General features: G+C 66.5%; 201 protein-coding genes, 7 tRNA genes, 1 pseudogene and 1 riboswitch (2 of these 210 cut by a window edge). Of the genes and pseudogenes, 114 read left to right on the top strand and 95 right to left on the bottom strand.

What is annotated here, in order from left to right; translation table 11 throughout:
- Positions 1 to 2,064, top strand: the 3' portion of a protein-coding gene (locus L0966_RS02665) for a primosomal protein N' (protein ID WP_234050293.1). The gene continues 114 nt to the left of window position 1, outside the view; 2,064 of the gene's 2,178 nt are visible here — the last part of the coding sequence; the start codon falls outside the window, past its left edge; its stop codon occupies positions 2,062 to 2,064.
- Positions 2,065 to 2,458: 394 nt separating this feature from the next.
- Here the strand turns inward: L0966_RS02665 and tgt are convergent, their stop codons facing one another.
- From tgt to L0966_RS02645, 4 genes are all read right to left on the bottom strand, one after another.
- Positions 2,459 to 3,610, bottom strand: a complete 1,152-nt coding sequence (gene tgt / locus L0966_RS02660) for a tRNA guanosine(34) transglycosylase Tgt (RefSeq protein WP_234050292.1) — start codon at positions 3,608 to 3,610, stop codon at positions 2,459 to 2,461.
- The gene (gene queA / locus L0966_RS02655) at positions 3,607 to 4,683 is read right to left on the bottom strand and encodes a tRNA preQ1(34) S-adenosylmethionine ribosyltransferase-isomerase QueA (protein ID WP_234050291.1); all 1,077 of its coding nucleotides are present in this window, start codon (positions 4,681 to 4,683) and stop codon (positions 3,607 to 3,609) included. Before queA ends, tgt begins: the two co-directional genes overlap by 4 nt.
- 93 nt (positions 4,684 to 4,776) lie before the next feature.
- Positions 4,777 to 5,397 (bottom strand): exopolysaccharide biosynthesis protein, encoded by a 621-nt coding sequence (locus L0966_RS02650; RefSeq protein ID WP_234050290.1) that lies wholly within the window; start codon positions 5,395 to 5,397, stop codon positions 4,777 to 4,779.
- 286 nt (positions 5,398 to 5,683) lie between these two features.
- Positions 5,684 to 5,989 (bottom strand): usg protein, encoded by a 306-nt coding sequence (locus L0966_RS02645; protein ID WP_234050289.1) that lies wholly within the window; start codon positions 5,987 to 5,989, stop codon positions 5,684 to 5,686.
- 421 nt (positions 5,990 to 6,410) lie between these two features.
- Between L0966_RS02645 and groES the strand changes: the two genes are divergently transcribed.
- On the top strand, positions 6,411 to 6,725 hold the full coding sequence (groES, locus tag L0966_RS02640; protein WP_234050288.1) for a co-chaperone GroES: 315 nt from the start codon (positions 6,411 to 6,413) through the stop codon (positions 6,723 to 6,725).
- A 90-nt stretch (positions 6,726 to 6,815) separates the two neighbouring features.
- Complete coding sequence (gene groL, locus L0966_RS02635; protein WP_234050287.1) at positions 6,816 to 8,447, top strand: chaperonin GroEL; 1,632 nt, start codon at positions 6,816 to 6,818, stop codon at positions 8,445 to 8,447.
- 245 nt (positions 8,448 to 8,692) lie between these two features.
- On the opposite strand, the gene L0966_RS02630 is transcribed toward groL, so the two are convergent.
- A complete protein-coding gene (locus L0966_RS02630; protein WP_234050286.1) occupies positions 8,693 to 9,505 on the bottom strand; it encodes a hypothetical protein in 813 nt (270 codons plus the stop codon).
- A gap of 130 nt (positions 9,506 to 9,635) precedes the next feature.
- On the opposite strand from L0966_RS02630, the gene L0966_RS02625 reads away from it, so the two are divergent.
- From L0966_RS02625 to L0966_RS02610, 4 genes are all read left to right on the top strand, one after another.
- Entirely contained in the window at positions 9,636 to 10,589 is a 954-nt protein-coding gene (locus L0966_RS02625) for a LysR family transcriptional regulator (protein ID WP_234050285.1), read from the top strand.
- A 101-nt stretch (positions 10,590 to 10,690) separates the two neighbouring features.
- On the top strand, positions 10,691 to 11,728 hold the full coding sequence (locus L0966_RS02620) for an isopenicillin N synthase family oxygenase (protein WP_234050284.1): 1,038 nt from the start codon (positions 10,691 to 10,693) through the stop codon (positions 11,726 to 11,728).
- A 78-nt stretch (positions 11,729 to 11,806) separates the two neighbouring features.
- Positions 11,807 to 12,904, top strand: a complete 1,098-nt coding sequence (locus L0966_RS02615) for a putative urea ABC transporter substrate-binding protein (protein WP_234050283.1) — start codon at positions 11,807 to 11,809, stop codon at positions 12,902 to 12,904.
- 164 nt (positions 12,905 to 13,068) lie between these two features.
- The gene (locus L0966_RS02610) at positions 13,069 to 14,115 is read left to right on the top strand and encodes a DUF4105 domain-containing protein (RefSeq protein ID WP_234050282.1); all 1,047 of its coding nucleotides are present in this window, start codon (positions 13,069 to 13,071) and stop codon (positions 14,113 to 14,115) included.
- Between the two features lie 126 nt (positions 14,116 to 14,241).
- On the opposite strand, the gene L0966_RS02605 is transcribed toward L0966_RS02610, so the two are convergent.
- On the bottom strand, positions 14,242 to 15,324 hold the full coding sequence (locus tag L0966_RS02605; protein ID WP_234050281.1) for a helix-turn-helix transcriptional regulator: 1,083 nt from the start codon (positions 15,322 to 15,324) through the stop codon (positions 14,242 to 14,244).
- A 355-nt stretch (positions 15,325 to 15,679) separates the two neighbouring features.
- Between L0966_RS02605 and L0966_RS02600 the strand changes: the two genes are divergently transcribed.
- A complete protein-coding gene (locus L0966_RS02600; RefSeq protein WP_370640603.1) occupies positions 15,680 to 18,193 on the top strand; it encodes a cadherin domain-containing protein in 2,514 nt (837 codons plus the stop codon).
- Between the two features lie 382 nt (positions 18,194 to 18,575).
- On the opposite strand, the gene L0966_RS02590 is transcribed toward L0966_RS02600, so the two are convergent.
- The 3 genes from L0966_RS02590 to L0966_RS02580 all read right to left on the bottom strand — a co-directional run bounded on the left by L0966_RS02590 (position 18,576) and on the right by L0966_RS02580 (position 20,392).
- Positions 18,576 to 18,651, bottom strand: a tRNA-Ile gene (locus L0966_RS02590).
- Positions 18,652 to 18,819: 168 nt separating this feature from the next.
- Positions 18,820 to 19,842: a polysaccharide deacetylase family protein gene (locus L0966_RS02585; protein ID WP_234050280.1), complete on the bottom strand. Its 1,023-nt coding sequence runs from the start codon at positions 19,840 to 19,842 to the stop codon at positions 18,820 to 18,822.
- A 127-nt stretch (positions 19,843 to 19,969) separates the two neighbouring features.
- Positions 19,970 to 20,392 (bottom strand): VOC family protein, encoded by a 423-nt coding sequence (locus L0966_RS02580; protein WP_234050279.1) that lies wholly within the window; start codon positions 20,390 to 20,392, stop codon positions 19,970 to 19,972.
- A 54-nt stretch (positions 20,393 to 20,446) separates the two neighbouring features.
- Here L0966_RS02580 and L0966_RS02575 point away from each other — a divergent pair, with 54 nt between their 5' ends.
- The 3 genes from L0966_RS02575 (at position 20,447) to L0966_RS02565 (ending at position 22,470) form a co-directional block, all read left to right on the top strand.
- Positions 20,447 to 21,217, top strand: a complete 771-nt coding sequence (locus L0966_RS02575; protein WP_234050278.1) for a Sir2 family NAD-dependent protein deacetylase — start codon at positions 20,447 to 20,449, stop codon at positions 21,215 to 21,217.
- Positions 21,218 to 21,343: 126 nt separating this feature from the next.
- Entirely contained in the window at positions 21,344 to 21,880 is a 537-nt protein-coding gene (locus tag L0966_RS02570; RefSeq protein WP_234050277.1) for a cold-shock protein, read from the top strand.
- A gap of 170 nt (positions 21,881 to 22,050) precedes the next feature.
- Positions 22,051 to 22,470, top strand: a complete 420-nt coding sequence (locus tag L0966_RS02565; protein ID WP_234050806.1) for a DUF192 domain-containing protein — start codon at positions 22,051 to 22,053, stop codon at positions 22,468 to 22,470.
- 117 nt (positions 22,471 to 22,587) lie between these two features.
- Here the strand turns inward: L0966_RS02565 and L0966_RS02560 are convergent, their stop codons facing one another.
- A complete protein-coding gene (locus L0966_RS02560) occupies positions 22,588 to 22,872 on the bottom strand; it encodes a hypothetical protein (RefSeq protein ID WP_234050276.1) in 285 nt (94 codons plus the stop codon).
- A gap of 511 nt (positions 22,873 to 23,383) precedes the next feature.
- Between L0966_RS02560 and L0966_RS02555 the strand changes: the two genes are divergently transcribed.
- Positions 23,384 to 24,223, top strand: a complete 840-nt coding sequence (locus L0966_RS02555) for a transporter (protein ID WP_234050275.1) — start codon at positions 23,384 to 23,386, stop codon at positions 24,221 to 24,223.
- 47 nt (positions 24,224 to 24,270) lie between these two features.
- Here L0966_RS02555 and L0966_RS02550 read toward each other — a convergent pair whose 3' ends face one another.
- Complete coding sequence (locus L0966_RS02550) at positions 24,271 to 27,882, bottom strand: hydantoinase B/oxoprolinase family protein (protein WP_234050274.1); 3,612 nt, start codon at positions 27,880 to 27,882, stop codon at positions 24,271 to 24,273.
- Between the two features lie 196 nt (positions 27,883 to 28,078).
- On the opposite strand from L0966_RS02550, the gene waaF reads away from it, so the two are divergent.
- From waaF to L0966_RS02525, 5 genes are all read left to right on the top strand, one after another.
- Positions 28,079 to 29,101 carry a lipopolysaccharide heptosyltransferase II gene (waaF, locus tag L0966_RS02545; protein ID WP_234050273.1) on the top strand — a complete coding sequence of 341 codons (1,023 nt, stop codon included), beginning with the start codon at positions 28,079 to 28,081 and terminating at the stop codon, positions 29,099 to 29,101.
- The gene (waaC, locus tag L0966_RS02540) at positions 29,098 to 30,114 is read left to right on the top strand and encodes a lipopolysaccharide heptosyltransferase I (RefSeq protein ID WP_234050272.1); all 1,017 of its coding nucleotides are present in this window, start codon (positions 29,098 to 29,100) and stop codon (positions 30,112 to 30,114) included. The genes waaF and waaC overlap by 4 nt, the downstream gene beginning before the upstream one ends.
- Positions 30,115 to 30,222: 108 nt before the next feature.
- Positions 30,223 to 31,209, top strand: a complete 987-nt coding sequence (rfaD, locus tag L0966_RS02535; protein ID WP_234050805.1) for an ADP-glyceromanno-heptose 6-epimerase — start codon at positions 30,223 to 30,225, stop codon at positions 31,207 to 31,209.
- A gap of 21 nt (positions 31,210 to 31,230) precedes the next feature.
- Positions 31,231 to 32,667 (top strand): D-glycero-beta-D-manno-heptose-7-phosphate kinase, encoded by a 1,437-nt coding sequence (gene rfaE1 / locus L0966_RS02530; RefSeq protein WP_234050271.1) that lies wholly within the window; start codon positions 31,231 to 31,233, stop codon positions 32,665 to 32,667.
- Positions 32,668 to 32,725: 58 nt separating this feature from the next.
- Positions 32,726 to 32,944 (top strand): 4-oxalocrotonate tautomerase family protein, encoded by a 219-nt coding sequence (locus tag L0966_RS02525; RefSeq protein ID WP_234050270.1) that lies wholly within the window; start codon positions 32,726 to 32,728, stop codon positions 32,942 to 32,944.
- Positions 32,945 to 32,953: 9 nt separating this feature from the next.
- Here the strand turns inward: L0966_RS02525 and argE are convergent, their stop codons facing one another.
- On the bottom strand, positions 32,954 to 34,111 hold the full coding sequence (argE, locus tag L0966_RS02520) for an acetylornithine deacetylase (protein ID WP_234050269.1): 1,158 nt from the start codon (positions 34,109 to 34,111) through the stop codon (positions 32,954 to 32,956).
- A gap of 331 nt (positions 34,112 to 34,442) precedes the next feature.
- Here argE and cobU point away from each other — a divergent pair, with 331 nt between their 5' ends.
- Positions 34,443 to 34,955 carry a bifunctional adenosylcobinamide kinase/adenosylcobinamide-phosphate guanylyltransferase gene (gene cobU, locus L0966_RS02515; protein ID WP_370640600.1) on the top strand — a complete coding sequence of 171 codons (513 nt, stop codon included), beginning with the start codon at positions 34,443 to 34,445 and terminating at the stop codon, positions 34,953 to 34,955.
- A gap of 69 nt (positions 34,956 to 35,024) precedes the next feature.
- Here the strand turns inward: cobU and cbiB are convergent, their stop codons facing one another.
- Complete coding sequence (cbiB, locus tag L0966_RS02510; RefSeq protein ID WP_234050267.1) at positions 35,025 to 35,990, bottom strand: adenosylcobinamide-phosphate synthase CbiB; 966 nt, start codon at positions 35,988 to 35,990, stop codon at positions 35,025 to 35,027.
- A 169-nt stretch (positions 35,991 to 36,159) separates the two neighbouring features.
- On the opposite strand from cbiB, the gene L0966_RS02505 reads away from it, so the two are divergent.
- Positions 36,160 to 36,921 (top strand): metallophosphoesterase family protein, encoded by a 762-nt coding sequence (locus tag L0966_RS02505; RefSeq protein ID WP_234050266.1) that lies wholly within the window; start codon positions 36,160 to 36,162, stop codon positions 36,919 to 36,921.
- Between the two features lie 64 nt (positions 36,922 to 36,985).
- Positions 36,986 to 38,158 (top strand): VWA domain-containing protein, encoded by a 1,173-nt coding sequence (locus tag L0966_RS02500; RefSeq protein ID WP_234050265.1) that lies wholly within the window; start codon positions 36,986 to 36,988, stop codon positions 38,156 to 38,158.
- Between the two features lie 113 nt (positions 38,159 to 38,271).
- Here the strand turns inward: L0966_RS02500 and L0966_RS02495 are convergent, their stop codons facing one another.
- Positions 38,272 to 38,742 carry a phasin gene (locus L0966_RS02495; RefSeq protein WP_234050264.1) on the bottom strand — a complete coding sequence of 157 codons (471 nt, stop codon included), beginning with the start codon at positions 38,740 to 38,742 and terminating at the stop codon, positions 38,272 to 38,274.
- A 236-nt stretch (positions 38,743 to 38,978) separates the two neighbouring features.
- Positions 38,979 to 39,518 carry a phasin family protein gene (locus L0966_RS02490; protein ID WP_234050263.1) on the bottom strand — a complete coding sequence of 180 codons (540 nt, stop codon included), beginning with the start codon at positions 39,516 to 39,518 and terminating at the stop codon, positions 38,979 to 38,981.
- Positions 39,519 to 39,716: 198 nt separating this feature from the next.
- Between L0966_RS02490 and L0966_RS02485 the strand changes: the two genes are divergently transcribed.
- The 4 genes from L0966_RS02485 (at position 39,717) to L0966_RS02470 (ending at position 45,474) form a co-directional block, all read left to right on the top strand.
- Positions 39,717 to 42,197: a PAS domain-containing protein gene (locus L0966_RS02485; protein WP_234050262.1), complete on the top strand. Its 2,481-nt coding sequence runs from the start codon at positions 39,717 to 39,719 to the stop codon at positions 42,195 to 42,197.
- Between the two features lie 173 nt (positions 42,198 to 42,370).
- Entirely contained in the window at positions 42,371 to 42,640 is a 270-nt protein-coding gene (locus L0966_RS02480; protein ID WP_234050261.1) for a bacterioferritin-associated ferredoxin, read from the top strand.
- Positions 42,641 to 42,777: 137 nt separating this feature from the next.
- Positions 42,778 to 43,257 (top strand): bacterioferritin, encoded by a 480-nt coding sequence (bfr, locus tag L0966_RS02475; RefSeq protein ID WP_234050260.1) that lies wholly within the window; start codon positions 42,778 to 42,780, stop codon positions 43,255 to 43,257.
- Positions 43,258 to 43,551: 294 nt separating this feature from the next.
- Positions 43,552 to 45,474 (top strand): AsmA family protein, encoded by a 1,923-nt coding sequence (locus L0966_RS02470; protein ID WP_234050259.1) that lies wholly within the window; start codon positions 43,552 to 43,554, stop codon positions 45,472 to 45,474.
- Between the two features lie 49 nt (positions 45,475 to 45,523).
- Here L0966_RS02470 and L0966_RS02465 read toward each other — a convergent pair whose 3' ends face one another.
- The 3 genes from L0966_RS02465 to thrC all read right to left on the bottom strand — a co-directional run bounded on the left by L0966_RS02465 (position 45,524) and on the right by thrC (position 48,982).
- Positions 45,524 to 46,147 (bottom strand): GNAT family N-acetyltransferase, encoded by a 624-nt coding sequence (locus L0966_RS02465; RefSeq protein WP_234050258.1) that lies wholly within the window; start codon positions 46,145 to 46,147, stop codon positions 45,524 to 45,526.
- A gap of 128 nt (positions 46,148 to 46,275) precedes the next feature.
- A complete protein-coding gene (locus L0966_RS02460; protein WP_234050257.1) occupies positions 46,276 to 47,562 on the bottom strand; it encodes a pitrilysin family protein in 1,287 nt (428 codons plus the stop codon).
- Positions 47,563 to 47,569: 7 nt separating this feature from the next.
- Positions 47,570 to 48,982, bottom strand: coding sequence for a threonine synthase (thrC, locus tag L0966_RS02455; protein ID WP_234050256.1), 1,413 nt, complete (start codon positions 48,980 to 48,982; stop codon positions 47,570 to 47,572).
- Between the two features lie 212 nt (positions 48,983 to 49,194).
- Here thrC and L0966_RS02450 point away from each other — a divergent pair, with 212 nt between their 5' ends.
- Together L0966_RS02450 and L0966_RS02445 are read left to right on the top strand one after the other, a co-directional pair.
- The gene (locus L0966_RS02450) at positions 49,195 to 49,662 is read left to right on the top strand and encodes a nuclear transport factor 2 family protein (RefSeq protein ID WP_234050255.1); all 468 of its coding nucleotides are present in this window, start codon (positions 49,195 to 49,197) and stop codon (positions 49,660 to 49,662) included.
- Complete coding sequence (locus L0966_RS02445; protein WP_234050254.1) at positions 49,662 to 50,219, top strand: TetR/AcrR family transcriptional regulator; 558 nt, start codon at positions 49,662 to 49,664, stop codon at positions 50,217 to 50,219. Before L0966_RS02450 ends, L0966_RS02445 begins: the two co-directional genes overlap by 1 nt.
- 78 nt (positions 50,220 to 50,297) lie before the next feature.
- Here L0966_RS02445 and panB read toward each other — a convergent pair whose 3' ends face one another.
- A complete protein-coding gene (panB, locus tag L0966_RS02440) occupies positions 50,298 to 51,137 on the bottom strand; it encodes a 3-methyl-2-oxobutanoate hydroxymethyltransferase (protein ID WP_234050253.1) in 840 nt (279 codons plus the stop codon).
- Positions 51,138 to 51,223: 86 nt separating this feature from the next.
- Positions 51,224 to 51,790, bottom strand: coding sequence for an NnrU family protein (locus L0966_RS02435; RefSeq protein WP_234050252.1), 567 nt, complete (start codon positions 51,788 to 51,790; stop codon positions 51,224 to 51,226).
- 187 nt (positions 51,791 to 51,977) lie between these two features.
- On the opposite strand from L0966_RS02435, the gene L0966_RS02430 reads away from it, so the two are divergent.
- Together L0966_RS02430 and guaB are read left to right on the top strand one after the other, a co-directional pair.
- Entirely contained in the window at positions 51,978 to 52,448 is a 471-nt protein-coding gene (locus L0966_RS02430; RefSeq protein WP_234050251.1) for a L,D-transpeptidase, read from the top strand.
- A 247-nt stretch (positions 52,449 to 52,695) separates the two neighbouring features.
- Complete coding sequence (gene guaB, locus L0966_RS02425) at positions 52,696 to 54,207, top strand: IMP dehydrogenase (protein ID WP_234050250.1); 1,512 nt, start codon at positions 52,696 to 52,698, stop codon at positions 54,205 to 54,207.
- A 224-nt stretch (positions 54,208 to 54,431) separates the two neighbouring features.
- Here guaB and L0966_RS02420 read toward each other — a convergent pair whose 3' ends face one another.
- The 13 genes from L0966_RS02420 to L0966_RS02360 form a co-directional block, all read right to left on the bottom strand.
- Positions 54,432 to 54,914 (bottom strand): ion channel, encoded by a 483-nt coding sequence (locus L0966_RS02420; protein ID WP_234050249.1) that lies wholly within the window; start codon positions 54,912 to 54,914, stop codon positions 54,432 to 54,434.
- Between the two features lie 79 nt (positions 54,915 to 54,993).
- A complete protein-coding gene (locus L0966_RS02415; RefSeq protein WP_234050248.1) occupies positions 54,994 to 55,293 on the bottom strand; it encodes a hypothetical protein in 300 nt (99 codons plus the stop codon).
- Between the two features lie 77 nt (positions 55,294 to 55,370).
- Positions 55,371 to 55,976 (bottom strand): guanylate kinase, encoded by a 606-nt coding sequence (gmk, locus tag L0966_RS02410; protein WP_234050804.1) that lies wholly within the window; start codon positions 55,974 to 55,976, stop codon positions 55,371 to 55,373.
- A gap of 92 nt (positions 55,977 to 56,068) precedes the next feature.
- A complete protein-coding gene (locus L0966_RS02405) occupies positions 56,069 to 56,995 on the bottom strand; it encodes a YicC/YloC family endoribonuclease (protein WP_234050247.1) in 927 nt (308 codons plus the stop codon).
- A 52-nt stretch (positions 56,996 to 57,047) separates the two neighbouring features.
- Positions 57,048 to 58,202 (bottom strand): endolytic transglycosylase MltG, encoded by a 1,155-nt coding sequence (mltG, locus tag L0966_RS02400; protein WP_234050246.1) that lies wholly within the window; start codon positions 58,200 to 58,202, stop codon positions 57,048 to 57,050.
- An 82-nt stretch (positions 58,203 to 58,284) separates the two neighbouring features.
- Complete coding sequence (gene fabF / locus L0966_RS02395) at positions 58,285 to 59,547, bottom strand: beta-ketoacyl-ACP synthase II (RefSeq protein ID WP_234050245.1); 1,263 nt, start codon at positions 59,545 to 59,547, stop codon at positions 58,285 to 58,287.
- A gap of 174 nt (positions 59,548 to 59,721) precedes the next feature.
- Positions 59,722 to 59,958: an acyl carrier protein gene (locus tag L0966_RS02390; RefSeq protein WP_234050244.1), complete on the bottom strand. Its 237-nt coding sequence runs from the start codon at positions 59,956 to 59,958 to the stop codon at positions 59,722 to 59,724.
- A gap of 287 nt (positions 59,959 to 60,245) precedes the next feature.
- The gene (gene fabG / locus L0966_RS02385) at positions 60,246 to 60,989 is read right to left on the bottom strand and encodes a 3-oxoacyl-[acyl-carrier-protein] reductase (protein ID WP_234050243.1); all 744 of its coding nucleotides are present in this window, start codon (positions 60,987 to 60,989) and stop codon (positions 60,246 to 60,248) included.
- Positions 60,990 to 61,185: 196 nt separating this feature from the next.
- Positions 61,186 to 62,169 carry an ACP S-malonyltransferase gene (fabD, locus tag L0966_RS02380; RefSeq protein ID WP_234050242.1) on the bottom strand — a complete coding sequence of 328 codons (984 nt, stop codon included), beginning with the start codon at positions 62,167 to 62,169 and terminating at the stop codon, positions 61,186 to 61,188.
- A gap of 212 nt (positions 62,170 to 62,381) precedes the next feature.
- On the bottom strand, positions 62,382 to 62,618 hold the full coding sequence (locus L0966_RS02375; RefSeq protein WP_234050241.1) for a thioredoxin family protein: 237 nt from the start codon (positions 62,616 to 62,618) through the stop codon (positions 62,382 to 62,384).
- A 15-nt stretch (positions 62,619 to 62,633) separates the two neighbouring features.
- Positions 62,634 to 63,698, bottom strand: a complete 1,065-nt coding sequence (locus tag L0966_RS02370; protein ID WP_234050240.1) for a permease — start codon at positions 63,696 to 63,698, stop codon at positions 62,634 to 62,636.
- Positions 63,695 to 63,994 carry a helix-turn-helix transcriptional regulator gene (locus L0966_RS02365; protein WP_234050239.1) on the bottom strand — a complete coding sequence of 100 codons (300 nt, stop codon included), beginning with the start codon at positions 63,992 to 63,994 and terminating at the stop codon, positions 63,695 to 63,697. The genes L0966_RS02370 and L0966_RS02365 overlap by 4 nt, the downstream gene beginning before the upstream one ends.
- A gap of 308 nt (positions 63,995 to 64,302) precedes the next feature.
- Complete coding sequence (locus L0966_RS02360) at positions 64,303 to 65,001, bottom strand: HisA/HisF-related TIM barrel protein (protein WP_234050238.1); 699 nt, start codon at positions 64,999 to 65,001, stop codon at positions 64,303 to 64,305.
- A gap of 221 nt (positions 65,002 to 65,222) precedes the next feature.
- Between L0966_RS02360 and folB the strand changes: the two genes are divergently transcribed.
- The 4 genes from folB to L0966_RS02340 all read left to right on the top strand — a co-directional run bounded on the left by folB (position 65,223) and on the right by L0966_RS02340 (position 70,024).
- On the top strand, positions 65,223 to 65,663 hold the full coding sequence (gene folB / locus L0966_RS02355) for a dihydroneopterin aldolase (protein ID WP_234050237.1): 441 nt from the start codon (positions 65,223 to 65,225) through the stop codon (positions 65,661 to 65,663).
- A 99-nt stretch (positions 65,664 to 65,762) separates the two neighbouring features.
- Positions 65,763 to 66,755, top strand: coding sequence for a class 1 fructose-bisphosphatase (locus L0966_RS02350; RefSeq protein WP_234050236.1), 993 nt, complete (start codon positions 65,763 to 65,765; stop codon positions 66,753 to 66,755).
- A 208-nt stretch (positions 66,756 to 66,963) separates the two neighbouring features.
- Positions 66,964 to 68,577 (top strand): acyl-CoA synthetase, encoded by a 1,614-nt coding sequence (locus L0966_RS02345; RefSeq protein ID WP_234050235.1) that lies wholly within the window; start codon positions 66,964 to 66,966, stop codon positions 68,575 to 68,577.
- Positions 68,578 to 68,761: 184 nt separating this feature from the next.
- Positions 68,762 to 70,024, top strand: coding sequence for a mechanosensitive ion channel family protein (locus tag L0966_RS02340; RefSeq protein WP_234050234.1), 1,263 nt, complete (start codon positions 68,762 to 68,764; stop codon positions 70,022 to 70,024).
- 24 nt (positions 70,025 to 70,048) lie between these two features.
- Here L0966_RS02340 and L0966_RS02335 read toward each other — a convergent pair whose 3' ends face one another.
- The 9 genes from L0966_RS02335 to L0966_RS02295 form a co-directional block, all read right to left on the bottom strand.
- Complete coding sequence (locus L0966_RS02335) at positions 70,049 to 70,513, bottom strand: MarR family transcriptional regulator (protein WP_234050233.1); 465 nt, start codon at positions 70,511 to 70,513, stop codon at positions 70,049 to 70,051.
- Positions 70,514 to 70,539: 26 nt separating this feature from the next.
- On the bottom strand, positions 70,540 to 71,244 hold the full coding sequence (locus L0966_RS02330) for an ABC transporter ATP-binding protein (protein ID WP_234050232.1): 705 nt from the start codon (positions 71,242 to 71,244) through the stop codon (positions 70,540 to 70,542).
- Positions 71,241 to 72,023, bottom strand: a complete 783-nt coding sequence (locus L0966_RS02325) for an ABC transporter ATP-binding protein (protein WP_234050231.1) — start codon at positions 72,021 to 72,023, stop codon at positions 71,241 to 71,243. The genes L0966_RS02330 and L0966_RS02325 overlap by 4 nt, the downstream gene beginning before the upstream one ends.
- Positions 72,020 to 73,915, bottom strand: a complete 1,896-nt coding sequence (locus L0966_RS02320; RefSeq protein WP_234050230.1) for an ABC transporter permease — start codon at positions 73,913 to 73,915, stop codon at positions 72,020 to 72,022. The genes L0966_RS02325 and L0966_RS02320 overlap by 4 nt, the downstream gene beginning before the upstream one ends.
- Positions 73,916 to 74,013: 98 nt before the next feature.
- On the bottom strand, positions 74,014 to 75,198 hold the full coding sequence (locus L0966_RS02315) for an ABC transporter substrate-binding protein (RefSeq protein ID WP_234050803.1): 1,185 nt from the start codon (positions 75,196 to 75,198) through the stop codon (positions 74,014 to 74,016).
- Positions 75,199 to 75,273: 75 nt separating this feature from the next.
- Positions 75,274 to 75,858: an amino acid synthesis family protein gene (locus L0966_RS02310; protein WP_234050229.1), complete on the bottom strand. Its 585-nt coding sequence runs from the start codon at positions 75,856 to 75,858 to the stop codon at positions 75,274 to 75,276.
- Positions 75,855 to 76,439 carry an amino acid synthesis family protein gene (locus L0966_RS02305; RefSeq protein ID WP_234050228.1) on the bottom strand — a complete coding sequence of 195 codons (585 nt, stop codon included), beginning with the start codon at positions 76,437 to 76,439 and terminating at the stop codon, positions 75,855 to 75,857. The genes L0966_RS02310 and L0966_RS02305 overlap by 4 nt, the downstream gene beginning before the upstream one ends.
- Positions 76,432 to 77,370, bottom strand: a complete 939-nt coding sequence (locus tag L0966_RS02300; protein WP_234050227.1) for a UPF0280 family protein — start codon at positions 77,368 to 77,370, stop codon at positions 76,432 to 76,434. Before L0966_RS02300 ends, L0966_RS02305 begins: the two co-directional genes overlap by 8 nt.
- Positions 77,371 to 77,373: 3 nt before the next feature.
- A complete protein-coding gene (locus L0966_RS02295) occupies positions 77,374 to 78,870 on the bottom strand; it encodes a 6-hydroxynicotinate reductase (protein WP_234050226.1) in 1,497 nt (498 codons plus the stop codon).
- A 318-nt stretch (positions 78,871 to 79,188) separates the two neighbouring features.
- On the opposite strand from L0966_RS02295, the gene L0966_RS02290 reads away from it, so the two are divergent.
- From L0966_RS02290 to L0966_RS02260, 7 genes are all read left to right on the top strand, one after another.
- Entirely contained in the window at positions 79,189 to 79,725 is a 537-nt protein-coding gene (locus tag L0966_RS02290; protein ID WP_234050225.1) for a (2Fe-2S)-binding protein, read from the top strand.
- Positions 79,718 to 83,293 (top strand): molybdopterin cofactor-binding domain-containing protein, encoded by a 3,576-nt coding sequence (locus L0966_RS02285; protein WP_234050224.1) that lies wholly within the window; start codon positions 79,718 to 79,720, stop codon positions 83,291 to 83,293. Before L0966_RS02290 ends, L0966_RS02285 begins: the two co-directional genes overlap by 8 nt.
- Positions 83,294 to 83,487: 194 nt before the next feature.
- Complete coding sequence (fdxA, locus tag L0966_RS02280; protein WP_234050223.1) at positions 83,488 to 83,820, top strand: ferredoxin FdxA; 333 nt, start codon at positions 83,488 to 83,490, stop codon at positions 83,818 to 83,820.
- A 31-nt stretch (positions 83,821 to 83,851) separates the two neighbouring features.
- Positions 83,852 to 84,625, top strand: a complete 774-nt coding sequence (locus L0966_RS02275; protein ID WP_234050222.1) for a ferredoxin--NADP reductase — start codon at positions 83,852 to 83,854, stop codon at positions 84,623 to 84,625.
- Between the two features lie 120 nt (positions 84,626 to 84,745).
- Complete coding sequence (locus L0966_RS02270; RefSeq protein ID WP_234050221.1) at positions 84,746 to 85,942, top strand: amidohydrolase family protein; 1,197 nt, start codon at positions 84,746 to 84,748, stop codon at positions 85,940 to 85,942.
- Between the two features lie 139 nt (positions 85,943 to 86,081).
- Positions 86,082 to 86,438: a lysozyme inhibitor LprI family protein gene (locus tag L0966_RS02265; RefSeq protein ID WP_234050220.1), complete on the top strand. Its 357-nt coding sequence runs from the start codon at positions 86,082 to 86,084 to the stop codon at positions 86,436 to 86,438.
- 194 nt (positions 86,439 to 86,632) lie between these two features.
- Positions 86,633 to 86,709 (top strand) — tRNA-Pro (locus L0966_RS02260).
- A 289-nt stretch (positions 86,710 to 86,998) separates the two neighbouring features.
- Here L0966_RS02260 and L0966_RS02255 read toward each other — a convergent pair.
- Positions 86,999 to 87,730 carry a Crp/Fnr family transcriptional regulator gene (locus L0966_RS02255; protein ID WP_234050219.1) on the bottom strand — a complete coding sequence of 244 codons (732 nt, stop codon included), beginning with the start codon at positions 87,728 to 87,730 and terminating at the stop codon, positions 86,999 to 87,001.
- 125 nt (positions 87,731 to 87,855) lie between these two features.
- Between L0966_RS02255 and L0966_RS02250 the strand changes: the two genes are divergently transcribed.
- From L0966_RS02250 to L0966_RS02220, 7 genes are all read left to right on the top strand, one after another.
- Complete coding sequence (locus tag L0966_RS02250) at positions 87,856 to 88,686, top strand: ABC transporter permease (RefSeq protein ID WP_234050218.1); 831 nt, start codon at positions 87,856 to 87,858, stop codon at positions 88,684 to 88,686.
- Entirely contained in the window at positions 88,683 to 89,528 is an 846-nt protein-coding gene (locus tag L0966_RS02245) for an ABC transporter ATP-binding protein (protein WP_234050217.1), read from the top strand. Before L0966_RS02250 ends, L0966_RS02245 begins: the two co-directional genes overlap by 4 nt.
- A gap of 16 nt (positions 89,529 to 89,544) precedes the next feature.
- Positions 89,545 to 90,555, top strand: a complete 1,011-nt coding sequence (locus tag L0966_RS02240) for an ABC transporter substrate-binding protein (RefSeq protein WP_234050216.1) — start codon at positions 89,545 to 89,547, stop codon at positions 90,553 to 90,555.
- Between the two features lie 118 nt (positions 90,556 to 90,673).
- Positions 90,674 to 91,639: a TauD/TfdA family dioxygenase gene (locus L0966_RS02235; RefSeq protein WP_234050215.1), complete on the top strand. Its 966-nt coding sequence runs from the start codon at positions 90,674 to 90,676 to the stop codon at positions 91,637 to 91,639.
- Between the two features lie 3 nt (positions 91,640 to 91,642).
- Positions 91,643 to 92,530 (top strand): alpha/beta fold hydrolase, encoded by an 888-nt coding sequence (locus L0966_RS02230; protein ID WP_234050214.1) that lies wholly within the window; start codon positions 91,643 to 91,645, stop codon positions 92,528 to 92,530.
- 292 nt (positions 92,531 to 92,822) lie between these two features.
- Complete coding sequence (locus tag L0966_RS02225; RefSeq protein ID WP_234050213.1) at positions 92,823 to 93,128, top strand: ETC complex I subunit; 306 nt, start codon at positions 92,823 to 92,825, stop codon at positions 93,126 to 93,128.
- Between the two features lie 214 nt (positions 93,129 to 93,342).
- Positions 93,343 to 93,419: transfer RNA gene (locus L0966_RS02220), tRNA-Arg, on the top strand.
- A gap of 55 nt (positions 93,420 to 93,474) precedes the next feature.
- Here L0966_RS02220 and yhdJ read toward each other — a convergent pair.
- Positions 93,475 to 94,365, bottom strand: coding sequence for an adenine-specific DNA-methyltransferase (gene yhdJ, locus L0966_RS02215; protein WP_234050212.1), 891 nt, complete (start codon positions 94,363 to 94,365; stop codon positions 93,475 to 93,477).
- A gap of 251 nt (positions 94,366 to 94,616) precedes the next feature.
- On the opposite strand from yhdJ, the gene L0966_RS02210 reads away from it, so the two are divergent.
- On the top strand, positions 94,617 to 95,567 hold the full coding sequence (locus tag L0966_RS02210) for a DMT family transporter (protein ID WP_234050211.1): 951 nt from the start codon (positions 94,617 to 94,619) through the stop codon (positions 95,565 to 95,567).
- 13 nt (positions 95,568 to 95,580) lie between these two features.
- On the opposite strand, the gene serA is transcribed toward L0966_RS02210, so the two are convergent.
- The 8 genes and pseudogenes from serA to L0966_RS02170 form a co-directional block, all read right to left on the bottom strand.
- On the bottom strand, positions 95,581 to 97,167 hold the full coding sequence (gene serA / locus L0966_RS02205; RefSeq protein WP_234050210.1) for a phosphoglycerate dehydrogenase: 1,587 nt from the start codon (positions 97,165 to 97,167) through the stop codon (positions 95,581 to 95,583).
- Positions 97,168 to 97,332: 165 nt separating this feature from the next.
- Complete coding sequence (locus L0966_RS02200; RefSeq protein ID WP_234050209.1) at positions 97,333 to 98,508, bottom strand: phosphoserine transaminase; 1,176 nt, start codon at positions 98,506 to 98,508, stop codon at positions 97,333 to 97,335.
- Between the two features lie 660 nt (positions 98,509 to 99,168).
- A pseudogene (locus tag L0966_RS02195) lies at positions 99,169 to 101,145 on the bottom strand (cation:proton antiporter); the annotation flags it as partial.
- A gap of 272 nt (positions 101,146 to 101,417) precedes the next feature.
- Positions 101,418 to 102,023: a 3-isopropylmalate dehydratase small subunit gene (leuD, locus tag L0966_RS02190; RefSeq protein WP_234050207.1), complete on the bottom strand. Its 606-nt coding sequence runs from the start codon at positions 102,021 to 102,023 to the stop codon at positions 101,418 to 101,420.
- 71 nt (positions 102,024 to 102,094) lie between these two features.
- Positions 102,095 to 102,655, bottom strand: coding sequence for a cytochrome b (locus L0966_RS02185; RefSeq protein WP_234050206.1), 561 nt, complete (start codon positions 102,653 to 102,655; stop codon positions 102,095 to 102,097).
- Between the two features lie 61 nt (positions 102,656 to 102,716).
- Entirely contained in the window at positions 102,717 to 103,169 is a 453-nt protein-coding gene (locus tag L0966_RS02180) for a metallopeptidase family protein (RefSeq protein ID WP_370640599.1), read from the bottom strand.
- Between the two features lie 452 nt (positions 103,170 to 103,621).
- Complete coding sequence (gene leuC / locus L0966_RS02175) at positions 103,622 to 105,049, bottom strand: 3-isopropylmalate dehydratase large subunit (protein WP_234050801.1); 1,428 nt, start codon at positions 105,047 to 105,049, stop codon at positions 103,622 to 103,624.
- Positions 105,050 to 105,155: 106 nt separating this feature from the next.
- Positions 105,156 to 105,401 carry a hypothetical protein gene (locus L0966_RS02170; protein ID WP_234050205.1) on the bottom strand — a complete coding sequence of 82 codons (246 nt, stop codon included), beginning with the start codon at positions 105,399 to 105,401 and terminating at the stop codon, positions 105,156 to 105,158.
- A gap of 75 nt (positions 105,402 to 105,476) precedes the next feature.
- Between L0966_RS02170 and L0966_RS02165 the strand changes: the two genes are divergently transcribed.
- Positions 105,477 to 106,193, top strand: coding sequence for an MgtC/SapB family protein (locus L0966_RS02165; RefSeq protein WP_370640633.1), 717 nt, complete (start codon positions 105,477 to 105,479; stop codon positions 106,191 to 106,193).
- 177 nt (positions 106,194 to 106,370) lie between these two features.
- Here the strand turns inward: L0966_RS02165 and L0966_RS02160 are convergent, their stop codons facing one another.
- Complete coding sequence (locus L0966_RS02160) at positions 106,371 to 106,748, bottom strand: DUF4189 domain-containing protein (RefSeq protein ID WP_234050800.1); 378 nt, start codon at positions 106,746 to 106,748, stop codon at positions 106,371 to 106,373.
- Between the two features lie 292 nt (positions 106,749 to 107,040).
- Positions 107,041 to 107,859: an RNA methyltransferase gene (locus L0966_RS02155; protein WP_234050203.1), complete on the bottom strand. Its 819-nt coding sequence runs from the start codon at positions 107,857 to 107,859 to the stop codon at positions 107,041 to 107,043.
- Between the two features lie 288 nt (positions 107,860 to 108,147).
- On the opposite strand from L0966_RS02155, the gene L0966_RS02150 reads away from it, so the two are divergent.
- The 4 genes from L0966_RS02150 (at position 108,148) to L0966_RS02135 (ending at position 112,070) form a co-directional block, all read left to right on the top strand.
- Positions 108,148 to 108,690 carry an Hsp20/alpha crystallin family protein gene (locus tag L0966_RS02150; RefSeq protein WP_234050202.1) on the top strand — a complete coding sequence of 181 codons (543 nt, stop codon included), beginning with the start codon at positions 108,148 to 108,150 and terminating at the stop codon, positions 108,688 to 108,690.
- 212 nt (positions 108,691 to 108,902) lie between these two features.
- Positions 108,903 to 110,057, top strand: coding sequence for an OpgC domain-containing protein (locus tag L0966_RS02145; RefSeq protein WP_234050201.1), 1,155 nt, complete (start codon positions 108,903 to 108,905; stop codon positions 110,055 to 110,057).
- 62 nt (positions 110,058 to 110,119) lie between these two features.
- Positions 110,120 to 110,791, top strand: coding sequence for a hypothetical protein (locus tag L0966_RS02140; RefSeq protein ID WP_234050200.1), 672 nt, complete (start codon positions 110,120 to 110,122; stop codon positions 110,789 to 110,791).
- 82 nt (positions 110,792 to 110,873) lie between these two features.
- Positions 110,874 to 112,070, top strand: coding sequence for a site-specific DNA-methyltransferase (locus L0966_RS02135; protein ID WP_304945413.1), 1,197 nt, complete (start codon positions 110,874 to 110,876; stop codon positions 112,068 to 112,070).
- A gap of 63 nt (positions 112,071 to 112,133) precedes the next feature.
- On the opposite strand, the gene mutY is transcribed toward L0966_RS02135, so the two are convergent.
- Positions 112,134 to 113,273 (bottom strand): A/G-specific adenine glycosylase, encoded by a 1,140-nt coding sequence (gene mutY / locus L0966_RS02130; protein ID WP_370640597.1) that lies wholly within the window; start codon positions 113,271 to 113,273, stop codon positions 112,134 to 112,136.
- 21 nt (positions 113,274 to 113,294) lie between these two features.
- Here mutY and L0966_RS02125 point away from each other — a divergent pair, with 21 nt between their 5' ends.
- The 5 genes from L0966_RS02125 to L0966_RS02105 all read left to right on the top strand — a co-directional run bounded on the left by L0966_RS02125 (position 113,295) and on the right by L0966_RS02105 (position 117,634).
- Complete coding sequence (locus L0966_RS02125) at positions 113,295 to 113,885, top strand: DUF721 domain-containing protein (RefSeq protein ID WP_234050199.1); 591 nt, start codon at positions 113,295 to 113,297, stop codon at positions 113,883 to 113,885.
- A gap of 117 nt (positions 113,886 to 114,002) precedes the next feature.
- The gene (locus L0966_RS02120) at positions 114,003 to 114,662 is read left to right on the top strand and encodes a DsbA family protein (RefSeq protein WP_234050198.1); all 660 of its coding nucleotides are present in this window, start codon (positions 114,003 to 114,005) and stop codon (positions 114,660 to 114,662) included.
- Between the two features lie 141 nt (positions 114,663 to 114,803).
- Positions 114,804 to 115,679 carry a LysR substrate-binding domain-containing protein gene (locus tag L0966_RS02115; protein WP_234050197.1) on the top strand — a complete coding sequence of 292 codons (876 nt, stop codon included), beginning with the start codon at positions 114,804 to 114,806 and terminating at the stop codon, positions 115,677 to 115,679.
- An 80-nt stretch (positions 115,680 to 115,759) separates the two neighbouring features.
- The gene (locus tag L0966_RS02110) at positions 115,760 to 116,248 is read left to right on the top strand and encodes a DUF6790 family protein (protein ID WP_370640596.1); all 489 of its coding nucleotides are present in this window, start codon (positions 115,760 to 115,762) and stop codon (positions 116,246 to 116,248) included.
- A 30-nt stretch (positions 116,249 to 116,278) separates the two neighbouring features.
- Positions 116,279 to 117,634 (top strand): AarF/ABC1/UbiB kinase family protein, encoded by a 1,356-nt coding sequence (locus L0966_RS02105; RefSeq protein ID WP_234050195.1) that lies wholly within the window; start codon positions 116,279 to 116,281, stop codon positions 117,632 to 117,634.
- Between the two features lie 112 nt (positions 117,635 to 117,746).
- Here the strand turns inward: L0966_RS02105 and L0966_RS02100 are convergent, their stop codons facing one another.
- On the bottom strand, positions 117,747 to 118,460 hold the full coding sequence (locus L0966_RS02100; protein WP_234050194.1) for a sulfate transporter family protein: 714 nt from the start codon (positions 118,458 to 118,460) through the stop codon (positions 117,747 to 117,749).
- Positions 118,461 to 118,676: 216 nt separating this feature from the next.
- Here L0966_RS02100 and L0966_RS02095 point away from each other — a divergent pair, with 216 nt between their 5' ends.
- The 3 genes from L0966_RS02095 (at position 118,677) to L0966_RS02085 (ending at position 123,827) form a co-directional block, all read left to right on the top strand.
- The gene (locus L0966_RS02095; protein WP_234050797.1) at positions 118,677 to 119,384 is read left to right on the top strand and encodes a TetR/AcrR family transcriptional regulator; all 708 of its coding nucleotides are present in this window, start codon (positions 118,677 to 118,679) and stop codon (positions 119,382 to 119,384) included.
- Between the two features lie 97 nt (positions 119,385 to 119,481).
- A complete protein-coding gene (locus tag L0966_RS02090) occupies positions 119,482 to 120,684 on the top strand; it encodes an efflux RND transporter periplasmic adaptor subunit (protein ID WP_234050193.1) in 1,203 nt (400 codons plus the stop codon).
- Positions 120,684 to 123,827, top strand: coding sequence for an efflux RND transporter permease subunit (locus tag L0966_RS02085; RefSeq protein ID WP_234050192.1), 3,144 nt, complete (start codon positions 120,684 to 120,686; stop codon positions 123,825 to 123,827). The genes L0966_RS02090 and L0966_RS02085 overlap by 1 nt, the downstream gene beginning before the upstream one ends.
- Before the next feature lie 343 nt (positions 123,828 to 124,170).
- On the opposite strand, the gene L0966_RS02080 is transcribed toward L0966_RS02085, so the two are convergent.
- Positions 124,171 to 124,845 carry a TetR/AcrR family transcriptional regulator gene (locus L0966_RS02080; RefSeq protein WP_234050191.1) on the bottom strand — a complete coding sequence of 225 codons (675 nt, stop codon included), beginning with the start codon at positions 124,843 to 124,845 and terminating at the stop codon, positions 124,171 to 124,173.
- A 260-nt stretch (positions 124,846 to 125,105) separates the two neighbouring features.
- Here L0966_RS02080 and L0966_RS02075 point away from each other — a divergent pair, with 260 nt between their 5' ends.
- The 8 genes from L0966_RS02075 (at position 125,106) to cynS (ending at position 133,059) form a co-directional block, all read left to right on the top strand.
- On the top strand, positions 125,106 to 125,678 hold the full coding sequence (locus tag L0966_RS02075; protein ID WP_234050190.1) for an OsmC family protein: 573 nt from the start codon (positions 125,106 to 125,108) through the stop codon (positions 125,676 to 125,678).
- Between the two features lie 87 nt (positions 125,679 to 125,765).
- Entirely contained in the window at positions 125,766 to 126,887 is a 1,122-nt protein-coding gene (locus tag L0966_RS02070; RefSeq protein ID WP_234050189.1) for an acyl-CoA dehydrogenase family protein, read from the top strand.
- Positions 126,888 to 127,010: 123 nt separating this feature from the next.
- Complete coding sequence (locus L0966_RS02065) at positions 127,011 to 127,871, top strand: sulfurtransferase (RefSeq protein ID WP_234050188.1); 861 nt, start codon at positions 127,011 to 127,013, stop codon at positions 127,869 to 127,871.
- A gap of 190 nt (positions 127,872 to 128,061) precedes the next feature.
- Positions 128,062 to 129,246 (top strand): NAD(P)/FAD-dependent oxidoreductase, encoded by a 1,185-nt coding sequence (locus L0966_RS02060; RefSeq protein WP_234050187.1) that lies wholly within the window; start codon positions 128,062 to 128,064, stop codon positions 129,244 to 129,246.
- Between the two features lie 81 nt (positions 129,247 to 129,327).
- Positions 129,328 to 130,695 carry a CmpA/NrtA family ABC transporter substrate-binding protein gene (locus tag L0966_RS02055; RefSeq protein ID WP_234050186.1) on the top strand — a complete coding sequence of 456 codons (1,368 nt, stop codon included), beginning with the start codon at positions 129,328 to 129,330 and terminating at the stop codon, positions 130,693 to 130,695.
- A 3-nt stretch (positions 130,696 to 130,698) separates the two neighbouring features.
- The gene (gene ntrB, locus L0966_RS02050; protein ID WP_234050185.1) at positions 130,699 to 131,538 is read left to right on the top strand and encodes a nitrate ABC transporter permease; all 840 of its coding nucleotides are present in this window, start codon (positions 130,699 to 130,701) and stop codon (positions 131,536 to 131,538) included.
- A gap of 5 nt (positions 131,539 to 131,543) precedes the next feature.
- Complete coding sequence (locus L0966_RS02045) at positions 131,544 to 132,488, top strand: ABC transporter ATP-binding protein (RefSeq protein ID WP_234050184.1); 945 nt, start codon at positions 131,544 to 131,546, stop codon at positions 132,486 to 132,488.
- Positions 132,489 to 132,576: 88 nt separating this feature from the next.
- Complete coding sequence (gene cynS, locus L0966_RS02040; RefSeq protein WP_234050183.1) at positions 132,577 to 133,059, top strand: cyanase; 483 nt, start codon at positions 132,577 to 132,579, stop codon at positions 133,057 to 133,059.
- A 224-nt stretch (positions 133,060 to 133,283) separates the two neighbouring features.
- Here cynS and L0966_RS02035 read toward each other — a convergent pair whose 3' ends face one another.
- A complete protein-coding gene (locus L0966_RS02035) occupies positions 133,284 to 134,678 on the bottom strand; it encodes a class II 3-deoxy-7-phosphoheptulonate synthase (protein WP_234050796.1) in 1,395 nt (464 codons plus the stop codon).
- Between the two features lie 360 nt (positions 134,679 to 135,038).
- Here L0966_RS02035 and L0966_RS02030 point away from each other — a divergent pair, with 360 nt between their 5' ends.
- The 5 genes from L0966_RS02030 (at position 135,039) to L0966_RS02010 (ending at position 138,332) form a co-directional block, all read left to right on the top strand.
- Positions 135,039 to 136,274: a multidrug effflux MFS transporter gene (locus L0966_RS02030; protein WP_234050182.1), complete on the top strand. Its 1,236-nt coding sequence runs from the start codon at positions 135,039 to 135,041 to the stop codon at positions 136,272 to 136,274.
- 80 nt (positions 136,275 to 136,354) lie between these two features.
- Positions 136,355 to 137,029, top strand: a complete 675-nt coding sequence (locus L0966_RS02025) for a TetR/AcrR family transcriptional regulator (RefSeq protein WP_234050181.1) — start codon at positions 136,355 to 136,357, stop codon at positions 137,027 to 137,029.
- Positions 137,022 to 137,537: a hypothetical protein gene (locus L0966_RS02020; RefSeq protein WP_234050180.1), complete on the top strand. Its 516-nt coding sequence runs from the start codon at positions 137,022 to 137,024 to the stop codon at positions 137,535 to 137,537. The genes L0966_RS02025 and L0966_RS02020 overlap by 8 nt, the downstream gene beginning before the upstream one ends.
- A 172-nt stretch (positions 137,538 to 137,709) precedes the next feature.
- Complete coding sequence (locus tag L0966_RS02015; protein WP_234050179.1) at positions 137,710 to 137,865, top strand: hypothetical protein; 156 nt, start codon at positions 137,710 to 137,712, stop codon at positions 137,863 to 137,865.
- Entirely contained in the window at positions 137,853 to 138,332 is a 480-nt protein-coding gene (locus L0966_RS02010; RefSeq protein WP_234050178.1) for a nucleotide disphospho-sugar-binding domain-containing protein, read from the top strand. Before L0966_RS02015 ends, L0966_RS02010 begins: the two co-directional genes overlap by 13 nt.
- A gap of 68 nt (positions 138,333 to 138,400) precedes the next feature.
- Here L0966_RS02010 and gor read toward each other — a convergent pair whose 3' ends face one another.
- The 4 genes from gor to L0966_RS01990 all read right to left on the bottom strand — a co-directional run bounded on the left by gor (position 138,401) and on the right by L0966_RS01990 (position 141,897).
- Positions 138,401 to 139,762: a glutathione-disulfide reductase gene (gene gor / locus L0966_RS02005; RefSeq protein WP_234050177.1), complete on the bottom strand. Its 1,362-nt coding sequence runs from the start codon at positions 139,760 to 139,762 to the stop codon at positions 138,401 to 138,403.
- Between the two features lie 238 nt (positions 139,763 to 140,000).
- Entirely contained in the window at positions 140,001 to 140,543 is a 543-nt protein-coding gene (locus L0966_RS02000) for a DUF2059 domain-containing protein (RefSeq protein WP_234050176.1), read from the bottom strand.
- A gap of 26 nt (positions 140,544 to 140,569) precedes the next feature.
- Positions 140,570 to 141,274, bottom strand: a complete 705-nt coding sequence (gene rpiA / locus L0966_RS01995; protein WP_234050175.1) for a ribose-5-phosphate isomerase RpiA — start codon at positions 141,272 to 141,274, stop codon at positions 140,570 to 140,572.
- Positions 141,275 to 141,420: 146 nt separating this feature from the next.
- Positions 141,421 to 141,897, bottom strand: a complete 477-nt coding sequence (locus L0966_RS01990) for a hypothetical protein (RefSeq protein ID WP_234050174.1) — start codon at positions 141,895 to 141,897, stop codon at positions 141,421 to 141,423.
- A 144-nt stretch (positions 141,898 to 142,041) separates the two neighbouring features.
- Between L0966_RS01990 and gph the strand changes: the two genes are divergently transcribed.
- From gph to L0966_RS01970, 4 genes are all read left to right on the top strand, one after another.
- A complete protein-coding gene (gph, locus tag L0966_RS01985) occupies positions 142,042 to 142,767 on the top strand; it encodes a phosphoglycolate phosphatase (protein ID WP_234050173.1) in 726 nt (241 codons plus the stop codon).
- Positions 142,768 to 142,952: 185 nt separating this feature from the next.
- Positions 142,953 to 143,027, top strand: a tRNA-Val gene (locus L0966_RS01980).
- Positions 143,028 to 143,112: 85 nt separating this feature from the next.
- Positions 143,113 to 143,187, top strand: a tRNA-Val gene (locus L0966_RS01975).
- 224 nt (positions 143,188 to 143,411) lie between these two features.
- The gene (locus L0966_RS01970; RefSeq protein WP_234050172.1) at positions 143,412 to 144,080 is read left to right on the top strand and encodes an SGNH/GDSL hydrolase family protein; all 669 of its coding nucleotides are present in this window, start codon (positions 143,412 to 143,414) and stop codon (positions 144,078 to 144,080) included.
- 53 nt (positions 144,081 to 144,133) lie between these two features.
- On the opposite strand, the gene L0966_RS01965 is transcribed toward L0966_RS01970, so the two are convergent.
- On the bottom strand, positions 144,134 to 147,139 hold the full coding sequence (locus L0966_RS01965; protein ID WP_234050171.1) for an outer membrane protein: 3,006 nt from the start codon (positions 147,137 to 147,139) through the stop codon (positions 144,134 to 144,136).
- A gap of 333 nt (positions 147,140 to 147,472) precedes the next feature.
- Here L0966_RS01965 and L0966_RS01960 point away from each other — a divergent pair, with 333 nt between their 5' ends.
- The 6 genes from L0966_RS01960 to L0966_RS01935 all read left to right on the top strand — a co-directional run bounded on the left by L0966_RS01960 (position 147,473) and on the right by L0966_RS01935 (position 152,642).
- Positions 147,473 to 148,141, top strand: a complete 669-nt coding sequence (locus L0966_RS01960) for a DUF3313 domain-containing protein (protein WP_234050170.1) — start codon at positions 147,473 to 147,475, stop codon at positions 148,139 to 148,141.
- Between the two features lie 138 nt (positions 148,142 to 148,279).
- Positions 148,280 to 149,584, top strand: a complete 1,305-nt coding sequence (locus tag L0966_RS01955; RefSeq protein ID WP_234050169.1) for an efflux RND transporter periplasmic adaptor subunit — start codon at positions 148,280 to 148,282, stop codon at positions 149,582 to 149,584.
- Complete coding sequence (locus L0966_RS01950; protein ID WP_234050168.1) at positions 149,581 to 150,735, top strand: ABC transporter permease; 1,155 nt, start codon at positions 149,581 to 149,583, stop codon at positions 150,733 to 150,735. The genes L0966_RS01955 and L0966_RS01950 overlap by 4 nt, the downstream gene beginning before the upstream one ends.
- Entirely contained in the window at positions 150,732 to 151,448 is a 717-nt protein-coding gene (locus tag L0966_RS01945; protein ID WP_234050167.1) for an ABC transporter ATP-binding protein, read from the top strand. The genes L0966_RS01950 and L0966_RS01945 overlap by 4 nt, the downstream gene beginning before the upstream one ends.
- Positions 151,449 to 151,550: 102 nt before the next feature.
- Entirely contained in the window at positions 151,551 to 152,216 is a 666-nt protein-coding gene (locus L0966_RS01940) for an SH3 domain-containing protein (protein WP_234050166.1), read from the top strand.
- Between the two features lie 141 nt (positions 152,217 to 152,357).
- Positions 152,358 to 152,642, top strand: coding sequence for a hypothetical protein (locus L0966_RS01935; protein ID WP_234050165.1), 285 nt, complete (start codon positions 152,358 to 152,360; stop codon positions 152,640 to 152,642).
- Between the two features lie 222 nt (positions 152,643 to 152,864).
- On the opposite strand, the gene L0966_RS01930 is transcribed toward L0966_RS01935, so the two are convergent.
- A complete protein-coding gene (locus L0966_RS01930) occupies positions 152,865 to 153,632 on the bottom strand; it encodes a glucose 1-dehydrogenase (RefSeq protein ID WP_234050164.1) in 768 nt (255 codons plus the stop codon).
- Between the two features lie 138 nt (positions 153,633 to 153,770).
- On the opposite strand from L0966_RS01930, the gene L0966_RS01925 reads away from it, so the two are divergent.
- Positions 153,771 to 154,274, top strand: a complete 504-nt coding sequence (locus tag L0966_RS01925; RefSeq protein WP_234050163.1) for a MarR family winged helix-turn-helix transcriptional regulator — start codon at positions 153,771 to 153,773, stop codon at positions 154,272 to 154,274.
- A gap of 51 nt (positions 154,275 to 154,325) precedes the next feature.
- On the opposite strand, the gene badI is transcribed toward L0966_RS01925, so the two are convergent.
- The 3 genes from badI to aliB form a co-directional block, all read right to left on the bottom strand.
- Positions 154,326 to 155,123 carry a 2-ketocyclohexanecarboxyl-CoA hydrolase gene (badI, locus tag L0966_RS01920; protein WP_234050162.1) on the bottom strand — a complete coding sequence of 266 codons (798 nt, stop codon included), beginning with the start codon at positions 155,121 to 155,123 and terminating at the stop codon, positions 154,326 to 154,328.
- 84 nt (positions 155,124 to 155,207) lie between these two features.
- Positions 155,208 to 156,833, bottom strand: coding sequence for a cyclohexanecarboxylate-CoA ligase (aliA, locus tag L0966_RS01915; RefSeq protein ID WP_234050161.1), 1,626 nt, complete (start codon positions 156,831 to 156,833; stop codon positions 155,208 to 155,210).
- 63 nt (positions 156,834 to 156,896) lie between these two features.
- Complete coding sequence (gene aliB / locus L0966_RS01910) at positions 156,897 to 158,072, bottom strand: cyclohexanecarboxyl-CoA dehydrogenase (RefSeq protein WP_234050160.1); 1,176 nt, start codon at positions 158,070 to 158,072, stop codon at positions 156,897 to 156,899.
- Positions 158,073 to 158,265: 193 nt separating this feature from the next.
- Between aliB and L0966_RS01905 the strand changes: the two genes are divergently transcribed.
- The 5 genes from L0966_RS01905 (at position 158,266) to L0966_RS01885 (ending at position 162,537) form a co-directional block, all read left to right on the top strand.
- Positions 158,266 to 158,547, top strand: a complete 282-nt coding sequence (locus L0966_RS01905; RefSeq protein WP_234050159.1) for a metal/formaldehyde-sensitive transcriptional repressor — start codon at positions 158,266 to 158,268, stop codon at positions 158,545 to 158,547.
- A gap of 38 nt (positions 158,548 to 158,585) precedes the next feature.
- On the top strand, positions 158,586 to 159,548 hold the full coding sequence (dmeF, locus tag L0966_RS01900) for a CDF family Co(II)/Ni(II) efflux transporter DmeF (protein WP_234050158.1): 963 nt from the start codon (positions 158,586 to 158,588) through the stop codon (positions 159,546 to 159,548).
- Positions 159,549 to 159,898: 350 nt separating this feature from the next.
- Entirely contained in the window at positions 159,899 to 160,984 is a 1,086-nt protein-coding gene (locus L0966_RS01895) for a methionine ABC transporter ATP-binding protein (protein WP_234050157.1), read from the top strand.
- Complete coding sequence (locus L0966_RS01890; protein WP_234050156.1) at positions 160,977 to 161,663, top strand: methionine ABC transporter permease; 687 nt, start codon at positions 160,977 to 160,979, stop codon at positions 161,661 to 161,663. Before L0966_RS01895 ends, L0966_RS01890 begins: the two co-directional genes overlap by 8 nt.
- Positions 161,664 to 161,751: 88 nt before the next feature.
- Positions 161,752 to 162,537 (top strand): MetQ/NlpA family ABC transporter substrate-binding protein, encoded by a 786-nt coding sequence (locus L0966_RS01885; protein ID WP_234050155.1) that lies wholly within the window; start codon positions 161,752 to 161,754, stop codon positions 162,535 to 162,537.
- A gap of 56 nt (positions 162,538 to 162,593) precedes the next feature.
- Here the strand turns inward: L0966_RS01885 and tam are convergent, their stop codons facing one another.
- Positions 162,594 to 163,370, bottom strand: coding sequence for a trans-aconitate 2-methyltransferase (tam, locus tag L0966_RS01880; protein WP_234050154.1), 777 nt, complete (start codon positions 163,368 to 163,370; stop codon positions 162,594 to 162,596).
- Positions 163,371 to 163,484: 114 nt separating this feature from the next.
- Positions 163,485 to 163,596: riboswitch (SAM-I-IV-variant riboswitch) on the top strand.
- A 39-nt stretch (positions 163,597 to 163,635) separates the two neighbouring features.
- Here tam and metA point away from each other — a divergent pair.
- Positions 163,636 to 164,562: a homoserine O-succinyltransferase gene (gene metA, locus L0966_RS01875; RefSeq protein ID WP_234050153.1), complete on the top strand. Its 927-nt coding sequence runs from the start codon at positions 163,636 to 163,638 to the stop codon at positions 164,560 to 164,562.
- 205 nt (positions 164,563 to 164,767) lie between these two features.
- Positions 164,768 to 166,075: a diguanylate cyclase gene (locus L0966_RS01870; RefSeq protein WP_234050152.1), complete on the top strand. Its 1,308-nt coding sequence runs from the start codon at positions 164,768 to 164,770 to the stop codon at positions 166,073 to 166,075.
- Between the two features lie 34 nt (positions 166,076 to 166,109).
- Here the strand turns inward: L0966_RS01870 and ettA are convergent, their stop codons facing one another.
- Positions 166,110 to 167,765, bottom strand: coding sequence for an energy-dependent translational throttle protein EttA (gene ettA / locus L0966_RS01865; RefSeq protein WP_234050151.1), 1,656 nt, complete (start codon positions 167,763 to 167,765; stop codon positions 166,110 to 166,112).
- 351 nt (positions 167,766 to 168,116) lie between these two features.
- Between ettA and L0966_RS01860 the strand changes: the two genes are divergently transcribed.
- Positions 168,117 to 168,191 (top strand) — tRNA-Gly (locus tag L0966_RS01860).
- A gap of 99 nt (positions 168,192 to 168,290) precedes the next feature.
- Here L0966_RS01860 and L0966_RS01855 read toward each other — a convergent pair.
- Positions 168,291 to 170,339 (bottom strand): sensor histidine kinase, encoded by a 2,049-nt coding sequence (locus tag L0966_RS01855; protein ID WP_234050150.1) that lies wholly within the window; start codon positions 170,337 to 170,339, stop codon positions 168,291 to 168,293.
- A gap of 199 nt (positions 170,340 to 170,538) precedes the next feature.
- Between L0966_RS01855 and L0966_RS01850 the strand changes: the two genes are divergently transcribed.
- Positions 170,539 to 171,252, top strand: a complete 714-nt coding sequence (locus tag L0966_RS01850; RefSeq protein ID WP_234050149.1) for a response regulator transcription factor — start codon at positions 170,539 to 170,541, stop codon at positions 171,250 to 171,252.
- 578 nt (positions 171,253 to 171,830) lie between these two features.
- The gene (locus L0966_RS22190; RefSeq protein ID WP_255683899.1) at positions 171,831 to 178,148 is read left to right on the top strand and encodes an autotransporter outer membrane beta-barrel domain-containing protein; all 6,318 of its coding nucleotides are present in this window, start codon (positions 171,831 to 171,833) and stop codon (positions 178,146 to 178,148) included.
- A 53-nt stretch (positions 178,149 to 178,201) separates the two neighbouring features.
- Here the strand turns inward: L0966_RS22190 and L0966_RS01840 are convergent, their stop codons facing one another.
- The 3 genes from L0966_RS01840 to L0966_RS01830 form a co-directional block, all read right to left on the bottom strand.
- Positions 178,202 to 179,347 carry a serine hydrolase gene (locus L0966_RS01840; RefSeq protein WP_234050148.1) on the bottom strand — a complete coding sequence of 382 codons (1,146 nt, stop codon included), beginning with the start codon at positions 179,345 to 179,347 and terminating at the stop codon, positions 178,202 to 178,204.
- 112 nt (positions 179,348 to 179,459) lie between these two features.
- A complete protein-coding gene (locus L0966_RS01835) occupies positions 179,460 to 180,380 on the bottom strand; it encodes an SMP-30/gluconolactonase/LRE family protein (protein ID WP_234050147.1) in 921 nt (306 codons plus the stop codon).
- Between the two features lie 46 nt (positions 180,381 to 180,426).
- Entirely contained in the window at positions 180,427 to 182,034 is a 1,608-nt protein-coding gene (locus L0966_RS01830; RefSeq protein ID WP_234050146.1) for an FAD-dependent monooxygenase, read from the bottom strand.
- Positions 182,035 to 182,467: 433 nt separating this feature from the next.
- Here L0966_RS01830 and L0966_RS01825 point away from each other — a divergent pair, with 433 nt between their 5' ends.
- Both L0966_RS01825 and L0966_RS01820 read left to right on the top strand, forming a co-directional pair.
- Positions 182,468 to 184,840, top strand: coding sequence for an arylsulfatase (locus L0966_RS01825; RefSeq protein ID WP_234050145.1), 2,373 nt, complete (start codon positions 182,468 to 182,470; stop codon positions 184,838 to 184,840).
- An 805-nt stretch (positions 184,841 to 185,645) separates the two neighbouring features.
- Positions 185,646 to 186,311, top strand: a complete 666-nt coding sequence (locus L0966_RS01820; protein WP_234050144.1) for a hypothetical protein — start codon at positions 185,646 to 185,648, stop codon at positions 186,309 to 186,311.
- Positions 186,312 to 186,372: 61 nt separating this feature from the next.
- On the opposite strand, the gene L0966_RS01815 is transcribed toward L0966_RS01820, so the two are convergent.
- The 16 genes from L0966_RS01815 to L0966_RS01740 all read right to left on the bottom strand — a co-directional run bounded on the left by L0966_RS01815 (position 186,373) and on the right by L0966_RS01740 (position 200,132).
- A complete protein-coding gene (locus tag L0966_RS01815) occupies positions 186,373 to 186,936 on the bottom strand; it encodes a recombinase family protein (RefSeq protein WP_234050143.1) in 564 nt (187 codons plus the stop codon).
- A gap of 116 nt (positions 186,937 to 187,052) precedes the next feature.
- Positions 187,053 to 187,382 carry a hypothetical protein gene (locus L0966_RS01810; protein ID WP_234050142.1) on the bottom strand — a complete coding sequence of 110 codons (330 nt, stop codon included), beginning with the start codon at positions 187,380 to 187,382 and terminating at the stop codon, positions 187,053 to 187,055.
- 17 nt (positions 187,383 to 187,399) lie between these two features.
- The gene (locus L0966_RS01805; protein ID WP_234050141.1) at positions 187,400 to 187,819 is read right to left on the bottom strand and encodes a hypothetical protein; all 420 of its coding nucleotides are present in this window, start codon (positions 187,817 to 187,819) and stop codon (positions 187,400 to 187,402) included.
- Between the two features lie 600 nt (positions 187,820 to 188,419).
- Positions 188,420 to 189,241 carry a DUF3102 domain-containing protein gene (locus L0966_RS01800; protein WP_234050140.1) on the bottom strand — a complete coding sequence of 274 codons (822 nt, stop codon included), beginning with the start codon at positions 189,239 to 189,241 and terminating at the stop codon, positions 188,420 to 188,422.
- Positions 189,242 to 189,548: 307 nt separating this feature from the next.
- Entirely contained in the window at positions 189,549 to 189,749 is a 201-nt protein-coding gene (locus tag L0966_RS01795) for an AP2 domain-containing protein (protein ID WP_234050139.1), read from the bottom strand.
- A 25-nt stretch (positions 189,750 to 189,774) separates the two neighbouring features.
- The gene (locus L0966_RS01790) at positions 189,775 to 190,035 is read right to left on the bottom strand and encodes a hypothetical protein (RefSeq protein WP_234050138.1); all 261 of its coding nucleotides are present in this window, start codon (positions 190,033 to 190,035) and stop codon (positions 189,775 to 189,777) included.
- A gap of 316 nt (positions 190,036 to 190,351) precedes the next feature.
- Complete coding sequence (locus L0966_RS01785; protein WP_234050137.1) at positions 190,352 to 190,648, bottom strand: hypothetical protein; 297 nt, start codon at positions 190,646 to 190,648, stop codon at positions 190,352 to 190,354.
- Between the two features lie 62 nt (positions 190,649 to 190,710).
- A complete protein-coding gene (locus L0966_RS01780) occupies positions 190,711 to 191,223 on the bottom strand; it encodes a hypothetical protein (protein WP_234050136.1) in 513 nt (170 codons plus the stop codon).
- A 535-nt stretch (positions 191,224 to 191,758) separates the two neighbouring features.
- A complete protein-coding gene (locus L0966_RS01775; RefSeq protein ID WP_234050135.1) occupies positions 191,759 to 192,700 on the bottom strand; it encodes a hypothetical protein in 942 nt (313 codons plus the stop codon).
- Positions 192,701 to 193,358: 658 nt separating this feature from the next.
- Complete coding sequence (locus L0966_RS01770; RefSeq protein WP_234050134.1) at positions 193,359 to 194,480, bottom strand: hypothetical protein; 1,122 nt, start codon at positions 194,478 to 194,480, stop codon at positions 193,359 to 193,361.
- Between the two features lie 621 nt (positions 194,481 to 195,101).
- Positions 195,102 to 195,551, bottom strand: a complete 450-nt coding sequence (locus L0966_RS01765; RefSeq protein WP_234050133.1) for a Rha family transcriptional regulator — start codon at positions 195,549 to 195,551, stop codon at positions 195,102 to 195,104.
- A gap of 101 nt (positions 195,552 to 195,652) precedes the next feature.
- On the bottom strand, positions 195,653 to 195,997 hold the full coding sequence (locus L0966_RS01760) for a Bro-N domain-containing protein (RefSeq protein WP_234050132.1): 345 nt from the start codon (positions 195,995 to 195,997) through the stop codon (positions 195,653 to 195,655).
- 439 nt (positions 195,998 to 196,436) lie between these two features.
- A complete protein-coding gene (locus tag L0966_RS01755) occupies positions 196,437 to 197,312 on the bottom strand; it encodes a hypothetical protein (RefSeq protein ID WP_234050131.1) in 876 nt (291 codons plus the stop codon).
- 446 nt (positions 197,313 to 197,758) lie between these two features.
- Positions 197,759 to 198,262, bottom strand: coding sequence for a hypothetical protein (locus L0966_RS01750; RefSeq protein WP_234050130.1), 504 nt, complete (start codon positions 198,260 to 198,262; stop codon positions 197,759 to 197,761).
- A gap of 2 nt (positions 198,263 to 198,264) precedes the next feature.
- Positions 198,265 to 199,959 (bottom strand): DUF6538 domain-containing protein, encoded by a 1,695-nt coding sequence (locus tag L0966_RS01745; protein ID WP_234050129.1) that lies wholly within the window; start codon positions 199,957 to 199,959, stop codon positions 198,265 to 198,267.
- Positions 199,960 to 200,056: 97 nt separating this feature from the next.
- A tRNA-Phe gene (locus tag L0966_RS01740) sits at positions 200,057 to 200,132 on the bottom strand.
- Positions 200,133 to 200,431: 299 nt separating this feature from the next.
- Here L0966_RS01740 and L0966_RS01735 point away from each other — a divergent pair.
- From L0966_RS01735 to L0966_RS01705, 7 genes are all read left to right on the top strand, one after another.
- The gene (locus L0966_RS01735; RefSeq protein WP_234050128.1) at positions 200,432 to 201,091 is read left to right on the top strand and encodes an XRE family transcriptional regulator; all 660 of its coding nucleotides are present in this window, start codon (positions 200,432 to 200,434) and stop codon (positions 201,089 to 201,091) included.
- A 167-nt stretch (positions 201,092 to 201,258) separates the two neighbouring features.
- A complete protein-coding gene (locus L0966_RS01730; RefSeq protein ID WP_234050127.1) occupies positions 201,259 to 202,158 on the top strand; it encodes a glutamine amidotransferase family protein in 900 nt (299 codons plus the stop codon).
- Positions 202,155 to 202,865, top strand: a complete 711-nt coding sequence (locus L0966_RS01725) for a protein glxC (RefSeq protein ID WP_234050126.1) — start codon at positions 202,155 to 202,157, stop codon at positions 202,863 to 202,865. The genes L0966_RS01730 and L0966_RS01725 overlap by 4 nt, the downstream gene beginning before the upstream one ends.
- A gap of 13 nt (positions 202,866 to 202,878) precedes the next feature.
- A complete protein-coding gene (locus L0966_RS01720) occupies positions 202,879 to 204,234 on the top strand; it encodes an FMN-binding glutamate synthase family protein (RefSeq protein ID WP_234050125.1) in 1,356 nt (451 codons plus the stop codon).
- Positions 204,235 to 204,461: 227 nt separating this feature from the next.
- A complete protein-coding gene (glnT, locus tag L0966_RS01715; RefSeq protein WP_234050795.1) occupies positions 204,462 to 205,763 on the top strand; it encodes a type III glutamate--ammonia ligase in 1,302 nt (433 codons plus the stop codon).
- Between the two features lie 557 nt (positions 205,764 to 206,320).
- Positions 206,321 to 207,730, top strand: a complete 1,410-nt coding sequence (locus tag L0966_RS01710) for an ammonium transporter (RefSeq protein WP_234050124.1) — start codon at positions 206,321 to 206,323, stop codon at positions 207,728 to 207,730.
- Positions 207,731 to 207,842: 112 nt separating this feature from the next.
- Positions 207,843 to 208,043, top strand: a complete 201-nt coding sequence (locus tag L0966_RS01705; RefSeq protein ID WP_234050123.1) for a hypothetical protein — start codon at positions 207,843 to 207,845, stop codon at positions 208,041 to 208,043.
- Between the two features lie 102 nt (positions 208,044 to 208,145).
- Here the strand turns inward: L0966_RS01705 and L0966_RS01700 are convergent, their stop codons facing one another.
- Positions 208,146 to 209,111 carry a LysR family transcriptional regulator gene (locus L0966_RS01700; protein ID WP_234050122.1) on the bottom strand — a complete coding sequence of 322 codons (966 nt, stop codon included), beginning with the start codon at positions 209,109 to 209,111 and terminating at the stop codon, positions 208,146 to 208,148.
- Between the two features lie 124 nt (positions 209,112 to 209,235).
- Here L0966_RS01700 and L0966_RS01695 point away from each other — a divergent pair, with 124 nt between their 5' ends.
- The 11 genes from L0966_RS01695 (at position 209,236) to L0966_RS01645 (ending at position 220,856) form a co-directional block, all read left to right on the top strand.
- On the top strand, positions 209,236 to 210,492 hold the full coding sequence (locus L0966_RS01695) for a sarcosine oxidase subunit beta family protein (protein ID WP_234050121.1): 1,257 nt from the start codon (positions 209,236 to 209,238) through the stop codon (positions 210,490 to 210,492).
- Between the two features lie 3 nt (positions 210,493 to 210,495).
- The gene (locus L0966_RS01690) at positions 210,496 to 210,774 is read left to right on the top strand and encodes a sarcosine oxidase subunit delta (RefSeq protein ID WP_234050120.1); all 279 of its coding nucleotides are present in this window, start codon (positions 210,496 to 210,498) and stop codon (positions 210,772 to 210,774) included.
- Positions 210,771 to 213,731, top strand: coding sequence for a sarcosine oxidase subunit alpha family protein (locus L0966_RS01685; RefSeq protein WP_234050119.1), 2,961 nt, complete (start codon positions 210,771 to 210,773; stop codon positions 213,729 to 213,731). The genes L0966_RS01690 and L0966_RS01685 overlap by 4 nt, the downstream gene beginning before the upstream one ends.
- Positions 213,724 to 214,332, top strand: coding sequence for a sarcosine oxidase subunit gamma family protein (locus tag L0966_RS01680; RefSeq protein WP_234050117.1), 609 nt, complete (start codon positions 213,724 to 213,726; stop codon positions 214,330 to 214,332). The genes L0966_RS01685 and L0966_RS01680 overlap by 8 nt, the downstream gene beginning before the upstream one ends.
- 120 nt (positions 214,333 to 214,452) lie before the next feature.
- A complete protein-coding gene (purU, locus tag L0966_RS01675; RefSeq protein WP_234050116.1) occupies positions 214,453 to 215,322 on the top strand; it encodes a formyltetrahydrofolate deformylase in 870 nt (289 codons plus the stop codon).
- Between the two features lie 135 nt (positions 215,323 to 215,457).
- Positions 215,458 to 215,748 carry a hypothetical protein gene (locus tag L0966_RS01670; protein ID WP_234050115.1) on the top strand — a complete coding sequence of 97 codons (291 nt, stop codon included), beginning with the start codon at positions 215,458 to 215,460 and terminating at the stop codon, positions 215,746 to 215,748.
- Positions 215,749 to 215,750: 2 nt separating this feature from the next.
- On the top strand, positions 215,751 to 216,491 hold the full coding sequence (locus tag L0966_RS01665) for an ABC transporter ATP-binding protein (RefSeq protein WP_234050114.1): 741 nt from the start codon (positions 215,751 to 215,753) through the stop codon (positions 216,489 to 216,491).
- A gap of 142 nt (positions 216,492 to 216,633) precedes the next feature.
- Positions 216,634 to 217,506 carry a metal ABC transporter permease gene (locus L0966_RS01660; RefSeq protein WP_234050113.1) on the top strand — a complete coding sequence of 291 codons (873 nt, stop codon included), beginning with the start codon at positions 216,634 to 216,636 and terminating at the stop codon, positions 217,504 to 217,506.
- A 12-nt stretch (positions 217,507 to 217,518) separates the two neighbouring features.
- On the top strand, positions 217,519 to 218,493 hold the full coding sequence (locus tag L0966_RS01655; RefSeq protein ID WP_234050112.1) for a metal ABC transporter solute-binding protein, Zn/Mn family: 975 nt from the start codon (positions 217,519 to 217,521) through the stop codon (positions 218,491 to 218,493).
- Between the two features lie 103 nt (positions 218,494 to 218,596).
- The gene (locus L0966_RS01650; RefSeq protein WP_234050111.1) at positions 218,597 to 219,661 is read left to right on the top strand and encodes a GTP-binding protein; all 1,065 of its coding nucleotides are present in this window, start codon (positions 218,597 to 218,599) and stop codon (positions 219,659 to 219,661) included.
- 118 nt (positions 219,662 to 219,779) lie between these two features.
- Positions 219,780 to 220,856 carry an aminotransferase class III-fold pyridoxal phosphate-dependent enzyme gene (locus tag L0966_RS01645; RefSeq protein WP_234050110.1) on the top strand — a complete coding sequence of 359 codons (1,077 nt, stop codon included), beginning with the start codon at positions 219,780 to 219,782 and terminating at the stop codon, positions 220,854 to 220,856.
- A gap of 79 nt (positions 220,857 to 220,935) precedes the next feature.
- Here L0966_RS01645 and cysG read toward each other — a convergent pair whose 3' ends face one another.
- From cysG to L0966_RS01620, 5 genes are all read right to left on the bottom strand, one after another.
- Positions 220,936 to 222,408: a siroheme synthase CysG gene (cysG, locus tag L0966_RS01640; RefSeq protein WP_234050109.1), complete on the bottom strand. Its 1,473-nt coding sequence runs from the start codon at positions 222,406 to 222,408 to the stop codon at positions 220,936 to 220,938.
- A gap of 9 nt (positions 222,409 to 222,417) precedes the next feature.
- Entirely contained in the window at positions 222,418 to 222,759 is a 342-nt protein-coding gene (gene nirD / locus L0966_RS01635; RefSeq protein ID WP_370640631.1) for a nitrite reductase small subunit NirD, read from the bottom strand.
- A gap of 19 nt (positions 222,760 to 222,778) precedes the next feature.
- Positions 222,779 to 225,223: a nitrite reductase large subunit NirB gene (nirB, locus tag L0966_RS01630; RefSeq protein ID WP_234050107.1), complete on the bottom strand. Its 2,445-nt coding sequence runs from the start codon at positions 225,221 to 225,223 to the stop codon at positions 222,779 to 222,781.
- A 19-nt stretch (positions 225,224 to 225,242) separates the two neighbouring features.
- The gene (locus L0966_RS01625) at positions 225,243 to 225,656 is read right to left on the bottom strand and encodes a globin family protein (protein WP_234050106.1); all 414 of its coding nucleotides are present in this window, start codon (positions 225,654 to 225,656) and stop codon (positions 225,243 to 225,245) included.
- Between the two features lie 111 nt (positions 225,657 to 225,767).
- Positions 225,768 to 227,107, bottom strand: partial view of an ABC transporter ATP-binding protein gene (locus tag L0966_RS01620; RefSeq protein ID WP_234050105.1) — the 3' portion only. The gene runs 448 nt beyond the window's last position; 1,340 of the gene's 1,788 nt are visible here — the last part of the coding sequence; its start codon lies beyond the right edge, outside the window; its stop codon occupies positions 225,768 to 225,770.

Here is a 227,107-nt window from a genome sequence, read left to right as displayed (position 1 = left end):
GGCACGCGCGGCATGATGGGCTGCGTGTGGCCCCGCCGGGGCGAGCCGGCCAAGCCGCTGGACCCGAAGAAGCTGAAGGCGGTGAAGGACAAGCTGCCCTACCCGCCCCTGCCGGATGAACTCCTGAAGCTCATCGACTGGATGGCCGATTACACGCTGGCGCCGCGCGGCATGGTGCTGCGCATGGCGCTGCGCCACGGGGAAACCCCAGGCCCGGCGCGCGAGCGCGTGGGTGTGCGCGCCACCGGCCACAAGCCCGAGCGCATGACCGCCGCCCGCGCCCGCCTGCTGGAATTTCTGGCCGACGGCTTCGTACGCGGCAAATCGGAAGCGGCGCGGGAAGCCGGCGTGTCCCCCTCCGTGGTGGATGGGCTGGTGGATGACGGCGCCCTGGAAGCCCTGGTGCTGCCGCCGGAACCCGCCGCATACCCGCCCGACCCCAGCCACGCCGCCCGCCCGCTTTCAGACGTGCAGGGCGAGGCCGCGCGGGTGCTGAAGGACGCGGTAGCCACCCATGCCTTCAGCGTCTTCCTGCTGGACGGCGTCACCGGCTCGGGCAAGACCGAGGTTTATTTCGAAGCGGTAGCGCAGGCGGTGCGCGACGGGCGCCAGGCGCTCATCCTGCTGCCCGAAATCGCCCTCACCCAGGCGTTCCTGGATCGCTTCACCGCCCGTTTTGGCGTGAAGCCGGCGGAGTGGCATTCGGCGGTCTCCGCCCGCCGCCGCGCGCGCATCCTGAACGGCGTGGCCTCCGGCGAGGTGAAGGTGGTGGCTGGGGCGCGCTCTGCTCTGTTCCTCCCCTTCCACGACCTTGGCCTGATCGTGGTGGATGAGGAGCACGACCCCGCCTACAAGCAGGAAGATGGCGTGTGTTACCACGCGCGGGACATGGCGGTGGTGCGCGCGCGCAACTGCTCCGCGCCCATCGTCCTGGCCTCCGCCACGCCGTCCATCGAGACCGAGGTGAATGCCCGGCGCGGGCGCTACCAGCGTCTGGCCCTGCCGGTGCGCTTCGGCGGCGCCAAGGTGCCCGGGCTCACCCCCATCGACCTTCGGCGCGAAGGCCCCCCGCGCGGACGCTGGATCGCACCCCGGCTTGAGGGCGAGATCAACGACACCCTCTCGGTCGGTGGGCAGGCGCTGCTGTTCCTGAACCGGCGGGGCTATGCGCCGCTCACCCTCTGCAACGCCTGCGGCCACCGCATGCAGTGCCCCTCCTGCACCGCCTGGCTGGTGGAGCACCGCTTCCGGCGCCGCCTCACCTGCCACCATTGCGGCTACCAGGCGCCCGTGCCCGAATGCTGCCCGCGCTGTGGCGCGAAGGATAGCTTGGTGGCCGTGGGCCCCGGCGTCGAGCGGCTTCAGGAAGAGGTGCAGGCCCTGTTTCCCGCCGCCCGCACGCTGGTGCTCTCCTCCGACCTGCTGGGCGGGGTGGAGCGCATGCGCGCGGAGCTGGACGCGGTGGCGAAGGGTGAGGTGGACGTTGTGGTGGGCACCCAGCTCGTCGCCAAGGGCCACAACTTCCCCGGCCTTGCCTTGGTGGGCGTGGTGGATGCGGATGTGGGCCTTGGCCAGGGCGACCCCCGCGCGGCGGAGCGTACCTTCCAGCTCGTGCATCAGGTGGCTGGCCGCGCCGGGCGGGGCAAGACCGAGGGGCGCGGTTTCATCCAAACCCACATGCCCGAGCATCCGGTGATGCGCGCCCTCGTGACCGGCGACCGCGACGCCTTCTACGACACGGAGATCGCCGCCCGCGAGGAAACCCAGCTTCCCCCCTTTGGGCGCATGGCGGGCATCATCGTTTCAGCCAGCGAGGCCCATGCGGCGGAGGGCCATGCCCGGCGGCTGGCCGCCTGCGCGCCCATCGTTCCGGATGTCCGCATTCTGGGTCCGGCGGAAGCCCCGCTGGCAGTGCTGCGCGGGCGCCACCGCTGGCGGCTGCTGGCGCGCGCGCCCCGCCACGTGGACCTTTCCGCCTATCTGCGCCAATGGCGGGATCTGGCCCCGAAGCCCACCGGCAACGTCAAGGTGGTGATCGACGTCGACCCGCAAAGCTTCCTGTAAGGGCTGGGCCGGCAAGGCGCCCGTTCCCTCTGCCGCTGGCGGGTGAGGGAAGGCATGCTTCCCCTAGGGGCTATCGACATTCACTGCGTGTAGCGCGGCTTGAACCTCTGCGCCAGGCGGTCCTGCCCAGCCGTCAGCCTCCCCCGCAAGCGGGAAAGGGAACGAGTCCGGGCAAACCGTGCCTCTCAAATGTTGATCGGCCCTGGAATACCCCCGGCTCTTCAGAAGAAAGGCCGGGAATGCGCAGGGGCTTTTTGAAGCGGGCTGCTTCGGCTCGCGGCCGCCACTCCGTCCAGCCCTTCCTGCCCCTCCCCAGCACGCGGGAGAGAGAGTGGAAGCGGGGCGAGCCGCCAGATCGTGGCATCGCCTGCGGCTTCCCGAATGCGGATGGGTCCTAGCCTTCCCAGACGGGAATGTCGCCGCGCGCCCAGCCGCCCTTCACCTCGGCCACGTAATCGGCATAGCGACCGGCGGCGATGGCCTCGCGGGCGCCGGCCATGAGCTGCTGGTAATAATGAATGTTGGCCCAGGACAACAGCATGCCGCCCAGCATCTCCTCGCACCGCACCAGATGGTGGAGGTAGGCGCGCGAATAATCGCGCAGCGCCGGGCAGTCGCTCTCTTCGTCCAGGGGCCGAGGATCCTCCGCGTGGCGCGCATTCTTCAGATTGATACGGCCGAAGCGGGTGAAGGCCAGAGCATGGCGGCCCGAGCGGGTGGGCATGACGCAATCGAACATGTCGATGCCACGCGCCACCGCCTCCAGCAGGTCGTCGGGCGTGCCCACGCCCATGAGATAGCGCGGCTTGGTGATGGGAAGGTGCGGCTCCACCGTCTCGATCATGGCCAGCATCACATCCTGCGGCTCACCCACGGCGAGGCCGCCGATGGAATAGCCGGGGAAGTCCATGTCCGCGAGCGCGGTGGCCGATTCCACCCGCAGCGCGGGCACCGCTCCGCCCTGGACGATGCCGAACAGCGCCCGCCCCTTGGGCTGCGCCTCGAACGCGCGCTTGGAGCGCTCCGCCCAGCGCAGCGACAGGCGCATGGCGCGGGCCGCCTCGTCATCGGTGCACGGCAGTCGCACGCATTCGTCGAGCTGCATCTGGATGTCCGAGCCCAGCAGGCCTTGGATCTCCACCGCCCGCTCGGGGGTCAGCTCGTAATGGGTGCCGTCCACGTGGGAACGGAAGGTGACACCGTTCTCGCTCATCTTGCGCAGCGAGGACAGGGACATCACCTGGAACCCGCCGGAATCGGTGAGGATCGGCCCGCCCCAGCCCATGAAGCTGTGCAGGCCCCCGAGCTTGGCCACCCGCTCGGCGCCGGGCCGCAGCATGAGGTGGTAGGTATTGGCCAGCACGATGTCGGCGCCCGCCGCGCGCACCTGATCGAAATAGAGCCCCTTAACGGTGGCCACCGTGCCCACCGGCATGAAGGCCGGCGTGCGGATGGTGCCGCGCGGCGTGAGGATGAAGCCGGTGCGCGCCGCCTTGTCGGTGGCGGAAAGCACGAAGGAAAAGGAGTCGGTGGGCGCGAAGGTCATGGGGCCGCTTGTGGCAGAAGCAGACAGGCATCGCCATAGGAATAGAAGCGATAGCCATCCGCGATGGCGTGGGCATAAGCGCGCTTCTGCACCTCGTGCCCCACGAATGCCGCCACCAGCATCACCAGCGTGGAGCGCGGCAGGTGGAAATTCGTCATCATCGCGCCCACGGCCCGGAAACGGTAGCCGGGGGTGATGAAGATGTCGGTCTCGCCCAGGAATTGCCGGATGGTGCCATCCTCGCCCGCCGCGCTCTCGATGAGCCGCGTCGGTGTCGAGCCGACGGTGACGATGCGCCCGCCCCGGGCCTTCACCGCATTGAGCACCGCCGCAGTCTCCGCAGAGACCTCCCCCCATTCCGCATGCATGCGATGGTTGGCCGTGTCGTCCGCCTTCACCGGCAGAAAGGTGCCGGCGCCCACATGCAGCGTGACGGTGACCACCTCCACGCCCCGTGCCTTCACCGCTGTGATAAGCGCCGGGGTGAAATGCAGGCTGGCCGTGGGCGCGGCGACAGAGCCGTCCACGCGGGCGAACACGGTCTGGTAATCGGTGCGATCGTGCTCATCCTCCGCCCGCCGGGCCGCGATATAGGGCGGAATGGGCATATGCCCCACCTGCGTCAGCGCCGCATCCAGCTCCGGGCCGGAATGGTCGAAGGCAAGGTCCACCTCCCCTTCCCGCCGGACCTCCACCCGCGCTTCCAGCACACCGGCGCCGACGGCATGGGTGAAGCGGATGACGTCCCCCTCGCGCAGGCGCTTGGCAGGCTTGGCGAAGGCGGTCCAGCGGCTCGCGTCCAGCCGCTTCACCAGCGTCGCTTCGATATGCACGGTGCTCGCCCCCTCGCGGGTGCGCGTGCCTTCCAGGGCGGCGGGAATGACGCGGGTGTCGTTCACCACCAGGGCGTCACCGGGCTTCAGAAAGCTCGGCAGGTCGCCCACATGGGCGTCGCTCAGCCCGGGCGCGGCGCCGGGGCGCACCACCAGCAGGCGCGCGGATTCACGCGGCTCGGCGGGGCGCAATGCGATGCGCTCGGGGGGAAGTTCAAAATCGAAGGCGTCGACACGCATGGGGATCGGCAGGTGAGGGAGAGGAGGAAAATGGGAAAGCGGCGTTCCTACAGCGCCGCCGCCGGAACGCAAGGCCGAAGCAGTGGCCCGCGCCTAGAAGATGGCGATAGCGCCTTGCCACACGGCCCAGCTCATCAGCGCCAGGACGAGCACCGCCAGCACGCTGACGCCGAAGCCGGCGAGGATGACGAGGCCATCCCGCTCCACCAGCCCCAGCCCGAATACGCACACCGCATAGCCGGGCGGCAGATTGCCGAGGAAGGGAATGGGCAGGAAGGCCAGGATGAGCCCCAGCACCACCACCGTCGCGCCCACCAGCCGGCGCGCCGTGGGGCCGGCGAAACGCTCGTAGCGCGGCCGCGAGATCGCCTCGAAGCGCTGGATCAGCGGGCGCGAGCGGGTGATGATCGTGTCCAGCATGGCGCGCGAGAAGGTGCGGCGGGCGATCACCTCCGGCAGCCACAGCTCCTGCCGCCCCATGGCCATCTGCAGGCCGATCAAGGCCAGGATGATGCCGCAGATCACCGGCACGCCGGGCGGCATGGGAATGCAGTTGGGAATCCCGAAAATCAGGAAAAGGATGCCGAAGGCGCGATTGCGCAGCGCATTCACGAGATCGCCCACGGCCACCCGTTCGCCCTCCTGGGCGGATAGGACGGCGGCGAGCAGTTCGGACGTTCTCGGGGTGCGGTGGTCCAATGCGGCCTCTTCCACGGCGTCTCCCCGACAGTCACGACTTCCTTTGGGGACGCACCTATTAGCACCGAGAAAAGGGCGTTGTCAGGGCACCTTTACCATCTGTCCCCGCGTCTGCGCCCAAGGCCGGGCCGGGCACGCGAAAGCTGGCGGAAGTGGCGTACGCATCCAACCCCCGCCGGATACGTACGCCCCTCGCCACCGCCCCCCATTTAGACCATCTTCGCCGCGGAAGGAAAATGTCCGTTCGCGCGTTCACGCATTTCCGCAGAGGGGTGCCGCCCTCCACGGCACCCACCCCTTCTCAATGCACCACGAACAGGCCGTCCACAGAACGCAGCTCCGCCGGCTTGATGAGGCCGCAATGGGCCACCCGGACCGAATGCAGCCGGCCCTCGATCTCCCGTTCCCAGAACTCCAGGAACCGCTGGAGCTCGGGAAATTTCGGGCACAGATCATACTCCTGCCACAGGAAGCTCTGCAGGACCGAGGGATGGTCCGGCATGCGATAGAGAATTTCGGCCGTAGCCAGGCCATAGCCTTCCATCTGCAACTTGAAGTCGTTGGAAACGCCATTCAGCGATAAATCGGATGCACCCTTGGACGCCATGTGGAAGACCTCCTCACGCAACATCGAATGAACGCTGGCCGGGGGGGTGGATCGTGGAGCCTCCGTGTGCCATCTCCCCGCCGACCATGTTTCGATTGTCGGCTCAAGACTGCCGCGACGCCAAGTCCAAAAATTCCATTCCTGTTGTAGAAACAATGCGCTAGCAGCGAGGGTCGGCGACTGCTGACAAAGGGCGCCGCGCACCGGTTCCCGCTGCGCTGCTGGCCGCGTATTCCCGTGGCCCCGCGCAACCCCTTCGCACTGCAGCATTTTCGTGAATGCTGGCACTCTAGATCAGTGAGTGCCAAAAAAGTTGGGCCTCCCCCTTGCGGGAGCTTTTGGCGGCCCCTAGATGGGCCGTGAGCCGGACGAGCACCGTCCGGTGTCTGCAAAATAAGCAACCAATTCGGAGGTTCCCCTCATGGGTTTCCGTCCTCTGCACGACCGCGTTGTTGTGAAGCGCATCGACGCCGAGCAGAAGTCTGCTGGCGGGATTATCATTCCCGACACCGCCAAGGAAAAGCCCCAGCAGGGTGAAGTGATCGCGGTGGGCCCGGGCGCCCGCAATGAGAAGGGCGAGCTCGTCGCCCTCGACGTCAAGGCCGGTGACGTGGTGCTGTTCGGCAAGTGGTCCGGCACCGAAGTGAAGATTGACGGCCAGGATCTCCTCATCATGAAGGAGAGCGACATCCTCGGCGTGATCGAAGGCGCGGCCGGCGCCAAGCAGGCGGCCTGATCCATCCGCCCCGCGGCGGCCCGCGAGGCGCGGGCCCTGCCCCTTTGACCTATTCCGGAACATTCGTCCCAAGCTGAAGGAGCAAGGCACATGGCTGCCAAGGACGTGAAATTCTCCGTCGACGCGCGCGACAAGGTTCTGCGCGGCGTTGATATCCTCGCCAATGCCGTGAAGGTGACCCTGGGCCCCAAGGGCCGCAACGTGGTGATCGAGAAGGCCTTCGGCGCCCCGCGCATCACCAAGGACGGCGTCTCCGTCGCCAAGGAGATCGAGCTCGAGGACAAGTTCGAGAATCTCGGCGCCCAGCTGGTTCGCGAAGTCGCCTCCAAGACCAACGATCTCGCCGGTGACGGCACCACCACCGCGACCGTGCTCGCCCAGGCGATCGTGAAGGAAGGCGCCAAGGCGGTTGCCGCCGGCATGAACCCGATGGACCTGAAGCGCGGCATCGATGTCGCCGTCGAGGCCATCATCAAGGATCTCGCCGCCAACTCCAAGGCCGTGACCTCCAACGAGGAAATCGCGCAGGTCGGCACTATCTCCGCCAATGGCGACACCGAGGTGGGCCAGTTCCTGGCGGAAGCCATGAAGAAGGTCGGCAACGAGGGCGTCATCACCGTCGAGGAAGCCAAGTCCTTCGAGACCGAGCTCGACGTGGTGGAGGGCATGCAGTTCGACCGCGGCTACCTCTCCCCCTACTTCATCACCAACGCCGAGAAGATGCGCGTTGAGTTCGAGGATCCCTACATCCTCATCAACGAGAAGAAGCTGACCGGCCTGCAGGAGCTGCTGCCCGTGCTTGAGGCGGTGGTGCAGTCCGGCAAGCCGCTGCTCATCATCGCCGAGGACGTGGAGGGCGAGGCCCTGGCCACCCTGGTGGTGAACAAGCTGCGCGGCGGCCTGAAGGTCGCGGCCGTCAAGGCCCCCGGCTTCGGTGATCGCCGCAAGGCCATGCTGCAGGATATCGCCATCCTGACCGGCGGCACCGTGATCTCCGACGATCTCGGCATCAAGCTCGACAGCGTGAACCTCTCCATGCTCGGCACCGCCAAGAAGGTGGTGATCGAGAAGGAGAACACCACCATCGTCGACGGCGCCGGCGAAAAGGCCGACATCGAGGCCCGCATCGCCCAGATCCGCGCCCAGATCGAGACCACCACCTCCGACTATGACCGCGAGAAGGCCCAGGAGCGTCTGGCCAAGCTCGCCGGCGGCGTGGCCGTGGTGCGCGTCGGTGGCGCCACCGAGGTCGAGGTGAAGGAGAAGAAGGACCGCGTGGACGACGCCCTGCACGCCACCCGCGCCGCGGTGGAAGAAGGCGTGCTGCCCGGCGGCGGCGTGGCCCTGCTGCGTTCCGTGAAGGTGCTGGAAGGCCTGAAGGTCGACAATGCCGACCAGAAGACCGGCATCGAGATCGTCCGCAAGGCGGTCCAGGCTCCGGCCCGTCAGATCGCCACCAATGCCGGCGATGACGGCTCGGTGGTGGTCGGCAAGATCCTCGAGAACGACACCTACTCCTTCGGCTACAATGCGCAGACCGGCGCCTATGTAGACATGGTGAAGGAAGGCATCATCGACCCCACCAAGGTGGTGCGCACCGCCCTCCAGGATGCGGGCTCGGTCGCTGGCCTCCTCATCACCACCGAGGCGCTCATCGCCGAGCTGCCGAAGAAGAACGCCCCCGCGGCCCCGGCCATGCCGGGCGGCGGGATGGACTTCTGAGGTTAGAGCACGCCTCTGGCGCCGCCCGGAGAACTCTCGCGAAACGCAAACCGGCTTGCCGGTTTGCTCGGGCGGCGGGATGGACTTCTGAGGTTAGAGCACGCCTCTGGCGCCGCCCGGAGAACTCTCGCGAAACGCAAACCGGCTTGCCGGTTTGCTCGGGCGACGGAGCAGAAATCGAACGGCCGGGCTTTTGCCCGGCCGTTTTCGTTTCTGGCGTCAGGGTCGGCAGCGGCCCGCAGCGCTCAGCTCGTGGCGGAGCGCAGCTCCGGCATTGGCCAAAGCAGATCGACGTCGCCTTCGCGGCTCGTGATGAGCCAGTCGCGCGCCAACGGGCCGCCGTCCGCATCCTGATCCTCGACACGCAGATGGCGCGCCGCGCGGCCGCCACCGGCCAGGACGAGGTGCTGCCCCTCCTTGAAGGGTAGGCTGGAGCGTTCCACGATCCAGCCCCCGCCGCGCACTGCGCCGAAGGAGATCTCACAATCCAGCAGGTCTTGAGCCACCGTCGCATCGCCGGCCGCGGACACCAGTTCCCAGAGCGGTGTGCCGGTGGGCAGGGCGGCGGCGCGGCCGCGCGCATACATGAAGGCGGTTCCGACCACCACCAGCACCCCCGGCGCGCCGCTAAGCTCATCGCGCAGATGCAGGCCAACCACCGGCGCGGCCTCCACCGGCTCCCGGTGCCAGTGCTCGATATAGGGGATGTCGCGCCCCTCTTCCTTCATCATGCCGTCTTCCAGCCAGAGCCGGCCCGCATCGGCCCCCAGCGCCGCAGGCTGGTAATCGAGGAAGCGACGCCACTCAAAGCAATCCCCCGCGCGGGCCAGCACCCCGGCGAAACCCTCCTGGCGGGAGAGCCAGGCCATATGCGTCGCCGTCAGGTCCCGCAGGCAACGAACACCGGCGAAGGAGGGGCGAATGTCGCTCTGGCGCAGGTCCGCATAGAGGCTGAGGCCCTGCAGCCAGCGAACTTGGGTCGTGGTGTCCCGGAGCCCGTCCGGATAGGCGAGCAGGGACCGCCGCCACAAACCCCTGAGATCGTCGATGTCGAGCAAGATCCCGCTCCCTTGTTTCTGGGCGGCCAGTATGGGAAGCGCCCCGGGGCCCCGGTAGACGCCTCCGGTCGATATGGGCCATAGAGCTGATCTATCCTGTGGGGCCGAATGCGCGAAAAAAGGTGGAGCGATGCCCAACGACGGACAGAAAGCAAAACCCAGCGCCCGCCGGGAGGAAACTTTCACCCGAAACGTGGACTGGAACCTGTTCCGCACCTTCGTGGAAATTGTGGAGTGCGGTGGCATCAGCGCGGCGGCGCGGGCCTTGAACCGGCAGCAGCCCAGCATCAGCGCCGCGCTGCGGCGGCTTGAGAATCATGTGGGCGCGGAGCTTTGCCTGCGCACCGCCAAGGGGGTGGAGCTGACCACCGCCGGCAATGCCTTGCTCGACATCTGCCTGAACCTGCGCCGCCAGGTGAGCCAGATGCCGCTGGAAGTGGCCAAGGCCCACGGCATCGTGGATGGGGTGGTGCCCATCCGCATGATTTCCGACGTGGTCTCACCGGTTCTCGACCTGGCCCTGGGCCGGTTTCACGGCGAGTTCCCGGGGGTGGAACTGCGGCTGGACGTGGCGCCCTGGCGCTCTGTGCTGCGCGCGCTGCTGGCGGGAGACGCGGAAATCGGCATCACCTGCGACAGCGCGCCGACGCTGGACCTGCAATATGTGCCGCTGATGCGGGAGACCCAGCAGCTCTATTGCGGGCCCGGCCACCCCCGCGCCGGAGATGCCCCGCTCCACCCCTCCGCCTTCCGGGATGAGCCCTTCATTCTCACCGGCGATGACGAGCCCGATGAGCTCGGCTATTTCCGCCGCCGCTATGGCCTGGGGGCGCGGGAATCCGGCTTTGCCGAAAACCTTGCAGAGGTGCGGCGGCTGATCCAGCTCGGTGTCGGCATTGGCTTTCTGCCGACAGACGTGGCAGCGGCCGCACCCATGGCGGGCCTCTGGCCGTTGCTGCCGGACGAGATGCTGCCGAGCTACGACGTCTATGTTGTCGCCCGCCCGTCCCAGGAACTGAGCACGCCCGCCCGCATCCTCTTCAACCACCTGCGGGGAGCCGCCGAAGACACCGCTTCCGCATAGACGAGATCTATGGGACGCATCAACCGACAGCGCCTTCTCGCACTTGCGGCATGGCGCCATCCTGTTCGGGTCGAAAGCGGCATCCGAGCAGGAGCATGAGCATGCCTACCGATTTCACATCGATCCCCCTTGTCGATATGAGCGGGCTGCGCTCCGACGATGCAGCAGAGCGCACGCGGGTCGCCCGCGAGCTGGGTGAAGCCGCGCGCACGGTGGGCTTCGTCTACCTCACCGGCCACGGCATTCCCCAGCAGAAGTTCGACGCCGTGCTGGCCATGGCCAAGACTTTCTTCAGCCTGCCACTGGCCGAGAAGATGAAGGTCTATATCGGCAACTCCACCAACCATCGCGGCTATGTGCCAGAGGGAGAGGAAGTCTTCTACGGCGCCACGAAAGACCTGAAGGAGGCCTACGACCTCTCCATCGACCTGCCGGCCGACGACGCGGAATACCGGGCCGGCAATCCACTGGTGGGCCCCAACCAGTGGCCGGACGTGCCCGGGTTCCGGGAGGTGGTGCAGGACTATTACAACTCCACCTTCGAGGTTGGCCGCCTGCTCCTGCGCGGCTTTTGCACGGCCATGGAAGAGGCGCCGGATCGGTTCGAGGCGGCTCTGAAGCGCCCGCCGAGCCAGCTGCGCATGATCCACTACCCCTTTAATCCAGAGGCCAAGGACGTGGTCGGCATCGGCGCCCACACGGACTATGAGCTGTTCACCCTGCTCCACGCCACCACGCCGGGGCTGGAGGTGCTGAATGGCGCGGGCGTGTGGATCGACGCGCCGCCGGTGCCCGGCGCCTATGTGGTGAATATTGGCGACATGCTGGAGATCCTCACCAACGGTGCCTTCATCGCCACATCGCACCGCGTGCGCAAGGTGAGCGAGGAGCGCTATTCTTTTCCCCTCTTCTTCACCCTCGACTACGACACCCGCATCGATCCCCTGCCCCGTTTCGTGAGCGCGGAAAACCCGGCGCGGCCGGGCCTGGTGGCGGGTGAGCACCTGTTCGCGCAGACCGCACAGACCTTCACTTATCTCAAGAAGCGGCTCGCGGAAGGCAAGATCGCGCTCCCGGAAGGCTCTCAGGGCCTGTCCTCGTTCGGGCAGGAGGCCCGCCAAAAGGTCGATGCCGGCTGAACCGGCGCGAAACGCGGCCTCCGGGCGGGTCCATCCGGCCGGAGCAAAAGACGTCAAAAAAATCCAGAGGGTTCAAACATGAATGTCACGCTTCATCGCGGCAAGCGCCTGTTGGCGCGCGCCGGCAAGGCCCTTCTCGCCCCCGCTTTGGCTCTCGCGCTCGCGCACGCGCCGGCCGAGGCCGCCCCGAAAAAGGATTTCAAGGTCGCCTGGTCCATCTATACCGGCTACATGCCCTGGGCCTATGCGGAACACGCCGGAATCCTGAAGAAATGGGGAGACAAATACGGCATCACCATCAAGGCCGTGCAGTTCAATGACTATGTGGAGTCGGTCAACCAGTATACTTCGGGCGATTTCGACGCCGTCGCCAACACCGCCATCGACACTTTGACCATCCCCGCCGTGGGTGGCGTCGACAGCACGATCCTGATCCTGGGCGACTATACCAACGGCAACGACGCCATTTTCATGAAGGGCGATGGCAAGGCCATGAAGGACCTGAAGGGACAAAGCGTCCATCTGGTCCAGTATTCGGTCTCCCACTACATGCTCTGGCTGGCGCTGCAGAAAGCCGGGCTGAAGATGGATGACGTGAAGACATCCAATATCTCCGACGCCGATTTCGTCGCCGCCTTCCAGCAGCCGGAAGTGCAGAACATCGTGGCGTGGAACCCGGCCACCAGCCAGATCAAGACCATGCCCCACGTCTCGATGGTGTTCAACTCGGCTGAGATCCCCGGCGAGGTGCTGGATGTGGTGACCGCGAAAACCGCGGTGCTGAAGGAGAATCCGAACTTCGGCAAGGCCCTTGTGGGCGCCTGGTTCGAGGCCGTTGGCGTGCTCTCCGGCAACGATGCGAAGGCCAAGGAAGCGCGCGCTTTCATGGCGTCAGCCTCCGGCACCACTCCGGAGGATTTCGACGGCCAGGTGAAGACCACCTATTTCTATGATGCCGCCGAGGCCGCCGCCGTGCTCCGCAGCACGCAAATGGCGCAGATGGCCGGCAAGCTCCAGCAGTTCAGCTTTGAGAACGGGCTGCTGGGCGCCAATGCCAAGAGCAAGGACGCGGTGGGCATCGCCCTGCCCGACGGCACGGTTATCGGCGACACCGGCAACGTGAAGCTGCACTTTGACGACACCTATCTGAAGATGGCGCGCGACAAGGCGCTGTGAGACCCAGGCACGCCCCGCCCGCAGGCGGCGCGGGGCGTGCTTCTCGCTCCATCCGGCGTAAGCTGGCAGCGCAATCGAAAAGGCGGGATGGCGATTGATCCGCCCCGCCGGCAAGCCCTTTTGTTGTATAGCGAGCCGGAAGCAGTGTTGCGGAAGGCCGGGCGATGATGATGAGGTTGACGGGTGCGCTCCGGCGCGCCCTTGCCGTCGTGGCGGCGGTTGTGATCGCCGCATTCGGCCTCTATCTCGGCCTCGCTATCCATTATTGGATTCCTTGGCCCCTGGCGGTACGACAGGCGGGCAGCATCCTCTTTCCGCTCCTGGTCTGGTCCCTGTGGTTCATTCCCGGCCGAGGGCGCGGGCTGCGCCGGGGACTGGCGGTGTGCGCTGTCGGAGCCCTGTTCACGGCATTTGTCCTGAAGGAGCCGGCGGAACAGGATTGGGTCGCCCTCCAGGCCCACAATCCCACGGCGCAGATTGAGGGCGACACGGTCACCATCCGCAATTTCCGCGACGCGCTCCACCGCCGTGGGGAGCCCTCCGTGCCGCGCTGGACGACGGCCACCTTTGACCTGTCCACCCTCACCGGAGCCGACCTCATCATCCAGCCCTTCGGCGACATGAAGGCTCTGGCGCACGTGATGCTCTCCTTCCAGTTCGCGGATGGGCGGCACGTGGTGGTGTCCATCGAGGCAAGGCAGGCCAAGGGCGGCAGCTTCGATGCGCTGGCCGGCTTCTTCCGGCGCGATCCCATTTATCCCGAGATCGGCACCGAGCGTGACCTCATCTGGAACCGCTTCGCGCGCACGCCGCCCGACGAGGTGCAGATCTATCCCATCCACGCCAACACCGCCGCCGTCCGGCTTTATTTCGAGCGCCTGCTCGACTTCATCAATCGAGTGGATGCACGGCCGCTCTTCTATTCGACCTTGCGCGAGAGCTGCATGACCACGCTCATGAACCTCGCGCCCGAGAGCTTTGCCTCGGTTCCCTGGCACGACATCCGCCGATGGATTCCGGGCTACTCGCTGAGCTTGTTCCAGCAGCTTGGCCTTGTCGATGACGGCTTGGCGCCGGAGGAGCTGGCGCGGCGCCACGGCCTGCGCGATGGCGTCCCCTCGCCCGAGAACTTCCCCTCCGATGCGGCATGGAGCGCCCACCTGCGCTCTGAAATCCGCCTCGGCGGACTGGCCCGGGAGCTACAGAAGTGAAAGCAGCGCCCAGCCCACCAGGGATGCCTCCTCGCGGACCTGTGCCAGAGTTTGCGGACGGCTCTCACCGCGCGAAAGGCGTCCAGCGCGAGCCCTGATCGACAGCATGAAGTCGAAACAGCCGAGCTAACGCACAGCACCGAGGAGCGCCCCAACCTCCGCTTGTCGGTTGACGCCCAGTTTGTGGAAGATCGACCGAATGTGCGTCCGCACCGTTTCATACGAGATCGCGCGCATACGCGCGATTTCCCTCGCGCCTTCACCCCGTGCCAGAAGGAGGGCGATGGCCGCTTCGGTCGGGGTTAAGCCGAAGGCCTGCTGAATGACACCCGTGTCCGGCTGCGAGCGCGCATCAAGATCATCGATGACGGCCATTCCCCGCGCCAGGGAGAAATAATCCCTCATAAATCCATCGATTTGTTGAAATCGAAGAATAAGGGGCCGTTTTCCCTCCCGGGTTACGCGCACGGGCTGCGCCGCGGTCAAGGCATTTGGGAGCCTCGTCACCGCTTGAACAAGACGCTGCAATGCGCGTGTTTCCATTGGCAGCCTGGCTTTCAATTCGCCCTTTGAGACTTGAAGCTCGGACCCAATCAGGGCCTCGGCGGCCGCGTTCATTTTGATCACCCGGGCGCTTCGGTCGAAAAAGATGGCGCCAAGCTTCATCCGCTCGAAGGCCTCGCCTAAGCCATCGAGCTTTGCTTCCGATAAGGACCTCGCCACCGATGATGCTAGCGTAAATCTTTCCGATAGGCCCGCCAGCGCTCGCGCCTCCTCAGGCATGTAGGGCCCGCGCGCCTTTCCACGATGCAGAGCGCAGCAGACGCGCTCCGCGCCCACCTGGAAGCAGGAAAGCGCAGCGTACTGAAGCTTATAACTATTTGAAAATCTAAAATATTCGTTCTCGTATTCATCATTCGACATGAAATCGCTGTCGATCACAATACTATTCGGCCTGAGGATTGGAATTGCCTTTGATCTGTAATCCCTCTCAGCCCACCCGTCCCTGAAATATTCCTCGATACCCCGAGACAAGCTTTCCGTGTGCGGGACGTCCGGTGTCCGTCCATCGATGGGCATGAAGTTGACGCCGTCCGCTCCCGTCGCCGCCATCAGGTGATCGAGCGTCGGAACCCAACCCGCCGGGCCGATGGCGGCATGCAGAAGTTCATCCAGGACGAGGTTCAAACGGGAGAGATCGACTTGCATCACGCCCCACCGGATCCGGACCACCAGGCCGCGAGAGCTAAAGATTCAAGCTCAGTTTAAATAACGGATAACCTCAATATTCCTTTTGGGCAACGGGCGATGCACGCCCTGGTCGTGCCGTGCCGAAGGAATGGCCAGGCCATGACGCGCCGGGCCTTCGGAAAACAACGGCAGGGCGTATACTTTTGGCCGCCAAAGGAGATCTGAACCATAGGCTGCGCCAGTCCCCTGCTCCAATTGAGGCATGGCAAGCGCTCAGGCCGCGTCTACGATCCTGCCGAATTTTTCCGCAGCGCGGTCTACCGTTCCATCTGGACGACGCGCGCTGCACCTCAAACATCCTGAGGGCTGAATCGTGACCAATATCGTGGCTGGCGCAGAAGTCCGCGTGAACACCACCACAACAGCGACGTACGTGCGGGAACCCGCAATTGCTGTACTGACCGACGGCAGCTACGTCGTGACATGGGAATACATGGGGAGAGACCAAAAGTCTCGTATCTATGCGCAACGCTACGATGCTGCTGGCAACCCTCTGGGGACGGAGACGCGTGTCGATACCCCCACGGGAGCGCAATTCTATGTAGCGGAAGCTCCAGCCGTCACGGCGCTCGCCAGCGGCGGCTACGTGGTGACGTGGGAAACGAACGGCTTTATCTATGCTCAGAGGTACACAAATGCCGGCATCGCCATCGGTGCCCAAAGCCACGTCGGCACCTCTATAGGGGGGGATCAGTGGGAGCCCTCCATCGCTCCGCTCCCGGATGGCGGTTATGTCGTGACGTGGCAACAGGTTATAGCGAGCCCCCATGGGGACGGCAGCACCTACATCTATGCGCAACGCTTTAGCGCCGCCGGTGACGCAATCGGCTACCAAACCTTCGTCAGCTACAACTCCCTCCAGCATGAACAACATGCCAGCGTGGTGGCCCTTCAGGGGGGCGACTATCTGGTGGTTTGGGAGTCCCGTTATGCGGACTACTCCAGCGTCGGTATCCACGCGCATCGCTTCAATGCGTCCGGTGAGGACGTGGGCGCGCTAACCTTCGAGATTAAGTCCGGCGCGGAAAGCAGCGTCTATTTTCCGACCGTCGCAGGTCTCGCCGACGGCGGCTATGTGGTGGTTTGGACTGCTTACGGAGACGAGCCGTATAGTGACGGCATCTTTGCCCAACGGTTTGATGCGGCGGGCGCTCCTGTGGGCGAGGAGACACGGGTCAGCAGCCACACCTACCTGAGCACCGATCAACGCATTCCCTCCGTGGCGGCACTCGCGGACGGCGGCTATGTCGTGACCTGGCAATCGCGCGGGCAGGACGGGGATAGCTGGGGTCTCTATGCGCAGCAATACAACGCTGCAGGCGTCGCTGTGGGCGAGGAAACCCTGATCAACTCGACCACGCAGGGGAACCAGATACAGCCCGCCGTGGCGGGGCTCGCGGACGGCAGCTACCTAGTGACCTGGGCATCGGATTATGGGGGCTTTGGCATCTACAGCAAGGTCTTCACCCTCAACGAAGACCCAACAGCGCCTGCAACCCGCAGGCTGACGCTGCAGGCGAATACCAGCATCATTGCCCCAATCGGCGCCAGTGATGCGGACGGGGACACGCTCACCTATGCCCTGAAGAGTGGCGGCGCCCCAACGAAGGGCGCAGTCACCTTTAATGCGACCCTTGGCCAGTTCACTTACGCCGCGAACAACAACGCAAGCGGCTCCGACGCCTTCACCATCATTATTTCCGATGGCCAGGGAGGCAGCACGGAACAGGTCGTTTCCATCTCGATCACCTCGCCTGTCAACGCACCCCCAGTTATCTCCTCCAATGGCGGCGGCGCCTCCGCTTCGATCAAGATGGCGGAGAACACGTCCGCCGTCACCACGGTGAAGGCGAGTGATCCGGAAAACGGCGCCATGACCTACTCGCTTTCCGGTATCGACGCGGCGCTTTTCAAGATCGACGCCAAGACGGGCGCCCTCACCTTCAAATCGCCGCCTAATTACGAGAGCCCGGCCGACAAGAATAGGGATAACGTCTACGACGTGACCGTACTGGCCACCGACAGCGCCAAGCTCACCGACACGCAGGCCATCAAGGTGACGGTGACGAACACCAACGAGGCCCCCGTCATTTCCTCCAATGGCGGCGGCGCCTCCGCTTCGATCAAGGTGGCGGAGAACACGTCCGCCGTCACCACCGTGAAGGCGAGTGATCCGGAAAAGGGTGCCATTACCTACTCGCTTTCCGGAGGGGCAGACAAGGATCTGTTCACGATCAATGCGAAAACCGGCGTCTTGTCCTTCAAGGCGGCCCCGGACTACGAGCACCCAGCCGACCAGGGCAAGGACAATACCTACGACGTGGTGGTGAGGAGTAGCGACGGCAAGCTTGTCGATACCCAGGCGATCCGCGTCGCGGTCACCGACGTAAGCGGCAAGACCCTCACCGGCACCAAGAGCGCCGATAAGCTGGTGGGCACCGCCGAGAACGATATTCTTCGTGGCGGGGCCGGCAACGACAGGCTTCTCGGTGGCGGAGGCAAGGACGTGCTCACGGGCGGGGCCGGCGCCGACGTGTTCGTCTACACGGCGCTGACGGATTCGACCGTGAAGAGCCTCGACACGATCACGGACTTTTCCGCGGCATTGGGCGACAAGATCGACCTGTCCGCCCTCGACGCGAAAAGCGCAACCGGTGCCGACGACGCCTTCGTCTATATCGGAACGAAGTCGTTTTCCGGAACGGCCGGTGAGCTGCGCTTTTCAAAAGGTATCCTTCAAGTGGATACGAATGGCGACAAAGTCGCGGACCTCACGGTCAAAGTCGATGGGGCGATTACGCTTGGGGCACGCAACTTCGTGCTTTGAGCGTGCGGAGGATCCACCAAAGGCCCCGGATCAAAACCGGGGCCAACCGGCTGCTCAGGCCATTGGGGCCGCGAAGATCAAATCGCGTTCCACAACCTCATGGGCGATGACAGCCAAACACAGGTTCCGCCGCCAGCGCCAGACAAACACGGACTTTTCCGGAAAAAACGGAGAGGCTAAGCGCCCCGCGCTGAAGCTCGGCTGCGCAAGATCAAGGACCGTCCGCGACCGCTCAGCTTGTAACGCCCATCGCGGCCTGTGAGGATCCGGACCTGATGGACTTCAGCCCCACCATCTGCGCCCCAAAACCCGCGACGCGGAGAGTGTGCGCGTCGGCACGGCGACGTCAGCGCGCCGGAATGGGCGAAGATGAACCGAAATTTGGTGGGCCCGGAGGGACTCGAACCCCCAACCAGACCGTTATGAGCGGTCAGCTCTAACCATTGAGCTACAGGCCCCGTCGCCGCCCCGATGGTGGCGCAGGAGGCGAGTCGACCTCACTGATCTAGCAACCTTCACGATCACGAACAACCGGCAGCTCCCCATCCCGGCCGCCGCGACCCGCGCAAGAAAAAGGCGCGTTCAGAGGCGCGCCTTTGATGTTCGGCTTTTTCAGCAGGCCACGCTCAATAGACACCGCCCTGGGCGGAAGTGCTGCGATTGCTGCCGGATGCAGGGCGGGTCCCGTTGGAGGCAGCCGCCTGCGGCTTGGCCGGCTTCTGCTGGGGCTTCTGCGCCTGCTTCTTCTGCTCTTTCGCGGGCTTGGGGCCCAGCGTGGCCACCTTGGGGGTCAGCGGCGCCTTGTCCATGGCGATCAGGTCGGAAATGGTGCCGAACTTATAGCCCTTGGCGATCAGCTCATCGAGCACCTGCTCCATGGCGGCCACCGTAGAGGGATAGATGTCGTGCGAGAGCACGATGGCTCCAGGCTTCACCTGCTTCATGATCTCGTCATGAACCACCTTGGCGTCCCGGTGCTTCCAGTCCAGCGGATCCACGGACCAGTTCACGATGGTGACGCCGAAGGCATCCTCCAAGTGGTCACGCAAGGCCGGCTTCATGGAACCATAGGGTGGGCGCAGGTAGCGGGGCTTGTGGCCCGTCACCTCCTCCACCAAGGCTGAGGTCTCGCCCACCTGCTTGTCCGCGGCGGCAAGGGGAATGCGGGTGAGCTGAGGGTGGCTCCAGGAGTGGTTGCCGATCTCGTGGCCATCATCGGCAATCATCTTCAGCACTTCAGGGTGCTTGGCAGCCATGTTGCCGAGCACGAAGAAGGTGGCCTTGATGCCCCGCGCCTTCAGAATGGAGAGCAGCTGCGGAGTGGTCTCGGGGCTCGGGCCATCATCGAAGGTCAGCGCGATATAGGGCTGATCCACGTTGAAGGAGCGATAGGTCATGCCCTTCCGCGGCCCCGCGCCAGGCTGGTGGGCCAGCGTGGCGGATGCTGTGGCGATGGAGCCCGTCACCAGAGGCGCGGACATATCGGTGGATGCGAGCGCCGCCGCCGCGGGGGCCGCGACCGGCTGCGCGGGCGGGGCGGCTGCCGTGGCGGTCGCGAAGGGGGAGAGCAGCGCCGGAACGAAGGCGTACCCGGCGCCGCCGACGGCGCCGAGCGCCAGAAGTCCAGAAGCGAACAAGAGCGGTTTCACGGCGTAGGCATCCCGGATTGGTGCATCTTCATTATGATCCACCTTGCCGTGCCTTCATGGATAAATCGTGAAGTCGCACGACTTTCCAGCCGCTTTGCCGCCGCTTTCGGCGCCGCCCTTCAGCCCCCTACCACTTGCCGGTGTTCGGCATGGAAGCCCAAGGCTCGGCGGGGGCCTTGGCGCCACCCTTCTGTAGCAGCTCGACGGAAATGTTGTCGGGCGAGCGGATAAACGCCATGTAGCCATCGCGCGGCGGCCGGTTGATGGTGACGCCCGCGGCCTGGAGCTTGGCGCAGGTGGCGTAGATATCCTCCACCTCAAAGGCGAGATGGCCGAAATTGCGGCCCTCGCCATACTCTTCCTTGTCCCAGTTGTGGGTCAGCTCCACCTCAGCCACGTCGGCCTGGCCGGGGGCGGCGAGATACACCAGGGTGAAGCGGCCCTGCGGGTAGTCCTTGCGGCGCACCTCCTCAAGCCCCAGCTTGTTGCAGTAGAAGTCCAGTGACTGGTCGAGATCGGTCACGCGGACCATGGTGTGCAGGAAGCGCATCGTCTAGCTCTCGCTCTTGGCAGAAGGGCGCCGGATGTCCGGCGCTGTTCAATTATGACTTTTGACGCTGATCTCAAGACCGCCCAGGCCCAACTCACCCGTTGGCTGGAGGAAGCCCACTGCGCCGTGGCCTTCACCGGCGCCGGTATCTCCACTGAATGCGGCATCCCAGATTTCCGCTCGCCCGGCGGCCTCTGGACCAAGAACAAGCCCATTCCCTTCGACGCCTTCCTGGCCATGAAGGACGCGCGGAACGAGGCCTGGCGGCGCAAGTTCGCCATGGAGGAGGCGTTTGCCGGTGCGCGGCCCGGGCGCGGCCACATGGCCCTTGCCCGCCTGCTGGAGCAGGGCCGCCTCGGCGGCGTCATCACCCAGAACATCGATGGGTTGCACCAAGCCTCCGGCATTCCGGACGCCGACCTCATCGAGCTGCACGGCAACGGCACCTATGCCACCTGCCTGGAATGCGGCACGCGCTTCGAGCTCGACTGGGTGAAAGAGCGATTCGATACCGCCGGCGGCATCGCGCCGGATTGCCCCCATTGCGGCGGTCCCATCAAGGCCGCGACCATCTCCTTTGGGCAGGCCATGCCCGAAAAAGAGATGCGCCGGGCCGATGCGCTGACCCGGGAAAGCGACCTGTTCATCGTTCTCGGCTCCTCCCTCGTGGTGTTCCCCGCCGCCCAATTCCCCTTGCAGGCCAAGGACAACGGTGCGCGTCTCGTGATCGTGAACCGGGAGCCGACGGAGTTCGACGGCCTCGCGGACATGGCTGTGCACGCGGACATTGGCGATGTGCTGGCCCCATTCGCCCAGAACGCGTGAAGAAGGGTGGGCGAACGTTAACGGAGTTGCTATCCTGCCCCGCAGCAAACCGTGTGCGCATATGCAAGGGTCTGGGATTTCATGGGGTCTGACGCACAGGGCTGGGGCCCACAGGCAGCCGGGATCATGAACGAGGCGACCGAGGAGCCCATTGGGCTTGAAGAAGTCTGCGGCGCGATCAAATGGTTCGATGCGTCGAAGGGCTACGGCTTCATCGTTCCGGACGATGGCGGCCCGGATGTGCTCGTGCACGTCACATGCCTTCGGCGCGATGGCTTTCACACCGCCATTGAGGGCGCGCGTGTGGTCTGCGAGGCGGTCCGCCGCAGCAAGGGCCGCCAGGCCTTTCGCGTGCTCTCGCTGGATCTGAGCACAGCGGTGCATCCGCTGCCCAGCGCGCCGCCGCGGGTGCGCGTGGAGATCGAGGCCAAGGAAGGCTTCGAGCGCGCTATCGTGAAATGGTTCAACCGCCTGCGCGGCTTCGGCTTCCTGACCCAGGGTGACGGCACGCCCGACATCTTCGTTCACATGGAAACCTTGCGCCGCCATGGCCTGACCGAGCTGCGGCCGGGCCAGACCGTCATGGTGCGGTATGGCGACGGGCCGAAGGGCCTGATGGCGGCGGAAGTGAAGGCCGACAACGGCACCAGCGGGAATCACTGATCATGTCCTTGTTCGCAGCGTCGCGGCTGCGCCGCTCGATTCGGCGCGCCTGTGCGGCGGCCGGCGCGCGCCAGCCGTCCATCAGCCCCGCCTCTCCTTCCCGCCGCCCCGTCGTCCGCCACCTTGTGGCCGCGCTCGCGCTGGCACTGGTGGCGCAGCCGCTGGGGCAGATGATGGTGCCAGCCCTCCAGGGCCCGGCCTTCGCCATGTCCGTCGAGACCATGGAGATTGCCACCAAGACGGGCGTGGTGGTGCTTGAGGTGGAAGTGGCGCAGACCGACGCGGAGCGCACCACCGGCCTCATGTACCGCAAGTCGCTGGCGGACCATCACGGCATGCTGTTCGACTTCAAGGTCGATCAGCCGGTCTATATGTGGATGAAGAACACCTACATTCCGCTGGACATGCTCTTCATCCGCTCCGACGGCACCATTGCCCGGATCGCATCCATGACGACGCCCCTGTCCACCGAAACCATCCCGTCCGGCGAACCGGTGCGTGCGGTTGTGGAGATCGCCGGCGGCTCAGCCCAAAAGCTGGGCATTGCGCCGGGCGACCGGGTCGCCCACCACATCTTCAAGCAGAAGTAGGGTGCCTTCGAGCGTCTCGCGCCCCCGCTGGGGTCAAGGACGACGGCTCATTTCACCGCCTGCGGCCGGGTCCCCTGTCCCCGGAAGCGGGGAGAGGATCCGACGTTGGAGGGGGCATCACGAGCGGGTGGCGGAATTGCCGGCCTGGGTGAAAAACTGCTCCGCGTACCAGCGCATCTCCGCCTCGACGTCCGGCTTGCCCGCCAGCTCGCACTGGTCCACCAGCGCGCTCACGCGCTCGAACATGGCCGCGACATAGCTATTGGGATCCGGCTGCGCCTGGGCCATCTGGATCACCAGATCCCGCATGATGAAGTGCTGCACCATGGAGCGCGCCTGCTCCACCGCCACCGCCTTGATCAGGCCGTTGAGCCACTCCAGCCCCTGTTCGTCACCAGCCATGCGCGCTCCCTGCAATGCAGCAAGATGATGCGGCACTGCCAGACAAAATGGAATCTCTGACAGGAGAGCTTCCTTATTTGTTGCCATCACGCAACATCTTTGCGGTTTCTTGACCTGCGCCAGTTGTCGCTGGCGAAAAGTACGTGGTGCCGGTCCGCGGGCCGGCCTATAAGATGTGCAGCTTCGGCTTCAAGGAATGCGGACGGGCTTTTCCGGATCTCCTCGAAGGTCCCAGGTGGCATTTCAAGGCACACGCCCCTCAAGGGCCGCCACCACCGGGTCGTGACACGCTGCCGCAAGCTTTCCCCATTGCCACAAAAAGCCTTTCGGGCCCCGCGCTCGGAAGGCAGGTGAAACTGCAGGCGGGCTGCGCCCGCATCTCATTCCTCGCGGAGCCGCATGCCGGGCCGCGGGTGGGAAACATGCGCCATCAAGAGCGCAACCAGGAAACGCCAGCGCCGACGCCCACAGAGCCTGAAGGCCGGGGCGCAGCGCATGATCGGAGGAAGCCATGACGACATTCGCGAGAATGGCGGTCGGCGGACTTTTGTCCGTCGCGGCCTTTTGCCCGGCGGCCCATGCGGGCTCGGTGACGCAGCCTGGCGAGACCATCGGTCTTGCCACCGGCGCACCGCTGCCCGAGGGCGTCTATTTTGTTGACACCGCGGACTGGGGCTGCCGGAATACCTCGCCCGACAGCACCTGTGTTGGCGTGAATATTCCCGTATTGGCCTGGGCCACACCGGTGAATTTCCTCGGCGCCCGCGTGCAATTGCTGACCGCGGTGCCAACCGTTACCGTCGGTGTGGGCAACAATGACTATACCTACGGCTTCTACAACCCCTTCTTTGCCGGGCAGCTGGCATGGGACCTGGGCAATGGCTTCGGGTTCAGCTACCTGCTGGGCTTTTATGTCGGCGTGAATACGGGCGTGGGCTTCGACTCCACTTCCCTCAACCAGCGCTTTGCCCTGAGCTATACGGCCGATGGCTGGAACCTGACCGCCAACGCCATCTGGGGCATCCAGTTCGATGGCGACACCAGCACCGTCAATCCCGACTTCCTGAACGTCGATCTCACCGCCACCAAGAAGTTCGGCAAATGGGAGATTGGTCCGGTGGCCTATTACTCCACGGACCTCAATAGTCCCGCGCCCTTTTACGGAAAGCAGAGCCAGTTCGCCGTGGGTGGCCTGATCGGCTACGATTTCGGGCCGGTCATCCTCCAGGCCTACCTCACCACCGACGTGTATGAGGAGAATTACGGCGGATACGACACCCGTGGGTGGGGCCGCATCATCATCCCGCTCTGGAACCCGCCGCCGGCACAGACGGCGATGATCCACAAGTGATCCGGCAATAAACAGGTCGCGCGCGGTCCACCGCCGCGCGCGATGCGTCACGCCTGGCGCTGGGCGGGGTCGCCGAAACCGCCGCCCGTAGGGGTGATGATGGTGATCGCCTCGCCCGCCTCCAGCCGCACCTGCGCGCACCCCCCCAGCTCTTCCTGGCGCCCGTCGAGGCGGCGGGCCATATTGCGCCCGAGCGCCCCTGCCTCACCCCCCTCCACGCCGAAGGGCGCGACGCGCCGGTGCGAGGAGAGGATGGCGCAATCCATGGCCTCCAGGAAACGGATGGTGCGCAAGGTGCCGTCGCCCGCATTCCAGCGCCCCCGCCCGCCCGAACCTTCACGCAGGCGGAACTCTTCCAGCACCACGGGATAACGGAATTCCAGGATTTCCGGGTCGGTCAGGCGCGAATTGGTCATGTGGGTGTGCACGCCGCCCACCCCGTCGAAGCCGGGCCCCGCCGGCGCGCCGGAGCAGATGGTTTCATAATACTGGTAGCGCGCATTGCCGAAGGTGAGGTTGTTCATGGTGCCCTGGGCCGAGCCCAGCGCCTTCAGCGCGCCGAACAGGCAATCGGTGACGTGCTGGCTCACCTCCACATTCCCGGCCACCACCGCCGCCGGATAGACCGGCGCCAGCATGGAGCCTTCCGGCACCACGATGTGGATGGGGCGCAGACAGCCGGCATTGAGGGGGATCTTACCCTCCACCATCACCCGGAACACATAGAGCACCGCCGCCTGCGTCACCGGGCCCGGCGCGTTGAAATTGTCCGGCCGCTGGGGCGAGGTTCCGGTGAAATCCACCACCGCCTCGCGCTTGGCCTTGTCCACGCGAATCGCGACCTGGATTCGGCTGCCCTGGTCCATCTCCATCTCGAACGAGCAGTCGGACAGGCTGTCGATGACGCGGCGCACACTTTCGGCTGCATTGTCCTGCACGTGGCCCATATAGGCCGCAACCACGTCTTCCCCGAAATGAGCGATCATCTTGGCCAGCTCGGCTGCCCCGCGCTCGGCAGCGGCGATCTGGGCCTTCAGGTCGTTCACGTTCTGGGTGACGTTGCGCACCGGATAGGGCGCCGTGGTGAGCAGCTCCACCAGCTCCGCTTCGCGGAAGCAGCCACGCTCCACCAGCTTGAAATTGTCGATATAGACGCCCTCCTCCTCAATGGTGGAGGCGCGCGGCGACATGGAGCCCGGCGCCACGCCGCCCACATCCGCATGGTGCCCGCGCGCCGCCACGTAGAAGAGAATGCGCGTTCCGGCGGCGTCGAACACCGGCATCACCACCGTGATGTCGGGCAGGTGGGTGCCCCCATTATAGGGCGCGTTGAGGGCATAGACGTCGCCCGGCTCGAACCGCCCGCCGGTGGCGCGAATGACGCTCTCCACCGACTTGTCCATGGAGCCGAGATGGACGGGAATGTGGGGCGCATTGGCCACCAGATGGCCCTTGGCGTCGAACAGGGCGCAGGAGAAATCCAGCCGCTCCTTGATGTTCACCGAATAGGCCGTGTTCTGGAGCGCCACCCCCATCTGCTCCGCCACCGACATGAAGAGGTTGTTGAACACCTCCAGCAACACCGGATCGGCCTTCGTGCCCAGCGCCGGGGCGTGGCGGGCAGCCTCCCGGCGGGTGAGCACCAGATGGTCACGGGCCGTCACCTCAGCGGCCCAGCCGGGCTCGATGACGATGGTCTGGTGCGGCTCGATGACGAGGGCGGGGCCGGTGATGGACTGCCCGCGCGCCACATCGGCGCGGCGATAGATGGCGGCCTCATGCCATTCCCCCTGGGAGTAGAAGCGCGTGCGCGTCGCCGGCTCCGGCGTGCCGGTCACGAGGGGGCCTTCCGCCTCCTCCACCTTGGAGCCGCCGCCGACGGCCTCGGCGGAAATGGCCTCGATCACAAGCACCTTGGTTGCGTCGATGAAGCCGAAGCGGGCGCGGTGGGCGCTCTCGAAGGCGCCCTTCATCTGCGCCGCGGTGCCGAACGGCACCACCAGCGGGGAATCCGTGCCCGCATAGCGCACATGGGCGCGGCGGAATACGGTGATATCCGCCTCGCGCACCCCCTGCCCCATCAGCTCGGAGCGCACCAGCTCAGCTGCGATGTCCAGCGCAGATTCGGCGGCGGCGACGCCCTCCCCGTCCAGGGGCGCTTCCACCGTGCGCTGGCGGGTGGCGCGGATGTCGGCGAGGCCCATGCCATAGGCGGACAGCAGGCCGGAAAAGGGATGGATGAGCACGCTGCGCATGCCCAAAACGTCCGCCACCAGGCAGGCATGCTGCCCACCCGCGCCGCCGAAGCATTGCAGGGCATATTCGGTGACGTCATAGCCGCGCTGCACGGAAATCTTCTTGATGGCGTTGGCCATGTTCTCCACTGCGATACGGATGAAGCCATCCGCCACCGCCTCCGGCGCCCGTCCATCGCCGATACGTGCGGCCAGCTCGGCGAAGCGCGCGCGCACGGCCTCCGCATCCAGGGGCGCGTCGCGGCCGGGACCGAAGATCTTCGGGAAGAAGTCCGGATTGAGCTTGCCCACCATCACATTGGCGTCGGTGACGGCCAGGGGCCCGCCGCGCCGATAGCAGGCAGGCCCTGGATTGGCGCCCGCCGAATCCGGCCCCACCACCAGCCGCGCCCCGTCATAATGGAGGATGGAGCCGCCGCCCGCCGCCACCGTGTGGATGGACATCATGGGCGCACGCATGCGCACGCCCGCCACCTCGGTCTCGAACGTGCGCTCATATTCGCCATCGAAATGGGACACGTCGGTGGACGTGCCGCCCATGTCGAAGCCGATGACCTTGCCGAAGCCGGCGATGCGGGCCGTCTCCACGCACCCCACCACGCCGCCGGCGGGGCCGGAGAGGATGGCATCACGCCCCTGGAACAGCCCGGCATCGGTGAGGCCGCCGGACGACATCATGAACATGAGGCGGCACTGCCCGCCATCGCCCGCGAGCTCGCCCGCCACCTGGTCCACATAGCGGCGCAGGATGGGCGAGAGATAGGCATCCACCACCGTGGTGTCGCCACGGCCCACCAGCTTCATCAGGGGCGAGACCTCGTGGCTGGCGGAAACCTGGGTGAAGCCCACCTGCCGGGCCACGTCCGCCACCGCCTTTTCGTGCTCGGAAAACCGGTAGGCATGCATGAAGACGATGGCGCAGGCCTCGGCCCCCGCCGCCCGCGCGGCCTCAAGCTCCGCCCGCACGCGGTCGAGGTCGGGCGCACGCTCCACGGTGCCGTCGGCGCGCACGCGCTCATCCACCTCGACCACGTGGGCATAGAGCTGGTCGGGCTTCACGATGTGCTTGGCGAAAATGTCGGGCCGGTCCTGGTAGCCGATGCGCAGGGCATCGCGGAAGCCGCCGGTGATGACGAGCACCGTGGGCGCACCTTTGCGCTCCAGAAGGGCATTGGTGGCGACCGTTGTGCCCATCTTCACCGCATGGATGGCGTCGGCCGGGATGGCCGCCCCCGCCGGCACCCCCATCAGCTCGCGAATGCCCTGGATGGCGGCATCGCGATAGGCTTCCGGGTTCTCGGACAAGAGCTTGTGGGCCATCAGGCGACCATCGGGCCGGCGCGCCACGATGTCGGTGAAGGTGCCGCCACGGTCGATCCAGAAATCCCAGCCAGAAACCGTCATCGCTCGCCTCGTTGCGGACAGCCGGGCGCCGTCCCATTCCCGCCGGCCTCTATAAGGGGTATTCCCCCCGATGCGCGAGACCAAGCGCGCCCGAACGGATGAGCCCACCGCACCCCGCCACCGTCCACCCGCCGATGCGCTTGACGCATGGAGCCGGGCTTGTCATGAGGCGGGGTACTTTTGCCATGAGTCTCCCATGCGTGCCTTTGGTTCCGTATCGCCCGTCCTGCTCGTCGGCCCCTCCTGGGTGGGCGACATGGTCATGGCGGCGAGCCTGGTGGAAGTTCTGCGCATGCGCGAGCCGAGCCGCCCGGTGGATGTGCTGGCCCCTCCCGCGGCACTGCCCATCGCCCGCATGATTCCGGGCGTGCGGCGCACCATTCCCTTGAGCCTGGGCCATGGCGAGCTGGGCATCATGGCCCGCTGGCGGCTGGGTCGCGGCCTGCGCGACGAGGGCTATGGCAAGGCCATCATCCTGCCGCGCGCCTTCAAGGCGGCCATTCCTCCGTTCGCGGCCGGGATTCCGGAACGGGTGGGCTATAAGGGCGAGCTGCGCTCGGCGCTTCTCACCGATGCGCGCTCCGACCGGCAGCGCAAGACCGCGCGCACCATCGACCGCTTCGTGGCCCTCGCCTTGCCGGAAGGCACGCCGACCCTTTCGCCGCGCCCGCGCCTCATCCTGCCGGACGGCGCGCTGGACACCTGCCAGGACAAGTTCCCCCTGCCCGGCACCGGCCCCGTCATGGTGCTGTGCCCCGGCGCGGAATACGGGCCCGCCAAGCGGTGGCCAGCGGAAAAGTTCGCGCAGCTGGCGGCCCTCGCGGTGAAGGCGGGCTACCGCGTGCGCGTGCTCGGCTCGCCCAAGGACGCAGAGGCGGCCGCGACCATCGCCGCCACCGCCGGAGTGCCGGTGGACAATCTGGTGGGGCGCACCAGCCTGATCGACGCGGCCGCCATCCTCGCCAGCTCCGACGTTGTGATCTCCAACGATTCCGGCCTGATGCACGTGGCGGGCGCCTTCGACCGCCGCCTAGTGGTGGTCTATGGCGCCTCATCGGAGAAGATGACCCCCCCGGCGGGCCGCCGCGCCCGCGCCCTGGGGCTCGATCTGCCGTGCCGCCCCTGCCACAAGCGCGAATGCCCGCTGGGCACCCTCGCCTGCCTCAACGGCATCAGCCCCCGGGATGTGTTCGACGCAGCCGAAAAGACCGCTCAATGAGGCTTCTGGTCGTCAAGCTGTCGTCGCTGGGCGATGTGGTCCACACCTTTCCGGCCCTCACCGACGCGGCCGCCGCCATTCCCAACCTGCAGGTGGATTGGGCGGTGGAGGAAGCCTTCGCGCCGGTCGCGGCCCTCCATCCCGCCGTGCGGCGCACCATTTGCGTGCCCCTGCGCCGGTTGCGTAAGCGCCCGGTGGCGGCCTGGCGCTCGGGCGAGGCGGCGGCGGTGCGTCGCGCTTTGGCGGCCGAACCCTATGACATGGTCATCGACGCCCAGGGGCTGATGAAGAGCGCCCTAGTGGCGGCGTGCGCGCGCGGGCCGCGCCACGGCTTTGACCGCTCCAGCGCGCGCGAGCCGCTGGCGACACTGCTTTATGCCCACACCCACCACGTGCCGGAGACCGAGCACATGGCGGTGCGCATCCGCAAGCTGTTCGCGGCGGCGCTGGGCTATGGGCTGGAGGGTCGCCCGGCCGACACGGGCTTGCGGCCGGCCGTGGCCGCGGGCCCGCCGCACCTCGTCTTCCTGCACGGCACCACATGGCAGACCAAGACCTGGCCCCGTGCCGGCTGGCGAGCGCTGGCGGCCCGCGCGCAGGAAGCCGGATTCGCGGTGCGGCTGTTTGCCCATGGTGAAGCGGAAACCGCGCGCGCCAAAGCCATCGCCGATGGCCTTCCCGCGGTGACGCTGCTGCCGCCGCAGACCCTCGCCACCCTCGCCCCTCTGCTACAGACGGCGGCCGGCGTCGTGAGCGTGGACACCGGCCTTGGCCACCTGGCCGCCGCCTATGGCGTGCCGACGCTGGGCCTTTACGGCCCCACCAACCCGCGGCTGACCGGCCTGTTCGGCGCCCGCGTGCGCGAGCTGCCGGCGGAGCGGGACTGCGCGCCCTGCGAGAAGTCGCGATGTCGCATCGCCCCGGACACGCGCGAGGGCCCTCCCTGCCTTGCGGACCATCGCGCCGATGCGGTGTGGCAGGCACTGCGGCAGCTTCAGGCCGGCGGCGACTGATCGCCCCTCATGGACAAGCACCGGAAAAGCGTGGCACAGGAAGGCCAATTGTCTGACCGCTGAGAGGCACCAAACTCCATGACGCGCCGAGCAGCCCTGAGCCGCGACATTCTCCTCGTCACCGGGGGGGCCGGCTTCATCGGCTCCAACATCGCCCGCGCGGCCGCAGATGACGGCTACCGCGTGGTGGTGGCCGATTGGCTGGAGGACGGGCCCAAGTGGCGCAACATCTCCGACATCGCGCTCCATGACGTGATCCGCCCCGAGACGGTGAACGCCTTCGTGGAGCGGGAGGGCGGACGCCTGGCCGCCGTGGTGCACATGGGCGCGGTTTCCGCCACCACCGAGCGCGACGCGGACAAGATCGTGACCCGCAACATCCGCGCGAGCCTCGATCTGTGGGACCTGTGCACCCGCAAGGGGCTGGGCTTCATCTATGCGTCCTCGGCCGCCACCTATGGCGACGGAGCCATGGGCTTCACGGACGACGAATCCACCCAGGGCCTGTCGCTGCTCTCGCCCCTGAATCCCTATGGCTGGTCCAAGCTGTTCGTGGACCGTCGGGTGATGGCGGATGTGGAGGCGGACGGGCCGCGCCCGCCCCAATTCGCCGGCCTGCGCTTCTTCAACGTGTATGGGCCGGGCGAGGCGCACAAGGGCGACATGCGCTCCGTCGTGCACAAGATCTATCCCGCCGCCCTGCGCGGGGAGAGCGTGACGCTCTTCAAGTCCCACAATCCCGAATTCGCGGATGGCGGGCAGCTGCGCGATTTTATCCACGTGTCGGACTGCGTGGAAGTGGTGCGCTGGCTGCTGGAAAACCCTGATGTCTCCGGCATCTTCAACGTCGGCACGGGCAAGGCACGCTCGTTCGCGGATCTTGCGCGCGCGGTGTTCACCGCCCTTGGGCAGGAGCCGCGCGTCACCTATGTGGACATGCCGGAGAGCCTTCAGCGCGCCTACCAGTATTTCACCGAGGCGGACGTGACCAAGCTGCGCGCCGCCGGCTACAAGCGCCCCTTCCTCTCGCTCGAAAGCGGCGTGGATTCCTACGTGAACGAGTATTTGAGGGGTCGCGACGAGGGCGTCGCGTGAAGAACCCGGTGAGTGTGCATCATGGTTGATCAAGGCGCGCCGCGCATCACCGTCGTCGGGGATGTGATGGTGGATCGCTATATCGTCGGCTCCGTCTCCCGCATCTCGCCGGAAGCCCCGGTGCCGGTGCTGTTGCATGGGGCCGAGCGCATCGTGCCCGGTGGCGCGGCCAATGTCGCCGCCAACGCGGCCGCGCTCGGCGCGGCGGTCACGCTGGTGGGCCTGGTGGGGGCGGATGCCCAGGCCGCGGCCCTGGCGGACGCACTCGCGCCCTATTCCGGCATCGACCTCTCCCGCCTCGTGGCGATGCCCGAGCGGCCAACCATCACCAAGACGCGCGTGATGAGCGGGCGCCAGCAGATCGTGCGCATCGACGCCGAGCCCCAGGGCACGCCGCCCGAGGAGGCCCAGGACGCGCTGGTGGCCGCCGCCCGTGAGGCGGTGAAAGGCAGCCGGGTGGTCGTCCTCTCGGATTACGCCAAGGGCGTGCTGAGCGACCGGGTGATCTCGGCCACCATCGCCGCGGCGCGGGCCGAGGGCATTCCGGTGATCGTCGATCCCAAGCGGCGCACCTTCGAGGCCTATCAGGGGGCCAGCCTCGTCACGCCCAACCGGCTGGAGCTGGCGGCCGCGACCGGCATTCCTGACACCACCGACGAGGAGGCCGCCGCCGCGGCCGCCGCCGCCGCCGCCCAGTTCGGCGGCGACGTGCTGGTGACGCGCGCCGAGAAGGGCATGACCCTGTGGCGGCGCGAGGGGCGAGTGCTGCACGTGCCCACCAAGGCCCGAGAGGTGTTCGACGTCTCCGGCGCGGGTGACACGGCGCTGGCGGCGCTGGCGGTGTCGCTGGCCTCGGGTCACAGCCTCGAAACCTCCGTGCACTTCGCCAATGCAGCCGCCGCCGTCGCCGTCGGCAAGGTGGGGACCGCCGTCGTGACGCGCGCGGAGCTCGCCGCCGCGCTGCAGGAGGCCATGCACGAAGGCACCGAGGATGGCGCCCTTGTGAGCCGCGAGCAGGCGGCCGGCATCATCGCCGGCTGGCGTGCGACGGGCGCCCGCGTGGTGTTCACCAATGGCTGCTTCGACCTGCTTCATCCCGGCCACATCGCGCTGCTGGAAGCTGCGGCGCGGGAGGGGGACCGGCTGGTGGTGGCCCTCAATACCGATGCCTCGGTGCGCCGGCTGAAGGGCGAGAGCCGCCCGGTGCAGGACGAGGCCGCCCGCGCGCGCGTGATGGGCGCGTTGCGCTGCGTGGACCTGGTGGTGCTGTTCGACGAGGATACGCCCTACGAAACCATCGCCCTGCTGAAGCCGGACGTGGTGGTGAAGGGGGCGGATTACCGCGAGGACCAGGTGGTGGGCGGCGATCTCGTCAAAAGCTGGGGCGGGCGCGTGGCGCTGGTGCCGCTGGTGGCGGGGCGCTCCACCTCGGCCCTGGTGGCCAAGGCACGCACCTGAGGAGGCACGCACCTGAGGCGCGCAGCCGCCACCAGTGCCCGCAAGAAGGGGGTTTGTGATGCCCGTGGTCACCATCCGCATCACCCGCGGCCCGACGTTGGAGGACAAGCGCGCCTTGGCTGCGGCAGTCACAGATGCCGTTGCCAGCACGCTGGCCCTGCCCGCCGAGCGCGTGCGCATCCTCATCGAGGAATATGAGCTGGAGAACGTCGCCACCGGCGGCGAGCTCCACGCCGACAGGGCCCGGCGCGACGGCGATGGCCCATTCGAAGTGTGAGCCGCGCGCTCACGCGCAATAATCGATGACCTTGCGCACGAAGCTTTCGCACGCCTCGATCTGCGAAAGGTCCACATATTCGTCCGGCTGGTGGGCCTGAACGATGGAGCCGGGCCCGCACACCACGGTGGGGATGTCGGCGATCTCCACGAACAGGCCGGCCTCGGTGCCATAGGCCACCTTGGCGTGGTCGTTGCGCCCCGCCCAGCGCTTCGCCAGCGTCGCGATGGGGGCGCCGGGATCGGCCGACAGGCCGGGAAAAGCAGCGGTGGTGATGAACTCGATGCCCGCCTCCGGCATCCGCGCCTTCATGGCCGGTTCCAGTTCATTGCGCGCATAATCGACCACTTCGGCCACGAGGGCGTCGATATCCTCTTCCGGCAGAGCGCGAACCTCCCAGGTCATGGCGGCGTGGTCGGGCACGATGTTGAGCGCGGTGCCGCCGTGCAGCGTGCCCACATGGGCAGTGGAGGTGGGGATGTCGTAGAGCGGATCGCGCCGGCCCTCGCTGGAGAGACGCTCGCCCAGCGCCACCACCCGCGCGGCGATGAGGGCGGCGGCTTCCACCGCGTTCACCAGCTCCGGCGCGCGGGAGGAGTGGCCGCCGCAGCCGGTGACGATGGTGCGCAGCGACCGCTTGGCCTTGTGGCCAATCACCACCTGCATCATCGTCGGCTCACCCACGATGCAGCCTTCCGGCCGGTAGCCCCGCGCAACCATGTGCGCCAGCATGGGCCGCACGCCCAGGCAGCCCACTTCCTCGTCATAAGACAGTGCGAGATGGATGGGCTTCTTCAGCTCCCGCCCGCGCATTTCCGGCACCAGCCCCAGGCAGACCGCCAGGAAGCCCTTCATGTCGCAGGTCCCGCGCCCATACAGGCGGCCGTCGCGCGCGGAGAGGGTGAAGGGATCGCTGGTCCAGTTCTGTCCATCCACCGGCACCACGTCCGTGTGGCCGGAAAGCACGATGCCCGGCACATCGCGCGGGCCGACGGTGGCGATGAGCGCGGCCTTGCCCTCGGCCTCATCCTCCACCCGCTCGAAGGCGACACCCTGGGCCCGGAAGAAGGCCTCGACCGCCTCCACCAAGGCAAGGTTGGAATTCCGGCTGGTGGTGTCGAAGCCGACGAGACGCGAAAGCCACTCCAACGTGAGCTCGGCCGCCATTGTGCTGGTCACTCCGTGGTGATCGAGCCGCGACTATAGCGCCGGATCATGACTTCCGCGGTGCACTAAATTCGCCAATGCCCGCGCCCCCTGGGGCCTGCGCTGAAAAGGGCGTCCGCAGAATGCGCGAGGCGCGTTCCCACGTTTCCGTGGAAACGGGAAATGCTCTAGAACGCCCAACTTCGCCGGCCGCGCGGGCCGCCGGCATCCGCATGGCAGGGTGGGAATCAAAAGCGATGGTGAGCAGCAATGCCCAGGGTGGGGCGGCGGAAGGCCGGGCGCTCCAAGGACAATCGCTCCAAGGACAATCGCTCCTTTGGGGAGACGCGGCGTGAGCCGGCTCGTCCTGGTTCTCGGCGGCGCGCGGTCCGGCAAGAGCGGGGAGGCCGAGCGGCTCGTGACCGCCGAGGCTGGCCCCTGGGCCTATCTGGCGACCGCCGAGGCGCTGGACAAGGAAATGGCCGAGCGCATCGCCCTGCACCGCGCCCAGCGTGGTGACGGCTGGCAGACCCACGACACGCCGCTCGCCCTCGCCCGAACGCTGGATGCCCTGCCGCCCGGGCAGCCGGCCCTGGTGGACTGCCTGACCCTGTGGCTCACCAACCATCTGCTGGCCGACCACGATCTGGACGCTGAAGCGGCGGGGCTCGAGGACGCCCTCACGCGCCGCCGGGGGCTGACGGTGTGCGTAGCCAATGAGGTGGGGCTTGGGATCGTGCCCGACAATGCACTGGCGCGGCGCTTCCGCGATGCCGCCGGGCGGCTCAACCAGCGCCTCGCGCGCAAGGCGGATCAGGTGCTGTTCATGGTGGCGGGCCTGCCCATGGTGGTGAAAGGCGGCTGAGACCATCCCTCCGCCGTCACCCGCCGCCAGCGTTCGCTCAACCGCCGCGCTGGCTTCACCAAAGGCCCATCAAGCCAGGGCCGTCAGCAAGGCAAGGCTGCTCACCAGCGCGATCAGCAGCCCATCCGCCACCCGATAGAGCCGGAGGGCGCGGCGGATGTCCGCCGCAGTCACCTCGCGGCGGCCGTCGCCCATATAGGCGTCCTCCGTGAACACGCCGCCATACACCTTGGGGCCGTTCAGCTTTACGCCCAGCGCGCCCGCCATGGCCGCCTCGGACCAGCCGGCGTTGGGAGAGCGGTGGCGGGGCGCATCCCGCCGCATGGCGCGATAGGCTTCGCCCGCCGCCGCCCCCGGCAGCAGCGCCGCTGCCGCGATGATGAGGCCGCACGCCAGCCGCGATGCGGGCAGGTTCACATAATCGTCCGACCGCGCCGCCGCCCAGCCGAAGGCGGCGTGGCGGGGGGTCAGGTGGCCGATCATGCTGTCGGCTGTGTTCAGCGCCTTGTAGGCGGCGCCACCGGCCAGGCCGCCAACGGCCATCCACAGCACGGGCGCCACGATGCCGTCCGAGAAATTCTCGGCAAGGCTCTCGATGGCGGCGCGGGCCACGCCCGCTTCGTCGAGCCGCTGGGGATCGCGGCCCACAATATGGCTCACCGCCTCGCGCCCCGCCTCCAGCCCGCCGCTTTCCAGCGCATCCGCTACGCGCGCCACATGCCAATGGAGCGAGCGCTGCGCCACCAGCGTGCTGCCCAGCAGCCCTGCGAGAACGCAGCCGAAAGGGAGAACGCGCAGACCGGCTTCCAGCCCCGCAGCGGGAAGGGCGGCGGCGAGGACCAGCAGGCAAACGGTCAGCACGCCCAGCAACCTGCGACGCCCATCGGACAGCTCCGGCCGGTTCCAATGCCGGTCGAGGGTGGCGATCAACCGGCCGATCCACATCACGGGATGGCCGATCCGGCGCACCAGCGCATCGGGATAGCCCAGCAGCGCCTCGAAAATCATGGCCACCGCCGTAAGGTCGAACGCCATCCCCAATGGTCCCCTATCCCTTCGCGCCAGGACGATGCCTTACCAAAACACCACTCGCGGCAAATTATGAGCCGGCAGCGCCCACCTTCATTTTCGCACTACAGCCCGAGCGACTCACCTCGTACACTGGTGCTGCAGCGCACACGCATCGACCGGAGACGAATCACCCATGGCCATTGTGCAGGCAGCGGCGCACAGAACCACTTTGGATGCGGAGCGGCCTCCTTATGTGGCGGACGGCGTGCGGGTCTACGCGGTGGGGGACATTCACGGCAAGATCGATCTGTTGCAGGAGCTGCAGCGGAAGATGGAGGCCGATCAGGCGTGCCACCCGCACATGGCCCATACCGAGGTCTATCTCGGCGACTATGTGGACCGCGGCCCCGCCACGGCGGGGGTGATCGAGAACCTGATGCAGCGCCAGCAGGAGCGCGGCGCCATCTGCCTTTCCGGCAACCACGAGGACATGATGCTGGAGGCGTACCGCTCGTTCGACGCCTTTTTGCATTGGACCTCGGTCGGCGGCCGGCCGGCGGCACTCTCCTACCTGCCGCCCATCACCACTCCGGCGGACGAGCTGGAGGAACACGACCTTTGGCAAAGCTGGCGCCGGGCCATGCCCGAGAGCCACGTCACCTTCCTGAAGAAGCTGGGCACCACCTTCGTCAGTGGCGATTACGTCTTTGTCCATGCGGGCCTGCGGCCGGGCATCGCCATCGAGGACCAGAAGCGCCGCGACTGCCTGTGGATCCGCCACGACTTCCTCGACCACCGGGAGGCGTTCAGCCACATGGTGGTCCACGGCCACACCCCGGTGAACGAGCCCGACATGCGTGCCAACCGCATCGGCATCGATACCGGCGCGGTCTTCTCCGGCCGCCTGACGTGCCTCGTCCTCGACGGAGCCAGCCGCGGCATCCTCTCCACCTGAGGACCCGGCCGGTGGCGGCCCCTGCCCCATCGTGCTTCACTACGGCGGGAAGGAGCCGTGCGCCATGTTCATTGCATTCTTCGAGGCCCTGAAGACCGCAGGCGTGCCCGTTTCGGTGCGCGAATACCTGACGCTCATGGAAGCGATGGATCGGGACCTTGCCGGGCGCCAGGTGGAAACCTTCTACTACCTCGCCCGCGCCAGCCTGGTGAAGGATGAGCGGCATCTCGACAAGTTCGATCAGGTGTTCGGCCAGTGCTTCAAGGGGCTGGAAGCCGCGCTGGGGGAGCAGGGCCACTCCATTCCCGAGGACTGGCTGCGCAAGCTCACCGAAAAGCACCTCACCGAGGAAGAAAAGAAGCAGATCGAGGCCCTGGGCGGGCTCGACAAGCTCTTGGAGACCCTGGCCGAGCGCCTGAAGGAGCAGAAGGAGCGACACCAGGGCGGCAACAAGTGGATCGGCACCGGCGGCACCTCCCCCTTCGGCGCCTACGGCTACAATCCCGAAGGCATCCGGATCGGCCAGGACGGCAACCGCAACTTCCGCGCCGTGAAGGTGTGGGACAAGCGCGAGTTTCGCGACCTCGACGACGGGGTGGAGCTGGGCACGCGCAACATCAAGGTGGCCCTGCGCCGCCTGCGCAAGTTCGCGCGCGTGGGCGCGCCGGAAGAGCTCGATCTGGAAGGCACCATCCGCGAGACCGCCCGCGCCGGCTATCTCGACGTAAAGCTCCGCCCGGAGCGGCGCAATGCGGTAAAAGTGCTGCTGTTCCTGGATGTCGGCGGCTCCATGGACTGGCACATCGGCCAATGCGAGGAGCTGTTCTCGGCGGCACGCTCAGAGTTCAAGTATCTGGAGCACTTCTATTTCCACAATTGCGTCTATGAAAGCGTGTGGCGCTCCAATGCCCGCCGGTCCAGCGAGCGCATCGCGCTCCACGACGTGCTGCACACGTACGGCAGCGACTACAAGCTGATCTTCGTGGGCGACGCGTCCATGGGCCCCTATGAGATCATGTATGCGAACGGCTCGGTGGAGCATAACAACGCCGAGCCGGGGAAGGTGTGGCTGGATCGGCTGCTGGCCACCTACCCCAACGCCGTTTGGCTCAATCCCGTTCAGGAAAGCCACTGGGGCTACACGGATTCCATCCGGCTTGTCGCCCACATCATGGAAAACCGCATGTTCCCACTCACCGTCGAGGGCATCGACGCCGCCATGCGCGAGCTGACCTGAGAGAGGGGCTCGGCGGAGGAGGGCTCGGCTACGACGCCGCCACGAAAAAGGGCGCCCCTGAAGGGCGCCCCATGTTCCGTGCGAAAACGCTTCGATTGACCAGGCCGAGGCCCTCAGGCGGCCGGCGTGTTCTTCTCAAGCGAGCTCTTGATGGGCTCGGAAGATTCCGCCGCCACCTTCTGCGCCAGGGAGGTGAGCTCCTTGGCCTGGCCGCTGACCGTCTCGAACTGCTTGCGCGCGTGGCTGGTGGACAGCTCCACGGCGTCGGCCATGCTCTTGGTCTGCAGCAGCGAATTGAAGTAGTCGAAGGTGGAGTTCACGTTCGACTGCATGGCCTCCAGCACCTTGGCATTGTACTCGGCAATGCCCTTGCTGGCGGTCGTATAGGTGGTCTCGAGGGTCGAGTTCACCTGCTCGGCCGAAGCCTTCAGCTTCTCATAGTTCTCGCGCAGCGTGGCGAGGCCCTTCTCGGCGATCTCGCGGACGGCCGGCGGCACCTCGACGGGCGGCACGCCATTGGCCGAGAAGGCCTTCTTTGCAGCTTCGATCTGGTCCTGATACGCCTTGATGAAGGAATCGCTCATTTCATCCTCGGGCCGCGCGCGGGGTCATTTCGCACAGGAAAGCAAGTCTCCAACCGGCGCCGATCTCCAGAACTCCTCCCCCGCGCAACGGAAGGAGCCTCGGAAAACGGAAAACCGGCCACGAAATAGAGATGTTCGGAGCCTTGCCTCGACAGCTTTAGATATAGCCGAAGGTGAGGTGCGGCGCAAAAGCAATCTTGCGCCGCACAATAAAAACAAAAACTGCGGTAAGCGCCTCAGCCCTTCTGGGTGGGATTGAAGGCCTGGCCAGCCTTGGCCTTGGCTTCGTTCATCACGCTCTCACCCATGGTCTTCAGATCCTCGGCGGCGCTCTGGGCGCTCTTGGCGGCAGCGGCGGAAAGCTCCCGCACCCGATCCGCCAGCACCCGAGCCCGCTCGTCGAAGGAGCGTGCCGCGGTCTCGCCGAGCGACTTGGCGTCCGCCCCGAGCGTCTTGGCCTGCTCGGCCACCTTTTCCACCTGGCTGGAGAGGAATTCGGCCTGAAGGCTGAGCATCTCCTGGGGTGTCTTGGCCGTAACGAGCTTCTGCAGGAAGTCGAAACCCGCCTCCATATTGGCTTCCATCAGGCCGATCGCCTTCTGGCGCAGGTCCTTGGCACCGGAGCGCACTTCCTCAAGCCCGCCTTCGCTGTCGCCAACCGCATCGCGCGTGCTTTTGAAGAGCGTCTCGAATGCCTCGCGGGCCTGGGCGACATTCTTTTCCGCGACGGCACGCACTTCAGCCGGCAATTCCAGATTCGGACCGAATTTCGTCATGGCGCTTGCTCCTCGGGCATTGGGGACGGCGCTCTGGGCCGTGCCGAGAGGATTGTAATATGGCGCGCCTTGTCTTCGCCAATATGAAAATGCGGGCAAAATGTCCGCGATTGCGTCATGTTAACCGTTTGGCGCCATATTTCAGCGGAAACAGCATTCACGAGACCGCCCGACGGCGGCGGCCACAGCGGACGGGACATGATGACGGAGACGAAGGCCCGCGCGCTCGACCTGACGGAACCTCGCCTCGCGCCCCTCCGCCGGGAGGACCTGCCCTCCTTCGTCGTGGATGTGTCCACTTCCGCGGTGCTGGGTGTTACGGCGGCCTGCGTGCGGCTCGGCATCGCCGTCGGCCATCACCTTCCCCCGAAGATCGCCGAGGCGGCCCAAGCGGCCGCCGAAGGGCGCGGCCGCCCCGCCGCCCTGGTGCGCCTGCGGCTGCCGCGCAGCCTCACCCCGCGCCTGTTCCGCGCCATCGTGCTCGATGTGTCCGGCGCCCCGGTGGTGATGTTCGCAGATCCCGCTGCCTTCGCCGATGAGCCCGCTTTGGCGGTGGAGACGCGGCCCGACACCGCTCCGCTGGCCCCGCAGCCGCCCGCGCCCAATACGACCCTGGAGCCGCAGGAACCCTCCGTGCGCTTCACCTTCGAGACCGATGCGGAGAATCGGCTGCGCGGTCTCTCCGCGTCCCTCGCCTCCGCCCTTGGGGCCCAGGCGGAAGCCTGGATCGGCGCGACTTTCCCCGAGCTGGAACATGACGGCCGAATCGTCTCGGGACAGGCCATGGCTGATGCCCTGGCGCGTGGGGCAAGCTTCTCGGGCGTCCATGTCACCGTGCCCGGCGCCGTTATCCTGGAGCTGGAGCTGGGGGGCGTGCCCCTGCTCGATGCCGCGCGCCGACGCCTCGCCACCCGTGGCTTCGGCGTGATGCGCCGCTGGACCACCGGCCCCGAGACCACGCCCGCCGCCTTCGAGGTGACGCCGGATGCCGACGTGCGCATGCCCGTGGCCGCGAAGCCGCAGGAACGCCCAAGCGAGCGGCCCTGGTCCAATGTGGTTCCCTTCAGCGGGTTGACGCCGCGCGAGAGCAATTATTTCGACGAGATCGGCCGCACGTTGGAAGCAGCCCTACGCGCCGACATACCTGCCGAACACCCGGACGAGTCCCCACTCCCGGCCGAGCCCGCGCCTTTATCGAACCAGCATCCGGCCGGCGCGGACATCCTCGATGCACTGCCCATCGCCACCCTTCTGGAAGATCGCAGCCGCCTGGTGCATGCGAACCGCACCTTTTTGCAATGGTCGGGCTGGACGGACCTGACGGCGATCGAGGCGGCCGGCGGCCTTCCCGGCGTGCTGCAGGAAGAGGAAGCCGGCGAGGGGCTCATCCTTACCCCCTCGGGGGAGCACCTGCCGGTCCACGCCTCCGAAGTGCCGGCCACGTTCTATGGGCCCGAAGCACAGTTGCATCTGCTGCGCCGCCGTGAGGCGGAGCCCGCCGCTGCGACCCTCGACGAAGAAGCGAGCCCGCGCCGGGCCGCGCTCGATCTGGTGCCGTGGCCGGTCCTTCTGATCGACTCCAGCCACCACATTATGTTTGCCAATAATGCCGCGGAAACGCGCCTTGGCTTCTCCGCCGTGGAGCTCGCCGGCCAGCCCATCACCCTTGTGATTGCGCCCGAGGCGCGTGGCGAGGCCATTGGCTGGCTCGATCGCGCCAGCACATCGCAGGAGCGGAGCCGGCCCCGCGTGCTGCATGTGCACCCCTTCGAGGGCGAGGATTTTCACGCGCTCGCGGGCCTTGCCCCGGTGGGTGATGACACCGGGCAATTCTGCCTCGTGCTCGGCCCCGAGCCGCAGCCGGACACACCCTCGGGCAACGCCCCTGCCGCAGAGCCGGAGCCACCGGCCGCCTTGGAGCCCGAGCCCACCGCAGAGGAGCCGGTGCCCGAGTCGGTGCTGGAACTGCAGCAGGAATTGCTCGGCACCGCCGACGAGCTGGAGGCGCCCTCCTCCGCCAGCATCGCCGATCCGAGCCTTCACCGGGTGGCGCGGCGGCTGGCCGATAGCCTCAGCCCCTCCCTCGCCACGCTGGCGGACTATGCGCCCGATGACGAGAGCGACCTCCCGGACGGGGTTCGTGACGCGCTGGAGCGGGTGCGAAAGTGCCTGGATGACCTGGGCGCCCTGGCGGAACCCGAGGCCATCGCCTCGCCCGAGCCCACCGAGGTCGCCCCGATCGTGACTGCGGCGGTGGCCTATGTGCTGCCCTTCGCCCGCCGGCGCCATGTCACCGTGCGCACGGATATCGACCAGGTGCCGACGGTCATCACTCACCCCGCGCGCCTGTCCCGGCTGGTCCGCCTCATGGTCGAGGACGCCCTCGACGGCGCGCCGGTGCGCACCGCCATTGTCGTCTCGCTTCTGTGTGACGAGCTGACCGAGGGCGCACCCGTCATCCTGCAGGTCAGCGATGCCGGCCCGCCGGTCGACGAAGTCGCCGACGCGGCGGCCCTGGCCCCCTTGTCAGCCGCGACGGACACCGACCGCTTCAGCCGCGCCGGCCGTCCCATGCGCCGCGCTCGCCTTGCGGCCGAGGCGGAGGCCCTGGGCGCCACCTTCGAGCTGCGCCGCGGCCTCGAAATGGGGATGACCACCCAGCTCAGCCTTCCGCGCTGACGCACATTTTACCTCCCGCGCCCGACCTCCCGCGCCATTGTGCGGTGCAGGAGTGCGGTGCGGCGAGCCCATTTCAACTTAGAGCATTTCTGAATCGCCGCTCCGCGCCATTGCGCTATTGACGGTGCCCGCGATCTTCTGCGTAAATTGATAATCAGAAGCAGTTTTTATGGATGTCTTCCAATCGCTTTGATCTGGGCAATACCATGATCGTTTGTTCGTGCAACGTCGTTTCAGACCGTCAGGTTATCGATGCCGTTTCGGCATCGCAGGGCATGCGCACCCCGAGCGAGGTCTATCGCTGCCTGGGCTGCGCACCGCAGTGCGGGCGCTGTGCCCGCACCATCCGCGCCTTGATGGATCAAGTGCAGAACCACAATTGCGGCGAGTGCGCGGAGGATTGCGCTGTTGCCGGATTGACGGGTCTCGTCGCCGCCGAATAGCATTTGCGAACACACCGCCACCGGCCCCGGGACGCCTCGGGTACGGTGGTTTCCTAGTATTGATTTTAAATTAGAATTCATCTAACACGAATTTAAAGAAACGATGGGAATGCCGTCCCAGGCATGAGGAGCACATCATGAAAGGCGATCCGAAGGTCATCGAGTTCCTCAACCGAGGGCTGCGTTCGGAGCTGACCGCCATCAATCAATACTGGCTCCATTACCGCATGCTGGACAATTGGGGCTACAAGGCCCTGGCGAAGAAGTGGCGCGCGGAATCCATTGAAGAGATGGTGCACGCTGACAAGTTCACGGACCGCATTCTGTTCCTTGATGGCTTCCCCAACATGCAGGTGCTCGACCCGCTGCGGATCGGCCAGGACGTGAAGGAAATCCTTGAGGCCGACCTCGCCGCCGAGCTGGACGCACGGGCCCTCTACCAGGAAGGCGCGACCTACTGCCACTCGGTGAAGGACTATCCGAGCCGCGACCTGTTCGAGGAGCTCATGGCCGACGAAGAAGGCCATATCGACTTCCTCGAGACCCAGCTCGATCTGGTGGCCAAGCTCGGCCTGCAGCTTTACGCGCAGCACCACATTGGGGAACTGGACGACTGAGTCGTCTCGCAGTTCGATCGCTTCGCTTGAAAAGCCCGGCTCCTGCCGGGCTTTTTTTGCGTCCAGAACTCTGATTCCAAACAGCTTTAGGGCAACCCGGCGCGCACCCTGGCGCAGCCATGAAAGGGACACAGAAACCACGGAAGGTCACCGCGACGCAATAGGTGTCCGCGGCAACGGCGCAGGCTTTGCGCGCCGCGGCTTCGGACGGCGCCCGGCGCCCATCCGAAGCACCCTGGGCATGAGTGGGAAGGGCTTCGCCTTTCCCGAGATCCGATCATTCGAGAGAGACTATTGACGCTGGGCGAAAACACCCGCCGCCTCGTGCTGGTTGGAACGGCCGTCGCAGGCCTCGCCGCACTGCTCCTGCTTGCGGCAGCGGTGGTGCTGCCCCTGCTTGTGCCCGCAGCCGAGCTGCGCCGGGCGGCGCTGGCTGCGGTCGCAGGCACGACGGAGCAGGGTGTCACGGTGTCCGGCGAGCCCACCCTTCGCCTTTTGCCCTCACCGCGCGTTACGCTGCGCAAGGTCACTTTCTCCCTGCCCCATGACCAGTCCCTGGAGGCGGACGCGGTGGTGAGCCATATCAGCGTGTGGCCATTGCTGTTCGGCCGCATTGTCGTGTCCGAGGTGACGCTTGAAAGCCCGACCCTGGTACTCACCGGCGAGCGGCGCGCGCCTGAGCTGGGCATCGTGCCATTTCTGGCAACGCCCGACGGCCCGGAGCTGCGCGTCGTCGACGGCACCATCGCCTGGCGCGCCGAGGGGGGACTGACCCGCGAACTGGTCAGCGGCATCATCGGGCGCTTCGATCGCGTCACCGGTGGCACCGGAATGAATGTCTCCGCTGTGTTCGACTGGCGCGAATCCACCGTAGAAGCACACCTTTCCGTGGAGGATGTGCGGGCCTTCCTGGCCGGCACCCTCACCCCAACGCGCGCGTCTCTCGCCTCCAACACGGCGAACCTGCGCTTCCGGGGGCAGGCCGGCTTCGCCACGCGCCTCACAGCGGACGGCACCCTCAGCGCGGAGGCCGATTCCCTGCGGTCGTGGCTCGACTGGGTGGGCCTGCCAGCTCCCACCAGCCGTGGGCTGGGCGCCTTTTCCTTCACCTCCCATGTCGCCATGGAAGGGCATAGCCTGGTGCTCGCCAATGCGGTCGTCGATCTCGACGGCAATCGCAGCGAAGGCGGCCTGCTTGTGAAGCTGAGCGCGTCGCGCCCTGTCGTGCAGGGCACCTTCGCGTCCGACAAGCTCAGTCTCAATCCCTACGGGCGCATGCGGCTCACGGGGGACAATGGGCGCGAGTGGGATCGCGAGCCATTCGATCTGTCTTTCCTCGACAAGTTTGATCTGGATCTGCGCTTGTCCGCCGCTCAGGTCACGGCGGTGGACACGACTTTTACCACCGTGGCAGCCAGCGCAGTGCTGGCGAATGGCCGCCTGGTGCTGGCCCTTGGACAAACCAGCGGCTGGAACGGCATGCTCCGGGGCACCGCGACCCTCGCGCCGCGCTCGTCCGGGCGCATAGGCGACCCCTCCGGCCTCACCATGCGCGTGGAGGCGGAGTGCTCCGACATTTCCCTTGAGCAGGCGCTGGGCGACCTTGCCGGGGTGACGGCATTCGAGGGGACAGGTACACTACAGTTCGATCTCCAGGGAGAGGGCCGCAACGCCCAAGAGATCGCCCAGAGTCTCGCCGGCACCGTCGCCCTGAACAGTGACGGCGGAGACATCGTTGGCTTCGATGTGGCTCAGCTGCTGCGGCGCATTCAGCGCCAGCCCCTGTCGGCGGCGGCAGATCCCCGCGGCGGGCGCACCCCCTTCACCCAGTTGCAGGTGCAGGCCAGCCTGCGCCACGGCCTTGCCACCGTCGAAACCATGGCCATCGACGGGGCGCAGGTGCATCTCGACATGGATGGCACCATTGACGTGGCCCAGCGCTCCCTCGACCTTTCCGGCGAGGCGACGCTGAAGAGCCCGCCCAAAGGCAACGAGTCAGAAGGGATTTCGCTGCCGTTCCTTGTCGAGGGGCCGTGGATCGCGCCCCGTATCATGGCCGATCCGCTCAGCCTGATCGAACGGTCTGGCGCGGCCCAGCCGCTGCTGGAAGCGGTGAAGAGCCGCAAGGCAGGGGCCGCGATTCACACGATGATCGAGAAGCTGGTGAAGCCCGTCGCGCCCCAGCCCTCCGATGCTGCCGGCGCTCCCGCCAACTGATCTCGCCCCGAAAAGCGGCCCGTCCCTGGTCCCGCCAGCCGCGGGCGGATCACTGCGCCGCTGAGGTCTCGCGAGGGCGGCGGACGGGACGGATGGCGTCCTGACGCAGGCGGGCGAACATCAGGTGATCTTCCCACACGCCGTTGATGCACAGATACTGCCGCGAATAGCCCTCGCGCACAAAGCCGCAGCTTTCCAGCAGGCGGATGGAGGGCTGGTTCGTGGGCATGCAGGCGGCCTCCACCCGGTGCAGGTGAAGCACCTCATGGGCCACGGGCAGGATGGCCGTGACCGCCGCCTTCATATAGCCCTGCCCGGCATAGGCCGCGCCCATCCAGTAGCCCAGGCTCGCGGCCTGGCACACGCCGCGCCGCACGTTCGACAGGGTGAGCCCACCCAAAAGCTGATGGTCTGAGCGGCGGAAGACGAACAGCGGATAGGCCTCATCCGTCAGCATGTCGCGCGCATAGCGCTTCAGCCTGCGGCGGAAGGCGCCGCGGGTGAGGTCGTCCGCCGGCCAGATCGGCTCCCAGGGGGTCAGAAAGCCCCGGCTTGCCGCGCGCACGTCATGCCAGGCGGGAAAGTCCTTCATCTGCGGCACGCGCAGATACACCCTCTCGCCTTCAACAGTGGGCAGCACTTCCGGCGCGAAGAGCGTACTCAGCGGCCACATGATCGACGCACTCGATGCCTCGTCGGTTGGACCTTGCATCGCCGGCGCCGATCCGCGCCGGCGCCAGGCAGACCTCATTCAAACCCGCACACTCCTCAAGCCCAAAGGTCACGCAAACCGTTGCGTGCTCAGGCCGGCACGGCGCGCGAACCTGCGGCGGCAAGGCGCTCCACCGCCTTCACCGCGGGGTCGAGGCCAGCCTCGGGACCGAGGGCGGTGAGCGTGGGCCGCCCCTGCGACACCAGAGTGTGCGCCGCCTGCCGCACCGCCGCAACATCCACCGCATCCACCTTGGCGACGATGTCATCCACCGGGATGACATGGCCGAAGCCCAGCATCTGCCGGGCGAGCTGGTCCGCCCGCGCACCAGAGCTTTCGAGCGCCGCCAAGAGGCCCACCTTCATCTGCGCCTTGGCGCGGGCCACCTCGGTTTCGGTGATGGTCTCACCGGCGGCGAACAGCTGGTCGATCAAGGCCTGGGAAAGCTCTCCCACATCGCTCAGGTCCGTGCCCGCATAGATTCCGAACAGTCCGGTGTCCGCATAGCTCCAGTGGAAGGAATAGATGGAGTAGCAAAGCCCCCGCTCCTCCCGCACATCCTGGAACAGGCGCGAGGACATGCCCCCGCCCAGCACGTTGGTGAGCACCTGCAGCGCATGATAGCCGGGATCGAGATAGGAGCAGCCCTCCAGCCCGATCAGCACATGCACCTGCTCCAGCTCGCGCGGGCAAAGCTGAAGGCCGCCCGTATAGGCCGCCTTGGGCAGCTCCGGCTTGCCCGCGCCGTCGATGGACTTCAGGCGCTTGGCGGCTTCCTCCACCACCTGATCGTGATCCACGGCGCCGGCGGCGGCGACCACCATGCGCGGCCCGCGATAGGTGCGCGCGAGATAGGCACCCAGCTGATCGCGGTTGAAGCCGCGCACGGTATCCGGTGTGCCGAGAATGGACCGGCCGACAGCCTGCTCCGGAAAGGCCCGCTCCTGGAAAAGGTCAAACACCAAGTCGTCGGGCGTGTCCATCACGGCCCCGATCTCCTGGACAATCACGCCCTTTTCGCGCGCCAGCTCGTCGGGCGCGAAGGCCGGCTCGGTGAGGATATCGGCCAGGATGTCGAGCCCGAGCGGCACATCCTCCCCCAGCACCCGCACGTTGTAGGTGGTCTGCTCCACGGAGGTGGCGGCGTTGATGTCGCCGCCCACCTGCTCGATCTCCTCAGCGATGCGCCGGGCGGTGCGCCGGCGTGTGCCCTTGAAGGCCATATGCTCCAGGAGATGGGAGATTCCGTGCTCGTCCTCCCGCTCGTCGCGGGCGCCGGTGCCCACCCAGATGCCCAGCGACGCCGTGCCCAGGTGTTCCATGGAATCGGTGACGACGGTAATTCCGTTGTCGAGGGTCGAAAGCTTCACGCCCATGTTTACCTCACGCCGCCGCGCCGGCGGCGATGCGGGCGCGGCCGCGAATGAAGGCCTCCACCGCGGCGAGATCGTTGGGAAGAACGGTGAGGGTTTCCTTCCGCGTCATCAGGTCCGCCATGTGCGCCGGCAGCGGCGGGCGATGGCCCGTGGCCGCGGCCACGGCATCGGGGAACTTGGCGGCGTGGGCGGTGGAAAGCACCACCTGCGGCACTTTGGCCGCATGCTCCACCTTGTCCGCCACGGTCAAGGCCACCGCAGTGTGCGGGTCTACCAGATAGCCGGCGCTCTTGTAGAGCTTGGCGATGGTGGAGGCCGTTTCCGGCTCGTCGGCGCGGGCGGCGGAGAAGTCGGCGGCGATGGCGGCCCGCGCCTCCTTCGGCAGCGTGAAGCTGCCGGACTGGGCGAGCGAAGCCATGAGCCCGCGCACCACGCCGGCGTCCCGGTCCACCGCATCGAACAACAGCCGTTCGAAATTCGAGGACACCTGGATGTCCATGGACGGCGAGATGGAGGGCATGACCCCCTTCACCTCATAGCGGCCGGTGTCCAGGGTGCGCACCAGGATGTCGTTGACATTGGTGGCGATGGCGAGATCGCGGATGGGAAGCCCCATCTTCTTGGCCACCCAGCCCGCCAGGATGTCGCCGAAATTGCCCGTGGGCACCACGAACGACACCTCGCGATGGGGCGCACCCAGCGCCGTCGCCGCATAGAAATAATAGACCACCTGGGCGACGATCCGCGCCCAGTTGATGGAGTTCACCCCCGCCAGCGCCAGCTCATCGCGGAAGCTGTGGTGATTGAACATGGCCTTCACCAGGCCCTGGCAATCGTCGAACGTGCCTTCGAGCGCGATGGCGTGCACATTGGGCGAGGCCACCGTGGTCATCTGCCGGCGCTGCACCTCGGACACACGGCCGTGGGGGAACAGGATGAACACATCCACGGCATCGGACGCGCGGAACGCCTCGATGGCGGCGCTGCCCGTGTCGCCGGACGTGGCGCCGACGATGGTGGCGCGGGCGCCGCGGGAGCTCAGAACATTATCCATCAGCCGCGCGAGCAGCTGCATGGCCACGTCCTTGAAGGCCAGAGTCGGCCCGTGGAACAGCTCCAACACGAAGCGGTTCGGCCCCACCTGCACCAGCGGCGTCACCGCCGGGTGGCGGAATCCCGCATAGGCATCGGCAATCATCAGCTCCAGCGCCCGCTCGGGCAGCGCATCGGCCACGAACGGGGCAATCACGGCCTTGGCGACGGCGGCGTAGGGCTGGCCGGCGAGAGCGGCGATGGCCTCGTGCGAGAGGGTCGGCCAGGTCTCGGGCACATACAGGCCGCCATCACGGGCGAGGCCCGCGAGCAGGGCATCGGAGAAGGACAGGGCCGGGGCTTCACCGCGGGTGGAGACGTAACGCAAAAGATCCTCGCCGGAGTTCTTCGCCGCATCGTTCCGATGACGGTCAGGTGGTTCAACCTAAACGCAAGCCGCGTCGCGGGAAAGGCTTCACGGCCGCGAGCCGCGCGTATCAGCCAGCGATAGCCGATTCGCCCCCTCCCCGGGGCCCCGCCATTGACGTCCAGCTCGCTGTGTGTACCTATTGGTACAGTAAAAACCATTAGGTACACATCATGACATCTCGTCCCCCCTTGCCCCCGTTCACCGCCGACACCGCCGCGCAGAAGGTCCGCATGGCGGAAGACGCCTGGAACACGCGCGATCCCCAGCGCGTCTCGCTGGCCTACACGCCGGATAGCCGCTGGCGGAACCGCTCCGACTTCCTTTCCGGCCGCGAGGCCATCGTCCGCTTTCTTGAGGCGAAGTGGGCGCGCGAGCAGGACTACCGCCTCATCAAGGAATTGTGGGCCTTCGCAGGCAACCACATTGCCGTGCGCTTCCAATATGAGTGGCACGACGGCGCGGGCGCCTGGTTCCGCTCCTATGGCAACGAGCAATGGGAATTCGACGGGAACGGCTTGATGCAACGGCGCGAAGCCTCCATCAACGACGTGCCGATCCGGAGCGAGGAGCGCAAGTTCCTGTGGCCGGCGGGACCCCGCCCGGCGGACCATCCGGGCCTCACCGAACTGGGGATGTGATGGCGCGGATCGTGATGGAGCGGGCGGACGTGCTGCCGATGCTGGGGGAAGTCTTCCGCGAGCACGGCTTCGAGGGCGCGAGCCTGGCCGCCATCACGGCCCGCACCGGGCTCGGCAAGGGATCGCTCTATCACTTCTTCCCGGGCGGGAAGGAGGAAATGGCCGCCGCCGTGCTGGCCGAGATCGATTCCTGGTTCGAGACCCACGTTTTCGCCCCGTTGCGCGAGGGCGAGGACGCGCCGGCCGCCATCCGCGACATGCTGGGGAAGGTGGACGCCTATTTCCGCTCCGGTCGGCGGGTGTGCCTTGTCGGCGTGTTCGCCCTCTCGGATACCCGGGACCGCTTCAGCGACAAGGTGCAGGGTTATTTCGCCGCGTGGCGCGACGCACTCACGGGCGCGCTGCGCCGCGCCGGCCTTGCCGATGCCGAGGCGGCGGAGCGGGCGGAAGACGGCGTGCTCGCCATCCAGGGCGCCCTGACCCTCGCCCGCGCGCTCCACGACCCGGATGTTTTCACCCGCACGCTCAAGCGCCTGGAGCGCCGCCTGCTCGCCTGAGCGCGAGGCGGCGGAGACAGAAAGAGCCGGGACGGGCCCGGCTCCTCATGGGTAGCGCGCCGGCCAGCAGCCGGCGTTTCAGGAGGCCTTGGCCTTCTGCACCAGGCGCGGCGCATAGACGTGCTCCGGGCCTGGGAAGGCGCGCGAGCGCACCTCATCCGCATAGGCGGCCACGGCCTTTTCGATCTCCGGCCCCATATTCGCGTATTTCTTCACGAACTTGGGCACCCGGTCGCCCAGGCCCAGCATGTCTTCTAGTACCAGAATCTGCCCATCGCAGGCGGACGAGCCGCCGATGCCGATGGTGGGCGTGGCCACTTCCTGGGTGATGCGGCGGGCCAGCGGCTCGGAAATCGCCTCAAGCACGACCGAGAAGGCGCCAGCCTCCGCCACGGCGCGGGCATCGTCCAGGATGATGGACGCCTCGGCGTCATCGCGGCCGCGCGCCTTGAACGAGCCAAGCGTATTGATGGCCTGGGGGGTGAGGCCCACATGCCCCATCACCGGCACGCCGCGATCCACCAGGAAGCGGACCGTCTCCGCCATGCGGCGCCCGCCTTCCAGCTTCACGGCGCCGGCGCCGGTTTCCTTCAGCACCCGGGCGGCGGTGTGGAAGGCCTCGGTGGGGCTGGCCTCGTAGCTGCCGAACGGCAGGTCCACCACGATCAGCGCGCGTTTGGTGCCACGCACCACGGCGCGGCCATGCACAATCATCATCTCGACGGTGACGGGCACCGTGGTTTCCAACCCGTGCATCACCATGCCCAGGCTGTCGCCCACCAGGATCACATCCACGTGGCGGTCCAGCAGACGCGCGGTGTGGGCATGATAGGAGGTCAGCGAAACAATGGGCTCGCCTCCCTTGCGGGCCTGGATTTCCGGCGCTGTGATGCGACGGCTCTCTGCCTGGCTGGACATGACGTTCCTCTATAGCTTTTGTGCGCGGGCACCTTTGCCCTGAGCTCGCCCGGGCCCTGCCGCCCCGGCCCCCGTTGCCGGCCGCGTCACATGACGGGCACCCCGATCACATAGGGATGGAACAGGAAGGCGAGGAACGCATAGAGCACCACCCCGCCCCCGACCGCAAGGGCATCGCCCGTCCAGCCCGCCGGTGCGGGCGGTATTTCCGTGCCACGGCGGGCCATCGCGATGCGATCATACACCGCCCAGGCGAGCACCGCGCCGAACAGCACCATGGAAGCGGCATCGCCATTGGCCAGCAGATGCGCGAATGCCCAGGTCTTCACCGCGACCAAAAGCGGATGCTTCAGCGCCGTACGGATGTGGCTGGGCACGAACGCCGACACGCCGACGATGGAAGCCAGGAGCATCAGGAGCAGAGTGACGTGCCGCAGCGCCAGCGGCGGATCCCAGATCACCGCCGGACCGGACGCCCGCCACAGCACATATCCATAGGCGGTCAGCGCCACGCCGCCCGCAGCCAGCAACGAGAAATAACCCTTGTACGGCCCCTCCCCCACGGATGCGATGAGCCGGGCGCGCAGCCCCCTCATGCTCGCCACCACATGGGTTCCGACGAAGACGACCAGACCCAACAGCATCATCACCATGGCACGACCTCCGCCGGCATCATGCGAGCCGCTTCAAGAGCACGACACCCAGCACCCCGGCAAGACCGCCGAAAGGGAAGCCCCCAGCAGGCGGGCCGCAGCACGCCACGCGCTCACGCACCGGCCCCGCCACTCGCGCTTGCGTTGCGGCGGTATCGTGACAGTATGCGTGACGGAGGGGAATGACATGGGCTTCTGGGGTAAGAGGCGATTGGCGCGCGGGCGCGGCCTTGCGGCAGGGCTCATCGCTCTCGCCGTGTTCATCCTGTCCTGCGCCGGCTTCAGCTCCGTGGCGCAGGCGGGCGTGCTGGCGCGGGTGGATCTTTCCAGCCAACGCATGGTGGTCTCGGTGAATGGCGTACCGCGCTATAGCTGGCCGGTTTCCACGGCCCGGCGCGGTTATGTCACCCCCACCGGCACCTATCGCCCGCAGCGCCTGTACCGCCGCTATTTTTCCCGCAAATACTACAATTCCCCCATGCCCTATGCGGTGTTCTTCCGGGGCGGCTACGCGATCCATGGCAGCTACGCCGTGAACCAGCTCGGCGCGCCCGCCTCCCACGGCTGCATCCGCCTGCACCCGGGCAATGCTGCCACCCTCTACGGGCTTATTGAAAGCTACGGCCCCGGCAACACCCTGATCCAAATCACCCGCTGAGGCCTCGGACTCGCACGATTGCGTTCTTGTGGAAGGCATCAGCCCATCTCATGCGCTTGCTGCATGGCTCGATTGCGCGAAAACTCCGCGTGACGGGTCTTCTTTTCGTCGCGCACCCATGGTATCGGCCACTGCCAACTCGAAATGAGAACCGCGACGAAAGTCGGCGACGCAAGTCGCAACGGTCCCCCCATTCCGACTGAAGTCGCGCGACGCGCATTCCGGGCGTCGCCAACAGGAGTTGGCCATGACTGCGCCCCTCTCGTCTGCCTCCCTCGCCAGCCCGTTCCGCGAAGGCCTGACCTTCGATGACGTGCTCCTCACCCCCGGCCCGTCCGAGGTGATGCCCGGCGAAGTGGACACGGTGACCAAGCTCACCAAGTCCATCACCCTCAACCTGCCCATCATCTCCGCCGCCATGGACACGGTGACGGAAGCCCGTCTCGCCATCGCCATGGCCCAGGCCGGCGGCATCGGCGTGATCCACCGCAACCTCACGCCAGAGCAGCAGGCCGAACAGGTCAAGATCGTCAAGAAGTACGAATCGGGCATGGTGGTGAACCCCGTCACCATCCATCCCGACGAAACCCTGTCCGACGCCCTGGCCCTCATGAAGCGCTATGGCATCTCGGGCATTCCGGTGGTGGAGCGCTCGTTCGGCAACATGCCGGGCCGGCTGGTGGGCATCCTCACCAACCGCGATGTCCGCTTCGCCCACAATCCTGACCAGCCCGTCTCCGAACTGATGACCAAGGAGCGGCTCATCACGGTGCGCGAAGGCGAGGTGACCCAGGACGATGCCAAGCGCCTGCTGCACCAGAACCGCATCGAGAAGCTGATCGTGGTGGACGCCGACTATCGCTGCGTCGGCCTCATTACCGTGAAGGACATCGAGAAGGCGGTGGCCTATCCCAGCGCCGCCAAGGATGAGCAGGGCCGCCTGCGTGTCGCCGCCGCCACCACCGTGGGCCCGGACGGCTTCGAGCGCACCGAGCGCCTCATCGACGCGGGCGTTGACCTGGTGGTGGTCGACACCGCCCACGGCCATTCCAAAAAGGTTCTGGACCAGGTGGACCGCATCAAGCGGCTCTCCAACAAGACCCAGATCCTGGCCGGAAACATCGCCACCGCCGAGGGCGCCAAGGCGCTCATCGACGCCGGCGCGGACGCGGTGAAGGTGGGCATCGGGCCCGGCTCCATCTGCACCACCCGCATCGTGGCGGGCGTCGGCGTGCCCCAGCTCACCGCCGTGATGGACGCCGTTGAGGCCGCCCTGGCCACGGGCACCCCCGTGGTGGCCGATGGCGGCATCAAGTATTCCGGCGACCTCGCCAAGGCGCTGGCGGCTGGCGCTTCCGCCGCGATGGTCGGCTCGCTGCTCGCCGGCACCGAGGAGAGCCCCGGTGAGGTGTTCCTCTATCAGGGCCGCTCCTACAAGGCCTATCGCGGCATGGGCTCGGTGGGCGCCATGGCCCGCGGCTCGGCCGACCGCTACTTCCAGGCGGAAGTGCGCGACACCCTGAAGCTCGTGCCGGAAGGCATCGAGGGCCAGGTGGCCTATAAGGGCCCGGTCGGCGCTGTGCTCCACCAGCTGGCCGGCGGCCTGCGCGCCGCCATGGGCTATGTGGGCGGGCGCAACCTGCAGGAATTCCGCGAGAAGGCGCGCTTCGTACGCATCTCCTCCGCCGGCCTGCGCGAGAGCCATGTGCACGACGTGCTCATCACCCGCGAAAGCCCGAACTACCCCACCTCCATCTGAACCCATTGGCCTCGGTCTTCGACCGGGGCCAGCCGGGCGCGCGCCGGAAATGCCTGAGCGCCGAAAGGCATCGCTCGTCTCCGGGCGGACGGGATGGCAAGCCCCCTGGCTCACGGCCCATGGGCAATGCTTCTTGGGCCGTTGGCCGAAGATGGCGGGATGGTTCAAATGAAAAAAGGGCCGGCGGCATCTAGCCGCCGGCCCTTTTTTCATGCGCGCGATACTTATTGATGCAGGTCCGGTGTCTGGCGCACGTCCTGAAAGCGCCGATTGTTCGAGGTGAGGACCTGCGACACATATTCCACCAGGAATGCCGTGGACCACGCCAGCATCATCGGGCCGAGCAGCGATTCGAACCCGGCCACGATGCGAAAATTGCGCCCGATGTTCAGGCCATCCGCCCCCACGGTCGTATAGGTCGTGAGCGAATAATAGAAGGCGTCCGCGAAGTCGCCAAAGGCGGCCATGGCCATGTAGCCGCCCGCCCAGGCCAAGACCTCAGTCAGATGAATGATGCACAGGCCGACGACGAGCGCGCTGACCACCAGCGTTTCGCGCATGACGTGATGCTGAAAGCTCTGAGTCTGCAGCAGACGGTGGATCCAATGACGCAGCTTGTACAGCCCGGCCATGTGTATCACCACCGTCAGCACGGCGAGGACCATGCAAACAATAAAGACGTTCGTATAGCGCATCGCCTCGGACATGGACACTCGCTCTCCAACCGGCCAGGATTCGTCGGGTGGAGCCTAATGCCTTTTTCCGGCGACGGCAGGGGCGGCTTTCTCAGTTCCCCTTGCCGCCCTTGGGCGGCGTGACGTCGATCATTTCATTGTCGAACGGCGTATCCACCGGCCGGCCGGTGCGCAGATCGAAAATGCGCACGCCCTGGAAGGTCCCGCGGCGCACGGAGAAACTCCGGCGGCCGGTGATGAGGGCGTAGACCCCGCCGCCGAGCAACAGCGCCGCGACCACCACGCCGGCCACGATGATGAGGCCACCCACAAGGGTGAACAGGGCGAACCCCGCGAGGGCCGCCACGGCGAGACCGGCGAAACCGCCGAAGACGTTGAGGAGCTGTTTCATGCGCGCAAGACTCACCGAACATTCCGGCGGACTTGCGGCGCGTGAGGTTAAACTCTCGTAAGGTCAGAGCTGCTTGCTCAAAGCGCGTCCCGCAGCTGCTTCACGAAGCTTGCCAGCCCCGTCAGCCGCCGACGCTTGAGCCGTTCGGCCTGCAGGATCGCCCGCAGCTTGGCCAGACTATCCTCAACCTCGTGGTTGATGAGGATGTAGTCATACTCATCATAGTGGCTGATTTCGTCCGAGGCCTTGGCCATGCGCTGGTGCACCACCTCGTCCGTGTCCTGAGCGCGGGTGCGCAGGCGCTGCTCCAGGTCCGCCGCGCTGGGCGGCAGCAGGAATACCTTCACCAAGTCCTGCTGGGCGCTTTCACCCAATTGCTGCGTGCCCTGCCAATCAATGTCGAACAGCACGTCCCGGCCGGCGGAAAGGGCCTCCTCCACGGCGCGGCGCGGCGTGCCATAGAGATTGTTGAACACGACGGCGTGTTCCAGCAGCTCCCCCTCGTCCCGCATCCGCTCGAAGGTGGGGACGTCCACGAAGAAATAGTCCTTGCCCTGCACCTCGCCGGGGCGCGGGTGGCGCGTGGTGACAGACACCGACATGGTGATGCGCGAATCGACCTCGAGCAGCCGCCGCGACAAGGTGGTCTTGCCCGCCCCCGAGGGCGAGGACAGCACCAGCATCAGGCCACGGCGCGCCAGCCCGGTGCCGGTGCCCGGCTTCCAGCCCGGCAGGGAGAAATGGGGGGAGATGGAGGCAGGCGAACTCACCACGGTCACTCCAGGTTCTGGATCTGCTCGCGGAACTGGTCCACCAGCAGCTTCAGGTCAAGGCCGATCTGCGTCAGCGCCACTGCGTTCGACTTGGAGCACAGGGTGTTGGCCTCGCGATTGAACTCCTGCGCGAGAAAATCGAGTCGCCGGCCCACGGGGCCGCCCGTTGCCAGCAGTTCGCGCGCAGCAGCCACATGGGCGGACAGGCGATCCAGCTCCTCGCGCACATCGGACTTGGTGGCCAGCAGCACCGCTTCCTGATGCAGACGCTCCGGATCCAGCTGCGGACCAGCCTCGACGAGCGCGCGCACCTGCTCCGCCAAGCGGCTGCGAATGGCATCCAGCGACCGCTCCGGCAGACGTTCGGCCGCCTCGATGAGCGCCGCGATCGAATCGAGGCGGCTCATCAGCACCGCCTCCAGGGCCTGCCCCTCCCGCTCCCGCATGCGCGCCAGGTCGCTCAGCGCGACGTCGAACGCGGCGAGGCAGGCCTCATTGCGCGCCTGGCGCTCCTCGGCGCTCTCCTCGAACTCACCCACCTCCACGATGCCCTTCACCGCCAGCAGGGCCCCAAGGTCCGGTGTCGGCGCGCCGAGCTTTTCCGCGGTGCGCTGAACGGCGCGCGCCAAGCTCTCCAGCCCCGCCTCATTGAGACGGACCGCAACCTCCTCGCCTTCCCTCACCGCGGAAAGGGTCGCGGAAACGGAACCACGCTTGAGAGCTGCGCCCATGCGCGCGCGGACGGGGGCTTCCAGATCCTCGCTCCCGGGCGGCAACCGCAGGCGCAGGTCGAGCCCCTTGCCGTTCACCGAGCGCAACTCCCAACTGAATCGCCACCCCGCCGTCGCCGCCGACGCGCGGGCGAATGCAGTCATGCTGGCCAGCGATGCTGCGGAAAGCGCCGCGGAAGCGGCGGAGGATTCGCTCATGGATACTCACGCGGCCGGGGTGGCCGCGCGCCTTCTTCGGTTAGGACGGCGTTCAGTTGGCAGCCGGCTTGGGCGCCGCGGCAGGCGTTGTGGGCGCCGCACCGCCCGGCGTCGCGCCACCTTGCGCCTCGATGGCACGCCAGCGGGCAACATTCTTATTGTGATCGGCCAGCGTCTCGGCGAACGCATGCCCGCCGGTGCCGTCCGCCACGAAATACAGGTCCTTGGTCTGGGCCGGATTCGCGACTGCGGCGAGCGCCTCGCGCCCGGGATTCGCAATCGGCCCCGGAGGCAGGCCATCGACTGCATAGGTGTTGTAGGCCGTCGGCGACACGATATCGGCACGGGTGATCGACCGCCCCAGCGAACCCTTGCCGCCCACCAGCCCGTAAATGATGGTCGGGTCCGACTGCAGCCGCATCTTCTTGTTGAGCCGATTGATGAACACGGCCGCGACCTTGGGCCGCTCGTCCGGCTCCCCCGTCTCCTTCTCGACGATAGAGGCGAGGACGATCATTTCCTGCGGGCTCTTCACCGGCAGATCGGGCGCGCGCTTCTCCCACAGCGTCTTGACCAGCTTCTGCTGGGCATCCGCCATCTGCTTCAGCAATTCCTCGCGCGACATGCCGCGGTGGATCCGGTAGGTCTCCGGGAGCAGCGTGCCCTCCAGCGGCACCGTCGGCGTACCGGTGAGCATGTCATTCGCCATGAGGCGCTGCACCACCTGCTGGCTGGTCAGCCCTTCCGGAATGGTCACCTGATGCACCAGCACCTTGCCGCTGGCGATGGCGTCGACCACGCTGGCCATGGATTGGCCCGGCTTGAAGAGGTATTCGCCGGCCTTCATGCTGGCATCCGGGCGCATCATCCTCTGGCCGAGGACGAACACCAGCCAATTGTCGATGACGCCTTCCCGCTCCAGCATCTCCGCCATGTCGCGCACGCCGGATCCGCGGGGGATGAGCACCGTTTTCTCAGCCGTGAGCGGTCCTTCGCCATTGTAGGCGTGCTCGCCATACCATAGGGCCAGCCCGCCCCCGAGGAGCGCGAAAAGCAGGAATGTGAAAATCCCGCTGCCGATGGTCACGGCCGGGTGGCGCGCGGCCTGGGAGGGCCGTCGCCGGGGCTTGTTCTTGTCCCGGCGCTTGGCTTGAAAGGCGGGAGCGACACCGCGATCGCCGGTTTCGTTTTCTGGCGTGTCCATCATGGGCCTCCCACGCGCGGCGACGGGCGATCTGGCGCGCCCGCTGCCGCGACCTTGCGGTGGACGCGGACGAAGCCGGGCAGGCTCAGGCCGCGTAGCGCCGGAAGATCAACGACGCGTTGGTGCCACCGAAACCAAAGGAATTCGACAGCACCGTGTCGATCTTGCGCGCCTGGGGCTTCAGTGGCACGAGATCGATCGGAGTTTCCACCGACGGATTTTCGAGATTGAGCGTCGCCGGCGCGGTTTGATCGCGAATCGCGAGCACCGAGAAAATCGCCTCGACAGCACCCGCCGCACCGAGCAGATGGCCAATGGACGACTTCGTGGACGACATGGCGGTCTTGCCCGCCGCATTGCCCAGCACCCGTTCCACGGCCTTCAGCTCGATCTCATCCGCCATGGTGGAGGTACCATGCGCATTGATATAGTCGATCTCGTCGGCGGACAGGCCCGCGCGCTTCAAAGCGGCGGACATGCAGCGATAGGCGCCGTCTCCGTCCATGGACGGGGCAGTGATGTGATAGGCGTCGCCGGAAAGCCCATAGCCCACCAGCTCGGCGTAGATCTTCGCGCCGCGCGCCTTGGCGTGCTCCAGCTCTTCCAGAACCACCACGCCGGCGCCCTCACCCATCACAAAGCCGTCGCGATCCCGATCATAGGGGCGCGAGGCGTGGGTGGGGTCGTCATTGAAGGCCGTGCACAGCGCCTTGCAGGCCGCGAAGCCCGCGAGCGCCAGCCGGTTGATGGGCGATTCGGTACCACCGGCCACCATCACGTCCGCATCACCCAGGGCGATGAGTCGGCCAGCGTCGCCGATGGCATGGGCGCCCGTCGAACAGGCGGTCACCACGGCATGGTTCGGCCCCTTCAGGCCGTGGGCGATGGACACGTAGCCACCGGCGAGATTGATGAGTCGGCCGGGGATGAAGAAAGGCGAGATCCGGCGCGGGCCACGCTCCTTCAGGGTGATGGAGGCTTCCGCGATACCCTCGATGCCGCCGATGCCGGAGCCGATCAGCACACCGGTGCTGATCTGATCCTCATAGGAGGACGGATGCCAGCCGGCATCATCGAGGGCCTGAGAGGCAGCGGCCATGGCAAAGACGATGAACTCGTCGACCTTGCGCTGCTCCTTCTGCTCCATCCACTGGTCGGGATTGTAGGTGCCGTCGGAACCGTCGCCACGCGGAATGCTCGCCGCGATCTTGCACGCGAGATCGGACACATCGAAGTGCGTCACGGCCTTCACGCCGCTTTCGCCGGCGAGGAGGCGGCGCCACGTGGGTTCCACGCCGCAGCCGAGGGGCGTCACCATGCCGAGACCGGTGACGACGACACGTCTCATGGGGAAAACTCCGACAGACGCTCGAAAAGCGTGCAAGCTTCAGGGCCGGCGGCCACACCGTCTGCGCCCGTCCGGCCTTCTGGCCCGGCGCCGTTAGGACGGCGGCGGGCCGATTACAACAACGGCCGCGGGCGCAGGGCGCCGCGCGACCGGAACCTGAACGTCAGGCGCGGCTCACGCCGCGTTCTTCTCCAGGAACTTGATGGCGTCGCCGACCGTCAGAATGGTCTCGGCGGCATCATCGGGGATCTCGCAGTTGAAGGCCTCTTCGAAGGCCATCACGAGCTCGACGGTGTCGAGGCTGTCGGCGCCGAGATCGTCGATGAAGGAAGCGCCATCGGTCACCTTCTCAGGTTCGACGCCCAGATGCTCAGCGACAATCTTCTTCACCCGCTCGGCGATGTCACTCATCGATGCAACCCTCGTTGTTCGGATAATCCCGTTGCCGTTCGGCAGCTGGAGGTGGGCATAATGCCTTTTTTCCGCCGTGCCCAGCCCCCTCGTCTACATCGGGAGCATGGACTTTGACGCCGCCGGCGCTTCTGCCCGCCGGCGCTGCGCCGCACCACACGTCTCCTGACGCTGCGTGACGGATCGCGACCACCCGAAGGCGCCCTCGAATCCGGACCGGCAGTGCGGCTCGTATCACACTCGCAGCGCCCTGACCAGCGAGGGCGAGAGCGCTGCTGTGCAGCAATTCAGATCATGGCCATGCCGCCGTTCACGTGCAGGGTCTGGCCCGTCACGTAGGCGGCTTCATTGGAGGCCAGATACACACAGGCGGCGGCGATATCCTCGGGCGTGCCGAGCTTGGCCGCGGGCACCGCCTTCAGGATGCTCTCGCGCTGCTTGTCGTTGAGCGCATCGGTCATGGGCGTGGCGATGAAGCCGGGTGCGATGCAGTTCACGGTGATCCCGCGCGAGGCCACTTCCTGCGCCAGCGACTTCGACATGCCGATCATGCCGGCCTTGGCGGCGGCATAATTGCCCTGCCCCGCATTGCCGGTGACGCCGACGATGGAGGTGATGGAGATGATGCGGCCGGAACGGCGACGCATCATGGTGCGGACCGCCGCGCGCGAGAGCCGGAACACCGCCGTGAGGTTCACCGCGATCACCTGGTCCCAGGCCTCGTCGGAAAGGCGCATGAAGATGTTGTCGCGGGTGATGCCGGCATTGTTCACCAGCACGTCGATATGCCCGCCCAGGGCCTCCTCGGCGGAGGGAACGAGCTTTTCCACTTCGTCCGTATTGCCGAGATTGCAGGGCAGCACCACCACGCGCTCGCCGCCCAGCTCGCCGGCCAGGGTGTCCAGCGCCTCCTTGCGGGTGCCGGAAATGGCAACGGTCGCGCCCTGGGCGTGCAGCGCCTTGGCGATGGCTCCGCCGATACCGCCGGTGGCACCGGTGACAAGCGCGGTCTTGCCGGTCAAGTCGAACATGAAACCCCAGTCCTTATGTTGGGTTGGTCCGGCAGGCATGCCGGCGATGAAGGATCGGATGTGCGGCCGCCGAGAGAGGCGGCCAGCCCGCATCAGCGGGGCGCTTTCGCGGCCCTGCGTCACCCTGAAAGGGCTTTTGCCCCCACAAGGCCCGCTCCCGCAAGCGGGGACAGGCCCGGGCGGCTTGAGAATCGCCTCAGGCGACCGGCGCCACGTTGCGCGCGGCGATATAGGCCGCCACATCCTCGGGAGTGGCCACATTGGTGGACGAGATGGACTTGTCGATGCGCTTCACAAGGCCGCAGAGCACCTTGCCGGCCCCCACCTCGACCATGCGGTTCACGCCCGCGCCCGCCATATAAATGATGCTCTCGCGCCAGCGGACCGTACCGGTGACCTGCTCCACCAGCAGCCGCACGATCTCGGCCGGGTCGGTCACCGGAGACGCGCGCACGTTGGAGACCACCGGCACCCGCGGCGTCATCACGGTGGAGCCGGAAAGGGCGACTTCCATGGCCTCGGCGGCAGGCGCCATCAGGCGGCAATGGAAGGGCGCGGACACGGGCAGAAGCATCGCCTTCAGGGCGCCCTTCTCCTTGGCGATGATAATGGCCCGCTCCACCGCGGCCTTGGTGCCGGACACCACGACCTGGCCGGGGGCATTGTCGTTGGCCGCCTCGCAGACCTCGCCGCCGGCCGCCTCGGCCGCCACGGCCACGGCCTGCTCGTAATCGAGCCCGAGCAGGGCCGCCATGGCGCCCTCGCCCACGGGCACCGCCTCCTGCATGGCACGGCCGCGAATGCGCAGCAGCCGCGCGGCCTCGGTCACCGTCAGCGCGCCAGCGGCGGCCAGAGCCGAATATTCCCCCAGGGAGTGGCCGGCCACGAAGGCGGCGTCGCGGGCGAGATCAAGGTCCGCCTCGGTTTCCAGGACGCGCAGGGCGGCGAGGGACACCGCCATGAGAGCCGGCTGGGCGTTGGCCGTCAAAGTGAGGGTATCGGCCGGGCCTTCCCACATGGTGCGGGTGAGGTGCTCGTTGAGGGCGGAGTCCACCTCGTCGAACACCGCCTTGGCGGCGGCGAAATTATCGGCGAGCGCCTTGCCCATGCCCACGGCCTGGCTGCCCTGGCCGGGGAAGATGAAGGCGGTCTGTGAGGTTGAACGCGGTCCGTCGCTCATGGGGCGGCCCTCCGGGGATATGGCTCTTGGGTTGAAATTGGAGAGCGCAGAGACACCCCGAATGTGGGCGAGTCAAGGCCGGGCGCCGGGAAGCGCGAAAACGCCCAAGGGGCGCGGCCGTGACTGGCCTGGGCGCGCGGCGCCTCACGCCCCCGCGCGCCACCGATCAGCAGCGGGAAGGAACGGAGCGATGGCCCGCCCTTCCCCGCCGATCATTCAGAAAGCCAGCGGGAAACATCCTCCGGCTTCGGCAGGCCGCCGGCGTGGACCACCTTGCCGTCGATGACGAGGCCGGGGGTGGAAACGATGCCGTAGCCGGCAATGGCCGCGTAGTCGGTCACCTTCTCCACCTTCACGTCGAGGCCGAGCTTTTCGGCTTCCGTGCGCACCATATCGGCGGTCGCCTGGCAGCGCGAGCAGCCGGGACCAAGCACCTTCACGTCTTTCATGATGGCCTTCTTTCGTCAGGAAAACAGGGCGTTGAACAGGAAGCCGACGGCCAGGATGCCGGTGCCGACGACGCCCACGAAGACGATGATGAGCTTGAGGCTCAACACCTTGCGCAGGATGATCATCTCCGGCAGCGACAAGGCGATCACGGACATCATGAAGGCCAGGACGGTGCCCAGCGCCGCCCCCTTGGCCAGCAGCGCCTCCACCACCGGAATAATGCCAGCGGCGTTGGAGTACATGGGAATGCCCAGCACCACGGCCGCCGGCACGGACCACCAGGCGTCGCGCCCCATGATGGAGGCGAGAAGGTCCTGCGGCACATAGCCGTGGATGAAGGCACCGGCGGCGATGCCGGCGATGATCCACATCCACACCTTGCCGACGATGTCGCGCACCGCGTCCAGGCCGGCGCGGACCCGGTCCTTCAGGCTCATGCCGTCCGGCGGCAACTCGGCCGGGTTGGCGCGCACATTGCGCACCCACTCCTCGAGCCAGCCTTCGAGATGCAGGCGGCCAATGACCCAGCCGGCGACGATGGCCACCGAAAGGCCGAACACCAGATAGACCGCCGCCACCTGCCAGCCCACCAGGGCGAACAGAAGGCCCAGCGCCACCTCATTCACCATGGGCGCCGCGATGAGGAAGGAGAAGGTAACGCCCAGCGGCACACCGGCCGAGACGAAGCCCACGAACAGCGGCACCGCCGAGCAGGAGCAGAAGGGCGTAACGATGCCGAGGCCGGCAGCGGCGATATTGCCCAGCCCTTCCCGCTTGCCGGCGAGCACCGCCCGCGTGCGCTCGGCCGAGAAGAAACTGCGCACGACGCCCATGGCGAACACCACCAGCGTCAGCAGCATCAACACCTTGGGCGTGTCGTACAGAAAGAACTCAACGGCGTCCGCCAGCCGCGTGCCCGGCTCCAGGGCAAGGCGCGCCACCAGCCAGCGCGAGACCGGCTGGAGCTGGAAATAGACCAGAAACCACACGGCCACGCCGGCCACCGTCGCCGCGCCCCAGACGAGGGACGAAGCATCCCGCTGCGGCTCCTGACCGCGCAATGGCACATCCGCACTCATGCCGCCCTCCTGTCACCCACACTGTCCAGGCTCGCCAGAACGGCCTCGATGATGGCCGCATGCTCCGCCGGCAGCTCGGCATTCCGGCGATAGCGCACCCATTGGGCGTCCCGACGGTCTGTCACCACGCCCGCCTGCTTGAGCACCGCCATGTGACGCGACATGCGCGACTGGGTAGCGCCGAGCACACGCATCAGCTCGCAAACGCAATGCTCCCGCCCGTCCCAGAGCAGGCGGACAGCGCCGAGGCGCGTGGGTTCGGCCAAGGCCGAGAGAAGATCGAGCGCGGACTGCATGGCTGGAATTTAGGAAGATGCGCATATGCGCGCAAGCGCATTTTACGAAGCGCTCCGTGTTTTTCTCGCGGAGGACGACCGCGCCATCGGACGGCGGACGCTGTTCGCGGAAGGGGCAGCGAATGTCCGAGCCCACGAATCACCGGAGTGGGAGCCGCTGTCACGGCGCCGCCCCAGCGCCCTGCGGGGATGCCGACCGGACCTCGGCGCGGAGCGGACAGGAGCGGGTCCCGGGAAGCCCGCACCTCTTTTTTCCCGCCGGCGATCGCCCGCGCGACGACGGCGCAGCGCGACCTCTGGGCGGCAGATCAGCGCTCAACCCATCTTCGCGCGCAAGTGCCGTCGATGCGGCCATCATGCAGCGCGCTGGCGACCAGCACGCCCGCCGCTCCTGCCTCCGCCAGCGCCTCCAGATCGCCCGGGCCGCGCACCCCGCCGGCGGCGAAAACCGCGCAATCCGGGCGCCGGGCGCGCACCCGGCAGAGCGCGTCCAGGTCCGGCCCCTCCCCGGAGCCGACGCGGGCCAGGGTCATCACGATGATCCGCGCAGGCCACGCGGCGGCATCCGCGTGCACCACAGCTGGGCCGAGGGGGCCTGCGGCGTCGTGGTCCAAGGAGAGGATCACTTCTTCCCGGAGCACCTCCGGAACATGGCCGTTATCCTTGAGCGATTCCGTCCCCACCACGCTCACGCCCAGACCCGCCGCGGCACGGGCCCGAACCTGGGACGCCATGTCCTCACCCGCATCCACCCACAGCTCGACATTCGGGAACGCCCGCCGCAGATCGGCGAGGGCGGCGGCGTTGTCGCCCTTGGCGGTGATGGCGTCGATGTCGGCGATATAGAGTGTGCGGAACGGGGCCAGGGCCAGGAAGCCGGCCGCCACGTCCACCGCCGATGAAGAGGCGCAGAGCGGACTGTGCAGGGGTGCATAGCTGTCGCGCGCGCCGCGGCGGGCATGAACCACACGCCCGCCCTTGAGATCGATGACCGGAATAAGCTGCATCGTGCCGGGGCCTTGCTCACCCGCCGGCTCCGAACCGGGCGGGGTGAATGGATGATCCGTTGAAAGGTTCCGAGGAAAACAATAGGAAGACACGAAATCAACGGTGCGCGCGGCACCCGGGCCGGCCTCCTCCCATTCCGCCTGGAATGGAGGGGCGTGGCAGCTCCCATGTGGCCGAGCTTCCGCGCAAACCGGCGTTCTGCTGCGCGCGCGAGGCGTGAATGACACCACCTGACGAACCCGACCTGCTGGCCGACCCTTCCGCCGCCGCCGATACCCTGCCCGCCGGCAAGCCCGCCCAATCGGGCCGGCTGTTCCTGCGCGCCCTGCCCTTCTTCGCCCGCCATGGCGTGCATGACGCGGAACGGGAGCTGGGCCAGCGATTCGTGGTGGATGTGGACTGGTGGCTGGACACCCGCCCCGCCGCCTGGGCCGATGACGAGGCCCTCACCATCTCCTACCAGCAGGTCTACGAGCACGTGGCCGCGGTGGTGAACGACGACCCAGTGAACCTCATCGAGACCCTGGCCGAGCGCATCGCCACCCGCCTTCTGGATCACTTCGCGCTGCTGGAGCAGGTGCGCGTGGTGGTGCACAAGCCCGGCGCGCCGGTAACCGGCGTGTTCGGGGATGTGGGCATCGAGATCATCCGCCAGCGCTGAGCCGGCTGCGCTGACCCGGCGGTAATTGCTTTGCCGTGCGGCCCGCCTTGCGCCATAACGGCGCCGGCGGCGCGGGCCGCGGGCTGTGCCAAGGAGATGATGGTGAGTGAGATCGTGACCCTTCAGGCGTATCTCGATCGCTGGGCGGGGACGGACGCGGAGCGCCAGGCGGTGGCCGGCGCGGTGCGCACCATCGCCACCACCGGCGTCGGCATCGCCGATCTGGTGGCGCGCGGCCCGCTCGAGGAAGGCCTCGCCAAGATCCGCGGCACCGATCCCAATGCCGGCGGCGACGCGCAGAAGGAACTCGACGTCATCGCCGAAGAGCGCATCGTCTCCGCCCTGAAGGGCACGCAGGTGGCCTTCCTGGCCTCGGAGGAGAGCGAGGAGCTCATTCCGGTGAATGAGACCGGCCGTCTCGTGGTGGCGGTGGACCCCCTCGACGGTTCCTCCAACATCGACACCAACGTGTCGGTGGGTACCATCTATTCGATCCTGCCCTATGACGCAGCCGCGCATGCCGATCCGGCGGCGGCGGTCATGCGCACCGGCAGCCACCAGGTGGCCGCCGGCTTCCTGGCCTATGGCCCCGCGACCATCCTGGTTTCGACCCTGGGCGAAGGCACCCAGGTGTTCGTCTACGATCGGGAGAAGGCCGACTTCTTCCTGGCGCGCGCGGCGGTGGAGATCCCCGCCGAGACCAAGGAATATGGCGTCAACCAGTCCAATGTGCGCCAGTGGCACGGGCCCATGAAGGCCTATATCGACGACTGCCTGGCCGGCAAGGACGGCCCGCGGGGCAAGGATTTCAACATGCGCTGGGTCGGCTCCATGGTGGCCGATGCCTTCCGCATTTTCACCCGCGGCGGCGTCTATATCTACCCGGCGGACAAGCGCAAAGGCTATGACAATGGCCGCCTGCGCCTGATCTATGAGGCGAACCCGGTCGCCTTCCTCACCGAGCAGGCCAAGGGCGCCGCCACCGACGGCAAGACCCGCATCCTCGACATCGTGCCCCACCACATCCACCAGCGCATTCCCCTGGTGTTCGGTTCCAAGGCCGAGGTGGAGAAGATCGCCTCCTATTACTGACGACCCCGGCTTTCCGCAGGGAAGCGAAGCGATGCCCACGGCGCCGGTCTCCCACCGGCGCCGTTTGCTTTTCTCCCCCTTGACCGGCCCAATAAAAAAACGTTCGATCGTTTCCTGAACGCACAGAAGGCGCCCGCCGGCGCCGGCCCTCGCGGAGCCCTTCCGCCCGGCCGGCCCGAGATGAAACGGCGCCATGCGGAGGAAACGTATGTCTTCGTCCAGCCCCTGCTATGATTCCCTTCGGCGCGCTTTCACCTGGGCCATTCCCGCGCGTTACAACATGGGCGTCGCCTGTTCGGATGCCCATGCGGACGGCTCGGGCAAGCCGGCGCTGATCTTCGTGGAGGAGAGCGGAGCCACCCGCACCTATTCCTTCGACGAGCTGAAGCGCCTCACGAACCGTTTCGCCAACACCCTTGTGGCCGCCGGCCTGGGGCGGGGCGACCGGGTGGCGGTGTTCCTGCCCCAGGCGCCGGAAACGGCCATTGCCCATATCGGCGCCTTCAAGGCGGGCATGATCTCCGTTCCGCTCTTCACCCTGTTCGGAGACGAGGCACTTGAATACCGCCTTGCGGCCTCCGGCGCGCGGGCGCTGGTGACTGACCTTTCCGGCCTCGCCAAGCTGGAGCGCGTGCGGGACCGGCTGCCCGAGCTGGAGCACGTCTTCATCACCGGCACGGATCTCGGCGCCGGCCACGCCCGTTTGTTCGACACCGCGCTGGACGCCGCCTCCGACCGCTTCACGCCGGTGGACACCAGCCCTGATGATCCGGGCATCATCATCTTCACCTCGGGCACCACGGGCAATCCCAAGGGCGCCCTGCACGGGCATCGCGTGCTGCTGGGCCACCTGCCGTGCCTCCAGGTGATCCACCAGGGCATGCCGCAACCCGGTGACCTGCACTGGACGCCAGCGGACTGGGCCTGGATCGGCGGGCTGTTCGACGTGCTGTTCCCCACCCTCCACCTGGGCGTGCCGGTGCTGGCGTATCGCGCCAGGAAGTTCGATCCGGAAGCCGCCATGGCGCTGATGGCGGACCACGGCGTGCGCAACGTGTTCCTACCGCCCACGGCCCTTAAGCTGCTGCGGCAGGCGGATGTGCGAAAGCGGGATCTGAAGCTGCGCTCGTTGCTCACCGGCGGCGAGACGCTGGGCGCTGAGCTGGGCGCCTTCGTGGCCGAACGGCTGGGCGTGGAGGCGCGGGAGATTTACGGGCAGACCGAGTGCAATCTCGTCGTCGGCTCCAACTCCAATTTCTTCCCCATTCGCCCTGGCGCCATGGGCAAGCCCATGCCCGGCCACGACGTGCGCATCGTGGACGACGAAGGGCACGAGCTGCCGATGGGAGAGGAAGGCAACATCGCCGTGCGCAAGGGTGACCCGGTGATGATGCTGGAATATTGGCGCAACCCGGAAGCCACGACACAGAAGTTCGCCGGCGATTTTCTTTTGACCGGCGATCGCGGCCGGCAGGATGAGGACGGCTACCTTTGGTATGTGGGCCGCGCGGACGACGTCATCACCTCCGCCGGCTATCGCATCGGCCCGGGGGAGATCGAGGACTGCCTGCTGAAGCACCCGGCGGTGGCCATGGCGGCCGTGGTAGGGGTGCCCGACCCGGTGCGCACGGAGGCCGTAAAAGCCTGGCTGGTGCTGAAGCCGGGCTTCAGCGGCACGCCCGAGCTGGCCACCGAGCTGCAGGACTATGTGAAGGCCCGCCTTTCCGCCCACGAATACCCCCGCCAGGTGGCGTTCACCCAGGAACTGCCCATGACCGCCACGGGCAAAATCCTGCGGCGCGAGCTGCGGGCCCTGGGCTGAATGCGCGGCATTCGCCCACCAGGGCAGCAGGCCGGCGGAGTTGGCGGGCGGCCACACGCCCCGCTAAACTCGCGGGAACAGTCGGGATGCCTCGCGCCTCCCGACCGCCGGGCATGGGCATGGTCGCGCGCAGGGCGCCTGTCCCGGTGGATACCGTCGGAGCTTGCCAAGGAAAGGCCCCTTCATGCCGGGAGGCTATGTTTTCGCTGATTTCGCGGCCACATTCGTCGGCTTGTACCATTCCATCGTCAACATTTTCGCCGAGCTGCTCACGGGCGTGAAGGCCTTTCCCTTCGACCGGGTCATTGCCGCGGCCATCGTATTCTTCATCCTGTTCTTCTCCCGCAAGCCTGTACGGCATTTCATCTTCATCATTGCGGGACGGCTGTTTGGCGGCAAAAGCCACGCCTTCCGGGATGACCTTCAGCACGCCTTGCAGGGGCCGGTGGAGCTTTTGTCCATCGTGCTCGGCAGCTTTCTCGCCTTCGAGGTCATCAAGTTCAACGAGGACAGCTACGAGAAGCTGTTCTCCCAGCACATCGTCGAAACGCTGTTCATCATTGCCGTCTATTGGGCCATCATCGCCGTGATCACGCCGTTGACCGAGCAGCTGCGGCCGCGGTCCAGCAAGCTCACGGATTCGGTGATCGACTGGATCCGCAAGGCGCTGAAATCGTTCGTGGCCTTCTTCGCCATCGCGGCCATCCTGCAGCAATGGGGCATCCGCATCGGGCCGCTCCTCGCGGGCATGGGCATTGCCGGCGCGGCTGTCGCCCTGGGCGCGCAGGCCCTGTTCAAGAACCTGATCTCCGGCGTGCTCATCCTGCTCGAACGCCGGTTTCAATATGGCGACTGGGTGAAGGTCGAGGGCGTCATCGAAGGCACGGTGGAAAGCATCGGCTTCCGCTCGACGCGGATCCGCCAGTTCGATGACTCAGCCGTGCAGGTTCCAAACTCGGACCTGGCCGACAACGCGGTCATCAATTACAGCCAGATGCGGCGGCGGCGTATTTATTGGCTGATCGGCGTCCCCTATTCCACCACCATCGATCAGCTCAAGACCATCCGCGACGGGATTGAAAGCTACATCCACACCTGCCCGGATTTTGTGCCCTATCGCACAGCTTCCACATTCGTGCGGATCGACTCGTTTGGCTCTTCGTCCATCAACATCATGGTCTACTGCTTCACGAAGACGACCAATTGGGGCGAATGGCTCCTCGTCAAGGAGCGCCTCGCCTACAAGATCATGGAAATCGTGCTGGGTGCCGGCAGCGGCTTCGCCTTCCCCTCCACCTCGCTTTATGTGGAATCGCTGCCCGAGGGCAGGCCGGAGGTGTTCCAGCCGCCGGAAGGCGCCCGGCCGGAGATCGCCGCAGACGGCAACCCCGGCGCCATTACCCCCCAAGGTGCCCCAGCGATGCCCGAAGGCCCGCGTCGCAGCTGAGGCACGCCCGCCGGCGCGCAGCGCTTATTTCAGGCGGTCCAGCAGCGCCAGAAACAACTCCCGCTCTTCGGCGGACAGCGGCCCCAGCGTTTCATCGGTGATCTCGTTGGCGACGGGAATGCAGCGCTCCACGAGCGCCAGACCCTCGGCCGTCAGGGCCACCACGAGGCGGCGGCCGTCGTCCGGGTCCGGGCGGGTCTCCACGAGGGCCCGCTTCGCCAGCCGGTCCACGACGCCCTTGATGGTGGCCGCGTCCATGGCGGTGTGCCGGCCCAGCAGGTTCTGCGAGCACGCACCGATCTCGAACAGTTTGGCGAGCGCCGCCCACTGGGTGGCGGTGAGGTCCTCCCCCATGCGCGCGCCGAAAATGGTGGTGTGGCGCTGCATCGCCTGGCGCAGCACGAAGCCCACCTGGGTGTCGAGCGCGTAAGCGGGCGAGGACGCCTTCGTCCGCCGGCGCCGCGCACCGGATGGGGGCTTCGTGGTCACGCTTTCCGTTCCTCCCGCCCGGCCGCTCAGACCGCCAGATAGGCGTCGCGGATTTCCGGATTGGCCTCCAGCTCGCCGATGGTGCCGGAAAACCGGATCCGCCCCTTCTCGATGATATAGGCGCGGTCCGAGATCAGCTTCGCAAAATGCAGGTTCTGCTCCGAGATCACGATGGAGAGCCCCTCCTTCTTCATGGTCATGATGGCATCCGCCATCTGTTCCACGATCTTGGGCGCCAAGCCCTCCGAGGGCTCGTCGAGCAGCACCATGGACGGGTTGCCCATCAGCGTGCGGCCGATGGTGAGCATCTGCTGCTCGCCGCCGCTCATGTGGCCGCCGGGGCGCTTACGCATTTCGCCCAGGTTGGGGAACAGGGCGTAGATGCGCTCGGGCATCCAGGTGGCGACGCCGGGACGCGCCTCCTGCCGGCCCACCTCGAAATTCTCCTCCACCGTCAGCTCGGTGAAGATGCGGCGATCCTCCGGCACATAGCCAAGGCCGCGCCGCGCGATCTCGTAGGGCGGAAGGCGCGAGACGTCCTCGCCCTCGAACACCACCTTGCCGGAGCGGTTGGGCACCAGGCCCACCACGGAGCGGAAACTGGTGCTCTTGCCGGCGCCGTTGCGGCCCAAAAGGGCCACCACCTCGCCCTCGCCCACCTCGAAGCCCACATCGAAAAGAATGTGGGCCTGGCCGTAAAAGCTGTTGAGTCCCGAGACTTCGAGCTTCATTGCACGGCCTCCTCGCGGTGCTTGGCATCGTAGAGCAGGCCCTCACCCAGATAGATGGCCTGCACATGGGGATCACGCCGCACTTCCTGCGGCGAACCGCGGGCGATCAGCTCGCCCCGGTTCAGCACCATCACCGCGTCCGCATGCTCGAACACCACATCCATGTCGTGCTCGGTGAAAAGCACGCCGATGTCCTTCTTGCGGGCGATCTCCGCGGTCAGGCGCATCAGCTCCACCCGCTCCTTCGGCGCCATGCCGGCGGTGGGCTCGTCCATCAGCAGAAGGCGCGGCTGGTTGGCCAGCGCAACGGCCAGCTCCAGGCGCTTCAGGTCGCCATAAGCGAGCTCGCCGCAGGGCCGGTCCGCCTGCTGTTCCATGCCCACAAGGGACAGGAGCGCGTCCGCCTCCTCGCGATAGGCCGCCCCCGCATAGCCCAGCCCCGACCACAGGCGCCGGTGATAGGAAAGCAGGGTCACCTGCACATTTTCCCGCACCGTCATCGACGAAAAGGTCGCGGTGATCTGGAAGGTGCGGCCCACGCCGCGCCGCCAGACGGTGCGCGGCGGCAGGCCCACGATCTCCTGGCCATCCAGCTTGATGGAACCGGCATTGGGGCGGATCTGCCCGTTCAGCATGTTGAAGCAGGTGCTCTTGCCGGCGCCGTTGGGGCCGATGAGAGCAAGGATCTCGCCCGCCTCCAGGCTGAAGGAGACGCCGCGCACCGCGTGCACTCCCGAATAGGACTTCACCAGTCCCTTCACTTCGAGCAGCGAAGTCATTGCGCGGCCTCCACCTTGGCGATGCCCATGGCCTCGGGGCCGGCGCCGTTGGGCGCCGGGGGACGGCGATGACGCCAATCCTCGATGAAGCCGACGATACCCTTCGGGAACGCCACCACCAGAAGGACGATGATGCCACCGAGCACCAGCTTGGAGAGCTCCGTCTGGCTCATGAGCCAGATGGCCAGCGCCTTGTAGACCACCGCGCCCACCACCGCGCCGGACACCGTTTCGATGCCGCCCAGCAGCACCATCACCAAGCCGTCGACCGACATGGGAATGGCGAGGGTCTCGGGGAACACACTGCCCTTCAGGAAGGCGAACAGGGCCCCGGCAATGCCGGCGAAAGTGCCCGCCACCACGAAGGCGGCCCACTGGGTGCGCTTGGCGTCGATGCCGATAGCCTCGGCGCGCAGGCCGCTGTCACGGGCCGCCCGAAGGCCGAAGCCGAAGGGCGAGAACACCAGCATGCGCAGCACCGCGACGCCCACGACCACCACGCCAAGCGCCAGCCAGTAGAAGCCCTGCGGAGTGGATGCCCAGGCCGACGGCCAGATGCCGAGAATGCCGTTGTCGCCACCCGTCACCTCCACCCATTGGAAGGCGATGGACCAGGTGATCTGCGCGAAGGCCAGCGTGAGCATGGCAAAATAGACGCCCGAAAGCCGCACGCAGAACCAGCCGAACAGCACGGCCCCCACGAGCCCCAGCACCGGGCCGAGCACCAGCGCCGCTTCCATCGGCACGCCGAAATAGGTCACCGCGAAAGCCGCGCCATAGGCCCCGAGGCCGAAATAGGCGGCGTGACCAAAGGAGGCGAGCCCGCCCACCGTCATCATAAAATGGAGGCTCGCGGCGAACAGCACGAACACCAGGATTTCCGAGCCGACGCTGAGCGCGTAGCTGCCGGAGACGAAGGGCAGCAGCGCCGCCAGCAGCACCACCAGAGCGACCCCGCCCCGCTCCAGGGCGGACATGGGCTTCCACGGCCGCACCGAGATCCCGGCGCTGGCGCGGGGCGCGGCATCTGGCTTACCGAACAGGCCCCAGGGCCGCACCACCAGCACCACCGCCATCACCAGGAACACGGTGATCATGGAAATCTTCGGCAGCACCAGAATGCCGAACGCGTTCAGCTCCGACACCAGCACCGCCGCGACGAAAGCACCCGTCACCGAGCCCAGGCCGCCAATGACCACCACCACGAACACTTCGACGATGATGGACAGGTCCATATAGTGGGTCACGGTGGTGCGCGGGATCTGCAGCGCGCCGCCCAGGGCCGCCAGGAACACGCCAAGGGCGAACACACTGGTGAACAGCCACTTCTGGTTCACGCCCAGGCTGGAGACCATCTCGCGGTCCTGGGTGGCGGCGCGCACCAGCACGCCCCAACGGGTGCGGTGGAACAGCAGCCACAGCAGGCCCAGCACGACGGGCCCGAGCAGGATCAGCAGAATGTCATAGGTGGGCACCAGGCGGCCGAACAGGCTGAAGGCGCCGGTGAAGCCGGGCGCGCGGGGGCCCATGAGATCATCGGGGCCCCAGATGAGCACCACGAGGTCCTGCACCATCAGCGTGACGCCGAAGGTGGCGAGAAGCTGGAACAGCTCGGGCGCCTGGTAGATGCGCCGCAGCAGCACCACCTCCATCAGCGCGCCGACGGCCGCCACCGCGAGGCTCGCCACCAGAAGCCCGCCCCAGAAGCCCAGCGGCCCGGCGAAGCGATCGGTGAGCGTGAAGGCCGCATAGGCCCCGAGCATGTAAAAGGCGCCGTGGGCGAAATTCACAATGCGTGTGACGCCGAAGATGATCGACAGGCCCGACGCAACCAGAAACAGGGATGCGGCGCTGGCCAGCCCACTCAGGGCCTGGATCAGGAGAAAGTCCACGGCTTCGCCTTTCGTTCACCGGGATGGAAGGTCTTGTTTTTCTTGTGGCCTCCCGCCATCAAGGGCGGAAGGCCGGTCTTGTATTGCGAAGGCTGCGCTCAGTTCGCCGGGCGCATCTTGGCGGCTTCTTCCTCGCTGGGCAGGTAATCCGCGCCCTTCTTGAACACCACGTCCACCATCACGCCCTTGCCGTCCTTCAGGGCGGTCTTGCCCACGAAGGCGCCGAGGGTCGACTGGTGATCGGCGCCGCGATAGACGATCTCGCCGAACGGGGTGGAAACCTTGAGGTTCTTCATGGCCTTGACCAGACCTTCGGTGGAGTGGTCGTCAGTGGCGTTGAGAACGGCGGCAATGCTCTTCACCGTGGAATAGCCGACGATGGAGCCCAGGCGCGGATAGTCCTTGTTCAGCTGCTGGTAGGCATCCAGGAACGCCTTATGCTCGGGCGTGTTGATGGAGTACCAGGGGTAGCCGGTGACGATCCAGCCTTCCGGGGTCTCGCCCTTCAGCGGGTCGAGATATTCCGGCTCGCCGGTGAGATAGCTCACCACCGCGCGGTCCTTGAACACGCCGCGGGTATTGCCCTCACGCACCAGCTTCACCAGGTCGCCGGCGAAGGTGGCATTGAGGATGGCCTCGGGCTTGGCGGCGTCGATGGCCTGGAGCACCGGGCCGGCATCGATCTTGTTCAGCGGCGGCCACTGCTCGGCCACGAACTCCACATCCGGCCGGCGCTTCTTCAGCAGGTCCTTGAACACGGCGACGAACGACTGCCCGAACTCATAGTTGGGTGCGATGGTGGCCCAGCGCTTGGCGGGAAGCTTTGCCGCCTCCTCGGCCAGCATGGCGGCCTGCATGTAGTTCGAGGTCCGCAGGCGGAAGGTGTAGTCGTTGCCCTTGGACCAGACGATGGCGTCGGTCAGCGGCTCGGACGCCAGATACACCACCTTCTTCTGCTTGGCGAAATCGGAGAGCGCCAGGCCCACATTGGAAAGGAAGCCGCCGGCGATCATCACCACGCCGTCGCGCGAGACCAGCTCGTTGGCGGCGGTCAGCGCCTCGCCGGGCTTGCCGCCGTCATCCTTGGAGATGATGACGAGCTTCTTGCCCTTGATGCCGCCGGCATCGTTGATCTCCTTGAGCGCCAGCTCCATGCCCTTGCGATAAGGGTCGGTGAAGCCCGGCAAGGCCGAGTAGGAGTTAATCTCCCCGACCTTGATCTCACCCTCGGCCCGCGCCGCCGCCGAAGCCATCAGCACCGCCGCGAACGCCAGTCCCAACATCCGTTTCATCCGGTCATCCCCTCTGGTTTTTTCGATGCACCGTAACAAGCACGCGCACGTCGAACCGACGCGACTTTAACGCAGGCCGTCCTCGCCCTTGATGTCGGCGGCCGTCAGCCCGCCCACACGCGGCAGGGGACGCCCCGAATCCGTGACGGCCACCGCCACCACGATTTCATTGGCCCGTGGGGCGTCGTTGATGCTCACCTGCATGCCGTCGAAGTGACTGCGCACATAGGCCGCGTCCTTATGCCCCAACGGAATGTCCAGCTCCGCGCCGAGCCCCCCGCGACGCTTGGACGAGGGGATGAGGGCCGCGCCCTTGCCCAGCACCTTGCGCACGGGCGTGCCCATCTTGGGGTGCAGGAGGGCGGCGGCATGCTCCAGCTCGCCATTCTCGCCCACCAGCGCCGCCTTGCCGTAGCTCTGCGCCTTGTCCCCCTCGATGCCGAGGGCGGCCACCGCCTTGCGGGTCAAGATATCCCCCAGCTCCTCGCCGATGGCGATGAGGTCGGTGAGGTCCTCCTCATAGCGCCCGGCGAAGGGGTTCTCGATGACGGCGAGGGCCGCCGCACGCCGCGTGGGCGGGGAGACGGGGCGACCCATCTCCTTGTGCGTCTCCTCGACGATGGTGACGATCTTGCGGATCTTCGCACTCATCTCAGTCCGTCCTCACCCTTGATATTCGCCGCCGCGAGGCCGCCCACGCGAGCATGCACGCGCGGCCCGCAGCTCATCACCAGCACCAGGGCAATTTCGTCCGCCTTGGGGGCATCGGGCACGCCCACTTCCATGGCGTCGAAATGGCTGCGCACATAAGACGCGTTCACATGGGTCACCGGCACGTCGAGCCGGGTGCCCGGCCCGCCCACCTTCTTGGTGGACGGCACGATGGCCCTGGTGTCGCCGAGGATCTCGCGCATCGCATAGCCGCCGGGCACGTGCCACAGCGCCCCGTGCTCCAGCTCGCCGCCCGCGCCGACGATGGCGCCCTTGCCGTAGCCGTCAATGGCCGAGGCATCGCCGCCGAGCGCCGCCAGCAGGTCGCGCGCCATGGCGATGCCGAGGGGCTGGAGATCATCCATGAAGCCGGCGATCTCTTCCACATAGCGGCCGGCGAAGGGGTTCTCGATCACGCTGATGATGGCGCCGCGCTTGTGCGGCACGGCGGCCACGGGGCCGCCTTCGTGGAAAATCTCCTCGGTGATGAGAAGGCGCTTGCGGACTTTGACCTCAGGCATGGGCACACTCTTCTTGTGGTTGTGAGGGTCGAGCGGCCATCGGCGAGAGGAGGGGCAGCAGGCCATCCCCGGTGCTCACCGTCTCGCCCTGCACATGCAGGGCCGCGGCACAGATAAGCCCGCGCGCGGCGAGATCCCGCGCGACGGCAAGGCCGGCATCCAGGGCTTCGGCGCGCTCGGCGGCCGTCAGCTCGGGCACGTAGCGCGTCACCGGCAGGGTGCCGAGATCGCTTTCCGGCAGCAATTCACACGCCGGCACGCGGACAACGCCCGTGTGCCACGGCAGGTCCACCGCATTGGCCACCACGCTTGCTGCCGCATCTGCCACGGCCGCGCTGGGCGCCAGGATCGTCACCGCATCGGCGACGCCCAGCGAGAAGCTGCGCCCGCGCCAGCCGCTGGTGGCCACGCCGCGCACTGGCCCATCGGCGTCAATCTCGGCCGCGCCGATCAGCCGTGGCCGCTCGGGCTGGTCCACCAGCCCCACCGCGAAGCGCGCGCCCCGCGGCAGGTGAAGGGCGATGTCTCCGCCATTGTTCACATAGGCCCGCGAGATGCCCGGCAGCACCAGGGCCGAGAGAATGTCCTCGGCCACCGCCCCCGCCACCGCGGCCATGGGCGTGATGAACACGTCGGCCGCGAACGGCGCCACGGCCTGGCCCATGCGTCGCGCCACCGGGTGGACGAAGGCCGGACCATGTGCCCCCGCCGGCGCCCGCAGGGCCGCGAGCTCGGCGCACAGCGCGTCGAGCAGGCCGGTGAAGCGCGCCACGGCTGCCTCATAGGCCCGCCGCACGGCCTCCCCCTCGCCCACCGCCTCGACGATGAGGTCGATGGGCCCATCCTGCAGGTGCAGGCGGCGTCCATCGGGCAGCATCGCCGCCTGGGGCGCGCGCCGTTCGGAGCGGGAGGGAGCGTGCTGCGAAGCCATGGCTCAGCCGTGAGACCGTTTGGCCGCCTGGGGCGCCAAGGGCCAGGGATTATCGGGGCGCGGGGCCAGAGGCTTCACGCTTTCCTCACCGGCCAGTGAGGCCAGCGGCCGCACCTCGGACATATGCCCGCCGAGGGTCTGGTAATCGGCCAGCCGCAGGGTGAACTCTATGGGCGCCACCAGCGCCGGGGTAGGCACGTAGCCGAAGGCGTTCTCGGGCATGCGCGTCACATCCACCATGAAGGTAATGCCGCCGCCCGGATAGACATAGACCGGCGCCCCGCCGCAGGTGACATAGGTGATGGCGTCCTTCACCGAATGCGTGAGCCGCACCGGATCCTCGGTGACACCGGCACGCAGGGAGCCGCCCGCGCCCGCCATGAACAGCACCGTGGACAAAGCCGGTTCGCAATTGTCCTTCACCCGCTGGGCGGAAGCCGCGAGTTCCGCCGGCATCTCCCTGGCCACCGGCACCAGCGCATCGTCCAGCTCATAATAGGCCGCGTGCTCGCCGGTGGTGGAGATGAAGAACAGCCGCAGCCCCGGCCAGGCCACCTTCGGGTCGAACGGCCCGATGATGGAGAGTGGGTCGGAAATATCCGTGCCGCCCCAGCCGGTGCCGGGCTCGGCCACCTGAAAATAGCGGCCGGGCGTGGAGCGGCGGCCCTTCATCTTGATGCCGGTCTCGCGCACGCCCAGGAGCTTGCCCGCCTGGTGCTCGGAGAGCACGCCGGTGATGTGGTCGTCCACCACCACCACCTCGTCCGCCTTGTCGAACCACTGCTTGGCGAACATGCCGATGGTGGCGGAGCCGCAGCCGACGCGCATGCGCTCTTCCGGAATGCCGTTCACGATCGGCGGCTTACCCGCCTCAACGACCACCGTGGAGCCGCCGTCGATGGAGAGCTCAACCGCCTTGCCATTGCACAGATCCAGCAGCGCCTCGCAGGTGACGCGGCCTTCCTTCTTGCCGCCGCCCGTGAGGTGGTGCACCCCGCCCAGGGACAGCATCTGCGAGCCATATTCGGACGTCGTCACATGGCCCACCGCCTCGCCGTCAACGCGCACGGTGGCCTGCTCCGGACCCAGGAAGCGGTCGGTGTCGATCTTCACCTTCACGCCGCAATAGCTGAAGATGCCTTCGGTGACGACGGTCACCATGTCCACGCCATCCACCTCGGCGGAGACGATGAAGGGGGCGGGCTTGTAGTCTGGATAGGTGGTGCCGGCGCCGATGGCGGTGACGAAGGTGTCGGGGGTGGAGACCAGCTTGCCGTCCCAGTCGCCGCCGCGATTGAACGGCACGATCGCCCCGCCCTGGGCCAGGGTGCGATCGAGGACCACATGGGGATCGACACGGACCAGTTCGCCCGCGTGATTGGCATAGCGGTCGCAGGCGCCGGTCATGCCGGGCTTGATGTAGCACATGACCGGACACGCATCGCAGCGGATCTTCTCATCGCCGGCAGGCCGCGCGCCCATGGTCTCTTGTTCACCCATATCGCTCTCGCTCGTCACTCTCGGCAGGAACCTGGAAGGCCCGGGGTCCGGCGGTTCGGCCACCGGATCAGTTCATATGTACACCAATGAAATCTGCTGCCGCGATCCTGTCAAGCACAAGGAATGGGCACGCTGCCTGAAAGGGCATCTTCGGCCAAACGGCGCTTGACGAGTTTCATTGGTACAGAAACAATCTGGAAAGACAACAGGGCTCCCGCACCTTCAGAGCGGCCGAGATGATGACCCGGAAAAATATTGCACTGCACATAGTTAGGGGTGAGCGGCCGCTCCGCCGACGGGCAGGAGGGCACGCCTGAGATGGCTTCGGATTCCGGCGCGCCAGTCGTGCTCACCGTCAATGGCGTGGCATGCAGTTTCGACCTGCCGCGTGACACCAAGCTCATCTATGTGCTGCGCAACGACCTCGGCCTCAATGGCCCGAAATTCGGCTGCGGCCTGGGGGAATGCGGCGCCTGCACCGTGCTCATCGACGGGGTGGCGGCGCGGGCCTGCGTCACCACGCTGAAGACCGCCGAGGGGCGCTCCATCACCACCCTGGAGGGACTCGGCACCCTTGATGCGCCGCACCCGGTCCAGGCCGCCTTCATCTCCGCCCAGGCCGCCCAATGCGGCTACTGCCTCAATGGCATGATCATGACCGCCACCGCCTTCCTGCTGCGCCATCCCGCCCCGACTCTCGAAGAGGTGCGCGAGGCGTTGCGGTACAATCTGTGCCGTTGCGGCACCCATGTGGAAATCCTCGCCGCAGTGATGTCCGCCGCCCAGGCGCTGAGCCCGGCGCCGGCCGGCGACACCGCTGCCAGCGGGCAGCAGGAAGAGCCCCGCGATGAGTGATGCCGCGCCCGGCCCGATCTCCGAGCCGACCCCCACCCCCGCCGAGCTTTTGGAGCGGGCGGGAACCCTGGCGATCCTTCGCCCCGCGCGGCATGTGAAGGGCCTGGTGCCTACAGCGCCGCCGCCGGAAGGCGCCCTCGACCTGTTCCTGTTCCTGGACGATGAAGGCCGCATCCTCGCCTTCAACGGCCACGTGGACCTCGGCACCGGCATCCGCACCGCTTTGGCGCAGATCGTGGCGGAAGAGCTGGATGTGCCGCTGTCGGCTGTCACCATGGTGCTCGGCCACACCTCGGGCACGCCCAACCAGGGCGCCACCATCGCCAGCGACAGCATCCAGGTGTCGGCCGTGCCGCTGCGCTTCGCCGCCGCCCAGGCGCGCCACCAGCTGATGGCGCTCGCCGCCGAGGCGCTGGGGCGCCCGCTCGAAGAGCTGAAGGTGACCGATGGCGTGGTGCATGGCGGCGCCGGCGCCAATGCCGGCATTTCCTATACCGCGCTGCTGAAGGGCCGCCGCGATCGCCTCACCCTGTCCGAGGATGTGGCGGTGAAGCCAGTGTCGGAGCATCGCATCGTCGGCCAGCGCATGCCGCGGGTGGACATTCCCGCGAAAGCCACCGGCAATTTCACTTATGTTCACGATGTCCGCGTGCCCGGCATGCTGCACGGCCGCGTGGTGCGCCCGCCTTATGCGGGGGTGGATGCCGGCGATTTCATCGGCAAGAGCCTCATCGCCGTGGACGAAGCGTCCATCGCCCATATTCCGGGCGTTGTGGCGGTGGTCACCATGGGCGATTTCGTGGGCGTGGTGGCGGACCGCGAGGAGCAGGCCGCCGAGGCCGCCCGCGTGCTGAAGGTGGAATGGAAGGCGCCGCCTACCCTGCCCCCGCTTTCAGACATCGCCACCGCCCTGCGGGCCAATCCTTCCGTCACCCGCACCCTGCATGACCAGGGCGATGTGGAGGCCGCCCGCGCGGCGGCCGCCGTGCCCATGGACCGCACCTATGTGTGGCCGTTCCAGATGCACGGCTCCATCGGCCCCTCGTGCGCCGTGGCGGATGTGCGCGACGGCTTCGCCACCATCTGGTCCGGCACGCAGAATCCCTATCCCCTGCGGCTCGACATCTCGGTGCTCCTCGGCATTCCGGAAGAGAATATCGAGGTACTACGCTTCGAGGCCGCCGGCTGCTATGGCCGCAATTGCGCGGACGATGTGGCCGCCGATGCCGCCCTGCTCTCGCGCGCCGTGAGTCGCCCCGTGCGGGTGCAGCTCACCCGTGAGCAGGAGCATGCGTGGGAGCCCAAGGGCGCGGCCCAGCTCATGGAAGTGTCCGGTGGACTCAATGCGGACGGCACCCCGGCCGCGTATGACTTCGCCACCCGCTACCCCTCCAACGCCGCCACCACGCTGGCGCTGCTGCTCACCGGCCGGGTGCCGGCGAACAATCCCGTGATGGAGATGGGCGACCGCACCGCCATTCCGCCCTACGCCTATGACAACATCCGCGTGCGGGTGCATGACATGGCGCCCATCGTGCGGGCGGCATGGCTGCGCGGCGTCTCGGCTTTGCCCAACTCCTTCGCCCATGAGAGCTATATCGACGAGCTGGCCACCGCCGCCGGGGTCGATCCGGTGGAATATCGCCTGCGCTATCTGCACGATCCGCGTGCGGTGGATCTGGTGAGGGAGGTGGCGGCGCGCGCGGGCTGGCAGCATCGCACCGGGCCCCGGCAGCAGGTGGTGGACGGCGACGTGGTGCGCGGGCAGGGCTTTGCCTATGCCCTTTACGTGCATTCCAAGTTCCCCGGCTATGGCGCCGCCTGGTCGGCCTGGGTGGCCGAGGTGGAGGTGAACACCCGCACCGGCGATGTGGCCGTGAAGCGTGTGGTGGTGGGCCAGGATTCCGGGCTGATGATCAACCCGGCGGGCATCGAGCACCAGATCCACGGCAACGTCATCCAGTCCACCAGCCGCGCGCTGAAGGAGGAGGTGAGCTTCACCGACACCGAAGTGGCGGACAAGGAATGGGGCGCCTATCCCATCCTCACCTTTCCCGAAGTGCCGGTGATCGACGTGGTGCTGATGCCGCGCCCGGATGATCCGCCTTTGGGCTCCGGCGAATCGGCCTCGGTTCCCTCCGCCGCCGCCATCGCCAACGCCATCTTCGATGCCACCGGCGTGCGCCTGCGCGAGCCGCCGTTCACGCCCGAGCGGGTGCGCGCCGCCCTCGGCAATCCCATTCCGCCGGAAGAGCCGCCGCCCGCGCCGAAAAAACGCTCCTGGTTCGCGCTGGCGGGCGCGGCGCTGGCCGGCGCGCTGGGCATGGCAGCCGTGGCCCTGCCCATTCGCGGCGCCATCGCGCCCATCTCCCCGCCAGACCCCTCGTCCTTTTCCGCCGAGATGATCGCCCGCGGACGCCAGCTCGCGGCGCTGGGCGACTGCGCGGTGTGCCACACCATCCCGGGCGGGGTGGCCAATGCGGGCGGGCGGGCCATGGAGACGCCCTTCGGCACCGTCTATTCCACCAATCTCACGCCTGATCCGGAGACGGGAATCGGCCGCTGGTCCTATGCCGCCTTCGAGCGCGCCATGCGCGAGGGCATCTCTCGGGACGGGCACCATCTCTACCCGGCCTTCCCTTACACCTCCTTCACCCGTACCTCGGACACGGACCTCCAGGCGCTCTATGCCTTCCTGATGTCGCAGGCCCCCGTGGTGGCGCCGACGCCCGCCGCGCAGATGGCCTTCCCCTTCAACATCCGCCCCCTCATGGCCGGCTGGAACACCCTGTTTCTGCGCCCAGGGCAGATGCAGGCGGACGCGACGCGTTCGCCCCAATGGAATCGCGGCGCCTATCTGGTGGAGGGGCTCGGCCATTGCGGTGCCTGCCACACCCCGCGCAACCTGCTCGGCGCGGAGAAGACCGGCGCGGCCACGCTCGCCGGCGGCATGGTGGACGGCTGGGAGGCCCCTGCCCTCAACGCCTTGTCCAGCGCCCCCATTCCGTGGACCGAAGACGAGCTGTTCGCCTATCTGCGCACGGGCTTCTCGCGCTTCCACGGCACCGCCGCCGGCCCCATGGCGCCAGTGGTCGAGGAGCTTTCGGCCCTGCCTGACGCGGACATCCGCGCCATGGCCACCTATCTCGCCTCCTTCGCCCCGCCGGCCCAGGCCGAGCCCGTCGCGCGGGCCGCGGAGCTGCAGGCCAAGGCCAGCGCCTCCCTGCGACCGCTCGATTCGCTCGGCGGCCGGCTCTATGAGGGTGCCTGCGCCGCCTGCCATTCGGACAGCGGCCCCACCCTGTTCGGCGCGCGCCCGGCCTTGGCGCTCAACACCAATGTGCACGCGGCGCGGCCTGACAATCTCATCCGCGTGATTCTGGACGGCATTCCCAACCCCGCCGCCCGCGATCTGGGCGACATGCCCGCCTTCCGTGACAGCATGAGCGACGAACAGGTGGCGGCGCTGGTGCGCTATCTGCGCGCCAAGTTCGCGCCCGAGGCACCGGCCTGGTCCGGGATCGAGGACACCGTGGCCCGGCTGCGGGCCAATCCTGGAAGCCATTGACGCCTTCGGGCGAAGAGCATGAGCGCGGCGCGGGGCTTCACCAGGGCCCTGCGCCGCGCTGTGCACAAGAGCGCGGCACACCTGCCTGAAATGTCCGCACCGAAAGGCTTTTCCTGCGTTGACAGGCGACGGTGAGCGCGCCTAATTTCATTCGTACACAAACAAAAATAACCCAGCGAAAAGGCGTGCTTTCCATGGCCTATGTGGTGACCGAGAACTGCATCCGCTGCAAATACACGGACTGCGTGGCCGTGTGCCCGGTGGACTGCTTCTATGCCGGCGAGAACATGCTGGTGATCCACCCTGACGAATGCATCGATTGCGGGGTGTGCGAGCCGGAATGCCCTGCCTCCGCCATCGTGCCGGACAGCGATCCGCGCGCTGCCGAGTGGACCGCGCTGAACGCCGAATATGCGGCCCAGTGGCCCAACATCACCGAAAAGATCGACCCGCCCGCCGACGCCGAGGAATGGAACGGCAAGGAGGGCAAGCGCCCTTTGCTCTCCCCCACGCCGGCCGCGGCTTGACCCCTCAAATCAGAACTTCCGGAGCCCTCACTTGAGCAACCTGATGGAAGAGCGCGTGCTCAGCGTGCGCCACTGGACCGACCGCCTCTTCAGCTTCACCACCACGCGCGACGCGGGCTTCCGCTTCCGAAACGGCGAATTCACCATGATCGGCATCAAGGTGGACGGCCGCCCGCTGATGCGCGCCTATTCCGTGGTGAGCCCCAATTATGAGGAGACGCTGGAGTTCTACTCCATCAAGGTGCCCGACGGCCCGCTCACCTCGCGCCTCCAGCACCTCAAAGAGGGTGACCCCATCATCGTCGGCCGCAAAGCCACGGGCACCCTCGTCATCGACAATCTGAACCCCGGCGCCAACCTCTATCTGCTCGGCACCGGCACGGGGCTCGCGCCCTTCCTCTCCATCATCCGCGACCCGGAGACCTATGACCGCTTCGAAAAGATCGTGCTGGTCCACGGCTGCCGGCAGGTGGGCGAGCTCTCCTATGGCGAGGAGATGGTGAATGCGCTGCGCGATCACGAATTCCTGGGCGAGGAGGTGAAGGCCAAGCTCATCTATTACCCCACCGTGACGCGCGAGGAATTCCGCAACCAGGGCCGCATCACCACCCTCATGGACAGCGGCAAGCTCTATGAAGACATCGGCTTGCCGCCCCTCGACAAGGCCCGCGACCGGGTGATGCTGTGCGGCTCGCCCCAGATGATGGTGGATTTGAAAAGCCGGCTCACAACCCTTGGATTCGTGGAAGGCAATCACGGCGAGGCGGGTGACTTCGTGCTGGAAAAGGCATTCGCCGAACGCTGAAAATTTTCCCGGCGGAGGCAGTTCCCAACCGCATCCGCCGGGCCTAGAATTCATATGCTTACAAACAAATGGCCGGGGTCGACCTTGCCTCTCCGGCTCGAACCTTCCGGAGAATAAAGCATGGCTCACGACGCCCCGGCCGGCCCCAAGGGCCCGACCAAGCTCGTCATCCGCAATATCGGCCTTCTCATCAGCGGCGACCTTGAAAAGCCGATCCTGGATGCCGACACCATCGTCGCCGAGAACGGCCGCATCACCGCCATTGGTCGGCTGAAGGACGTCGACACCGAGGGCGCCACCACCATGGTGGATGCGGGCGGGGCTGCGGTGACGCCCGGCCTCATCGACAGCCATGTGCACCCGGTGGCGGGCGACTGGACCCCCCGGCAGAGCCAGATGAACTGGATCGATTCCTCGCTCCATGGCGGCGTCACCACCATGATCTCGGCGGGCGAGGTGCATTATCCCGGCCGCCCGCGCGACGTCATCGGCATCAAGGCGCTCGCCATCACCGCCCAGCGCACCTTTTCCGCCTTCCGCCCCGGCGGCGTGAAACTCCATGCCGGAGCCCCCGTCATCGAGCACGAGATGGAAGAGAACGATTTCAAGGAGCTGGCCGCCGCCGGCGTGAAGCTCCTGGGCGAGATCGGCCTTGGCGGCGTGAAGGATGGGCCCACCGCCAACAAGATGGTGGGCTGGGCCCGCAAATACGGCATCCAGTCCACCATTCACACGGGCGGCCCGTCCATCGCCGGCTCGGGCCTCATCGACAAGGATGTGGTGCTGGAGACGGACGCCGATGTGGTTGGCCACATCAATGGCGGCCACACCGCGCTGCCCGACAGCCAGATTCGCTGCATCTGCGAGGGTTGCAAGCGCGGCCTGGAGCTGGTGCACAACGGCAATGAGCGTTCCGCCCTCTTCACCCTGCGCACCGCGCGGGAGATGGGCGAGCTGCACCGGGTGATTCTCGGCACCGACGGGCCGGCCGGCTCGGGCGTGCAGCCCTTGGGCATTTTGCGGATGATCTCCCTGCTCTCCTCCATGGGCGACCTGCCGGCCGAGCAGGCCTTCTGCCTGGCCACCGGCAACACGGCGCGCATGCGCAACCTCGACTGCGGCATCATCGAAGTGGGCCGCACGGCCGATTTCGTCATCATGGACACGGCCCAGCACTCCGCCGGCAAGACGCTGCTGGAGAGCGTGTCCCTCGGCGACCTGCCGGGCATCGGCATGACCATTATCGACGGCATGGTGCGCACCGAACGCTCGCGCAACACCCCGCCGGCCACACGGATGCCCACCATCGTGAGGTGAGTCTGGAGCCCCGCCCAGTCGTTCGGTGGCCCAATTGGCCAGCTGCCGCAGATAGCGCGGCGCTGGCCAAATGGGTTGCGTTTGAACGTGAAATGTCGCGTGCATACGCTACGCATGCAGACAAGCTATCGACCGCATCATGCAGTCGGGCATTATGGTCGCAGGCTTCGCCGTCATGACACTGCCGGCGACAGCCAGCGAACTTGGCCAACCATATGAATTCGTTGGCCAAAGCCTGCAGTATCAACCATGCATGGGCGAAGCCCCAGGCATGTCGCAGGCCCGGACTTGCATAGCTCAAGAGGTTCAGCATCAGGATGCGCGCTTGTCTCCTGAGGGGCGCCATCATCTTCAGGAGGCGGAGCGAGCGTGGATAAAATGGCGTGATGATCAATGTCGCCCTGCCGCCGGAACCCGCGCCGCGGGCGCGATCGATTCATTGCTCTGCCAGATCAAGGAAACCATGAGCCGGACCGCTGAGTTCAAGCGCGATTGAGCTACCTATAGGCCCCCACACTGTGGCCGTCGGCAACGTCGGCGACGGTTCTGAGGGCCGGAATTGCGCTTTAACGCACCTTGGTCTCCGGCACGGGGTCACCGGCCACATGCCCAACCTTGTTTGGCTCCAAACCATGCCCCCTTGCGCTCCGCGCCTGCGAAATGTAGGAATGGCGCCATTCTCCCCGATGTCGGAGCATAGCGCAGCCTGGTAGCGCATCTGCTTTGGGAGCAGAGGGTCGCAGGTTCAAATCCTGCTGCTCCGACCAAATTTCACCGGTTTCGGTGCGCGTCCGAGCCCGTGCCATCCGCGAAACCCGGCTGCGAGATCACCCGCTCTCCTGAATCCCTGGCGGGGAGAGGTGAAGCTCTCCTTTGCGATCTGACGCCATTATGGCAGCGCCCCGGCGCGTGGCATTCAAGCGTTTTTCCACGCACGGCATGCCCAGGCCGCTCGCGAAAGCTGCCGGCTCCCCGACCGCCGCAGGGCCTGCGACCCAAGCCCTCGATAGCGGTCACCCGCCCTCCCAGAGCTGAAACGCCGGCACGCCTGAGCGCCTAAAGATTCATCGCGGGCGGTGGCGGCATGCTGGCGCGCGTCTCAAGCAACATCTGCAGGGCATCCGGCCTCATCAGAACGAGCCTGCGGCCTTCCAGGCGCAGCAGGCCCTCCTGCTGGAAGCGGTTCAGGATGCGGTTGACCGTCTGCCGGCAGGCGCCAACCATGTCCGCGAGCTCCTGCTGCGTGATCGACACGCGGAAGGGAATCTCGGTGCCGCGCGGCTCCCCGCAATTGCGGGCCAGCCGCAGCAGGGTGCTGGCGAGACGGGCATCCGTGTGCTGCACGGTGCGGTCAACCATGGTGTCGCAGGCGATGCGCAGGCGCGCGCTGACCTGCCGAATCATGTTCAGGGCAAGGCCAGGATAGGCCTGCAGAACCTGCTCGAAATCCGCGCGCGTCAGCACCCGCACGATGCTGCGCTCCATGGCTTGGCCGAATACCGCCTGCTCATGCGCGCCCGATATGCCGCCGGCGCCGAACCAGTCTCCCGGCATGCAGAACCAGAAGATCGTGACCTCCCCCTGCGCGGAGAGATGGAAGATCTTCACGAGGCCCGTTTCGAGCCAGAACACATGGCTCGCCGGATCATCCGCAGCGATGATGCTCTCTCCCCGCAGATAGATCCGCCGCTCGCTCGCGCGCTCCATCACGGCGCGAGCCTCGGTGGCCACCCCGGCAAACAGGTCGAAGGGCTGCCAGTACCAGGGAACCTGCGGGGCTTCGGCCATATTAAAATCTATAAAATTGATCATTTTAATGAAAAATGTCGCGCAGGCGACAGATTGCGGCTTTCAGCGACTCTAACATGAAGCCGCATCGAACGGGTCTGGCCCGGCAGAAGTGAGCAAACACAATGAGTGACGGGGATGTCATGAGGGCCACCGGAGTGGCCGTGCCCGGGGCGCGGGGGCCATTGCGCTGTCGCGGACTGCTCTGGAGCCTGGCCCTGGCGCTGCCCTGGGTCATCCTGCTGCTGGCGTGGGTGGCCGTGCGATCTCTGAGCGCGAAGTATGCGGGCCTTGTGCCCTCTCCGCTGGCCGTTCTGCAGCGGGGCTCCGAGCTTCTTCGCGATGGTGAGCTGCCGCTGCATTGGGCCGCATCCAGCCTGCGCGTGCTGGTGAGCGTCACCGCCGGGGTGGCGCTTTCCGTTCCGGTCGGCTTTGCCCTTGGCTGGTATGTCGGCGCCCGGCGCGTGCTCACGCCCATGCTCAACTTCTTTCGCGCCCTGCCTCCAATCGCCCTGATCCCGCTGATGATCCTGTATTTCGGGATTGGTGAGCTGGCGAAGGCACTGGTGCTTGGATACGCCGCCTTCTTCACCGCGGTGGTGGTGCTCTATGAGGGCATTTCTCGGATTCCGCCCATTTATGTGCAGGCCGCACGCGCCCTCGGGGCCAATGACCGCGAGCTGTTCAGCCGGGTCGTGCTGCCTCTGGCCCTGCCCCATGTGCTGACGGCGGCCCGCGTCGCCCTCGGTGTCGGCTGGATGACGCTCGTGGCATCCGAACTGGTCTCCGCCCAGCTCGGCCTGGGTTCGATGATCCAGGTCGCCGCCTCCTACTTCCAGATCGAGACCATCTATCTCGGCCTCATCACCATCGGCCTGACCGCCATGCTCATGGACTTCGCCCTGGTGCGACTGAGCAACCGGCTGGTGCGCTGGCAGGAAAGGATCCGCCCGTGACGCGCCTTCCCCCTCCGGCCGGCTCAGCCCCGGCCTCCGCCCTCGATGGCGAGATCCGCTTCAACGACGTTTCGGTTCGCTATGACGGCATTCCCCATGGCGGATGGGTGGTGCGCAACGTCTCCCTCACGCTGCGGCCGGGTGAATTCGTCTCGCTCATCGGCCCTTCGGGATGCGGCAAGACGACCTTGCTCAAGCTCGCGGCGGGAATGGCCCGGCCGACATCGGGCAGCGTGACGTTGTCCGGCCGGCCGATTGCCGCTCCTGGACCGGAGCGCGGGGTCGTATTCCAGGAATATGGCGTGTTTCCCTGGCTGACGGTGCGGGAGAACATCGCCTTCGGGCTCTCATTGAGCGCCAACCGCGCGCGCCTCGCGGACCGGGACGCCATCTGCACCCATTACCTGCAAAGCATGGGGCTCGCCGATTTTGCCGATGCGCTGCCCAACACGCTCTCCGGCGGCATGCGCCAGCGCGTGGCCCTGGCGCGGGCCTATGCGGTCAATCCGCGCTCGCTGCTGATGGACGAACCGTTCGGCGCGCTCGACGCCCAGACCCGCCTGGTGATGCAGGATCTTCTGCTGAGCCTGCAGCAGGAGGAGCGCAAGACGGTGCTGCTCATCACCCACGCGGTGGACGAGGCGCTCTATCTGTCCTCCCGCATCGTGCTGATGAGCGCGCGCCCTGCCCGGATCGCCGAAGTCATCGACGTGCCGTTTCCGTATCCGCGCGACGAGCGCGTGCTCGAAACCCCGGAATTCACCCGCCTGCAGGCCCATCTGCGCGTCCGCGTGATGGAAGAATACGCCCGCCAGCAGCGCGAAGACCGCATCACCGCCTGAAACCCGGACCAGAACGATGAAATTCTCCCGACGCCGCCTCCTGTCGCTCACCGCCGCAGCTGGCCTTGCTCTTGCCGCCGCCCCGCTTGCGCCCCGGCGCACCTTCGCCGCCGGGGCGGAGAAGCTGAAGGTCGGCTACCTGCACACCCTGTCCTGCGATGGTCATCTGTGGCTCGGGGAACATCTCGGAGCCTTCCGGCAGGAGGGATTGGAGCTTGAGACCGTGCAGTTCATCACCGGCCTTGAAGCCTATCAGGCCCTGGCCGGTGGCAGCGTGGACGTGGTGAGCACGGGGGCGGTCATCTCCAATTTCCCGGCCCGCGGCCAGGGTGAGGTTTTCCTGATCAACGGCCTGGAAACAGGCATCGCCCAGATCTGGGTGGATCCGGCGGCCGGCATCAAGAGCATCGCGGATCTCAAGGGCAAGCAGGTCGCGACCACGCGCGGTACCACGGCCCATTTCTTCCTGCATCGGGCGCTGAAAGGCGCGGGGCTCGACAGCACGCGGGATGTGGAAATCGTGCACCAGCGACTGGATCAGGCCGTCGCGGCCTTCATCTCCGGCGCGGTTCCCGCCGTGGTGCTCTGGGTGCCGCTGGATACGCCCATCCGCGAGCGCCGCAAGGATGCCGTGCTGTTGGCCACATCCATCGATTTTCCCGATGCCACCGTTGTGGATGGCTGGTCCGCCCGCAATGGCCTGATTTCGGAAAATCCCGCCCTGTTGAAGCGGCTGGTGCGGGGGTGGGCGAAAGCGAATGATTTTCTGCTTTCCTCACCGGATGAGGCCTTCGCCATTCTTGCACGCGACAAGTACAAGGACTTCACCGCCAGCGAGCTGCAGCGCCAGGCCACGCTCATCAAGTATTACCCGACCAGCGAATGGCCCAAATATTACCGTGATGGCTCCATCGTGCGCTGGCTCAATCAGGTGACGGACTTCAATCAGGAAGTCGGCGCCATCAAGAATCCCATCCGCGCCGAAACCTATTTCGACCCGAAAATCTTCCTGTCCGCCATTGCCTGAGCCGGCGCGCCCCGCACTCGCCCCGCTCGGAGCCCCCGCCAATCTCATGAACGCACGCGTTTTCCACGCGCGGGCCGCAACCCGCTGCGCCTCAAGACGCGCCATTGGGAGAAAACCCATGCTTGCCTACAAGACAGCCAAATCGGCCACCACGCTCATCAATACGCAGGAGCGCTACAGGCATATCCGGCCCGTACCGCAGCTGCCCAATTTCGCCGCCCATATCGAGGGGCTGGATCTGTCCCGGCCCCTGTCGCCAGAGGTGAGCGCAGAGCTTCGCCAGGCGCTGGACGACTTCGAAGTGATCTTCCTGCCGCCGCAGGACATCACGCCCGAGCGGCATCTTGAGCTGGCTTCCGTCTTCGGCCCGGTCGCGCAGGGCGCCTATTTCCCGCGCAAGGATGGGCACCCGCAAATCGAAGTGTTGGCCAATGATGCCGAGCACCCGGCCTCGGTGGACCACTGGCATGCCGATCTCACCTGGCTGCCCAACCCGCCAGCCGGAACGGTGATCCAGATCACCGAGACGCCGGAGGTTGGTGGCGGCACGGCATGGTCCTCCATGAGCAAGGCTTTTCGGGCCTTGTCGCCGGGCCTCCAGGCCTATCTCAGGGACCTTGATGCCACCCACACCTGGGAGGTGAGCCAGTGGCGCTCCTATCTCGCGAATCTTGGGGAAGATGTGCTCATCAACTCCATCCGCAAGTTCAAGCCGGTGGTGCATCCCGTGGTCTGGCAGCAGGCGCGCACGGGCAAGGAATTCCTTTTTGTCAACGAGACGTTCACTCGCCAGATCAACGGCCTATCGGGGACGGAGAGCCGCGCCATCCTCTCCTTCCTGGCCCAGTGGATCCGCCAGCCGGAGTTCACCTATACTCATAAATGGGAGAAGGGCGGCATCGCCATCTGGGACAATTACGCCACCCAGCATTATGCCCTTGCCGATTACTGGCCGTCCCGGCGCGTCAACCAGCGCGTCACTTTCGACCTGCCGGAGCTGACGGCGGGAACGGAGGGGGTGGCAAACACCCTTGCCGCTGTCGATGGCGACGGGCGCGTTTCCAAAGTCGCTTACGGCTTGTGATCCATGGTGGATGATACGTGGCGGCGCCTCGCCACCGACCGGCTGGAGATTCACTTCGCGGATGAAGGACCCCTGTCCGGTCCCGTCGCGCTGCTGCTGCATGGCTGGCCTGATGGGCCGCAATGCTGGACCCCTGTTTCCGCCGCCCTGAATGCGGCGGGCTGGCGCACGTTGCGGCCCCATCTGCGGGGGTTCGGGCCAACGCGCTTTCTCTCGGCGCAGACGGCGCGATCCGGGCAGGTCAGCGCGCTTGCGGCCGATGCCCTGGCCCTGGTCGACGGGCTAGGCATCCGCCGCTTCGCCGTCGTCGGTCACGACTGGGGGGCACGCACGGCTTATGCGCTCGGCGCTCTGGCACCTGAACGGGTCAGCGCCCTGGTCGCCTTGTCGGTCGGCTATGGCGCAACGGGAACACTGGCCCTGAAGCAGGCTCAGAATTACTGGTATCAGTGGTTCCTCTGCCTGCCGCAGGGGGCCACCGCTCTCGCCGCCGACCGTGAGGCCTTCTGTCGTCATCTGTGGCGGGTCTGGTCTCCCGGATGGACGGTGCCCGAAGCGGCGTTCGCGGAAGTTGCCGCGGGATTCGCCGGTGCCGACTGGCTCGCCGTGACGGTGCATGCCTATCGGCAGCGCTGGGGGCATGCCCCCGATGATGCCGCCTATGCCGGGCTGGAGGAAAGGCTGGCGACGCTGCCAGCCATCGCCTCGCCGTCCCTCATTCTCCATGGCGCGCGGGATGCCTGTAATGATGCTTCCACGTCGCAGGCGCGAGAGCGCTTCACGGGCCCGTATGAGCGTCACCTGCTCCCGGGCATCGGTCACTTTCCGCAACGCGAGGTGCCAGAGCAGGTGGCGCACATGGCGCTCACATGGCTCGACCGCTGGAAATAGGCCAGGGGATCTCCAAAGGCGCGTGAGCCTGCGCCTCTCAGCACTGGGCGGCGCGAAAGCGCGGGCGGCCGCCGCTCCCAAAAGACGCGCAACCTCGTTCCGGCCCAGCAGTTGTGACCGGCCGGGGCGCACGACGTGGCCGTGGTCGCCACCAGCTGCTTGCTGCCACATTGCATGGGAACACCAGCGCGGTTGTCAGGGCCGCGCGCGCTCACTATAGATCCAGACGAACGAGACACCCTGGTGGGTCGGCGGGCATGGTCCCGCCGCGATGGGAAGCGGGCTGAAGAACATGGTGGCACGCATCTACAAGCCGACACGCAACGCCATGCAATCCGGCGTGGCCAAGACCAAGCTCTGGGTGCTGGAATACGAGCCCGAGAGCCCCCGCACCATTGACCCTCTCATGGGCTACACCTGTTCGGTGGACATGCAGAGCCAGATTCGCCTCACCTTCGAGACGAAGGAAGAGGCCGTGGCCTATGCGGAACGCGAGAACATCCCCTATCAGGTGTCCGAGCCGCACGAGGCCAGCCGCAAGAAGATCGCTTACTCGGACAACTTCTCCTTCCGCCGCGTGGGCCAGTGGACCCACTGAGCCGGTCGCGCGCGAATGCCCTTGCAGCGCGTGCGCGGAGAGTAAGTTAAGATCGAGTCGGAGTGGATCACCAAGCCGCAAGGCAGGGCCTGCTCCGATTTTTGCGCGAATTGAGGCGCCCCGGCCCGACAGCCGCGCGGCGCCAATGCTTCAAGCCAAACCGGGCAACCCGGGCTGCCGCGCCGGGTCGCTCAGGAGGCGGCATTCAGGCTTCGGCCCCGTAGCTCAACTGGATAGAGCACTCGCCTTCTAAGCGAGCGGTTGCGTGTTCGAGTCACGCCGGGGTCGCCACTTCTCACCGCAGGATTGATGCCGGCTGCGGGTACACGCTCCAAACCGGGCCGATTCAAGCTTCATCGGGCGCACTGTCGCCCTCCCCCAAGGCGCACTGCGGCACCACGGCCCCGCGCTCGTACTTGGACCGGTTTTTGGTCTTGCGCGGCTTCGCCTTGGCAAGCTCCTCGGGCGCATAATCGGACGGCATCTCCAGCCGGCGCAGGCCAATCTTCACGTAGGCCTCGTTGAGATCGATGCTGATGGACCGCCGCCCAAGCCGCCGCGCCACGGCCCCCGTGGTGAAGCTGCCGGCAAACGGGTCCAGAACCAGATCCCCCGGCCGACTCGACGCGCGGATCATGCGTTCCAGCAGCGCCTCGGGCTTCTGGGAGGGGTGATTCTCGTATTCCCCCATGCGGAACCGCACGCGCGGCATGCTCCAGACGTTTCCGGGCACCTTCTCACGGCTGTAGGGGGCCGGAGGCTCCTTGCGATAGTCGATCAAGGCGCGGCGCGCTCCGGTCTTGGCCTCCACCTTGATGTCATCGGCATTGAAGGTGTAGGCGCCACGGTCCACCACCATGTGCAGAATCGGCTCCCACATGGAGCCGAAGAAGCGCCGCGCCTGCACGCCGGAGCTGTCATAGGCCCAGACGATGCGGGAAAGGATGAAGAACCGCTCCCGGCAATAGAGGTCGAGATGCGGCATCATCTGCGTGGCGGCCATGAGATAGAAGCTGCCGTCGGCCTTCAGCACCCGCCGGCATTCGTCGATCCAGCGGCCGCACCAGGCCAGGTACTCCCCTTCATCTCGCCGGTCCCGCAGGCCGTCGAAATCCTTGCCGATATTGTAGGGCGGATCGGCGAAGACGAGGTCGACGCTGCCGCTTGCAATGCCCGCCAATGCGTCGAGGGCATCGCCATGGATGATGGCGTGCTCCTGCGATCCGAAACTGCGCATGCCGCCCCTCCCCCACCGGCCGTGTTCCCGTGCGGACTTTAGCTGCCAAACCCTGCGACACCACGGCTTCGTGTCACGCCTCGGCGACAAATGGAGGCCTGCCATGCGCCAGCCGCAGAACGGTGGCTTCCGCTTGGTCCTTGAACTGCATACCGGTTTGGCCGATCAGGTGCCTTCAAAGCATGCGGCCCCCTCGCGAGGTGCCGCCGCGGTGGCGCCTGCCGGAGCGTCGCCGGCAATCGGGAGGAAACATGTCGGCTCCCCTGTCCCTGCGCCGCCTGTTCGATGCGCCCTACCTTCTGCTGTGCCTCACCTCCTTGCTTTGGGCGGGTAATTTCGTGGTGGGGCGCTATGTGGCGGGCCATGTGCCGCCCCTGTCCATGGCCCTGGTGCGCTGGGTGGGGGCCACCCTCATCGTGCTGCCCTTCTCCTATCGGCAGGTGATGCGTGACTTGCCGCTGATTCGCTCCCATTTCTGGTCGCTGCTGCTGCTGGCGGCGACCGGCATCTCCTGCTTCAACGCCATGAGCTATTATGCGTTGCAGTATACGGAGGCGCTGAACGGCCTGCTGCTGCAGTCCATGGCTCCGCTGCTGGTGGGGCTGTGGAGCTTCGCCCTGTTCCGGGATCGGCTGAGCCTGGGGCAGGCCGCCGGCGTGCTCACGTCCCTGTGCGGGGTGCTGCTCATCATCAGCCGGGGCGAGGTGGACACCCTGCTGCACCTCAAGCCGAATATCGGCGACGTGTGGATTCTCGTCGCGCTGCTGATCTACGCCTTCTATGCGGCCATCCTGCGCACCCGGCCGCCGCTCGGCGGGCTGTCGTTCCTCACGGTGATCATGGCCATGGGCGCAGTGCTGCTGATGCCTTTCGGGCTGTGGGAGGCCTGGAGCGGGCGAGTGCTGGTGTTTGATACCCAGTCGCTGCTGGCGCTGCTGTATGTGATGATCGGTCCCTCGCTCATCGCCTATCTCTTCTTCAACCGGGCGGTGGAGCTCGTGGGCGCCAACGCCTCCGCGCCGTTCCTGCACCTGATGCCGGTGTTCGGCACGGGGCTGGCGATCGCCTTCCTCGGAGAGCGCGTGGCCTGGTTCCATCTGGGCGGCTATGCGCTGGTCATCAGCGGCATCGCGCTCGCCACCTTCGCCGCGCGGAATGCCCGCAAGGCGGGGGCCTCGGAAAAGCCCGACAAGCCCACCTGACGCGCGTTCGCTCTCAGAAGCGCAGCGCCCGCACCTGTTTCACCTGGGGCAGAGACTGGGCGCGCGCCAGCAGGTCCGGCGGCAGGAGATCGTCCACGGCGAGCAGCGCGAGCGCATCGCCACCGGCCCGCTCGCGCCCCAGCACGAAAGTCGCGATGTTGATCCCCGCTTCGCCCAGCAGGCTTGCGAACTGGCCGATGAAGCCCGGCTTGTCCTCATTGGTCACGTAGACCATAGAGGGCGCGAACTCCACGTCCACCTTGATGCCGTTGACGCTGACCATGCGCGGATGCCCGTCCGCGAAGACAGTCCCGGCGAGTATCCGCCGCTCGCCCGCGCTCTCCGCCGCCAGGGTGATCAGGCTCTCGTGATCGCCGATGGCGGCGCGGGTGGCCTCTTCGATGGCGATGCCCCGTTCCCGGGCGATCGAGGGCGCCGAAACGAGGTTCACCTGCTGCAGCATGGGCCGCAGCAGCCCGGCCACGGCGGCGGCGGTCAGCGCCTTCAGGTTCATGCCCGCCACCGCCCCCTCATAGGTCAGGGTCACGCTGCGGATGTCGGCGTCCGCCAGCTGCCCGGCAAAGGAGCCGAGCTTTTCCGCGAGGGCCAGATAGGGCCGCAGTCGGGGCGCCTCGTCGGCCGAGATGGACGGGAAGTTCACGGCATTGGAGATGGCGCCCGTCAGCAGATAATCACTCATCTGCCCGGCAATCTGGAGCGCCACATTCTCCTGCGCCTCCACCGTGGCGGCGCCCAGATGCGGCGTGCACACCACATTGTCGCGGCCAAACAGCGGGCTCGCCACGGCCGGTTCCTCATCGAACACGTCCAGGGCCGCGCCCGCCACCTGCCCGCTGTTCAGCGCTTCGGCCAGCGCGGCCTCATCCAGCAGGCCGCCGCGCGCGCAATTGATGATGCGCACGCCCCTTTTCATACGCGCCATGTTCTCCGCCGAGAGGATGTTGCGCGTCTTGTCGGTGAGCGGCGTGTGCAGGCTGATGAAATCCGAGCGCGCCAAAAGCTCGTCCAGCTCCACCTTCTCCACCCCCAGGGCAAGTGCCCGGTCGACCGAAAGGAACGGGTCGAACGCGACCACCTTCATCTTCAGGCCCAGCGCCCGGTCCGCGACAAGGGATCCGATGGTCCCGCAGCCGATGGCGCCCAGCGTCTTGCCCGTGAGCTCGACGCCCATGAAGCGGTTCTTCTCCCACCTGCCGGCCTGGGTGGAGACATCGGCCGCAGGGATCTGCCGCGCCAGGGCGAACATCAGCGCGATGGCGTGCTCGGCCGTGGTGATGGAGTTGCCGAACGGCGTGTTCATCACGATCACGCCACGGGCGGTGGCCGCCGGCAGGTCGATATTATCGATGCCGATGCCCGCGCGCCCCACCACCTTCAGCCGCGTCGCGCGCGCCAGGATCTTCGCCGTCACACGTGTGCCCGAGCGGATGACGAGGCCATCATAGGCGCCGATGACTTCCGCCAGCCGCTCCTTGTCGCGGCCGAGATCGGGGTGCACGTCCACCGCAATGCCGCGATCTGTGAAGATGCGGATCGCAGCCGGCGACAGCTTGTCCGATATGAGGACACGGGGTGCCATTGTCGACGCTCCGTTGATCGCGAGGCCCGGCGGCACGCCCGCCGGGCCTCGCACGCGGGGTGCAGGGACCCGCTCCCGCCAGCGCAGGGGCATGGACGTGGCTTCCGCCCGCAAGGCGCACGGAAGCCCGGATGATGATCGGGCGGCTCTCCGCCGTCCGGCCCCTTAAGCCGCCTGGGGCAGCGCGGCCTTTGCCTCGTTGAACGCCCAATCGAGCCAGTGGGTGAGCGCCTGAACGTCGGAACGCTCCACGGTCGCGCCACACCAGATGCGCAGGCCGGGAGGCGCATCGCGATAGGAACCGATGTCGTAGGCGATGCCGCCCTTCTCAAGCCCGGCGGAAATGGCCTTGGCGAAAGCAGCCTGAGCCTCCGCCGGCAGCGCCGTCACGTCCGGATCCACAACGCGCAGGCACACGGAGGTGTTGGAGCGCGTGAGCGGGTCCTTCGCCAGGAAATCCACCCAGGGCGTCACCGCCACCCACTGGGCAATGGCCTCGAAATTCCGGTTCGAGCGCTCCTGGAGCGCGGACAGGCCGCCCACATTGCGCGCCCATTTCAGGGCATCGAGATAGTCTTCCACGCACAGCATGGAGGGCGTGTTGATGGTCTCGCCCAGGAAGATGCCTTCCATGAGCTTTCCATTCTTGGTGAGCCGGAAAATCTTCGGCAGCGGCCAGGCGGGCTTGTAGGTTTCGAGCCGCTCCACCGCGCGCGGCGAGAGGATGAGCATGCCGTGGGCGCCCTCGCCCCCCAGCACCTTCTGCCAGGAGAAGGTGACCACATCGAGCTTGGAGAAGTCGACCCGCTGCGCGAACGCCGCCGACGTGGCATCACAGATGGTCAGGCCCTGGCGATCGGCCGGGATCCATTCACCGTCCGGCACCATCACGCCCGAGGTGGTGCCGTTCCAGGTGAAGACCACGTCATGGCTGAAATCGACGCTGGAGAGGTCCGGCAGCTCACCATAACCGGCGGTGATGGCGCGCACATTGTCGAGCTTGAGCTGCTTCACCGCATCGGTGATCCAGCCCTCGCCGAACGATTCCCATGCCAGCATGTCCACCGGGCGCGCGCCCAGCAGCGACCACATGGCCAGCTCCACCGCCCCGGTATCGGAGGCGGGCACGATGCCGATGCGGTAATCGGGCGGCACCTCCAGCACCTCGCGGGTGAGGTCGATGGCCTCGCGCAGCTTGACCTTGCCGACCTTGGCGCGATGGGAGCGCCCCAGCGGCGCGTCGGCGAGCGCCTCCAGCGTCCAGCCGGGACGCTTGGCGCAGGGGCCCGAGGAAAAATTGGGATTCGCCGGACGCGTGGCCGGAGCGGGATTCACGGTCATATTGCCATCCTTCCAGATGAACGCCTCCCGTTGGGGGGAGGTGGCCCGCGCAGGGCGATACGCCCGCGCGGCGGAGGGCGTCAAGGCCGGCGACACGCGCCCGCGCGCATGGCAGCCCCCTCCATCGCGGGGCCGCAAGGCGCTCCATGCGGCGGCGCGGCACGGGGTCTACATGAATCCGGCCCGGGTGAATAAGGGGCGGGTGAACAAGGCCCAAATGCGTGAGCGGCTCACCGCTCTTGTGCCACCTTGCCCCAATCCGCGTCAGGACAACGCCTCAGCGCCATTGCCCGACGCACGTCGCCGATCGCCAGCAACGTATGGGCACCCTGCAGCTGCAACGCAGCCAAGGAGCACGGACACCGGGAGGCTCGCCCCCAATGAGCGGAGAGGCGGTTGCCGCTCGCGCCGCGTCACCGCAGCCCGAAGTTGGGTCTCTCTTTTCGCGGCAGGCGACAAGACCTAGCGGTCATTCGCCGCTGCGGCCTGTGGCGCGCGGACCTCGCCCTTCCCGCCCCCCGCCGCAGACGGGGTCTCGCCCCCTGAAGCCTCCGGCGCAGCGCCCTTTTCTGCAGGGACTTCCTCGGGCTTTTCCCTGGGCTCCGCCTCTTCAGGAGCCGCGGTGAGCGCCGTGGCGTCCGCGCTCGGTTCAGAAGCATGGTCCTGGGTTGGCTCGCCCTCGGCACCGCCATGGCCAACCGGCGGCAGCGCGGCCTCCAGGCGAGGCTTGGCCTCGGCGCTGGCCGCGGGCAGCACCTGCCCCAGCATGCCCCGCGCCACCTCGCGCTCGCCCATGATGATGAAGTCGGCGCCGGTCTGGCGCAGGCGCTCCACCTCCTCGTCCGAATGGGCTCGCGCGATGATCTCGATGTCCGGATTGACGGCACGGGCCTTCTTCAGCACGCCGCTCGCCTCGAAGCCATTGGGAATGGCCAGGATGAGGCGCTTGGCACCGGCGACATTGGCGGCGGTGATGGCGGCGGGCGAGGCGGCATTGGCGTAGACCACCTCGAATCCGCCGGCGCGCAGCTCCTCCACCGGGTCTTCCTGATCCTCGATCACCAGCAGGGGCACCCCCGCCGCCTTCAGCCCCTCGGCCACCAGACGGCCCACGCGGCCATAGCCCACGAGGATGGTGTGGTCCTCCTTGTCGGTGACCTGGAGCGCCTCCAGATCCGGCTCGGTGTCCCCGGCCTCAACGGCATCTGCGGTGGCCTCGCCTGCCGCCTTGGCCGCGGCCTTCGCCGCCTTTGCGGCAGCCTTGGCCTGAGCCTTTGCCTCAGCCTTTGCCTCTTTGGCCAGCGCCTTTGCGGTCGCCTTCGCCGCCTCGGCCTCGGTCATTGCCTCGCTCTTGGCTTCCAGCTTGGCGGCCTTGGCCTCCGCCTTCTCCTGCTTGCGGGCCACCTCGCGCGCCACGTCCTGCGCCAGCTTGCGAGCGCGGATGCGGTCCAGCACCAGGAAGAAGAAGGGGTTGGCGAGAATGGAGATGATGGCCGCCGCCAGGATCAGGTCGCTGCCCTCCTTTGGCAGCAGGCCGAGGCTCATGCCCAGGGCCACCAGGATGAAGGAGAATTCGCCGATCTGCGCCAGGGACGCGGAGATGGTGAAGGCCGTGAGGCGGGCATAGCCGAACAGGCGCACCAGCACGTAGGCCGCCACAGACTTGCCCACGAGCACGATGGCGAGCGTGGCGAGCAGGGGCAGCGGCCTGGTGATGATGATCTCCGGGTCCACCAGCATGCCCACGGACACGAAGAACAGCACGGCAAACGCGTCGCGCAGAGGCAGCGTTTCTTCCGCCGCGCGATGGGAGAGAGGCGACTCGCTCAGCACCATGCCGGCGAAGAACGCGCCCAGCGCGAACGACACGCCGAACAGCTTGGCCGAGCCGAATGCCACCCCCAGCGCCACCGCCAGCACCGCGAGGCGGAACAGCTCCCGCGAGCCGATATGGGCCACCCAGTTCATGACGAACGGGATCACACGCCGGCCAACCACCAGCATGAAGACCACAAAGGCCGCGACCTTGCCTAGCGTGACGGCGATGGACGTCCACACGTCCAGGTGGCCGAACCAGTCGGCGGCGGCTCCCGTCTCTGCCGGCTTGCCGCCCAGCGCCTCGGAAAGCGCCGGCAGCAGCACCAGCGCGAGCACCATCGCCAAGTCCTCGACGATGAGCCAGCCCACCGCAATGCGCCCCTGCTCGCTCTCGATCATGCGCCGTTCCTGCAGCGCGCGCAGCAGCACCACCGTGCTCGCCACCGACAGAGCGAGGCCGAAGACCAGCCCACCGCCAATGCCCCACCCCAGCACGTGCGCAAGGCCCATGCCCATGAGCGTGGCCACGCCGATCTGCAAAATCGCGCCGGGCACCGCAATGGCCTTCACCGAGAGCAGATCGCGCAGCGAGAAATGCAGACCCACGCCGAACATCAGCAGGATGATGCCGATCTCGGCCAGCTCTTCCGCCAGATGCTGATCGGCCACGAAACCAGGCGTGAAGGGGCCCACCATGATGCCGGCGACGAGGTAACCCACCAGCGGTGACAGGCGCAGACGCTGCGCCACGGCCCCGAAACCAAAGGCGAGCACAAAGGCCCCAACGAGGGTCGCGATCAGCGGCGTGTCGTGGGGCAAGCCTCACCTCCGGAGAAACGAAAAAACAAAAGGCCCGGCGCACGCCCCCCTGGCGCACGGCCGCCCAAATGCAGGAATGGCTACAGAGTAAGGGAAAGCCGTGACGGGTCCAACTTTTCCCACAAGAATCGACGCAGTGCCGCAGCAGACAGGCGGCACGACCTGGAAATCCGATTCCGGTGACGAAGGCGCGTCAGCGGCACCGAAAGGCGCTGGAAAACGAAAAAGGGCACCCGCGGGGGTGCCCTTCATCATGCGCGAACAGGCGGCGTTCAGAGCCAGGGGCGCTCGGCCCCCTTGGCCGCCTCATAGGCGGCGATGGCGGGCGCCTTCTGGAGGGTGAGGCCGATATCGTCGAGCCCCTCCAGCAGGCAGCGCTTGCGGAAGGGGTCGATCTCGAACTTCACCTTGCCACCATCGGGGCCAAGGATCTCCTGGGCCGCGAGATCGACGGTCAGCGTCGCGTTGGCGCCGCGCTCGGCATCCTCGAACAGCTTGTCGAGGTCCGACTTCGACACCACGATGGGCAGGATGCCGTTCTTGAAGCAGTTATTGTAGAAAATATCCGCGAACGAGGTGGAGATCACGCAGCGGATGCCGAAGTCGAGCAGCGCCCAGGGGGCATGTTCACGCGACGAGCCGCAGCCGAAATTGTCACCCGCAACCAGGATCTTCGCCTTGCGATAGGCCGGCTGGTTGAGGACGAAATCGGGGTTCTCCGACCCGTCTTCCTTGTAGCGCATCTCCGAGAACAGGCCCTTGCCGAGGCCGGTGCGCTGGATGGTCTTCAGATACTGCTTGGGGATGATCATGTCGGTATCGACATTGACCAGCTTCATCGGCGCCGCGACGCCTTCCAGAACCGTGAACTTCTCCATGGGAACTACCCTCGTTCGAATCTTTGCCATGCGCGCCAGATCACTCCGGCGCGCCAAATTCCAGAGCGGCCTCAGGCGCCCTCGCCGCGCTGCGGCAGCATCCGCTTCAGCACGTCATCCTTGAGCACCACATGGTGGGCGATGGCCGCCGCCGCGTGCAGCAGCGCCAGCAGCACAAGGCCATTGGCCAACACCTCGTGCACCTCCTTCACCGTGCCAGCGAACGCGCGGTCCACGGGCACCGGCGACGGGATGGTGAAGAGCGAGAAGAAGGTGACGGCATCGCCCCGCAGAAAGGCGAGATAGATGCCCACCAAGGGCGTGACGATCACCAGCAGATACAGCAGCCCGTGCGCCGCCTCGGACGCCAGCGCCACCGGACGGCTGATCTGCCGCGACGGCCCCGGAATGGGGCCGAAGATGCGCACCGGCACGCGCAGCGCCAGAACCAGCAGCAGAAACAGGCCCACCGAAATGTGGGTCCACCAGATCCACGCCCGCTCCGGCGTGCCGCGCGCGAAGAACGCCTCGAGATATGTCACGCCATAGACGACGATCACCGCGAGCACGGTCAGCCAGTGCAGGGCCCGCGGCAGGGCCGGATAGCGCGTCAGGGAAGGATCGACGGGCATAGGAAAGTTCCTTGTTCGGACCCGCTGCGGGCCTCGGCTCCAATGGGCTCCAGCATGGCGCTTAATCCGCCTGCTCTTCAACGGTGGCCATGTCGTCGTCCGACAGGCCGAAGTGATGGCCGATCTCGTGCACCAGCACATGGGTGACGATATCGCCCAGCGCCTCCTCGTGCTCGGCCCAGTAATCGAGGATCGGCCGGCGATAGAGGAAGACCATGTTCGGCATCTGCCCGGTCTGGGCCAGCGCCCCACCCTGGGCCTGGCCCAGGCCCTGGAACAGGCCCAGCAGATCGAAAGGGGTTTCCGCGCCGAGGGCGTCCAGCACCTCATCGGTGGGAAAATCCTCGATCACGATCACCACATCGGCGCACAGCTTGCGGAATTCGGTCGGCAGATGGGTGAAGGCCTCATGGGCCAGTGCCTCCAGGTCCGCCAGCGTCGGCGCCTCAAGGCGAGCCCATGAGCGCGCGGGCATGGCGCGGGTGCTCTCCCCGGATTTCGCTTTGGCCGACATCCCCTGCTCCTTGAGCCCAAACCCACGCGGGTCAGTTCCCGTCGAATACGAAGCACGTGCGGGACAAGATGTTTGCGATGCACATCTTGGTCATCACGGCGCCGTGAACTTGAGAAACACCAGAAGGACGACACCGTTTGGGGGCGCCCCGCTCCATTATGGTTAAGGAACTCTTAATCTTCTCCACCGTTGAGGCGGCAGACAGAGATCAGGAGAACCACCATGCTTCGCAAGCTTGCGGTCGCCGGTGCCCTGGCGACCATCCTTGGAATTGCTGCCTTTTTCGCCCCTCACGAAGCCACGGCGACGGCTTCCGCCTTCACCGCCGCCACGCCCGCCTGACCGGGACCGCCGGGGCGTGGGTAGCATTGACCGCGTGCGATCACGCTGTTGTGACGGGGCGACATGCCATTTGAGATGGCGCGTCGCCCGCGTGCAACAGCCGCTTGACCTCAACCCGCCTTGGGGAACGAGCGCACGTCCACGAAGTGGCCGGCGATGGCCGCCGCCGCCGCCATGGCGGGCGACACCAGATGGGTGCGCCCCTTGAAGCCCTGGCGGCCCTCGAAATTGCGGTTCGAGGTGGAGGCGCAGCGCTCCTCCGGCTTCAGCCGGTCAGCGTTCATGGCCAGGCACATGGAGCAGCCCGGCTCGCGCCATTCGAAGCCGGCGGCGGTGAAGATCTTGTCGAGGCCCTCGGCCTCCGCCTGCTCCTTCACCAGGCCCGAGCCCGGAACCACCATGGCCGACACATTCGGATTGATGGTGTGGCCGGCGACGATGGCTGCCGCCGCGCGCATGTCCTCGATGCGGCCATTGGTGCATGAACCGATGAACACCCGGTCGATGGCGATATCGGTCATCTTGGTGCCGGCGGTGAGGCCCATATAAGCGAGCGCGCGCTTCTTGGCTGCCCGCTTCACCTCGTCCGCGATCAGCTCCGGATCGGGCACCACGCCTTCCACCGAGATCACGTCCTCAGGGCTGGTGCCCCAGGAGACGATGGGCGGCAGGTTGGCGCCGTCGAGGCGCACCTCATGGTCGAACACCGCGCCCTCATCGGTGCGCAGGGTCTGCCAATAGCGCAGAGCCGCTTCCCAGGCCTCGCCCGTCGGCGCCTTGGGGCGGCCCTTGAGATATTCGAACGCCTTCTCGTCGGGCGCGATCAGGCCGGCGCGGGCGCCGCCCTCGATGGTCATGTTGCACACCGTCATCCGCCCTTCCATGGAGAGGGAACGGATGGCCTCGCCCGCGAACTCCACCACATAGCCGGTGCCGCCGGCGGTGCCGATGGTGCCGATGATGGCGAGGATAACGTCCTTGGCGCCCACGCCTTCGGGAAGCTTCCCGTCGACGGTGACGCGCATGTTCTTCGCCTTCTTCTGGATCAGCGTCTGGGTGGCGAGCACGTGCTCCACCTCGGACGTGCCGATGCCATGGGCGAGGGCGCCGAACGCGCCGTGGGTCGAGGTGTGGCTGTCACCGCAGACGATGGTGGTGCCGGGCAGGGTGAAGCCCTCTTCCGGGCCCACCACGTGCACCACGCCCTGACGCTTGTCGAACGCGTCGTAGTACTCGACGCCGAATTCCTTGGTGTTCTCGGCCAGAGCCGCGATCTGGGCGACGCTCTCCGGGTCGGGGTTCGGCAGGGTGCGGTCAGTGGTGGGCACGTTGTGGTCCACAACGGCCAGGGTCTTCTCGGGCGAATGCACCTTGCGGCCGGCCATGCGCAGGCCTTCGAACGCCTGCGGGCTGGTCACCTCGTGCACCAGGTGGCGGTCGATATAGAGCAGGCAGGTGCCGTCTTCCTGGCGCGCCACCACGTGGTCGTCGAAGATCTTGTCGTAGAGGGTGCGCGGGCTGCCGGCGGGTGCGGTCATGGCAGGAGCGGTCATGGGTCGTGTCCTTGGGTCTTAAGCCGAGTTGAGGCCGGCGCGCGCGATGGCGGCCGATCCGAATGCGAAAGGCGGAAGAGAGGGTCGCGCGTCAGCGCGCAAGCACGGCCGAGGCGGCGGTGGTGAAGCGGCCGAAGAAGCGGCCGGGCAGGCGCACGTGGTCCGGCACCGCCGCGAATTCCATGGTGGTGCGCGCGAACGGCCCGGCGGCGCAGAAGGCCGCCCGGCTCAGGCTCGTGAAAATGGCGCACACATTGGACATGGCGGGTTTGTAGCAGTTCCACGCTTCCACGACAATCGTGCGGTGCGGGATCCCGCGCTGACATCGTCGTGTCATGCTCCGTCGCGATACCTTCACAAAAGACCACCGGGACCGGTGGTGGCGACGCTTGGCGAGCAGGTGGGGGACAGAGTGGCGGCCTTTGCGACATTTGAACTGGCGGATTTTTTCGACACCCTCATCAGTCTCACCACAGCCTTCCTGCTGGGCACCATCATCGGTGCTGAGCGGCAATATCGCCAGCGCACGGCGGGCCTGCGCACCAATGTGCTGGTGGCGGTGGGCTCGGCCGCCTTCGCGGATCTCGCGACCCGGGTCGGCACCTCGCAGGATGCCATGCGCGTCGTGGCCAATGTGGTCACCGGCGTCGGCTTCCTCGGCGCCGGCGTCATCATGAAGGAAGGGCTCAACGTGCGCGGCCTCAACACCGCCGCCACCCTGTGGTGCTCTGCCGCGGTGGGCTCATGCGCGGGCACGGACATGATCGCCCAGGCCGTGCTCATCACCTTCATCATCGTCGCCGGCAATACGCTGCTGCGACCGCTCGCGGCCTTCATCGACCGCATTCCCATCAATGAAAGCGTGTCCGAGGTCACCTATGAGGTGCGCGCCTATACGGACACGGCGTCCGCCGCCACCGTCCGCGACCTGGTGTGCGATGCGCTGGAGCTGGCCAAATATCCGGCCGCGGACATGGAGACCGAATCCCATCCCGGCGGCGGGGTCAGCATTGTGGCAAAGCTGGTGAGCACCGCCGTGAACCGAACCGAACTCGACGCCGTGGTGGAAAAGCTGCAGCGCCTGCCGAACGTCACTTATGCCACCTGGGAAGCGACCACCCAGAGCTGAGACGGCCCCGGCCTCGAGGGAATGAAGCACGACGCCGGACCTGATGGGCCGGACATGGTGGGTGGCACATGGAACGCCACCCCGCCCCTCGGCACACAACAAAGCCACCGCAGCGGCGGCGCGCAGGATCCTGCGGCCATGCAGGCGGGACACCGGCGCAAGCCGCGCCGCTCGCGATCACTTCACGCAGAACTGGATGACGGACTTGCAGGTGGCTTCCGTCCCGCCGGTGGCGATGCATTTGCCCATGGCGCCGGCCTCGGCATCGGCCTCAGTGCCTTTCGCCCCGACGCCCCAGGCGGTCTTCGAGGCGGAGACGAAGGCGATGCAACCATTGTGCACCCATATTTCTTCATCGCAGGCGCTGCCGCCGCCATTGGCCTTGCATTCCGCGGTCGCGCGGCGCTCAGCCTCGTCCTTGCTCGAATGAACGCTGGCGCCGAACGCCCCCGCCACCGCATCCACCGCGATGGCTCCATATGAATCGGCCAGCGCCGGCGTCGCGCAGAGCACAAAGGCCGCAAGACCGATCATCCTCGCCGTCACAAGTCCCATCGCCACAGCCCCCCAGCCTTGAAGCGCGGCTGCCCCTGAAAATCGCCCGGCAGACGGCGCGTTCAGCGTTCGGATCATCGCCCGTACATCTCAGGGAAGATACCGTCACATCTTCGAGCCAATATGACACGGGCCGAGAAGGGAGGCAGCCCCTTGCGGGCTGTGGTTGCCACCGAGCCGCACCGGCCCCCGGATGATGATCCGCCCATGAGCCTGGCGCGTGACCTCCGCTCCCAGGCGCATCTCCAACCAAAGCCGAGGAAGCAAAAGGGATCGCGGCGCGCCACGGCCTTCACACCCCCGCAAGATGATGCAGCACGATGCCGGAAGTGGTGGCGACGTTGAGACTGTCGAACCCCGGCGCCATGGGAATGGCCACCGTGCGCGCGGCGGCCAGCACAGTGTCGGGCAGGCCCGGCCCCTCGGTGCCGAACAGGGCCGCCACACGGGGCGGCGGCACCATGGCGGAAAGCCGCTCCCGTCCCGCGGGCGAGAGCGCCACCACGCCCACCCCCGCAGCCTCCAGCTCCGACATGATTGCGGCGGCATCCGGCAGTCGAGCGAAGGGCACGATCAGGCTCGCCCCCACCGAGACCCGGATGGCCTTGCGATAGAGAGGATCGCAGCTCGCCGCGTCCAACAGCACGAGGTCGGCGCCGAAGGCCGCCGCATTGCGGAAGATGCCGCCCATATTATCGTGATTGGTGATGCCGGCCACCGCGACCACCAAAGCGTGCTCCCCCAGCCGCGCCAGCAGCTCCGCCGCCCGGGGCGCGGTACGCGCCTCGCCCAGGGCGAGAATGCCGCGATGGATGGGGAAGCCCACGATGCGGTCCATCACCCCCTGCCCCGCCACATGAACCGGAAGCTGGGGCGGCAGCAGACCCAGCACATCACCCAGCCGCTCGGCCTGTCCCTCGGAGAGGAGAAGCGACAGCAGGCGATGACCGTGCGCGGTGCGCCCTTCCCCGTCCACATGGCTGGCGAGCAGGCGCAGCACCACCTCCCCCTCGGCCATGAAGCGCCCCTGCCGCCCCACAAGGTCGCGTTCGCGCACATCGCGATAGTCAGCAATGCGCGGGTCTTCGGGGTCGAGAATGGGAAGGAGCATCAGGGACGGACCGGGTTGCGGCTGGGAAGACGGGAGCCGCGCCTTATAGCCTGTTCCTCCGCCAGAAGGGGCTTTCCATGCGCCGGCTCGCGCCGCCGGGCACAATGCCGCCATCGTCCTGGTGCATCACATCGCTGCCGGCATAAGGCCCTGCGGGGCGCCGGCGTGAAGTGATCGCGTTCGACTTCCCGTTGCGAGTGTCCGGGTTCAAGCCCCGGCCCGCGCGAAGCCGATGAGACCGAGGCGGCCGTGCGCCGCGCGTCCATTGCCTGCTTGAAGGAGACGATCATGGCTGAGATCCAGAAAGTTCCCGTGCAAAAAATTCCCGCCAAGGCCGACCCCGGCCGGCCTTCCTGGCCCCTGGCGATGGGCTTGCCCTTCGACCAGTTGCGACAGGACATCGAACAGGTGTTCGACAATTTCCGCATCGGCGCCCTGGGCTTCCCGCTGGCACGCGGCGGGCTCGATCTGCCCTGGCCGCGCCTCGGCTCCGCGGCCCTGGCGCCGGCCATCGACGTGGTGGAGCGCGACAACGCCTATGAGATCAGCGCCGAGCTGCCCGGAATGGACGAGAAGGACATTCAGGTGAAGCTCGCCAACGGCAACCTCACCATTCGCGGCGAAAAGCGGGAGCAGCGCGAGGAGAAGGACAAGGACTATTACGTTTCCGAGCGCCGCTACGGCACCTTCACGCGTGCTTTTCGAGTGCCGGAGGGGGTGGACGCGGAACGGGTGGATGCCCGCTTCTCCAAGGGCGTGCTCACCGTCACCCTGCCGAAGAGCGCCGCCGCCAGAAGCCAGGAGAAGACCATCGAGGTGAAGGCCGCCTGAGGTCGGCCCGGCATCTTGCCGCGCCTCTCCCCGCGCCGCGGGGCGGGGTGCGGCCAGCGCCGCGGCAGCAGGGCACCGAGCATCGGCCCATGCCCTTCGGACAGTGTTGACATGGGGCGCGGCTGAGACATGCTGCACCGCAAATACGCCGCCCGTGGCGGGAACCATGTGTTCGGGCCAGTGTTTTCACTGGGTGGTGAGGAGTGACTGCGGTGGCAGCAGGGGATTCGCGCATCGTCAGCATCGATTTCTGGCGTGGTTTCGCCCTGCTCACGATTTTCCTGAACCATGTGCCCGGCCATTTTCTCAGCGCCTATACCTTCCGCAACTTCGGCGTTTCTGATGCGGCGGAGCTGTTCGTGCTGCTGGCGGGCGTGTCGGCCGCCTTCGCCTATGCGCGGCCCTTCGAGCCGGGGCGGCGGCTGCGCGTCGGCGCGCGGATCATCACGCGCGCCTTCAACCTCTATGTGGCCCACCTCGCGCTGGTGATGGTCGCCGTGGCGGTGATCGGCGGGTTCGTGGTGCTCTCGGGCGATAATCGGGTGCTCGCCTGGTATCACCTGGACCTCATCACGGAAACGCCGGTGGAATCCCTGGTGGGAATAGCGCTGCTCACCTTCCAGCCGGCCTATCTCAACATCCTGCCGCTCTATGTGAGCCTGCTGCTGCTGGCCCCCGTGCTGGTCCTGCTCACCCGGCGCAGCATCGCGCTGGGGGTCGGCACCTCGGCGGCGCTTTATCTGGCCACCCAGCTTGCCCATCTCGGCCCGCCTGTATGGCCGGGGGCGGGCCGCTGGTACTTCAACCCGCTCGCGTGGCAATTGCTGTTCACGCTGGGGCTCGCCATCGGCATCTGCATCGATCGCGGCGGCGTCCGTTTCGCGCGGCGCAGCCTGGATGTGCTGGCGCCGGCCTATCTCGCGACTGCGCTTGTCTGGGCGCGGCTCGACTTTCCCTTTTCACTGGAAGTGTGGCCGCTGCCCGCCTTCATCTGGGACTTCGACAAGTCGAGCCTGGACCTGCCGCGGGTGCTGCATGTGCTGGCCCTCGCCTATTGCGCGGCCCGCCTGCCGGTGGAGCGTTGGCTGCGGGCAACGCGCGTGAGCGCGCCGCTCATCCTCATCGGGCGCCATGCGCTGCCGGTGTTCTGCCTCGGCACCGTGCTGAGCCTGGGCGCGCAGGTGCTTAGACCCGGATTCGATGGCGCCTTTTCATTCGACCTGTTAATCGTTTTCGTCGGGTTCTCGCTCCAGTGGATCCTCGCATGGGCGCTCGAATGGCAGAAGGGCGGACGGGTGGCGGATGCGCGCGACATGCGCGCGCGCGAAACCGTGCCCGCACCGCAGCCCCTGGCGCCGGAAGCCTGAGGGCAGCCGCCCTTGCTCTCCTGTCGGCCGTCCTTTTGGCGGCGCCGCAGGCGCAGGCCGGAATGTCCAAAGCCTGCCGCGTGCCGGAGATCTTCCTCACCTTCGACAGCGACCTGAAGCACACCGAGCGGCTGGTGGACCGCTCCCAGCCGGTGCGGATCCTCCTCATCGGCCCGCAGCCGGACCGCCTGGCCCTGTCCCAGCATAAGCGCACCCGGCTGGAAGTGGAGCTGAACCGCCGCCTTCCGGACATCGCCTTCACCATCGTCGAGGAAGGTCCGCAGCCCGGCCTCGCGCGTGAGGATTTCCAGCGCATCCGCAGCGCCATCGAGGAGTTCGAGCCGGATCTGGTCATCTGGCAGGTGGGCACGGGCGATGCCCTCGCCGCCACCGACCCGGAGGACTTCGGCCACACCCTGGAGCAGGCAGCCGATTACCTGAAGGGACGGGACATCGACCTCGTCCTCATCGATCCCCCCTTCGTGCCCAACGTGCCCCACGAGAAGCTCTACGGCCGCATCGTCGACCAGATCGACGCGGTCTCGGACCAGGAGAAGATGAACGTGGTGCAGCAGTACGCCGCCACGAACTACCTGCTCTCCCACCCCGGCCAACCGGCCGCCTCCCCCGCCGGAGCCACCACCTCCGAAGGCCCCACCCCGGCCGAACAGAAAACCCGCCTGTGCCTGCCCGAGCTGGTGGCTGAAGCGATCGTGCGCGCCGTGACGCGGTGAGCTTTTTCTTCGCGCTTCACCCCGCCTTAACCCCTTGCTGCCACATTGCGTCTCGTGAGTAAGCGTTGCGTAGGGTTGCGTCATGCGTAGTGTGGTCAAGGGGGCGCCCGGGCGGGCGGCCCGCCTCTCCGGCGAGCACCCGAGTAAGCCCGCGGTCATCACCCCCTTGACCACAAAAAACGCGTCGCCATTGCCCCTCGACGAGGTGCTGATGGGCGACAGCATCCTGGAGCTGTCCAAGCTTCCGGCCCACTCGGTGGACCTCGTGTTCGCCGACCCCCCGTACAATCTGCAGCTTGGTGGCGAGCTGAAGCGCCCGGACGAAAGCCGCGTGGACGCGGTGGACGATGCCTGGGACCAGTTCGAGAGCTTCGCGGCCTATGATGCCTTCAGCCGCGCCTGGCTCATGGCCGCGCGCCGGGTGCTGAAGCCGAACGGCACGCTGTTCGTCATCGGCTCCTACCACAACATCTTCCGTGTCGGCGCCACGTTGCAGGATCTGGGCTACTGGATCCTCAACGACATCATCTGGCGCAAGTCCAATCCCATGCCCAACTTCCGGGGCCGGCGCTTCACCAATGCGCACGAGACCCTGATCTGGGCCGCGCGTGACGCCGATGCCCGCTACACCTTCAATTACGAAGCGCTGAAGGCGGGCAATGAAGACGTGCAGATGCGCTCGGACTGGCTCTTCCCCCTGTGCACCGGCCAGGAGCGGCTGAAGGACGAGAAGGGGCGCAAGCTGCACCCCACGCAGAAGCCGGAAGCCCTGCTCGCCCGCATCCTCATGTCCACCACCAAGCCCGGCGACGTGGTGCTTGACCCCTTCTTCGGCTCCGGCACCACGGGTGCGGTGGCCAAGCGCCTGCGCCGCCATTTCATCGGCATTGAGCGCGAGGAAAGCTACGCCGAGGCGGCCCGGGCGCGCATCGCGGCCATCGAGCCGTTGCCGGAAGACGCCCTGGTTGTTCCGCAGAGTGCGCGGGAGGCGCCGCGCGTGGCCTTCTCCGCTTTGGTGGAGCGCGGCTTCGTCACGCCGGGCGCCGAGCTGACCGATGCCAAGGGCCGCTTCCGCGCCGTAGTGCGCGCCGACGGCACCATTGCCCTGGCCGGCGAGACGCAGAAGGTGGGTTCCATCCACCGCGTCGGCGCCATGGCGCAGGGGGCGGAGGCCTGCAACGGCTGGACCTTCTGGCATGTGGAACAGGATGGCCGCCGCCACCCCATCGACGTGCTCCGCGCCCGCCTGCGCGCAGAAATGGGCATCGCGGCCGAGTAATCAGCCGACGACCCTGATCCCTGCCTGCGGGCCGTGGCTCAGCCGCTTCCCGCGATGCCCGCGTCACCGCTTTCGCGGCGGCCGGTCGGCATGGCCATAGGTCAACACCTTGCGCATCAGCGACGGCAAGGCCTCGTCCTCGAAATGGCGCGGCAGCACGAAGCGCATGCCCGTGGGCGCCTGCGCATCCGCCGGGAGATCGACCCGCCACACCGTCAGCTCCAGCGCGAAATGGGTGAAGACGTGGCGCACCGCGCCCGCGAGCGCGCGCCACTCCCCCTTCAACGGCGCAAAGCGGGCGGGATCCTCGGGAATCACGCCTTCCGATGCTGACCAGGGCGTCGCCGGAACTTCGGTCATCTTCGCGAGCAGTCCGCGTTCCGGCCGGGTGCGCAGCAGCACGGCTCCATCCGCTCGCACGGCAAGGAAGGCGACCGCCGCGCGCTCCGGCTTTTCCGGCCTCCGCGCCTTCACCGGATAGCGCAGCATGGTGCCCTCAGCCCGTGCGCAGCATCCTTCCGAGAGGGGGCAAAGGGGACAGGCTGGCGATTTTGGGGTGCAGATGGTGGCGCCCAGATCCATCATCGCCTGGGCGTGGTCTCCGGGCCTGTCCGCCGGCACCAGCTCCGCCGCCAGCGCCTTGATGAGGGGCTTGGACTTCGGCAGCGCCTCTTCCACCGCGTGGAGACGCGACACCACCCGCTCGATATTTCCATCCACGGGGCTCGCCGGAAGATTGAAGGCGATGGCGGCGATGGCCGCCGCTGTGTAGGGCCCTATACCCGGCAGGTCCAGCAGGGCGGCCTCATCGGCGGGAAAGTGGCCGCCATGGCGCGCCACCACCGCCTTGGCGCAGGCGTGCAGATTGCGGGCGCGCGCATAATAGCCGAGCCCCGCCCACGCCGAGAGCACCTCTTCCAGCGGCGCCGCCGCCAGATGCGCCACCGTGGGCCAGCGCAGAAGGAAGGCGCCGAAATAGGGCACCACCGCCTTCACCGTGGTCTGTTGCAGCATGATCTCCGAAAGGAAGACATGGTACGGGTCGGCCCTGTGCCCCCGTTCTGCGCGCCAGGGCAGGCGGCGGCGGTGGATATCGTACCAGCCCAACAGGGCATCCGGGGCCGGAGCGCCAGCTGGCCTTGCTCCCGTGGGCCTTGTTGCAGTGGGCCTTGTTCCGGTGGCGGAGGCGGGTGAAGATGTCATGGGCGCAAGGTGACCACCTTGATGCGCCGCCGCAAGGGGGCGTCCCGCCTGACCCTGCGTCCGTTCCAGAAGATCCACGCCAGTAGCATGAGCCAGTCGCCCTCCCGCCCCTTCCGCCCCCGCAGCGCGCGCCCGCTCGCCGATTTCGTGGCCCCCACCATTGCCGACGTGTGCGGCAAGGCCGGCTTTTCGGTGGTGGAGGTGGTGACCCATTGGGACGAGATCGTTGGACCCGACCTTGCACCGCGCAGCCTGCCCATGAAGCTGCAATGGGCGCGCGGCAGCGAAACCGAGCCGGCGACACTCGTGGTGCGGGTGGAAGGGGCCTACGCCATCGAGATGCAATATGCGGCCGCGGTGGTAATCGAGCGCATCAACTCCTATTTCGGCTGGCGCTGCGTGGGGCGAATCACGTTGCGCCAGGGGCCCGTTCCCCCGCGCCATGCCCGCCCTCTGGCCATGCCGCCGCCGGAGCCGGGCACCGTCAACGCCGTGCGCCAGGAGATGGCGCGTGAGATCGGCAGCTTCGAAGACGAGGCGCTGGCCACCTCCCTCGCCCGCCTCGGCGCGCTGGTGCGGCGCGAGCGGCGCGGACTGAAACGCGAGTCTTGACCGATCTGTGATCGCGGAGGCATTTGCGGCCATACGCGTGACATGCTAGCGCGCTGCTGTTGGCGCAGGAATTCTCTCCACGCCCCTCGCGCCACCGGCTTCCCCATGGAGACTCCCATGACCTTCGATCGCCGCCGCGTCCTTGCCGGAGCCGGCGCAGCCGCCCTCCTCGCCGGCCTTGGCCTCCCCCTTTCGACCCATGGCGCGCTGGCGCAATCGGTCGACATGGCGAAGGTGATGGCTCCGGCCGCGAGCCCCCTGCCCCCCGAAGTGCTCGGCAGCCCGGACGCTCCCGTGACGGTGGTGGAATATGCCTCCATGACCTGCAGTCACTGCGCGGACTTCCACACCAAAGTGTTCCCGGAGCTGAAGGCGAAGTATATCGACACCGGCAAGGTGCGCTTCATCTTCCGCGAGTTCCCGTTCGATCCGGTTGCCACCGCTGCGTTCATGCTGGCGCGCTGCGCACCCAAGGATAAGTACTTCCCCATGGTCTCGACCCTGTTCGAGACCCAGCGCAGCTGGGCCTACAGCAAGGACCCCGCGGCCGGTCTGCTGGCGGTTGTGCGCCAGACCGGCATGAGCCAGGCCGATTTCGAGAAGTGCCTGAGCGACAAGGACCTGGCCCAGAAGGTCCAGGAAAGCTCCAAGTACGCCAACACCGAGCTGGGTGTGAACGCCACCCCCACTTTCTTCGTCGGCGGCAAGAAGCTCTCCGGCTCTCTCGACATCGCCGAGTGGGACAAGGAACTGGAGCCGCTTCTTTCCAAGAAGTGAGCCCATCAGCCCGCGACATCAAAAAAGGCCCGGAGCTCCGAGCTCCGGGCCTTTTTCATTGGGGCCGGCCTCAACGGCGGGGGGCCACAGCCATCAGCAATCGTGATTTTTCAGCGCCAATAAATTTGCTATCCTCATAATATGATCCGGAATTTCGATCTCGACCTCCTGCGCAGCTTCGTGGCGGTGGCTGAGCTGGGCTCCATTTCCTCTGCGGCGCGCCGGGTGGGGCGCAGCCAGTCGGCCGTGAGCCTGCAGATGGACCGACTGGCCGATTCGCTGGGGTTCGCGGTGCTGGAGCGCAAGGGCCGTGGCGTGGTGCCCACCCTGCGCGGCGGCGCCTTCCTGGAGGATGCCCGCCGGCTGCTGGACCTCAACGACCAGGTGCTGAGCCAGCATGTGCACGGCAGCTTCGCCCAGCCCCTGCGGCTCGGCTTCGTGCAGGATGTGGGTGAAGGGGTGATGCAGCGGATTTTGTCGCGCATCGCCTGCCTGTTCCCGCAGGCGCCCATCACGGTGCGCGTGTGCGCCACCTCGGCGCTGCTGGAGAAGCTGATGGTCGAAGAGCTCGACCTGGTGGTGGGCTTTCGCTACGAGACCGAGCTTCCCTCCACCGTGCTGCTGCGCGAGCCCATGGTGTGGATCGCCTCCCGCCACCTGCGGCTGGACCGCGAGGCACCGGTACCGCTGGTGCTATTTGAGAATCCCTGCATCTGCCGCAACTCCGCCATTGCCGCGCTCAGCGCCGCCGGCCGCAGCTTCCGTGTCGCCTTCACCAGCCCCAGCCTGCCGGGGCTGATGGCCGCTGTCAGCGCCGGGCTGGGCGTGACGGTGCGCTCGCCCCGCTCGCTGCGCCATGACCTCGCGGTGGTGAATGACCTTGGCACCGCGCCCCTTTCCGACATGGAATTCGTGCTCTACGGCCGCTCCGGCACCCGCACGGCGGCGCTGGCGAGGGTCGAGGAAATCCTGTGCGAGGAGATCCGCCGCGAGCATCCGCTCTACGCGGTGGCCTGAGGCAGGAGCGGCTTTTATTCCCTGGCGAGGCGCCGCGCGATCTGTCACCTTGCGCCGCAACAGGACAGGGAAAAGCGGTCATGGTGTTCTGGGTTCCCATTCTCGCTTGGGTTGCGGTTCTTGTCTGTGCGGCAATCGGGGTCGCGCGCGCTTCGGCGCCACGGGGCGTCCGCCTCATTGCGGACCAGCTGTTGCGCTATGCGAACCTGTTTCCGGTGGGCCTGATGGGCCTTTGGGGGGCGCTGGGGCACATTGTGTTCCCGGTCCAGTCCGCCGCCGCCATCGGCTGGGCCAACAGTCCGTTTCAATATGAGGTGGGGGTGGCGAACCTGGGCATCGGCCTTGCCGGCGTCATCGCCGCCATTTGGCCGAACTGGGGCTTTCGCGCGGCGACGGCGGTGATGGTGGCGGCCTTCCTTGGCGGCGCGGCCATCGGCCACCTCGTGCAGATCAGCTCCACGGGCAATCTTGCGGTCGGCAATGCCGGCCCCATTCTCTACACCGACGTGCTGACGCCCCTGGCCCTTATCATCCTGCTCGCTTTGACCTTCCGGCGGGCGCGGGGGTAACGGCGGCGCGGCAGCGAGGCGCGAGCGAGCATGGCTGACGACGAAAGAAACCGCTTTTCGGCCCGCGCCGCGCGCTACGCGAAGGTGGGGGCCAATGTGGGCGGGGTGGCGGCCCGCATCGCCGGCAATCGCCTGCTGGGACGCGGCGACCGCGCCGGCGACAATGCCGCGGCGCTCGCCTCCGCCTTGGGCGGCCTCAAGGGGCCGCTGATGAAGGTGGCCCAACTGATGGCCACCGTGCCCGATCTGCTGCCGCCTGAATACGCCGCCGAACTGCGCCGCCTGCAATCGGACGCCCCGCCCATGGGCTGGTCGTTCGTGAAGCGGCGCATGAGCGCCGAACTGGGCCGCGATTGGGAAAAGCGCTTCGCCCGCTTCGAGCACCAGCCCTCCGCCGCCGCCTCCCTGGGCCAGGTGCACAAGGCGGTGACGCTCGACGGGGAAACGGTGGCCTGCAAGCTCCAGTATCCCGACATGCAGGCGGCGGTGGAAGCCGACCTGAATCAGCTTCAGATCCTGTTTTCCCTGCACCGGCGCATGGATTCCACCCTCGACACGCGCGAAATCGCCAAGGAGATCGGCGAGCGGGTGCGCGAGGAGCTGGACTATAAGCGCGAGGCCCGCCACGCCGCCCTCTACGCCCTGATGCTGAAGGACGAGCCGCGCGTGCGCGTGCCCACCGTGCGGGAGGATTTGTCCACCGGCCGCCTGCTGACCATGCAGTGGCTGGAGGGGGAGAAGATCTTGAACTTCACCCGCCACGCGCAGGCCGATCGCAACGCTTTGGCGCAGGCGCTGTTCGCGGCGTGGTGGCAGCCCTTCAGCCATTTCGGCGTCATCCACGGCGACCCGCACCTGGGGAATTACACCGTCTTCCTCGACGAGGCGGGACATCCGGCGGGCATCAACCTGCTGGACTATGGCTGCATCCGCATCTTCCCGCCGCGGTTCGTGGCGGGGGTGGTGGACCTCTATCGCGGCCTCATCGACGGTGACAATGCGCGCGTGGTTCACGCCTATGAAACCTGGGGCTTCAAGGGCCTCAACAAGGACCTCATCGACGCGCTGAACATCTGGGCCCGCTTCATTTACGGCCCCCTCATGGACGACCGGGTGCGCACCATCGCCGATGGGGTGGCGCCGGGCCAGTATGGCCGCAAGGAAGCCTTCAAGGTTCACACCGAGCTGAAACGCCTAGGACCGGTGACCGTGCCGCGCGAATTCGTGTTCATGGACCGGGCGGCGGTGGGGCTCGGGGCCGTGTTCCTGCACCTGCGCGCGCAGCTCAATTTCCACCGCCTGTTTGAAACCGCCATCGGCGATTTTGATGCGGGCCGCGTCGCGGTGCGCCAGATGGCGGCGCTGGCCGCCGTGGGCCTGCACTAGGGCCGTTTCCGAGCGAAGCGGGAGCCGGCTCGCGTTAAGGAAACACGCACCGTAAAACAGCAGACGGCTTCTGTGCTCCCATGAAAAAACGAAGCGGGCTGAGGGCCTTGCCTCAGAGCGCGCGGCCCTCGATGACCAATCCGCCATCGGGCGTCCGCCGCGCGGGCAGCGGCGCGATCCGCCGGTGCAGATGCACCATGAAGGCGGTGCCGAATACCGGCAAAATGAGGTTCAGCACCGGCACCAGCATGATGGGCGTGATGAGCAGCCCGGCCAGAAACACCTGTGTGGCGTTGGCCTGCCGCACCGCCCGCGCCTCCTCCGGCGTGCGATAGCGCATGGCGGCGAGCTCGAAATATTCGCGGCTGATCAAGTAGGCGTTGGCGACGAAGAAGATGACCACGTTCACGCCCGGCACCAGCAGCAGCAGCAGCGCCCCCAGGTTGACCGCCAGCACCACGCCGAAGAAACGGGCCGAGTAGAGCAGCGAACGCAGCACCGGCTGCGGCACCCCGCGCGGATCATTGGGGTAGCTGTCCGCCTCCACCTTCTCCGCCACCTCGTCCAGGAACAGGCCCGCCACCAGGGAGGACACCGCCGGCACCAGATAGAACACGCCGAACACCAGCCCCAGGCCGGCCACCACCGCCAGCGTGGTTTCCACCCAGGGGTAGGACGGCACATGGACGAAGTGGGTCAGCGCCGCCTCGAGCGCGATGGCGAGCACCACCAGCAGCCCGAGCGCAAGGCCAATGGACCGCAGCAGCACCCCGCGCAGCAAAGGCGAGAAAGTCTGGCGCAGGGCTTCAAGGGCGGCGGCGAGCATGGGGATAGGGCTCCGGTTTCCGGCGACAGTTAAGCGTTCCGCCCCCTCCCCTCAAGGGGCGGCGGCACGGCGCCGCAGGAGCGAGTGAACGTTCACTCTTGTCTTGGGACGACAGAAGCGGCATAACCAGCCCCGGAATGCGAATGAACGTTCACTCACACCCGATGCCCGATCGGCTGGCATCACCCTTTTGAGGAGCGCGAGCGCGTGCCGCTGATGAAATCTTCCCACGCCACGCCGTCCGCCGACGCGCCCGCGCGCCCCACGGACGAGATGGGCGGTAGAGCAGCAGCCTGCCGGGGCACGGACGCCGGGCCCGAAGCCCCGCCTTCCGATCGCCGCGCCCGGCAGCGCAAGCGTATTCTGGCGGCAGCGATGGCCTGTTTCGCCCGTGAAGGCTTCCACGGCGCCTCCATGCAGAAGATCTGCGCCGAGGCGGGCATGAGCGCAGGAGCCTTTTACCGGTATTTCCGCTCCAAGGAAGAGTTGATCGCAGCCATCGTCGCCGATGAGCGCAATGAGCGTCAGCACATCCTCGACGCCCTGGCGCAAGCCCCTTCGGTGCTCGATGCCCTGACCGACTGCCTGCGGATGCTGCTGGTGGAGCAGACGCTGCCCACCGCGCAGCTCGGTCCCGAAATCATGGCCGAGGCCATCCGCAACACCCATCTGCGTGAGATCATCGAGCCCTGCGAGGAGGAAAGCCGCACCCAGCTGCGCGCGGCCCTTGCCGTGGCCACCAGCCGGGGCGAGATCGACCCGGCGCTCGACCTGGACGACGTCATGGTCATGCTCCAGGCGCTGGCCGACGGGCTGATCCTGCAACACCAGCTCCACCCCGCATGGGACCTGCCCCGGCGGCTCGACACGTTCAATCTGCTGGTGCGGCGGATGCTCGCGCCCGCCCCTGCGAAGGGGGATTGAGCCCGTGCCCTGCCGTAGCCGCACATCCCACCGTCACGGGAATGCCGCCGTGACCCGCCAGGGTGTTTTCCATTCTTCCAACGAGGTTCGCTTCACCATGCCCGCCCTTGTCCGCCGCGCCAGCGCACTCGTGTTCGCCCTTGGCCTTGCCGGGCCGGTGTGCGGCGTCATGCCGGCCGCCGCGGAGGATGGAGCGGCCGCCGCCCCTTCCGCCCTCACCGTCTCCGTGCAGCGCCCGCGCAATGAAACCTTGCCGGAAACCCTGCTGGTCACCGGCTCCCTCCTGCCGCGCGAGGAGATCGAGGTCGGGCCCGAGGTGGAGGGCCTGCGGCTGGAACAGATCCTGGCCGAGGCCGGCGACCGCGTGGAAAAGGGACAGGTGCTCGCCCGCCTCTCGCGCGATGTGCTCGATACGCAATTGGCCCAGAACACCGCCAACGCCGCCAAGGCGAAGGCCGCCATAGCCCAGCAGCGCGCCGCGCTCGATCAGGCCCGCGCCCAGCAGACGGAAGCCGCAGCCGCAGTGGACCGCGCCCGCAAGCTGCGCGCCACCGGCACCGCCTCCCAGGAAACCCTGGACGAGCGCGAGCGCGCCGTGAAGGTCACCACCGCCCAGGTGGCCGCCGCCGAGGAGAGCCTTGCCGCGGCAGAAGCCGAGGCGGTGCTCGTCAAGGCCCAGCGCGACGAGATCGAGGTGAAACTCAAGCGGACGGATATTCGCGCGCCGGCGTCCGGCGTCATCCTCTCCCGCGAGGCGCGGGTGGGTGCCATCGCGCTCTCGGCCCGCTCCACGCCCCTGTTCCGCATCGCCCAGGATGGCGCCATCGACCTGGATGCGGAAGTGCCGGAAGGCGCCATGCCGCGCATGAAAACCGGGCTCACTGCGCAGGTGACCCCGGCCGGCTTCGATGGCCCCGTCGAGGGAACGGTGCGGCTGGTGTCGCCGGAGGTGGACAAGGCCTCCCGCCTGGGGCGCATCAAGATCGCCCTGCAAGATGACGCGCGGCTGAAGCCCGGCGCCTATGCCCGCGCCCTTGTCACCCTTGGTGCGCGCGCGGGGCTGGTGGTGCCGCAATCGGCCGTGATGTTCGATGCCGAAGGGGCCTATGTGCTCGTGGTGACGGACGGCACGGTTTCCGAACGGCGCATCACGCCCGCGCTGAAAAGCCGGGGCAGCGTCATGGTGGCCCATGGCCTTTCGGGCAATGAGCTGGTGGTGGCGCGCGCCGGCGGCTTCCTGCGCGAGGGCGATCGGGTCAATCCGGTGGAAGCCCCTCTCTCCGTGGGCGAGGCGCGCTGATGGCTCTCAACGTCTCCGCCTGGGCCATCCGCAAGCCCATTCCCACCGTCGTCCTGTTCGTCATCCTGACCGTGCTCGGCCTGGTGCACTTCCGCACCCTGCCGGTGACGCAGATGCCGAACATCGACGTGCCCATCGTCATGGTCACCATCACCCAGACCGGCGCCGCGCCCAGCGAGCTGGAAACCCAGGTGACCAAGAAGGTGGAGAATTCCATCGCCGGCGTATCCGGGGTGAAGCACATCACCTCCTCCATCTCGGAGGGCACCAGCATCACCACGGTGGAATTCTTCCTGGAAACCAACGTGGACCGCGCGGTGAACGACACCCGCGACGCTGTCACCAAGATCCGTTCGGAGTTGCCGCGCTCCATCGACGAGCCGCTGATTCAGCGGGTGGATATCGAAGGGCTGCCCATCGTCACCTATGCGGTGTCCTCGCCCACCATGACCACGGAGGAGATGTCGTGGTTCGTGGATGACACCATGGCCCGTGCCCTGCAGGGTGTGCGCGGCGTCGCCCAGGTGAAGCGCGAGGGGGGGCTCGACCGGGAAATCCGCATCGCCCTCGATCCGGATCGCCTGATGTCGCTGGGCGTGACGGCGGCCGATGTGAGCCGCCAGCTGCGGGCCACCAATCTCGACGTGTCCGGCGGGCGCGGCGAGGTGGGCACCCAGGAGCAGTCCATCCGCACCCTGGCCGGCGCCAGCACCGTGGAAGAGCTGGCGGATACCCGCATCGCCCTCTCCAACGGCCGCTATGTGCGCCTGAAGGACCTCGGCACCGTCACCGACGGGGCGGCCGAGCCGCGCGTGTTCGCGCGCCTGGATGGCAAGAACGTGGTCGCCTTCGGCGTCTACCGCGCCAAGGGCTTCTCCGACGTCACGGTTTATGACCGGGTGCAGGACGAGCTCCAGCATCTGCGGGCCCAGCACCCCGATGTGACGATCTCGGAGATCGACACTACGGTGCGCTACACCAAGTCGGACTACGAATCCGCCATGCAAACCCTCATCGAGGGGGCGATCCTGGCGGTGATCGTGGTGTTCATCTTCCTGCGCGACTGGCGGGCCACCATCATCACCACGCTGGCCATTCCGCTGTCCATCCTGCCCACCTTCTCGCTGATGGACATGCTGGGCTTCTCGCTGAACGGCGTGAGCCTTCTGGCCATCACCCTCGTCACCGGCATCCTGGTGGATGACGCCATCGTCGAGATCGAGAACATCGTGCGCCACATGCGGCAGGGCAAATCCCCCTATCGCGCGGCCATCGAGGCGGCCGACGAAATCGGCCTAGCGGTGGTGGCCACCACCCTCACCATCGTTGCCGTGTTCGCACCCGTGTCGTTCATGGGCGGCATTGCGGGGCAGTATTTCAAGCAGTTCGGCCTCACGGTGGCCATCGCGGTGCTGTTCTCGCTGGCCGTGGCGCGGCTGGTGACGCCGCTGCTCGCCGCCTATTTCCTGCGCGATACCGGGCGCCGGCATGAGGGCGACGGGCGGGTGATGCACGTCTATATGCGCCTTTTGGGCTGGTCGCTGCGCCACCGCTTCCTCACCATCGCCATGGGGCTCGGCATCTTCATCGGCACCATCTTCCTGTCGACGCTGCTACCCTCCGGCTTCCTGCCCAACAACGACATTTCCCGTTCCATGGTCTCCATCGAGCTGCCGCCGGGCACCACGCTGGCGGAGACGCAGGCGGTGTCGGACCGCATCACCCGCTTGCTGCTGGATCGGCCCGAGGTGGCCAATGTCTACGCCACCGCCGGGTCAGGCGGGTCGGGCGGGCTCGCCATGCTGGCGGGCGAGGTGCGCAAGGCGCAGATCGTCATCAACCTGAAGCCCCGCGCCGAGCGCGAGATGGACCAGAAGACGTTCGAGGCCTCCCTCAACGCCCCCCTCGCGGCCATCCCGGACATGCGCTTCACCTGGAGCTCGAATGGGCAGGCCGCGCAGCGCGGCTTCCAGATGGTGCTTTCCGGCAACGACGGCGACGCGGTGGAGAAGGCCGCTTTGGCGCTGGAAAAGGAGATGCGCCACGACGTGCCGGTGCTGACCAACGTGGTCTCCTCCGCCGCGCTCGACCGGCCGGAAATCCGCATCGTGCCCAAGCTCGATGAGGCGTCGGAGCTGGGCGTGTCGGTGGACACCATCGCGGAGACGGTGCGCATTGCCACCATCGGCGACATTTCCGCCAACCTTGCGAAGTTCTCCGCCAAGGATCGGCAGATCGACATTCGCGTGCAGCTCGACGAGAAGGCGCGCACCAGCCTGTCCACCTTCGATGCGCTGAAGGTGCCCACCGCCAGCGGCGGGGCCGTGCCACTCTCGGCCGTGGCGGATGTGCAGTTTGGCCAGGGCCCCACTGCCCTCGACCGCTACGACCGGGCCCGCCGCATCGCGGTGGAAGCGGACCTCGTGGGCGACACACCGCTGGGCACCGCCGTGGACGCGGTGAAGGCCCTGCCCGCAGCCCGCAGCCTGCCCCCCGGCGTGACGCTGAAGGAAGCAGGCGATGCCGAGATCATGGGCGAGGTGTTCTCCGGCTTCGCGCTCGCCATGGCGGCGGGGCTCATGCTGGTGCTGGCGGTGCTGGTGCTGCTGTTCCACGACATCCTGCAGCCCATCACCATTCTCATCTCGCTGCCGCTGTCGGTGGGCGGCGCCTTCATCGCGCTGCTGCTCACTGGCAATTCCATCTCCTTGCCGGTGGTCATCGGCTTCCTGATGCTCATGGGCATCGTGACGAAAAACGCCATCCTGCTGGTGGATTTCGCCATTGAATCCATGAAGCACGGGGCCGACCGGCTGACGGCGCTGATGGAAGCGGGCCACAAGCGCGCCCAACCCATCGTGATGACCACCATCGCCATGGCCGCCGGCATGTTGCCGTCCGCTTTGGCGCTGGGCGAGGGCGGCGGCTTCCGCGCGCCCATGGCCATCGCGGTCATCGGCGGCCTCATCACCTCCACCGTGCTGTCACTGGTGTTCGTCCCCGCCGTGTTCACGGTGATGGACGATCTGAGCCGGATGCTGGGCCGCCTGTTCGGCCGCTTCGTGGGCGAGAAGGACGAGCCCGAAGACCCCACCGGCCACGGCTCACACGGCGCACACGGCTCGGCCCATCCGGCGCAGTAGCCCCGGCGCACACCCGCGCGATTGCGGCTCGCCCTTAGAGCCCTTTTGCCCGGTATGGCCGCCGCCGGCCGTGAAGAACTCGTGTTAAATCAAGGGCGCAGAGCGGCTGCTGAATGCAGTGAGAGCAGGAGATGCTCTCGCCTCCCGCGCCGATCGGGGCGCGAACGCGGTCGGTCGGCCACGGGCCTGCTGAACAGTGGCGGCAATCAGCGGGGCCGTCGGCCTAAGCCGGCTGCTCGCAGCTCATCTCCGTGCGGCGCGCCTTGGTGCCGTCCGGCTACGCCCGCGCCACCCATCCACTCCATGGGCCGCTTGCGCGGGCAATCGCGCGCAGGGGCGTGGATCAGGCCGCCTCGGCGCACAGGCCGCGCAACAGCACATCGGCGCTTTCGCCGGCCAGTAGCGCCACGTTGGAATCCTTGGTGATCATGGCCGCGACGATGGCGCCATCGATCAAAAGGCCCAATTGATGGGCAAGACCATGGGGGTCACGGGCGCCCGCCTCGCGCGCGAGGTCGGTCAATGTGTCCAGCACGACTTTCTTATGATTGAGCGCAATCTGGCGCATGCGGTCGTCGCGCTTATCGGTCTCGGCCACCGCATTGATGAAGGGGCAGCCGAAGAAGTGGTCGTCGTTGAACCACTCCCGCAGAATGGGGAACACCCGGCGCAGGCGCGCGAGGGGCGCTGCCTCACCTTTCAGCAGCTCGCCTATGAACCAGTCACGCCAAGCCGCCCCCTCCTTCTCCAGCACGGCTTCCACCAGCCGTTCCTTGGAGCCGAACGTCTTATAAAGCGTCGCCTTGGCCGTGGAGGCCTCCGCGACCACCGCATCCACCCCCACGGCGGTGATGCCGTACTGGCAGAACAGGCGCGTGGCGGCGGCGATGATGCGCTCGCGCGCCTTGGGTTCCGCGCCGTCGCCGCCCTCGGCAAAGGCGCGCCCGTGCGGATTTCTGGGAGCCGACAGCGCCGGCTCGGAAAGGCTGGCGGGAGAGGTTTTGGACTGACGCGCCATCTTCGTCTTCGCTCTTTTCTGAAGCAGATCCTGCAACGGGTCTCACCAGTGTGCCGCAATTGCAGGCAAAAAGACAGACCGTTCTGACTACACATAGCAGGGATCATGCCGAAACAAAGCCGGCGAATCCCGACGGGAATGTAGGCCACATCTGGCCTTGAGGCGATTATCCGAAAACATCGCGCCCTTCGGCTCCACTTGGCACGCGGCTTGTATAAGACAGACCGGTCTGTCTGTTCAGGCGCACCAAGGAGATTGAGATGTCTGCACCCGCCCCCAACACCGTGCTCACCGGCTGCCTGGCGCCGGAGGCCGCCACGGGCTGCCTCGCCCCCATCAACAAGGATGGGCTCAACCAGCTGATCGAGGCCGGCAAGGCCAATCCGAACGTCATCAAGACCTTGAAGTGCAAGACGGTTGCGGAAGGCCGCTTCCGGCATGCCAACTATATCCGCAGCCTGCCCCCCTACATCGTCGACGAGCCCCCGGGCCTGCTGGGCGACGACACCGCGCCGAACCCCTCCGAGGCGTCGCTCGCCGCCCTCGGCTCCTGCATCGCCGTGGGCCTGCACGCCAATGCCATCCATCGCGGCTGGACCGTGCGCAAGCTGGAGCTGCACCTGGAAGGTGACCTGAACATCACCGCCGTGTGGGGCACGGGCGACGTGAGCGAGAAGCCGGTGGGCTTCACCGACGTGCGCATCAAGGTGGAAATGGAGTGTGATGGCGTGCCGAAGGAAGAGATCGACGCCCTCATCGCCCATGTGAAGAAGTGGTCGCCCGTGGCCAACACCTTCACCCGCCCGGTGAACCTGGAAGTGGGCCTGGCCTGAGCCGCAGCGTTCGCTCCCACCGCTGACGACGATCGACGCGCCCGGCACGGGGCCGGGCGCGCGCCCTTCCCGCCTTCGAGGACCGACATGCTCGCCGCCACCGCAACTCCCGCTGAAACCGCTCCCGCCGCATCCGCGCTGCAGCCGCAGGCGGCGCTCGCCGAGATCGGCAAGATCGCGTCCGGCGACCTTGCGGCCTGGGCGCGTGCCATCGACGAAGGCACCTATCCCACCACGCTGCTGCACAACCTCGCTGATGCCGGCGCCTTCCGCCTGCACCTGAACGAGGGCCACAAGCTGGGCGACACCATCGAGGGCATGTCCCTGGTGTCACAGCAGTGCGTGTCCACCGGCTTCATGGCTTGGTGCCAGAACACACTGGTCTGGTACCTCATCAATTCCGAGAACCCCGCCCCGCGCGAGAAGTATCTCGCCGCCGCCGCCAACGGTCAGATCCTCGGCGGCACCGCCCTCTCCAACCCCATGAAGTCCTTCTATGACATCGAAGGGCTGAAGCTGAAGGGTAAGCGGGTCGAAGGCGGCTACACGGTCAAGGGTATCCTGCCGTGGGTGTCCAATCTTGGGCCGGACCATTTCTTTGGCGGCATTTTTTCCGTGGAAGGCCGCGACACGCCGGTGATGGCGCTGTTCGACTGCGCCGACCCGGCCATCACCCTCAAGCCCTGCGAGCGCTTCCTTTCCATGGACGGCACCGGCACCTATGGCGTGCAGGTGCGCGACATGTTCGTGCCCGACGAGATGGTGCTGGCGGACAACGCCATGCCGTTTGTGAAGAAGATGCGTGGCGGCTTCATCATGCTCCAGGCCGGCATGGCCGTGGGCCTCATTCGCGACTGCATCGCGCTGATGCGCGAGGTGGAAGGCCCGCTCGGCCACGTCAACCGCTTCCTGGAAGTGCAGCCCAGCCAGATGGCGGAGACGCTGGCCGCCATCGAGACTGAAGTGGCGACACTTGCGGCCGACCCCTTCGACACCTCCGACGCCTATTGGCGGCGCGTGGTCTCCGCCCGCCTGCTGGCCGGTGAAGTGAGCGTCCAGGCGGCCCATAACGCCATGCTCCATTGCGGCGCGCGCGGCTATGTAGCGGCCCACCGCTGCCAGCGGCGCCTGCGCGAGGCCTATTTCGTGGCCATCGTCACGCCCGCCACCAAGCAGCTTCGCCTGATGCTGGACCAGATGCCGGCCTGACGCCGGCATCCTCCAGTGTCCAACACCGGACGAGGACGCGAAGCCCTCGCCGAACAACAAGATGGCAAAGCCATCACACCTTCCAGCGCGTCTCGGTTCAGCTTGTTTCCAGAGGGGATTACCATGAGCGGAGTCCTGATTACGCCGTCTGAACTGTCCAGCCTCCTGTCGTCCGCGCCCACGGTGCTGATCGACACCCGTGATGCGGCAAGCTATGCGGCCGGCCACATCCCCGGCGCCGTAAACCTCAACGAGATCTTCACCTATCTCGCCACTTCGACCCCCGAAGGCTATGCGGAGCTGAAGAAGAAGTTCGCCGATGCCTTCGGCAAGGCCGGTCTTTCCGGCAATGAGACGGCCGTCATCTACGAACAGTCCATGGCTTCCGGCTTCGGCCAGTCCTGCCGCGGCTATTTCCTGCTCACCTTCCTGGGCTACCCCAAGATCAAGGTGCTGCACGGCGGCTTCGAAGCCTGGACCGCCGCCGGCCTGCCCGTGACCACCGAAGTGCCGAGCCCGCCGTCAGTCACCTTCCCCATGACCGATGACGCCGGCGACCTCATCATCGACGCGGCAGCCATGCTCGATGCGGTTTCGGACCCGGCCGTGGCCAAGCTCGACGTGCGCGATGTGGATGAGTGGATCGGCGAGAGCTCCTCGCCCTATGGCAAGGATTTCTGCCCCCGCAAGGGCCGCATTCCCGGCGCCGTGTGGATCGAGTGGTACCGCATGATGAAGCCCACGGCCGAAGGTCCGCGCTTCAAGTCGGCACCCGAGATCTTGGCCGAGTGCGCCACCGTGGGCATCTCCCCGGAAACGCCGGTCTATCTCTACTGCTTCAAGGGCGCGCGCGCGTCCAACACCTTCCTGGCCCTGAAGGAAGCGGGTGTGAAGGATGTGAAGATGTATTTCGGCTCGTGGAACGAATGGTCCCGCGACCCGGCCTTGCCCATCGAGGAGGGGCATCCGGCGGCCGCACGCTGAGGGATCTCCCGCCGGGGGCTTCGCGCGCCCCTTGCCCACGGCCACGACCGGGCGCAGCCTCCGACGTGGCCGGCATGGAGCGAACGCAGCAAGCCCCGGCGGGCCGATCCTTCAGCGTCCCCATCCGTCGCGCGGAGCGCCGCGCGGCGCCGATGCGATGCCTCCCTTTCCTGAACACCGGAGACACCCCATGAGCGCGCCCCTTGTCATCGTCGGAGCCGGCCAGGCCGCGGCCCAGGCCATCGCCTCCCTGCGCACGGAAGGCTTTGCCGGCGATATCGTGCTCTATGGCGACGAGCCCTATCTGCCCTATCAGCGCCCGCCTCTGTCGAAGGCCTATCTCGGCGACGAGCTGAGTGAGGACCGGCTGGAGCTGAAGGCTCCGAAATTCTATGCGGACAGCGGCGTGGCCGTGCACCTGCGCACCCGCGTCGCCCGCCTGCTGCTGGCCGAGAAGGCGGTGGAGCTGGCCGATGGCGCGCGCCAGCCCTATTCCACCCTGCTCATCGCCACCGGCACCCGCGCCCGTGAGCTGCCCGTGCCCGGCGCCGACCTGCCGGGCGTCTATTCCATCCGCTCCATCGACGATGTGAAGCGCTTCCGTGCCGCCGCCGTGCCGGGCGCGCGCCTCGTCATCATCGGCGGCGGCTATATCGGCCTGGAAGTGGCCGCCAAGGCGAAGAAGCTCGGGCTCGACGTGACCCTGGTGGAAGGCCAGCCGCGGCTGCTCGCCCGCGTCGCCTGCGCCACCATCTCCAATTTCGCGCTGGCCCTGCATGAGGGCCACGGCGTCACCATCCTCACCGGCATGGGCGTGGCGCGGCTCGCCGGCACCGACCATGTGAGCGGCGTGGAGCTGGCCGACGGGCGCGTGCTGCCGGCCGATCTCGTGCTGTCCGCCGTGGGCGCCCTGCCCAATGCCGAGCTTGCCGCCGAAGCGGGCATTGCCCTCGACAATGGCATCCGCGTCGATGCCCAGACCCGCACCAGCATTCCCGATGTGTACGCAGTGGGTGATGTCGCATCCTTCCCCAGTGCGCTTTATGGGCGCCGGGTGCGCCTGGAATCCGTGCAGAACGCCATCGATCAGGCAAAGGCGGCGGCAAAAGCCATCACCGGCGGCAGCGTCAGCTACGATCCCGTGCCGTGGTTCTGGTCTGATCAATATGATGTGAAGCTGCAGATTGCCGGCCTCATCGACGGCTTCACCCGCACCGAGTGCGAGGGCGATATCTCAGCCGCGCGCTTCGCAGTGCGCTATTTCGCGGGGGACCGGCTGATTGCCGTGTGCTCCATCAACGATCCCAAGAGCCACATGCTGGCCCGCCGCGCGCTGGCGACCCCCATGCCCCAGGCCGCGCCCTCCCCCGCTTAAGCACCCTAACGTCAGCTTCTGGCACGCGCATTGCGAAGCGTGCGCCGCTTTCCCTGTTTCTGCCCGCAAGGAGATCTGTCGATGTCGATGTTCTCGAACCCGTTTTCAACGAAGTCGAAACTGTCCGGGCGTTGCGCCTGCGGGCAGCATGACAGCGCGGAGGCCCATCTGGCGGCCGAGCGGGCGGGGAGCCTCGACGACGAGTCCCGCTACAAGGAAGTGGTCGCCTCCGGCCTCATGCGCGCCCTGTTCCCGCAGGACGTGAAGCGCCGCGCCTTCCTGAAGGCGGTGGGCGCCTCCACGGCCGCCGCGGCCCTCGGCACCTTCTTCCCGCTCGATGCCGCCACCGAGGCCTTCGCCGATACCGGCAAGCCGGAGAAGACCGACCTGAAGGTGGGCTTCATCCCGATCACCTGCGCCACTCCCATCATCATGGCGCACCCCATGGGCTTCTATAAGAAGCACGGCCTCAACGTGGACGTGGTGAAGACCGCGGGCTGGGCCGTGGTGCGCGACAAGACCATCAACAAGGAATACGACGCCGCCCACATGCTGGCACCCATGCCGCTGGCCATCTCCCAGGGCCTGGGCTCCAACCCCATTCCGTTCGTCACCGCAGCCATCGAGAACATCAACGGCCAGTCCTTCACCCTTGGCATCAAGCACAAGGACAAGATGGACGTGAAGTCGTGGAAGGGCCTGAAGTTCGCCATTCCGTATGACTTCTCCATGCACAACTATCTGCTGCGCTATCTGCTGGCGGAAAACGGCATCGATCCGGACAATGACGTGCAGCTGCGCGTGGTGCCGCCGCCGGAGATGGTGGCCAACCTGCGCGCGGAGAACATCGACGGCTTCCTGGCGCCCGGCAACGTGGCCCAGCGCGCGGTCTATGACGGCGTGGGCTTCATCCACTCGCTGTCGAAGTCCATGTGGGATGGGCATCCGTGCTGCGCCTTCGCCGCCAGCCGCGAATTCATCACCACCATGCCGAATACTTACGCGGCACTGCTGCGCGCCATCGTGGACGCCACCGGCTATGCCTCCAAGGCCGAGAACCGCAAGGCCATCGCCGAGGCCATCGCCCCGGCCGCCTATCTCAACCAGCCGCCGATCGTGCTGGAGCAGGTGCTGGTGGGCAAGTACGCCAACGGCCTCGGCCAGATCAAGGACGACCCGAACCGCATCGATTTCGATCCCTTCCCGTGGGAAAGCTTCGCGGTGTGGATGCTCACCCAGATGAAGCGCTGGGGCCAGGTGAAGGGCGAGGTGGATTACCAGGGCATCGCCAACCAGGTGTTCCTGGCCACCGACGCCGCCAAGGTGATGAAGGAAATGGGCCTGACCCCGCCCGCCACCACCACCAAGAGCTTCTCGGTCATGGGCAAGCTGTTCGATCCCGCCAAGCCCGAGGCGTATCTGAACTCCTTCGCCATCAAGCGGAGCTGAGCCATGAAGAGCCTCGGCGTGCGCGCCGGCATCCTGTCGGTGGTCCTGTTCCTCGCCTTCTGCCTTGTCTGGCAGATCGCCGTCACCCCGAGCGCGAGCTCGGGGCCGGCCCTCGACCCGGAATATGCGAAGCTGATGGGCATCACCACGGCCGGGTCCCAATCCGCCATGCCGGGGCCGCTGGAGGTGATGCAGAAGCTCTGGGTCGCCCTCTCGGACCCGTTCTATGACAACGGCCCCAACGACAAGGGGCTGGGCCTCCAGCTCCTCTATTCCATCGGCCGCGTGGCCATCGGCTATGGCCTCGCGGTGCTGGTGGCGGTGCCGCTGGGCTTCCTCATCGGCATGTCGCCGCTGGCCTATCGGGCGCTGGATCCGTTCATCCAGGTGCTGAAGCCCATCTCGCCCTTGGCCTGGATGCCGCTTGCCCTTTACACCATCAAGGATTCCAACCTCTCGGCCATCTTCGTCATCTTCATCTGCTCGGTGTGGCCCATGCTGCTGAACACGGCGTTCGGCGTCGGCTCGGTGCGCAAGGAGTGGCTGAACGTGGCGCGCACCCTGGAGGTGGGGGCCTGGCGGCGGGCGTTCACGGTGATCCTGCCGGCGGCGGCGCCCACCATCCTCACCGGCATGCGCATTTCCATCGGCATCGCCTGGCTCGTCATCGTGGCGGCCGAGATGCTCGTGGGTGGCACCGGCATTGGATATTTCGTGTGGAACGAGTGGAACAACCTGTCCATCTCCAACGTGATCGTCGGCATCCTGATGATCGGCGTGGTGGGCATGGTCCTCGATCTGATCCTGGCGCGCCTCCAGCGGCGCGTGACCTTCCCGGAGTGAGCGCCATGGCAGAGATCGACACCAAGACCGCCGTCCCGGCCGACCCGAAGTTCATTTCCATCGAGGGCATCGCCCGGCGCTATCCCAAGCGCGAGGGCGGGGTCACCACCATCTTTGAGAATCTCTGGCTCCAGGTGCCGCGCGGCGAGTTCGTGTGCATCATCGGCCACTCGGGATGCGGCAAGACCTCCGTTCTCAACATTCTGGCGGGGCTTGAGGCCCCGTCCGAGGGCGCGGTGATCGTGGACGGGCAGGCCATTTCCGGCCCCAGCCTCGACCGCGCGGTGATCTTCCAGGGCCATGCCCTCCTGCCGTGGCGCAGCGTGCTCGGCAATGTCGCCTATGCGGTCTCCTCCCGCTGGCGCAAGGCCGGAAAGACCGAGGTGGAGGAGCGCTCGCGCCGCTTCATCGAGCTGGTGGGCCTCAAGGGCAGCGAGCAGAAGAAGCCGGCCGAGCTCTCCGGCGGCATGCGCCAGCGCGTGGGCATCGCCCGGGCGCTGTCCATCGAGCCGAAGATCCTGCTGATGGACGAGCCCTTCTCCGCCCTCGATGCGCTCACCCGCGGCACACTGCAGGACGAGGTGCGGCGCATCTGCCTTTCCACCGGCCAGACTGTGGTCATGATCACCCACGATGTGGACGAGGCCATCTACCTCGCCGACAAGATCGTGCTGATGACCAACGGCCCCGAGGCCATGGTCGCGGAGGTGGTTGACAATCCGCTGCCCAAGGACCGCGCCCGCGACAGCATCCATCGCCACGAGGACTATTACACGGTGCGCAACCACCTGGTGGACTTCCTGGTGAGCCGCAGCCGCACCTTCCGCGATGACAAGCCTGCCGGCTACGACACCCGCCGCCCGCCCACTGTCCGGCTGGGCAGCGCGGCCAAGGTCGCGGACGCCGCCAACACCATTCCCTTCCCCGCCGCCGCCAACGGACGCGACTGACGGCAAGCCCCACTCCAGCCGGCCGACGGGCGCCCGCGCCCGCCGACCCTGGCGAACTCACGACACGATCGAAGTGTGGAGATGAAAAATGAAGCGTGAACAGCTCACCGAGAAGATTCTCGACATCAAGCGCGAAAAGGGTTGGAGCTGGAAGTATATCTGCGAAGAGATCGGCGGCATTTCCCCGATCCTCATCACCGGCGCCCTGCTGGGCCAGATGAAGCTGGTGAAGCCCCTGGCCAAGAAGGCCGCCACCCTGTTCGGCCTCTCCGAGACCGAAGAGAAGATGCTGAACGAGGTGCCCATGCGCGGCACGCCCATGCCGCCCACCGACCCGCTCATCTATCGCTTCTACGAGCTGATCCTGGTGAACGGCCCGGCCATCAAGGCGCTGATTGAGGATGAGTTCGGCGACGGCATCATGTCCGCCATCGACTTCGACATGGACATCTCGCGCCAGGCCAATGAGAAGGGCGACCGCGTGGGCATCACCATGTCCGGCAAGTTCCTGCCCTACAAGTATTACGGCGCTGAGCAGGGCATTCCCTCCCTCGGCTACAAGGAAGACTGAGGCCCCACGCCCGGCGGCCCAGCGCGTCCGGCACCTTCGCTGCGCCACTGACCAGCCAGCCAGGGGCTCATCGCCCGAAACATCGAGGCGATGGGCCCCAAGACAGGGAGCCAGAAGGCAAGGGGCCCCGAGACAAGGCGGCAACACCCCGCGCCGCACCCAAGAAAAAAGGCGCCACCCTTTCGGGAGGCGCCTTTTCTATTCAGCCGTCGAGAGCTGGCGGATCACTCCGCCGCTTCGACCGCCACCGGGCCACGGGCAAGCCGATCGCGCTTCAGAAGCTCGGCCACCAGGAAGGCGGTCTCGATGGACTGCTCCGCATTGAGGCGCGGGTCGCAATAGGTGTGGTAGCGATCGCGCAGATCCTCGTCGGAAATGGCGCGGGCGCCGCCGGTGCACTCGGTCACGTCCTTGCCGGTCATCTCCAGGTGCACGCCGCCGGGATGGGTGCCCTCGGCCGCATGCACGTCGAAGAAGGCGCGGATTTCCGCCTGCACCCGCTCGAACGGGCGGGTCTTGTAGCCCGACGCGGCCTTGATGGTGTTGCCGTGCATGGGATCGCACGACCACACCACCGTGCGGCCTTCCTTCTCCACCGCCCGCACAAGCGCCGGCAGGTGGTCGCCCACCTTGTCCGCGCCGAAGCGGCAGATGAGGGTGATGCGGCCGGCCTCATTGTCGGGCTGCAGGATATCCAGCAGGCGAATGAGACCGTCCGGCGTGAGCGAGGGACCGCACTTGATGCCGATCGGGTTGTGGATGCCGCGGAAATACTCCACGTGGGCATGGTCCGGCTGGCGGGTCCGATCGCCGATCCACAGCATGTGACCGGACGTGGCGTACCAGTCGCCGGAGGTGGAATCCACGCGGGTGAGGGCCTGTTCGTAGCCCAGCAGGAGCGCCTCGTGGCTCGTGAAGAAATCCGTCGAGCTCAATTCCGGATGGCTCTTGGGATCGATCCCGCAGGCGCGCATGAAGTCCAGCGCCTCCGTGATCCGGTTCGCCAGTTCCTGGTAACGGGAGGACTGGGGCGAATCCTTCACGAACCCCAGCATCCAAGCATGGGCATTGGCGAGGTTCGCATAGCCGCCATTGGCGAAGGCGCGCAGCAGGTTCAGCGTCGCCGCCGCCTGCCGGTAGGCTTCGAGCTGGCGGCGCGGATCAGGCACGCGCGCGGCTTCCGTGAAGGCGAGATCATTGACGATATCGCCGCGGTAGCTGGGCAAAGTCACCCCACCCACGGTCTCGTTGTCCGAGGACCGCGGCTTGGCGAACTGACCGGCGATGCGCCCCACCTTCACCACCGGCACCGAGCCGGCGAAGGTGAGCACCACGGACATCTGCAGGAACACCCGGAAGAAATCGCGGATGTTGTCTGCGTTGTGTTCCTCGAAGCTCTCGGCGCAGTCGCCGCCTTGGAGCAGGAAAGCCTCGCCCTTGGCCACTCGGGCAAGTTCGGCCTTCAGCTTGCGGGCCTCACCAGCGAAAACCAGCGGCGGGTAGGAGGCAAGCTTGGCCTCCACCTCGGAGAGCAGCGCCTTGTCCGGATAATCCGGCATTTGGACGCCTGGATAAAATCGCCAGCTCTCCGGACGCCAGCCTTCGGCGCGGCGAGACATCTCGGCGCCAGGGACGGGTGCGGATTGCGGGCGGGTCATCATTTGACTCTCCATGAGGTTGCCGGCCTGGGACCGTTCCCGACCGGACCCGGACTGGCGTTCCTCTTGTGTTCGCCCAGCCGGAAGCGGGCTTATACATGAACACCGTGGCTTGCAAAAGGCGAGCGCCGTCCGTTGAGGCCATGTGGCGACGCTGCATCGCATTCGCAAGACCGCAGCGCGGAGATGGAAGGTCGCCGCGCGCCCCCTTCTCTTCCCATCGGCCATCCCCTATGAGTGCGCACCGTGCGGCTCCCCCTCCTGTCCGCCGCGCCTTTTCACGCGTGTCTGTTGCGGGACACCTCACCCCTCGAGTGCGCCATGTCCCAGGCCCCCGCGTCTACGTCGAAATCCACACCCGGATTCATCGAATTCGTTACCCTGATTGCCCTGATGATGGGGCTCACGGCTTTTTCGATCGATAACCTGCTGCCCGCCTTCGGCTCCATCCGCGAGCATTTCGCGCTGGCCAACGAAAACGACGTACAGCTGACGGTCTATGCCTATCTCCTCGGCATTGGCGCGGCGCAGATCGTCTATGGCCCTTGGTCGGATGTGGTGGGCCGGCGCCCGGTGCTGATGGTGGGTCTCGCCATCTATCTCGTCGCCGGGCTGGTGGCGCTGGTCACTGATTCCTTTTCCACCCTGATTCTGGCGCGCGTGATCCAGGGCGCCGGGGCCGGCGCCGCGCGGGTGCTGGCGGTCGCCATCGTGCGCGACCGGTTCGAGGGGCGCGAGATGGCGCGCATCATGTCCCTCACCATGATGGTGTTCCTGGCGGTGCCGATCCTCGCGCCGGCGGCAGGCAGCCTCATTCTGGCGCTGGGGTCGTGGCGGCTGATCTTCGTCGCCATGGTCGCCCTCACGCTGGTGCTCGCCTTGTGGTTCGGCCTGCGGATGCCGGAGACGCTGCATCCGGAATACCGCATGTCGTTCTCGCCCCGCGCCATCCTGGCCGGCATGACCCTCTGCATCACCACCCGCCGGTCGCTGGGCTATGCCACCGCGATGGGGCTGATGATGGGCTGCCTCATGACCTATGTGGGCTCCGCCTCCCAGGTGTTCCAGACCGATGTTTATCAGCTCGGAACCCTGTTTCCGGTGGTGTTCGCGGGGGTGGCGGTCGTCATGGCCCTCGCCTCCTTCCTGAATGCGACGCTGGTTCGCCGCGTCGGCATGCGGCGGCTGTCCCACGGCGGACTGCTCGGGTTCCTGCTGGCATCCGTGGGGCTGGTGGCCGCCGGCCTCGGCTTTGAGGGCAAGCCGCCGTTCTGGATGTTCTGCGCGCTCGTCGCGCTCGGCCAATTCCTGTTCGCGCTCACGGTGCCGAACTTCAACTCCATCGCCATGGAACCTCTCGGCTCCGTTGCCGGCACGGCCTCGTCCTTCATCGGCTGCTACACCACGCTCATGGCGGCGCTGCTGGCGCTCGCCGCCGGCCGCGCCTTCGATGGCACGGTGCTGCCGCTGAGCCTCACCTACCTCACCTTGAGCGTGCTGGCAGTGCTGGCGACCCTGTGGGCCGAGCACGGGAGATTGTTCGGCCACCAGCCTTAGGCGGCCCGGCCACATTTAATGTAAGTGGCAATAAAATGAATTATTGACGTGGGCGCGGATTTCGCGATAGTTAGACTATCATGAAATATGCGAACGCGCCTTCCCCCGTGCCCGACGCTGAGGATGCTCCCGCGAAGCGGGGCTACAAGCAGGGCGCCCGCGCGCGCTCGGCCGAGCAGACCGCCGAACGCATCCTCGACGCTTTTGCCCACCGCATTCGGGATGATTGGTTCGATCAGGTCACCCTTGACCAGATCGCCCGTGACGCCGGCGTCACCGTGCCCACCGTGGTGCGTCGCTTCGGCGGCAAAGAGGGCCTGCTCGATGCCGTGCAGAAGCGCCTCGCCACCGAGATCACCGAGCGGCGGCGGATCGCACCCGGCGACATTGCCCACGCGCTCGCCATCCTCATGGAAGACTACGAGGCCACCGGCGATCTGGTGATGCGGGTCCTGGCCCAGGAAGAGCGCCACGCGCCCTTCAAGAGCATGGCCGATATCGGGCGCGTCTTTCATCGCAACTGGCTCTCGAGCGTGTTCGCCCCTTGGCTGGAAGGCCTGCCGGACGCCGCGCGCCAGGCCCGGCTCGACGCCCTCGTGGTGGCCTCCGACATCTATGTCTGGAAGCTCGCGCGCCGCGACATGGGGCGGTCGCGGGCCGAAACCCTGACCCTCTTTCACACCCTGGTTGAAGCCATCATCGGCACCGCCGCCGAGGCCTCCATCGCCCGTCCGCAGGAGCCCCGCAATGTCTGACGGCCCCCCGAAATCATTTCTGATCGCCACCTTTGAGGGTGGCGGCGCCGTTCCGCCCTTCATTGAGCTGGCCCGCCGGCTGGTGGAGCGGGGGCACAGCGTGCGGCTGATGAGCGATGCCTGCAATCGGGTGGAAGCCCTCGCCTCCGGTGCCCGCTTCGCCCCCTGGACGCGCGCGCCCTCCAAGATTGCCCGGGCCCGGGAGTTCGACCATTTCCACGATTGGGCGGCGGCCACGCCCTTCGAGGGCATCAAAGCCGTGTTCGATGCCCAGCTGACGGGCCCTGCCCTCGCCTTTGCCCAGGACGTCACGGCCGAACTCGCCCGTGAGCCCGCCGACCTCGTGGTGTCAAACGAGATGCTGTTCGGCGTGCAGCTCGGCTGCGAGGCGTTGAGGCAGAACATGGTTCTGCTGGGCGTGAACATCAATCTGTTCCCGCCGGCAGGCGTGCCGCCCATGGGGCCGGGCCTGATGCGCGCGCGCCGCCGAGGAGGCCGCGGAGCATGAGGCCATCCGCGCGGAAATCCGCCAGGCACTCGATACCGGCGGCCTGCCCGCCCTCCATAGCGCCCGCGAGAGCCTCGGGCTTGCGCCGCTCGCGACGCTGGCGCAGCAGCACGACGCCGGGCGCGCCCTGCTGCTGGCCACCAGCCGCGCATTCGATTTCGCGCCCGACCCGATGCCGGAGCGGCTGCATTATGTGGGCCCCATCCTGGCCGACCCAACCTGGGCGGAGCCCTTCATTTCGCCCTTCCCGGCGGAAGATGAGCGCCCGCTCGTGCTGGTGGCCTTCAGCACCACGTTCCAGAATCACCCGCTGCCGTGCAGCGGGTGATGGAGGCGCTGGGCCGCCTGCCGGTGCGCGCCATCGTGACCCTCGGCGGCTCGCTGGTCCGCTCGGACTTCGCAAGCCTGCCCAGCAACATCGCCATTCTCGATAGCGCGCCCCACGCCCAGGTGATGGCCGAGGCGGCGGTGGTGGTGACCCACGGCGGCCACGGCACGGTGATGAAGGCTCTGGCTGCCGGACGCCCGCTGCTGGTGATGCCCCATGGCCGCGACCAGGCGGACAATGCCGCCCGCATCGCCTGCCACGGCGCGGGCCTGACGCTGCCCCCCTCCGTCCCCGCCGACGACATCCACGCCGCCCTGTCGCGGCTGCTCAACGAGCCGTCCTTCACCGCCACCGCCCGAGATCTCGGCGGCAAGGTGCGGGAGGAGGCGGCTCAGTCCCCCCTCGTCGGCCTTCTCGAAAGCATGGCGTCCACGCCGTCCTGCTCGGGCAAGCTCTGCGCGGCCTGATCCCCCGCCAGGCCGCAGGCAACGCTCGCCCGTCCCCTCCGACGGGCGAGCGCTTAACCTTGCGGAGATCAGGCGACCTTCGTGCGCATGGTCACCAGTTCCTCGGCCGCCGTGGGATGCACGGCGATGGTGCGGTCGAAATCCGCCTTGGTCGCGCCCATGCCGACAGCAATGCCGGCGATCTGAATCATGTCGCCCGCCCCCTCCCCGACGATGTGGCAGCCCAGCACGCGGTCATTCTCCCCGTCCACCACCAGCTTCATGAACACCCGCGTGTCACGGCCGGACATGGTCGCCTTCATGGGACGGAAGGTGGTCTTGTAGATGTCCACCGGCCGCCCGGTGGCGCGGGCGCCTTCCTCGGACAGGCCCACCGTGCCGATTTCCGGCTCGCAGAACACCGCCGTGGGCACCAGGGAGTGGTCCACGGTCCAGGGCTTGTTGCCAAACACCGTGTCAGCGAAGGCATGGCCCTCGCGGATGGCGACCGGGGTGAGGTTCACCCGGTTGGTCGCGTCACCCACCGCATAGATGGACGGCACGGAGGAGCGCGACTGCGCGTCCACCACCACGGCGCCCACCTTGTCCAGCTCCACGCCGGCCGCCTCAAGGCCCATGTTGCGGGTCGCGGGAATGCGGCCAACGGCCAGCATCACCTCGTCCGCCTCCAGGCTGGACCCGTCGGTGAAGGTCACCTTCTTGCCCCCCTCAACCGCCTCGATGGAGGCGAGGGACTGGCCGGGCATCAGCCGCAGGCCGGCGGTGGTGAACTCCGTTATCATGTGGGTGCGCACATCCTCGTCGAAGCCGCGCAGGGGCGCGTGGCCGCGATAGACGAGCGTCACCTCCGCCCCCAACGCCCGGAACAGGCAGGCGAACTCGACGCCGATATAGCCGGCCCCCTGCACCACGATGCGATTGGGGAAGCGGGGCAGGTTGAACGCCTCGTTGGAGGTGATGGCGAGCTCCGCCCCGGGAATCGCCGGGCCCAGCGCCGGCTGTCCGCCGGTGGCGACCAGGATGTAGCGGGCGCTCACCTCCTCGCCGGTGGACAGAATGCGCACCGTGTGCGGATCCACCACCACGGCGCGCGAGGCCACCAGCTCCACCCCCGCCGACTGCGCATTGCGGGTGTAGATGCCCTCGAGGCGCGAGATTTCCTTGTCCTTGTTGGCAACCAGAGTGAGCCAGTCAAACTCCACCGCCTCCACCCGCCAGCCAAAGCCCGCCATGTCTTCCAGGTCGTGAGCATAGCGGCCGGCATAGACGAACAGCTTCTTCGGCACGCAGCCGCGGATCACGCAGGTGCCCCCCACCCGGTATTCCTCCGCCATCATCACCTTGGCGCCGTGCTGGGCCGCAATGCGCGCCGCGCGCACCCCACCGGAGCCACCGCCGATGACAAACAGATCCACCTCTTTGCGAGACATCAGGCTCCACCTTTCCGGGCCGACACGGTTACGCCTAAGAAGTCTGCCACCCGCCGTGCCGTCAAGCGGGCAACCTGCCGCGACCGCGTGACACGCGGAAGACTCAAGGGCGCGCCGTTCCCCTCACGCGGGGCCCGCGCCGGGCCCCGCGTGAGGGGAACGGCGCGCCAAGAAAAAGGGGCGCTCTCCCGCGGGAGGCGCCCCTTTTGTTGGCCGGCGCGTCAATGGCGCCGATGGCTCACAGGTTGAAGCCCTTCTTCTGCATCTCGGCGCGCACGCGGTCCACGGCCTGGGCATTGAGCTGGGCGCCCCACGCCTGGATGCCCTGAACGGCCTGCTGCACGATGGCCGGGCGGTCCTCAACCAGCTTGCGGCCGGTGGGGGTGCGATAGAAGGCCAGGGCCTCCTTCAGCTCGGCCTCGCTGAAGCGAGAGGCGTAAGCGGTAGCCAGGATCTGCAGGATCTCAGGCTTGCGCTTCTCGAATTCCGGCCGCAGCGAGAGCGCCACGTCACGGAGCTGCTTGGCGAGATCAGGGTTGGTGGACAGGAAGGACAGCGCCGCCCCATCCACGATGTTGGCGATCACGCCGTCAAAGGCGCGCGCCTCGCCGTTGGCCTCCACCAGCTCCTTGGCAAGTGCGATCTGAGAGGCGGACGGCGCGGCGGCCTGGGCCAGCGCGACGCTGGAAACGGCAAGCGGGGCGGCCACGGCCGAAGCCGAAAGAGCCGCGGCCAGCAGCAGGCCGAAACGCCCGTGGGCGAGTTTGGAAGAACGCATCATCTTCTCCGGAAAGCGCGAATATTCAATCAAGCCTGGCGATCGATGACCAGAACGCCATCGGCGCCCGCGAGGACCGCCCGGCTGGCGAGGCCCAGGAACAGGCCATGCTCCACCACGCCCGGCACTTCGGAGATGGCGCGCGCGAGCGCGGCCGGGTCCGGAATGCGGCCGAGATGGGCGTCGAGCAGGACATGCCCGTGATCGGTGATGAAAGGATGACCGTCGCGATCCCGGCGCGGCCGCAGCTCACCGCTGCACCCGGCGGAGCGGATGGCCTCCTCCAGGCTGCGGGCGATGCTGGTGGCGCCGAAATCGACGATCTCGATGGGCAGCGGGAAGCGGCCCAGCACATCCACCTTCTTGGTGTGATCGGCGATCACCACCATTTCCTTGGCGGCACGCGCCACGATCTTCTCGCGCAGCAGCGCACCGCCGCCGCCCTTTACCAGCGCGAGGCCCGGGCCGACCTCATCGGCACCGTCCACGCACAGGTCCAGCTCACCCACCTCGTCCAGGGTGCCGATCGGCACGCCGAGCTCGACCGCTTGGGCTAAAGTCTGCTCGGAGGTGGGCACGCCGATCACCTTGAGCCCGGCATAGACCTTCTCCGCCAGCAGCTCGACGAAGTGCCGGGCGGTGGAACCGGTGCCGAGGCCAAGCCGCATTCCGTCCTTCACATATTCGACAGCATGGGCGGCAGCGCGGCGCTTCAAGTCTTCGGCATGGGCCATGGGCGTTTCCGTCGTGGTGCGCGCGGGTGGGGAGGGACGCCGAACCGGCGCAAGGAGAAGGCGCCCCTGTCGCTCCCGGCTCTAGCTCCGATCGCGGCAGGGAACAAGCGCCGCGACGCCTCACCGGGTCACGCGCGCGTGCAAACTCAGCGCGCCTGGGGCGTGCACATCACGGTGGGTTCCACCTTGCCGCCCTCCTTGGGCAGGTCGCGGACGTAGCAGATGCTCATTTCGCCGGTCTCATAATTCACCCGGAACACGCCCGTTTCGCCCGCATAATGGGTGGAAACGAGGCCGTAGCGCCCGGCCTTCTGGGTGCCGGCGCCCTCACCCTGGGCGAAGCAGCGCGTGACCCCGACCGAGGAACCCGCCGGCCGCTCGAACTGGCAGGCGGAGACCTCGCCGGTCTTGCGGCTCACGCCATAGACCCGGTTTGCCTCGGCCGAGGGCGGGGCGGCAAAATCGAAAGCGCCGAAGCTCTGCGCCGAGGCCGGCGCGGCCGCCAGCAGCGCTCCGCCCAGGGCCAGCAGCGCAGCAGCGCCGCCCTGGACGACCACGGCCCGCGAGGCCAGCAAGCCCGGAGATCGCATTTGCCGGTTCATCTCCACGCACACCTTCCCCATGCACACCTCCATCCGCGTCCAACCCCGCGCCCTGTGGCCGCAGGTGGATCTCCGGGCGGGACGCTGGCGCGGAAAAGCGGCAGGATTTAAGGCGGGCTGCCTATAATGGCCCGCAATCGCCAACCCAAAAGAGAGGAACGCCTTATGTCTGCCCAGACGACGAACGCTCCGCCGCGCCCGGCCGGAAGCCCTGCCCTGCCTGTCATCACCTTCGATCTCGACGGCACGCTGGTGGATACGGCCCCCGACCTCCTGAACGCCCTCGACATGATTCTCGCCACCAACGGCCTGCCCACCGTGGACCGTGCCCGCGCCCGCAACATGATCGGCGGCGGCGCGAAGCTGCTCATCCAGCGCGCCCTCACCGCCTCCGGCGTGCCGTTCTCGGAAGCCGACCTCGCGGACCTGAACCAGCGATTCGTGGCCCATTACGCGGCCCACATCGCCGAGGAATCACGCCCTTTCCCGGGCCTGCTGCCGGCCCTCGACCAATTGGCGAAGAACGGGGCACAGCTCTGCGTGTGCACCAACAAGCTTGAGTCCCTGGCGCGCAGCCTGCTGGACTCCCTCGACCTGACGGATCGCTTCGCCGTGGTCACCGGCGGCGACACCTATGCCAAGCCGAAGCCGGACCCGCTGCCGCTCTCCTCCACCATCACCGCCGCCGGCGGCGCCCTCGGCAGCGCCATCATGGTGGGCGACAGCATTACCGATGTGCGCGCCGCCCGCGCCACCGGCGTGCCGGTGATCGCGGTGTCGTTCGGCTACACGGAGACGCCGCCGGCGGAACTGGGCGCGGACGCGCTGATTCACCATTACGATGAGCTCACCCGCGCCATTTCCGCCTTGCTGCCGCACCTTCCCGCCTGAGCGCCGCCCACGGCCTCTGCCGTCGAACCCTTCGGCCACAAGGGTTTGATGGCCTCAGGCTGGGGCCCGCCGCGGCGCGACCGCCCGACACTTGTGGATAGGCCGGCGCATTCCGTCGCGACGCGACCGCTCCCCTTGACACCAGCCCCCCCTCGCCCTAACAAGCGCTCCTCCACGATTGGAATGGGCGATTAGCTCAGCGGGAGAGCACTCCCTTCACACGGGAGGGGTCGCAGGTTCAATCCCTGCATCGCCCACCATTCCTTTCAAAGGCGATGGCTTTCCGCAAGGCCATGGCTGCCCCGGGGACGGGGTGCGAGGCTGGTTCAGCTTCGCGACGGGTACGGGCGATTAGCTCAGCGGGAGAGCACTCCCTTCACACGGGAGGGGTCGCAGGTTCAATCCCTGCATCGCCCACCATCCTTTGCCATTCATCCCCCACAAAGATCACTCAGATTACCATCCACGGGCGTCGTTGCGCACTGTGGCGCGCGAACGACCATGCCTTGGCGCTGCCGGCCCACGAGCCGGAAACAAAGGGACATCTTCAGGCAAACAAACGACATTGCCCGGTCTCACCGTCGACACCAGCGCCCGCGACCATGAGGCCGATCGATTTTCAAACAGTCAAAGGTTCATCAACGATGCAGATGCCCTCGTGCAGTGCTCTCGCCCCCCGCGCCCTCCGGCCCTCGCCACGGCACTGGAAGCTGATCGCGGCGGCTGTTGCGCTGGTGGCAGCCGGCTATGCGGCGATGCATGTTCCCCTTGTCGCGCGCATCCAGATTCAACACGAGCTGAAGTCGTTCGGCACCCGGGCTCCGGTGATGATGCTGGGCGACAGTATCGCCTATGCGAGCAGCCCACAGACCCTGTGCGGTGAAGAAGTGTTCAACGCGGCCGTGCCCGGCGCCGGTGTGGCGGACCTTTTGGGCCAGGGCGTCAGGCTCGCGGACCGGGTCCAGCCGCGGCGGGTGGTGGTGGCCATTGGCGTGAATGATGCCGCCCGCAGCCGTGTGGACCTGCAGAAGTGGGCCGCCGAGTATCGGCAGCTCGTCATGTCCCTGTCCTCGGAGGACCTCACGCTGGTCGAAGTGAATCCGCTGGATTCCAGCTTCCCGGCGATGACACGCCTCTTCGACACCGACTTCATCGCCCAGCAGAATGCGATCATCCGCACCCTGGCGGCCGAGACCGGTGCCCATCTGGTGCGCGCGCCGCTGACGTCGGAAACGGCGGACGGGCTCCACCCCAATGCCGGCGGCACCGTTCTGTGGCGCGCCCGCCTCTCCCAGTCCGCCTGCGCCCGCTGAGCCCAGCCTGGGCGCTTGCCTAGGCTCAAGCGGTCCGCAGCCCGCCCGCTCTGCTACTGCCCCCCGCCGAAGGTCGCGAAGCGGTAATTGACCGTCATCGCGACCATGTCGAGCCTGAGGCTGGCGGGCGCGAGATCGACCCCCGCCAGCGGCCACGGCTGGGCGGAGGAGAAGGCCGAAGAGCCGCCGAAGTCGAAGTGCTTGTACTCAAGCCCCACCGACAGGTTCGGCAGCAGCGCATAGTCCACGCCGCCACCCAGCGTCCAGCCGGTATTGGTGCTGTCGTTGATTCGCACCGAACCGGTGAAATTGAACAGGTTGGCCTGGTCCGACTGCCGGTCCCACGCGAAACCGCCTCGGGCATAGAGCAGGGTCCGGTCAAAGGCGTAGCCCACGCGGCCCGTGACCGTGCCCAGCGCATTCACCCGGCTGCCGCAATTGATTCCGCTCTCCGCGCCCAGCGGCGCGGTGGAGAAGCAGGTGTCGGTGCCGACCACATTGGCCCAGCCCGCCGTCGCCTCCGCGCCCAGCACGAGCGCACCCCACTGATAATCGCCGCCGACCTGCACCCCGGCCATGGCCCCGCCGAGATCCACCGCATCGCCGGTCACCGGCGTGGCGAAGGGCGAGTCATAGGTGGAGTGGGCCTTTCCGCCGCCCAGCGCACCGCCGACATAAAGCCCGGTCCAGTTCGCGGGCGCCGCCTCCGCCTTCACCGGCATGCCGGTCGCGTCCGCCGGCGGCAGATCACCGAAGCGGTAGGAGGCCTGGAGGAAGGCGCCATAGCGCTCCGCATAGAAGGCCATCGGCGAGCGCTGCGCCGAATAGGGGAACACGGTGGACGCCTCGTTGGTCGCGAAATACCAGTAGCGCCCGCCGAGCCCCATGTTGAGGCGGTCGGTCACCGCATAGCTCAGCACCGCTTCCAGCTGCGCGCCCCAGCCATGGCCGGTTTCCGCCTGCGGGTTGATGTCCGCGCGGAACCAGTGGTTGTCGGCGCTGCTGCGGGTGGCGTAGGGCAGATAGGCGGCATCCACCTCAAGCCGCAGCCGGTCAGAGAGCTGCATGCGGCTGTTGAGGCCCAGGGCCACGCCCTGCCAGGTCTCGGTCTCGCTGAGGCCGATGGAGGACAGGAGAGCCGGATAGGCCTGCTGGCTGGCGACATCGCAGGTGGTGTCGCTGGCGATCTGGCGGCAGCCGAAGCCGTTCACGTTCTGGTAGAGCGCCCGATAGCCCACGAAGGCGCCGAGGCTGCTCTCCCCCTGCCTCACCAGCTCCATGCCCAGATCGAGCGCGCCATAGGCCAGCTGCCCGTCCTTCAGATCGGAAATGGTGTTGGAATAGGCGATGTCCGCCGGGAAGTCCTCGTCATACAGGCTGCCGCCGGAAAGGGTGCCGAGGCCGGCAAAGCCCTTCAGGAACAACCCGTCACGGTTCTCGAAGCGGAAAAAGGTCTCCAGCGACTGGCCGGTGGTGTTGCCATAGATGAGGCGCGAGTTGAGCCGATCGGGAAGGACCGGATGCATCAGGTCCTTCTGCATGCGGCCGGTGCTGACGAAATAGCGCCCGCCCACCTCAGCGCTCCAGCCCGAGGGCAGCTCCGGCGCCTTGAAGAGGCCGGAGGCCGGCGCATCTGTGCCGGAGGCGAAGCGATAGTTGAGGCCCATGCGCACCGCGTCCAGCCGCTCCTTGAAGCTGGCGGTGGCGCTGCGCCCGGCGCCGGCATAGGCCAGCGACTGGGTGCCGAAGTCGTAATAGTCATATTCCAGGAAGGCCGAGAAGTTCTGCGTGAGCGCGTATTCGACCCCACTGCCGATCATCCAGCCCCAACGGGTGCCGCTGTTGGTGAAATGCTGGGTCTCCGAGGTGGGGAACAGGGAGCTGGAGCCCGTGGCCCAGGCCGCGCCGGCCTTGCCATAGAACATCAGGTCGCCCCAGCTCTGGCCCAGCCGGGCCGAGATGGCGCCAAGGGAGTCCACCGAGTTGTGGCAGGCGAAGCTCGCGGGGGTGCCCGCATTTCCGGACACGCACTTGGCGTAGCTGCTGATATTGGCGGCGCTGGCCGAAACCTCGGCGCCCACCACCCAGGCCCCCATTTGATAATTGTAGCCCACCTGCCCGCCGCCGAGCAGGCCCATGGCGGTGCCCTCGCCGGGGAAGGAACCACCCGTAGCGGCCGCGGCGAGGAAGCCGGTGCCGGAGGTCCATTCATCCCGCCCCCAGGCGCCGCCCGCGTTCAGGCCCAGATAGAGTCCGGTCCAGTCGCGCCCCGGCACAGGCAGGCCGGCACCCGTTCCCGGCAGCGGCGCCGCCGCGGGCCGCCAGTTGAGGCCGAGCTTCACCATCTGCGCCGATTGCGACACGTTCGCGGACGCGGCCCCAAAGCCGCTGTTCAGGCCCATGGTGGATGAGCCGAAGTCGAGATAGGCGTATTCCGCCTTCGCGGAGAGCTGCGGGGTCAGGCCCATTTCCACGCCCGCGCCGACCGTCCAGCCCGTCTCGAAGCTGGAACCGGAATAGCGGCCGGCATAGGTGAAGCCCGTGGTGTTCACGCTCGTATTGGTGAAGGCGGCGCCGGCCTTGCCGTACACCAGCACATTGTCGAAGGCGTAGCCCAGGCGGGCGGCAAGGGTGGCGAGATAATCGGTCTGCGCCGAGCACACCGAGGCCCAGTCCCCCAGGCAGCGCGTGCGGGACATCTGGAAACCGGAACCCAGTTCCCCTTCCACGCCAAGGACATAGCTGCCGATCTGATAATTGTAGCCGACCTGGCTGCCGATCATGGCGGCGGAGGCCGAGCCGGAATTCGTGCCGGGCGGCACGGCGGTCGGCGCCAGCACGCCGGTGCCCGCGCCCCAGCTGGTGTCCACCAGCCCCGATCCCACATAGGTGCCGAGATAGAAGCCGGTCCAGGAAGCGGTGACGGTGCCGGCGGCGTTGCCACTTTCGCCCACCGTGGATGCCGGCGGCAGATCGGCCGCAAGAGCGAGCGGCGCAGCCAACATCGCCAGAGTGGAAACCGAAGCCAGCATCACGCCACGCAGCACCGACACACCCATGCCCCCGCCCCTATCCTTCGCCCTGACACGTCCGCAGATGTGAATCGCGAAAATGGTGTGCCATCTCCGCCGGGGTGCGGGCAAACGGGACGGAGCCCCGGCAGCCGGAATCGCCCGAATTGCCGGGAGCGTTACCGCGATGCCACAGGGATCGAGGGCCCCCGGCGCGCCGCCGCCTTGGACACCCCCACCCACAGCGGGCGGCGAAACAATTCGTCACCGGCAGATCATCCACGCGATACGGGACGCCGGGACAGTCGCGCCCGGCTGCCGTCGGAACGAAGGCGGCCGGCGCCCGGGCGCCACCTTCCCCACCGCGAGCGGATCTTCGGCATGATCGCGAGAACAGGTCTCATCCTCTGCACCGCCCTTGCCGGATGCGCCAACTCGCCGGAGCCCACGAAATATCAGCTTCTGTCGTCCTCCGCCCAGCTGTCGCCGACCGGCCATGGCGCCAGCCGCCGCGTGCCCTATGCCTATGAGGCGCAGAATGCCGACCTGCGCGCCTATCGCGCCGTGCGGCTGGAGCCGATCGCCGTCTATGCGGGCGCAGATCACCAGTTCGGCACCTTGACGGCGAGCGAACGGGGCCAGCTTGCCACGGCTGCGGAAGCGGCCTTCCGCGCCGCGCTCGCCGCCAGGGGCCTGCTGGCGCCCCAGGGGAGCGCCCATGTGGCTGATCTCAAGATCACGCTCACGGGTGCGCAGGCGAGCATTCCCGTGCTCGCTACCGCGACCCGCCTCACCCCCGCCGGGCTGGCGGCCAGCGGGCTGGCAGCGGCGACGGGAAGCGAGGGGCGCTTCAGCGGGGTGGTGATGTACGCAGTGGAGCTGCGCGACAGCCGTACGGGCGGGCTCCTGTGGGCCTACGTCACCAAGCAGTACCCGAACGCGCTGGACATCGGCGCCACCCTCGGCCCCCTCGATGCCGCGCGCCAGGGCCTGAAGACAGGAGCGGAAGAGCTGGCGGCAGCGCTCGCGAGGCGCATGGGCCGGCCATGATCGCGAACCACCCCGGCGCGCCCCCACCAGAGGCCAGACGATTGAAAACGTTACCGTTCGATACGGCCCGGACCGACAACAGCCAATCGCCCGCCGCACCATGAATGACGAGATCGCCCAGCGCACAGGAGAGTGGGAGTGACGTCAGCCCTTGCGCAAACGCTGCCTCAGGCACCGGTGGACAGTCCGGCGGGGTTGGAACCGGACCACGCCGGACCAGCCGTGCCCGGCGCGCGCAGCGAGCAGCCGGGGGCGCCGGTTCGCCTGCTGCCCCGCCCGCCTTCTCGGCCGCGCCGAGGCGGGCGGCGTTTCCTGATCACCACCGCGTTCGTTCTCGCCGCCGCCGGCGCATGGCTGGGGTGGCGCTATGGCGTGCCGCGCGCGGTATCGATTATGGTGGCGGAACCTGTCTCTCTTCAGCGCGAATTACGGGCGCCCGGCACCGTGGACGCCCTCGACCGCGCAAGCGTCAGCGCCAGCATCCAGGGGGTCGTGGCCGCTCTCCATGTGGATGTGGGAGATCGGGTGCGCGCCGGGGACCCGGTGGCGGAGCTGGTGGCCGACGACCTCAAGGCGCAGCTCGAAGCCGCCCAAGCCGCCCACAGCGCCACCCGCACCGCCGTCATTCTCGCCGAGGCCGAACGGCGGCGCGCCGAGGCCACCCGGGCCAATGCCCGCTCCACTCTCGATCGTCAGGAAGAGCTGATCCGCAGCGGTGCCACCAGCCGCTCGGCGCTGGAAAATGCGCAGACAGCCCTTGAACAGAGCCTGGCGGATCTCGCCCGCGCGGACGCCGCCGTGAACCAGGCGAAGGCGACCCAGGCCGCCCAGGCCGCCACCGTCGCGGCAACCCGCGCCCAGCTCGACAAATCCACCATCCGTGCGCCCATCGGTGGGGTGGTGGTGGCGCGCAAGCTGAACACCGGCGATCTGGTGGTGCCTGGAAGCGCCATCGTGGAGTTGGTGAACCCGGCCAGCATCGTGCTTTCCGCGCGGTTTGACGAAAGCGTCATCGCCGCCATCGCCCTCGGCCAGCACGCCACCCTCACTTTCGGCGCTGGCGCGGACGCTCCCATTTCCGGCACGGTGCGGCGCCTCGGGCGGGAGGTGGATACGGAGACGCGGGAATTCACCGCGGATGTCGCGCCCGGGCGCCTGCCCCACAACTGGGCCATGGGCCAGCGCGGGACAGCCCGCCTCTCGGTCGAAACCCGCGCCAAGGTGCTCGCGGTGCCGCCCACGGCGCTGGCGCAGCGCCCGCAGGGCATGGGGCTTTATGTGGAGAGCAACGGGCGCGCGGCGTGGCAGCGCGTGTCGCTCGGTGCCAGCGGCGGCGGCCAGGTGGAGGTGCGCGCCGGGCTCCGCGCCGGGGATCGCGTCCTGATGGATCCCGCCTCCGCCTATCCCGGCATGCGGGTCACACAGCTGCGGGCCGCGCCGTGAACCTCGCCTTCAAGGATATCCGCTTCAACCTGCTGCGCTTTCTGCTCACGGCGGTGGGCGTGGGCTTTCTGATGATGTCCTCCATGGGCATGGTCGGGCTCTATCGCGGCATCGTGGCCGACGCGCTGCTCGTCATCGAGCGCATCGGCGCGGATCTCTGGATCGTGCAAGGCGGGCGCCAGGGTCCGTTCTCGGAGGGCTCGGCGGTGTCCTCCACCATGGACCGGCGGGCGGAGGGGCTTGCCGGGGTGGCCGGCACCCGCCGTTTCGTGCAGTTCAGCCAGCAATTCACGGCCCATGGCCGGCAGATGCGGGCGGCCATCACCGGCCTCGACTTTCCCAAGGATGACGGCCGCTGGATCCCGCTGATCCGCGGCGGCCCCATCGCCAATGGGCATTATGAGGCGGTGGCGGATGCCGGCATCGGTCTCGACATTGGCGATCGCATCCATCTCGGCCAGGATGACTACACCATTGTCGGGCTCACACGCGGCATGGTGGATGCCTCCGGGGACGGTTTGCTGTTCGTCACCATCAACGATGCGGTGGCCATCGCCCAGCGCCGCACCAGCGAGGAAGTGCTGCTGGCCCGGCGGGGCGCCGCGCCCGCCTCCGCCAACCGCAGTTCCGTGCCCCAGGACAGCAAGATTTCAGCCGTCCTGGTGTCGCTGGCGCCCGCCGCCGACATGGAAGCGGTGCGCCGGAACGTGCTCGCCTGGGGCGACGCCAACGTGCTCAGCAAGGCCGAGCAGCGCAGCCTGCTGCTGGACCAGCGGCTGTGGCGGCTGAGGCTCCAGATCCTCGCCTTCACCAGCGTGCTGCTGGTGGTCACGGGCATCGTGGTCTCGCTCATCATCTACATGCTCACCATGGAGAAGCTGCACCAGATCGCCATGCTGAAGCTGATCGGCGCCGACAACAGCGTGATCGTGGGCATGATCGCGCAGCAGGCCTTCCTCATCGGCGCCGCCGGCCTGCTTTCCGGGCTGGCGCTCTCCCAGGCGGTGTTTCCGTTCTTTCCGCGCCGGGTGCTCATCGAGGCGCCGGACGTGGCGGCGCTGGCGGCGGCGGTGGCGGTCATCTGCGGCTTCGCCAGCCTGCTCGGCATCTCCCGCGCGCTGAAGGTGCGGGCACAGGACGTGCTGTCATGACGCCGCCCCCTGTACTCAGCCTGAGGGGCGTGGAACGCGTGTACCGCAGCGGCGACACCGAGGTGCGCGCCCTCAACGGGGTCTCCGTCGACATCCGGCGGGGCGAGGTGGTGGGCATCCTGGGGCCGAGCGGATCGGGCAAGAGCACGCTGCTGCTCATCGCCGGCCTGCTGGAGCCGCCCAGCGCCGGGGAAGTGATGATCGACGGCCGTCTCGTCTCCCGGCCCGGCGCGCAGCTCGATCAGCTGCGGCGCTTCCGCCGCCGGCACATCGGCTTCATCTTCCAGAAGGCCAATCTCATCCCCTTCCTCACGGCCGTGGAGAATGTGGCGCTGGCGCTCGAGATCGACGATGTGCCCGCCCGCGAGGCCCGGCGCTACGCGGCGCACCTGCTGGCGGGGCTCGATCTGGGCCACCGGCTCCATAATCACCCCGCCCGCCTTTCGGGCGGCGAGCAGCAGCGGGTGGCGGTGGCGCGGGCGCTGGCCAACGAACCCAGCCTGATGCTCGCCGACGAACCCACCGCCGCGCTCGACAGCGTGCGCGGGCGCCAGGTTCTGGCCCTGTTCCGAGAGATCGCAGACCTCAGGCAGGCAGCGGTGGCGGTGGTGACCCATGACCAGCGCGCCCTCGACCTGTTCGACCGCACCATCGTGCTCACCGATGGACGGTTGAGCGAGGCGGCGCCGGAAAAGCCCGTCGTTACAAATTGATACAAATCGCCACGTGAACGTAAGGGGACCGAGACCTGTGCCGGGTTATCTGCTCCCGATCGTGGCGGCCTGCCGCCCGCGCCTCAAGGGAGTGGCGAAGCAATGAAGCGATTGATCCTGGCCCTGGCCGTGCTGCTCGGGCTTTCGACGGCGGCGAGTGCCGCCACGGTGGCGGTGGCGACCAGCAATGTGAACCTCCGCGCCGGCCCGTCCACCTCCTACCCGGCGGTGACGCTCGTCCCGGCCGGCGTGCAGGTGGTCACCCATGGCTGCCTGTCCGGCTACACCTGGTGCGACATCTCCATGGGCAATTATCGCGGCTGGGTGGCGGCGAACTACATCCAGGTGGTCTATCGCGGCGCGCCGGTGGTGCTCACGCCCGCCATCGCGCCAGCGGTGGGCCTGACCGTGGTCGCCTTCAACCGGGCCTATTGGGACACCTATTACAGACGCTACCCCTGGTACGGGAGCTGGAACCGGTATTATGCCGGGCCCTACCCCGCCGGCCGCGTGACCTCCACGAGCCGTTCCGTGCAGTGCGCGAACGGGGCCTGCGCGGCCACGCGTACCGCCACCGGCGTCTATGGCGGCGCGGCGGCCCAGGCCCGCACCTGCAGCGGCGGCCAGTGCACCTCCGCGCGCGCCGTCACCGGGCCTTATGGGCAATCCTCGGCCCGCGTGCGCACCTGCAGCCGCAACGACCAGTCCTGCTCCGTCAGCCGCGTCGGCCCCCGTGGCGGCACCACAAGCCGCACCTTCGAGCGCTGAAGCCCCGTGCTGCCGGCGACCGCCACGCCGCCGGCAGCCCGCCGGAAGAGTTGGGATTGGCCCGGTCCTGGTGTAGGTCTTGTCCACGTTCATCGTGGCGCAGCCGCGCGCCAAAGAGCGCGCGGCGGGAAAGGCTGGGGGATGGCGGGATTTCAGGTGACGTGGCGCGGCATGCGCTTCGATCTCGACTGGGGGCAGGTGGCGACACAAACGCGCGACGAGCTGCGCATTTCCCAGCCGGACGGTGGCGCCTGGATCGTGCGCGACGTGCCCGGGCGCGGGCTTCAGGTGGTCTACCACGCGGCCCCGCCCGATCCCCTGCTCGATCCCCCCATTCCCGAGCGCCCGCCCGCACCCTGGCAGCCCCACCGCAGCCGCCCGAAGGACGAGAACCCGGACGAAGGCCCGGACGCCGCGCAGGGCTGAAGCGCGGGCGCATCATCCCCGGGGTCAAAAAAAGGTGGCGGCGCGGCCGGAGAAGGGATCGCGTGCGCCGCCCGCCCGATGATCCGTCGCGCCTTCACCGCTGCCGCGAGGCCGAAACCCGGCGGAGCGGCGCGCCCGAAGCGCGTTTCCTGCGACAGCCACGCCGCCACCGCAGAGGGGCAGCACCCGCGGCACCGCCCCTCCAGTTCGCTCACCCTTGGCTCAGCCCACCATGCTCAGGCCGCCCGACACGGAGATCACCTGGCCCGTGACATAGGCCGCCGCGTCGGAGGCGAAGAAGGTGATGGCGCCGGGCAGGTCCTCCGGCTCGCCGATGCGGCCGAGGGGAATTGAGCGGCGGAAGGCTTCCGTGAGCTTTTCCGCGTTGCCGGCGCCCTTCTTGTAATCCTCGAAAAGGGCGGTCTGGGTGGGCCCGGGGCACACCACGTTGAAGGTGATGCCATCGCGGGCGTGCTCGCGCGCCAGGGTCTTGGAGAGCGCCACCAGCCCGGCCTTGCAGGCGGCATAGACCGCCTCGCCGCTGGAACCCACGCGGGCGGCGTCGGAAGCGATGTTCACCACCCGCCCCGCCTTGCGCACCACCATCAGCGGCAGCACCACATGATGCATGTGCAGCGCGCCCACGAGATTGATGTCGATAAGGCGCCGCCAATCCTCGGGCGTAGTCTTCAGGAACGGATTGAACACATCCCAGCCGGCATTGTTCACCAGCACATCGATGGGCCCCAGCTCCGCCTCGGCCGCGGCCACCGCCTTTTCGATGGACGGACGGTCGGTGATGTCGCAGGCATAGGCCCGGGCCGAGCCACCGCTGCCGGTGATGTCGGCCGCCGTGCGCTCGGCAGCCGCCAGGTCGCGATCGAACACTGCCACCTTCCCGCCCTGGGCCGCGAAGCGCCGCGCCGTGGCCCCGCCAATGCCGCCGCCGCCGCCGGTGATGATGATAGTCTTGCCAGAGAAGTCGTTCACGGTGAATTCTCGCCTGTTATGGGGATCCGTAGGGAATCCCGGTTGGTGAAGACCGGCACGAGATGCCGTTGATTACATCAATGTATTGATATATATGCCGGGAGGCGTTCACACTTCCAGCAGGAGATCCCTGAAGCCATGAGCCCGACCGCAGCATCGCCCGGCGGTTCCGCCCGCCGAGAGCCCTCCCCCGAGGACGAGCGGTTCGAGGTGGCGAACCGTTTGTTCTTCAGGCTCTACCAATGCTCGAACCTCCTGCATAAGAATGGCACGCGCCACATGGGCGATTTCGGTGCCACCACCCAGCAATGGGCGGTGCTGGGCGCCCTGGCGCGGCCCCTGGTGCGGGCCAAGGGCATGAGCGTGAAGGACCTCATCGAGTTCCTGCTGCTCAGCCGCCAGAACCTCACCGCCGTGCTCGACCGGCTGGAGGCCCGGGCCTGGGTGGAGCGGGTGAAGGACCCCGACGATGGCCGCGCCCGCCTCATCCGCCTCACCGAGGAAGGCAACCGCACCTGGGAGGCCATGCACGGGCCCATCGAGGCCTTCTACAACCACGCCCTCTCGCCTCTCACTGAGGCCGAGCAGGTGCTGCTGGTGCAGTTGCTCGACCGGCTGAAGGGCGGCCTCAACGTGGTGTGACCGGGCGGCGCTCCCCGTCGCCGCCGCCCGGCCCCGTCCGCCTTTGCGCCTTCAGCCCTTGGGCTTCATGGTGTGGCGGCGGAAATCGGGCTTGCGCTTCTCGCGGAAGGCGACGCCGCCTTCCTTGGATTCATCGGTATCGTAATAGAGGCTGAGCGCCGCCATCCCGAGGGACGAGATGCCCCGGATGTTCTCCGTGTCGGCATTGAAGGAGCGCTTGGCGAGGGCGATGGCGGTGGGGCTGCGCTCCAAGAGCTCGGCGCACCAGCGGTCCACCTCGGCGTCCAGCTCCTCATGGGGCACCACGGCGTTCACGAGGCCCATGGCGAGCGCCTCCGCGGCGGTGTAGCGCTTGCACAGATACCAGATCTCGCGCGCCTTCTTCTCCCCGACGATGCGGGCGAGATAGGCGGTGCCAAAGCCGGGATCCACGGAGCCCACCTTGGGGCCCACCTGGCCGAGCTGGGCCTTTTCCGAAGCGATGGTGAGATCGCAGATGGTGGCGAGCACATTGCCGCCGCCGATCGCGAAGCCGTTCACGCGGGCGATCACCGGCTTTGGCACATCGCGGATGAGGCTCTGCAGCTCGTCGATGGGCAGGCCGATGGTGCCGCGCCCGTCATACTGGCCATCATGGGCGCTCTGGTCGCCGCCGGTGCAGAAAGCCTTGTCGCCGGCGCCGGTGAGCACGATCACGCCAATGCTCCGATCCCAGCCCGCCTTCTGGAAGGCGTGGATCATCTCTTCCACCGTCTGGCCGCGGAAGGCGTTGTACTTGTCGGCGCGGTTGATGGTGATGCGGGCGACGCCAGCGGGGCGCACCTCATAGAGGATGTCTTCGTAAGTCATCGCGTTTCTCCCAAGATCAAATTCAGGCATGCGGCGCCGCCCGCGCCCGTTCAGCGCGCGGTATCGGCACCGCGGGGTGCCAACTCAGCCGGCCTTCGCCATCTCGCGCAGGCGGAATTTCTGGATTTTTCCTGACGGCGTCTGCGGCAGGGCGTCCACCACCTGCAGCCGCTCTGGGATGTATTGCATGGCCATCTTCTGCGCCTTCAGATAGGCCACCATCTCCTCGAAGGTGAGGCTCTGGCCCTGGCGCAGCATCACGAAGGCGCAGGCCCGTTCGCCCAGGCGCGTGTCCGGATAGCCGACGATGGCCACCGCCGCGATGGCGGGGTGCTTGAACAGGATGTTCTCCACCTCCACCACGGGGATGTTCTCGCCACCGCGAATGATGATGTCCTTGGAGCGGCCGGCGATGCGGATGTAGCCATCCTCATCCATGCGGGCGATGTCGCCGGTGTCGAACCAGCCGCCCTCCTCCACGTGGGCAAGGCCCGGCCGCTTGAGATAACCGATGAAATTCGAGCAGCCGCGCACCTGCAACATGCCCTCTTCGCCCGCCGGCACGCCCTTGCCTGCAAGGTCCACCACCCGCACCTCCATGCCGGGCAGCGGGCAGCCATCCGTGCCGGTCACCTTCTCTTCCGGGTCCTCGACCCGGGCGGTGGTGACGGCGCCGTTCTCGGACATGCCCCAGGCCGAGATGACGGCCGCCCCCAGCGCTTCGCGCGCCTTCGCCACCAGCGGGCGGGGAATGGGCGCGCCGGCCGAGACGAAGATCTTCAGGGTCGAGGTGTGCGTCCCGCTCGCAAGGCAGTAGTCGGCGAGATCGTTCAGGAACGGCGTGGCGCCCATGGTGAAGGTGGCGCCTTCGGCCGTGATCTGCTTCGCCATGGTCTCGGCGACGAAGATGTCCTGCAGCACCGCCGTGGCGCCCAGCATCAGCGGCAGCACCAGGCCGTACATGAAGCCGAGCTGGTGGGCCATGGGGGACGGCATGTGGATCACGTCATCCCGGCCCAGATGCAGGCGCTCGGCGAACGGCACCAGGTTGGAAAGCATGGTGTTGGAAGTGTGGGTGACTCCCTTTGGCTCACCAGTGGTGCCCGAAGTGTAGAGCAGCTCGATCACCGCATCGGGCGAAAGACGGCGTCCGGTGAGGGCCGCGCGCTCGGCATCTGTGATGTCGATGGCCAGCAGGGCGTCGAATGCCTCAGGGCCGGTGCCATCCACCACCGCCACATGGGCAAGGCGCGGCAGGCTGGGCCGAATGGCGGCCGCGAGCGCAGCATGGTCCACATTGCGGAAGCGGGCCGGCACCACGAATACCTTGGTTTCCGCAAGGCCCAGCATGAAGGTGAGCTCCCGCTCGCGGAAGATCACCATCAGCGGGTTGGAGACGGCGCCGAGCTTCAGACACGCCAGATGCAGCACCGTGAACTGCCACCAATTGGGCAGCTGAAACGATACCACATCCCCCTCTCCCACCCCATGGCGGGCGAGGCCCACCGCCAGGCGGTCGGAGAGCGTGTCGAGGGCGCCATAGGTGAGGCGCTTGGCGTCGCCCGCCTCCGCGCGGGTGGCCACCAGCGCCAGCTTGTCCGGCGCCGCCTTCACATGGCGGCGGAAATGGTCGAGCAGCGTCTCGTCACGCCACAGCCCGGCGGCGGTCATGGCGGCTCGTCGCGCCGAGGGCAGCAGGTCAAAGCTCATGATGTCGTCCTCATGGGAACGTTTCCTCCGGTGCGGCTTCTTCTTGGGGGTGGCCGCACCCGGTCAGCGGGCCGCGGACTTCAGCGCCTCGCGGGCGATGATGAGCTTCATGATCTGGGCCGTACCGTCGCCGATCTGCAGGCCGAACACGTCGCGCAGGCGCTGCTCGAAGGGCAGCTCGGTGGAATAGCCGGCATGGCCGTGCATGAGCAGGCAGGTCTGCACCACCTCAAAGGCGAGTTTCGGCGCCCACCATTTGCACATGGCGGCCTCCTTGGTGTGGGGCACGCCCGCATCCTTCGCCGCCAGGGTGCGGTAGCAGAGCAGCCGCGCCGCCTCGACCATGGTTTCAGCCTCCGCCAGCGGGAAGGTGACGCCCTGGTTCTCCGCCAGCGGCTTGCCGAAAGCCTTGCGCTCGCTCACATAAGCCCATGTTTCGGCCAGCGAGATCCGGGCTACGGCGAGGCACTGCAGGCCGATCAGCGCGCGGGAGAAGTCGAAGCCCTGCATCACCTGTACAAAGCCGGACCCCTCATCCCCCAGCCGGTGGGAGGCGGGCACACGGACCTTGTCGAAGAAGATGGAGCCACGGCCGATGGCGTGCTCGCCCAGATCATTGAAGCGGGTACGGCTGATGCCCGGCAGCGTCATGTCCACCAGGAAGGCCGAGACGCCGCGCGCGCGCTCGGCCACCGTGCCGGTGCGGGCGAACACCACTGCCCAATCCGCCTGATCGGCCATGGAGATGGACGTCTTCTCGCCGTCGAGCACGTAATCATCGCCCTCGCGCACCGCCTTCAGAGCCAGGGACGCGGCGTCGGAGCCGCCCTGCGGCTCTGTGAGGGCCAAGGCGATGAGCGCCTCGCCCGCCACTACGCGCGGCAGGATCTCGGCGGCTATGTCGGGCGCGGCATGGCGCGCCACGATGGCGCCGCACAGGGACGACAGCAGCTGGATGTAGCCGACGTTGAAATCCCCTTCCGCGATCGCCTCCAGCACCACACCGGCGGCCACATGGTCGGCACCAAGACCGCCATATTCGGCGGGAAACTCCACACCGATCAGCCCGAGTTCGCCCATCTGCCGGCGCAGCTCCAGCGGCACGCTGGCGGCCTGCTCCCGGGCCTTGTAGCCGGGCGCAAGCACCTCCGCCGCAAAGCGGCGCGTGGTCTCGCGGAAGCTTGCCTGATCAGCGGTCAGCCCGAACATCTCGGGGGAAACGGATTCCGACTGCGCCATGATCCTCCCTGCCTCTCCTCGATGCCGTCAGCCACCGGGCCGCGACATTTATATCAATTCATTGCTATAGTTGCGAAGCTATCGCCACCCAATTCAAATGTCAATACATTGCTATATGACGGTATAGCAACAACGCCAGCCGTGTGGAGAAGGCTCTTTTCTTTGCCCGCTTTATAGGGTACCCCCCTATCCCATGGCACATACTCGCGACCCCAAGCACAATGCCGCCCTACTGATGCGCGTGAAGCGCATTGCCGGGCAGATGGAAGCCATCGAACGCTCGCTCACGGCGGGCGCGGAGTGTGCGGATCTGCTGCACCAGGTGGCGGGCGTGCGCGGCGCCGTGAATGGCCTGATGGATGAGATTTTCGAGGCCCATCTGCGCGAGCACGTGGCCGGGCCCGGGCTTTCGGACGAGGAGCGCGCCCGCGGGGCGGACGAGCTCGCCACCATCCTGCGCCGTTACGCGAAATAGCCGTTCCCACGCCGCCGGGTCCCGGCAAGGAGTTGAGCATGTCCGAAGCGATCCCCACGGCCCTCGCCAGCGAAAGCGCGGCCCACACCCATGTCTTCCTGGGCGCGCACCACGAGGAGAACACCCGGCGCACCGTGTGGGTGGTCATCCTCACCGCCGTGATGATGGTGGGCGAGATCATCGCGGGCACCATCACCGGATCCATGGCCCTGCTGGCGGATGGCTTCCACATGGCGACCCACGCGGGTGCCCTGGGCGTGGCCGCCCTGGCCTACATCTATGCCCGCCGGCATGCGCACGATCCGCGCTTCTCCTTCGGCACCGGCAAGGTGGGGGACCTCGCCGGCTTCGCGTCTGCTTTGGTGCTGGGCCTGGTGGCGCTGGGCATCGCGGTCGAATCCATCGTGCGGCTTATGGAGCCGGTGGAAGTGGCGTTCGGCGAAGCGATCGTGGTCGCGGTGGTGGGCCTTGGCGTCAATCTGGTGAGCGCTCTGCTGCTGAATGGCGGCCACGGCCACCATCACGGGCATGACCACCATGGGCATGACCACCATGGGCACGATCACGCCGGTCACGGCCACGCGGCCCATGGCGGCGACAACAACATGCGATCAGCCTATTTTCACGTGCTGGCCGATGCCCTCACCTCGGTGCTGGCCATCGTGGCGCTGATGGCCGGACGCTATCTCGGCTGGGCGTGGTGCGACCCGCTCATGGGCATCGTGGGTGGCATCGTGATCGGGCGCTGGTCGTGGAGCCTCATGCGCGACACCGGCGCCGTGCTGCTGGACACCACCGACGCCCATGTGGCCGACGAGGCGCGGGAGGCGCTGGAGCGGCTCGGCAATGTGCGCATCCGCGACCTGCATGTGTGGCGCATCGGCCCCCAGGCACGGGCGGCTATTGTCAGCGTCAGCGGACAGAATCTCGATCCGCAGACGATCCGCGAGCACCTCGCCCCCGTCGACGAGATCGTGCACCTCACGATAGAGTGTCGCTGAAGACGGCACAGCGCGTGGCACAAGGGGCGACGGCTCCGCCCCTCCCACTGGGGTGTGAAGATTTTCAACTCAGTCCATAGGCTTACTTCGGCGACCTTGACGCGTTCGTTAAAACGAACGATAGTCAGGGCCAATCCAGCTGCTGAATGGACGGGCCAACCATGTCGATGTGTCGCTCATTTCTGTGAATCGGCTGCCAGCCGCAGAGTGAGGCCATATTCCTACCTCCAACGTGCGCCGGCGGATAACCCCTTCCCGTCCCGAGGCCGCGCGTCATGTCGACTCTCCGTTCCCCCTTTCCGAACATTCGATCTGACGAACACCTCCCGGACGCCACCACGGAGTCTCCCGTGAACGCCCCTTCATCGACCGCGCCGGACCCGCAAACGGCCGCGCCGGTCATTCTGTTCGACAAGGTCGAGAAGACCTATGCCGGCCGGCGCGGCCAGGTGCCGGTGACAGCGCTGTCCGACATTTCCCTGGCTGTGCCGGAGGGTGCCATTGTCGGCGTCATTGGCCGCTCGGGCGCTGGCAAGTCCACCCTCATCCGCCTGGTCAACGGGCTGGAGCGACCCAGCTCCGGCCGTGTGGTGGTGGCGGGCACCGATGTCGCCGCGCTCTCCGAGAAGGCGCTGCGCGCCGAGCGCCGCTCCATCGGCATGATCTTCCAGCACTTCAACCTTCTCGCCCGCCGCACCGCCTATGACAATGTGGCGCTGCCGCTGGAGATCGCCGGCCTGGCCCGCCAGGAGATCAAGGCCCGGGTGGAGCCGCTGCTGGAGCTGGTGGGCCTCGCCGACAAGCGCGAGCGCTATCCGGCCGAGCTTTCCGGCGGGCAGAAGCAGCGCGTGGGCATCGCCCGCGCCCTCGCCACGCGCCCCCGCGTTCTGCTCTCCGACGAGGCCACCTCGGCCCTCGACCCCGAAACCACCGGCCAAATCCTGGCGCTGCTGCGCAAGGTGAATGCCGAGCTGAAGCTGACCGTGCTGCTCATCACCCACGAAATGGCGGTGATCAAGGCCGTCGCCGACCGGGTGGCGGTGATCGACGGCGGACGCATCGTGGAAGAAGGCGCCACCTATGACGTGTTCGCCCATCCACGCCACGCGACCACCCGCGCCTTCCTCTCCGACCTCACCGGCGCCAGCCTGCCCCCCTATGTCGCGGATCGATTGAAGAGCGAGCCGGGGCCGGGCCGCGAGGCTCTCGTGCGCATCGTATTCACGGGCGACCATGCGACCGATCCGGTGCTCTCGCGGGTGTCGCGCCTGCTGGGGCTGGACCTCAACATCATCCAGGCCCAGGTGGACGAGATTGCCGGCAAGCCGTTCGGTGTCATCGTCATCTCGGTGCCCGGCGACGCCGCCACCCTGTCCGCCGTGACCAACGCGGTGGAGCGCCTGAACCTCGACGCGGAGGTGCTTGGCTATGTTTGATTGGACTTTCGGCCTCCTCTCGCCGGCCATGACTGACCTCATCATCGAGGCCACCAAGCAGACTCTTTACATGGTGCTGGTCTCGGGCCTGCTGGGCACGCTCGTCGGCCTGCCGCTGGGCGTGTTCCTGGCCACCAGCCGCTCGGGCGAGCTGCTCGCCGCGCCGTGGCTCAACGGCGTGCTGGGCCTGGTGGTGAACGCCGCCCGCTCCACGCCATTCATCATCCTGGTGGTGGCCATCATCCCCTTCACGCGTTTGGTGGCGGGAAGCTCCATCGGCACCAATGCGGCCATCGTGCCGCTCACGGTGGCGGCGGCGCCCTTCATCGCCCGGCTCATCGAAGCGTCCGTGCGCGAGGTGGACCAGGGATTGGTGGAGGCTGCCCGCGCCATGGGTGCGGGCCCGCTGCAGATCATCACCAAGGTGCTGCTGCCCGAGGCGCTGCCGTCCATCACCCTGGCGCTGACCCTCGCCGTGGTGTCGCTGCTGGGCTACTCGGCCATGGTGGGCGCGGTGGGCGGCGGCGGCCTGGGCGATCTCGGCATCCGCTTTGGCTACCAGCGCTTCATGCCCGAGGTGATGGCCACCGTGGTCGTGGTCCTGATCCTGCTGGTTCAGGGCGTGCAAACCCTGGGCGACAGCCTGGCCCGCCGGCTCGACAAGCGCCATCGCGGCTGAACCGGCGGCCCTGAAGCCTGCCCCATGTCCCAACATCTGGCCTCGTCCCAGACGCGGCCATCCCCCTCACCCTGACGGAGAGACATCCATGAAGCTCACCGCATTCGCCCTTGCCGCCGCGCTGGGCCTGACCGGCCTGTCGGCCGCCGCCCGCGCCGAGGCCATCAAGGTGGCCGTCACCCCCGGCCCCCACGCACAGATCCTGGAGGCGGTGAAGCCCATCGCCGCCAAGAAGGGCCTCGACATCACCATCGTCGAATTCTCCGACTATGTGGTGCCCAATGCCGCCCTGGCAGCCGGGGAGATCCAGGCCAACTCCTTCCAGCACCAACCCTATCTCGATGCCCAGATCGCCGATCGCGGTTACAAGATCAGCCCCGTGGGCTACACGGTGAACTTCCCCATCGGCGTCTATTCCAAGAAGTATAAGAGCTTCGACGACATCCCCGCCGGCGCCAGCATCGCCATTCCCAACGACCCCACCAACGGCGGGCGCGTGCTGCTGCTTCTGGCCGACAAGGGCTATCTCAAGCTCGACCCGAAAGCCGGCGTGAAGGCCTCGGTGGCGGACATCGTGGAGAACCCGAAGAAGTTCAAGTTCGTTGAGATCGATGCCGCCCAGCTCCCCCGCGCCCTGCCCGACGTGGATGCCGCCGGCATCAACACGAACTACGCCAAGGAAGCCGGCCTGGACCCCGTGAAGGACCCCATTTTGCGCGAGGACCCCAAGGGCCCCTATGTGAACGTCATCGCCGTGCGCACCGAGGACAAGGACAAGCCCTGGGTGAAGACACTGGTGGAAAGCTACCAGTCGCCCGAGGTGAAGACCTTCATCCTCGACACCTTCAAGGGCTCGGTGCTGCCGAGCTGGTGAGCCCAGCTCCCGCCGCTTTGACACGAAAACCCGGCGCGCCACCGCGCGCCGGCCCCTCAGGATCCACGCCGCGCAACGATGAACAGCCGCGGAAAGGCCAGCAGCACCTTGCCATCCGCCCGCATGGGATAAGGGCCCACCAGGCGCTGGCGGTATTCCTCCAGGAACTGGGCCTTCTCATCCCCTTCCAGCGGATCGATGAATGGCCGCAGCCCGGTGCCCTTCACCCATTCCACGATCGCCGCCGCGCTGGCCAGGGGGTGGTTGTAGATGGTGTGCCAGATGTCCACTCGCTGGGCGGAATTGATCAGCAGGTCATAATAGGCGGTGGGCGGCGGCAGCGTGGTACGGGCCGCGACGGCATCACGCAGCTTGCGGGCCCAGGGCCCGGTCATCGCCGTCTCACGCATGGCCACGTGGGAGGGCTCGTCCAGATTGTCGGGCATCTGCACCGCCAGCACCCCGCCGGGCGCAAGCAGGGACAAAAGGCGTGGAAAGACCGCCTCATGGTCCGGCACCCATTGCAACACCGCATTCGCGAATATGAGATCGGCTGGCCGCGGGAGCGTGAAGGTCGAGGCATCGCCAATCTCGAAACGCGCCCGGGGCAGGCGCTTGCGGGCCGCCTCCAGCATGGCCGGCGATGTGTCGAGCCCCAGCACCTCGGCATCGGGGAAGCGTGCCGCGATCAGCTCCGTGGAGTTGCCCGGACCGCAGCCGAGGTCCACCACGAACGACGCCTGATCCAGCGACACCTGTGCCAGCAGATCCCGCGCCGGGCGGGTGCGCTCGTCCTCGAACTTCAGATACTGCTGGGCATTCCAATCGGCCATGGGGGTCTCCTGAACGGCGGTCGGATACAATAGCATCACCACCTTGCGGAAGGATCACCTCGCAACCGCATGGCGTTTCGCCGTTGCCAAAGGCCCGGTGCAAGAGTAGAGACGACCTCACATCCAGAGTTGGGGCGACGCCCAACACCAACCTGCCGGTCCGGGCAAGGTGGTACTCTCTTCCAGCAGAGAGGATGTGGCCGAGCCGGCAAACCAACGGATCAAGCCACCCAGCGTCAGTCCCGACAGGCCCGAGGACGACGCCATGCCCATCAAGATTCCCGACCTTCTGCCCGCCCGCCGCACGCTGGAGGCCGAGGGCATGATGGTGATGAGCGAAGGCGACGCCATCCGGCAGGACATCCGCCCCCTGCGCATCGCTCTCCTCAACCTGATGCCGGACAAGATCTCCACCGAAGTGCAGATCGCCCGCCTGCTGGGGGCAACACCGCTACAGGTCGAACTGACGCTCGTGCGCATCACCGAGCACGTCTCCCGCAATACCCCCGAAGACCACATGTCCGCCTTCTACCGCCCCTGGGCGGAGGTGGAGCATGAGCGATTCGATGGCCTCGTGGTCACCGGCGCCCCGGTGGAGCACCTGCCGTTCGGCGAGGTTTCATATTGGGACGAGCTCTCCCGCGTGTTCGACTGGACCCAAACCCATGTGCACCGCACCTTCACCATCTGCTGGGCGGCGCTGGCGGCGGTGCGGCACTTCCACGGCATGCCGAAGCACACTCTGGGGCAAAAGGCGTTCGGGCTCTATCGCCACCGCGTCCTGCAGCCCGCCTCGCCTTTTCTGCGCGGATTTCCGGACACCTTCCGGGTTCCCGTCTCCCGCTGGGCGGAGGCCCGCGCGCGCGATATTCCCGCCGATAGCGGCCTGATCGTGCTGGCCGACTCCCGGGAGACCGGCCTGTGCCTGCTCGACGATCCGCGCCACCGGGCGCTGCACATGTTCAATCACCTGGAATACGACGCGGCCACTCTGGCCAACGAATATTTCCGGGACGCGGCGAAGGAGCCCGGAACGCCCCTTCCAGCCCACTATTTCCCTGACGACAATCCGCAGACACCGCCGGAGAATCGCTGGCGCGGCCACGCGCACCTGCTATTCGCCAACTGGATCAATGAGATGTACCAGAGCACGCCGTTCGAGCTGGAACGCGTCGGGCAGTCGGATGCGTAAGCTTCACCAGCCAGGAGGTTGCGCGGCGGCCCCCCGTTGCGCGGGCTTCAACGAGGCGCCCAGACGTGCAATGCAGCCAAGAAGTATACATTGACAATCCCTGCCTGCCAACCTAGAGTTTTCACGGTAGCCTAATACAAAAGAACTATAAAGTTCTTCCGATCGTAGATAAAGCTGGAGCTGCGGCGCGGGACCCCAATTGGCCATGGATCAAAGCAACGTTCTGGACGAGGTGCCGTTGCAGCGCGCCACGGAGGCGTCTCAATACTGGGTGTGGCAGCTCAACAAGAATTGTGAGTTTTGCTTTTCCTCGTCCGCGGCCCGCCCTCTGCTCGGCCTCGGCGCAGATGATATAATGGGGCGGGAGTATTTCTCCGTTCTGCCCAATAATGGTACGCCCGACTTCGAAAGCATCTTTAGAAGCGCGGTGACTGAAGGCCGTTCCATTGAAAACCTGGTCCACAAGACGCAGCATGCGAACGGCTCCTCTCGCGTTTTCGAGGTAAGTGGCGCACCGGTACGGCGCGACGACGGTGCGCCTGATGGCTTCTTCGGTGTCAGCACCGACATCACCGCCGAGACCGCGGAGGAAAAGAACCTCCTCGATCCCAAGACGCTCTATACGGAAGCGCCGGTGGCGCTGTGCGTCGTCAACCGGCAAGGACACTATACCCGCGTCAACGGCCAGTTCGCGCGCACCGCCGGCCTGCCGGCCGAGCGCATCATCGGCCTGCCTGTCGCCGAATTCTCACCCGAGGCCGCGCAGCACTTCGAGCGCAACATCAAGATCTTCGATCTCGGCGGCGAGGTGAGCGAACATGAGGTGAGATGGCGCGGCCGCTCGTTCCGCATGTCCGTGGAGCCGGTGCGCAACGGCGAGGGCGACGTGGTGGGCGGCTCCATCGCCCTGGTGGACATCACCGACTACGACAACGCCATCCGCGGCCTCACCTCCGCCAATCGCCGCTTCCAGCTGCTGGCCGAGCGGGACTATCTGACCGGCCTGTTCAACCGCAGGCAGTTCGAGAAGATCTTCCGGATGGAGCTGAGCGCGGCGCGGCGCGATGCCCTGCCCGTGTCCCTGCTAATTGTCGATGTGGACCAGTTCAAGCGCTTCAACGACCATTACGGGCACGCGGCCGGTGACCGGAGCCTGCGCGAGGTGGCGAAGGCTCTCGCCAGCGCCTGCTCGCGCCCCCGCGATGCCGTGTGCCGGTATGGCGGCGAAGAGTTCGTGATCGTTCTGCCGGGGACCAATCGCGCCGGCGCGGGCGTGGTGGCCGAGCGGGTTCGGCTGGCGGTGCTCGACCTTCAGCTTCCACACGAGGCGAGCGACCTTGGGACCCTGAGCGTCAGCATTGGCGGCTCCACACTGACGCGAATCCCCAAGGCCGGCGACATCACCAGCTACCGCCAGGCTCTTCTGATGTCGGCGGACGCCGCCCTCTATGAAGCCAAGCTGGGCGGACGAAACACGTTCCGCATCGCCCAGCCCCCCATCGGCGGCGCCTGAAGACGCCGGCGGGCAACGCCGCCGGCGCCCTGCTTCAGCGCGAGAACTTCTTGTACTGGATGCGCTTCGGGATGGTGGAATCGAGCCCCAGCCGGCGCTTCTTGTCTTCTTCGTAATCGGCGAAGTTGCCCTCGAACCACTCCACGTGGCTGTCGCCCTCGAAGGCCAGCATGTGGGTGGCGACGCGGTCCAGGAAGAAGCGATCATGGGAGATGATGACGGCGCAGCCGGCATAGTCTTCCAGCGCTTCTTCCAGGGCGCGCAGGGTTTCCACGTCAAGGTCGTTGGTGGGCTCGTCGAGCAGCAGCACGTTGCCGCCGCGCTGGAGTACCTTGGCAAGGTGCACGCGATTGCGCTCACCACCGGAGAGCATGCCCACCTTCTTCTGCTGGTCGCCGCCCTTGAAATTGAAGGCCGCGCAATAGGCGCGCGAGGGAATCTCCTTCTTGCCGACGTAAATCACGTCGTTGCCGCCGGAGACCTCCTCCCACACCGTCTTCTTGTCGTCGAGGGCATCGCGGCTTTGGTCCACGTAGCCGAGCTTCACCGATTCACCGATGGTGATTGTCCCGCCATCGGGCTTTTCCTGCCCGGTAATCATGCGGAACAGGGTGGTCTTGCCCGCGCCGTTGGGGCCGATCACGCCGACAATGCCGCCCGGGGGCAGCTTGAAGGTGAGATCGTCGATCAGCAGCTTGTCGCCAAACGCCTTATTGAGATGCTCGAAGGCGATAACGTTCTGGCCGAGGCGCTCGGCCACCGGAATGATGATCTGGGCGGTCTGCGGCGCCTTTTCGGAGGCCTTCTGCACCAGCTCGTCATAGCGCTGGATACGCGCCTTGTTCTTGGCCTGGCGGGCCTTGGGGGAAGCAGCAATCCACTCCTGCTCGCGGGCGAGCGCGCGTTGGCGGGCCTCGTCCTCACGACCCTCCTGGGTGAGGCGCTTCTGCTTCTGCGCCAGCCAGGACGAATAGTTGCCCTCATAGGGAATGCCCCGGCCGCGATCGAGCTCGAGGATCCAGCTCGTCACGTTGTCGAGGAAGTAGCGATCGTGGGTGACGATGAGGATCGCGCCCGGATAGGTGCGCAGATGGCCTTCCAGCCAGTTCACCGTCTCGGCGTCCAGATGGTTGGTGGGCTCGTCGAGCAGCAGCAGCTCGGGCTGTTCCAGCAGCAGGCGGCACAGGGCCACGCGCCGGCGCTCACCACCGGAGAGGCGAGTGACCTCCCAATCGTCGGGCGGGCAGCCCAGGGCCTCCATGGCCTGTTCCACCTTCGAATCGAGATCCCACAGGCCCTGGCCCTCGATCTCGTCCTGCAGGCGAGTCATCTCGTCCGCGGTCTCTTCCGAGTAGTTCATGGCGAGTTCGTTGTAGCGGTCGAGAATGGCCTTCTGCTTGGCCACGCCCTCCATCACGTTCTCGCGCACGGTCTTGTTGGGGTCGAGCTGCGGCTCCTGGGGCAGGTAGCCCACGCGCACGCCATCCGCCGGCTTCGCCTCGCCGGAAAAGTCCTTGTCGAGCCCCGCCATGATGCGAAGCAAGGTCGACTTACCAGCGCCGTTAACGCCGAGCACGCCGATCTTGGCATCCGGGTAGAAGGACAGATGCACATTATCCAGGACCTTCTTGCCGCCCGGATAGGTCTTGGTCAGACCGTGCATATGATAAGCATATTGGTAGGAGGCCATACGCCACCGGCTCCATGAGAGTACGGGAAAGTTGCCGTCGTTCTAACGATGCTGCCGGGGCGCGGCAAGCAGCGCCTTCCCATGTCCCACTGCGCCTGAGTTTTGAGCGCGCTGCCGCGCCGCCATGAAGCCCCTCCGCCCGCGAGTCGCACACCCCGCCGACGATGGCGCGCCGCCCTCAGCGAACCTTCCGGTCTGTTTTTCAGACGCAATCACAATGACTTAAATTCTTTGCCGGGCACAAAATCCACAGGCGAGACCACTCACCACACGAAGATTCTTGCATTCCGAGGCCGCTCCTGCCATATGGACGTCATCGCCGGCGACGCACTGCGGTGCCGCGAAATGGATGCGGGTGTAGCTCAGGGGTAGAGCACAACCTTGCCAAGGTTGGGGTCGAGGGTTCGAATCCCTTCGCCCGCTCCAGTTTCTCTCAAGACACGATGATATGCGAAAGTGCCGGGTGCGGGCGTGATTTTGCGCTCTCCAGCGACGCGCTCGCGTGCCTTCGGACGGACGCGCGATTTAGCCTGAAAGCGCAGGCAAAGCGATCAGCGCCACCGCGCCGCCCCCCGCCCGGTTGGCGATCCGAAAACGCCCACCGTGGGCCTTCGCCACCTGCCGCACAATGCTGATGCCCAGGCCCGTGCCGAAGATGCCGCCTGAATTGGACGCGCGAAAATAGCGCTGCCCCACCTTTCCGATCTCGCCTTCGGGAATACCCCTGCCCTCGTCGCACACTTCAATGTGCACGCGCGCGCCCACCCGCGACACACGAACCTCGATCGCGGTGCTCGAGGGCGAGAACTTCGCGGCATTGTCGATCAGGTTGCCGATGGCGATGGCCGCCATGTCGGTGTCGAGCATAAGGCGCTCCGAGGGCTCCAGCCCCTCGAAGCTCACGTTAATCTGCCGCTCCAGGTGAAGCTCTCGAAACCGCTGCAGCAGCGCCGAAATGGTCGGCACGATCTCCACCTCCCGGCAGTTGGCCTCCACCACATTGCCGCCGATACGGCTGCGATGAAGCGAGATGTCCATCATCTCCACCAGCCGCTGCACCGCGGCTTCAATCTGGCTGATGCGCCGCCGGTTCGCGCTGTCCTCCACCGGGGTCGCGTAGCGGATCGCGGTGACGCACGTGCGAATGACCGCGAGCGGCGTTCGATATTGGTGGGTGACCACATCGACGAAGCGCAATTGCTCGGCCTGGGCCGCCCGCTCCTGTTCCAGCGCCCGCTCCGCCGCCTCCTTTGCGGAAAGCAGCTCCGCCGTTCTTGCCTCCACCAGCTCAGCTGCACGGCGCTCTGCCCGACGCGAGACCTCAAGCAGCTGACTTTCGCGCCGCTGATATTCCAGCCGCGCAGACTCCTGCAAAAGCGAAATAGCCATCAACGCCACAAAGATGATGTTCCCGAAGGAGATGAACGCCATCAGATCCGTAGTAGGCGCGAACACCCCAAGAAGCGCCGCATGATAGGAAATGGCGGCAACCGCATAAAAGCTGCAGCCTATAGCCGCCATGCGCGCGCCGCTCTTCGCCACAAGCGCATGCCGAATATTCAGGTATGTAAAGATGGCCAGCATGATCGAGACAATGATCAGCTCCCAAGGGATATAAAATCGATAATAGCCGAGCAGACTGAGCGCCAATCCGCACGCGACAAACCCCATCGCCGCCCTGTTCAGCTGATGCAGGTGCGGACAACACGCCCGCAGATTGGCCTGGCTGCCCATGTAGCCCAACCCGAAGAAGTGACAGATCAAAATGGCGAATTGGCAGAACTGATCGGGAAGCTCCGGCGAAAGCTCGCGCATCCAGCTCAGACCGAAGCCACTCAGGGGAAAAACGTTGACGGAAAAGCCGAGAACGAAAAGCGCAAACCAAAGCAACACCGGACTGCGTGAGCGGGACCACGCGAGCATGATGATCAAAGCTAAGGTGATAAAAAAAGCGAAACCAAAGCCGAGCGCAAAACTCCTGGAGGCAGCCATGTTGGCGAATGCCGAGGAAGACCCCAGCCACGCAGCGAAAGTCAGCGAGCTTCCGGTGTGCACCCGAATGTAGATGTCGAATACCGGGGACGGCACCGGTTCGAGCGCCGCGAATTGAAATGGCGCGTGCCCCGTGCCCGGCCCCACGGCCACATGATCACCGAGCCGAATTTCATGAAAATCCGTCACACCGCGCGGCGCGGGCACACTCGGATAGAAGACATCTATATTATCGACAAAATTGGGTTGCAGCCATAAATACAAATCCCCCCTATTGAAACGCGGATTCCGCACAGTGACTTTGAACCAATACGCATCTGATGCGTAGCCGAAAAATATAATCCGCGGAGCTGCAGAGAACAGCGCACTCTCGGCACCAAAGGCGACGTCTTGCAAACTCAGATGCCCGGAGACATCACGCAGCATCATCAGATGCCCAAGCAAGGAAACCGGCTTCGCGTTTTCGCCGATGTCGAGTGGGGGCGGAGCCGGCCCGTCTTCCGCCGCCAGCGGCCCGACCGCCGCAAGCAGAATAATGCAGGCGACCACCACGCGGAAAACCGTTCTACAGCGACTGATCATGGATGCCTTCGCGAGAACACGCGGATTCTAGCCGCTCTATAGACAATGAATCACAATATTCGTATTTGAACGTGATCCTCAGTTGACAAATTCACTTAAATTCGATCTACATTGCATCTGATCCATCATACTGATCTATTTTCCACATTTGTGAAGCAGGGTCCAGCGCGTTGCTTTGGTTGTTGGGCGGAGCTGATGTATGGCGAAGGTTGTGATCGTCGAGGATGACGATAGTCTGCGCGGCAGTCTCGGCGACTGTCTCAATATGATGGGGCACGAGGTCGAGGGCGTCGGGAGTGCCGTGGAGTTCTATCAGCTTCTGGCGAACCAGCGCTTTGATGTGGCTGTGATCGACATCAATCTTCCCTATCATGATGGTTTCAGCATTGTCAGCCATCTTTCAGATCATTCCGAGCTGAAGATCATCATTGCGTCCGTCCGGGATACGCTGCCCGATCGGGTGAAGGGCTACCAATCGGGCGCGGACATTTATATGACTAAGCCCATCGATCCAGAAGAGCTTGCCGCCGCCATCCAAAGCTTGATGGGAAAGCGCAGAGACCAGGCGCCGGGCTCGGAAAAAACCTGGATCTTTCGCCCTCGGACCATGGATGTGGTGGCGCCGAACGGCAGTAGCTTCAACCTCACGCGACGCGAAGCGCGCTTCCTCGGCTTTCTCCTCAGCCACACAGCGCAGGTGGTGACCCGCGACGAGGTCCTTCGGGCGCTCGGGGACGATGACGAGGAGAAGACCCGGCGCAACCTCGACACGCTGGTTTCGCGATTGCGCGCGAAGGTGAAGGCCAGGACCGGCCTCGCCCTGCCAGTCGACACCGTTCAGGGCAGCGGTTTTTCCATGCGGGATAAAGTGGAGCTTCAGGAGCCGGGCCCTGGTGGCGGTTCCACGACATAAGGCAGGCCGCGGTCAGGTCTCGGGAGCGTTTCGAACGGCGGAGACAGGCACGCGCCCGCCGGGCACGTGCGGCCGAAGATGCGCGCGGAACCGGTGCACGCGAGGGGCGGTGCGCTTTTGCCAGTGAATTTGGCATTGCATCTCATCGCGACGCAACCCAAAGGACCGGAGACCGCCAAACTCCTCTGCGATGCCAAATGACATATTCCTTTCATTTCACGGCTAAATTGGCAGATTTCATGCAAATTGCTGATAAATCGGACCTTGCCGTCAAGTAAATGCCCATGTTAGCGGTATCAGTGGGCGGTGAAATTGATGGAAAGACGGCTCTGGCGGCATGTGCTGAATACCAGCTCCCGCGCCGTTTAGAGCCTCCTTCGTGCACAAGGCACGAGGCCGGATGAGCCATCGCCCAGGGCTTGCGGCAGGTTGTCGATCGCGGTGATTTCGGACTTTCCTGCAACAAAGAAGAAGTCTGGCGGCGGCGTATTCTTGAAATGCCGGGCGCAACATGACGTGGGCACCGGCGCGTCCGCGGCGGGGTTTCGACTGTTCATTTTGATCTTGGGGACGTGATCATGATCTTCAGCCGCCAGCATCCGAGCACGGCCAAGGCCAGACGCAGCGCGCTTTCCGGGACCACGTCCTACAACACCTTAAGTTTGCTCAGCTTATCCGCGCTGATGATGGCCGCCAATGTGGGAACGGCGGCAGCCCAGCAGGTGGTTGCGAACAATGGCGTGAACACGCCCATCAACGTCGTGACCGACGGCGGCAACGGGACGGATTCCGTGTTCCACGTCTTCGAGTCCGACGAGGCCCCGACCCCGGGTGGCGGCGCGGGCGCGGTTTCGGCAACGGCGACGGGCACCATCGATTCCGATGCAAGCGGAAACGTTATCGCGATTTCCGCCAAAGGCGGAAACGGCGGCAACGCCACCTGGCATGACCTGGCCGAGGCGGGAACCTTCAACGGCCAAAATGGCGGCGGCGCGGGTAATGTCACGGTGACCAGCAGCGCCAACCTGTTCAGCTCCGGCGGCGCGGGCGCGCTGGGCATCATCTCCATCACGGCCGATGGCGGCAGCGGCGGCAATGCCGCGAACTTCAGCTCGCTCTATAATTCCGACTCGCTGATGCCCTATTCGGCGGGATCGGGCGGCGCCGGAGCCACCGTGACCGTCACCCTCTCGGCCGGGCCGGACGGATCACCCTCCCTCGTCCACCAGAACAGTGACGCGCCGGCCGGCCTTGCCGCCGTTTATGTCAGCGCCAGCGGCGGCGCGGCGGGCGAAGGCGACCAGAGTTCGGAAGGCGACTATGGCAGCTGGGGCGGCAATGGCGGCTATGCGGGCACGGTGACCGTGCACGCCGACAAGGTGTCGATCCTCACCATCAGCGATCAGTCCGCCGGCATCCACGCCATCGCCAATGGCGGCGCCGGCGGCAATGGCGGCTATACGCAGGACGACACCCTCGGCATATCGGGCCTCGGCGGCGACAGCGGCGGCGGTGGCACGGTGACGGTCACCCTTGGCCACCATTCGTCCATCAACACCCAGGGGGATTTCTCCGTCGGCATCCTGGCCGAGGCGAACGACGCGCCCGCCGGCAGCGCCGGCCTGGGTGGCAATTCCGCAATTCCCGGCGGCACGGCCATTGGCGGCGGCTGGGTCACCGTTCTCAATGACGGGACCATCAAGACACAGGGCAATGGCGCCCATGGCATCGTGGCCCAGGCGGGGGGCAGCAGCGGCGGCGACGGCACCACCTCCTATGGTGTCATCTATTCGGTCGCGGGCAGCGGCGGTGTAGGCGGGGATGGCGGCACGCTCACCGTCACCAATTCGGTGAGTGGCACCATCACGACCTCGGGTTCCGGCTCCTACGGCATCATCGCCCAATCCATCGCCGGTACGGGCGGCAATGCGGGCGACGCGGAATCCGTTGCTGTCTCCATCGGCGGCGATGGCGGCAATGCCGGCAATGGCGGGTCCGTCACGGTGGACAATGCCGGCTCCATCACCACTTCCGGCACCGGCGCGGCTGGCATCGCCGCCCTCAGCATCGGCGGCGGCGGCGGCATCCTCCTGGGCGAGGTGGCGCAGGCGAACATGATCCAGGGCAGCTCGACCAGCGGCGGCGCGGGCGGCACGGCGGTCACCCTGCTCGGCCCGTTCTCGCTGGGCGGGCATGCCGGCGGCGGTGGAGATGGCGGCGATGTGACCGTCTCCAACACCGGGAAAATCGAAATCGAGGGGTCGAACTCCATCGCCATCCAGGCGCAATCCATCGGCGGCGGCGGCGGAAATGGCGGCGGCTCCTACAGCGAGAGCCTGTTCGCCAGCGTCTCGATCGGCGGAAATGGCGGCGACGGCGGAGATGGCGGCGCGGTCACCATCAATCCGACCAGCGCCGTGGACCTGTCCACAGAGGCGGCTCCGGCCGTGACGGGGAAGATCACCCTTAGCCAGCACGACTCCTATGGCATCTACGCCTCGTCCATCGGCGGCGGCGGCGGTGATGGCGGCAGCACGACAGGCGTTGCCCTCGGAGTGCCGGTCGCGGGGCTGGACTACCAGGGCTATTCCTTTCAGTTCGCACTGGGCGGCAGCGGCGGCAGTGGCGGCGACGGCGGGGCGGTGACCGTCAACAACATCAGCGAGATCACGGCGCTGGATGAAAACACCGTCGGCGTCTTCGTCCAGTCGGTGGGCGGCGGCGGCGGCACCGGTGGCTCGGCCACCGGAGTGAGCGTCGCGCTCGGCGACTTCACCTACGCCCCCGTGCCCTCCATCTCCGCAGCCGTGGACATTGGCGGCAGCGGCGGCAACGGCGGCGACGGCGGCACCGTGACCGTCAACAACTACGCCAAGATCTCGACCGTGGGCGACATGTCCCCTGCCCTGCTCGCGGAATCCATCGGCGGCGGCGGCGGCAATGGCGGCAACGCCACTGCGCTCTCGGCGGCGGTCAATGGTGCCTATTCCGCCAGCGTGAGTGTCGCAATCGGTGGAAAAGGCGGGTCCGGCGGCGTGGGCGGCCAGGTCGATGTGGTGAACACGGCCGCCCTGAGCACCCAAGGCCAGTTCTCGGACGCCCTCTATGCCCAGTCCGTCGGTGGCGGCGGCGGCAATGGCGGTAGCGGCGCGGCCTACGCGATCCCGGGGCTGCTGCCGATCGGCTACAATTTCACCGGAACCGTGGGCGTCGGCGGGCGTGGCGGCTCGGGCGGTGACGGCGGCGCGGTCACCGTGACGAACTACGGTGCCATCTCGACCCTCGTGCAAGGATCGCGCGGCATCTTCGCCCAGTCGGTGGGCGGTGGCGGCGGCAATGGCGGCGGCGGGCAATCGGTCGGCATTTCGAACTTCGAGTCCGTGCAGGTGGGCGTGGGCGGCTCCGGCGGCGCGGCCGGCAATGGCGGCGCGGTTACGGTCACCAACAAGACGAGCGGCTCGATCGAAACCCACGCGGCGGGCGGCAACGGCATCGTTGCCCAGTCGGTTGGCGGCGGCGGCGGCACCGGCGGCGCTGCCTCGGCCTCGCAGAGCTTTTCGACCACGACCAATGTCGGCCGCATCCTGAAAGCCTACAGCTCGAAGATCTCGAAGACGCTGTCAGCCGATAAGCTGTGGGGGCGCAGCGCCAGCAAGTATTCCTTCAGCCAGCAGGTCAATGTGGGCGGCTCCGGTGGCGCGGGGGGCAACGGCGGCGCGGTCAGCGTTGAGAATGACGGCAAGGTCACGACCCATGGCGACTCCGCCAATGGCATTCTCGCCCAGTCCGTCGGCGGCGGTGGAGGTGTCGGCGGCGCGGCCAGCGGCGCGGGCGGCGCACTGGCCAATCTGGATATCAATGTCGGCGGCAGCGGCGGTGATGACGGCCCGGCCCATGGCAGCGGCGGCACCGTGAACGTGACCAACACCGCCGCCATCTCGACCGGGGGCGACTATTCCGCCGGCATATTCGCCCAGTCGGTGGGCGGCGGCGGCGGAGCCGGCGGCTCGGCGATGGACGGGACCTATGCGTCCGGCGTCGTGTCCGTCGATGTCGGCGGCAGTGAAGGGGCCTCCGGCAATGGCGGCAAGGTGACGGTGACCAGCACCGGCGCGATCTCCACCAAGGGCTATCAATCCCACGGCATCCTGGCGCAATCCATCGGCGGCGGCGGCGGCACCAGCCAGATCAACCTTGAATATTATCAATATGTTGATGAGGTCGACCCGACGAGCGGCCTCACCGTATCGCATCCGGAGATCGTCCTTGATTCAACGGTCTATGGCGGCGGCAGCTCGGCCACAGGCGGCAATACGGGCTCTTCAGGCGTGAGCCTGGGCATCGCCACCACCATCGGCGGCAGCGGCGGCGCCGGCGGCAGCGGTGCAGAGGTTGACGTTACGGTGGGATCCACCATCACCACGGCAGGCAAGGATGCCTACGGCGTGTTCGCCCAATCGGTGGGTGGTGGCGGCGGCACCAGCGGCAGCGACAGCGGCGCCATCGCGGCCATCGACAACCATGTCGATGGTTCGGGCGGCAATGCCGGCGACGGTGGCGCCGTCAACGTCATCCTCAAGGCCGGGCTGCAGATCAACACGAAGGGCATGGGCGCGGCGGGCATCGTCGCCCAGTCCATCGGCGGCGGCGGCGGTTTGGTGGGCGGTGTTTCCGACGGCCTGAGCCTCCAGTGGGGCGGCAATTGGGACAATGAAGGCGGCAATGGCGGACACGGCGGCGACATCACCATCAAGAACGACAGCGGCACCGCCAGCATCACCACCGCGGGCCGCGGCGCCCATGGCATCTTTGCCCAATCGGTCGGCGGCGGCGGCGGCGCGGCGGGCTCATCCGAGGGGCTGCTCTCGCTGGGTGGCGGCGTCAACGGACAGTCTCGGCATGGCGGCCAGATCACCATCGACTATGCCGGTGACATCAGTGCCAAGGGCGTGAACTCCATCGCGATTTTCGCGGAGAGCACGGGCGCCAATGTCACCGCGCCCGGCACCACCGCCAACGGCATCATCGCAGTGACGACCAATGGCACCATCGCGGGTGGCTCCGGCTCCAGCGGCGCGGGCATCGCGCTGGTCGGCGGCGGCTCCGGCATCGCCCAGAACACCATCAATGTGAATGGTGGCAGCGTTTCTGCGGGTGCGAACGGCTATGCCCTCGCCTTCCTGTCGCAGGCCGCATCGACGGTTGCGGTGGTCAATAGCGGGACGATCACCGGCAATATCGACCTCGGCCGCGCCGCGAATACATTCGAGAACAACGGCACGCTCTATTCCGGCGCCAACGTGATCATCAATAACTCGACCGGCGGCAGCTACTGGACGCCGATCTCCTCCGATCTGCTGGCGGACGGCAGCCCGAGCGGCACCCTTGGTCCGGTGGTGAACGGGGACACCTTCACCAATGCCGGCACCATCAACCCCTTCGGCATCGGCGTCATCGGCACCACGACGCTAGATACCTCGGACTACGTGCAGACGAAGACGGGCCTGCTCCAGGTTGATGTCGACTTCAACACGCAGGCGGCGGACCTTCTGCAGGTGACCGGCGCAGCGACGCTTGACGGCAAGGTGGCGCCGCAGCTCACCTCCCTGCCCACAGCAAGTGCGGTGCGCGATGGCGCCTCCGTGACCATCCTCACCGCGCATGACGCGGTCGCCGGAAACCTGACCCCGGTCAACACCATCGCGGCGAGCTACGCCACGGTGATCGAAGGCAAGGACGTGGCGGTGAAGCTGACCAGCCTCAACTTCGCCAACTCCTCGGTGGTGACAACCGCCAGCCAGAACATCGCCTCCAACCTGCAAAGCGCCTGGACCTCGGGGACCACGGGGCAACTGGGCTCGGCCATGGTGGCGCTGGCCAATCTGCCGGCCGGATCGGCGGCGGCCTATAACAAGGCTCTGGAAGGCCTCTCCGGCGAAGGCAGCGCCGTGGGCTCGGCCAAGGCGCCGGCCCGGGCGCAGGCCTTCGCCCATGCGCTGCATTCCTGCCCGGTCTTCGTCGGGGAGACGGCGAAGCTGATGGAAGAAAGCTGCGTCTGGAGCCAGGTGGTGGGCGACCACTACACGGAGACGAACTCCTCCGGCATCCGTGGCTATGACAATAACTGGGGCGCCTTCCAGGTGGGTGGCCAGAAGGCCCTGGAGGATAACTGGTTTGTGGGCGGGGCTCTTTCCATCGGCCAGGCAACCCTGACTTCGGACGACGGCACCTACCGCGACAACAGTGACAATTATTCGGTGGGCCTGGTGCTCAAGAAGCGCATTCTTGACGTCTGGGAGATCGCCGCCTCGGCCACCTACACCTACAATACGGGCGACTCCAAGCGTGTGGTGGCATCAGCCATGGCCCTGACGTCCAGCGGCCTGTTCCCCACCGCCATGGCGAGCCCGGACACCCACACCTTCGGCGGGCGCCTGCGCTTCGCCTATTATGCGGACTTGGGCGCATTCTACCTGAAGCCCTACGCGGACTTGGACGCGGCCTATGTCTATGCCCCCGCCTATAATGAGGTGGGCGCCGGAATCTGGAACCTGCACTACGCCTCGGCCAGTGACTTCCAGGTGGCGGTGAGCCCCAACCTGGAGATCGGCAGCCGCATCAATACCGAGCTCGGCGTCCTGCGCGCCTATGCCCGCGGCGGCGTGAGCCTGTGGAGTGACGGAGACTGGTCGCAGACCGCGTGGTTCGAGGGCATGGGGCTTGGGGATGCCGGCCACACCAACACGTTCAACGGGTCGGAATTCTACGGCAAGGGCGTGCTCGGCGCGGAGCTCGTGTCCGATAACGGCCTCGCCTTCCGGTTCGAATACACCCTGTCCGGCGACAACGACTTCCTGAACCAGAACTTCGCCGGCCGGCTCGGCTACCGGTTCTGAACCCGCGCCCGGCATCGGTCCACACGGACCGATGCCGGGCGGTCATCCGCCGCTCAATGGGCGAGTGCTGCCGCCAGCTCGTCGAAAATGGGGGTCGAGGGATTTTTGTCGGGCGCGCTTTCGCTGCCCAGGGTCGTCAACACCACAAGGGTGAGATCCTGGGCGTTCTTGTAGCCCGCGACGCCCGCATAACCGCCGAAGAAGAACGTCTTCTTCACCCACGGCGGCAGGATCTCCATGCCAAGACTGAAGGCGTGCTCGGGCGTGTTGATGCCCTTGCCGAGGGTGGCCGGCGTCAGCATCAGGCGCAGGCTTTCCTTCGAGATCGTCTCGCCCCTGCCCAGCGCCCGCATGAGGCGGACCGTGTCGCCCATATCGGCATTGAGAGGCCCGGTGAAGGACGTCCAGGACGGGCTCCAATAGGTGGCGTCCTCGAAAACCCCACGTTCTTTGGTGAAGCCGTGCAAGGGCGGGTCGGGGAGTTCGGCAGTGGTCCAAATGCGGGTCTGCTTCAGGCCCAGCCGATCAATGATGCGTTGCTGCAGCAGGGCCGGATAAGGCGTGCCCGTCGCCTTGGCGAGCGCCTGCGCCAGCACGATGAAGTTGGTGTGGGCGTATTGGAAGCCCGTGCCCGGCTCGAACACCATGCCGCGGGCGAAGGCGATCTTCAGCAGTTCATCCGTGGGCCACGCGCGAAACACATCGCTTTCAAAGGCCCGCACAAAGCCGGGGTCGGATTCGTAATCCGCATAGCCGGAGGTGCTGTCGGCCAGCATGCGCAGGGTGACTTTGCTCGCCTCAGGATAATCGGGCAGCCATTTGTCGATGGTGTCGTCGAGCTTCACCCGCCCTTCGTCCACCAGCTGCATCAGGATCGTGGTCTGCGCGGCAATGGCCACGGCGCCGATGCGAAAGTGCATGTCCCCACGCGCGGGAACCCCGGTGATGGAGGTGCCGGCCACCGCAACGAGTGGGGGCGCATCGGCAATCCCCACGCCCACGATGAGGGCGGTGACGCCGTATCTGGCGCGCATGTCCTCCAATTGCCCGGCGATCTTGCTCCATGCGATCGCCAGGGGCTGGGACGCGGAAGCACCCGGGGCCGTCGCTCCAGCCGCCTGGGCGCGGGCGGGAGCAGGCCCGGTGGCGAAGAGCAGCGCCATGGCGCAGGCGGAAAGCAGAGCGGATCGGCCAATCATGACGTACGCACTCCTGATGACGAAAAGACACCGAAGACCATGCGAAAGCGCTGCAACGCCATCGCTCTAGTGGAATTCACCGACAAAACTGGACGGCCGCGAAGCCACCCCGTCAGCTCTGCGGACTGGGTCGCACTGCGCCCTGGGTATTCACATAGATCGCATAGAGCGAGGTCTGGGCGGTGATGAAGAGGCGGTTTCGCTTGAGCCCGCCAAAACACAGGTTCGAGACCCGCTCCGGCATGGGCAGGGAGCCCAGAAGGGTGCCGTCCGGCGCGTAGCAGTGCACGGCGCGGAAGGCCGAGGTCCAGACATTGCCGAACACGTCGCAGCGCAGGCCGTCGAAATAGCCATCCTGCAGGCCCGCGAACAGGCGGGGATTGGACAGGGCCGCATCCGGCGCGACATCGTAGGCGACGATGGCGCGCGGGTGCGTCGGCACATGGCTGGCGCCGGAATCGCTCACATAGAGGATGCGTTCATCGGGCGAAAAGGCGAGCCCATTGGGCTGAACGCAATCCGTGACTACCGCGCTCAGGTCGCCGGAATGCGGATCAAGGCGGTAGACGCATTGCCGGCCCAGCTCCGAAACCGCGGCATCGCCCTCATACTCGCTGTCGATGCCGTAAGTGGGATCGCTGAACCAGATGCTGCCATCAGACTTCACCGCCACATCGTTCGGCGAATTGAGGCGCTTGCCATCGAAATGGGTGGCGAGGGGCCGAATGGCGCCGTCATGCCCGGTGCGGGTGATGCGCCGGGTGCGATGCTCGCATGTGACCAGCCGCCCTTCCAGATCAACCGCATTGCCATTGCTGTTTTCCGACGGCGCGCGAAAGGCGGAGACAACGCCATTGGTTTCGTCGTACCGCAGCATGCGGTTATTGGGAATGTCCGAGAAGAGCAGATAGCGGCCGGCGGGAAAATAGGCCGGGCCCTCCACCCACCGCGCCCCTGTCCACAATTGCTCCAGCAAGGCGGTCGGAATGAAGAGCCGGCTGAAGCGCGGGTCATGGACCTCGAACTCGCTCATGCCATCATCCTTCGCGGCGAGGCGGCGGCCGCCGGGAAAGCGGGGATCACACGCCGCCGGAGGCGAGGCGGCGGGCATAGGCCGCGAGGGCTTCGGCATGCCCGTCATCGGCGCGAAGCCCCAGATAGCCGTCCGGCCGGATGACGAACAGCGTCACGCCGCTGACGCCCAGATGATCCGTCGCAGCGGTATCGATGCCGCCATGCCCCTGCTGCGTGGGGCCGTGAGGCGTGAGCATGAAGCTCGCCTCGAAGATCGGCCCGGCCTCATCGGGCGAGATGGCGCGGTGATGCGCGCTCAGCTCATGGGGCGCGACGGCGGCGTTACCCACCAGCACGGTCGTGTGCCCGGCCCGGTTGGCCAGCACGTTCAGGCCATGGGACGCCCCTTCAGAGATGCGCACCTCAAGATGATCCGGCCATCGCCGGCCTGCTGCCAGAGCCTCGCTCGGGGCACCGAGCACGATGGGCGAAGCCGAATAATCAATATCGAGCTCCGCCTCCGCAACGGCCTCATGGTGGCGCGTGTCGGGATTGGCGAAAATGTTGCGGATGAACGCATCGCGCGCCTCACGTGCCGCCGGGTCCGTCAGCAGCTGGGCGCGGTCCGCCTCGTCGCCCGAAGCGGTGATCATCTGGGCCACGGGGCGGCGCTCCGCCTCATAGGTGTCGAGCAGCGCCTCGGCGTGATCGCCGCGGGCCACCAAGGCAAGCTTCCAGCCCAGGTTGAAGGCATCCTGCAGGCCGCTATTCATGCCATGGCCCTGCACCGGGCTGCAGGTGTGCGCCGCATCCCCCGCGAGCAGCAGGCGGCCGGCGCGGTACTTCTGAGCGACCCTGGTATGGCACTGAAAGCGCGTGGGATTGGCCACCTCCACGAAGGCGGCCTCAGGCAGATAAGCCGCAAGGGTCGCCGCCGCATCGGCCACAAGGTCGGAATCCTCCGCGCTCGGCCGCAGATAGATGCGCCAGCGCTCATCGGGCAGAGCGGTGAGGATGATCGGCGTATCCTCCAGATAGGCGAAGTTGCCTTCATGGGAATAGGGCCAGCCACTCACCTTGGCGTCGAAGACCGCCCACGGCTCCTCGATCTCATGGCCATCCTGCCCGATGCCCGCCAGGCGTCGGACAGTGCTGCGATGTCCATCACAGCCAACGACCCAGCGCGCGACAACCTGGCTTTCCTGCCCTTCTTTTTCGAGGGTCGCCAGAACGCCGTCGGGGCGCTCCTCCAGATCCACCAGCCGGGTCGAGCGCGTCACCGTGCCGCCAAGCTGCGACAGGTAGTCGGTCAAAACCGCCTCGGTCACCTCCTCGGAAACCCCGAGGTTAAAGGGATAGCGGCTACCGCTGAGCGAAAGGTCGATCTCGCCCAAAGCGCTTCCATTGGAATGAATGCGGCACAGCCGCTGGCGCACGCCCGCCTTCAGCAGCGGCTCTGCAATGCCGAGCGCATCGAAGATCTCGATGGAGCGCGGGTGCACCACGGTCGCCCGGTCCCAGGCCAGCGGCGCGTCATGGGCATCGATGAGGAGGGTGTCGACGCCGCGGCGCAACAGCTCCGCCGCCAGCAGCAGCCCCGTCGGCCCGCCCCCCACGACGAGAACACTCACCTCTGCAGCCATGACCCAGCCCTCAAGAAGAGGCGTCATCATCCTCAAACGCCGGACAATCTCAAGGGCCGCGCCTCAGCTTTCACCGGCCAGAAAGCGTATTCCCGCCCTTTATACCTCCACCGACAGGCAGGCTCCCAACCTCTGGGGTTGGCGCCCATTCGGGCACTCGCACCCCGTGTCCGGCCGACGCCGTCGCCCGGCGGGAGGCACCCCACGCAGTGGGTGCGGCCCCCTTTCCGGCGGATCGGCGACGCCCCGACCCGCCAATGTCGGGACAAGGGTGCGGGACGGCAGGTGAAGGCGGGTATCGGGAGCTGGCTAAGTCTCTGACATCACCGGCAGTCTGCCGCTGCCCCATGGTGAAGGGCCGTGCGCTGTGCTTTACTCAAGGGGATGGAAGCCCATCATCAGGTGAACAAAGTCGCTCAATACCGCCGTCCGGCTATCCTCCGTTCGGGAAGGAGCTTCACCGATGGCCCACAAAGGACTTACCCTCACCTTTGCCGTGGCATCGCTGCTGGTGCTGCAGTCCGCGCCCGGCCTGGCGCAATCCGCAGCCACGCCCCTTGCCTCGCGCGACGGGCAGGTGGTTCTGCCCTATGCCGAACAGAAGTTCAGGGGCGCCGTCGGCACCACCTTCAAGGACTCCGATCCCGCCGCCTTTCCGGCCCCGATCACCGCCCCCAAGGGCGCACCCAACGTTCTGGTGATCCTTCTGGATGACGTGGGCTTTGGCCAATTCTCCGTCTCCGGCGGCGCCGTCCCCTCCCCCTCGCTGGACCAATTGGCGCAGCAAGGCCTGTTCTACAACCGCTTCCACACCACGGCCCTGTGCTCTCCCACGCGGGCCGCCCTGTTGACGGGCCGCAACCACAACGTCTCGGGCACCGGCGTCATTACCGAACTTGCCACGGGCTATGACGGCTATACGGGCATCATCCCCAAGGACACCGCGACGGTTGCGGAGATCTTGCGCCAGAATGGCTACATTACCTCCTGGTTCGGCAAGAACCACAATACGCCCATCTATGAAACGAGCGCCGTCGGGCCCTTCGATCATTGGCCGAATGGCCTCGGCTTCGACTATTTCTACGGCTTCATGGCGGGTGACACCAACCAGGTGCGGCCCTATCTCTTCGAAAACCAGACGCCGCTGGGTACCCCGGACAAGCCCGGCTACTATCTCAGCGTCGATCTTGCGGACCACGCCATTCAGTGGCTGCAGAACATCGAGGCGATCCAGCCCGCAAAACCCTGGTTCCTCTATTTCGCCCCGGCCGCGACCCACGCCCCGCATCAGGCCCCCAAGGAACTGATCCGCGAATTCGCCGGCAAATTCGACATGGGCTGGGATGAATACCGCAAGCAGACCTTCGAACGGCAAAAGCAGCTTGGTGTCATCCCACAGGATACAATCCTGACACCGCGACCCGCGAGCCTGCCCGCCTGGGACAGCCTGGATGACAAGAAGAAGAAGCTTTATAGCCGAATGATGGAGGTCTTCGCCGCCTACGGAAAGCAGGTGGACCAGGAAGTGGGCCGGGTGCTCGACTATGTGGCAAGCATGCCCGATGCCGACAATACCCTGATCCTCTACATCGTCGGCGATAATGGCGCCTCCGCCGAGGGCGGCTTCGACGGCACGCTGAACGAAAACGCCTTTTTCAACGCCTACCTGATGACCGCCGACCAGATGCTGGCCCGCATCGACGAGATCGGCACCGAGCTGCACTTCAACCACTTCCCAGCCGGCTGGGCCTGGGCCATGGACACGCCCTTCCAGTGGACCAAGCAGGTGGCGAGCCACCTGGGCGGCACGCGCAACCCCATGGTGGTGAAATGGCCCGCGCGCACCAAGGCCAGCGGCGAGGTGCGCTCGCAATTCGCCCATGTCATCGACATCGCCCCCACCATTCTCGAGGCGGCAGGCATTGCCGAGCCGCGCAGCGTGAACGGCACCGCGCAAACGCCCATCCAGGGCAAGAGCTTCCTCTCCACCCTTTCGGATGCGAAAGCGAAGGAGATCCGCACCAGCCAGTATTTCGAGATGTTCGCCAATCGCGGCATGTACAAGGACGGCTGGTGGGCGGCCTCCCTCTCGTTCGAGCCCTGGCAGCCGGAGCGCGCCGACTTCGACCCCTTCAAGGCGAAATGGGAACTCTACAATCTGGAAACCGACTTCAGCCAGGGCAAGGACATTGCCGCGCAGAACCCCGGCAAGCTCGCGGAAATGACCGCGTTGTGGTGGGCCGAGGCCTCCGCGAACAAGGCGCTACCCCTCGACTGGCGCGGGGCGGAGCGGTTCAGCGCTGAGCTGACCGGCAAGCCCAACCTGGCCGGCGACCGCACGAGCTTCACCTATCACGGGGTGCTCGCGGGCCTGCCGGAATCTTCCGCCCCCGATATCAAGAACAAGTCGTTCAGCGTCTCCGCACGGGTGCAGGTGAAGGAGAAGGCCAATGGCATGATCTTCACCCAGGGCGGAAACACGGGGGGATGGGCGTTTTATCTGAAGGACCGCCGGCTGGTCTCCGCGCACAACTTCATCGATGTGAACATCTATTCGGTATCAAGCCGTACATCGGTGCCTGCGGGGGAGCACACCGTGCGCATGGACTTCGCCTATGAGGGCGGCAAGGAGGTCGGCAAGGGCGGCACCGTAACCCTTTATGTGGATGGCGCGGCGGTCGGCAGCGGGCGGGTGGACAGAACCACGCCCTACAAATTTTCGCTTTCCGAGAACCAGGACATCGGCACCGATACCGGCACGCCTGTCACCACGGACTACCGTGCGCCCTTCAACTTCGAGGGCACCCTGAAGGAAGTGGTGATCGATCTCAAATAACCCCAACCCGCCGAGCCCCGCTCGAACCCAGGCGGCAGCCGCCGACCTTGGGCTGCGGGAGAGCCAAGATCCGCACTGCGCGGCTGAGGCCAACGTGGGGTCCGTCCTCACGCCGGAAGACCGCGCTCAGCATCGCTCCAGTGGACACCGATCAAGGTCCGCTCCCGCCGCATCCCGAAGCCCCTGACGCATGGCGACCTGGAGCCGTTCCGGTCGCCTGCGTCCACCAGCAATCCACTCATCAAGGAGCGCATCGAACACAGGACCGCGACGCGCGCCGGGCGGACGACTGCCCAGGATCCGCCCATGGCCTACACAAGGCTGGCGCGGGGCGTGCGGCTGAAGCTTCGAATTGTGGGTTGTTGGTGCCTTACGGATGGCCCACCGGAAAGACGGCTGACGTCTACACCGGAGCTGCCGACAAGGAACGCCTGGCGCGCTCAGCTGCCGAACAAAGATCGCCCGCACCCAGCACCCGGTGCGGGGGCACGGAGTAAAAAGGCGAAAACTTCAATATGTTAGGAAATGGATGGTGCCCAGGGGCGGATTGCGCTGCCGAACGGATCAAGCCATTGATTTTACGAGATATTTGGACGCTCTTAGGTGCCTCCTGTGTAGCAGTGGAATGCAGCAAAGGCAAGGCCCCGCTGTAATGCAAACTTAGATTGAAATCACCATCCGCAAGCAGCGTGGCAGACGCCGTTGATGATTTTGTTGATATATGACTTTTTGGATTTGTTCCTCTTTTAGTCCATGCTACCTTTGATTGTGGAGGGAGACGCACAACCAAACGAGGAGTCTGAACGTGGTCAATTTCGGGTTCTCAGCCTACCTAAAAATCCTCTGCTTAAATGAGCGTCCCCGGCGGCGGGCATTAAAAGAAAGGCTCATGCCGTCCGAAGGCGGTTATGATTTTCATAAGAGCCTAGGCTTGCTCTCGTCGAGACTGCTCGCCGGAGAGTCATGGGAAAGCATCCAGCAGACAATAGCCGATATCAAGAAGGCGCCAGAGCGTCGGTCTGTTCAAAGCGGACTGGAGCAACTGATGGAATGGCGAGCGGTCCATAGAGGAGCCTTGTTCTCCGTGCCTACGACCGTCTTTGAAGACCCATCTCGCGAATTTTCAGTCAGGTTCGCTCCAAATTTCGGCCTGGAGGTCGGCGGGCAGCAAACGGCCATCCATATCTGGAACACTATTCACCCCGACTTAGTGCGTAATTTCGTTCACGGCGCCCTCTACTCCATCTCGACAGCATATGTTGGCGTTGACGGCCGCCCGGCTGACCTTGCCGTTCTCTCGCTTCGGGACGGCAATTTATATCGGTTAAGTGAAGCACGCGATGCACGACGGCTGGGCGAAAGCTTGTCGACCGGCATCGGGATTGAACTTCGTGGTATTCGGACTGAGCTGGGTATCCCCGAAGAACGACGCAGACCGTCTGCCCCGCCAGCGCCGCCTCCTGCTGAGTGAGGTAAAAAACAGATAGGCGAAGGGCCTCGCGTAAAATCTCGGCGAGCCCTCGCCTTGCCCCTCACCCCGCCTCCTGCAAGCACCGGTAAACGCTCGCGCGGCCGATCCCGAGGCGCCCGGCAATCTCTGTGGGGCTCACGCCCTCACCCTTCAGCCGCTTGACCTCATCGGCCTTGGGCCGTGCCGTGGGCTTGCGGCCCCGGTACTTGCCTTCGGACTTGGCCTTGGCGATGCCGGCCCTCTGCCGCTCAAGGAGCAATTCCCGCTCGAAGGCGGCCACGGCACCGAAGACGGACAGCATCAGGCGCCCTGAAGCGGACGAGGTGTTCAGCTTCTCTCCGCCCAGGTTGAGGATGACCAGCCCCACGCCCTTGGCGTCGAGGGCTTCCACGATGGACCACAGGTGCTGCACCGACCGAGCGAGGCGGTCCAGCTTGGTCACCACCAGCGTGTCACCCTCCCGCAGGAACTCCAAGGCCCGTTCCAGCTCCGGCCGGGACGCGGCAACGGCGCTGACATGCTCCTGAAAGAGCTTGTCGCAACCCGCCTCCTTGAGGTCGTCAAGCTGGCTCTGAAAGCCCGCATCCTGCCCGTCCGTGCTCACCCTGCAATAGCCCACCAGCATCTTCGTTCCCCTTCTCCCGTGTCCCACTGAACACCTCCCCTGCGAGACGGTGTGGAGGGCGTCCGATAGAGTCCATTCCGGCTTTTCGGACGCCTCGTCTCACAGGGCCTTGAGCCCTATTGAGGCATCGCCTGTGCGGCCTCTCTGGCGGCTTGGGTGATGCGGGCATTGCGCACCCCCTCACGCTCCCGCCGTTCGGCTCGCAGCTCTCGGGCGTAGGCTTTCACGAACATCCGGTTGAACTCCCGCAGGCGCCGGAAGGCCGCGTCATAGACCGCCTTCCCCCGCTGCCATTCCCGAGAGAACTTCACCTCGTCAGGCGTGAGGCCAAGGACGGTGCGATGGTCGCCCCGCAGATGGTCCAGCCACGCCCCCGCACGGGCCACGCTCGCCTCAATGGAGGCTTGCAGGGCCTTGGCTTCGTCAAAGGTCATGGTTTCGCTCATGTCCTGTCCCCCTCGGCTCAGACCAGCTCTGGCGCATCGTTGAAGGCGTCCGCATCCCGCTTGGCAGCGGCCATGCGCTCCACCGACCAAGCCGGCTCAAGCTCCCCCGAGGCGTAGGCGTCGATTGTCTCGACCTTCCCCGCCCATGTGTGCCACGTCATGTCGCCCACGGTGTCCTGATTGGCCCTCGGCTTCAGGCCGTTGGCGCGGGCAAGGGCGTCGGTGAAGTCGTCAAGGCCCTTGTCGCCGGCATCGCAGTACAGGACGGGCCGGCCGTCGATGTCCTCCCCTTCCCACACGGTGGCAACGAAGCCTTCTCCCGCCTCGGTCGCCATCACCAGCACCTCCGTGCCGTCACCGGACCAGACGGCGGACAGGACTTCTTCAGGGGCGAAGGTGTCGGTGACAAGCGCAATAGCCGAGTCAATCGTGAGCATCTCAGTGTTCCTCAAGTTGTTGGGAAGTGTTCGTGGGCCGCTCGCCGCTCCGAACATGAGAAAAGACTGATTCGTCTCGTTGGAACTGTCAAGCACAATTCTGAGAATGTCTTGATTTTTCTCAGAAGTTGTTGATGTTCAATACAGCTTTCGTCCGACCGTCAACTTACGACAGAAGCGGAATAACGCAAGCATGTGGGCGCGTGTACATGCGTTGTGGGCGCCTGTGCTTGCGCGTGGGTGGGCGTGACTTGCCCTTCGCTCGCGAAGCTCGCGTTCACGCGCGGTTTGCCGTTCGCTCGCGTGCCGCGCGGTGTTCCCTCTCAGGCGCGAGGGGGCACGGGGGGAACGCGCGGCATTATTAAGTATTGAGAAGGGCTCAGAAATTTAGGCGAAATATCGCCAGAGGCTCCACCACCGGCGGAGCGCGGAAGGCCGGCAACGCCCACTGAGAGCGTCCGCCTTGGTGAGGCGTGGCGCGATCTTGAAGAGAACTTGAACAGGCGGCGTGTCGTGGGGTTGGACCACGAGGGCAAGGTCACGTCGCAGAGGCTCCACCCTGTGGAGTGCAGGGCGTCAGCGGGTAGTCGTCAGCCGGGCCTAGAAGTCCCACTCGTTCTTCATGACGTATCCGTCATCATCCACCATGGGACCGGAAGACTTCTTCCGAGTGGCCGCTTCCGCCAGGGGGCTGGCCTCAGTCGCTTTGCGGAGCTGCCGCTTCAGCTCGGAGACCTCTTCTTTCAGAGCCTTGCGGTCCGCTTCGGAGGTGTCCAGCATCTCGGTGAGGTCGGCAACGTCCTGACGGAGGGTCGAAAGCTCCTCGTCCCGCGTAGCGGGTCCCTTGGGCGGCTCGCTGGTCTCTTGCGCCAGCAAGCTGGCCACCGGGGATTGCCCCTTCAGGGTCTCAATGTAGGCTTCGGCGGTGGCGAGCGCGTCACGGGCCGCCTGGAGTTCTCCAGCGAGACGGCCGATTTCCGCCTTCAACTCCGACACCTTGACCGAGTTACCGGCGTTTTCGGTGGAGGGCTTGGCCTTGGCGGCATTGGTAGTCTGAGAGGGGGCCTTGTCGCGGTGCGTGGCATGGGCGTCGAGGAAGGCGTCAATGCCGCATTCAAAATTGGGGACCTCCCCAACTTTGCCGCTGAGTTTCGCCACTCGCATGTACCGCATTGCCCGGTCGTAGGAGAATACGCAGTTCTTCTCGATCCACGCCTTGAACTCGCCATGGGCACATTCAGCCTTTGCCTGCAAAAGCAGCTCGCCGGCCTCCTTGGCCTTGAGAAGCGTCATCTTCCCGGCCTCTTTGACCGCCTCATGAGCGGCGTTGATGGCTTCAGGAAGGGTGTTCATCTCGACCATGGGAGTGACGCAAGGGGCAAGGGTGGCGGTGGTCACGGTGTCGGTGGTGGTGTTCATCATGCGGTGGTGTGCTCTTTCATGTGAGGGGGGTGAGAGAGCGGCACATGGCAAGGCTTGGACTTGCTCGCGGTCGCATGGACGCCTTGCGCCAGAGGCTCCACCTTGGTGGAGTGCAGCAAGCTGGCAGTCGGCTGGGGGAAGAGCGGCGATGCACGGGAATTGGACCCGTGGGGGTGTGCGGAAACTCCGCAGACCTGTCATGTCGCATGGATGGCGGCACATGGCGGGGATTGGACCCGCTCGTGGTCGCCAAAGGGAAGGCGTAGTCAGGAAGGCGCCATACGCCCTCAGGCGGCTTGGAGGCCGTTCAGAGGCTCCACGAAGTGGAGTTCAGCTTCGCCTTGCTGCCGTGGTGCTGAAGGGCAGCGGCGTCATAGGCCCGTGCGGCATCTTCCGGCCGCTCGAAGGAGCCGAGCCAGATGCGCCTGCCGTTCACGGTGATGGTCGCCGTCCAGCACTTATAGAGCGCATCCCACGAAACCCCGCGAAAGGGGCGCTTCACACTCATTCGGTTGGCTTGGATGCGCTTGGCTTCATCCGGCCTTCGGCCTTGGCCCGCCGACCTTGGTGCCCGTGAACGCCTTCAGCTTGGCGAAGGTCTTGGTCATGCTCTCGACGGCCTCGATAGCCCGTGCAGGCGTCTCGAAGCTCCCCAAGAACATCTTGTTCCCCTGCGGGTCGGTCATGGTCGCTTCCCAGAGGCGGGAGACGGGCGACCACACCAGCCCCTCAACGTGCCGAGGCCCCTTGCCGTCGTGGAAGTCCACGAGGCTCATGTCTTGAAGTGAGGGCATCAGGCGGCCACTCTCTCAGAGGGCGCGGGAGCGGCAAGAAGGCTTGCCCGATCAGGCAATGCCGCCACGGCGTCAAGCGCCTCCCCCGAGACGTGGGAGCCCTCCCGAATGGCCTTCTCCCGAATGCAGCGTTCCAGCGCCCTGCGGGTCACGCAGAAGGAAATGGAAGACCACGGGAAAGGCGTGTTGGCCTTCGCTCCGCGCCGCTGCAAGAGATACTGAACACCATCCGAGCACACGGCCACGCGCCACCGGTCATTGAGCAAGACCAGCACCCGGCCATAATCATCGGCGGTTTCCTGGTGAACGGCCAATGTCAGATGCCCATGCCGTTCATGCCTTCAGCAGCGCCCTGGGACGCGGCGTGGCGTTCCAAAGCGGCTTCCTTGGCCGCCTCGGAGCGGTCGCGGTCCGCCAGAAGGGCGGCATGGGCGGCCCGGCCGTCCTCAGTCGTCATGTCGAAGAGGATGCGCGGGCGGGAGCCGTCGTGCCGGAGGGTGCCGGGCGACAGGTCATAGAGGCCGGCGGCGATCATCGGAGCCGGGATACGGGAGGCCGGAGCGGTGCCGTAGGAGCCGGGAATGTCGCGCAAGGCGGCCGTGTTGGTGGTCATGGGAAGTCCTTTCGTTGGTGGTGGTGATGGTGTGGTCAGAGGCTCCAGTCACGGACTGGAGTTCAGGCGGCCTTGCGGTGCGACCGAGCGGTCTTGCGGTGCGACCGAGCGGTCTTGCGGGTCGGCAGGTGCGAGGCGAGCCCGCAAGCGGTGAGACGCTCCTCGGAGGCGGCTCGGGCCACGCTGGCGGCGGCCTTGAGAAGGTCCGCCACGGCCTCTTCATCGCTTCCCGCCAGCTCAACCCGCAATGCGGGGAACCGAGCGGCCGCCACCAGGAACTCGTGGCGGGCCTCAATGACGCCGATGGGGAGGTCAGAGGTCGGGAACCAGGGCATGGAGCCGAGGGCATTCACAACGCTGCGCATCGTGGCCCGCAGCACCGTGGGCTGTTCGGGATCGACCAGCGACAGGGCGTAGGTGGCCGCCAGGAAGCCCGCTTCGCGCAGCTCAACGGAGCCGGTCAGCGGCGCGGTGACCTCCTCTCGGGTGCCGTCCGCATGTTCGATCAGGAGCGCGAGGGCGCCGACGCCCGCTTGTCCAGGGACGCGAGCGGCCAAGGTGAGGGTGGTGGTCAAGGGGGGTCCTTTTCTATGGAGGGGTGGCGGTGCCCTGTGAGCTGCGAGGGACCCAGCAAGGCTGGGCAGAAGCAGCCTCCTGAAGAGGTCGGGCGAGGTGTTGGGCGAGCTACGCGAGCGTAGGGGGTGTCCGCAAAAGGGGGTGCCCTCGGGGCCCTGTGATAGGTCCCGAAGGGCTTGGTGGAACCCGCCATGGGGAAAGCCATGTCGAGGCCGTAAACGCCCTGTTCACCCACCCCTCAGCACGCCCTTGCGGGCGATCAAATCTGAGGGATGGGCTTCAGGGCTCCTTGAGAGGAGACGCGAGCTTCGCGAGCGAAGGGCAAAGGGGCAGAGCTATTCCGCCGAGGCGTCTTCGCTGTCGCTGGTCAACAGGATGCCGGCGGTGCGAAGGGACGCCATGAGGGCGTTCAGTTGAGCGACAACGTCTTCGCCGCCAGTGGCATCAGCCACAGGAGCGGCAGGGACCATGTCGCGATGAACGTAGCTGCCGGAGATGGGGCGATCATCGGGCACCGCAGGTCATGCGGCGGGCTTACGCCACCGCGCCCGTCGCCAGCTCAATGGCGCAGTCGGAGCGCAGCACGTCGTGGCCGCAGAGGTACGAGCCGATCAGGAAGGTGCCCTGACGGCGAATTTCGTAGTCGCTCTCCATGGACAGGTCCATGAGCTGCACGGTGCCGGCAGCCATCTTGTTGAAGACGAGGCCCACGGTGGTGCGGAAGTCACCCTGGTACTTGGCCGGGCCAGCGGTCACCTGGGTGTTCGGGACGTGGTTCGACTTCACGATGGGCAGGCCGGCGATGGTCTGCACGATGCCGGAGGCCACGGAGCCCTGAGCGCCAAGGTTCGTGTCCACGAGCCGGTCGCGCTGGGCAAGCAGGTAATACTGCGCCGGACGGAACACGGCATAGCGGTCGCTCTGCGTGACGTTCTTTTCGTCCAGGGTCTGAGTGGCGGTGAACAGGGCCGCTTCCAGCTTCGCCGGGTCGGTCGCCATCGCCGCGTCGGTGATCCGGGAGCCGCCGGGACGGCCGGTCAGCGGCGAGGATGCACGCGCGGCAAGGGCCAGGACGGCGGCAAGGTGCGTGTCGTACTGGTGGGCCAGCTCCTGCCCCAGCTCCTTGGAGTAGACGCCACGAATGTCATAGTGGTTCACGGCCTCGTCAACGTCCGCAATGAAGGTGGTCGCCACCAGCTTGTCGTCAATGGTGATGACCTTCTCGGCGTGGTCGATGGCGCTGCCGTCGATCCAGGTACCGGGGGTGTGGTAGGCGGAGCTGGCACGGCCGACCAGCGGGAACTGGGCAGACTTGCCATGCTGGATCTGGCGGACGAACGTCAGGCCCTTGAACACGTTGGTGCGCTCGAACTCGGTGAGGACCTCACCCGCGAAGAGCTTGAGGAAGAGAGCGTCGGTGGCGCCGGCCTGATTGACCTGACCGAGACGCGAAACAGTGGTGTCACCATAAGCCATGGTGTGAAAATTCCTTGATGATGTGGAGGGTTATGGCGTGGCGTCGCGAGCGCGGCCGGTAGTTCTCTTGGGGGCCTTCTCCAGGGCCTGGAGGCTCCACCTCAGTGGAGTTGCAGGGGATCATGGGAAAGGCGGACAGGAGAGCCGGAGCGGTGGGCGGCGTTTGCCATGGGTCCCGACACGCTCAAGGAGTAGTTCCAGCCAAGGGCCTCCCGCCGCACCTCAGCGCGGGGAAGGGAGACCACAGGGCCGGAGTTCGCAGGGCATGTTCAACCCCGCATATGCGGGGCCTCGGGCGTCTCGCTTGCGAGCCCCTACGGCGAGCGTAGGAGAGCGATGGCGCGTCATTCGAGGGGCCGCCATTGGGCGACTTGGGACATCATCAAGGGGTGGTGGAGAGGGTGCCCCGCCCACCGTCAACCTCTCGGAAGGACTGAAAAAACGGGGGTGAGGCGGGCGGGGCGCTCACGGACCACCAAGACCGCGAGCAATAGGGAAGAGAGGCTCCGCCTGTGGCGGAGTGGGGAGAAGATGCGGGCACCCCTATCCGACCTCAGCCGGTCAGGGTGCCCGCAAGGTGGGATGACCAGGGCGGGCAAAGCCCGCTGGAAGGTCATCCTCTCGCATTCAAGGAACAGCGAGTGACTGACGCCGTCCTTCAGGAAACTTGCAATTCTGTAGGCGGGATGACCACCACCGGCCCGGTGAGGCCCTCGACCTTGTCCATTCGCAGGGCCTTCTGCTTGCATCCGTCACCGGCCACGAGGCGCCGCGCGAACGGCTTCTTGCCGGGACCGGGGATGCAGACATGCCAGTCGTGGCCTTCCACCAGGGGCGCGTCGGCGGCGGGAAGGCGGGCCGTGTAGCCCCTCGTCAGGGGCACGAGGGCGAAGTCGCCGTCTATGACCACAGGGCGGGGGCCGGTCTTCTTGGGCGTGGGGGCCTTGCCGGCCTTCACCCTCTGCGTGGCCCGGCTGCGGCGCTTGGCTTCGGTGTTGGCGGTCTTCTTCCGGGCCGTGGCGGCTGCGGCACGCTCCGAGGGGAGCATGAAGGCGGCGTTGCGCTGGTCATTCCACCACTCGGGACGGAAAGCGCCTGTCGGCCGGCTGATCCACCCATGGTCATCGTCGAGACCACCAGCCTCAGCGATCTGAGAGCGGACCATGGCGGCCCCCTGCCAGACACGGAGGCGGAAGAGAACCGGGTCGTCATGACCGAAGACGGGAGGCCAGCCATACCAAGGCAAGGTGCAGCTCGGATAGCGCACCCATCGTCCGTCATGGCAAGGGTTGATGGCCTGGAACTCGTCAATGGTCAGGGGTTCGTCAAGGCGGGCAAGGCCCGCTGGGGGGAGGGCTAGAAGCTCTTCCTCAGAGGAAGACCACCTTGGGGAGCACCATTCCTCGCTGAAGCCCATTCGGGTGCAGCCGGGGGAGCCGTCGAGATGCTGACGGGCTTTGAGAAGGGCACGGGTGAGGGTCGCGAGGTGCTGGCAGCGCTCTCGACGGGCCATGTAGGCGATGACGTGGGCGTTGTGCTGGTCGCCTTTGGCAGGGGCTTCGTCTTCGTCGGCGGTCGCGTCAGCGACGCTTGGATCGTCTTCGCCGTCGTCAGCCGGGAAGAGGTCGTCATACATCGACCGATGCGAAGGGCACGGACGGAATGCCGCGTCGAAGGACACGGGCTGATAGAAGCTGACCGACGTGTCGGTGTTCTCGAAAGATGCTTCGTCAGAGGCTCCACGTTCGTGGAGTGCAGCGGGGGCAGAGGAGAAATCCATAGAGGTGTCTCCTGTGTCACCAAAACGGAATGGGAAGGGGTGGTCGGTGGAGGGAAAGCTTTCTGAAAGCTGACGGAGAGCTTTCCTTGAAGCTCAAAGAAACACTTACAGAAACACCTGTACACCTCTCCCCCCTCCCCCTCTCCCAGCCTCGCGACACGTGGATGCTCCCGCCGACCACTCCGGTCAGCCTGTCCCTTACGGGGATCATCCACATGCCAGCGCATGGAAGAGGGCAAGGGGTGGACGTACAGGCAGACCTGCAATTCACCTCTCCCCAGCGTATTTTATGCCTCGTCTCCGGTCGGTCCTCCCCGTCGAGGGGAAGCAAGCCGGAGGACTGGTGCCGCTACACACCGCTTGTTGACCACCGTGTGCCCCTTCCGGGGAGATGATCGACAAGGTTCTCGCTGTATCGCCAGCGTTGGGCGGCCTGTCGTGGCTGTCACCAAAACAACAGCAGGACGCTGCGGCGTGGCGGTGCCAAGTAGGCTAGAGTGGCGGGAAAATCAAAGCATTGGAATACCAAGAGAATATCCCTTCGCCCCCCTGTCCTCAGAGGGCGCGAAGGTGCTTTGGCACCGATTGAAGGTTCCGCGTTAGGCTGGGGTGGGACAAAAGTTAAACCATTGATACAGCGTTCTTTTCGCCCCACGCCTGCTCCGCCGCAAGACGACGAGCCTCCGGCAGGGTCTGGGGGATGACGAACTGCGGCTTGCTGACCTGGGCTTCCAGCTCGGCTTCCATCGCGTTGAACTCGGCGATGTAGGCCATCTTGAACTGGAGCGCCTTGGGGCCGGTGAAGCCCATCGCCAGGAGGGTGAAGCCGTCCCGGTCCATGAGGTAGGCGGGCTCTTGCCGCGAGCCGCCGCGAGGCATGGCAACGGTTTCCGACGTCTGGGAAAAATTCCCCGCACATGCCGGAGCCTGGGAAAGCAAGGCCCGGATGGACTTCAGCACGTCGTTGTGGGGCTTCCCGAAGTACCGGGCCACGTCCCGCGAGTTGGTGACGGGCTTGCCGGCGGTGCCACGGGTGACGATGGGGCGCAGAGAGGGGACGATGGACTTCAACGACCACGACGTGCGCGTGGTGATGATCGACGGTGCCCTGTGGTGGGTGGCGTCGGATGTGTGCCGAGTGCTGTCCCTACAGGTCACGCGCACCGGGGCAGTCAATGTAACGGCGGCCTGCCGGCATCTCGGCCCTGCCGAAGGAATGTTGCTCTCGAAGCAACATTGCGGAGCCCGGCGAGGAAGTACAGCCCGCTCTCGGTGATTGCCGTCTTGTTCAGATTTCCCCTGCGATTACCCTCGGTCGAGGCGAGGGTAATGACCCGCTGCTCGTCAGCGTCGAGGCTTGTGAGGTAGTGCCCGGTCCCGGATCGGGTGGGCATACCCAGCGCAGCGCACACATCCACCGCCACCCACCAAGGGGCGCCGTCGATCAGCACGGTGCGGATGTCATGGCCGCTGAAGGCGATGAAGGTAGAGGCCGGGCTCGGAGATGCAGTTGGCATCGGCATTCCGGAAGCTAGCGTGGATCGCAGCCACGCTAGGCCTGTTGATATGGCGCGCCCCGTCCTCGGATAGGCCCCGGAAATGCAGAAAGCGCCGTGGTTTGGAAAGCTAATGTCGGTCAGAGCGACACTAGACTGAGTTACCATGCGCCTCGCATCGCCGGCGTGTATCTTGTGGAAAAGATAAGTGCCTTGGCCACGCCCTTTCCCCACGCCCGACCTCTGGGTGTGGACTTCATCGCATTCGCTTTACAGGAGCGAAAAGTTTTGAAGCACGAGCTCACGTTCATCGGCCTTTTCTACACCTCGACTCTGTGGGTCTTGATATCTCTGCCCCTCGCTACCTATTCTAGGGCGCTGATATTCATATCCCTGAGATACCACCGCTTCTCGACGTGGCAGTACCGGTGTGCTCTTGGCCTTCGCCTTGGCTTGTCCCTTAGGCATGGTCCGTCTCCAGCACGTTAAGTTCCCTAGGGTAATAGTGCTTCCGCCTTATCCACTTGAACCCCTCATATCGGGTTACTGTGGCGATGTCAGTCTCGCCTCCAACGATGTCCGCCCCGGGCAGAAACCGCCAATACTGCTTGGCGGTTGCAGCTAAAAAATCTGCAAGATCAATAGCGTCTTGCATGGGCATTGCCGGCGAGTGGAGGTAAACTTGCGACTCGTTCCGAACGCATTCAATTAGGTGTGACAATTTGGCAGCCTGCTCCGGGGGGACATTGTCCGGGTCCACCCCCGACGCCCTGCAAATTCCGCGCCGCATGCCATCATCAAATCCAAGGACCAATCGTGTTACAGGCTCGATTGCCCCGCCCCACCAGATTCCTCCGCCACCATTTTCCGTGAGCTTCACAGGTGGTTGGCATTGTCCTTCGCTAAATACAATTTTCCAAAGCTCAAAAGCTTGCGACATATCCGATGGATAGCCCGCCACCCAAAACTCAAAATGTCCATTGGGACGGGGGCTCAGGCGTGCAAACTTATCGTCATATAAAAACTTTCTTGTCTTCTCGACTATTTCACGAATCGAATAGTTATCAGCATTTATCGCCTCGTCAGAGCTGCCGTTAGTAAGAATAAATCGCAACTCTTTTGCCAACGATGAAATGGAGTGCGGGCCAAAATTGCCAATTCCGCAAGTCATTGCAGCTATTGGCTTCCCTTTGTAAAGATTGAAAACCTTCTGACCGTGCATATAAACATTTAGTACACTTGTTGCCCCGCCCGGGGCAACTGTGGAAAGGGTGCTTGCGCTGTCTGCGGCAAAGACCATCCCGTCGTGAACGCCGACGGCTATGCAGATCGTCACAGCACCCTCCCCATTTCTAGTTGTGGCAAATTCGGGGCAGAATCACTGAATTGTCAACTAGGAGTCGCAGCGTTGACCGGATGCGCGGCCAATACTGCCGGCAGGCCTTAAGGACTGCCTAGCCTTTGGCCCTCCATTGACGCAGCCGGGCAACCTCACCGCCTCCTAAGGCAGCCTGGCCGCCTCCACACAGGCCCGCTTCGCCTCCATCCCCGCTGCTCCCGGATAACGCCCCATCGTCATGGGTAGCGGCCCGGCCTCCTTGGAGTGCCGCCAAGGTTCAGGCGGTGAAGCCCGTAGCGCCCTGTTCGAGGGCTTTCACGGCATTGTGCGAATGAACCAGCGAAACGGTTGGGGCAGCCCATGCAGGCCGGCCTCAGATCCTCTCTATGGCTATTAAGCCGGAGGTGCCGAGGGGGCTTCACGCCGGAAGAAAACCTACAGCCTTAGGCCGTTATCGTGCCTCTGGTCCTCTCGAAGGAATAGAACGGATGGAGCTTGGAGCCCCACAGGATGGGCTCCTCAGAAACCTGGAAGCCCAGCTCCCGCAGCCACGCTATGCGCTCCCAGTTGCGGGCATCGACCACGTTGTTCAGGGTTTCATAGAGGGCCTGTTGATCCTCCACCCACTCACGGAGGAGAGGGAGGAACTCGTGAATGGTCAGCGCGTCAACTGCCACTATCCACGGCTGCCCGAGCTTCGGGGTGCCCGTCTTGAGGATACCGGGATAGTCGGGCGTGGGCGGGTAGATCGGGTCCACACCGCACATTCCCGCCAGTTCCCCGACGTCGGAGAACATCGCCCAGGCGTCGGGCTTCGCAGCGTGCCACAGGAGCACGTCCAGCGGCTCGCGGCCGGTGAGCGCCTCGACCTCCGCCCGGTCGGCGGGGCATAGGATGGACGCCAGGGCTCTGGCGTGCTCTTCAGTGGCCTTGACGAGATATGCCATGGCTATTCCTCCCCACCCACCTGATACCTGGGCAGCTTGGCAATCGCGGCCACCTTTGCTTTGAGCGACACGTCCCCATAGCTCTCCGCCACCGTCTCGGCGCTGTGCCCTTGGATTGCGTCCCGCACACCGGGGTCCATTTCAACGTCCCGCGCCAGGGTCTTGAAGCGATGCCGCCAGCCGTGCGTCGGCTGCACGTTGGGGTCCGGCACCACCTCGCGGGAAAGCTCGGCAAGGCGGTTCTTCACGCCCTGGAGCGGTCCGAGGACATCCCCGGTCTTCCTGTTCGGCACGAGGAAAAGGTGCCCCGGCTTGCAGGACTGGACGAAAGCGGGAAAGCCCATCTCGACAAGGTGCGGATGCAAGGGCACTTCACGCGCCTCATCCGTCTTCACGGTCCCCGCCTCCGGCGAGATGGTGACGACCCATGTCTCGCCCTCCTGCCGAATATCCTCCTTGCGGAGCTGGGCAATCTCCCCGACACGGGCCCCCGTGTAGGCACAAATCCAGTGGACCCATCGCTTGGCCGCGAAGGTCTGCGGACGCTCCTGCCCCTGCCGCTGTCCCGAGACGTGGCGCAGGATGGCCTCCGCCTCGGCATCGGTGAAGCCCTTCACCGCCCGCTTGCGTTGCGTCTTGCCGAGCTTGAGGGTGATGCCGGCGGCCGGGTTGCTCGTCACGCGGCGGTTCGTCACCGCCCAATCGAAGACCGCCCGAAGCCCGGCGAGGTCGCTGTCCTTTACCGTCTTGGGTGAGATGGGCTTGCCCGTTCTTGGGTTCACCTGGGCAAGGCGATGGTCCTTGAAGCCGATCACGTCTTCCGGCGTGACCTTGCCGGCGGCGTCCACGGCCTCTCCCCTGCCCTCCTGTTTCAGGAAGGCGATGAAGGCCGCCATAGTGTTGGTATAGCTCTCGTGAGTGCTGGGCTTGCGACCAAGGGCCTTGGCCTCCTTCCACCAGTCCTCGACAAGGCCGGTCAAGGAGACAGGCTGAGCCGCTCCCCTTTCACTTCCCCTCCCCGTTGGATCGGAAGGAGCCTTACTTGCGTCGTGAGTCCTCCTGTCGCCATTCGGCACGGGCAGAACCGCTTCCGATGGGAACCGCTGCACGACGACGTCCGGCCCATAATCGCCCTCAGCCCGCCTCTTGAGCGTCCCCATCGCCTCGGCAATGGCCCTCTTGATCGCCAAGGCCAGCCTTCGACGGCTATCGGCATCCACGACCAGGGCACGGCTTGCCAAGGCGGCGTCCGCCATCTGCCAGAACACCGACAAGCAGTCGTCAGGCTCTCCCAGGTCAGGGGTGGCGCACGCCTCCTGAAGCTGTTTCAGCACCAGGGCTTCCCCTGGATCATCCTCAAGGTTCGCGACAAAGCCCCGATACCAATCCCCCGACACCGCCACGACCTGCTTATGCGTGAGTCGGGACGGGCCTTCCCGCAGGCTGTTGAAGAGCCGTTGAAAGTGCGTTTCGGCGATGCCCGTGCGGGCCTTGGCGACGTGAGGGTCGCGAGTGCGGAGGGAGAAGGAGACTTCAGCCGCCCCGAGCGTGACCGCCACGGTGCAAGCGGGCTCAGAGCCGTGCGCAGGGAAATGGATCAGGACGGATTGCCCGGTCACCTTGCCCCGCAGGTCAGCGGGAATGCGCTTCCTGAAGGCGAGAATGGTGGAGCCGGTGCGACGGGTCGGACGGGACATGCGGATAGCCATGTGTGGCGCCTGTGTGTAGCAGTCGGCGCCTCAATGATCCTTGTATGCCAAGGACTTCCGCAAAATCAATGTCAAGAGGGTATAATGGTGCCCAGGGGCGGAATCGAACCACCGACACTGCGATTTTCAGTCGCATGCTCTACCAACTGAGCTACCTGGGCTTCGCTCGGCGCCGCAGCGCTTCAGCGAGGAGGCTGTCTATAATGTTCGAGTTTGCCTCTGTCCAGTGCCACCGGCAACTTCGTCATCCAAGCTGTGGACAACACCGATCGAGCTGCGCCCGTTCCGCTGCGCAGATCAACGCCCCGCCCCGACGCGGCGCGAGACCGCTCCAATGGCAAGCCGCCCCGTCCCACCGGCTTTACGGCCACCGGACGGATTTGAGGTGTTTTCTTCTGCGGAAACTGGCAATGTGCCCGCTCTTGCCGAATTGCCGGCACCACCGAAAAAGGGGAAAGAGGTGGCTGAACGTAAGGCGCATGGGGCACACGAAGTCGCTGAGCCCTCCGAATTCACCACAGGATCGGGCGCGCCCGCAGCAGCTGCCGCTACCCTCGAACAGGCCCTCGGTGTTCAGGTCCGCTCCATCCGCCGCGAGCTGGACCTGACGGTTTCCGATCTCGCCGGCGCCGCCGGCATCTCCGTGGGCATGCTTTCCAAAATCGAAAACGGCCAGATCTCGCCCTCTCTCGCCACGCTGCAGGCCATTTCCAAGGCCCTCAACGTGCCCATCACCACCCTGTTTTCCGCCTTCGAGGAAAGCCGCGACTGCTCCTTCGTGCGCGCGAATCAAGGGGTGATCATCGAGCGCCGCGGGACCAAGGTCGGCCACCAGTACGAACTGCTCGGCCACGGCCTGGGCGGCGACATCGTGGTGGAACCCTACCTCATCACATTGTCCCAAGAGGCCGCGCCCTTCACTGGCTTCCGGCATGCGGGCGTCGAGTTCCTCTACATGCTCTCCGGCGAGGTGATCTACCGCCACGCGGACCGCACCTATCACCTGCGGGCCGGCGACGCGCTGATGTTCGATTCCGGTGCCTCCCACGGGCCCGAGGAACTCGTCGTCACCCCCATGAGCTATCTGTCCATCATCGTTTACGGCCGTGACCGCCACTGAAGGCGGGCCGGGGGGCTTGTGCCCTCAAGGCGTTCCAATCGTTGGCTTCACGGTCATTTTCTTTCTAGGAAACTTTTATTCTTTCATGTTGACGTGATGCAGCCGGCGGCGTACCACTGACCTCAAGGTCGCATCAGCGGCCGGGGAATGGAGCCAGTGACAGCGCCATGTGCGGCATCGTCGGTATATTTTTGAAGGATCCCGCCCTTGAGGGGGAACTCGGATCCATGCTCGCGTCCATGCTCTGCGTGATGACAGATCGCGGCCCGGACAGCGCCGGTTTCGCGGTCTACGGGTCCGGAGCCAAGGACAAGGTGAAGCTCTCTCTTCGTGCCGCGAAGGGCTATGACTTCTCGGCCCTTGCCGCCGGCCTTTCCATCCCGGCGGACGGCATGCCGCCGCTCTCGGTGCGCTCCACCCATGCCGTCATCGAGATCCCGGCGGCCCGCGAGGCCGCGGTGCGCTCCTTCCTGGCCGCCAGCCACCCCGAGGTGGCGGTGGTGGGCACCGGTTCGCGCATGGAGATCTTCAAGGAAGTGGGCCTGCCGGCGACCGTCGCCGACACCTTCGGCCTCGCCAAGATGCGCGGCACCCACGGCATCGGCCACACCCGCATGGCCACGGAAAGCGCCGTGACCACGGCCGGCGCGCACCCCTTCTCCACGGGTGCCGACCAGTGCCTGGTGCACAACGGCTCGCTGTCCAACCACAACCAGCTGCGCCGCCAGCTGAAGCGCGAAGGCATCACCTTCGAGACCGAGAACGACAGCGAAGTGGCCGCCGGCTATCTCACCTGGCGTTTGAAGCAGGGCGCCAGCCTGGGTGAGGCGCTGGAAGCGGGCCTCAAGGACCTGGACGGCTTCTACACCTTCGTCGTCGGCACCGAGAACGGCTTCGGCGTGCTGCGCGATCCGGTGGCCTGCAAGCCCGCCGTGATGGCCGAGACCGACCAGTACGTCGCCTTCGGTTCCGAATACCGCGCCCTCGTGGACCTGCCCGGCATCGAGAAGGCCCGGGTGTTCGAGCCCGAACCCGCCACCGTCTATTTCTGGGAGCGCGCCCAGTGAACGCCATTTCTCCCGACATCACCTTCGACCTCGCCTCCGCTGAGCTGCGTGAGCTCAACGAGGCGCTGCACAAGATCACCGCCGAGAGCAACACGCGCCGCTGGCGGGTGCTGAATCCCGAAGGCCGCCACGCGGTGGCGGTGGGCATCGACGCCCCGGTGACCGTCGAGATCGACGGCAATGTGGGCTACTACTGCGCCGGCATGAACCAGCAGGCGTCCGTGATCATCCACGGCAATGCCGGCCAGGGCGTCGCCGAGAACATGATGAGCGGCTTCGTTCGTGTGTGCGGCGATGCCAGCCAGTCGGCCGGCGCCACCGGCCATGGCGGCTTGCTGGTGGTGGATGGCAATGCCTCCGCCCGCTGCGGCATCTCCATGAAGGGCATCGACATCGTCGTGAAGGGCTCCATCGGCCACATGAGCGCGTTCATGGGCCAGTCCGGCTCGCTGGTCGTGTTCGGTGATGCGGGCGAGGCGCTGGGCGACAGCCTCTACGAGGCCAAGCTGTTCGTGCGCGGCACCGTGAAGTCGCTGGGCGCGGACTGCGTCGCTAAGGAAATGCGCGACGAGCACAAGGCGCTGCTGGCGCAGAAGCTCGAAGCCGCGGGTATCGCGCCGGGCAGCGTCGATCTCTCGGAGTTCAAGCGCTACGGCTCCGCGCGCAAGCTCTACAACTTCCATGTCGACAACGCCGACGCCTATTGAGGGGTGAAGAAGAATGACCGCGCACGACGCAAAGGGCCCGGCACACGCTCTGCCCCAGACCTCGCCCCGCTTTTCCGCAACCTTCGATCCCCACACTTTGTCGGAGATCCGGCGGGCGGCGGCCACCGGCATCTATGACATCCGCGGCGGCGGTACCAAGCGCAAGCTGCCCCACTTCGACGACCTGCTCTTCCTCGGCGCGTCCATGTCGCGCTACCCGCTGGAAGGCTATCGCGAGAAGTGCGGCACCGAAGTGGTGCTGGGCACCCGTTTCGCCAAGAAGCCGATCCACCTGAAGACCCCGGTGACCATCGCCGGCATGAGCTTCGGCGCCCTTTCCGCCCAGGCCAAGGAAGCCCTCGGCCGCGGCGCCTCCATCGTCGGCACCTCGACCACCACGGGCGACGGCGGCATGACGCCGGAAGAGCGCGGCCAGTCGCAGACCCTGGTCTATCAGTACCTGCCCTCGCGCTATGGCATGAACCCGGTGGACCTGCGCAAGGCGGATGCCATCGAGGTGGTGATCGGCCAGGGTGCCAAGCCCGGCGGCGGCGGCATGCTGCTCGGCCAGAAGATCTCCGATCGCGTGGCCGCCATGCGCAACCTGCCCAAGGGCATCGACCAGCGCTCGGCCTGCCGCCACCCCGACTGGACCGGCCCGGACGATCTTGAGATCAAGATCCAGGAGCTGCGCGAGATCACTGACTGGGAAAAGCCCATCTATGTGAAGGTCGGCGCCTCCCGCCCCTATTACGACATCGCCCTGGCGGTGAAGTCGGGTGCCGATGTTGTGGTGCTGGACGGCATGCAGGGCGGCACCGCCGCTACCCAGGAAGTGTTCATCGAGCAGGTGGGCATTCCCATCCTCTCCGCCATCCGCCCCGCGGTGCAGGCGCTGCAGGACCTGGGCATGCATCGCAAGGTGCAGCTCATCGTGTCCGGCGGCATCCGCACCGGCGCGGATGTGGCCAAGGCGCTGGCGCTGGGCGCCGACGCGGTGGCCATCGGCACCGCCGCTCTGGTGGCGCTGGGCGACAACGACCCCCATTGGCAGGCGGAATACGAGGCCCTCGGCACCACGGCCGGCGCCTATGACGACTGGCACGAGGGCCGTGACCCGGCTGGCATCACCACCCAGGATCCGGAGCTCGCCGCGCGCCTGGACCCGGTGAAGGCGGGCCGTCGCCTCGCCAACTACCTCTCGGTGATGACGCTGGAAGCGCAGACCATTGCCCGCGCCTGCGGCAAGAGCCATCTGCACAATCTGGAGCCCGAGGACCTGGTGGCCCTCACGGTGGAAGCGGCCGCGATGGCCGGCGTGCCGCTCGCCGGCACCCAGTGGATCCCCGGCAAGACCGGCGGTTACTGAGCCTCTTCGGCATTCGTCCCGGACCCCGCAAAGGGCCCGGGACGCGTCAAGACAACAGAATGAACGCCCCGACGCGCCGGCGCCTCGTTTTAATGCCGTGTTGCCCGCGTTCCGCGCCGGCGGGGTTGTCCCCACAGCAAAAAATACGACCTTCCCGAGGACCGAACATGAGACGCATCGCCGAAATCGCCCGCGAGGCGGAAGGGCATACGTCGGGTGCCGCCGAGGTGGCCTCCGATCTCACCAAGGCCGCCAAGGAGCGCGGCATCAAGTATTTCCTCATCTCCTATGTGGACCTGTTCGGCGGCCTGCGCGCCAAGCTGGTTCCGGCCTCGGCCATCGCGGAGATGCAGCGCAACGGCGCGGGCTTCGCCGGCTTTGCCACCTGGCTCGACATGTCTCCCTCCGATCCGGACCTGTTCGCGGTTCCCGATCCCTCGAGCCTGATCCAGCTGCCGTGGAAGGAAGAGATCGGCTGGCTCGCCTCCGACCTCGTGATGGGCGGCAAGGAAGTGGCCCAGGCCCCGCGCACCCTGCTGAAAAAGCAGCTCGCAGATGCCGCCGACCTTGGCTATGTGATGAAGAGCGGCGTGGAGTGCGAGTATTTCCTCATCTCCGCCGACGGCAAGTCGATCTCGGACGATGCCGATACCGCCGACAAGCCCTGCTATGACCAGTCCGCCCTCATGCGCCGCTACGATGTTATCAAGGACATCTGCGACGCCATGCTGAAGCTGGGCTGGGGCGCCTACCAGAACGACCACGAGGACGCCAACGGCCAGTTCGAGATGAACTGGAACTATGACCACGCGCTCCTCACCGCCGACCGCCATGTGTTCTTCAAGTACATGGTGAAGTCCATCGCGGAACAGCATGGCCTGCGCGCCACCTTCATGCCCAAGCCCTTCATCAACCTCACCGGCTCGGGCTGCCATTCCCACGTCTCGCTGTGGAACAAGGGCAGGAACGCCTTCTCCGATCCCAAGGGCGAGCTGGGCATGTCGAAGCTGGCCTACCAGTTCATCGGCGGCCTCATCCACAATGCGGACGCCCTGTGCGCCCTCACCAACCCCACGGTGAATTCCTACAAGCGCATCAACGCGCCGCGCACCATTTCCGGCGCCACCTGGGCACCGAACACGGTGACCTATACCGGCAACAACCGCACCCACATGATCCGCATCCCCGATGCGGGTCGCCTGGAGTTCCGCCTCGCCGACGGCGCGGCCAACCCCTATCTGCTGCAGGCCGGCGTGCTCGCGGCGGGCCTTGACGGCATTGTGAACGAGCGTGATCCGGGCAAGCGCCTCGACATCAACATGTACACGGACGGCCACAAGGTGAAGGGCGCCAAGAAGCTGCCCCTCAACATGCTGGACGCCCTGCGGGCGCTGGAAAAGTCCAAGGTGATGGGCGAGCGCCTGGGACCGGAGTTCGTGTCCGGCTATCTCAAGCTGAAGCACCACGAGTGGAACGACTTCTCCCGTCACCTCACCCAGTGGGAGCGCGATCGCACTCTCGACATCTGAGGCAATCCGCGCCAACATAAAAGAGTTCGCCTTCGATGGCGGCCTCCGAGGGGCTTCGGCGTCATGCCGAAGCCCCTTTTTCATTTGCCGTCACCAAATCGCGCCACTCCCGTGCTCGGGCACCATGACCGTGCAGTGCTGCATTTCTTTGCGGCAAGTGAGAGCCAGTGACCTCACCTTAGGCAATTCCGCAGGGTTTTCGGCCGCCTTGTACCCCACCTGCCGGATATAGCCTCATTTGCGTGCAGTGCAGGCGCTGCGGTACAGATCAAAGGCGCAGCGGACAAGTCATACAATCGCTTGCCGGTTCATGTTCCAGCGGACTTTGAACCATAGCGGCGGGCGATGCTTCGCGATGCTGCGGGCAGAAGCCATTGGAAATTCATAATTCAGTAACACGCCCGCACCTTCCCCAGCTGAACGGACGGCCCGATGCGGGCCCCGATATGCCTGTGTGGCATATTTGTTGCTCCACAGTGAACCGCCCATGACCATGCTGACGGGGGGGCTCCTGTCCGGATGTCATGGCCGACGCGAAATCACGTTCGGGGACCAGCATGACGGATCAATTGTCTGCCCTGACGACCATATTCACGGAATTCTATTACTTCCTGACGGTCGTCCTGATGTTCTTCATCCATGTGGGCTTCTGCATGTACGAGGTGGGTGCGGCGCGCGTGAAGAACGTGCAGCACACGCTGCTTAAGAACACCATGGCCATTCCCCTTGTGGGCCTTGCCTTCTTCCTGTTCGGCATGTGGATCTACATCGCCTTCCAGGGCTGGCCGGTTTCCGCGAGCTCCCTCAGCTTCTCCACGGGCTTCGAGCCCTGGTCCACGAAGATTGCGCCGAACCTGTCGGATCGCATCTCCGGCGTGTTCTGGGCGGCGTTCGCGCTGTTCGGCATGACGGCAGCCTCCATCGTCTCGGGCGCCCTCATCGAGCGCACCAAGACCTCGGGCTTCTTCATCATCGCCATTTATGTGGGCGCCATCGCGTGGGTCATCCCGGCGGCCTGGGCCTGGGCCGGCAATGGCTGGATGGCGCAGTATCTGGGCTTCCACGACCAGTACTGCTCCGCCATCCTGCACTCGGTCGCGGGCTTCGCCACCCTGGGCATTCTGATGAATGTGGGCCCGCGCATCGGCAAGTTCGCGCCGGACGGCACCCCGCGTGAGATCCCGGCCCACAATCCGTGGCTGGTCACCATCGGCCTGTTCATGATCTATGTAGGCTTCTGGGGCTTCTACGCCGCCTGCCACATCCCGATCGTGAACGTGGGCACGGAAGCGGCTCCCTACTTCACCGCCACCAACATCTATGGCGTTCCGATCACCCTCTCGGGCGTCACCATGAACTTCATGCTGGCCTTGTTCGGCGGCATGGTCGCGGCCTACATGGTGTCCAACGGCAATGCCTACTGGACCTATTCGGGCGGCCTCACCGGCCTTATCTCGGCCAGCGCCGGCAACGACCTCTACCACCCCATCATCGCGCTGGTGATCGCGGTGGCCGGCACCATCATGGCCTACAAGCTGCACTATTGGGTGGAGCGGAAGTTCAAGATCGACGACGCCGTGGGCGCGGTCGCGGTGCACGGCTATTGCGGCCTGTTCGGCGGCATCGTCGCGGGCTTCGCGCTGTGGGGCTATCCGGCCGTGCTGCCGTCCGAAGGCGCAGTCATCGCGCTGGGCGAAGGCGTGGGCTGGTTCGGCGTGAATGGCGAGGGCCTGCCGGTCATCACCCCCATGGGCAACATCATCGGCTCGCTGGTGTTCGCCATCGGCTTCGGCTTCATCCCCGGCTACCTCATCTCCAAGGTGCTGGCCATGTTCGGCATGCTGCGCGTGCCGGCCGCCGCCGAGCTGATGGGCCTCGACGGCAAGCATGTCGCCGCCACCTACCCGCACCACTCGGGCATGGAAGCGGCCTTCGAGGACATCCAGCGCAACGAAGCAAAGTTCTGAGCGGCAGGGGGCGGCCGGAACCAACCGGCCGCCCCTCATTCGCCAAGACAGAGCACAGGCATATCCGCGCAGGCCCCGCAGGGCGGCGCTCCACCTTCGAGAGGAGAAACCCATGCACACCGGTGTGACGTCCCTCGCCAAGCTTCCCGAGATGGCCGAGGTCTACCCCTTTGCCGGCTATGAGCCCCTGTTCACGGTGATCGCGCTGCTGTTCTTCATCGCCTTCATCGCCAAGCAGATCTCCATGGACAAGGCGCAGCACGAAGAGATGCTCGACCACACGTCCGAGGCGGTGGCCACCCCCGCCGAGTGAGCAGCGGCCATCCAACAGGCCCGGCCCGTGCCTCGGCGCGGCCGGGCCTTTCCCTTTTTGAAGCTGGCCGCGCGCCCACCGGACGCGTTTCGCGCACCGGCCTTATTGCTCCACGCGGAGCGAGCCGGCGAGCCAGGGCATGGCGGCATCGAGGCCCGGCAGCACATCCGCCGCCAGCCGCGCACGACAGAATTCCACAATCTCTCGGGGCAGCCGGCCCAGTTCCTGCCGACGCGCGATCAATGTCAGCCGCCGCTGAAAGGCGGGGCCGGGAAGTGGGGCGCAGGTGACGCGCGAGAAATCCACGGCCCCTTCATGCACGCAAAGGGGCGTCGTCACCGCAAATCCCTCGCCCGCCGCGACGGTGGCCGCCACGCCCTGGGGCGTGTCGAACTCCAGCCGGCGCGGCAGCTCCACCTTCAGCCGACGCAAATGGCGCTCCACCTCGATGCCGGTCTTCGAGCGGGCGGAAAAGCGCACCAGCGGCAGCGGCATCTCGCGCAACTCCTCCACGCGCGCGGGCGCCTGCGCGCCCGCCGGCAGCAGCAGCACATAGGGTTCGGTGACCAGCGCGAATCGCTCCAGCCCCTCCACGTCCTCCAGCTCGTCGAGACCCACAAGAAGGTCCATCTGGCGCGAGAGCAGTGCGCTGGCGTGGGCCGCCGTCAGGCCCGACAGCACGGAAACCTCCTCCGCCAGCGTCGCCAGATAGCCACCCAGCGGCGCCGAGAGGGCGCGGGCAAGCGAATCGACGAGGCCCGCGCGCAGCAAAGGGAAGCGCCCATGCTCGGTCTCCCGCAGTGCCGGCGCGATCTGCCGGGCTTCGGAGATGAGCGCGCTCGCCTTCTGTCGCAGCACGCCGCCCGCTGCGGTGAGTCCCAACGGCCGCACCGACCGGTCGAACAAGGCGAGGCCGATGCGCCCTTCCAGGTCCGCCACTGCCTGCGACACAGCCGGCTGGGTCAAACCCATGCGCCGCGCCGCGCCCGCCATGGCGCCTTCCTCGCAAACCGCCAGGAAAATCTCCAACGCCCTGAGATCGAACGGAAGAGCCTCACGCGCGCCCATCACCCGCCTCCGAATACTATAAGCATCATTTATATGATCCCTTCATTCGCGGCGAGCTATAGAGTTATTGAACGGGTGATCGACCCCCTATGCGGTCTCTTCGGACCGACGCAGCGAGTGCCTCATGTCCGCGCGCTATTCGTTTCTCAGCCTCATTTCCAATGCGCTGAACGGCCAGACCGGCTGGAAGCCGGCCTGGCGGGATGCGCATCCCAAGCCGACCTATGATGTGATCATCGTGGGCGGCGGCGGCCATGGCCTCGCCACCGCCTATTATCTCGCCAAGGAACATGGCATCCGCAACGTCGCGGTGCTGGAAAAAGGCCATATCGGCTCCGGCAATGCGGGCCGAAATACCACCATCATCCGCTCAAACTATTTGCTGCCGGGCAACGAGCCCTTCTACGAGTGGTCCATGAAGCTGTGGGAGGGCCTGGAACAGGACCTCAACTACAATGCCATGGTCTCCCAGCGCGGCATCATCAATCTCATCCACTCCGACGCCCAGCGCGACGCCTATGCCCGGCGCGGCAACGCCATGCGCCTCGCCGGCGCGGGCTCGGAGCTGCTGGACGCGGAAACGGTGCGCAAAATGTGCCCGTTCCTGAACTTCGACAATGCGCGCTTCCCCATCAAAGGCGGCCTGATGCAGTCGCGCGCCGGCACCGCCCGCCACGATGCGGTGGTGTGGGGCTATGCCCGCGGCGCCGACCGGCTGGGCGTGGACATCATCCAGAATTGCGAGGTGACCGGCTTCATCCGCGACAACGGCGCGGTGGTGGGGGTGGAAACCACCCGCGGCGCCATCCGCGCCGGCAAGGTGGCCCTGGCTGTCGCCGGCTCCACCTCCCGCCTCACCCGCCACCTGGATCTGCGCATGCCGCTGGAAAGCCATGTGCTCCAGGCGTTCGTGTCGGAGGGGCTGAAGCCGCTCATTCCAGGCGTCATCACCTTCGGCATGGGCCACTTTTACGTCAGCCAGTCGGATAAAGGCGGCCTCGTCTTCGGCGGTGACATCGACGGCTACAATTCCTATGCCCAGCGCGGCAACATGCCGGTGGTGGAGGATGTGCTGGAAGGCGGCATGGCGCTGATGCCCATGATCGGCCGCCTGCGCCTGCTGCGCTCCTGGGGCGGCCTTGTCGACATGTCCATGGACGGCTCGCCCATCATCGATGTGGGCCCCCTGCCGGGCCTCTATCTCAACACCGGCTGGAACTACGGGGGCTTCAAGGCCACCCCGGCCTCGGGCTGGTGCTTCGCCTACACCATCGCGCAGGACCGCGCGCACGATTTCAACGGGGCGTTCCGCCTCGACCGCTTCCGCACCGGCAACATCCTTGATGAGAAGGGGGTCGGCGCGCAGCCGAACCTGCACTGAGCCATGCGCATTCCCTGTCCCTATTGCGGGTCCCGCGACGCCCACGAATTCGCCTATCTGGGCGATGCGACGCTCACCCGTCCCGACCCCGCCGCGCCCGACGCCGCCGAGGCGTTCCACGCCTACACCTATCTGCGCGAGAACCCGGAAGGGGCCCATCGCGAATACTGGTACCACGCCAATGGCTGCCGCCGCTGGCTGGTGGTGACGCGCAACACCAAGACCCATGAGATCCTCGGCGTGGAATTTGCCCGCCCGAGCACGGACGAGGTGCCGGCATGACCCGTCTTTCCACCGGCGGCCTCATCGATCGCAGCCGCACGCTCTCCTTCACCTTCGACGGCGTCGCCTATAAGGGCCATCCTGGCGACACGCTGGCTTCCGCTCTGCTCGCCAATGGCGTGCGGCTGGTGGGCCGCTCTTTCAAGTATCACCGCCCGCGCGGCATCTTCACCTGCGGCTCGGAAGAGCCCAACGCCCTGGTGGAGCTGCGCGCCGGCGCCCGCAAGGAGCCGAACACCCGCGCCACCACCGTGGAGCTGTTCGACGGCCTCTCCGCGCAGAGCCAGAACCGCTGGCCCTCGCTGGAGCATGACGCGCTGAGCGTGAACCAGCTCGTCTCTCCCTTCCTGGGCGCGGGCTTCTACTACAAGACCTTTATGTGGCCCGCTTCGTTCTGGGAGAAGGTCTACGAGCCCTTCATCCGCCGTGCCGCCGGCCTCGGCGCCGCCTCTGAGCTGCCCGATCCGGATACGTACGAGAAGGCGTTCGCGTTCTGTGACGTGCTGGTCATCGGCTCCGGCGCGGCCGGCCTCGCGGCGGCGCTCTCCGCCGCCCGTTCCGGCGCGCGGGTGATCCTGGCGGAAGAGGACTTCCGCTTCGGCGGCCGCCTGCTCACCGAGGATGTGGCCATCGATGGCGCCCCGGCGCGCGATTTCGTGGCCCACGCGGAAGCCGAACTGGCGGCCCTGCCGAATGTGCGCCTGATGCCGCGCACCACCGTGTTCGGCGCCTATGACGGCAGCGAATATGCCTGCGTGGAGCGGGTGAGCGACCATGTGGCGGTGCCGGCGGCCTTCCAGCCGCGCCAGCGCCTGTGGCGCATCATCGCCAAGCGGGCGATCCTCGCCACCGGCGCCTTCGACCGGCCCATCGTGTTCCCGGGCAATGATCGTCCGGGCGTCATGACCGCCCAGGCGCTCGCCACCTATGCCCGCCGCTTCGGTGTCGGCGCGGGGGCCAATGCCGCCGTGTTCACGAACAATGACGCGGGCGTTTCCGCCGCCCTCGCCGCCACCCATGCCGGCGTGAAGGTCGAAGCGCTCATCGATGTGCGCGAGGCCCTGCCCTCCGCGCTTTTGGCCAAGGCCAAGGCGCTGGGCGTGCGCGTCATCACCGGCGGCGAGGTCATCGCCACCAAGGGCAAGCGGCTCTCGTCCATCACCGTGCGCACCGGCTCGCGCACCGAGACGCTGGCGGTGGAGGCCCTGGGCATTTCCGGCGGCGCCACGCCGAACCTCAACCTCACCTGCCACCTGGGCGGCAAGCCGGTGTATCGCGAGGACATCGCCGCCTTCGTGCCGGGCAGCGTGCCGCCGGGCATGAGCTGCGCAGGTGCGGTGGCGGGCCAGTTCTCACTGGCCGAGTGCCTGAAGGCCGGCACCGAGCAGGGCGCGACCGCCGCGCGCGACGCGGGCTTCGCAGGCGCTGCCCTCCCCGCCCCCAAGGCGGAGGAGACGGCCACCGGCATCCGCGCCTTCTGGCAGGTGAAGGCCAAGGGCGACCTTGCCTTCGTGGACTTCCAGAACGACGTGAGCGCCAAGGATGTGGGCATCGCCCACAAGGAGGGCTTCCGCGCGGTGGAGCTCCTGAAGCGCTACACCACCATGGGCATGGCCACCGACCAGGGCAAGAATTCCAACATGGCGGGCCTCGCCCTCATGGCGGAGCTGACCGGCCAGGGCATCGCGGCCACCGGCACCACCGTGTTCCGCCCGCCTTACACCCCGGTGGCGCTGGGTGTGCTCGCCGGCCATCACCGGGAAAAGGACTTCCGCCCGACCCGGCCGACGCCCACCCATGCCTGGGCCGAAAAGCAGGGCGCGGTGTTCGTCGAAACCGGCTTCTGGCTGCGCGCCGCCTATTTCCCCAAGCCCGGTGAAAAGGACTGGCTGGAGAGCGTCAATCGGGAGGTGAAGGCTACCCGCGAAAGCTGCGGCGTCATCGACGTCTCCACCTTCGGCAAGATCGACCTCCAGGGCCCGGATGTGGGCACCTTCCTGGATCGCGTCTACATCAACATGTTCTCGACGCTCCAGGTGGGCAAGGCGCGCTATGGCGTGATGCTGCGGGAAGACGGTCTCGTCATGGATGACGGCACCACTGCCCGCCTCGCCGACAACCATTATGTGATGACCACGACCACCGCCAATGCGGGCAAGGTGTTCCAGCATCTGGAATATTGCCTTCAGGTGCTGTGGCCGGAGCTGGACGTGCAGCTCTCCTCCATCTCCGAGCAGTGGGCGCAGATCGCCGTTTCCGGCCCCCGCTCCCGCGATGTGCTGGCCAAACTGGTGGATGGGGCGGACGTTTCCAATGCCGCCCTGCCCTTCATGGGCGTGGCGCAGACCACGGTTCTGGGCGGCATCGAGGCGCGCATCTTCCGCCTCTCCTTCTCCGGTGAGCTGGGCTACGAGATCGCCGTGCCGGCCCGCCAGGGCGAGCGGCTGATGGAAGCCATCATGGAAGCTGGCAAGCCCTTCGGCATTACGCCTTACGGCACCGAGACGCTGGGTGTCCTGCGCATCGAGAAGGGCCACGTTTCCGGCAGCGAGCTGAACGGGCAGACCTCCGCCCGCGATCTTGGCATGGGCCGCATGGCTTCCACCAAGAAGGACTATATCGGCCGCGTGCTGTCGCAGCGGCCCGCCTTCCTGGATCCGGAACGGCCCATCTTCGTGGGCTTCAAGCCGGTGGACACGGCCCAGCGCCTGCGCGCCGGCGCCCATTTCCTGAAGGTCGGGGTTGAGCCCACGACCCACAACGACGAGGGCTATCTCACCTCCGTCGCCTATTCGCCCACCCTTGGCCATTCCATCGGCCTCGGGTTCCTGAAGCGGGGCCTGGAGCGCATCGGCGAACAGGTGCGCGCCTATGACCCTGTGCGCGGCAGTGACATCCTGGTGGAGGTGTGCTCTCCCGCGTTCGTCGATCCTGAAGGGGAGAAGCAGCGTGTCTGACCTTCTCGCACACGTGCCCCATACCCGCCTCGTGCCCGAGGGCCATTATGGCCCGGCCGGCACCCCCGGCGTCAGCGCCCGCCAGGTACTGGGCCTGGCCGCAGCCACCCTCGCCGCGCCGCGCGGCAAGACCGCGGCGCTCATCGCGAGCTTCGCCGACGCCGGCCTGCCGCTGGTGGACGCGCCAAAGGCCATGTCCAATGGCGTGCTGACGGCGGTGGGCACCGGGCCCGGCCGCTGGCTCATCACTGCCGAGGGCATGACGGGCGCGGCACTCCTCGCCCATCTGCGCGCCATCGCCGGGCCGGACGCCGCGCTGACCGACCAGAGCGACGCCAACATCATCCTGGAAGTGAGCGGCGCCGCCGCCCGCGCCACCCTCGCCAAGGGCATTGCGGTGGATCTCGATCCGCTCGCATTCGCCCATGGCGATGCGGCCACCACGGTGGTGTCCCACATCGGCGTCACCTTCTGGCAGAGCGAGGAAGCCCCGGCCTATCGCTTCGTGGTGGCGCGCTCGTTCGCTCCCGCTTTCCTGCGCTGGCTCACCGTGAGCGCGGCCGAATTCGGCTTCGCCCTCACCGGCACCGGCCGAGGCTGACCGAGGCGCGGTGCGCGCCCCGGTGTCTTCCATTTTCCGTTCGTCCGTCCAAAACAGCGCCTCACATTCCGTGATCCGCCCGCGGCACGGCAAGAGACGCGTCACCTTCCCGAGGTTTTCATGTCCAATCCCGCCGAGCACTTCATTCTCACCCTCTCCTGCCCGAACCGGCCGGGCATCGTGGCGGCCGTCTCCACCTTCCTGTTCGAGAAGGGCTGCAACATCCTGGAAGCCCAGCAGTATGACGACCAGGAGAGCGGGCGCTTCTTCACCCGCATCGTGTTCAACGTGGTGGAGGGCGAAGCCTCCATCGAGGCCATCCGCGCCGGCTTCGCCCCCATCGCCGACGGCTTCGGCTTCACCTGGACCATGCGCTCCAAGGAGGAAAAGCGCCGGGTGCTGCTGCTGGCCTCCAAGTTCGATCACTGCCTCGCGGACCTGCTCTATCGCTGGCGCATCGGCGAGATCCCCATGGAGATCACCGGCATCATCTCCAACCACCCGCGCGAGACCTATGCCCACCTCGATTTCGACGGCGTGCCCTTCCACCATCTGCCGGTGACCAAGGACACCAAGATGGCGCAGGAAGCGAAGATCTGGGAGATCTTCCAGTCCACCAACACCGAGCTCGCCGTGCTCGCGCGCTACATGCAGGTGCTGTCCGACGATTTGTCCGCCAAGGTGTCGGGCAAGTGCATCAACATCCACCACTCGTTCCTGCCCGGCTTCAAGGGCGCCAAGCCCTATCACCAGGCCCACGCCCGCGGCGTGAAGCTCATGGGCGCCACCGCCCATTACGTGACCAGCGACCTTGATGAAGGGCCGATCATCGAGCAGGACGTGGAGCGCATCTCCCACCAGGATTCCCCCGACGACATGGTGCGCAAGGGCCGCGACATCGAGCGCCGGGTGCTCGCCCGCGCCATCGCCTGGCACGTGCAGGACCGGGTGTTGCTGAACGGCAGCCGCACCGTGGTGTTCCGCGACTGAGCCAGGCGAAAACTCCCGTATCGTCAAGGATGAAGGCCGGTCCCCCTGGGGCCGGCCTTTGCCTTTGGGAAGGGCCGAAAGGCGCTGGACAGGAGTTATGATACACTGTATCAAAGGCCTCAGATCGAGGTGACCATGTCCGTTGAAACCCTTCTGCCCCCGGCCTCACCCCAGCGCGACGCCTCTCGCGGCGCCGGCGTGCGGAGCGATGCGGGCGCGGACGGAGTGGGCGCGGCGGCTCACCCCGTAGCTCACCCCCTTGGCCCATCTGCAGGCAAGGGCGAAGGGCGGCGCAGGCGCGCGGTGGTGATCCCCCCCTCGCTGCTGCGCATGTCGCTGGGGGCGCGCCTGCTCCTGGCGGCGGCCCTTCTGGCGCCGTTGTGGGTCGCGGTGGCGCTGGTGCTCGGTTTCTCGGCGGGAGAATGAGCGTGTCGGCACAGATTTCGTTCCGCGATCTCACTTTGGGCTATGAGCGGCATCCGGCCGTGCATCACCTCAATGGCGAGGTGGCCGAGGGTGCGCTGCTCGCCGTGTGCGGGCCCAATGGGGCGGGCAAGTCCACGCTGCTGAAGGGCATTTGCGGCTCCCTGCGCCCCCTTGGCGGCGCGGTGGACCTGCACGGCATCTCTCCGCGCGACATCGGCTATCTGCCCCAGGGCGCGGACCTCGACCGCTCCTTCCCCATTTCCGTCTTCGACCTCGTGTCCATGGGCCTGTGGCGTCGCGCCGGCCTGTTCGGCGGCATTGGCCGGAAGGACCGGGCGAAAATCGAGGAAGCCATTTCGGCCGTGGGCCTCGAAGGGTTCGAGGATCGTCCCATCGGCTCCCTGTCCGGCGGGCAGATGCAGCGCACCCTGTTCGCGCGCCTGCTGCTGCAGGATGCCCGCGTGATCCTGCTGGACGAACCCTTCACTGCCCTCGACGCCAGCACTACGGCAGATCTCGTCGACCTGGTGCGCCGCTGGCATGGGGAGCGCCGCACCGTGCTGGCGGTGCTGCATGATTTCGACCTGGTGCGCGCCGCCTTCCCGGAAACCCTGCTGATGGCCCGCCGGGCCGTCGCCTGGGGACCGACCAAGGAGGCGCTGGCGCCGGAAAACCTCTTGAAGGCCCGGCACATGGGCGAAGCCTGGCAGGCCGACGCCGCCACCTGTCCGGTCGCGGCCTGAGCCGGCCCGGCAAACAACACGATACACGAATTCGACCCGACGGAGCCGCGCGCGCGGCCCCGAGCGCCGGGTCTTGCTCAAGGACCAGAACGTTGCGCCCCTCTGTCTCTTCGCCAGTCCACCCCTGCCACGGGGATGCGGCATGAACCCCTATGAGATGCTGATCGCGCCCTTCGTCGAGTTTGAGTTCATGCGCCGCGCGCTGGTGGGCGTGTTCGCGCTGGCGCTCGGGGCGGGGCCCTTGGGCGTGTTCCTGATGCTGCGGCGCATGTCGCTTACGGGCGATGCCATGTCCCATGCCATCCTGCCCGGCGCGGCCATCGGCTTCCTGCTGGCCGGGCTCAATCTCTATGCCATGAGCCTCGGCGGCCTGGTGGCGGGCCTGCTGGTGGCCGTGGGTGCCGGTGTGGTGGCCCGCGCCACGGAGCTGAAGGAGGACGCCTCCCTGGCGGCCTTCTATCTGATCTCCCTGGCGGTGGGTGTGCTCATCGTCTCCGTCCGCGGGTCTAATGTGGACCTGCTCCACGTCCTGTTCGGCACGGTGCTGGGCATCGACAATGCGGCGCTGCTTCTGATCTCCGGCATCACCACGGTGACGCTCTTCACCCTCGCCATCATCTGGCGGCCGCTGGTGATGGACAGCGTGGACCCCACCTTCCTTGCCTCGGTCAGCCGATCTGGCGGCGTGAGCCACGTGGCCTTCCTCACGCTGGTGGTGCTGAACCTGGTGGGCGGCTTCAATGCGCTGGGCACCCTGCTGGCGGTTGGGCTGATGATGCTACCGGCCGCCACCGCCCGCTTCTTCGTGCGCGACCTCAGCGCGCTGGTGGCGCTCTCCTCGGTGATCGCATTCCTGAGCGGGCTTATCGGCCTGCTCGTCTCCTACAACTTCGGCACGCCCTCGGGCCCGTCCATCATCCTGGTGGCGGGGATCGCCTATGGCGGCGCCGTTGTGTTCGGCCCTGCGGGCGGCGTGCTTTCGCGCCTGCTGCCCGGACGCCATCTCGAAGCCTGAAAGGAAGCCCCGATGCTCTCCAGACGTCTCGTGCTCGCGGCCGCCATGGCCACCACCCTCGGTGCCGTCTCCGGCCCCGCTTGGGCGGAAGGTGAGGCACCCGCGGCCAAGCTGCCGGTGGTGGCCTCCTTCTCCATCCTGGGCGATTTCGTGAAGGAGGTGGGCGGCGACCGTGTGGCCGTCACCACCATCGTCGGTCCCAATGGCGACAGCCACGTCTACCAGCCCACCCCGGCCGATGCGAAGGCGCTGGCGGCGGCCAAGGTCATCGTTGTAAACGGCCTCGGCTTCGAGGGCTGGATGGATCGCCTCATCAAGGCTTCCGGCACCAAGGCCGAGCTGGTGGTGGCCACCACCGGCATCACCCCGCGCATCCGCACCGCCTCCGAGCCGCAGGAGGAAGAGGAGGAGCACGGCCACGCCAAGGGCAAGAAGGACGCCCATGGCCACGATCACGGCCCCATCGATCCCCACGCCTGGCAGTCCATCGCCAATGCCAAGGTCTATGTGACCAACATCCGCGACGGCCTCGTCACCGCCGACCCGGCGGGCAAGGACGCCTACACGGCCAATGCCGCCGCCTACATCGCCAAGCTCGACGCGCTGGAAGGCGAAGTGAAGGCGGCCATGGCGGCCATTCCGGCGGCCCAGCGGCGCATCATCACGTCCCACGATGCCTTCGGCTATTTCGGCGCGGCCTATGGCGTCACCCTGATCGCCCCCGAAGGGGTCTCCACCGAGAGCGAGGCGTCCGCCAAGGACGTGGCCCGCATCATCCGCCAGATCAAGGCGCAGAAGATCCCCGCCGTGTTCCTGGAGAATGTGAGCGACCCGCGCCTGGTGGAGCGCATCGCCAAGGAAAGCGGCGCCAAGATCGGCGGCGAGCTCTATACCGACGCGCTGTCCGATGACAAAGGCCCCGCGACCACCTACATCCTGATGATCCAGTCCAACGTGAAGACGCTCTCCTCGGCCCTGTCGAGCTGAGCGGCTCCCGGGCCAGACGAGATTTTCAACGCGCGGAGCTGATCCGCGACACCCCAGCGGCGCCCGGCCCCAAGCCGGGCGCGCGCCCATTCAGGTGTGAACCATGGCAGATATTCAGTCCGACAAGATCCCCGTGACCGTCCTCACCGGCTATCTCGGCGCGGGCAAGACGACGCTGCTCAATCGCATCCTCTCGCAGCCCCACGGCAAGAAGTTCGCCGTCATCGTCAACGAGTTCGGCGAGATCGGCATCGACAACGACCTCGTGGTGGGCGCTGACGAGGAAGTGTTCGAGATGAACAACGGTTGCATCTGCTGCACCGTGCGCGGCGACCTCATCCGCGTCATCGACGGCCTCTTGCGCCGCAAGGGCGCCTTCGACGGCATCATCATCGAGACCACCGGCCTTGCCGACCCCGCCCCCGTCGCCCAGACCTTCTTCGTGGACGAGGAAGTGCAGGCCAAGACCCGACTCGACGCCGTGGTGACGGTGGCCGACGCCAAGTGGCTCTCCGACCGCCTGAAGGATGCCCCCGAGGCCAAGAATCAGGTGGCCTTCGCCGACGTGATCCTGCTCAACAAGACCGACCTCGTGAGCGCCGACGAGCTGAAGGAGGTGGAAGCCCGCATCCGCGGCATCAACCCCTATGCCAAGCTCTACCGCACCCAGAAGTCGGAAATCGATGTGGCCAAGGTGCTGAACCAGGGCGCCTTCGACCTTGACCGCATCCTGGAGATCGAGCCCGCCTTCCTCGAGGAGGAGGAGCACGACCACCATCATCACGACCATGAGCACGGCCCCGATTGCGGCTGTGGCCATGATCACGGTCATGACCATGAGCACCACCATGGCCTCCACGCGGTGCATGACAGCGAGATGCAGTCGGTGTCCTTCGCCACGGACGCGCCGCTGAACCCGGAAAAGTTCTTCCCCTGGGTGCAGAATCTGGTGGCGACCGAGGGGCCGAACATCCTGCGCTCCAAGGGCATCCTGTCCTTCAAGGATGATCCGGACCGGTTCGTGTTTCAGGGTGTCCACATGATTCTGGACGGTGACCACCAACGCCCCTGGAAGGACGATGAGAAGCGGGTCAGCCGCATTGTCTTCATCGGTCGCAAGCTCGATGAGGCAAAGCTCAAGGACGGCTTCCTCTCCTGCGTCGCCTGAGGGCGCGCCGCCATTCTCCCCCGACCGGGCGGACCGGCTTGCGGTCCGCCCGGTTGCGGCGCACCTTTGCGGCGGATGCGAACACGTGCGAACCGCCGTGAGGCCGGAAGGAGGCTGCATGTCCGACCCCACTCTCGCCCCTGCCGCTCAGCCCCAGCCCGCGGGCACGGCCACCTTTGGCGCCGAGACCCAGCCGCCGCAGGCCGAGCTCCGTGCGCTCAACTTCGATGCGCCCTACGACCTCGCCCCCGACGAGGACGCGGAAGAGCTGGAGGAGAGCGATCCGGGCGACCGCAGCGGGCCCTCCCTCATTGAAAAGCTGCTGCCCGTCTCGTTCGCGGACCAGGGCTTTCTTTTGCCCGATAGCGCGAGCGCCGGCCGGTTCGCGCTACAGACCATCCGGGCTTTCCAGAAGGTGGCGGGCCGACCCAAGCGCACCCACCTCATCTACTGCGCCGGCCCGCAGAACACGCCCCTTCCCGACGGCCTCGCCGGAGAGGACGGCATTGAGATTCTGACCACCGACGATCCCGGCGCGGTGCTGGCGGCCATCACGCCGCGCACCGCCGGCATCCTCGTGGCCCCGGTGCGCACGGTTCCCACCTTCGAGGAGACCTCCCGCGGCCTGCTCGCCGTTCTGCGCGAGGCCACGGATGATTACGGGATTGTCTTCGCCTTCGACGAGACGGCCAGCGGGCTTTGCCGCACCGGCATGATGTGGGCGTATGAATGGACGGGCGTCACGCCGGATCTGATGATTTTGGGCCACGGGCTGGCGGGAGAAGAGCCCCTCGCCGGCGTGCTCACCACCGGCAAGGTCGCGCGCGGGGCCACCCCGCCGGCCTTCGCCCCCAGTGAGGCGACGCTGGAACTGGCCCATGTGCGTGTGGACCGCATCGCCAATCCGGACTTCGCGGCCGAGGTGCAGAGCCGCTCCTGGACGCTGGAGGACCGGCTATCCACTGTGTCCTTCAACCACCGCGCCATTTTCAGCGCGGTGGTGGGCCTGGGCCTGATGCAGGGGCTGGAGTGCCCCGCCGGCGCCCTCGCCATGGCCGAGCGGGCGGCCGCCGCGGGCCTGCGCACCCACCCCATGGGCAATGTGCTGGGCCTGTTCCCGGCCCTCACGGTGCGCGAAAAGGAAATCGACATGGCGATCGCCATCCTTGAGCACATCGCTCAAGGCATGGAGTGAGCACGGAACTCCTCCCGTGCCATCGACTTTGAGGAGAGGCGCGCCCGGGGCCGTGGCGCCAGGGCGCCAACCACTCATGTCAGCCCGCGGCCAGCGCTGGTGCGGCGACAAAATCGCCTGCGGAGGCGGCCTTGACGCCGGCGAACACACGGCCGATGCCGATCACCACCGGATCATCATGCCCCATCTGCGCCATGCCGTCCGCCAAGGCGGACAGGGGCCCGCTCCAGCGTCGCTCATCCGTGCGGCTGACATTGGCAGCGATGATGACGGGCGTGGCGGGGGCCATGCCCTGGTCCAGCAGCCTCCGGGCAATCTGTGATGCGGTACGGCCGCCCATATAGAAGACGGTTGTGGTGGCAGGATCGGCCACGGCACGCCAATCGATATTGTCCGGCAACACGCCCTTGCGCGAATGGCCGGTGACGAACCGCACTGATTGCGCGGCATCGCGATGGGTGAGCGAGGTGTTGAGCCCCGCCGCCAGCGCGCTCGCCGTGGTGATGCCCGGCACCACGCTCACGGGAATGCCCGCCGCCTCCAGGGCCGCGATCTCCTCGCCCGAGCGGCCGAACACGGAAGGGTCGCCCGCCTTCAGCCGCACCACCCTCTTGCCCTGCCGCGCGAAGCGCAGCATCAGCGCATTTATGTCCTCCTGCCGGCAGCTCTCGCGCCCGCCGCGCTTGCCCACGAGCATGCGCTTGGCCTCGCGCCGGGCGAGCTCCAGCAGCTCCGGCGACACCAGATCGTCGAACAGGATCACATCCGCCGACTGAAGCGCGCGCATGCCCTTCAAGGTGAGGTATTCGGCATCGCCCGGGCCCGCGCCCACCAGGGTGACTGAGCCGCCCTGCGGCAGCGGGCGAGCGAGCCGCGACACCACGTCTTCCGCCGCCTGCGGTGCGGCCGCGGACGTGAACGCCCGTTCCGCGAAGGCTTCCCAGAAGCCCCGCCGCTCCGCCACCGTCGCGAAGCGCTCGGCGACCTGGCGGCGGATGCGCGCGGCGAGGGCACCCCAGGCCGAAAGGTGGCGCGGCAGCAACGTCTCGATCCGCCTACGGATGGCCTGCCCCAGCACCGGCGCCGCGCCATGGGTGGAGATGCCCACCACCACCGGCGAGCGGTTCACGATGGAACCGAACTGAAAGGCGCACAAAGCCGGCTGATCGATCACGTTCGCCGGCACCCCGGCCCGCCGGGCGGAGCGGGCGAAGTCTTCCGCCTCCGCGCCCTCCAGGTCCGCCACCGCCACCGCGAAGGCGTCGAGCGCCAGGGTACGCCAGGATGCGGGCTCGTGGGAGATGCGCCCTTCCTGCACCAGCAGGGCCATGGCGGGCCCCAGCGTCTCGGCGCACACATGCACGCTGGCGCCCGCCGCCTCCAGCAACTCCGCCTTCCAGGCGGCGGCATCGGAGCCGCCCACCACCAGCGCCTTTCGGCCCTTCAGATCGAGGAACACGGGCAGCACCGCCAGCGGCTCCACCCGCGCGGGGCGACGGGCAACCGGTTCGCGGCCAACGGAAAAGGGAGCAGGGAGCGATGCGCAGGCCATAGCGTCCTCCTATTCCGCCGCCAGATCGGCGGGCAGCGACAGGGTGTCGAGGCTGATGAAAAGGGCCCCATCCTCATTGCGCAGTGGCAAGGTGGGCGTTGCGCCCTCGTCGGCGCCCTGGGCGGTTCCGTCTTCCAGGGAGATGACCCAATTGTGCAGCGGGCAGGTCACGGAATGGCCATGCACGATGCCCTGGGAGAGCGGCCCCTTCTTGTGGGGGCAGCGGTCCACCACGGCGAACACCGCGTCATCCACCGTGCGAAACACGGCGATACGGCCCTTGGGGGTGGTGACGCAGCGGGCCCCCCGGCGGGGAATGTCGCTGAGGTGGCCAATGGCGATCCAGTTCATGTCGGTCATCTTTGCGCCCTCACTCTGCCGCCTGGGCGATGACCGCCATGGGCTTGAATTCGTGCTTGTCCTTGCCGGAGACCCGCTCCGACCAGGGATCGACCTGCGCGAACTTCTGGGAGAACACGAAGCGCTCGAAATAACCTTTGCGCTTCTCGGCATCGTCCATGATCTGGGCGCGAACCTCGTCATAGCCGATGCGCTTCGCCCATTTGTAGATGCGCTCCAGATAGCGCGCGCCCTCACGATACATCTGGGCGAGCGCCACCACGTGTTCCAGCGCCTCGTCCTCGGTCTTCACCGTGCCGAGAATCTCTGTGCCCTTGATGTCGAGGCCCGCCGCACCGGCAAAGTGGATCTCGTAGCCGCTATCCACGCAGATGATGCCGATATCCTTGCAGGTACTTTCCGCACAGTTGCGCGGGCAGCCGGAGACGGCCAGCTTCACCTTGGCCGGCGTCCATGAGCCCCACATGAACTTCTCGATGCGGATGCCGAGGCCGGTGGAATCCTGGGTGCCGAAGCGGCACCATTGCGAGCCCACGCAGGTCTTCACCGTGCGCAGCCCCTTGGCATAGGCCTGGCCGGAGACGAAGCCGGCCTTGCCCAGGTCCGCCCAGACATCGGGCAGGTCTTCCTTGCGCACGCCGAGCATGTCGATGCGCTGGCCGCCCGTGACCTTCACCATGGGAATGGCGAACTTGTCCACCACATCGGCAATAGCGCGCAGCTCGGCGGAAGAGGTCACCCCGCCCCACATGCGCGGCACCACCGAATAGGTGCCGTCCTTCTGAATGTTGGCGTGCACGCGCTCATTGATGAAGCGGGACTGGTAGTCGTCCGCATATTCATCCGGATATTCGCAGACGAGATAATAGTTCAGCGCCGGGCGGCACTTGGCGCAGCCGCAGGAGGTCTTCCATTCCAGCTCCTGCATCACAGCGGGAATGGTCTTCAGCCCCTTGGCGCGGATAAGGCGGCGCACATCGTCATGGCCAAGATCCGTGCAGCCGCACACCGGCTCCACCACCGCCGGGCGATAGGCCTCGCCCAGCGTCAGCGCCATCACCTGCTCGACCAAGCCGGTGCACGAGCCGCAGGAGGCGGAGGCCTTGGTGTGGGCCCGCACGTCCGCCAGGGTGGTCAGGCCCTTCTCGCGGATGGCGGCGACGATCTTGCCCTTGGAGATGCCGTTGCAGCCGCAGATTTCCGCGTCGTCCGGCAGCCCGGCCACCAGCGCAGCCGGGTCCTTGGCCTCGCCCCCGCCTTGGAAGGCCTGGCCATGAATGAGCGTGGCGCGCAGCTCCGACACATCCGTGCCGCGCTTCAGCATGTCGAAATACCAGGGGCCGTCGGCGACATCGCCATACATCACGGCACCCAGAATGCAGTTGTCCTTCAGGATGATGCGCTTGTAGATGCCGGCGGAGGCATCGCGCAGCACGATCTCCTCGCGCCCCTCCCCTTCGCTGAAATCGCCGGCGGAGAAGAGATTGACCCCCGTGACCTTCAATTTGGTGGAGGTCACCGAGCCATGATATTCGCCCTGCCCGCCGGAAAGCCGATCCGCCAGCACCTTGGCGCTCTCATAGAGCGGCGCCACGAGGCCGTAGCACTGGCCGCGATGCTCCGCGCACTCGCCCAGGGCATAGATGGCGGGGTCGGACGTGCGCATGCCGTCGTCCACCACGATGCCGCGATTGACCTCGAGCCCCGCCTCTTTCGCCAGCTGCGCGGAGGGGCGGATGCCTACCGCCATCACCACCAGATCGGCCGGCAGCACCCGACCATCGTCCAGCACAACGGCTTCCACCTCGTCCGTGCCCAGGATCGCCTTCGTATTGGCCTTGGTGAGAATGGTGATGTCGCGATCGGCCAGCGCCTTTTCCAGGAGATAGGCGGCGGCCGGGTCCAGCTGGCGTTCCATGATGGTGGGCATGAGGTGAACGACGCTCACCTCCATGCCCTGGCGCTTCAGGCCATAGGCGGCCTCCAGGCCCAGGAGGCCGCCGCCAATGACCACTGCCCGGCCGCCATTCCGCGCGATCTCGAGCATACGAGAGACATCGTCGAGATCACGATAGGCGAGGACACCGGGCAGGTCCGCCCCCGGCACGGGGATGATGACGGGGGTGGAACCGGTCGCGATGACGAGCTTGTCATAGGGCGCGGTGATGCCGTTCTCAGCCGTCACGGTCTTGGCCGCGCGGTCGATGGTCGTCACCTTGGCGCCCTTGTGCAAAGTGATGCCGTGATAAGCGTAGAAGGCATCATCGTGAATGATGATATCTTCATAGGCCTTCTCGCCCGACAGCACCGGCGAGAGCATGATGCGATCATAATTGACGCGCGGCTCGGCATTGAAAATGGTGATTTCGTAAAGGCCGGGCGCCTTTTCGAGCAATTCTTCCAGCATCCGGCCGGGGGCCATACCGTTGCCGATGATGACAAGCTTCTGGGTCACGGCTTTGTCCTTCAAATATTCAAGCCGGCTGGGTGGCGGCCTGGATCATGACATCGGAAAGGGTGGTGTAGGCGCTCTCCCAGGCCTCTCGGACCTCGGGGGTGAAATCCGCACCCAGGCCCTGCTCCAGGGTCCAGATGAGCGCGGCGCCCACCTTGGCGTAATCTTCCGGAGCAACGCCGTAATCCACATGCTTCACCGCCAGTTCTTTCACCGCTGGCAGAATGGCTTCAAGATTGGTGAGGCCGTTCACGACCACCGCGAGGGTGGCCATCAGCTTCTTGCCCTGCTCGGCCATGTCGCCCTTGAAAAGGGGCTTCACCTCCGGCGCGATCTCGAACAGGCGGCCATAGAAGAGCCCAGCCGCCTGCTCGCGGATAGGCACCACCTTGGCGAAAGAGGTACGAACCAAATCGATCTGTTCCGAATCCATCGTCCATGTCTCCGAGCAAGAGCGTTTCCCCGTTCGCCATGGCGCACGGAAATTTCCGTAATGGATTGACTTACAATGCTTTTACGCGAACCCGCCCTCACCCGAGGCGGTTCAGCCCACCGCCTCGCTGGCGCCGGGATGTTGACGCCTCATGCGCGCCGCGCGCTTGTTCTGGATGGCCTGGAGCTGTTCGGCGGCCGGATTGGCCCCGCCCTCGTACGCCTCCAGGAAATCCAGCAATTCTTCGCGATAGGCGTAGTAATCAGGGTGCGACAGCAGCGCCTTGCGGGTGCGCGGGCGCGGAAGATCGACGTCCATGATGTTGCCGATCCTGGCGTTCGGCCCGTTGGACATCATCACCACCCGGTCAGCGAGCAGAATGGCCTCGTCCACATCATGAGTGACGCAGATGGCGGTGACCTTGGTACGGGCCCATACCTCCATCAGCACTTCCTGAAGCTCCCAGCGGGTGAGGCTGTCGAGCATGCCGAAGGGCTCGTCCAGAAGCAGCAGCTTGGGCGACAAAGCGAAGGCGCGGGCGATGCCCACACGCTGCTTCATGCCGTTGGAGAGGTCGGCGGCAAGCCGGTGCATGGCATCGCCCAGGCCCACACGCTGGAGATAATATTCAACGATGTCGCGCCGCTCGGCGGAGGAGGCATCGGGATAGACCTTGTCCACGCCGAGGGCGACATTCTCCCGCGCCGTCAGCCACGGCATGAGAGAGGGCGCCTGGAACACCACCGCCCGGTCCGGCCCGGCGCCGGACACTTCGCGCCCATCAAGCACGATGCCGCCGGAAGAGATGGCATTCAGCCCCGCCGCCATGGACAGAACCGTGGACTTGCCGCAGCCCGAATGGCCGATAATGGAGATGAACTCGCCCTTATTGATCTTCAGGTCGAAGCCATCCACCACGGTGAGCGGCCCCTTCGGGGTCGGATACACCTTCCGCAGGTCGGAAAACTCCACGAAACGCCGCTCGATGGGCGAATGGGCGCGCTTGGCATAGGCGGCCGGCAGCTTATCGGCCAGCGGCTTCTGGGTGATGGGCACCACATTCGGCAGAAGGATGTCGCGCTGTGCGTCCACCCCGCGCCGGGCGCCGAGATCCAGCAGATATTCCGTCACCTCCGCGCGGATGCGGATGAAGTCCGGGTCCGAATTCATGGCCCCGCGCTCCCGCGGGCGCGGCAGGTCCACCGCGAAGGACCGCCCCAGCGTGGCCTCGGGCCCCGGCGTCAAAGGCAGGATGCGGTCGGCCAGCAGAATGGCCTCGTCCACGTCATTGGTGATGAGGACGATGGTCTTCTTCTCCCGCTCGCAGATGGCGGCGAACTCGTCCTGCAGCTTGGCGCGGGTGAGGGCGTCGAGGGCGGACAGCGGTTCGTCCATCAGCAGAACATCCGGCCGCATGGCGAGTGCCCGCGCCACCGAAACGCGCTGGCGCA

Origin of the sequence: Xanthobacter sp. NM-59 (assembly GCF_021401125.1) — a bacterium.
In the GTDB taxonomy this organism is placed as follows: Bacteria; Pseudomonadota; Alphaproteobacteria; order Rhizobiales; family Xanthobacteraceae; genus Xanthobacter.
This window is presented reverse-complemented; position numbering and strand designations above follow the sequence as displayed.

What these genes read in the sequence shown, in the direction of transcription:
- nirD (WP_370640631.1), bottom strand. Translation starts at nt 222,759, where the DNA reads ATGAACTGGATCGCCATTGGCCACCTCAGCGACATTCCCCGCCGGGGG.
- L0966_RS02095 (WP_234050797.1), top strand. Translation starts at nt 118,677, where the DNA reads ATGAAATCTTCCCACGCCACGCCGTCCGCCGACGCGCCCGCGCGCCCC.
- folB (WP_234050237.1), top strand. Translation starts at nt 65,223, where the DNA reads ATGACACCACCTGACGAACCCGACCTGCTGGCCGACCCTTCCGCCGCC.
- L0966_RS02015 (WP_234050179.1), top strand. Translation starts at nt 137,710, where the DNA reads ATGCCGGAGCGGCTGCATTATGTGGGCCCCATCCTGGCCGACCCAACC.
- L0966_RS02605 (WP_234050281.1), bottom strand. Translation starts at nt 15,324, where the DNA reads ATGCAAGTCGATCTCTCCCGTTTGAACCTCGTCCTGGATGAACTTCTG.
- L0966_RS01805 (WP_234050141.1), bottom strand. Translation starts at nt 187,819, where the DNA reads ATGCTCACGATTGACTCGGCTATTGCGCTTGTCACCGACACCTTCGCC.
- L0966_RS02620 (WP_234050284.1), top strand. Translation starts at nt 10,691, where the DNA reads ATGCCTACCGATTTCACATCGATCCCCCTTGTCGATATGAGCGGGCTG.
- tam (WP_234050154.1), bottom strand. Translation starts at nt 163,370, where the DNA reads ATGGCCGATTGGAATGCCCAGCAGTATCTGAAGTTCGAGGACGAGCGC.
- L0966_RS02250 (WP_234050218.1), top strand. Translation starts at nt 87,856, where the DNA reads ATGAGTGACGGGGATGTCATGAGGGCCACCGGAGTGGCCGTGCCCGGG.
- groES (WP_234050288.1), top strand. Translation starts at nt 6,411, where the DNA reads ATGGGTTTCCGTCCTCTGCACGACCGCGTTGTTGTGAAGCGCATCGAC.
- L0966_RS02045 (WP_234050184.1), top strand. Translation starts at nt 131,544, where the DNA reads ATGGCAGAGATCGACACCAAGACCGCCGTCCCGGCCGACCCGAAGTTC.
- L0966_RS01785 (WP_234050137.1), bottom strand. Translation starts at nt 190,648, where the DNA reads ATGACCACCAACACGGCCGCCTTGCGCGACATTCCCGGCTCCTACGGC.
- waaC (WP_234050272.1), top strand. Translation starts at nt 29,098, where the DNA reads ATGAGGCTTCTGGTCGTCAAGCTGTCGTCGCTGGGCGATGTGGTCCAC.
- L0966_RS02110 (WP_370640596.1), top strand. Translation starts at nt 115,760, where the DNA reads ATGGTGTTCTGGGTTCCCATTCTCGCTTGGGTTGCGGTTCTTGTCTGT.
- L0966_RS02365 (WP_234050239.1), bottom strand. Translation starts at nt 63,994, where the DNA reads ATGCAGTCCGCGCTCGATCTTCTCTCGGCCTTGGCCGAACCCACGCGC.
- L0966_RS02505 (WP_234050266.1), top strand. Translation starts at nt 36,160, where the DNA reads ATGGCCATTGTGCAGGCAGCGGCGCACAGAACCACTTTGGATGCGGAG.
- L0966_RS02420 (WP_234050249.1), bottom strand. Translation starts at nt 54,914, where the DNA reads ATGTCCGAGGCGATGCGCTATACGAACGTCTTTATTGTTTGCATGGTC.
- L0966_RS02240 (WP_234050216.1), top strand. Translation starts at nt 89,545, where the DNA reads ATGAAATTCTCCCGACGCCGCCTCCTGTCGCTCACCGCCGCAGCTGGC.
- L0966_RS01810 (WP_234050142.1), bottom strand. Translation starts at nt 187,382, where the DNA reads ATGAGCGAAACCATGACCTTTGACGAAGCCAAGGCCCTGCAAGCCTCC.
- cynS (WP_234050183.1), top strand. Translation starts at nt 132,577, where the DNA reads ATGAAGCGTGAACAGCTCACCGAGAAGATTCTCGACATCAAGCGCGAA.
- mutY (WP_370640597.1), bottom strand. Translation starts at nt 113,273, where the DNA reads ATGACATCTTCACCCGCCTCCGCCACCGGAACAAGGCCCACTGCAACA.
- L0966_RS02450 (WP_234050255.1), top strand. Translation starts at nt 49,195, where the DNA reads ATGACATCTCGTCCCCCCTTGCCCCCGTTCACCGCCGACACCGCCGCG.
- L0966_RS02070 (WP_234050189.1), top strand. Translation starts at nt 125,766, where the DNA reads ATGCTCGCCGCCACCGCAACTCCCGCTGAAACCGCTCCCGCCGCATCC.
- serA (WP_234050210.1), bottom strand. Translation starts at nt 97,167, where the DNA reads ATGGCACCCCGTGTCCTCATATCGGACAAGCTGTCGCCGGCTGCGATC.
- L0966_RS01705 (WP_234050123.1), top strand. Translation starts at nt 207,843, where the DNA reads ATGCACACCGGTGTGACGTCCCTCGCCAAGCTTCCCGAGATGGCCGAG.
- L0966_RS01795 (WP_234050139.1), bottom strand. Translation starts at nt 189,749, where the DNA reads ATGAGTGTGAAGCGCCCCTTTCGCGGGGTTTCGTGGGATGCGCTCTAT.
- fabF (WP_234050245.1), bottom strand. Translation starts at nt 59,547, where the DNA reads ATGAGACGTGTCGTCGTCACCGGTCTCGGCATGGTGACGCCCCTCGGC.
- L0966_RS01730 (WP_234050127.1), top strand. Translation starts at nt 201,259, where the DNA reads ATGTGCGGCATCGTCGGTATATTTTTGAAGGATCCCGCCCTTGAGGGG.
- L0966_RS02255 (WP_234050219.1), bottom strand. Translation starts at nt 87,730, where the DNA reads ATGGCCGAAGCCCCGCAGGTTCCCTGGTACTGGCAGCCCTTCGACCTG.
- L0966_RS02150 (WP_234050202.1), top strand. Translation starts at nt 108,148, where the DNA reads ATGGCTGAGATCCAGAAAGTTCCCGTGCAAAAAATTCCCGCCAAGGCC.
- leuD (WP_234050207.1), bottom strand. Translation starts at nt 102,023, where the DNA reads ATGGAGAAGTTCACGGTTCTGGAAGGCGTCGCGGCGCCGATGAAGCTG.
- L0966_RS01940 (WP_234050166.1), top strand. Translation starts at nt 151,551, where the DNA reads ATGAAGCGATTGATCCTGGCCCTGGCCGTGCTGCTCGGGCTTTCGACG.
- yhdJ (WP_234050212.1), bottom strand. Translation starts at nt 94,365, where the DNA reads ATGCGCAGTTTCGGATCGCAGGAGCACGCCATCATCCATGGCGATGCC.
- gph (WP_234050173.1), top strand. Translation starts at nt 142,042, where the DNA reads ATGTCTGCCCAGACGACGAACGCTCCGCCGCGCCCGGCCGGAAGCCCT.
- L0966_RS01815 (WP_234050143.1), bottom strand. Translation starts at nt 186,936, where the DNA reads ATGCTGGTGGGCTATTGCAGGGTGAGCACGGACGGGCAGGATGCGGGC.
- L0966_RS01700 (WP_234050122.1), bottom strand. Translation starts at nt 209,111, where the DNA reads ATGGGCGCGCGTGAGGCTCTTCCGTTCGATCTCAGGGCGTTGGAGATT.
- L0966_RS02390 (WP_234050244.1), bottom strand. Translation starts at nt 59,958, where the DNA reads ATGAGTGACATCGCCGAGCGGGTGAAGAAGATTGTCGCTGAGCATCTG.
- L0966_RS01655 (WP_234050112.1), top strand. Translation starts at nt 217,519, where the DNA reads ATGCTCTCCAGACGTCTCGTGCTCGCGGCCGCCATGGCCACCACCCTC.
- L0966_RS02060 (WP_234050187.1), top strand. Translation starts at nt 128,062, where the DNA reads ATGAGCGCGCCCCTTGTCATCGTCGGAGCCGGCCAGGCCGCGGCCCAG.
- L0966_RS01990 (WP_234050174.1), bottom strand. Translation starts at nt 141,897, where the DNA reads ATGGGGAAGGTGTGCGTGGAGATGAACCGGCAAATGCGATCTCCGGGC.
- L0966_RS01965 (WP_234050171.1), bottom strand. Translation starts at nt 147,139, where the DNA reads ATGGGTGTGTCGGTGCTGCGTGGCGTGATGCTGGCTTCGGTTTCCACT.
- rpiA (WP_234050175.1), bottom strand. Translation starts at nt 141,274, where the DNA reads ATGGCCCATGCCGAAGACTTGAAGCGCCGCGCTGCCGCCCATGCTGTC.
- L0966_RS02615 (WP_234050283.1), top strand. Translation starts at nt 11,807, where the DNA reads ATGAATGTCACGCTTCATCGCGGCAAGCGCCTGTTGGCGCGCGCCGGC.
- L0966_RS02610 (WP_234050282.1), top strand. Translation starts at nt 13,069, where the DNA reads ATGATGATGAGGTTGACGGGTGCGCTCCGGCGCGCCCTTGCCGTCGTG.
- L0966_RS02305 (WP_234050228.1), bottom strand. Translation starts at nt 76,439, where the DNA reads ATGCCTGAGGTCAAAGTCCGCAAGCGCCTTCTCATCACCGAGGAGATT.
- waaF (WP_234050273.1), top strand. Translation starts at nt 28,079, where the DNA reads ATGCGTGCCTTTGGTTCCGTATCGCCCGTCCTGCTCGTCGGCCCCTCC.
- leuC (WP_234050801.1), bottom strand. Translation starts at nt 105,049, where the DNA reads ATGACCGCACCCGCCGGCAGCCCGCGCACCCTCTACGACAAGATCTTC.
- L0966_RS02185 (WP_234050206.1), bottom strand. Translation starts at nt 102,655, where the DNA reads ATGCCCGTCGATCCTTCCCTGACGCGCTATCCGGCCCTGCCGCGGGCC.
- L0966_RS02160 (WP_234050800.1), bottom strand. Translation starts at nt 106,748, where the DNA reads ATGGGACTTGTGACGGCGAGGATGATCGGTCTTGCGGCCTTTGTGCTC.
- L0966_RS02435 (WP_234050252.1), bottom strand. Translation starts at nt 51,790, where the DNA reads ATGGTGATGATGCTGTTGGGTCTGGTCGTCTTCGTCGGAACCCATGTG.
- L0966_RS02480 (WP_234050261.1), top strand. Translation starts at nt 42,371, where the DNA reads ATGTCTTCCAATCGCTTTGATCTGGGCAATACCATGATCGTTTGTTCG.
- gor (WP_234050177.1), bottom strand. Translation starts at nt 139,762, where the DNA reads ATGTCTCGCAAAGAGGTGGATCTGTTTGTCATCGGCGGTGGCTCCGGT.
- L0966_RS02345 (WP_234050235.1), top strand. Translation starts at nt 66,964, where the DNA reads ATGTCTTCGTCCAGCCCCTGCTATGATTCCCTTCGGCGCGCTTTCACC.
- L0966_RS01710 (WP_234050124.1), top strand. Translation starts at nt 206,321, where the DNA reads ATGACGGATCAATTGTCTGCCCTGACGACCATATTCACGGAATTCTAT.
- L0966_RS01855 (WP_234050150.1), bottom strand. Translation starts at nt 170,339, where the DNA reads ATGATCAGTCGCTGTAGAACGGTTTTCCGCGTGGTGGTCGCCTGCATT.
- L0966_RS22190 (WP_255683899.1), top strand. Translation starts at nt 171,831, where the DNA reads ATGATCTTCAGCCGCCAGCATCCGAGCACGGCCAAGGCCAGACGCAGC.
- L0966_RS02625 (WP_234050285.1), top strand. Translation starts at nt 9,636, where the DNA reads ATGCCCAACGACGGACAGAAAGCAAAACCCAGCGCCCGCCGGGAGGAA.
- L0966_RS01685 (WP_234050119.1), top strand. Translation starts at nt 210,771, where the DNA reads ATGACCCGTCTTTCCACCGGCGGCCTCATCGATCGCAGCCGCACGCTC.
- L0966_RS02085 (WP_234050192.1), top strand. Translation starts at nt 120,684, where the DNA reads ATGGCTCTCAACGTCTCCGCCTGGGCCATCCGCAAGCCCATTCCCACC.
- L0966_RS02465 (WP_234050258.1), bottom strand. Translation starts at nt 46,147, where the DNA reads ATGTGGCCGCTGAGTACGCTCTTCGCGCCGGAAGTGCTGCCCACTGTT.
- L0966_RS02000 (WP_234050176.1), bottom strand. Translation starts at nt 140,543, where the DNA reads ATGATGCGTTCTTCCAAACTCGCCCACGGGCGTTTCGGCCTGCTGCTG.
- L0966_RS02125 (WP_234050199.1), top strand. Translation starts at nt 113,295, where the DNA reads ATGCGCCGCCGCAAGGGGGCGTCCCGCCTGACCCTGCGTCCGTTCCAG.
- L0966_RS02025 (WP_234050181.1), top strand. Translation starts at nt 136,355, where the DNA reads ATGAAATATGCGAACGCGCCTTCCCCCGTGCCCGACGCTGAGGATGCT.
- L0966_RS02360 (WP_234050238.1), bottom strand. Translation starts at nt 65,001, where the DNA reads ATGCAGCTTATTCCGGTCATCGATCTCAAGGGCGGGCGTGTGGTTCAT.
- L0966_RS02140 (WP_234050200.1), top strand. Translation starts at nt 110,120, where the DNA reads ATGTCCAAAGCCTGCCGCGTGCCGGAGATCTTCCTCACCTTCGACAGC.
- L0966_RS02430 (WP_234050251.1), top strand. Translation starts at nt 51,978, where the DNA reads ATGGGCTTCTGGGGTAAGAGGCGATTGGCGCGCGGGCGCGGCCTTGCG.
- L0966_RS01760 (WP_234050132.1), bottom strand. Translation starts at nt 195,997, where the DNA reads ATGCCAACTGCATCTCCGAGCCCGGCCTCTACCTTCATCGCCTTCAGC.
- L0966_RS01690 (WP_234050120.1), top strand. Translation starts at nt 210,496, where the DNA reads ATGCGCATTCCCTGTCCCTATTGCGGGTCCCGCGACGCCCACGAATTC.
- L0966_RS01650 (WP_234050111.1), top strand. Translation starts at nt 218,597, where the DNA reads ATGGCAGATATTCAGTCCGACAAGATCCCCGTGACCGTCCTCACCGGC.
- aliB (WP_234050160.1), bottom strand. Translation starts at nt 158,072, where the DNA reads ATGGCGCAGTCGGAATCCGTTTCCCCCGAGATGTTCGGGCTGACCGCT.
- L0966_RS02495 (WP_234050264.1), bottom strand. Translation starts at nt 38,742, where the DNA reads ATGAGCGATTCCTTCATCAAGGCGTATCAGGACCAGATCGAAGCTGCA.
- L0966_RS02330 (WP_234050232.1), bottom strand. Translation starts at nt 71,244, where the DNA reads ATGAAGCTCGAAGTCTCGGGACTCAACAGCTTTTACGGCCAGGCCCAC.
- L0966_RS02100 (WP_234050194.1), bottom strand. Translation starts at nt 118,460, where the DNA reads ATGCTCGCCGCCGCCCTTGAAGCCCTGCGCCAGACTTTCTCGCCTTTG.
- L0966_RS02155 (WP_234050203.1), bottom strand. Translation starts at nt 107,859, where the DNA reads ATGCTCCTTCCCATTCTCGACCCCGAAGACCCGCGCATTGCTGACTAT.
- L0966_RS02445 (WP_234050254.1), top strand. Translation starts at nt 49,662, where the DNA reads ATGGCGCGGATCGTGATGGAGCGGGCGGACGTGCTGCCGATGCTGGGG.
- ettA (WP_234050151.1), bottom strand. Translation starts at nt 167,765, where the DNA reads ATGGCCTCCTACCAATATGCTTATCATATGCACGGTCTGACCAAGACC.
- L0966_RS01720 (WP_234050125.1), top strand. Translation starts at nt 202,879, where the DNA reads ATGACCGCGCACGACGCAAAGGGCCCGGCACACGCTCTGCCCCAGACC.
- bfr (WP_234050260.1), top strand. Translation starts at nt 42,778, where the DNA reads ATGAAAGGCGATCCGAAGGTCATCGAGTTCCTCAACCGAGGGCTGCGT.
- L0966_RS02170 (WP_234050205.1), bottom strand. Translation starts at nt 105,401, where the DNA reads ATGACACGACGATGTCAGCGCGGGATCCCGCACCGCACGATTGTCGTG.
- L0966_RS02115 (WP_234050197.1), top strand. Translation starts at nt 114,804, where the DNA reads ATGATCCGGAATTTCGATCTCGACCTCCTGCGCAGCTTCGTGGCGGTG.
- dmeF (WP_234050158.1), top strand. Translation starts at nt 158,586, where the DNA reads ATGTCCGAAGCGATCCCCACGGCCCTCGCCAGCGAAAGCGCGGCCCAC.
- L0966_RS01925 (WP_234050163.1), top strand. Translation starts at nt 153,771, where the DNA reads ATGAGCCCGACCGCAGCATCGCCCGGCGGTTCCGCCCGCCGAGAGCCC.
- L0966_RS02350 (WP_234050236.1), top strand. Translation starts at nt 65,763, where the DNA reads ATGGTGAGTGAGATCGTGACCCTTCAGGCGTATCTCGATCGCTGGGCG.
- L0966_RS01935 (WP_234050165.1), top strand. Translation starts at nt 152,358, where the DNA reads ATGGCGGGATTTCAGGTGACGTGGCGCGGCATGCGCTTCGATCTCGAC.
- ntrB (WP_234050185.1), top strand. Translation starts at nt 130,699, where the DNA reads ATGAAGAGCCTCGGCGTGCGCGCCGGCATCCTGTCGGTGGTCCTGTTC.
- L0966_RS02200 (WP_234050209.1), bottom strand. Translation starts at nt 98,508, where the DNA reads ATGACCGTGAATCCCGCTCCGGCCACGCGTCCGGCGAATCCCAATTTT.
- L0966_RS01645 (WP_234050110.1), top strand. Translation starts at nt 219,780, where the DNA reads ATGTCCGACCCCACTCTCGCCCCTGCCGCTCAGCCCCAGCCCGCGGGC.
- L0966_RS01770 (WP_234050134.1), bottom strand. Translation starts at nt 194,480, where the DNA reads ATGGATTTCTCCTCTGCCCCCGCTGCACTCCACGAACGTGGAGCCTCT.
- L0966_RS02180 (WP_370640599.1), bottom strand. Translation starts at nt 103,169, where the DNA reads ATGTCGGCCAAAGCGAAATCCGGGGAGAGCACCCGCGCCATGCCCGCG.
- L0966_RS01825 (WP_234050145.1), top strand. Translation starts at nt 182,468, where the DNA reads ATGGCCCACAAAGGACTTACCCTCACCTTTGCCGTGGCATCGCTGCTG.
- L0966_RS02235 (WP_234050215.1), top strand. Translation starts at nt 90,674, where the DNA reads ATGCTTGCCTACAAGACAGCCAAATCGGCCACCACGCTCATCAATACG.
- cysG (WP_234050109.1), bottom strand. Translation starts at nt 222,408, where the DNA reads ATGGCCTGCGCATCGCTCCCTGCTCCCTTTTCCGTTGGCCGCGAACCG.
- L0966_RS01840 (WP_234050148.1), bottom strand. Translation starts at nt 179,347, where the DNA reads ATGATTGGCCGATCCGCTCTGCTTTCCGCCTGCGCCATGGCGCTGCTC.
- L0966_RS02405 (WP_234050247.1), bottom strand. Translation starts at nt 56,995, where the DNA reads ATGAGCGAATCCTCCGCCGCTTCCGCGGCGCTTTCCGCAGCATCGCTG.
- L0966_RS01800 (WP_234050140.1), bottom strand. Translation starts at nt 189,241, where the DNA reads ATGATGAACACCACCACCGACACCGTGACCACCGCCACCCTTGCCCCT.
- L0966_RS01960 (WP_234050170.1), top strand. Translation starts at nt 147,473, where the DNA reads ATGATCGCGAGAACAGGTCTCATCCTCTGCACCGCCCTTGCCGGATGC.
- L0966_RS01830 (WP_234050146.1), bottom strand. Translation starts at nt 182,034, where the DNA reads ATGATGACGCCTCTTCTTGAGGGCTGGGTCATGGCTGCAGAGGTGAGT.
- L0966_RS01745 (WP_234050129.1), bottom strand. Translation starts at nt 199,959, where the DNA reads ATGTCCCGTCCGACCCGTCGCACCGGCTCCACCATTCTCGCCTTCAGG.
- L0966_RS02075 (WP_234050190.1), top strand. Translation starts at nt 125,106, where the DNA reads ATGTCTGCACCCGCCCCCAACACCGTGCTCACCGGCTGCCTGGCGCCG.
- L0966_RS02090 (WP_234050193.1), top strand. Translation starts at nt 119,482, where the DNA reads ATGCCCGCCCTTGTCCGCCGCGCCAGCGCACTCGTGTTCGCCCTTGGC.
- fabD (WP_234050242.1), bottom strand. Translation starts at nt 62,169, where the DNA reads ATGAGCGACGGACCGCGTTCAACCTCACAGACCGCCTTCATCTTCCCC.
- L0966_RS01870 (WP_234050152.1), top strand. Translation starts at nt 164,768, where the DNA reads ATGGATCAAAGCAACGTTCTGGACGAGGTGCCGTTGCAGCGCGCCACG.
- L0966_RS02500 (WP_234050265.1), top strand. Translation starts at nt 36,986, where the DNA reads ATGTTCATTGCATTCTTCGAGGCCCTGAAGACCGCAGGCGTGCCCGTT.
- aliA (WP_234050161.1), bottom strand. Translation starts at nt 156,833, where the DNA reads ATGAGCTTTGACCTGCTGCCCTCGGCGCGACGAGCCGCCATGACCGCC.
- L0966_RS02265 (WP_234050220.1), top strand. Translation starts at nt 86,082, where the DNA reads ATGCAGTCGGGCATTATGGTCGCAGGCTTCGCCGTCATGACACTGCCG.
- groL (WP_234050287.1), top strand. Translation starts at nt 6,816, where the DNA reads ATGGCTGCCAAGGACGTGAAATTCTCCGTCGACGCGCGCGACAAGGTT.
- L0966_RS02210 (WP_234050211.1), top strand. Translation starts at nt 94,617, where the DNA reads ATGTCGGCTCCCCTGTCCCTGCGCCGCCTGTTCGATGCGCCCTACCTT.
- L0966_RS02300 (WP_234050227.1), bottom strand. Translation starts at nt 77,370, where the DNA reads ATGGCTTCGCAGCACGCTCCCTCCCGCTCCGAACGGCGCGCGCCCCAG.
- L0966_RS02550 (WP_234050274.1), bottom strand. Translation starts at nt 27,882, where the DNA reads ATGACGGTTTCTGGCTGGGATTTCTGGATCGACCGTGGCGGCACCTTC.
- L0966_RS02285 (WP_234050224.1), top strand. Translation starts at nt 79,718, where the DNA reads ATGAGTGATGCCGCGCCCGGCCCGATCTCCGAGCCGACCCCCACCCCC.
- L0966_RS02295 (WP_234050226.1), bottom strand. Translation starts at nt 78,870, where the DNA reads ATGGGTGAACAAGAGACCATGGGCGCGCGGCCTGCCGGCGATGAGAAG.
- L0966_RS02065 (WP_234050188.1), top strand. Translation starts at nt 127,011, where the DNA reads ATGAGCGGAGTCCTGATTACGCCGTCTGAACTGTCCAGCCTCCTGTCG.
- cbiB (WP_234050267.1), bottom strand. Translation starts at nt 35,990, where the DNA reads ATGGCGTTCGACCTTACGGCGGTGGCCATGATTTTCGAGGCGCTGCTG.
- L0966_RS02080 (WP_234050191.1), bottom strand. Translation starts at nt 124,845, where the DNA reads ATGGCGCGTCAGTCCAAAACCTCTCCCGCCAGCCTTTCCGAGCCGGCG.
- L0966_RS01775 (WP_234050135.1), bottom strand. Translation starts at nt 192,700, where the DNA reads ATGGCTTATGGTGACACCACTGTTTCGCGTCTCGGTCAGGTCAATCAG.
- L0966_RS02575 (WP_234050278.1), top strand. Translation starts at nt 20,447, where the DNA reads ATGACTTTTGACGCTGATCTCAAGACCGCCCAGGCCCAACTCACCCGT.
- L0966_RS01790 (WP_234050138.1), bottom strand. Translation starts at nt 190,035, where the DNA reads ATGCCCTCACTTCAAGACATGAGCCTCGTGGACTTCCACGACGGCAAG.
- L0966_RS02030 (WP_234050182.1), top strand. Translation starts at nt 135,039, where the DNA reads ATGTCCCAGGCCCCCGCGTCTACGTCGAAATCCACACCCGGATTCATC.
- L0966_RS01885 (WP_234050155.1), top strand. Translation starts at nt 161,752, where the DNA reads ATGAAGCTCACCGCATTCGCCCTTGCCGCCGCGCTGGGCCTGACCGGC.
- L0966_RS02645 (WP_234050289.1), bottom strand. Translation starts at nt 5,989, where the DNA reads ATGGCGTCCAAGGGTGCATCCGATTTATCGCTGAATGGCGTTTCCAAC.
- L0966_RS02290 (WP_234050225.1), top strand. Translation starts at nt 79,189, where the DNA reads ATGGCTTCGGATTCCGGCGCGCCAGTCGTGCTCACCGTCAATGGCGTG.
- L0966_RS02525 (WP_234050270.1), top strand. Translation starts at nt 32,726, where the DNA reads ATGCCCGTGGTCACCATCCGCATCACCCGCGGCCCGACGTTGGAGGAC.
- panB (WP_234050253.1), bottom strand. Translation starts at nt 51,137, where the DNA reads ATGTCCAGCCAGGCAGAGAGCCGTCGCATCACAGCGCCGGAAATCCAG.
- gmk (WP_234050804.1), bottom strand. Translation starts at nt 55,976, where the DNA reads ATGCTGGTGCTGTCCTCGCCCTCGGGGGCGGGCAAGACCACCTTGTCG.
- L0966_RS02105 (WP_234050195.1), top strand. Translation starts at nt 116,279, where the DNA reads ATGGCTGACGACGAAAGAAACCGCTTTTCGGCCCGCGCCGCGCGCTAC.
- L0966_RS01660 (WP_234050113.1), top strand. Translation starts at nt 216,634, where the DNA reads ATGAACCCCTATGAGATGCTGATCGCGCCCTTCGTCGAGTTTGAGTTC.
- badI (WP_234050162.1), bottom strand. Translation starts at nt 155,123, where the DNA reads ATGACTTACGAAGACATCCTCTATGAGGTGCGCCCCGCTGGCGTCGCC.
- L0966_RS02315 (WP_234050803.1), bottom strand. Translation starts at nt 75,198, where the DNA reads ATGTTGGGACTGGCGTTCGCGGCGGTGCTGATGGCTTCGGCGGCGGCG.
- purU (WP_234050116.1), top strand. Translation starts at nt 214,453, where the DNA reads ATGTCCAATCCCGCCGAGCACTTCATTCTCACCCTCTCCTGCCCGAAC.
- L0966_RS01890 (WP_234050156.1), top strand. Translation starts at nt 160,977, where the DNA reads ATGTTTGATTGGACTTTCGGCCTCCTCTCGCCGGCCATGACTGACCTC.
- argE (WP_234050269.1), bottom strand. Translation starts at nt 34,111, where the DNA reads ATGGCGGCCGAGCTCACGTTGGAGTGGCTTTCGCGTCTCGTCGGCTTC.
- L0966_RS02055 (WP_234050186.1), top strand. Translation starts at nt 129,328, where the DNA reads ATGTCGATGTTCTCGAACCCGTTTTCAACGAAGTCGAAACTGTCCGGG.
- L0966_RS02460 (WP_234050257.1), bottom strand. Translation starts at nt 47,562, where the DNA reads ATGGGCGTGAAGCTTTCGACCCTCGACAACGGAATTACCGTCGTCACC.
- L0966_RS02135 (WP_304945413.1), top strand. Translation starts at nt 110,874, where the DNA reads ATGCGTAGTGTGGTCAAGGGGGCGCCCGGGCGGGCGGCCCGCCTCTCC.
- L0966_RS02120 (WP_234050198.1), top strand. Translation starts at nt 114,003, where the DNA reads ATGACCTTCGATCGCCGCCGCGTCCTTGCCGGAGCCGGCGCAGCCGCC.
- L0966_RS02580 (WP_234050279.1), bottom strand. Translation starts at nt 20,392, where the DNA reads ATGCGCTTCCTGCACACCATGGTCCGCGTGACCGATCTCGACCAGTCA.
- L0966_RS02325 (WP_234050231.1), bottom strand. Translation starts at nt 72,023, where the DNA reads ATGACTTCGCTGCTCGAAGTGAAGGGACTGGTGAAGTCCTATTCGGGA.
- L0966_RS02035 (WP_234050796.1), bottom strand. Translation starts at nt 134,678, where the DNA reads ATGTCTCGCCGCGCCGAAGGCTGGCGTCCGGAGAGCTGGCGATTTTAT.
- L0966_RS01905 (WP_234050159.1), top strand. Translation starts at nt 158,266, where the DNA reads ATGGCACATACTCGCGACCCCAAGCACAATGCCGCCCTACTGATGCGC.
- L0966_RS01850 (WP_234050149.1), top strand. Translation starts at nt 170,539, where the DNA reads ATGGCGAAGGTTGTGATCGTCGAGGATGACGATAGTCTGCGCGGCAGT.
- L0966_RS02415 (WP_234050248.1), bottom strand. Translation starts at nt 55,293, where the DNA reads ATGAAACAGCTCCTCAACGTCTTCGGCGGTTTCGCCGGTCTCGCCGTG.
- L0966_RS02370 (WP_234050240.1), bottom strand. Translation starts at nt 63,698, where the DNA reads ATGAGTGCGGATGTGCCATTGCGCGGTCAGGAGCCGCAGCGGGATGCT.
- L0966_RS02375 (WP_234050241.1), bottom strand. Translation starts at nt 62,618, where the DNA reads ATGAAAGACGTGAAGGTGCTTGGTCCCGGCTGCTCGCGCTGCCAGGCG.
- L0966_RS02485 (WP_234050262.1), top strand. Translation starts at nt 39,717, where the DNA reads ATGATGACGGAGACGAAGGCCCGCGCGCTCGACCTGACGGAACCTCGC.
- rfaE1 (WP_234050271.1), top strand. Translation starts at nt 31,231, where the DNA reads ATGGTTGATCAAGGCGCGCCGCGCATCACCGTCGTCGGGGATGTGATG.
- L0966_RS02560 (WP_234050276.1), bottom strand. Translation starts at nt 22,872, where the DNA reads ATGGCTGGTGACGAACAGGGGCTGGAGTGGCTCAACGGCCTGATCAAG.
- L0966_RS01750 (WP_234050130.1), bottom strand. Translation starts at nt 198,262, where the DNA reads ATGGCATATCTCGTCAAGGCCACTGAAGAGCACGCCAGAGCCCTGGCG.
- L0966_RS02490 (WP_234050263.1), bottom strand. Translation starts at nt 39,518, where the DNA reads ATGACGAAATTCGGTCCGAATCTGGAATTGCCGGCTGAAGTGCGTGCC.
- L0966_RS02230 (WP_234050214.1), top strand. Translation starts at nt 91,643, where the DNA reads ATGGTGGATGATACGTGGCGGCGCCTCGCCACCGACCGGCTGGAGATT.
- L0966_RS02565 (WP_234050806.1), top strand. Translation starts at nt 22,051, where the DNA reads ATGATGGTGCCAGCCCTCCAGGGCCCGGCCTTCGCCATGTCCGTCGAG.
- L0966_RS02340 (WP_234050234.1), top strand. Translation starts at nt 68,762, where the DNA reads ATGCCGGGAGGCTATGTTTTCGCTGATTTCGCGGCCACATTCGTCGGC.
- queA (WP_234050291.1), bottom strand. Translation starts at nt 4,683, where the DNA reads ATGCGTGTCGACGCCTTCGATTTTGAACTTCCCCCCGAGCGCATCGCA.
- L0966_RS02270 (WP_234050221.1), top strand. Translation starts at nt 84,746, where the DNA reads ATGGCTCACGACGCCCCGGCCGGCCCCAAGGGCCCGACCAAGCTCGTC.
- L0966_RS01835 (WP_234050147.1), bottom strand. Translation starts at nt 180,380, where the DNA reads ATGAGCGAGTTCGAGGTCCATGACCCGCGCTTCAGCCGGCTCTTCATT.
- L0966_RS01695 (WP_234050121.1), top strand. Translation starts at nt 209,236, where the DNA reads ATGTCCGCGCGCTATTCGTTTCTCAGCCTCATTTCCAATGCGCTGAAC.
- metA (WP_234050153.1), top strand. Translation starts at nt 163,636, where the DNA reads ATGCCCATCAAGATTCCCGACCTTCTGCCCGCCCGCCGCACGCTGGAG.
- fabG (WP_234050243.1), bottom strand. Translation starts at nt 60,989, where the DNA reads ATGTTCGACTTGACCGGCAAGACCGCGCTTGTCACCGGTGCCACCGGC.
- L0966_RS02225 (WP_234050213.1), top strand. Translation starts at nt 92,823, where the DNA reads ATGGTGGCACGCATCTACAAGCCGACACGCAACGCCATGCAATCCGGC.
- L0966_RS02310 (WP_234050229.1), bottom strand. Translation starts at nt 75,858, where the DNA reads ATGAGTGCGAAGATCCGCAAGATCGTCACCATCGTCGAGGAGACGCAC.
- tgt (WP_234050292.1), bottom strand. Translation starts at nt 3,610, where the DNA reads ATGACCTTCGCGCCCACCGACTCCTTTTCCTTCGTGCTTTCCGCCACC.
- L0966_RS01970 (WP_234050172.1), top strand. Translation starts at nt 143,412, where the DNA reads ATGCAGATGCCCTCGTGCAGTGCTCTCGCCCCCCGCGCCCTCCGGCCC.
- L0966_RS02020 (WP_234050180.1), top strand. Translation starts at nt 137,022, where the DNA reads ATGTCTGACGGCCCCCCGAAATCATTTCTGATCGCCACCTTTGAGGGT.
- L0966_RS01670 (WP_234050115.1), top strand. Translation starts at nt 215,458, where the DNA reads ATGTCCGTTGAAACCCTTCTGCCCCCGGCCTCACCCCAGCGCGACGCC.
- L0966_RS02555 (WP_234050275.1), top strand. Translation starts at nt 23,384, where the DNA reads ATGACGACATTCGCGAGAATGGCGGTCGGCGGACTTTTGTCCGTCGCG.
- L0966_RS02570 (WP_234050277.1), top strand. Translation starts at nt 21,344, where the DNA reads ATGAACGAGGCGACCGAGGAGCCCATTGGGCTTGAAGAAGTCTGCGGC.
- L0966_RS01625 (WP_234050106.1), bottom strand. Translation starts at nt 225,656, where the DNA reads ATGGATTCGGAACAGATCGATTTGGTTCGTACCTCTTTCGCCAAGGTG.
- mltG (WP_234050246.1), bottom strand. Translation starts at nt 58,202, where the DNA reads ATGATGGACACGCCAGAAAACGAAACCGGCGATCGCGGTGTCGCTCCC.
- guaB (WP_234050250.1), top strand. Translation starts at nt 52,696, where the DNA reads ATGACTGCGCCCCTCTCGTCTGCCTCCCTCGCCAGCCCGTTCCGCGAA.
- fdxA (WP_234050223.1), top strand. Translation starts at nt 83,488, where the DNA reads ATGGCCTATGTGGTGACCGAGAACTGCATCCGCTGCAAATACACGGAC.
- L0966_RS01945 (WP_234050167.1), top strand. Translation starts at nt 150,732, where the DNA reads ATGACGCCGCCCCCTGTACTCAGCCTGAGGGGCGTGGAACGCGTGTAC.